Consider the following 170,133-nt stretch of genomic DNA (forward strand, 5'->3'; position numbering starts at 1 on the left):
GATCGAAGGACACACTGTTGACACCGCTGTTGTCGGCCAGCGGCTCTGTTGCCGGAATCGGTGCCGCCGGGTTGGCCACATCCCAGATGCTGATCGTTCCGTCCCAGCTACCCACGGCGAGCTGGGTGCCATCCGGGCCGAACGCCACCGACCAGACCGGGCCCGTCTGGTTGGCCAGAGCCGGACCAACAAGCACGGGCGTCGCGGGAGCTGTTACGTCCCAGAGCTTTACCGTGTGATCATCGCTTCCGGCGGCCAGCAGACGGCTGTCCGGGCTGAACGCCACCGAATGGCTGATGTCGGTGAATCCGGTCAGCGGCGGGCCGAGCGAGGTAGGAGTCAGCGGGTCGGTCACGTCCCAGAGGCTGATCGTGGTGTCATTGCCGCCCGCGGCCAAGAGATGCCCGTCAGGGCTGAACGCGAGAGTGCGCACCGCGTTCTTGGCGCCGCTGATCACCCGGGACAACGTCGGATGCTCGCTGATACTCCACAACCGGATGGTCGCATCCCGACAGGCCAGGGCCAATATCGGTAGGCGCGGGTCGAAGGCAACGGTGAAGATCGAACTGCAGCCCGCATCGATCGGTGCGCCTATCGGCCGCGGCTGCGCCGGGTCGGACACGTTCCACAGATAGATCACGCCACTCTCGGTACCGGCCGCGAGGAATTGACCGTCGTTCGAGAAAGAGACCGAACTGACCCACCCCTGCTGGGTGGGCAACGGCGCACCGAGCGGACGGTAGTTGGCGGGATCAGTGGTGTCCCATAGTCGTACGGTGCTGTCATTACTGGCCGAGGCCAAGACTCGACCATTCGGGCTGTGCGCGACCATGTACACGGCACCGGTATGCCCGGGCAGTGACGCGGCCATCGGGTAGTTCTGCGCGGCCAGCAAGCGCGAATAGATCCGCGGGTCCTCGGGGCGCAATTGGTGGGCGACCAGAATCAGCTTCGCGGCCAGATTGGGATCGTTGGCCCGGACGTCGTCGGCTTGGGCCAATAGCGAGGTGAATATCGCGTTGTCCCGTTGCTCCGCCGAAACCCTGGCCTGCCGAACGGCATACGTCGCCGAGGTGGTCGCGACGATCATCAGGATCGTCAGCGCTGCGATGGCGGCGACTTTGAGTCTGGTAACCCATTGCCGATGACGTTGCGAAGCGGACAGGAACTCGCTCGCCTGTCCCGCCAGCTGCTGCCGCGAGCGTGCCGCTTCGCTCCACTCGACGGCTTGGCCCAGGCGATGACCGGTGTAAAGCAGCTGCTTGTCCCGTCCGGCCGAATCCCATTCCTTCGAGGCCTCTTCCAGACGTTGCCGCACGATGTTGCCGCTGCGGTCGGCATCGATGAGTTTCCGTAGCCGGTCCCATGAGGTGATCACCGCTTCGTGCGTGAACTCGACCAGTTCCGCGTCGATCGTCACCAGCCGGGCATCGGTGAACACCTCCAACGCCGCGCGGGTGGCCCGCGGGTCGTTGGAATGACTGATGAGTTCATCGATGGGAACGCGACGACGGGTATCCGCGGCATCGTCGCCGACATGGACCAGCCGTAACAGCAGATCTTCTGCCACAAGCTTGCTCGCGTCGTCGAGCCGAGCCCACGCCTGCTCGCCGGTGACGGTGACCGCGCCCGAGATGCCGCCTGCGTTCCGATAACCCTTGACTGTCAGCCGCACTCCGTTTTCCCGTTGTCGCCAGGTGGCGGCAAGGACATGTGACAGCAGCGGCATGGAGGCGGGTGTGGCCAGCGATTGTTTGGTTCCGCTGACCGCGCCGAAGTCGTGCAGGATCATGTCGACCAGCGCGGGTTCCACTCGCAATCCGGCGGACCGTGCGGGCGACAAGATCACGTCACGGAGTTCGCCGAGGTTCATCGGCCGCAGGACCATGGCCCGCCGCTGCACCGAATTCGCGAGTTCCGGATATCCGAGGCAGTGCGAGTAGAAGTCGGCGCGCACGCCGACCACGACGGCACAGCGGGCGGTCGAGTCGCCCGGCTTCGGAGTCGATGCCGCCGCCAGTGCCGTGATGAAGGCGGCGCGTTCGTCCTCGTCCGTGCACAGCGTGAAGATTTCCTCGAGCTGGTCGACCACGACCAGTACCCGGTCCGTCGCATCGAGGGCCTGCTGGATCTGGTCGCCGAGGGCCGTGAGCGGATCTCGGCCCGGTACGAGCAGGATGGTCGACCACGTCTCCCCGGGCTCGAGTCGCAGCAGGCCTTGTTGGGTCGCTGGTACCAGACCCGCTCGCAGCAAGGAGGACTTGCCGGCACCGGAGGCCGCGATCAAGCTGACGATCGCACCGTCGGACGACTGCGATAGGGCAGCTCTGGTCACCGCGACCAGCTCGGAAATATGCTTACCCCGACCAAAGAATCGGTCGCTGTCCTCGATCTCGTAGGGGGCGAGGCCCAAATAGGGACACTTCGACGGCGTCGGCACAGTGGTGTCAGCCGGTTTGTCGTTGCCCCCACCGGCGGACGTGGCGGAGCGTGCGTGCTCCCATCGCTGCGACCACCACCGCATTTCGTACATCCCGGGCCGGGGCGCGGGGACGGACCTGCTGCGGGCGTTCTTGACGAGAACCTCGAGCACTAGCTGAAAAGCATCGAACCGAGCCGGAACCCGGCGTCCGTTGCGCCACTCGCTGATCCTCGGACCCGTCACTTTGATCGGGACCGCCCCGTGGTACCTGCGCCGCTGGACCTCCGACACCTCGGCCGCCAGCCGGGCCAGTGGCGGCTCGCCTGCGGCCGTATACAGCTGTGCGAAGGACTCGGCCAGGACCTCACGCGGGTTCATGCCCGCGGTCTCGGTTGCTTCCGTATCCACGGGCGTACCGTACCCGCCCGTTCGTTTCCGAAAGATGAAACATGGGTTGACCAGGGGATTCAAGTTGGTCGACCGACCTGTCCCCGCGCAATGACGCCGCTGGTGCCGGGCTACTCCCGCTTCGCTTTCGAAACATCCGAAACAGGCTTTGACCAGCTGTTATCGCGGGAAAAGTGACCGCAGTGCTTGCCCGGTCGCCGACCGTCGATGACGCTGGTGTTCGGTATGCGCTTACCGGGGGGATACGCACTGCCACGAACGTACGAACCACACAGGTGTGTGTCCAACTCACGTCGCCCGGAGGGGAGCCGACGTGGGTGCGGCCCGCGCCGAGAACAGGTAGGCCGTTCTGTCAACACTGTCGAAGTGCCGATGAGCCCAACGAGGCCCAATTCCGCATACCGGCACTCGGTGCACCGTGATGGGGATACTGTCGAGCAGGTCGCGCCTGGGTCGCTTTGCGCGGGCTGTGGACATATCTACTGTCCGCACACCGAAGAGAGGGTGTCCCTTGCGCCGCAAGCTGTTTGCCGCCGTCATGCTCACCGTCGTCGCTGCTAGCGGGCTAAGTGCCTGCGGCAGTGGCGATCCGAACGTGTTGAAGATCGGCACCGAAGGGGTTTACTCCCCCTTCAGCTACCAGGGTTCGGACGGCAAGCTCACCGGATACGACATCGAGGTAGTCCAGGCGGTCGCCGAAAAGCTCGGCAAGAAAGTCGAATTCGTGCAGATTCCGTGGGACGCGATCTTCGCCGGACTCGAGTCGAAACGGTTCGACCTCATCGCCAACCAGGTGACGGTCAATGACGAGCGCAAGGTCAAATACGCGCTGTCGCAGCCGTACACCTTCTCCGAGGGCGTGATCGTCACCCGAACGGACACCAACGGCATCACCTCGCTCGCCGACCTCAACGGCAAGACCTGCGCAGAGTCCGCCACCACCACCTGGGCCAAGGTCGCCACGAACGCGGGCGCGAAAATCGAAGCGGTAGAAGGCTTTGTGCAGGCCATCCAGCTGCTGAAGATCGGCCGCGTCGACGCCGTCGTCAACGACAACCTAGCCGTCGCCGAATACACCAAGAAGACCGGCGATACCAGCGTGCGGATCGCGGGCAAAACCGGCGCCGCCAGCCTGCAAGCGCTCGCGGCCCGCAAGGGTGACGCGCTGATGACCGACGTCGACAAGGCGTTGAACACCCTGCGCGCAGACGGCACGCTGGCGAAGATTTCCGAGAAGTACTTCGGCACCGACGTCAGCAAATAGGCATGGCAGTAAGGACTTAGGCCCGCTCACGCTGGACTATCGGCGGCAGGGTCGGTGTCGAGGGCATCGAGCACCGCTTCGCCGTTTGCCCTCGCCCACTCGGTCAGCATGTGGATCGGGTCGATCAGCGTCATTCCGAGTGGGGTGAGTTCGTACTCGACGCGGGGCGGCACCTCGGCGTAGGCGTGGCGGCGGACGAGTCCGTGCGCCTCGAGTCGCCGGAGCGTCTGGGTCAGCATTTTGCGGGAGATGCCGCCGATCAGCTCGACCAGCTCGCCGTGCCGCACCGGGCCCTCGCTGAGGCCGTAAAGCTCGGCGGTCCCGAGGTACTCACCGTCGTGGACGCGCCCGAGCCCCAGCCGCTCCCGACCGAGGTGCTCGTCCGCGTCGCGGCGATCGGGCTGAACCCGCTGGAGGCGCGCTTGCGCGCCGGCGAGTTCCCGCTGATCGGCCGGCCGCCGTTCATCCTCGGCTGGGACATCAGTGGCGTGGTCGAGCGGGCGCCGCAGACGTGGCGGTTCAGGCCCGGCGACGAGGTGTTCGGGATGCCGCTGTTCCCGCGGGCGGCGAGCGCGTACGCCGAGTTCGTTTCGGCGCCGGCGTTGCACCTGGCACCCAAGCCTGCGTCGCTCTCGCACGTCGAGGCGTCGGCGTTGCCGGTTGTCGGGTTGACGGCGTGGCAGGGCCTCGTCGACCTCGGCGGCGTGACCGAGGGCGACCGCGTCCTGGTGCACGGCGGTGGCGGCGGGGTCGGCCACGTCGCGATCCAGATCGCGAAAGCGTTTGGCGCGCACGTGATCACGACCGTCAGCGCGAGCAAGCGAAAGTTCGTAGAGGACTTCGGCGCCGACGAGGTGATCGACTACACGGCGGTCGACTTCACCGAGGCGGTCCGCGACATCGACCTCGTGCTCGATACGATCGGCGGCGACACCGTCGAACGGTCCCTCGAAGTACTCCGCCCCGGCGGTCACCTGGTGACCGCGGTCGCCGAGGATGATCCGGAGCTCGCCGCCAGGTACGAGGCGGCAGGCATGCGCTTCAGCGGCGTCGCCGTCGACCCCGATCCGGTCGCCCTGCGAGGTCTCGTCGACCTCGTCGAGCAGGACAAGCTCCGGGTCCACGTGCAGGAGACGTTCCCGTTCGACCGCATCGCCGACGCGCACCGGCTGCTCGACGCCGGTCACCTCCAGGGCAAGCTCGTCCTCACCCTCTGATTGCCACTTGGCGCGCGGTCGGCCGACCCGATCAAGCGGCCGGCCGCGCCGCTACTGATCTCCGCGCAGGTACCGGGTCACCATGTCCACCAACTCGTTCTCCACCGTCTCGATCGCGATGCCGCGTGGATCGGCCATGAGCTTGTGCGTGTTCACCTCCACCGTGAACAGGATCAGCTCCGCCGCGGTGTCGAGATCGCGCACGCGCACATCGGGGTGCCGGGCGAGTAGTTCGCGCAGCTGACCGACGCGGAGCTGCCCGTGCCGGTCGACGGTGTCGAGTAGCTCCTGGGACAGCGGCGCTTCCTCGATCATGATCCGCAGCAGCTTCGGGTCGTCGCGGTGGTTGTCGATGGCATCGCGGACCAGCGCCCGGACCGTCGTCTGCAGGCTGCCGGGGGATAGGTCGAGCTGGTCGGCCTGGGTCCACCGGCCGCGGTCGATGTGCTGGACCAGCAGTTCGGCGAGGATGGCGTCCTTGTTCGGAAAGTATTGGTACAGCGAGCCGATGGAGATGCGGGCGCGTTCGGCGATGCGGTTCGTGGTGCCCGCGGCGTAGCCGTGCTCGGTGAAAATGTGAGCAGCCGCGGTGAGGATGCGTTCGCGGGTGAGCTCGGCGCGCACCTGGCGGGGCTTGCGACGTGGGTCGAGACGGCGGCCGGCCGACGGCATTCGGGACCTCCAGGTGAGCGGTAAAAGCGAGTAGCCAAAAGGTGAGCAATTGTTCACAATAGTGTCATGACCTGGGATAACATGTCCATCACCGACTCGGGAGACGTGACCGGCAATTCGCGGGCCTTGCACCGGCTCACGACCGTGGCGCAGGTCGAGGCAACCGTAGGACGTCCGGCGCCGATAATCATGCTCAAGGAGCTCGGTGCGCTCGACGAGGGCTGCCGGGCGGTGCTCGCGCACTGTCCGATCGCGGCCTTCGGCTATCGGGACGTCGATGGTGTCAGCCGGACGACCTTCATCGGCGGCGCGCCAGGGTTCGTGCGAGTGCAGTCGGAGACGCGAATCTCGTTCTCGCTGAACGGGGCCGGCGATCCACAAGGTCCGGTCTCGTTCTTCTTCCTATTGCCCGGTATCGGGGAGGTGCTGCGCGTCAATGGATCGGTGGCCGCGCGCAAGGGCGTGCAGACGACCGTCGACATCGAGCAGGCGTACGTGCACTGCGCCCAGGCGGTCCTGCGGTCTCGCCTGTGGCAGCCGCCCATCCCAGCGGCGCAGGCTGTCGGTGTCGAGGGTGTCGGCCCGCTGGTGCGGCCCGGCGTCGCGGAATTCCTCGCCGCGGCACCGTTTCTCGCGTTGTCCTCGTGGGATTCGTCCGGTGGGAGTGACACCAGCCCGCGCGGGGATCGGCAGGCGGTGGCGCGGATACTCGACGGCCGGACGCTGCTCATCCCAGATCGTAAGGGCAACAAGCGCGCCGACACGCTGCACAATCTGCTCCAGGACGATCAGCTCTCGTTCGCCGCGCTGGTTCCGGGACGCAGTGGCGTGCTGCACGTCCGCGGCCGGGGTTCGATCACCGACGATCCCGCGCTGCTCGAAACGCTGGCGTTGCGCGGGATGGCCCCGCAGGCAGCGCTTCTCATCGACGTCGAGGATGCCGAGGTGCTCGGCAGCGACGCGGTGGTGCGCTCGCGGCTGTGGACGCCGGGCGCACTCGTCGATCGCGGTGCGGTGCCGGACCTGATGGCGCTGGCGGGCAAACACCTCACCGCCAATTCGACAACCGCGAAGGGGGGTCCGCCCGCGTTCTTGCTGAAGGCCATCGGGGCCATTCCGGGGATGAACCGGTTGGTGCGGCTGATCATGAACCGCGCTTACCGTTCGGGACTGGAGAAGGAGGGCTACGAGGACATCGAGACCGGTCGCCGACGTCCTGCCGACAACAGCGCGACGAACAACCCGTTGCGAGAGGTGCGGATCGCCGAGATTCGCACGGAGACGCCGACCACGGTCACCCTGGTGCTGACGGACGTCGACAGTCCGGGTTCGTTCGATTTCCACCCCGGCCAGTTCTTCACCCTCGTCGCCGACATCGACGGCCGCCAGGAGCGACGGGCCTACTCGGCTTCGTCGGCGCCCGGCCGCGACCGTCTGGAGTTGACGGTCAAACACGTTGCGGGCGGCCGATTCTCGACCCATGTGCACCGCGGTCTCCGGATCGGGGATCGCCTCGCGGTGCGCGGCCCGGCGGGCTCGTTCCACCTCGAGCCGCAGCTCCCGGCGCAGCTCGTGCTGGTCGCGGCGGGCAGCGGCGTGACGCCGATGATGAGCATGATCCGTACCCTGCTCGCCGATCCGACGGCCCGCGCCCGGATCGCGCTGCTCTACAGCAGCCGCTGTGCGGAGGAGGTCATCTTCGCCGACCAGCTGGCGCGGCTGGCGAACGACAATCCCGACCGGCTGGCGGTCACCCACGTCCTGACCCGCCGAGACGGACGGCTCGACCCGGACGGCGTGCGCCGCTGGGTGACCGGCTTGTCCCCGGCCGCGGACACGCACTACTACGTTTGCGGTCCCGAACCGCTGATGGAGGCCGTACGCGGCGCTTTGACCGGTCTGGAGGTTTCGCCCGAGCTGGTGCACCACGAGCGCTACATCAGCGGGACGGATCCCGGCTCCGCGCCGACCGCCCCGCAGGAGATGACGGTCGAGCACGACGGACACCCGGTCGGCACAGTGGTCGTCGAGCCCGGCCAGACGCTGCTCGACGCAGGACTCGCCGCCGGGCTGCCGATGCCCTACTCCTGCACGGTCGGCAACTGCGGCGACTGCATGCTGAAGCTCCGCAGCGGCGAGGTCGCGCAGAACGAGCCGAATTGCCTTACGCCGCAACAGAAAGCCGACGGCTACATCTTGACGTGTGTGGGCCACCCGCTGTCGAAGACCACTCTCGACATCACCGACCTCTGAATTCCGCCTTGTCCGCACCGATAAATTTCGGATGCATCCGCCGACGACTGGCCCGAGACCCGGATCGCCAGCGGTGACACCGCCGAGGAGATCGCCAAGCTCAAGGCCGAGCCCGGCAAAGATCTCGTCGCCGCGGGCGGCACCGAGTTCATGCACTCGCTGATCAAGCTCGGCGTGGTGGACGAGTACCGGCTGTGGGTGCTGCCCGCGGCCACGGGCAAGGGCGCGGCGCTGTTCCCCGAGCTGGATCAGCCGGTGAACCTGCGCTTGGTGAAAAGCGCCGCCTTCGCGTCCGGAGTCCTCGAACTGGTGTACACGACAGGCGACAAGTAAGGCGACTGGAAGGTCAGCTGACACCGGCTTCGGTGTTCAGGTACACCACGAGATCGCGGGGCAGGCCGTGGGTGTCGTGCAGGTAGTGGTAGTCGTTCTCGGTCAATGGCCCGGTGAAGCGGGTGTGGGACAGCACCTTTCGTCCCCGCTGGAGGAGCAGGTCGAATTTGCGTTCCTCGTCGAGCAGGATGGTGCGCACCTTGTGTGGGTGAACGGATTGCCGGAAGTGCCCGAGGGTGTGTTCCAGCAGCTCGATCGGCAGGTCGGACAGAGTGCGGGTCGGATCGTCGCGCCATAGCGTGGTCAGGGTGCGGCGGATCAGGCGGCGGAGTACATGACCGCGACCGGACGGGGATGGTGTGACCCGGTCGCCGAGGATGACGATGCTGGAACGCAAATGATCCGACAGCAGTCGCAGCGACCGGTCGTTCAACGGGCCCCAGATGCTGGGCAGGGTGGTCAGCCAGGGCTGGAAAACGTCGATCTCGAAGACGGACCGCGTGTTTCGCAGAATGCGCACCAGCCGTTCCAAGCCGAGGCCGGTGTCGATGCCGGGCCGGCGCATCGGTTCGAGGCTGCCGTCGGAATGCCGGACGTATCGCATCATGACGTGATTCCACACCTCCACCCATCGATCATCGGATGTCGGTGTGCCCTGCGGCTTTTCGTTTCCCGTCCAGACGAAGATCTCGGAATCGGGTCCGCAGAGCCCGTTCGAGCCGTTCGACCACCAGTTCTCGTCAGTGGTCGGTTCGACCGGTAAGCCGAGCTCTTCCCACGTGCGCCAGGATTCGAAATCAGGTTCGACCTGTTCGTCCCCGCCGAACACCGTGATGTGCATCCGGCCCGTGTCGATGCCGAAGCCGTCGCGCAGCAGTTCGAATCCCCAACGCAGGCTCTGCGGGCCGCCGTAGTCGCCCAGTGACCAGGACCCGAGCATCTCGAACACGGTGAGGTGGGTGTCGTCACCGACCTCGTCGAGATCGGTAGTGCGCAGGCATCGCTGCAAGCTGGTGAGCCGCTGCCCCAACGGGTGCGGCCGACCCAGCAGATAAGGGGTCAACGGGTGCATTCCGGAGGTGGTGAACAGCACCGGATCTCCCGGCGAGGGAATCAGCGATCCCCCCGGCGTGCGTTGATGCCCGCGCTCGCGAAAGAAGTCGAGGAAAGTCTGCACGGTTTGGTCTGTCGTGATCATGGTGGTTGCTCCATCGAGGTGAATTCGACCGGAAGCGACCGCGCATGGCGAGACCGACGCACACCAGCGGACCGTTTCCGGTCGCCGGCGTGGGAAAGAGGTCAGGCGGCAGCGACCGGCGAGCTGAAAGCTCGTGCGGCCGCGGCAGCGATTCGTGAATTGACCTTCATGGCTGCACGGTAGCCCCCGGGCCGCAGGAAGTGCGACCGATTATCTGGAGAGCGGCCGCGGCGGCCCGCAGGTTATCGTCGTCCTCGGTCGGGTCGTCGGCGATGCGACCGATGCGCTCGCGGGTTGCGGGGACCGCGGTGTTCGCGTGCGCGATGCCGATCGCCCGGGTCGCGGGTTCGCAGTCGTCGAGGCATTCCGGGGCCCGCTTGTCGGCGAAGTCTGGTGCTAGACGACTCAACGCTTTCGCGCACTGAATGCGTAGGTACGAGTAGGGCGTGTTGTCGAAGATCGCGTCGATTGTCGTGTGGGCGGCGACATGGTTCAGACGGCCGAGCGCGCGGACAAGGTCGTATTGGTCGTGGAGGTGGGTGTTGCCGTGCGATACGGCTTCGGTCAGGAACTCGAATAGCCTTGCGGCGTCGTATGTTTCGGCGTGATCGGCGAATAGAGACAGGGCGGTACGCCCGCTGGTGTCGTCGAAGGTGGCGTGTGTCCGCGCCCAGGTCAAGACATCCGGTGCGGGGAGATCGCGTAGCGCCCTGCGCACTGCGATCTGAATGAAACGCGGGGTTTCCTTGTCCTGGAGTAGGTTTGGTGCGATACGTAGAAGCGTTGCCGCCCAGCGGTCTTCGGTCAGCTCCGGTGCCGATACCGCGGTGACAAGGTTCGCCTCGACCGCGGCTCGCAGCACCCGCTCGCGGTCTGCCGCTGCCTTGGCGGCGCGATCGAGGGCTGGTCGTTCGTGGGACGCCAGGGTGTGCTCCGCCGCTTCGATGGCGCGCTCGATCCGGGCGCTCGCGCGCCGCCAGTCCGGCCACGGCGGTGCGGACGGATCGAGGAGCCGTCCGCACCGAACGAGGGCGGAGCTCAGCTGTTCGTCGTCGGCCACCTCGAGTATTTCGTTGAGCAATCCGTGGGCCTCGGGGTGGTCGACGAACGGGGTCAGGGTGTCCAGCGCCTGGTCGAAGTCGCGTCCTGAGCGCAGATAGTGCCGCAGTTCGGTGACCGCGCCATCGACACCACGGCGGGCAAGCTGTTCGAGAACGCCGGTGGCGAGCCAGGCGTCGGAGTCTCCGTACGGGTCTGCCGGCCTGCGGTATGCCGCGCGTAACCGGGGAAGTTCGACGCCCAAGTCGGCGACGAGTCTCGCGTACAGTCAACGGCGTTGTTCGACTTGATGGTCCCATCGAGGGTCGTGAACTATGCAGTCGACCACGAGGTCGCCCGCCTTCGCGGGCTCCGCCTGCGCCTCGGGGTAGCAGGCGCCGCGCCCGCGTTGGATCATTCCCCGCAACGTGCCCGGCTCCGCCCACAACGAGCCAGCGGACTCCGGGGCGGTCGTTTCGTTCTCGAGCTCGGGCACGAGGTGACCCTAGAGTTGCGGCGCCCCAACAGCCACCGGATTCTCCTGCCTCATCGGACTGTGCGAGATCGTCGGAAACTGATTGCCACGCAGGAGGGGGATGGGTAATCTCCAACCGATTGCAGAGTGCAACCGGAAAGGGTTTCGATGTCACAGTTGGTTCGGGTTCAGAACTTCAATATCTCCAGCGACGGATACGGCGCCGGCGTCGGGCAGACCTTTGAGCGGCTGTTCGGGGACGCGGATGCGAGTGCGTTGTTCGCTTGGTGTGGCCGCACCGCGCATTGGCCGAATCGGACCGACCCGGGCGGAAGCTATGGACTCGACGACTACTTCACCCGCGACTTTCGGAACAATATCGGCGCTGAAATCATGGGGCGCAACAAGTTCGGTCCACAGCGCGGGCCGTGGGAGAACTGTGACTGGCAGGGGTGGTGGGGCGACGAACCGCCGTTCCGGACACCCGTTTTCGTCCTCACCCACCATCTGCGGCCCTCGATCACCCTGGGTGAAACCACTTTTCATTTCCTCGACGCATCGCCGAAGGAGGCGTTGGCACGGGCATTCGAGGCTGCCGACGGCAAGGATGTCCGTATCGGCGGTGGGGTCGCCACAGTCCGTGAGTTCCTCGCCGCGGACCTGATCGATCAGCTGCACATCGCCGTCGCGCCGGTCGAACTCGGTGCCGGGGAAAGGCTGTGGACCAGCCCGGACGAACTCGCGGACCGCTTTCATCTGGAGCGGGTCCCCAGCCCGAGCGGGGTGACGCACCATCTGTTCTGGCGTCGCTGACCGGCACGAAACCCGTTGTTACCCAACGTGATCGATTCAGCCGGTGCAGTAGACCGGCAGTCGGGAATGCCCGTTGGAGATGAAGCTGCGCACCGGCCGCAACTCGGTCGGATCGGCCGCTAGGCGCAGCTCCGGGAAGCGCGCGAACAGGGCGGGCAGCGCGACCTGCGCTTCGAGCCGGGCCAGCGGCGCGCCGAGGCAGTGGTGGACACCATGCCCGAACGCGAGGTGCTGGTCTTTGGTGCCGCGGTGCACATCGAAATCGTCGGCGGTGGGCCCGTGGACCCGGGGGTCGCGCCCGGCCGCGGCGTAGGAGGCGAGGATCGCGTCGCCCTGCGGAATGCGCACGCCGTCGATGTCGAGATCCTCGACCGCGAACCGTAGCGGCAGGTGCGCGAGCGGCGCCTGATAGCGCAGCGTCTCCTCCACCACGCCGGTCCAATCCAACGTTCCGTCGAGCAGGCCAGCCCGCTGCAACGGATGGGTCAGCAGCGCGAAAATCGCTTGGTCGAGCAGGTTTACGGTGGTCTCGTGCCCGGCGCTGATGATCAGCATGAGGGTGTCGACGAGTTCCTTCTCGGTCATCCGAGTGCCGTCTTCGTCGTAGCTGGCGGTCAGCAGGCTGGTGATGTCGTCGCCCGGTTCGGTTCTGCGGTAGGCGACGAGTTCGCTGACCAGCCCGTGCATTTCGAGGTAGTTGGCCGGCGGATCTTTGCGCGTGTCCGAGGTGTCGAAGAAACGATCCACGCAGGCGTGCAGCGGGGCGGCCAAATGATCTGGGACGCCGATCAATTCGCTGATCACGCGAATCGGCACCGGGTAGGCGAACCGCTGTCGCAGATCGACCACTGTGCCGGGTGGGGTCGCCGACAGCTGGTCGAGCAGGTCGGCGGTGATCGCTTCGATCCGCGGCCGGATCGCCATCGTGCGGCGGTGCGTGAACGCCGGGGCCACCAGCTTTCGCAGTCGCCGGTGCTGGGGTCCGTAGGCGGTGAACATGTTGTTGACGCCGACCCACGAGCGCAACGGCCAATCCGCGGGGATCTTTCCCGTGGTGAATGCCGTCCAGTGCTGCCGCGCGTCCTTGGACACCCGCGAGTCGGTCAGCAGTCGGCGGAGCACGGTGGCGTCGGTGACCGACCAGGCGAGAACGCCGCCGGGCAGTACGGTCCGGGCGATCGGCCCGCGTCGGCGGATCCGGGCCGACTCGCCTTGGATGTCGATACCGGTGGTGTCCAGCACAATTGGGTCATGGTCGATCAGGGAGGCGTCCGAATTCTGTTGGCTCACAAGCGTCCTCGTCCGCGTACAAATGCCGCAATCGGCTGATCGGGCTACCTTCGAAGCCTAGGAAGGTCGGCACCGTGCGCGAGTGCACCGCCGCGCCATCTGGATGGAATCCGCACGCCATGATCTCCACCGCATCGCCAGGAGCCTCGACTTCAGGTGGGCTTGAACTGGGGCGAGTGCCAAAATAGGCTTTGAGCAGCGAACACGGAGTGGATCGGCAGGTGATGGACAGTACTGGAGCAGAGGCCGGCGACTCGCGCGGAGGGTTTTCCCTGGACTCCACCGCCGCGGGCGCTGTTTCGCGCGGTTTCGACAACTTCCGGCACGGGTGGCAGACGCAGGTCGGCGACGCCTTCCCGCTGCCCACTTTCAGTCAGGCCACGACCGGTGATTTCCGGGTCCGGAGCCGGGTGGCGAAGGTGCGCGATGTGGCGATCACCGATCTCGACAGCGCGTCCATGATCCGGACGGCAGGCACCCCGTACGGCTATGCCGATCAGGTACGGATGTACGTGGTGCGGCGCGGCATCTGGTCGTTGGGCGGCGTACCCGGTCGCGCCGAACACACGGTGCCCGCCGGGCAATTCCTGCTGCGGCACGGGCCGCCGTTGCATTTCGGGGCGGCGCCACACACCACGGTGCAGATCCTCACGCTGCCCTCCGCCGCGTTCGATCCACGGCTCCGGAACCGCAGCGTCGCCGAATCGGCGGACTCGGCCGAGATGCGCCTGCTGCTGGCCCATACGAATATGGTCCACGCGACCGTGACCGACCTCGGCCCGGCAGGGGTGTACGCCGCGCGTGGTGCCCTGCTCGAGCTGGCGAGAGCAGTGCTGGTGGGCCGGTTCGACGACGTCGAACCCGAACTGCGGCCCGCGCTCGTCCACGCGGCGAAGGTAGCGGCGGACCGCCTGCTCACCGATCCCGAGCTGTCTCCGGCGCTGTTGGCCCGGGAACTGCACGTCTCCGTGCGCACCCTGCAACGGGCTTTCACCATGGCGGGTGAGTCGGTGACCGGCTACATCCGGCACCGCAGACTGGAAGAGGCCCGGCTCGCCCTCGCCACCCGGCCCCGGCCGCCGAGCGTCGCCGAGCTAGCCGCGCACTGGCAATTCTCCGACAGCAGCCACTTCATCCGCGCCTTCAAAAAACGCTACGGCCAGACGCCCGTCGAATACACCCGCTCAGCGAGGACCACCGGGTCCTAGCGACTTCGGGGAAAGCACGCCTCGTGCGCCGACGGCGTCCGCGATGCCCAAACATGTGCCGCCGCCGAAGATTCCGAGCTCATAGCGCACCGAGTCGACATCGAAAGAGCGGACCCGAACGCCGATCTCGTAGTCGCCGGGATAGGTGACCTCGCCGATGTAGTCGATTCGATACGACGAGGGCGACAGATCGGGCACCAGCCCGTCCTCGTCCATCGCCACGGTCGTGAACGCCGCGACGGCCTCGTCATACCAGGTGGTGAGGGCGAGGTAATTGACGTGCTGATTGGAGTCGACGTCGCCGATCCGCGCGCGCAGCGGAGCGAAGAACGCGTAGTGATCCCGTTGCGCTCGCTCGGCGCCCGGACGGGTCGTCGCCGTCTCGCTCGAGTCCGGGACGGACAAATCGGTGAGATCCGCGATCAACTCCTCCGGAAGAGCGAGCGGCCCCGCAGGACCGAGATTCAACACCGTGGCCCCGCCGCCACCCACCCGCTCGCCGCCGGCGAACACCGCTTGTTCATAAGTGAACGACGAACGCCCGATACGACGAATTCCGGTGTGCACCTGCACCTCAGCGTCGGTGCGATAGACGGTTGCCAATCTTTCCGCACTCTGACTGACAAGAATGATCTGGTGCGGGCCGAACCCGCCGGCACCGACGAGCCGCTCGAATCGAGGCGTCCGCACCCGTATCCGAGCGTCCTCCAACCACCGGGCCACCCCCACCGTGCTCGCCGCCCCGTCCCGACCGAGATCGCCCTGCCGTATCCGAATATCGCACTGGACCGGAAACACCGAGCTACTGATGGGACTCATGAAAACACCTTAGGAAACCCACCCCGGCCCGCACTTGAACAACCGCGCCAACCGAATGGAACGCCGACGTCATACCCGCAGATGGAGCCAGGTCACCGGGCTGCGCCGGCGCCTTGAGGTCATGCGCGCACCTCACTCGCATCGGGCGGGCCCGTGCCGCAGAGTACGGCGCGTGTCGATGCTGGCGTATCAGCGTCTCGGTGACCACACTCGGTTGTTGTGTGGAAGCGCTCGCGTCAGGCAGATGTTCTCGTTACTCGCGGAATCTTGGCGCATCAGCAACGCCGCACGTACACACTGGTGCGTCCGCACACTGTGCGCGATGGCGCGCCGTTGGTGCTCGTACTGCACGGGTTCCGGGATTCGGGGGACGCGGTGCGCCGTCGATACGCTGGCGGATCGTTCGACAGTTTTGCCCACCGAGGCGCGGTCGTCGTTTATCCCGATGGTTTTGCGCGCGAATGGAACTCGGCACGCAAGGCGGTGATGCTGTCGCGCCGCGTCAAGCGTGTCGATGATGTCGGATTCCTTCGCGCGTTGATCGAACACCTCGTCGCGACCTGGTCGCTGAACCCCCGGCGCGTGTTCGTCGTCGGATTCTCACTCGGCGGACAAATGGCGATCCGGTTGCTGTGTGACGCACCCGAACTGCTTGCCGGAGCCGCGCTGATCTCGAGCACGCTGCCCGCGCCGAGCAACCGCGTGTGCGGCGACCGACCGCCGGTGCACGTACCGGTGCTCACCTTCCACGGCACCGCTGATCCGCTCGCCCTGTGGCGCGGCGGAATAGTCGGATTACGCACCTCGCCCGCCAATGACCGCGCATTCTTCGGAAAAGGACCACACCTGTCGGCCCCCGACACGCTGCGGTGGTTCGCCGCCCGCAACGGCATCGAAACACCGCCGACCTTCCACTGGATTCGCACCACCAGCGGATGGGCTGGTCGCACCGACTACCACCAGCCCGGACGCCAACCCGTCACCGGCTACACAGTCGTCGGTGGCCGCCACGAAATCCCCGGCCCCGTCGGGCGTCTATTCCTGCCGAATACCACGGTAGGCAACGGGCTGGTCGCCGCAGACGTGATCGCCCAGTTCTTCGAAATCGGCGAGGCCAACGGTAATAAGTAAATTCAAAATCTATTTGCTTGTTCAGCAAGGGTTTACGTATCTCGATAGGTGAAGTTGGCGGGGCATAGGGATCTCCTATGCCGCCTACTGCAATTTCGTCTTTGCCTCCCGCTCTTTTCCGGACGTACCGTGAAACAGCTCGACGAAGTGCGCACCGCGATTCTCCGAAGATTCGCGCTTCACGCACGTCCATTTTCCGTCGGGCCGACTATCACGCAATCGAAAGGACCGGTGGCATGACCACGATCGGAAACGGCTCGGGAACACGGGAATTCGCGGGGAAGCGGGCCCTGGTCACGGGGGGTTCGCGCGGCATCGGCGCGGCCATCGTGCGCCAACTTCTGGACGCGGGTGCCGAGGTGCTCACGACCGCCAGGTCGGCGACGAGCACGGTGCCGGAGGGCGCCGCTTTTGTGCAGGCCGACGTGCGGACACGGGCCGGCGCGGAGGCGATCGCCGCGACCGCGCGGGAGGTGCTCGGTGGGGTGGATGTCCTGGTGCACAACGCGGGTGGGGCGCAACCGTACAAGGGCGCGTCGGACATCCCGGATGAGGTGTGGCAGGAGGCTTTGGACTTGAATTTCCTGGCATCGGTGCGGCTGGATTCGCTGCTGGTACCGGCGATGCGGGAACGCCGCCAGGGGATGATCGTGCACGTCTCCTCGGCCGCGGTGCCCACCGCGTCGCCGCAGTTCCTGCACTACGTGGCGGCGAAGGCGGCGCTGGAATCCTACAGCCGCGGAATGGCTTTGGAGCTGGCCCCGTTCGGCGTCCGGGTCAACACGGTATCTCCTGGCAAAACCGCCACCCCTGGTGGCGAGGAAACGCGGGAACTGTGGGCGCGCGTGGCGCCGGGCGAGAACGACGCCGCGGCGCCGAGCCCGACCGGCAGCACCACGCCGCTGGGGCGCGACGGTCAGCCCGACGACATCGCCAACGCGGTGCTGTTCCTCGCGTCCGATCGGGCGAGCTGGCTGACCGGAAGCAATCTCTTCGTCGACGGCGGCGAATTCCCCAGGGGCTGAAAGTCATTCCCACACTCAGGCATCACGAAAGGTCACAGGACATGGAATTGCAGGGCAAGACGGCACTGGTCACCGGCGGCACTTCTGGTATCGGTCTGGCGACCGCTCGACTGCTGGCCCGCGCGGGAGCCGACGTTGTCATCACCGGTCGCGACGTCGTCCGCGGCAAGAACGCGGAGCACGCCGCCCAAGAGGACGGCGCGGTCCGATTCATCCCGGCCGACTTGGCCGACTTGGACTCGGTCGCCGAACTGAGCCGCCAGAGCGGCCCGGTCGACATTCTGGTCAACAACGCGGGCGCCTTCCCCACCGCACTCACCGTCGAACAGAGCCTGCGGGACTACGAACGGATCTTCGACACCAATGTGCGCGGCGCCTATTTCCTGGTCGCCACGCTCGTACCGCACATGCTCGAGCAGGGTGCCGGCAGCATCGTGAACGTCACCTCGCTTGCGGCGTTCAAAGGCTTCCCCGGCGCCTCGGCCTACAGCGCGTCCAAAGCCGCGCTGTCCTCGTTGACCCGCACGTGGGCGAAGGAGTTCGCCGAGGGTGGCGTGCGGGTCAACAATGTCGCGCCCGGTCCGACCCGCACCGAAGGCGTGGTTGCGGAGTGGGGCGAGGACGGAAACGAGGGCGTGGCAAAGGATTTGGGGCTGACCCGGACCGCCGCGGCACGCGAGATCGCCGAGGCGATCTACTTCCTCGCCTCGCCGCGGGCCAGCTACATCACCGGCGCCACGATCCACGTCGACGCGGGCGGCGCCGTCTTCTAGGACGCCGGTGCGAAAGACTGGGACCAGCTCTCCTGACGCAGCTGTGCGAGCAGGGCTGCCTCCGCCGCGCCCACCGTGGACCGGACCACGGCGATGACGGGCTGGGTCACGGCCGGGGACACCGGCCGCACGAGGTGCTCGTGACTGGGCGGCACCGCGGAGGACGGGACGAGCGTCACCCCCAACCCCTGCGCGGCCCAGCGCACGGCGGTCGCCGTCTGGGATACGCGCGCAGCCGTGCTCGGGGTCAACTCGTTGTCCCGCAACACCTTCAGCAGCACGCGGTCGAGCGCGCTGTCCCGGTCGAACCGCACCCACGGCTCGCCCGCCAGTTCGCGCAGCTCGACTCGGTCCGCGGCGAGCAGTCGGTGTCCGGCGCCCAGCACCACCACGAACTCCTCGTCGCCGAGGTGGTGGGCGTCGTCGGGGGTCCGCTCGCACTCCGCCATCAGCGCGAGGTCGAGCAGGCCCCGACGACACAGCCGATCCAGCTCGGACGAACTCGGCTCCTCGAAGACGGTGACCTCCAGCCGCGGGAAGCGGCGACGCAGCGCGCTGAGCGCACCGGGCAGCTGCCGGGCGCCGAACCCGAGCTGCGCCGCGACCACCAGTTCGCCGACCAGCTCGTCGGCACCGGCCCGCGCCGTCGCCCGTGCCCGCCGCGACGCGCTCACCGCGATCTCCGCCTCGCGCAGGAACGCGTGGCCGACCGTGGTTGGCACCAGCCCGGTCGGCGTGCGATCGAACAGCTGCACGCCGAGTTCCCGTTCCAGGCCGCGGATCTGCTGGGACATCGACGGTTGCGCGACGTGCAGCAGCTCCGCGGCCGCCGTCACCGAGCCCGCCTCGGCGACGGCCAGGGCGTACTCGTACTGACGAAGGCTCATCGGCTCCCGTTCCCTCCGTGCGGTGGACCGCGGTTAGTGACAAGCGCTACAACACGAGACGCGGCACGTTTACTCCACGCGCGCCCCGTTCTCCGGCACCCCCACTGAACCGAGCAACTGCCGCTGCAAAAAGGACAGCTCGGCGTCGACGGCCTGTTCGTGCGCGTCGAGAAACGGTGCGTAATGGCCGCCCGGCAGGCGAACCACCTCCGCCCGAGCTGCCCGGCGCGCGGCCCGCACCGAGGGTTCCGGCGGCGCGGTCTGATCCTGGTCGCCCACGAGTACGAGCAGCGGGCAGGTGATGCGAGCGGCGTGGCGGCCGGGCCGGTACAGGGAGATCCGGAGTCCGGTGCGTGCGGCGATGACCTGCTGCCACTCCGGATACCTGTTGCCCGGGTTGAGCGCTCGGTCGCCGTCGCGACTGTCCGGCGTGGTGAGCATGGCGACCGTGCCCGGCGCTCCGGCGAGCGGCACCAGCAGTGGTCGTCGTCCGAACAGTCCGCCGAGTGCGTCGACGATGCCGCGGCTCAGGAAACGCAGCATGGCGAGCGGCCGCTGATGACGTCCCGACATAGCGGCCGCGACCAATCCATCGGTGAGTGGTGTCTGCGCGATCGCCGCGCCGAGCCGCGGATTCCGGGCTGCCGCGCGCCAGACGTGACCGCCCGAGAGGGAGAACCCCCAGATCGCGATGCGGTGTGCGGCCACGTCCGGCAGCGTCGCGGCGTAGGCGATCGCGGCCTCCAGGTCGACGAGCTGCTCGTGTATTCGGACGACCTGGCGCGGTGTCCCGCCGCTCTCCCCGAGATGCCGGTAGTCGAACGCGAGCACGGTGAACCCCGCGGCGTGGAACCGGCGGGCGAACCGGTCTGTACCAGGCTCTTTGGTGACCGCACCACCGGCCGACATGACCACGCAGGCGCCGTTGCTGCCGGGATAGTGCCAGCCGACGCACTCGGTGTCGCCGCTGCTGAAGCGAACCTTCGTCCGTTCCGAATCCTCGCTGCTGAAGCGAACCTTCGTCCGTTCCGAATCCTCTTGCATGTCTACCTCCGACCAGAGCAAATATCGTATGAGTTTGATACTATACTGAAACCGTAGTTTACGGATGTGATACTTTCCGAGAAGGGTTCCAGGCCATGAACGCAGACAGCCACCGTCGGATGACCAACACGATCAACAAGGTCATCGTCGGATTGCAGCGCAGGGGAGTGGCTTTCGGGCCGATGCAACTGCTCACGGTCAAGGGACGACGGACCGGACTCCCGCGCACGTTCCCGATCGCGGTGAACAAGCTGGGGGACGGCCGATACATCTTCCAGGCCTTTCCGAAGGCCGCGTGGGTGGCGAACGCGCGGGAGGCGGACACCGTCACGTTGACCCGAGGGCGTAAGTCGTCGACCGCCCGCCTGGTCGAAGTGCCGGTGGAGCAACGTCGTCCATTGCTGCGCGAACTGGTGACGTCCAGCCCGGCGAGCGTCGGCAACCGCTTCGTCACCACCGGCCTGGCCGATACCGCCACGCCGGACGGGATCGCCGCGGCGGCGCATCGGATCGCGGTATTCCGCGTCGAACCGGCCTGATCTGACCGGCCGGGTTCGTCGAATACGCGCCGACCCGGTCTCGGTGGCATCGAACGATCCGGCGCCGCGATACGATACGGAATCCATACAAACTGACGTGAGAGTAGTGCTGTGTGAGTTCAGGAGCGGATCGGACCGTGGCGCGGCAGCGACGGCAACTCACTGTTGCCGTCAAAGAAGCGGTGCGCGACTTGAACATTCAGCTGTCGCTGCTCAACCGCAGGTTCGGCAATCGGGTCGAGCTCAGGGACATCGACTGGACCTGCCTCGACCTCGTCAATCGATATGGGCCGATGACCCCGACCGCGTTGGCGCGCCAGGCCGGGCTACATCCGGCGACCCTCACCGGAATCCTCGACCGGCTGCAGAATAGCGGCTGGATCGAGCGCACGCGCGATACGGAATCGACCGACCGCCGCGCGGTCACCCTGCGCGCGGTGCGCGAACGCAATTCCACGCTTTTCGAGGTGCTCGCCGGAATGAACACCCGAATGGACGACGTCTGCGACCGCTACTCCGAAGCCGAACTCGAGGTGATCGCCGACTTCCTACGCCGCACCAGCACGGCAGGACAGGAGTCGGCCGAGGAGTTGGCCGAGAGCTGACACGATCGGTAGTCGCCTCGAATTCGGTTGGCGCAGCTGAACTTCAAGCGCGATTAGGCGGGTCTTAACTTGCCGACATGGCTGCGGTGTTTCGCTACGCTGGCTCCGAAACAGCTGCCGCTGCGCAATGGTGCGCTATCGCCGGGGGTTATGGGGTTCTTGTGGTCGTGCGAGTGGTGCGGTCATGAATGTCGTTATGTGGGAAGGGTTATCGAGTGATGAGGGCGCGGCGAATGTGGGCGGGGATGGTGTCAGCGGTGAGTGCTGTGGTCTTCATGGGTGTGGCGGCGGCGCCTGCACAGGCGGATCCGCTGCCGCAGGTGACGACGGTCGGCACCACGTTGTTCGCGTTCGGCGACGCGAAGGTGTGTGCGGGTGTGATCGACGTGGCGCTGGAGGCGGCGCCGTGGCGGCCCGGTCACGTGCTGGCGCATGTGACGCCGCGGGGGTATCTGGGTGGTCCGTGCGGCAATCAGGTGAAGCTGGGTTGGGTGGGGTCGGCGGGGCCGCGGACTCAGGATGTCTGGGTTGGCGCCGATGCGACGCCGGGGGAAACCGTGACGGCGGATCTATGGGTCGGGATGGGCCCGGCCAAGGTGATGGCGGCGTCTTGGCCCATCAAGGGCACGTTCGCGGAGTGGTACCTGCTGGTGCCGTAGTTCGGCGCTTCCTTGACATACCTTTGAGTCCAAATTAACTTTGCAATCAAAGGTAATCGACGCACGGGAGTATTCGGTATGGTCCACGAAGAGTCGACGCGACCCGCAACGGGCCGCATCCTGACAATCGGTCTACATCCGAAATCCCTTGACTACAGCCAATTCCCGGACCTGGACGAACCGAAGCTGCTCGCGCGCATCGAAATCGGCCACGCCGCGATCCGCGCGGCCGGCTTCGACGCCGTGTCCTGCTTGGTCGGCACCGACCCCGACGACGCCGAGCGCGACCTCCGCGCACACCTCGCCGAAGGCCCGATCGCCGTCGCGATGATCGGGGGAGCGATTCGGATGATCCCGGAGCACACCCTGCTGTTCGAACGCATCGTCAACGTGCTGAGCGGCACGGTCTTCTGCTTCAACACCTCACCGGAAACGACCGTCGACGCACTGCGCCGCGCGGGCGTGCCGACCTCCTGACGCCGGAACAGCCGCGAATTGAACCCCGCCGGAACCCGTTTGGACAAATCCGACCACCTCACCGACGTACCGCAGGCCCACCGCTGATTCCCAGCTGACGTTCAACTTCGCGTGCGAGGTTTGCGGTTCATGCGGGGACCACCTTTGCCACGGTCCCTGGCGCGACGGCAGGCAGCTTGGAGGCCGTGCACGACAACATCATGGACGATTCGGAAACCTTGTGGGGTCAACCGTTCAGGCTCGGCTAGTGCCCGGCTTCCCAGGCGAAACCGTCCGGGTCGGCGAACGGGCCGATGCCGCTGCCGAGGACGATCCGATGCGACCCGCTGCCCTCCGGGTCGACGCCGGCGTCCTTGGCCGCCGCCTTGCGTCCGTACAGCGCCAGCTTGACCGACCCGGCCGGAGCCTCGAACTCGACGTACTTGCTGCCGAAGCTCTTGCCGACGGTCAGGCCGCGGTCGACGTAGAACTGCTTGGTCGCCTTGACGTTGTCGACGCCGAGGAGCACCACGAAATCGTCGACCTCCCTGGTCGCCGGGCCGGTGTCCTTCTTCGCCGACGTCGCGATCTTCCAGATCGCCCCGTCCGGCGCCTGAACCACGCCGCCGTAACCCCAGAAGCTCTTCTTGGCCGGCTTCACCGTTGTGGCGCCCGCGTCGAGCGCGGTGCCGATGAGGCTGTCGACGGTGCTCGGTTGCGACACCACGAGCGAGAGGATGTAGCCGCGGAATCCGGTGGTCGGTGCCTCGGCCGCGCGGATCCGCAGTTGGTCGCCGAGCCCGAACGCGGCGGCGTAGAAAGCGGTGGCGGCCGCGGTGTCCGGCACCTCGAGGGTGACGACTTCGATAGTGGTCTGATCAGTGCTGATGTTCATGGGGGCAACGCTATGCGCTGGGCGGTAACCGGCGCTTCTCGATTCCTGATCACCTGTTTTTCGCGGCCCGGCGATGCGCGTGCCGGTCGTGTACCCGGGCACGTCTGTGGGTATGCCCAGTTGCGGTCCCGCTGGAAAGAGCGCCCGAGCGCCGCTAGCGTGGGGTGGCGCGAACGAAGTCCGATATCTGGGAGTTAGTTTGTCGAGTTCGACCATCGAGAATATCGAGTCCGCCGCCGCCGCGCCGAATGCTTCGCCGCGCACCATCGCGCCGGTGGTGTGGTGGACGATCGTAGTGGCGGGTGTCGTCGCGGGCGGGTACTACCTGGTGCAGATGCTCGAGCATCGGCAGGTGATGCTGCATCTGATCGACCTGAGCGTCTATCAGATCGCCGGCGACCGAGTGAGCCATCATGTTTCGGTCTACGACAGTCCGCTGCTCGGCAACACCCGAGGTGTCTGGGAGTTCGTCTATACGCCGTTCGCCGCGCTGCTGTTCGTGCCGCTGCGCTGGATACACGGTGATCTGTACACGGTCGTCGGTGGACTCGGCAATGTCGTGCTGCTTGCCGCGTCGTGCTGGGTGGCGCTGTCGATGCTCGGCTATCGACGCGACCGCCGGCTGGCCGTCGCGGCCGTCGCGATCGCCGGACTGCTGATGTGGTGCGAGCCGGTCCGCATGACCATGGCCTTCGGTCAGGTCAATATTCTCCTGCTGCTGATCGTCATCGTGGATATGGCATTGCCCGACACGTCGCGGTGGAAGGGTGTGCTGACCGGCATTGCCGCGGGCATCAAACTGACTCCGGCTTTCTTCGTGTTCTATCTGCTGGTCACCCGGCGTTACCGGGCGGCGGCGACCGCTGTGGGATCGTTCGCCGCGACGATGGTGATCGGTTTCGCTGTGCTGCCGAAGGATTCGCTGACCTACTGGAGCGGTGCCTTCATGGACCCGCAGCGCGTCGGCATACCGGCGAACCTGTCGAACGAATCGTTGCGCGGCATGATCGCGCGCCGGGTGGGCGTCGAGGGCGCGCATCAACTGCTCTGGCTGGTCGGCGCGGCCGCGATGGCGGCAGTCTGCCTGTACCTGGCGCGGCGGCTCTCGCAGAGCGGACGCGAGCTGCCCGCCGTGGTCTGCGTCGGCGTCACCATGACAGCGGTGTCGCCGTTCAGCTGGGTACACCACTGGGTCTGGCTCGCACCACTTCTGATCTACCTAGGCGATCTGGCACTACGCCGCCGCGGCCTTATCGCCCCGCTCGGCTTCCTCGCGACAGCCCTCGTGGTCTCCAGCGGCGTACTGACCTTCTACGACCCGACCATAGTCAGCATCTTCGACTACGCCGACCGAGCCCGCCCAAGCCTGCTCTACCGCAACGCCTACCTCTGGTTGACGGTCGTCCTCCTTGCCGCCACCGCCCTAGCCCTACGCCGATCTCCAACCCCCGTTTCCCCTTCAGTCGGCACGCTCTCCCCACGCGCGGAATCCTCCGCCAGCAGTTGACCGTCCTGACCTGAGGGTCGGGGGTGTCGAGATCAGTTCAGCGAGTGAACTTTTCGATGGCCGCCGGGGTTACCGGGGTGAAAAAGTTGATGAGGTTGCCGTCTGGGTCGCGGAATAGCAGGGCGCGGTTGCCCCAGGGCATGGTGGTGGGCTCGTTGACGAAGTCGGTGACGAAGGCGGTGAGGTTCTTGTACACGGTGTCTACGTCGTCGACCAGGAATTCGAGGATGACGCTGTGGTTGGCGGCGGGATGGGCGGAGCCGGGAGCGAACAGCGGGACGGTGCGGGTGCTGCCGATGGCGAGGGTGGCGGAGGTGGTTTCGAGTTCGGCGAAGTCTGCGGTAGACCAGTTCGCTCGGAGTCCGGTGGCGCGTTCGTAGAAGTCGACGAGGCGGGTGATGTCGCCGGTGATGATACGGATCGAGACGAAGTTCATGGGTTTCTCCTGATCGGTCGGTGCTGTTGACCGAACGTTATGACTGATACTGGACAGAATCCGCCCGGTATTCGAGAGAGACTTTCGACATGTCCCGACCTATCGCTCGCGTGCTCACCCTGCTGGAGCTTTTGCAGGCGGGCGGCACCCGGACCGTGGCCGAACTCGCCGACCGGCTCGACGTCGACGAGCGCACGGTGCGCCGGTACGTCGACCACCTCCTCGACCTCGACGTGCCCGTCGAGTCGGTGCGCGGCCGCTACGGCGGCTACCGGCTCGCCTCCGGCTATCGCATGCCGCCGCTCATGCTGAGCGATGACGAAGCACTGGCCGTGCTGCTCGGCCTGGTCGCGGGCCGACGCGCGGGCTTGCTGACGAGCACCGGCTCGGCCAGCGAGACGGCGGCAGCCAAGATCCGGCGGGTGCTGCCGGAGCGACTCGGGCGCAAGCTCGATGCGGTGCTCGGCTCGCTCGCCTTCACCGCGCCGCCCGGCGAGACGACTGCCCCGGAGACCGCGGTTCTGCTCACGATCGCCGACGCGGTGCGCCAGCACTGGCCGATCTCGATCCGGTACGCCGCCGCCGACGGCCGCCGCAGCGAACGCACGCTGCACCCGTATGGACTCGTCGCGCACTCGGGTAGGTGGTACGTGACGGGTGCGGATCCCGCGATCGGCGAAGACCGGACGTTCCGGCTGGATCGCATCGCTGCCGCCCGGACCCTGCCCGGATCGTTCGAGCCGCCTGCCGAAGTCGACCCGGCGCAGCGCGTGCTGACCGGACTGGCCACCGCGCCGTACCGACACGAGGTGACGCTCCGCATCCAAGGCACCGCAGAGCAGATCCGCACTCGACTTCCCGCCAGCGTCGCGATCGTGACGGAGAGTGGCGCGGATGCGAACTGGTCCCGCGTCGAACTGCGCGCGGAAAGCCTCGACTGGCTGCCTGCCGTGCTCGCATCGCTGGACCTGCCCTTTGTCATCGAACGACCCGATGAGCTCCGCACCCTCGTCACGGCGTTCGCCGGCCGACTTCTGCGTTCGGCCCAACGAAATCCCGGGCAGACTGGAACGCATGGCGATGGTCACCATTCGTAAAGCAACACCCTGGGACGAAGCAGAACTCGCAGATCTCAACTGGCGCAGCTGGTCCCCGCTGGCTGAGATCGCCCCCCCGCCCAGCGCGCAACGGCACCTTCTTCGGCGGCGAGAGCGCGCGCTTCGACGACATCTTCATGGCCCGCGCGATCTGAGGGGGAGCGGCCGATGACCGGTTATCAGAGTTTCGGGCAACAGGAACAAGCAGTAATCGACCGTCTAATGCGGCAGAGCGGCGACGTGGGCGCCGTCACCGCCTATGGCGCGCACCCGGACCAGGTGATCGAAGTATTCGGCGAATCGGGGCCAACCGTGGTGTTCGTCCACGGCGGCTACTTTCGACCCACCATCGATCGCACCCACGCCAGGCCGGTCGCCCGCGCCTTGGCCGGTGCGGGTCTGCGCGTCGTGCTGTTGGAATATCGGCGTGTGCCAGGGGCTCCCAGGGCGGCGATCGAGGATCTGGACCTGTTCGAGGCGCGCTTGGACGCACCGGCGTTGTGGGTCGGCCACTCCGCGGGCGGCATGCTGGCACTGACCCGGGCCTATCAACGACCGGCCGCGGTCCTCGCCCTGGCACCGGTAGCGGATCTAGCCCGCGCATCCCGACTCCACCTGGCCGACGACGCGGTCACCAGATGGATGGGCGGGACCCCCGAACAACAGTCGCGCCGGTACACCGACCTGGACCCCCAGGTACGCCTGTCGCCGCGCCCACCCAACGTGCTGCTGGTACACGGCAGCAACGATCAAACCGTTCCCGTCGCGTTGAGCCGGGACAGTCCCGCCGAATCGATCGTCCTACCGGACACGCACCATTTCGATCTCATCGACCCCGAGTCCGAAAAGTGGCCCCAGATACTGGAATTGGTGCGCTCGGCGGTGCAGGAGCTGGCGCCTAGGCAATGAGCTGTCTCGCCGCCGCGATGAAACTTTGCGCCCGGTACGGCGAACATCTCGCGTGCGAGCCGCAGCAGGGTAGACCCGGTGAAATACGGTGTTCTTGCGACAACCTTCCGAACGCGACGCAGGGAGACCCATGCCGAATCGGCCACCAGCCAGTTCGTTGACCAGCGCCGAGGCACTGGATCAGCTGGAAACGCGCTATCAGCGGTCCGTCGACGCGTTGCGCGAGGCGATCCGGGCCTTCGTCGAGAACGGCACGGTGCCCGACGAGGCCACCCGCGACGCGGGCCTGTTCGTCTATCCCGAACTACGCATCAGTTGGGACGGCGCGGCACCGCCGAAGAACCGCTCCCGCGCGTGGGGGCGGTTCACCAGGCCGGGCAGCTATGCCACCACGATCACCCGCCCGGACCTGCTGCGCCACTACCTGACCGAACAACTGGAGATGATCGAGCGCGACTACGAGGTGCGCATCGAGGTATCGCCGTCCCGGCAGGAGATCCCGTTTCCCTACGTGATCGATCGCGCCGATCTCACGCTGGACAGCTCGATGGCCGCGGTGATGGCCCGGTATTTCCCGACCACCGATCTGGCCAGCATCGGCGACGAGACCGCCGACGGCATCTTCAATGCCATCGACACCTTCCCGCTCAGTCATTTCGACGCGCTGCGCACCGATTTCTCGCTGGCCCGATTGCAGCATTACACCGGAACGCCGGTGGACCATTTCCAGCCGTTCGTGCTGTTCACCAACTACACGCGCTATGTCGACGAATTCGTGCGCTGGGCCGGCGAGCAGATCGCCGACCCCGACAGTCCCTATGATGGCCTCTCGTGTCCGGGCGGCACCGTGATTACCGCCGAAACCCTCGGCGCGGCAACAGCTTCGGATCTCGCCTGGAAGAAACACCAGATGCCGGCCTGGCATCTGAGCTCCGCGGATCGACGCGGCATCACCCTGGTGAACATCGGCGTCGGGCCGTCGAACGCGAAAACCATCTGTGATCACCTCGCGGTGCTGCGCCCGCACGCGTGGCTGATGATCGGCCACTGCGGTGGCCTGCGGGAGAGCCAGGCGATCGGCGACTATGTGCTCGCTCACGCGTACCTGCGCGACGACCACGTGCTGGATTCGGTACTGCCGCCCGACATTCCGATCCCCAGCATCGCCGAGGTGCAGCGGGCGCTGTACGACGCCACCAAGATCGTCAGCGGCATGCCGGGCGAAGCGGTCAAGCAGCGTTTGCGCACCGGCACCGTGGTGACCACCGACGACCGGAACTGGGAACTGCGCTACTCCGCGTCGGCCTTGCGTTTCAACCTGAGTCGCGCGGTCGCCATCGATATGGAAAGTGCCACGATCGCCGCGCAGGGATATCGCTTCCGGGTGCCCTACGGCACTTTGCTGTGCGTCTCGGATAAGCCGCTGCACGGCGAAATCAAACTGCCCGGCCAGGCCAACCGCTTCTACGAAGGGGCCATCTCGGAGCACCTGCAAATCGGCATCCGTGCCGTGGAACTGTTGCGCGCCGAGGGCGATCGGCTGCATTCGCGCAAGCTGCGCACCTTCAACGAGCCGCCCTTCCGGTAATCGTCGCGGCCACCGCAGCCCGGTAGATCAGCGTCCCTGATCGCCGGGCTGCGCTGTGTGATCGTCGTGTCGAAGGACGCGCGGCAGTATGCACACCAGGCCCGAGCGCGGCTTGGTCCGCCGCCCAGACAGGCGGTCGGCACGATGTCATCGAGGTCGTTCGTGATCCGATGTAATCGGGGCGTGATCGGACCGTGATCGCCTGTGTCGCTGTTAATCAGCCCTCAACTCGATTTTAGAATTCGGCCTAGAACTCGTGGGTTGCTGCGCCGAGTTCTAACCTCAAACGCGGGATCAACAATTTGGTGGCACCAGCGAGCAAGGCCACCCGACCAACGGTGATCGGTAGGTCCCGACATGCAGCTCGACTCGGCAGCACCGAGCCTGTGCCTTTGGGGGACAGGCGATCCGACACGCGATCGACCAACTCCGAAAGAAGCGTCTCATGGGTAAGCACAGCGCACCTAGCAAAAACCAGATCCCGGCCCGATTGGCAATTCTGTCGACGGCGACCCTGATCGGCCTCGGCGTCTCGGCGCACGCCGGAGCGGGACAGGCCGTCGCGGAAACGGCGACGACCACCACCGCCAACCCGAGCGACCACGTGGCCGCACCGACACCGGCGAAGGCGAAGCGAGTCCTGGCCGCGAACGGGCAGGGTCAGCACCACAGCCGAAATGCGGTGGCGCCGAAGAAGAAGAAGCCCGGCGCCAAGCCGAAGGGCAAGCCCGCCGCCGACAAGGCCGCCGGCGACCCGCTGGAGCTGCTGAACAGCGGCAGTGCCACGCTCACCGGTTTGGCGAAGAGCCTGAACACCGGCAGTGCCGCCGTCGCACCGCTGGCCAAGGCGCTCGGCACCGGCAGCACGGCGGCCGCGGGCAGCGCAGCGACCGGCAGCAAGGCGGCGGGTGGCCTCGCGCCGCTGCTCGGCCTGCTCTCCGGCAGCGCTCTCTGATTTCGAGCGACGCGCGGCCGCCAACCAGCAACAAGAAGGCATTTCATGGGTAAGCACAGTGCACCGCGGAAACTTTCGCCGGCAACAATGCTGACATTGTCCACCGCTTTCGGAGTATCAGCTTTCGCTGCGACTTTTGCTGGAGCTCCTTCGGCCTCGGCGGGCCCCGATTCGCCCGCCGATGAGGTGATCAGCCTGACCAACGCTGCACGCACCAAAGCCGGCTGCTCTGCTTTGAAATCCGAAGAGCATCTCACCGAAGCCGCGCAGGCCCACACCAAGGACATGGCGGCCAGCGGCAATCTGGACCACAACTCGTCGAAAGGTGATCCGGGCGACCGGATCAGCGCGGCGGGCTACAAGGCGCAGACCTGGGCCGAGAACATCGCCGAGGGGCAGACCAGCGCGTCCGAGGTGGTCGACGCGTGGATGAACAGCGAAGGTCACCGCGCGAACATCCTGAACTGCGGGCTGAAGGACATCGGTGTCGGCTACGCCAAGAGCGGCGACGGCACCGCCTACTGGACACAGGATTTCGGCGCGAGCAACGGCTCCGACAAGGACAAAGACAAAGATAAGGACAAGGACAAGGACAAAGACAAGGACAAGGACAAGAAGAAAGACAAGGACAAGCCGTCCGGGGGAGACAAGGACAAGCCCTCTGGTGGTGACAAGGACAAGCCCGGCGGCGGAGACAAAGACAAGCCCTCCGACGGAGATAAGGACAAGCCCGGCGGCGGAGACAAAGACAAACCCTCCGGCGACGACAAGGACAAGCCCGGCGGCGACGAATCCACCGAGGACCCTTCGGATGACGGCTCGCAGGTCCCCTCGGACGGCGAGAGCGATTCGTCCGAGGATCCTTCCGGCGACGGCTCCGACGAGTCTTCGGACGGTGCAGGTGATTCGTCCGAGGACCCCTCGGGTGACGGTTCGGACGAGTCTTCGGACGGTGCGGGTGATTCGTCCGAAGACCCGTCGGGTGAGGGTTCGGACGAGTCCACAGATGACGGAGGTGATTCAGCCGAGGATGAGGGTTCCGACGATTCCTCGGCGGACGGAGGCGATTGGTCCGAGGACTCGTCGAGTGACGGGTCGGACGAATCTGCCGACGACACAGCCGGTTCGCCCGAGGATTCCTGGAGCGACATCTTCTCCGACGACGCAGGCGATTCCTCCGCTTACGGTGACGCGGGCGATGCGTCCGCCGACGGCTTCGATTGGTTCGGGGACGGCGGCGGCGACTCGGCCGACGGTCTCGGAGCGCTCACCGGCGGCGGTGACGACTTCGGCGACCTCCTCGGCGGACTCGGCGGCGCCGGAGACGCGTTCGGCGGACTCGGCGATGCCGGCGACGGCTTAGGCGGACTCGGCGGTCTCGGCGACGCGTTGGGTGGACTCGGCGGTCTCGGCGACGGCCTCGGCGCACTCACCGGTGGATTCTAGCTAGTCGGCTCTTCCTACCCGATCGCCGAACAAGGTTGACCGCCAACCTTGTTCGGCGATCGCCCGTTATATGCCGATAGCGCCATAATCGACGGTTCGGACCGGCAGGCGGCCATCTGGAAGGACACTGGGGCGGGTGCGCGGAAACCGCACCCGAACGAGAACCTTCCGACGTCGAGGCGGTCGATTCATGCCAACTCCATCAGCCCTGCTCGAGCCGACGACGTGGGCAGGCAAGATTTTCCGCGACGGCTGGCGCGATGCCGCCATTACCGCGCCGGTCATCGAACCGGCCACCGGCGCCGAGATCGGCCGCCTCGGCATTGCCGGCCTGGACGACCTGACCGTGGCGACCCGATCCGCCGTTGCGAGCCAACGGGATTGGGCTACCCGGCCGTTCCATGAACGCGCGGCCGTCTTGCGTCGAGCCGGAGATCTGTTCCAGCAGTATGCATCCGACATACAGCACTGGCTGATCCGCGAAACAGGATCGGTCCACGCCAAGGCGACCGTGGAAACCGATGCGGCGGCACAGGAATGCTTCGAAGCGGCCGCTCTGGCCTCGACGCCGATGGGCGTCCTGTTGCCCACCGAATACGACCGCCTCTCCATGACCCGCCGGGTGCCGGTCGGCGTCGTCGGGGTGATCGCGCCATTCAACTACCCGCTCATCCTGTCCATCCGTTCGGTCGCGCCCGCCCTCGCCCTCGGCAATGCCGTTGTCCTGAAACCCGATTCGCGCACCGCCGTGTCCGGGGGAGTGGCGCTGGCCCGGGTGTTCGAAGCGGCCGGGCTGCCCGAGGGCGTGCTGCAGGTGCTGCCGGGTGGTGCCGATCTCGGCGAGGCGTTGGTCACCGATCCGCTTGTCCCCGTCATCTCGTTCACCGGTTCGACGGCGGTCGGTCGCCGGGTCGGTGAACTGGCCGCGCGCCACCTGAAGCGGGCGCATCTGGAACTCGGCGGCAATTCGGCGTTGATCGTGCTGGACGACGCCGACCTCGCCGCCGCAGCCGGTTTGGGCGCGTTCGGTTCCTTCCTGCACGCCGGCCAGATCTGCATGGCGACCGGCCGCCATCTGGTGCACGAAAGCCTCGTGGACGACTACCTCGCCCTACTCGCCGCCAAGGCCGACGCGCTCCCGGTCGGCGACCCGGCCACCGAACAGGTCGCGCTCGGCCCGGTCATCGACGCGGGCCAGCGCGACAAGATCCACCACCTCGTCACCTCGACGGTCGACGCGGGCGCGCACCTGGTGGCGGGCGGCAGCTACCGCGATCTGTTCTACCGCCCCACCGTGCTCGCCGGGGTCTCGGCGACGATGCCCGCCTACGCGCGGGAGGTGTTCGGCCCGGTCGCACCCGTCCTGTCGTTCCGCACCGCGGACGAGGCGGTGCGCCTCGCGGCCGACGACGAATACGCGCTCAGCCTCGGCATCGTCACCGCCGACGCGGCGCGGGGTCTGGCTCTCGCCGACCGAATTCCCACGGGGATAGTGCATATCAACGACCAGACCGTCGGCGATGAAGCCGTCGCCCCGTTCGGTGGGTTCGGCGCCTCGGGCACCGGCAGCCGTTTCGGCGGTACCGCGGCGAACCTCGAGGCGTTCACCGAAACCCGGTGGATCACCATGCGGCACCACCCCGCGACCTACCCCTTCTGAGCGTCAGCCGAGTTCGGCGAGCTGCGGCACCGCCGGCGCCATGCTGTCGATCCACGCGGCGGGTGATCCGGTGGTCGGGCTGATGATGACGGCGTGCACGCCGAGCTTCGCGTAATCGGCCATCGTCCGGACGAATTCGTCGCGGGTATCCGGGGTCGGCCGCGGATTGTTGGCCATGATGGTGATCCGGAGGTCGTCGTAATTCCGGCCGACGTCGTCGCAGTGCCGACGCAGCACGTCCAGCTTGTGCTCGACATCCGAGGGTGCGCTGCCGAAGAGGTTGCACGCGTCGCCGTACTGCGCGACCAGCCGCAGCGTCTTGCGCTCGCCGCTGCCGCCGATGAGTACCTTGGGCCGGTTGATCGGCTGGGGTGCGCAGAGCGTCTCGGCGAGCTGATAATGCTTGCCCTCGAACGGTCCGTTGTTCGCCGGATCCCACATTTGCAGACAGATCCGCAGTGCCTCTTCCAGCCGCTCGAATCGTTCGGCGATCGGCGGGTACGGCACGCCGAGCCCGAGGTGCTCGCGCTCGAACCACGCCGCACCGATGCCGAGGGTGGCCCGGCCGCCGGAGAGCACATCGAGGGTGGTGACGATCTTGGCGAGCAGGCCGGGGTGCCGATAGGTCACACCCGTGACGAGCAGGCCGAGTTCGATATTCGAGGTATGCGCGGCGAGGAAGCCGAGCGTGGTGTATCCCTCGAGCATGTTCGACTCGGCGGGCAGCCCGGTCGGCTCGATCTGGAAGTAGTGGTCCATGAAGGACAGCCAGGTCGCGCCGGACGCCTCCGCGGCGGCACCCACCCTGGCCAGCTCACCGGCGATCGCCGTCGTGCCTCCGTCGATATCGAATATCGGAATATGAAAACCGAGTTCCATGAAAACGATCCCCTCGTGTGTCGGCAACCCAGAGGCCCTACGCTACGACCTGGAGTGCACTCCAAGTCAAGGGTGGCTTAGGGCATTCGCCTCCTCGCAAGCGCTCCGAGCGGCCGACGCCGCACATGTCCCACGGTTGACCGAGCGACAAATGTACGTTCGTAGCAGTTCCTAAACGCTGGGAGCCGGTCGACGAGGAAGTAGGTGCGATGCACTGGGACCAGATGACCGCCACACCGGACGAACTACGCGAGCACGCGAACCGGGTGCGCCGCGCGGTCGGGCAACTCGGCATCCTCGAGTCGATCATCAACGCGGCGGACGGTCCGTGGCTCGGCGCGATGGATGCCGACGGACGTGGCGCGGCCGAGCTGAAGATGCATCTCGCCGGGCGCTACCGCTTGACCGCGGTCGTGACGACCGCCGGAAAGCTCAGCCACGTGCAGATGAACGCGCCGGCCGACGGGCTCGCCGGTGAGCGGGTGCTCTCCGCGAAGACCGCCGTACGGCGCGGCTGGGACGCCACCGAGGAGATGCCCAAGCAGCCGGACTGGCTCGACTATGTCGTGGCCTGGGTCAGCAAGGCCAGCGAGGACGTCGACCGCCGCGGCGTCATCGAATGGCGCCTGTCCGGCGCCGACCTGAAGCTGGCCGCCATGAACGACACCATCGACAGCATGCGCGCCAGCCTGCTGGAACGCGAACAGCTGCGCGACGAACTCGCCGCCGAGGTCGTCGAACTGCGTACCGAACTCGAATCTCTCGACAAGCAAGCGTGATTCGCCCGCTCGTGGCCGAAAATTGCTGAGACAGGGGCTCGAATATCCTTCCTGCTTGAATTGGGGAACTACTTTCCGCGTGTTTGCTTGACTGTTCGGTGAATTTATCTCACAGTGATCTCGATTCCGCGACCGGCGAGTCGCATTCCCTTGTTTACATTCTTTGGAAACGAGAGGTGAGAGTTGCGTACCGAACGACTCGGTAGGGGTTGGTCGACAAAAACCGGCCGCTCACTAGGTGCTGTTTTTCTCGCGGCAACCGTCCTGGCCGGTCTCGCGATCGGTGCCGCGCCTGCCGCGGTGGCCGAAGACGGATTCGCGCCGGGCGATGTCCCACTCAGCCGGTATGCCGAACCCGGCCCCTACGAGACGGCGCAAACCACCGCGACGCACAACTGCGATTCCTCGCCGTACGGATCGACCATCAACAACACCTGGCGATTCTGGGGTAATCAGTCGGAACTGCAATGCACGAATATATTTCCGTCGGGAACGGATTCACCGGTCGGTGTCACCTTTTACTACCCGAAGGACATCGCGAACATGGACCGGCTGCCGGTGCTCGTCTACTCGCCGGGCACCGGTCAGGAACCCGGGTATTACGACTCGAGCGCGCGCTTCTGGGCCAGCTACGGATACGTGATCGCGATACCGTACGACCTGCTCAATTCGACCCCGGAAATGGGGCTCGGTGGCGTACAGGCACTCTCGAACGCCAACAAGAATCCGGACAGCCCGATGTTCGGCAAGGTCGATCTGAGTCGCGTCATCTTCGCCGGACACTCCGGCGGCGGCGGGGCGACCCAGCTGAACGCGAGCCTGCCGCCCGACACCTGGCATCTGATCGATCCGGACGTGCGGATCATCGGTGCGGTACCCACCGAGCCGAGCGCGGTCGCACTGGGCATCCTGCTCACCGTGCCGACCCTCTATCTCACCGGCTGCAACGACGCACTCGTCTGGCACTGGTACTACCCGATGTGGACCCAATACCACACTGCCATAACGGTTCCGGCCTATCTGGCGTGCATCAGAGGCGGCACGCACATCATGCCCATGGACGACCCGGCGCACAATCCGTTCGCGCCACTCACCCTGGCATGGATGCAGTATCTCGCCAAGGGCGACAAGGACGCGGCCGGGTATTTCGTCGGCCCGCACTGGACGCTGCCCGGTGACCCCGGCGTGGAATACGTGATGCGCAACGCCCTGGCCGACCAGCTCCCCGAATAGCGCCCTACCTACGTCGGGCGGCCCGCAGCCAGCGGGCCGTCGGCGTGGACAGGGTGAGAATCAGCGTCAGCATCAACAACGCCAATCCCACGGCCATCGTCCACCCGGTGGTGCCATTCGGGCTGTCGTATTTGAAACGCACGGGAATCAGGCTGGCCAGATAGCCCAGACTGCCCAGCACCACCAGCACCCGACCGAATCGCCTGCGGGCCAACAGCATTACCGCGCCGCCGAACAGCAGCACCGCCGCGCCCGCGGCCGCGACACCCGCCGCGGCATAGGGCGCGATGTGCGGGTCACGAAACTCGACGAGCGCGCGGATGACATGCACCCGCGGGTTCAGCACGACCAGCGCGGCCACGCAACCGAGCAGAAACGCGAGCACGCAGGCACCCATCGCGCTGCGGCGGCCACTCGCCGGTACCGAACGGGGTGCCGGCTGTGCCGAAGCGGACTGGACAGCAGGTGCCGGAGTGGCCTTGGCGGCCGGTGCCGTAGTGGGCTTGGCGACCGCTGTCGGAGTCGGCGCGCTCTGCCGAGTCTGACCGTTCTGATTCACCGCCGTCGGCGCTATCCGGCCGGGCGGTGGCGTTATTCGCGCCGGAGCCGCTCGGCCGTGCCGCGAATCCCACGCCACCGAGGTGAACTCGCGGCAGCTGCCGAATCGCTCGTCGGGTCGCTTGGCCATCGCCTTGGCGATCACCTCGTCCAGCGCGGGCGGCGCATCGGGCCGAACGGAGCTGAGTCGCGGCACCGGCTTGCTGATATGCCCGGCGACGACCTGCCCCGGATTGGTCGCCGCGAACGGCGCGTGCCCCGCCAGCAGCGTGAACAGGGTGCAGGCGAGCGAGTACTGATCCGAACGGTGATCGACCGCCTCGCCGGAGAGCTGTTCGGGCGAGGCGTAGGCGAGGGTCGCGTTGAACGTCCCGCTCACGGTCAGCTGGGTGTTCGAGTCGAGCAGGCGGGCGATGCCGAAATCGGTCAGCACCGCGCGTTCCGCCCGACCCGTGTCCGGCGACGACAACAGGATGTTGGCCGGTTTGATGTCGCGGTGCAGCACCCCACGGCTGTGCGCGTAATCGAGCGCGGCGCCGGTTTCGGAGACGATGCGCAAGGCGCGGTCGATCGGCACGTCCCTCGGATTCAACCGGGCAGCATCGGACCCGTGGATGTATTGCATGGCGATCCACAGGTGCCCGTCGTGGGTGCCCCGGTCGTGAATCCCGACGATGCCCGGATGATCCAGCCGCGCAACAACATTGGCTTCCTGCTCGAACCGCCGCCGCAATTCCGGATCCGCCGAGACCTCCCGGTTGAGCAGCTTGAGGGCGACCCGGCGCGGTAGCCGCGGATGCCGCGCCAAATACACGGTGCCCATCCCGCCCCGGCCGAGTACACCCTCGATGAGGTAGTCCGCGAACGACTCGTTCACTCCGAGCTGTACCACGCCTACCCCTACTCCCTTCGAGCACGACAGTCCGAGGAGGAGTTAACCACCCTCACTCCCAACCCGCACCCTCCGATAATCAGCGCAGCGTCACCGCCACACTGTTCGCCGCGGCGATCGGATCGGTTTTGACGTGCACGACGCCGCCGCGATCCGTCGGATCGAACCACCAGCCGTTAGGCGCGCGATCGAGGTCGGCCCGGCTGGACCGCTGCGTCAGCCTACCCGCCGCGGTCTGCACGGTCTTCGGGGCCGAAGCGGTGTGCACCGTGAGTTGGTAGCGACGATCGGCGGGCTTGCCAGGATACGAGCCCGTGCCGGCGCCGATGGTCACCTCGACCGAACCGGACTGCGGTGAGCGCACGGCGAAGTTCTGCGAGGCCTGTTCGCCGCGCTGATAGCCGCGGGTCACCCCGTCGTCCTCGACCAGCGTGAAGTTGCCCGCGGCCTGTGGGTAGACGTCCAGATCCAGCACGCTCTTGTCGCGGGTCTGCCACGACTGGGTGCCCTCCGCCCACATCGGCACCACCGCGCCCGCGCGCACGAACAGCGGCAGCGTGTCCAGCGGAGCGCGATAATCGTTCACCGTGGTGGGCCCGGTCCAGGAGCGGCCGCTCCAGTAGTCGATCCAGGTGCCCTCGGGCAGGTAGATGCCGTCGCGCTTTTCCGCGTCGTTGTACACGGGTGCGACGAGAAAGTCCTTGCCGGAAAGGAATTCGTAGCGTGCCTGGTCGCCCCAGGTCGCGGGATCGTTCGGGTACTCCAGCGCGAGCGGGCGAACCTGGCCGACGCCGGTGCGATTCGCCTCGACCGAGTACGAATAGGTGTAGGGCAGCAGTCTTTCCTTGAGCTGCAAGTACTTTCGGTTGATCGAGGTGTAGGGCTCGCCGTAGCGCCATGGCTGCTTGTCGTTGGGAGCCCAGCCGTCCATCGACATGATGGTGGGCAAGAACGCCTTCCACTGCAGGTCACGCGTGTACGTCCGGGGGCTGCCGCCGAAGATTCCGTCCACGTCGCCGCTGTTGTAGGCGATGCCGGACATCGTCGAACCCGCGTAGGTGGGGATCTGCCAGTGGATGTAATCGTAGGAGCCGGACTGGTCGCCACTCCACAGCACCGCACAGCGTTGCGCGCCCGCCCAACTCACCGGGGTCCAGACGAAACCGCGAGCGTCGCTGTTGTCTTCGATGCCGCGGTGCGCGCTGTCGCAGCCGTCCAGCGCGAACTGATAGCCGGGACCGACCCAGGCCACGTCCAGCTTGCGCACTCGCACACCGGCTTTGACCTCCTCGGCCTGATGCGGCAGACCGTTCTCGGTCCACAACCCGAGCTGCATGTTGTCCTTGCGCAGGCCCTCGCCGGCCTGCGGCAGCTTCTCGTACCCGCAGCCGTAGCCGTCGTTGACCAGCATCCAGCCGTTCGGCATCTGATTGCGCACATACCCGTCGGCAATGCCGACCGCGTCGAGGGTGTGCCGCTCACCGCGGTTGGCGTTGTGCAGATAGCAATCGGAGTCGCCCATCTCCAGCCCGTAGATCGGCGGCAGGAACGGCCTGCCGACCAGCCCGGTATAGGCGGAGATCACCGCCTTGGGGCCGTCGCCTACGACGTAGACCGCATCGAAGCGGCGCTCCTCATGGGTGGTGCGGGCCGGATCGGTGAAGGCGTAATTGCCCGGCGCGAAGGTGTTGCGCAGCACGCCATAGCCGTTGCTGGACAGGTAGAACGGTTGCGAGTTCGGTGCGCCACCGTCGTTCCAGTTGTCGTCGGCGAAGATCTTGATGGTCTGGTCGCGGTGGCTGAACCGCCCGTTCTGCTCCCCGCCGCCGAAGAATTGCTCGTTCTTGCCCCGGCCGAGGCTCTGCGTTGTCGCGGTCTTGGTCCAGGACAGCGGGGTGGTCTCGGCCCAGATCTGCCGCGTGTTGGCACTGTCGTAGAGAGCGAAGCGCAGGGGCGATTTGTAGGCGCGCAGGGTGACACCGGAGGTGGCGATCGCCCAGTAGTCGCCCTTGTCGGTCCGTCGCGCGGCGGCGGGTGGGACCTTGGTCGGCGGCATGATCTTGTCGCGGGCCGGGTCGGTGAACTTGCCGTCGGGAGCCAGTTGCACGCGCACCGCGCCGGAGTTGGGGAAGCTCACCCGGACCGCGGCCGCGCCGGAACGCAGGGTGGTCGTCAGGCCGTCGTCGGCGATGCTGTTGAGGTTGCCGAGCCGACCGGCGTCCGCGTCGGCCAAGGCGGTAGGCGTAGCGACCAGGCTGCCTGCCACGATCAGCAAACCCAGCGTGATATGCGTGATCCTGCGCAGGTCGATCACTCCGCCGGACCCGGGCCGGGCGCCGTGACGGTGTCGAGATGGCGGGCTATGGACAGCGATCGCTGCTGCGGCGGCGGCGCGTGCCGCACTGCGATGGGTGCGATTCATGACCAAGTAGAACCACACCCGGCCGCCCATCTCGACTGGGCACACAACTGGGGACCGATCGGCCCGGAGCGTCAGGCGATTCGAAATGCGTTGCGCAAGACTGAGACTGGGCTGGATACCGCGTTACTCGAACAGCACGCAGGTAACCGTGGGTACGTTCAGCGGCGCCGACGGCGCGGCAGGCAGGCCGGTGGTGGGATCGAGGTCGAGCACGGTCACCGCGTTCGACTTCTGATCGGCGGCGTAGAGGCGCCGACCATCCGGACCCAATGTCAGATCACGGGGGAACTTTCCGCCACACGGCGTGCTGCCCACCGGCATCAGCAACCCGCCGACAATCGCGAAGGTCGCGACGTTGTCGTGGCCACGGTTGGCGAGGTACAGGAAACGGCCGTCCTTGGCGACCGCCGGCGCGGACGGATAGTTCCGATTGCCGCCGCCGTTCAGATCCGCGGGCAGCGACTGCCCGGCCCGCAGTTCGCCGCGATCGGCCTGCCAATCCAGCACGGTCACCGTGGAATTCAACTCGTTGGCCAGAAACGCGGTGCGGCCGTCGGGATGGAAGGTCAGGTGTCGTGGCCCGCTGCCCGGCGTCATCGCGACCCGCGCGTGCTGGTTCAGCGTGCCCCCGGCCAGCTGGTAGACGTAGATCGAGTCGACGCCCAAATCCACCACCAGCACCCACTGTCCGGACGGATCGATCGACACCTGATGCGCGTGCGGTGCGGACTGCCGCTCGGGATCCGGTCCGCTGCCGGTGTGCTGGACGACATCGACCACCGCGCCGAGTCGTCCGTCGCCGGCCACGTCGAGCACGCTGACGCTGCCCGACTCGTAGTTCGCGGTCAGTACGTACCGGCCATCCGGGGTGACGCACAGGTGCGTGGGCGCATTGCCCTGCACCGCAACCGTATTCAACACCGTCGGCCGCGGTGCCCGCAGATCGATCGCGGTGGCCGTGCCCGCGCCTGAGCCTTCGTTCACCGCGTACAGGTAGCGCCGGTCCGGGGACAACGCCAAGAAGGACGGATCGGCCACGTCGACAGTGCTTTCCACGATCAGCCGACCGGTGCCGGGATCGACGGTGGCGACGCTGATGCCGGAACCGCCTGCGCCACTGGAGGTATAGGAACCGAGGAAGGCGCGGGTCCCGCTCGCCGCGCCCGCTATCGCGGGCCGCACCGCTCCGGTCGTGACCGCGATACCGGCGCCACCCAGTATTCCGAGGAATCCCCGCCGTCCGAGCTCACCATTGCGCACCGATTTCTCCTTCCGTCGGCAGCGGATCGCTCCGCGTTCGGGTCAGAATGTCGCACGGCATCCGAGTCCGCAACTGGCGCAACAAATATTGCGTAGTTCGCAATCTGGGTTGCCGGGCGTTGCAAGGGATGGGTGGTCTTCGGTCGCCGTCGCGAAAATCCTTGCCGCAGCTCCCCAGTGGAGAGTGGGGAGATCAGAAAACCCGCCGGTCTGCCAGTTGCGTTCGCCTCGAATGGCCTAGTACGGACCAACTTCCCCAGTTGAGTGTCTGGACGCGGCGGGGATCCCAGGGGAATCTTGTGCCTGCCAACATCCCATAGTCACGGCACCTGAGCTCAGGTGCTGCTCGGTGTAATACCGTTACAAGACAGGCGGTTTGAGACATGTCGACTCTCCTCAGCGTTATGGACACCGTTCATTACATTGCCGCGAGCACCGGGTCCAGCGATTCCGGGTCCAGCGACGCCGGCGATTCGCTCAGCGGTGGCGGGTCATCGACCGGATCCCTCAGTACCGGGCTGGACGTGGCCAAATTGGCCCTCAAACTGCTCAGCCTGCTGGTCGGCAATGTGTCCTGACCGGTAATTCGCGTTATTCGGCGCGGCGCCAACGGTCGCCGCGCTGAATAAGCGCGCGCATTGCTCAGGAAACTCCGCGCGATACCGCATCGTCGGCTTTCCTCGTTGTTCTCCGGTCGAATCGGCCGACTCTGCCGTTCGGCGAAGAGCGGCCGACCGAGCTCGGTAGTGAGGTTCAGATGTCAGTCCCGCATTCGTCCAATCGCTACATGGTGGCGACGATCGTGGCCATCGGGGTGGCCGTCGCTTCCGCTACTGTCGCCGCTCCGGCCATCGCGCAGGCGGCACCGGCCGACTGCGCGGAGACCTTCAACCTCTTCATTCCCGGCACCTGGGAAACCAACGAGCACGCCGACCCCGCGCAGCCGATCGGCATGCTCCGCCCGATCGCCGAGGCCATCCAGCGCCAGCAGGGCGCCAAATCCGACATCTACTTCACGCCCTACATGGCCCGCGCCTTCGACAACGGCCACACCTACGCGGACAGCAAGAACACCGCACTGGTGAATGCCCGCAAAGCCTTGCACGACTACGACAACCGTTGCCCCACCGCGAAATTCACCATCACCGGCTACAGCCAGGGCGCGGACGCGGCCGGCGATGTCGCCGCCGAGATCGGCAACGACCGCGGCCCCGTGCCACCGGACCGGGTCCTGGCCGTCGGCCTCATCGCCGACCCGGCGGCAGGCACCAAGGGCGAAACCGCCATCGGCCCGCACACGGCAGGCTCGGGAATCGCCGACCCCCGCCCGCAAGGCATGGGCAAGCTCACCGGTCGAGTCAGCTCGATCTGCGACCCCGGCGACCTGTATTGCTCGATCAAGAAGGGCGACAACCCGTTACTCGGGAAGCTCGGCTCGCTGTTGAGCAAGGTCCTCGGCAATTCCAGCATGGCCAAGACCTTGACCTCGAACGTCAGCAAAGCCGATCTCCCCGGTCTGGCCAACTCCGTCGACGAGCTGTCCACCAGCCTGTCCGCGCCGGGCGGCATCAACGTGACCCGTGTTCGCGATACCGCCGCAAAGCTGGAGGTCACCCTCAAAACGCTGGCGGGTCTGCAAGATTCCAGCGCCGCCGATCGATTGGCCGCCGCCCCGGCCGGATCGGCCGAGCACAACGCGGGCCAGGTGCTGATCAAGGTCGGGGAGTCGGACCTGACCGGCGCCGCGACGGCGGTGAGCACGATTGCCGACACCGCGACCAGCCTGCTGAACAGGGGTATTCGCACGCTCCAAGCGAATTCGCCCGACGCCGCCACCCTGACGATCAAGATCGACGCGCTGGTCGGTCAGGTCGCGCCGCTGGCCGACCTGCCCTCGGCCATGCTCGGATCGGCCGCGAAGATCCTGGCGATGTTGAAACCCACTGTGCTGGTCGACCAGACGCTCGACGTCGTCGGCAACGTGACCGCGCTGGACTTCCGCGCGATCCTCGACAACCTCGCACTGCTGCCGCAGAAGGTCGCGGCAATGGACGCCCAGGGCGCCCATCAGGTCGCCGGTGCGCTGAACAACCAGTTCAAACCGCTGGTCGACCTGGTCGCGAGTGCCGACCTGAAGTCGGTCGCCCAGGTGTTGTCGACGGTGCCGAACTCGCAAGGCTACGTCCAGATCGCGACGTCGATGACCGCGATCCTGTCCAACGTCGACGTCATCCGGATGGCGACCCTCGTCGGCCAGATTCAGGAAATCGCCTGGTCGGTGCTGGAGAAGCTGGCACCGCCGCCCGGGCGGGCCCCCGACCCGGCCGGCGCGGCGGCCGTGCTGTCCGGCTTGCTGCCGGTCGGCTTGGAGTTGGCTACGGTCGCGACCGGCCTGCTCACCAGCAACAACACTCAGCACGTCGACCTCGACGACCTGAGCGGCGCACTCGCCAAGACCGCGCCGTCCAGCAGGGGCGTCAACCTGCTCGGTCTGATCCGCGACGGGCTCAGTGCCGCAAGCTTTTTCGCCTCGAACGCCCATATCAACTACGGCGCCCTGGTGGTCGACGACTCGGGCCGCAACGCCATCCAGTGGCTCGGCGACTGGATGAACGGGCAGATCGGCGAGGGCAATTGACTGAGCGGCCGCCGAAGCGGTTGTGCATCAGGCGCTGTGGTTAGTGTCGGATCATGAGAATTGCTGCGGCGCAGGCGCGTCCTGCTTGGCTCGACCCCACGGCCGGGACGAAGATTGTTGTCGACTACTTGACCCAGGCCGCGGCGGCGGGGGTGGAACTCGTCGCCTTCCCGGAGACATTCCTCTCCGGCTACCCGATCTGGCTGGCCAGGACCGGCGGTGCCCGGTTCGACAATCCGGCCCAAAAGGCCGCTTACGCTTACTATTTGGATGCGGCTGTCACTCTCGACGGCGCACATCTCGCGACGGTGCGCGAGGCGGTCGCCGACCTGGGCGTGTTCTGCTATCTCGGCATCACCGAGCGAGTCCGCGGCACGGTGTACTGCACCCTGGTCGCCATCGACCCGGCCTGCGGCGTGGTCAGCGCGCATCGCAAGCTGATGCCGACGCACGAGGAACGGATGGTCTGGGGGATCGGCGACGGGCATGGGCTGCGCGCGCACGACGTGGGCGAGTTTCGCGTCGGGGGATTGTCCTGCTGGGAGAACTGGATGCCGCAGGCTCGGCACGCGTTGTACGCCGACGGTGCGACCCTGCACGTGTCCACCTGGCCGGGCTCGGTCCGAAACACCAGGGACATCACCCGTTTCGTCGCCATGGAGGGCCGGGTGTACTCGCTGGCCGTCGGTGCCGTCCTCGACTACGCCGACGTGCCTGCCGATTTCCCGTTCCGCGACGAACTTCTCGCCCTCGGCAAGCCCGCGGGCTACGACGGTGGTTCCGCCATCGCGGGCCCGGACGGCAGCTGGCTGGTCGAACCGGTGATCGGCGCCGAGCGCCTTGTCATCGCCGATATCGATGCGGCCGAAGTGGCAAGGGAGCGACAGAATTTCGATCCGACGGGCCACTATTCCCGTCCCGATGTTTTCACGGTGAGCGTGGACCGCCGACGCCGGAATGCCGCGACCTTTATCGAGGATTAACACTGCGCGAACTGTAGCGCGGGCCGCTATCGCGACAAATATATTTCCCTTAGGTTTATTTCCGTGTGGAAATATCTACCCAGTCTGCTCATTCTCCTGACGCTGATCACCGCGCCTGCTCCGGCGTACGCGGCGGACGCTTCGGTCGAAGCGCAGGGCACGGTCTTCATCGACTTGAACGGCAATGGAATTCGCGATAGCGGCGAGAAGGGATTGGCCGACGTTTCCGTCACGGATGGCGCGGTATGGGCGAAGACCGGCACAGACGGCGGCTACCGCTTGCGGATAGATCCCGGTCGCCGGGAAACCGATCTGGTACAGGTCGTTTCACCGGACGGATACACCCCGGTGCTGCGCGAGGACTCGGTCCCACGGTACTTTCGCGCACTCACCGAGGGCGCGACCCGGCAGGACGGCGTCGACTTCGCCCTGGTCCCCGACAAACGCGCGGCCGATCCGCGCGAGCCGTGGCTGATGTTGTCCGACACCGAGACCGACAACCGCAGCGACGCTTCCGCCGTGGCGACCAGGGCCCAATGGACCGGCCAGGTCGAGGCCATGGCACGGAACCGGGAAGCCACCGTCGCCATCGCCACCGGCGACATCACCGTCACCGACTACACCGCGCCTGGACGCCGCCAGGGCAGCTACGACATCCTGCGCACCGGCCTGACCAAGGGGCGCTTCGGCCGCCCGTTCTACCCGGTGATGGGCAACCACGACGCGGGCGGCACCGGAACAGCCACCGGATACTCCGCGAGCATGGAGCTCTACCGGCGCAACATGGGACCGGAGTGGTACAGCTTCGACCGCAACGGCCGCCACCTCGTGGTGCTGGAGAACAACTACGACACCTCCGGTCTCGCTCCGCAGCTGGAATGGCTACGCGAGGACCTGCGCCGCCATGCCGCCGGTAAGCAGGTGTTCGTCTTCGCCCACCGGTCGCTGTTCACCAAATGGGGTCCGGGACAAGCCATTCAACCGATCATCGACGAGCTCGCCCGCTATGACGTGCGGATGTTCGCCGCGGGGCACAACCAGCAGAGTGAGTTCCGCCGCGGCGCGTTCCCGCGCTCGGTGGAGGTGAACAACATGGGCGCCACCTACGGCATCGACGGTGCGCGGCCCGGCTACAAGGTGCTGGACTTCAGCGGCATCACCGACGATCGGGCGACGCCCGCGAACGAGGACGTCGGTTACGTTTCCGGCACGCACCGCCAGTACTTCGTGCGCGACCGGACGGCGTTGGTGAGTCCCGCGCCGGATAGCGCACACCGGGCAGGCGCCTCGATCCCGGTCGACCTGTATGTGGAGGACGCCGGACGGACTCCGGCGAATGCTCAGGTGGTGGTGCGCGACGAGCGCGGCGGCGAGGCGTGGCGTGCGGACCTGCGCTTCGGCAGCACGCAAGCGCCGCCGGGTTGGGTGAACTGCTACACCCCGCCGGGCGGGCAGGCCGAGTCCTGCCCGCCTGTTCGAGCCAATGGGGCTACCGCACACGGCAGCATTCTTTTTCTGCAGCCGGGGACGTACCGCGTCGAGGCGACCGCGACCGACACCGCGGGCGGGCAGTGGCCCGCGCTGCGGGGCACATTCCGGGTGCTGCCCGTCGGCCCGCCACCGGCGGCCGGCGCGGACTGGCCGCGTCAGGGTGGTACCGAATCAGGCGGCTCCACCGCGACCTCCGATCCGGGTGCGGTGCTGGACCAGCGATGGTCGGCCAATACCGGCGAGCAGTTCGGACTGAACGGTGCCGCCGTGGCCGGGGACCTCGTCATCGTGGCCTCCCAGGCCTTCGCCTCGCCCTACAACCAGGTGCTGGCCTATCACCGCGACACCGGCAAGGAACTATGGCGGACCTATCTGGACGGTGACGCCGAGTCCTTCCCGACTGTGCAGGGCGGCCGGGTGTATCTCACCACCGGGGTCGGCCGGGTCTACGCGCTCAACACGCGCACGGGTGCCGTCGACTGGCAGACCATCGATGACGAGCACCGCACCGGAAAGACTGTGCGCCGCTACGGCCGTGCGGGCGGCCCGGTGAACGTCTTCGACCTACCCGAGCAGCATCGCGCGGTCGCGGTCTACCAGGCCTACGACCAGATCGTCTGCCGCGACGCGGGAACCGGGAACCGGCTCGACGGTGGCTTCGCCGCGCCCGCGGGGTGGGGCGAGTTCCACAGCACCGCCGTGCGCGCAGCGGACGCGAAAACGGCTTACCTGCAGTCGGGTTCGAGTCAGTCACTCATCGCGATGGACCTGACCACCTGTGCCCGCCGATACTCCGTCGACACCGCGGGCGGACTGTTCAGCCACTCCTCGCCCGCGCTCACCGAGGGAAATCGCCAGCTGGTCACCATGACCGGCGGTGGTGTCAGCGGCCATGATCCGCGCGACGGCCGGGCGGTGTGGCACGCCGACATCCCGGGCAGCGCTTGCGAACCGGGGCCGCCGCCGGTGACCAGCCCCGCCGTTCGCGGGCAGCTGGTCTACGTCGCGTCCATCGACGGTACCGTCCGCGCGTTCGACACTTCGGCGAATAAACCGGCGGAACCCTTGTGGCAGACCGGAATCGGCTACCTGCCCGGCAACGGCCCGCTCGATGACCCCGCGCGGGTGGCGGCGGGCTGCACGGCCGCGCCGAACGCACCCGCGATGCACGCGCTGACCACCGAGACCGTGGTGTACGTGGGCACCTGGGACGGGCGGCTGGTCGTGCTCGACCGGCGTACCGGGAAGCTGTTGAACCAGTACGACTTCGGTGGGTCGGTCGCCTCGGCGATGTCGGTGACGGGCGACTGGCTGTTCGTGCTGACCACGGACGGCACCGTGCACGCGCTGGCCCGCCGCACGGTCTGAACTCGGGTCAGTGCTGGGTCCAGTCGGGTTGGGTGAAGTGGGCTACTCGGGCGTGCGTGTGCTCGCGCCCGAGTAGTACCACCGCACGGAACTGCCAGAGCATCGCGCCGGTCGGGGCGTGGATGGTCATGCCGTCGCCGAGGCGCATCTGTAGCAGCCCAACGCTTTCCGGCACCGCCGCCGCGGTGTCGCGGATTTCGGGTTGTCGCACCGCCTCGTGCGGTGCGACCCAGTGCGGCACGTCCTCGGCGGCCAGCCGGGCGAGCCGCACCAGGTGTACCGAGTGCACCTCGTCGGGGCTCGGCTTCAGCTCGGTGGCGTCGGACAGCGCGGCGACGAACGGGGTGATCACGAAACCCGAGGCCGCGGGGAAGTCGTCGAGCCTGCCGAGCAGGTCCGAGGGGGTGGCGGTCAAGCCGAGTTCCTCGTGCAGCTCCCGCACTACGGCCTGCGCCGCGGTCTCGCCCGCGTCCAGCCGACCGCCGGGCAAGCCCCACTGCCCGGCGTTGCGTCCGCGGTAGGCCCGCCGGATGACGATCACCGACGGCGCGCCGTCGCTTTCCCCGACGACACACAGCAGCACCGCTGCCCGGCGAATACCCGGGTCGTCCGGAACTTCGGTGTGCGGGAATTCGCGCAACCGGGTGCGGGCGAGGTCGCGGAACGCGTCCACGGTCGCGGGGATCAGCGGTCCGGCGGTGGAGCTCATGCCCTCGATCTTGCCCCACCCGCCCGCCGCTACATCTTGGCCTGGCGTGCCATGACGAAGCTGTAGAGACCGTAGGTGATGATGCCAAGGCCGGCCACGATCAGCAGGATCACGCCATAAGGCTGTGCCCCAAGAGTTTTCAGCGCGCCGTCGAGACCGGCGGCCTTGTCCGGCTGCGCGTGACCAACGGCGAGGATCACCAGCACTCCGATGGCGGCAACGGCAAGTCCCTTGGCGATGTATCCGGCCATACCGAGCCGCCGCACCAGGTCGCCGGTGCTGCCTTCGAGGTCCTTCAGGAACTTGCGGCTTATCCCCTTGTAGACGTGGTACCCGCCGACCCCGATGATGATCAACCCGGCGACGACGAGCGCTACCTTGCCCGCCGTATTCTGCATCAACCGCCCGGTCATTCCCGCGCTCTGCGCGCTGCTCGATTTCCCGCTACCGCGCGCGAATCCGAACGCGGACAAGGCGAACGAGAAATAGATTACGGCCAGCGCCACCGCCTTGACCCGGCGGAATGCCTCCGATTTCTTACTGTCGGCATCGGGTTTCGACGCGCTGCCGAAGACCGCTTCCGCGAGCCGCCACAGTCCCATCAGCAGGAACGCGAAAACGCCGATCCACATGATGACCACGCCGCCCGGCTTGCTGGCCAATTCGGCCATGGCACCGGAGTGATCGGCATTGCCGCCTGGCCCGCCGAGCGCGATCCGAATCGCGATGTACCCGATGATCAGATGCACGATCCCGGTCATGACGAACCCGGCCCGCGCGAACCGCTCGAACACGCTGTTCTGCGCCATCCGCCCCGCCGTGGACGACGGATTACCGCCGCCGGCACGCTGACCGCGCGACCTGTCCGTCCCTGCCGACAACCCACTCATCAGATGCCCTCATCTCCGTCGAACCGAACGTCCGGCAGATACCCGGCGACGAGGGATCGAAACAGCGGACGAGCCGGACTCCGTTAGTCCATGCCTGCTGCGGGTGCTTGCCCGGGCCGAGAAAAATTACGGCTTATTTATGTGGTCGTAATCACCGATGTTCTCGATAAGCAGTTACGGTAGATTAGCTAACGAATACCTGTTTTCGGTGGGAGCGCATGCTTTCCAATCCGACGGAGGGATAACCCGTGTCGGATGCGTGACTATTCGGTGCGATAACCGGAATCCGCTATTCGGGCGTATTGCCCGACCTTCTCGATACCGACAGTCTGGTCGGTCTCGGCCGCGGACGAAAGACGTGATCGATCGCGCGGCCTGATGTACAGGAGCGTTCATGGCAACCATCACTCGCGGCTTCCGTGCCGATCGGGACAACAGCACTCGGCACGGTAGGTCCGCGTCGGCGGCGCCGGTGTATGTCAACCTCACCGACAAAGCGTTCCTGCGGCTGCACCACGGTTACGGCATGCCCGTCGTCACGCAGACGCTGACGGTGCTCGGCCGCCGGCCCAGCGACGAGCAGCTGAATTCGATGTACGCGCAGCTGAGATCCGGGCCGTTGACGCGGCGCGTACACCGCTCCACGGTGCCGTTCGCCCGTGCGCGCTGGGTACACGCCGACACCGCGCTGCCGCTGTCGGTCGGTACCGATCCTATCGACGAGTCCGACGCCTTGACCTGGGCGAACGAGCAGGCGCAGTATCGCCTCGATCCCGACGCGGGGTATGGGTGGCGATTGTCGGCGGTGCCGACGCATTCTGGCGGCATGGTGGTCTGCCTGACCAAGTCGCACGCCGTCGCCGACGGTCACGCGGGATTGATGGCCGAGGCCGGTCTGGTCGACCCGGAGCTCGTGACGAACGGCGGTCTCGATACCGAGGTCGGCGTGTGGAACGAACTCGCCGACGGGGCGCACCGCGGCGTTGCCGTTGTGCGACAGGCGTTTACGGAGATGCGGCGAGCCGCGCGCGACCCTCGCCATCGCGCGGCCGTGCGCGCGGCCCTGTTCTCTCGCGCACCGGAGCCCGAACCCGACCCGCGCGGTTGGCATGAGCAGTCGGTGGTCGTCACCTTCGATGCGGCGCAATGGAAATCGGCGGCCGAACGCGACGGCGGCACGACCAACACGCTGTATCTCGCGCTCACCGCCGATCTGCTGCGCCGCTGCCCCCTGATCGACAACATCCCGCCGGTGCTGACCCCGGCCGTGCGGATCCTGCGGGAACACGATCAGCAGGACGCGAACTCGTTCACCAGGGTGCCGGTCGTGGTGCAGCGAGAATGGCTGGACAACCGCGACCTGATCGCGCTGCGCGCGGTGAGCAAGGCGGCGTTCGAGGCGGTGTCCACGGTCGGTTCCGGCGTGCTCTCGCAGCCACGCCAGATGCCGCCCGATCTGCTCGATGTGCTGCCCGACGGGGTCGTGCATCGCCTGCTGGAGGCGGTGCCGATCACCGTCGGAATGTGTTCCAACATGGGCGTGCTCGACTCCTTCATCGCACCGCAACTCGCCCGCTGCGAGCCCACCCTGCACATGAAGCGCGCCGTGGTGCAAGGCATCGACGTCCCGCGCACCGCACGACAACCGGTCGCGCTGGCGACCTGGCTGTCGGAATCCGGCGGCCAGATCCACTGGGCGCTGGAAAGCCTCAAACCCGAGATGGCGTATACCGCAGCGGAATTGGCCGACCATGCGAAGCGGGTCGCCAGGTCGTGGGGGCTACACCCGGTGCATGTCTACACCGGGGACACCGCTACTGGAACAACTTGAGCAGGTTGACGATCAAGCGGTCCAGCCCGTAGGCGAAGGGCGCGGCGACCCACAGCCAGCTGAAGACCAGCAGCGGAATACGCCGTGGCGCGGCCGTTTCGGTGTTGTCGAGTTCGGTCATGCGGGGGTTCCCTCCGTGCGAACGGCCTCCGTGGGGACCTGCCGATGGTATTTCGCCGCCACCGGGCGAATCAGTTCGTTGGCGAGGAAGCCGACGCAGAGCAGGGTGATCATGATGGCGAACGAGGGCCCGTACAGGTCGGGTCCGCTCTTTCCATGTCGCGCACCGGAATCCGCGATGGCATTGACGATCAGCGGCCCCGCGACACCCGCCGCGGACCACGCCGTGAGCAGCCGGCCGTGGATCGCCCCCACCTGGTAGGTGCCGAACAAATCCTTGAGATATGCCGGAACCGTGGCGAATCCACCGCCGTAGAACGACAGGATCACCATCGCGCCGAGAATGAACAGCGGCTTGCTGGTCTGGCCGACCGACCACACCACCCCGTAGGCGATCGCACCGACGCCGAGGTAGATCCGGTACATGTTCTTGCGGCCGATCACGTCGGACAGCGACGACCAGCCGATCCGCCCCGCCATATTCGCCGCGGACAACACCGCGACGAAACCCGCCGCCGCGGCCGCCGTCACCGGGGTCGAGGTCTGCTTGAAGAAGTCGACCACCATCGGCGCCGCCTTCTCCAGGATGCCAATGCCCGCGGTCACGTTGAAACACAACACAATCCACAGCAGCCAGAACTGCGGCGTCCGGATCGCGTCGTTGGCCGCGACATCGTGTTCGCTGACCAGCTTCGCGGTACTCGCCTTCGGCGCCCAGCCCGCCGGTTGCCAGCCCGGTGGCGGCACCCGCACCAGCATGACGCCGACCGACATGAACACCGCGTAGACCACGCCCATGACCAGGAAGGTCTCGGCGATGCCGACATGGTCCCTACCGAAGGTCGAGAGCAGCTGGGTCGTCCACGGCGACGCGATCAACGCGCCGCCACCGAAGCCCATGATCGCGAAACCCGTTGCCATGCCTGGCCGGTCGGGGAACCAGCGGATCAGGGTGGAGACGGGGGAGATGTAGCCGATGCCGAGCCCGATCCCGCCGACGAACCCGTACCCGAACACGATGAGCCAGTAGGCATTCGCGTAGGCGCCGAGCGCCGAGATCAGCAGGCCGGACGAGAAACACACCAGCGAAACGGTCATCGCCCAGCGCGGCCCACGCCGTTCGACGAGCGTGCCGCCGAAGGCCGCCGACAGCCCGAGCATGACGATGGCGATCTGGAAGGGCAGCGCACTGCCGGTCCCCGAGATGTCCATCGCCTTTTCGAGCGGCGGCTTGAACACGCTCCAGGCGTAGGCCTGCCCGATGGCGAGATGAATGGACAGCGCGGCGGGCGGAACCAGCCAGCGGCTCCACCCCGGCGGCGCGATGACTCGGGAATATCCGGTGGTACCGGCGTTGGCAACTGCGGTCATCGGTTATATGGCGCGGGTACTCCCTTGCTGACGGGGAGGGGAAGCACCATCCTCCTTTTCAGGGTTGGGTCGTGAGTTCTGTCGGTGGTGCCGGTTAGGTTGTCGGTTGTGGAGGAGGTGGTGCGTTACAACTACCGGCTGCGACCTGGTGCGCGGGCAGAGCGGGCGCTAGTCGCGGAGTGGGATCGGTGCCGTTTTCTGTGGAATGAGGCTGTGCATCAACACAAGTCGGGGGCCCGTCCGACCTTCTGCAAGCTGGGGAAGTTGCTGACTGAAGCACGTGGACGGACCGAGTGGCTGCGGGCTGGGTCGCAGGTTGCCCAGCAGCAGACGCTGCGGGCTTACGCGCGTGCTCTCGAGGATTCGTTCAAGGTCAAAGAGCGTGGTCGCCCGACGTTCAAACCACGGAAGAAGGCGCTGCCGTCGCTGGAATACACCGTGCGGGCGTTCAGCATCCGCGACGGCAGGCTGATTCTGTCGAAAGGGGTCAATATCCCGGTCGTGTGGTCGCGGGAGTTGCCGTCGGACCCGACGTCTGTCCGGATCGCGCGGGACAGTTTGGGACATTGGTACGCCTCGTTCGTCGTGCGGCGTGAGGTCGAAACCGCGCCGGTCGCTGAGGGAGGTATCGGTATCGACTGGGGTGTGAGCACGACGGCTACGACCACCGATGCCGAGTTCGATCTGCCGTTTCGGGGTTATCGGAAGCGGTGCGCGGCCGAGCTGGCGAAGATGCAACGCCGGATGGCGCGACGGCACTGCGTCGAACGTGGTCCGCAGTCTCGCGGTTACCAGCGGGCGGTGCGGGAGGCCGCGAAGTTGCATAAGAAGGCCGCCCGTCAAACCCAGCACGATTCGCGGGTGTGGGCGAAACGTGTTGTCGCTGAGCATGAGTTGATTGCGATAGAGGATTTCCGGCCGAAGTTTCTGGCGAAGTCCACGATGGCCCGTAAGGCCGCGGATGCGGCGATCGGTTGTGCGAAGCGGGAGTTGATCGAGTGTGGTGTGCGGGCTGGCCGGAAGGTGGTGTTGGTTCAGCCCGCTTATACGTCGATGACGTGCAGTGATTGTTTTGCGAGAGCCAAGCGACTGGAACTGCGCGAGAGGACTTTCCGATGCTGTGCCTGCGGTTATACAGCGGGTCGGGATCGGAACGCGGCCAGGGTGATTCTGGTTGTGGCAGAGCGCGGCCACAGCAGCGTTGAGGATGTGAGACAAGCGGGTCACCTCCCTCGGGTGGGTGGTTCGGTTGCGGTCTGAGCTGTGGATCCTCTGCCTGCGGGCAGAGGAGGCGTTAAGCGACGATCTCCACTCTCACTGTGTGGCGATCATAGGGCGCGCGACCAGGTTCTGTGGCAACAACTTTCAGGCGCCATCGACGCACCGAAATCGACGCTCGGAATCTTGTTCCCGACCAGCGGAAACCGTGCCCGCCCCTGATGACTACCAGGCGGGCACGGTCCGCTCAGCGGATCAGACGCCCGCGGTCACCGGGTAGTGGTCGGACATGTTGGTGTAGGTGTAATCCTTGCCCTGGCTGGTGACGGTCCAGGCGGGACAGGACTCCTTGATGACGCGGTTCCGCCAGCTCGCGGGCTTGGCGTGGCCCTTGCGGTGCAGGACGTAGTCGAGGTCCTCGCGCGGGTCGCTGGGATAGCGGTAGTTCGCGATCGAGTTCTCCTTGGTGTCGAAGGAGAACGGGTGGCCGGTGCGGGCGGTCGCGGGCTCGAGGCGGGCGTCGGCCAGCATCGAACCGTATTCGGCGCTGTGCGAGTCGACATTCAGATCGCCGGCCAGCAGCACCTGCTCGTTCGCGGGAATATTCTTCGCGGTCAGGAACGCGTCGATCTCCTTGAACTGCAGGGACCTATCGCGCGCCGCCTCGCCGGCGCCGCAGCCGGGATCGGTCGACTGGCTGTGGGTGCCGACCACGTGCACCTTGCTGCCGTTGACCGACAGCACCACGTAGGCGATGCCCTTGTTGGCCCACCAGTCGGCACCGCAGGCATCGGCGAAGATGAACTGCTCCTTGCGCAGGATCGGCCACTTGCTGAGGATGGTGACGCCGCCGTCCTCCGGCGTCGCCGCGCTGTACTTGCCGCCGGTGGCGTCCCAGCCATCCTTCGAACGGCCGACGACCGGCGTCTGATTCAGGTACTCGGCCTTGGCTTTCGCCTTCAGCGCGTCGGAGGCCTCGTTGTCGAACATCTCCTGCAGCACGACGACGTCGTTGCCCTTGAAGAAGTCGGTCTTCGGGATCTCCGCGGCGCGGTGGTCCTGGCCCCAGTTGGGGTACAGGTTCTTGCTCATCAGGAAGGTGTTGTACGTCAGCACCTTGATGTCGGGGGTGGCGGCGGGTGCCGCGTCGGCCTGCGGGGCACCCACCATGAGGGTGGTGGCGAGTGCGGCGATGATGCTGAGCCGGGTCGGCTTCGGTAGCGGCATGGCACTTCCTCGAATCTCGTAGATTCCGGATATGACAGACGTGATAGGACCAGCAGTCGATGACACGCTCATGACATTTTCATGATCATCCGTCCGCCATCGAGCATCCGATCGATGGCAAACTGGGCGAATCATCGTGGGCCGGATAATTTCTCGGGGCTGGTCGGGGTAGCACGCAGTGGCCCAACAAGTTTGACGGCACTTGTTGCGCGGTGAACTGGGGAATATCAGCGTTGACGGACGTGGGTATAAGCGGGCCGTGCCGTGCTGTTCGCGACATCGACGGTGTAGGCGTCGAGGGTGACCGTGCTGCGGCGGATCTTCGCGATCATGAAGCCGAGGCTCGAAAAGTCCTGCCAGAATGACTGATTCGTGATCGCGGACGAGCCGTCGCTGTTCTTGGCCGCAGCGCCGCAGATGATCTGCTGGGTGCCCCGCGCCGTGCCCGCGGTATCCAGGATCTGCAGGGTGTGGTCGTGGCCGGACAGGATGTAATCGGCTCTGCCGCAGACGACTTCTTCGAACAGCTCCTTCAAATGGCGCCCGCTCATGTAGTCGCCGGTACTGATCCCGTCGTAAGCGCCGGCGTTGCCGTGCTTTCCGTTGTTGCGATACGGATGATGGGTCAGCACGATCTTCCACGTCGCGCGGGACGCGGTCAGCGCGCTATCCAGCCGCTGGCGCTGCCTGCGCATGTAGGGTCCGTTCCACTGGTAGTTCGGATCGGTCTGCAGCACCGTCGAGGAGACGGGGACGGTGTCCAGCGCGAAGAACTCGACCAGCGGCTCACCCGAGTTCGGCAGCGCCACCTGGTAATACCGGGACGGCATGTACCAGCGCGCGGAGCGCTGATGGTAGGCGACCTCGTGATCGCCCTTACTCGGATTTCCGCCGCTGCCGGGGAAGGTCCCGCTGCAGTCGTGATTGCCGAGCACCATCAACCACGGCACGTCGATGCCCGCGTTGGGCTGCTCGAACTTGGTGGCGAACTCGTCGTCGTCATCGCTTTCCGCGCCGTCCTCATAGATGTTGTCGCCGAGCCCCACCGCCAGCGACACCCCCTCGGCCTGGCAGATCCGTCTCGCCGCGGTGGCTACCGCGCGCTGTCCCGCCTCGCCGGTGCCCGCGTCGCCGGTGATCAGGAGGTTGATGTCGGCGCCGGTGGGCATCGGAAACTTGTCGTCCGCGTTCGCGATACCGGGCAACGCCAAGCTCCCGGCCAGGACACCCGCGCCGACCAGCAGGCCGCGCCTGGAAAAACACAACTGGGTATAACGATCGTTCACTTACTGGCTCTCCGTCCGGGGATTGGAGTGACAACGTTTAACTGGGCCGAACGAACTGCGCGCGGTAAACGTCGGACGAATCGCCCTCTTTCGGGCAAACAGGAGGTTGCGGACAGCCCGCATGGCGCTGGTCCGGCAATCGAGGCGGGCCAAACGCCTGGCGCAACCGGGCCGCGAGGTGCTTCGATCAGGAGCATGACGGACAACACCGAGCCTTCGCGCACCGTGACCGCCAGCCGTGACATCGCGGCCGCGCCGGACCGGGTCTTCGAGCTGATCGCCGACCCGGCCGCGCAGCCGCTCTGGGACGGCAACGAGAATCTGGCGAAAGCCGCCGCGGAGCAGCGGGTTCGCGCGGTGGGCGACGTGTTCACCATGACGCTCACCACCGGCGCCGACCGGGACAACCGCATTGTCGAGTTCGAGGAGGGCCGGCGCATCGCCTGGCTGCCGTCCGAGCCGGGCAAGCAGCCGCCGGGCCACCTGTGGCGCTGGGAACTCGAGCCCATCGACGAGACGCACACCCGGGTGACCCACACCTACGACTGGTCGCGGTTGACCGACGAGAAGCGCCTCGTCCGCGCCCGCGCGACCACCCCGGCCAAGCTGCGGGCATCGCTCGATCGGCTGGCCGAGATCGCCGAGCGGCAGTGAATTCGCCTGCGGGACAGCTCGGCTCAACCGAACTTGTCGGTGGCCCGGTCTACCGTGGTCGACATCGCCAGCGCCTGTGCGGCCAGTAGAGGAGACCTTTCATGACAGTGCTGTCAGATCGACCCAACACCGCCCTGGTGGTGATCGACGTCCAGAACGGCGTCGTGGCCGAGGCATACCAGCGGGACGCAGTCGTCGCCACCATCGGCCGACTCGTCGACAAGGCGCGCGAACAGGGTGTCCCCGTGGTCTGGGTGCAACACAATTCCGAGGAACTGGTGCGGGGGAGCGACAACTGGGCCTACGTCCCGGAACTGGTCCGCCGTGATTCGGAACCGTTGGTGCACAAGATGTTCGGCGACTCCTTCGAGGACACCGACCTGGAAGCGGTGCTGGCGAAGGTCGGCGTCGGACGCTTGGTCGTCACCGGCGCCGAGACCGATGCCTGCGTCAGGTCCACGATCCACGGCGCGTTCGCCCGCGGCTACGACGTAACCCTCGTCGGTGACGCACACACCACCTTCGACAAGAGCCAATGGGGCGCCCCGCCACCGGAGCAGGTCATCGCGCACACGAACCTCTACTGGCGTTTTCAGGACGCTCCGGGCCGCACCGCGGGAGTAGTGAACGCCGGAGACGTGGAGTTCAGCGGCTGAACGAGCGTGGCCCGCAGGAGATGCGGCCTCATTGCCGAAGGCGGGCGTCCGTTCGGCGGGTGTGCGGTGAGATAGCTGGCGAGCCAACGTAATTCGTCACGGCGGCGAATGCGATAACCGAGCGGGGCGACCTTGTTCCGGATATCCTCAGCCCGCGCGGGCTTGCTGGTAGGTCTCTTCGTCCGTCAGGCCCGAAGAGACGTCAAGTCATCGCCCGATGATCAGCGCATAGTGGCCCGAGGTCAGTACAGCTGAGGAGACGCACGGATGGCACATCCCGAGAGCTCGACCGAGGACCGCGCGGCACTGCCGGATTCGGCAGCCGTACTCGACCCGGGCCCGCACAGCGATCTCCGCCGAGAGCAGTTGCTGATGCGGGCATTTCAGAGCCGGATCGGCGGTCCGCTGCTGCGGCGCTTCGCCGACCCGCAGCAGATCCTGGAGACCGGGATGGGGTTCTGGCCGTCCCGGGTCGTGCTCACCGCGGTGGAGTACGGCGTGTTCACCGAGCTGGCGGTGCGTGCGCTGTCGCAGCGGGAACTGATGGACCGGCTGAACTGGCATCCGCGTGCGGCGGGTCCTTTCCTCAGCGCGCTCGTCGACATCGGTTTGCTGCGGCGCGATCACGAAGGGCGCTACGCGAATTCGCGGCAGGCCGCGCTGTTCCTGGACCGCGCCAAGCCCAGCTACATCGGCGGGCTGATGGAGCTGTCGAGCACTCGGCTCTACGACCTGTGGTCCGGGCTGGGCGAGCTACTCAGGACCGGTCAGCCCGGGGCCGAAGAGGAACAGGGGGAGAGCGAATTCTTTTCCACGCTCTACGGCGATCAGGTAGCGCTGCGGAAGTTCCTGGCGGGCATGACCGGAATCTCGACCGGCGAGGCGATGCTCATCGCCGCGCGTTTTCCCTGGAAGCGGTTCCGGACCTTCTTGGATGTCGGTGCGGCGCAAGGGGCATTGCCCGTGCGGGTCGCACTTACCCACTCACACATCCGCGGGGTCAGCTACGACCTGCCCGCGGTGCAGCCGATCTTCGAGGAATACGTCGCCTCGTTCGGTCTCGGCGAGCGGATCCGGTTCACCTCCGGTGACATGTTCGGCGGTCGGTTGCCCAGTGCGGAGGTGATCAGCTTCGGCCATGTGCTGCACGGCTACAGCGAAAAGGTGCGGCGCGAATTGATCGCCAAGGCCTACGAGGCGGTCCCGCCCGGGGGCGCGCTGCTCGTCTACGACGCCATGACCGAACCCGCCCGCAAGAACAACCTCATCAGTTCGCTGTCCAGCCTGAACATCATGCTGGAGATGCGCGAAGGCTTCGAAGCCACCACCACCCAGTGCGCGGGCTGGCTACAGGACGCGGGCTTCGTGCAGATCAAGAAGCGGCACCTGATCGGGCCGACGTCCATGGTGTTCGGGCGCAAGCCCGGTCGATTGGCGTAGCCCGACCTAGTCCGTCGAACGACGGATACAGGCCGGATGTTTCGACCCCTAACGTAGGCCATATCACATGGCACACCTTAGGAACCGCATGTCAGGACTCATCGCACCCGCGAAGGTCGGCATCGTGCTCACCGCTGCGGCGCCGATTACCACCGTCGCCGCAGCGGTGCACATGGCGGCCACGAAGCATCCATCGTTCACCGAGCGCAGGCTCAAGTACTACAAGACGCCGGGTATCGGCGAGTTCTGGACGGTGCGCGCGCTGAATCCCGGCGAGGCCCGCAGGCTCGTGACCGACCACGAGCCCGCACTGGCGATGTTGATCGACGCGGGCGGCGGCCTGCATATCCAGACAGTGTTCTATCCCGTGGGCAAAGGCACCCTGGTCTCGTTCCTGGCGATCAACTACGACGTGAACGGTTTCCTCCAGATCGCCAGCGCGTTCTGGTGGGCCGACGCGCTGGCGAAGAGAACCGTGGAATTCCTCGCGGAGTCGGATGTGTCCAGCGAGCTGGAGACGAAGCGAATGCGCAGCAGATAGTCCTACGGGACATCCTCGTCGGGTGCGTTCCCGGCAGCCCAGATGCCGCGAACGTGCCCGATGTGCTTGCGCAGGAACTGCTCGAGCTGCTCGTCGTGTCGCTGCTCGATCAGGTCGATGATCGTGTGGTGCTCCAGCGCCGACTTGTCCAGCTCGCCGCGCTCGACGAGCGCGGCGAGGCCGAACAGCCGGGTCTGCGCGCGCAGATCGCCGACGATCTGCGACAGTCGCGGGTTGTGGCAGTAGTCCAGCAGCATCAGGTGGAATTGCCGGTCGGCGTCGACGTATTCGACCAGATCGCCGCGCTTGGCCGCGTCGACGATCTTGTCGGCCTGATTCCGCAGACCCGGAATATCCGACTCGGGGATGTCGCCGACGATCGAGCGGACACTCGGCGGCTCCAGCAGCATCCGGATCTTGGCGATCGAATCGAGGTCGGCATCGGAGATCTCGGTGACCCGGAACCCCTTGTTCGGCACCGAGATCACCAGACCCTGCTTGACCAGGTCCAGCATCGCCTCGCGCACCGGCGTCGGCGACACCCCGAAGCGCTCCGACAGCCACGGCGCCGAGTAGAGCACTCCGGGCTCGAGCTCACCGGAGATGATCGCGGCACGCAGCGCGTCGGACACGTGATCGCGCAGCGTGGGCCGCTTGGGTATCGCCAACCGTTCGATCATCACCGCTCCGGGTTTCTCCTGTGTGCGAGCACGACTGCTCTCAGATTAGTGAGCTCTCATTGTCGTTCAGTTTCGAGTGCCGGTAGCTGAAGGCTACGTATACGCCGAGACCGAGCAGCAGCCAGACGACGAACCGCAGCCAGGTGACCCAGGTGAGGTGGCTGATCAGCCAGATCGAGAAGACGATCCCGATCAGTGGCACCACCGGCACCCACGGCGTGCGGAACGCGCGCTCTACCTCGGGGCGGGTCCGGCGCAGCCGCATGACGCCGAGCGCCACCACGATGAACGCCATCAGGATGCCGACATTGGTGAGCTCGGCGGCCTCCCGGATCGGCAGGAAGCCTGCGATCAACGCCGACACGATGCCGACCGGCCAGATCACCCGCGACGGCACCCTGCGCACCGGGCTCGACTTGGCGAAGTAGGACGGCAGCAGGCCGTCGCGGCTCATCGCGAAGCCGACCCTGGTCACCGCGAGCATGTTGGCGAACGCCGAGGTGGTGACGCCGACGACGGCGCCGACCGCGATGATCAGGCCGAGGACGCCCATGCCGATCGAATCGAACGCGCTGGAGAACGGCGAGGAGACGTTGATGTCGGTGTAATTGACCATCCCGACGATGACGAGACAGACCAGCAGATAGACCACCGACGCGATGCCGAGGCTGATCATGATCGCCTTTGGCATCAGCTTCTTGCCGTCCTTGGACTCCTCGGCGGCGGCGCTCATCGCGTCATAGCCGTAGACCGCGAAGAAGGCCAGCGCCGCACCGGAGACCGCGCCGCCGACGCCGAACGGGAAGAACGGCTGATAGTTGCCCGACTTGATGTGGAATGCGCCCGCCACCACCACGATGGCGACGATCACCATCTTCAGCGCGACGAGTCCCGTTTGCACGCGGGCGGATTCGCGGGTGCCCCGCGACAGCAGGAAGGCCAAGAGCAGGCAGAGCAGGACGGCGAAGAGGTCGACCTTGTGCCCCGACCCGGTACCAGGGGCGCCGAGAGCCCAAGTGGGCAAATCGAATCCGACGTAATGAGTGATGTAGTTCAGGTACCCGGACACCGCGATCGCGACGACGGACACGATGGCGGTGTACTCCAGCAACAGATCCCAGCCGATCATGAAACCGATGATCTCGCCGAGCGCCACATAGGAGTAGGTGTAGGCCGAACCGGCTCGCGGCACCATGCCCGCGAACTCGGCGTAGCAGAGCCCCGCCGCACCGGACGCGATGATCGCGATGGCGAACGAGACCAGCACCGCCGGCCCCGCGACCTCATTGGCCACCACCCCCGCCAGCGAGAACACCCCGGCCCCAACCAGTCCGCCGAGGCTCAGCGCGACCAGCTGCCATAACCCCATGCTCTTCTTGAAATCGCCGGTGTCGGCGACGATTACCGGCATTCGGCGCATCACCCCACTCTTGGTCAACGGCGGGCGTGCGGGTCTGGTGTCGACTGTCTTCATTGACGGGCCTTTCACGGTGGAGCTAGTGGAGCGGGTGGTGATGGTTAGAAGACGAAACCCTCGGGGAAGGGGTCGGTGGGGTCGAGGAGGTAGTTGCCGGTGCCGGTGAGCCAGGCTCGGCCGGTGATGGTCGGCACGATCGCGGGGCGATCGCCGACCGTGGTGGTTTCCACCGCCTGTGCGTAGAAGGTGGTGCCGATGAACGAATCATTCCGCAGCACTTGGTCTTCGGTGAGCAGGCCGCGGGCGTGCTGGCGGGCGAGTAGGGCGGAGGTGCCGGTGCCGCAGGGGGAGCGGTCGAACCAGCCGGGGTGGATGGCCATCGCGTGGCGGGTGTGTGCGGGCTCGGACGCGGGGTCGAGGAACAGGACGTGCTTGCATCCGGCGATCTGCTCGTCCTCGGCGTGCACCGGGCGCCGGAACTCGTTGATGGCGGCCATGATTCGCAGGCCCGCGTCGAGGATCCGGTCCTTGTGCGCGCGGTCGAACGGCAGTCCGAGCTTGCCGAGGTCGACGATGGCGTAGAAGTTGCCGCCGTAGGCCATGTCGTAGCGGACCGTGCCGAGACCGGGGACCTCGACTTCGTTGTCCAGGCTGTCGCAGTAGGCGGGCACATTGCGCAGGGTGACCGAATCCGCGTGGCCGTCACGCACCGCGACCGCCGCGACAACGCGTCCCGCGGGGGTGTCGAGGCGGATCTCGGTGACCGGCTCGGTGACCGGCACCATGCCCGCCTCGACCAAGGCGGTCGCGACGCCGATGGTGCCGTGGCCGCACATCGGCAGCAGGCCGCTGACCTCGATGAACAGCACACCGTAGTGGCCGTCGTCGGTGGTCGCCTGCTGCAGGATCGCGCCGCTCATCGACGCGTGCCCGCGCGGCTCGTTGACCAGCAGCTTGCGTAAGCCGTCGAGGTGTTCGATGAAGTGGATTCGCTTGGCCGCCATGGTGTCGCCGGGGATGGTGCCGACGCCGCCGGTGATCACCCGGGTCGGCATGCCCTCGGTGTGGGTGTCGATCGCGGAAATGATGGTGTTGCTGCGCATCAGGACTGTCCTTCGCTGTCGAGTTCGGCAAGTTCACGCAGGCGCACCGGCGCGGCCAGCGGACGCCATGCGGGGCCGGCCGCCGCGAGACCCGCTGTCGTGGCGGTCTGGTCGGAGTACGGCGTGCCGCGCAACGCCTCGATGTTCGCCGCGCACATGCGGCCTTGGCACGGGCCGAGTCCGGCGCGGGTGGCCAGCTTGGCGGCGCGATAGCCGTCGCCGGTGTCGCTGGACCACGCGGTGGTCAGCTCGCCGCAGGTGGTGCCCTCGCAGCGGCAGAGGACGGTGTCGGGTTGCGACCAGGTCAGTACGCCGGGCCGGATCGGGTGCGCGGCCGCGAGGCGGGCCACGAACTGTTCGGCCGTGCGGTGGTGCGTCCGCAGTGCCCGGTCGGGGAGGGCGCCTGCCGCGGCCAGACCGGCAACCGACCCTTCTAGGGCGGCAACCTGAGATCCGCCGATGCCGGTGATTTCGCCTGCGGCCCAAACGCCTTCGGCGCTGGTCTGCTGGTTGTCGTCCACCTGCACAAACCCGTTCGCGGTCAGCTTCGCCCCGGCGGCTACCGCGAGTTCGTGCTGCGGGGTGAAGCCGTGCGAGACCGCGACCGCGTCCACTGGCACCGTGGTGTGGCTGCCGGGGATCGGCGTCCAGTTCTCGTCGAGCCGGGCAACGGTGGCTTCCTCCACCCGGCCGTCACCCGCGACCGCGACCACCGCATGTGCGGTGCGTAACGGAATCCGGTGCCGCACACCGGATGCCACGTACTCGATCAGTTCTAGAGCTTTCCCCGCGCTGTGCCGGAGCCCCCACGGCCTGGCGGCCCAGTGCCTGGCGATCCTGCGACCAGGGTTGGCTTCGAGCACCGCCCGCACTCGGGCGCCGCCCTCGGCCAGCGACTGCGCGACCGGCAAGAGGAACGGGCCGGTGCCGGAAAGCAACACCGACCGGCCGACCAGCAGGCGCTGCGTCTTCGCGAGAGTCTGTGCGGCACCGGCGGTATAGACGCCGGGCAGATCCCAGCCGGGGAACGGGCACACCCGGTCGTAGGCGCCGGTGGCGAGAACCAGTGCGTCCCCTTGCACTACCCGATGTTCGCGCCGGTCACCCTCGACACCGATCAGCAAACGCACTGCGGGACAACCGCCTTCGAGGTGGCGCTCGATCTGATAGACCGCCGCCCACGCCAGGTACTCGCAGCGTGGGTGCTCGATCAGCAGCCGGGCGCGCCGAGCGGCCGCGGCGTATCCGTGCCCGATGGCGAGCGGCCGACGGACCCCGTACGCGGCTGGGATGCGCCGGTTGTACTGCCCACCGAGTGCCTCGTTCGAATCGATCAGCGTCACCGTCGCGCCATGTCGCAGCGCGGATTCGGCCGCCGCCGTGCCCGCCGGGCCACCACCGATGACCACTACATGCCTGCTCATCGTGTGGCCGACCGGGTTTGCGTGGTGACGCTGTCGCCATCACGGGCCGGGCGACGGCACAGCCGAACATCCGGAACACCGTTGACGGTGGCGACACAGTCGAAACACACACCGATGCCACAGAACACGCCGCGCGGACCACCGGTGGGCGCGGTGCGCCAGTGCGAACGACCATCGGCCATCAGCACCGTCGCGAGGGTCTGACCGTGCACACCAGAAACCGGCGTGCCATCGACCGTGACCGTCAGCGGCCGGTCGCGGCGGCCGACGGGATCGGCCTCCGGTCGAATGATATTGGGGCTCATGACATCACCACCCTTGCTGCGGAAGGCCGCGCCAGGTCGAAATGACAGCCGTCGGCTGACGGTCACCTTCAGCGCGTCTGGTCGACCCCTCGGTCGAACGGGCGCTGGCAAGCTCGCTCATGGGGATACCTTCTCGGTGCTCGGTTCGGTAGGACTGGTGATTACGGCGGGGCGGTCTACGGCGAAGGCCGCGATGTCGATGTCGTCCGGGTGACCGGACAGTGCCGACGAAATGAGTTGGGCGGTACCGACGGACAGGCCGATGCCCGCACCCTCGTGACCGGTTGCGTGCCACAGGCCGGGTACCCGCGGGTCGGGGCCGATCACTGGGAGGTGGTCGTCCACGTAGGGGCGGAAGCCGCCGTATGCCCGCATGATCGCGACGTCGGCAAGGATCGGATACAGCCGCAATGCCTTTCGGGCGATGGCGGCCAGGCTGTCCGGCCGTATCCGATCGTCGAAGCCGCACTGGCGACGTGACGAACCGAGCAGCAGCGGGCCGCCTCTGGTCGATTCGACCACCGCCGAGGACTGCAAGGCGGCATTGGAGCTACCAACGGCGCCAACGTAATCCGCGTCGTAGACCTTGTGGAACACCGTCGGCGGCATCGGTGCGGTGATGAGCACGTCGCCCCGGCGCGGCTTGATCGCGATCGGTGCGCCCAACAGGTCCGACACCGCGCCCGACCACGGGCCCGCCGCATTGATCACGACATCGGCATGCCGTGGCCCGCAGGTGGTTTGCACGCCGATCAGTCGGCCGACGTGCATCAGCGGTGCGGTGACCTCGCAGCCGGTCTCGACTATCGCGCCCGCGGCGATGGCCGCCTCGAGCAGCGCTGTCGCGGCACCGGCCGGTTGGACCTGCGCATCGTCGGAGTAGTACACGGCCGCGCACACGTCGCGGGTGAGTGCGGGCTCGGCCGCCGCCAACTGATCCGCGTCGAGGTGTTCGCACCGAACCCCGGCGCCTCGCTGACCGTCGGCGAACTCGGTCAGCGCGGTGGCACCCGCGTCGGTGGTGGCAACGACTATGCCGCCCTTGGGCTCCCATTCGACGGCTGCCGCGCCGGCCGACAGCCGTTCGAGGGCGGCGGGCCACAGTCGCCGAGACAACTGGGCGAGGGCCAACTCGGGCCCCGGCCCCTTGTCCGAGACGAGCACATTGCCTTCGCCGTGCGCGGTGGTGCCGGAGGCGACCCCGCCCCGCTCGCAGACGCGGACCGAGGCACCGTCCATGGCGAGCCGGTCCGCGAGCGCGCACCCGATCATGCCGCCACCGATGATCAGGACGTCGGTTCCCCGCGGGGAGGTAGCGCGGGGCGGGGTTGCGGTCATTGCGCGCGTGCTCCGTTCACCGAACGCGGCACGGAAAGCGGGTTGTCCGTGCGCAATTCGAGCGGTAGCAGCTCCTCGGGCACCGACTGGTAGGTCACCGGGCGCAGGAAACGTGAAATCGCCGCGGTACCAACGGAGGTCGCCGTCGGGGCCGTCGTTGCCGGGTAGGGACCGCCGTGCTGCTGCGCGAAGGTCACCGAGAGACCGGTGGGCCAGCTGTTCCACAGCACCCGCCCGGCCGTGCCCACCGCGGCGGCGGTCAGCGCGCGGGCGGTGTCGTCGACCTGGTCACCGAAGAGCGAAACCGTCAGTTGACCACCGACCGAGCGGGCCAGCTCGAGCAATTCGCCGGTATCCCGGTAGCTGACCAGAAGTGTTGCCGGACCGAACATCTCGTGCAGGAGCGCGTCGGGATCGGACAACACCGTGTGTGCCGTGGTGGCGAGCAACAGTGCCTCGCCGGGCCCACCGCCTGCGAGCAGTGCCACGTTCGGGTGCGCGCGTACCTGCTCGACAGCACGGGTGAATCCGGCGGCGATCTCCGCGTTGAGCAGGTCGCCGGTCGGCACCGGCCGGTTCCGGATCAGCTCGGAAAGCTCGCCGAAAACCGCTGCCCCCTCGGGTATCGCAACCAAGCCCGGCTTGGTACACAACTGACCCGCGCTCGTGCTGACCGCGGTCAGCAGCCCCGACGCGATCTCCGCCGCCCGGGTCCGCGCGGCCTCGGCGGTGACGAATACCGGGTTGATGGAACCGAGTTCGCCGTAGAACGGGATCGGCACCGGACGGCGCGACGCCAGGTCGTACAGCGCCCGCCCGCCCGCGGTCGAGCCGGTGAACGCCGCGGCGGCGACAGCAGGGTGGGTGAGCGCCCGCACCCCGGCGTCGCGACCGAAGACGAGCCCGAAAGTCGCACTCGGCGCGCCACATTCGGCAAGAGCCGCATGCACGAGTTGTCCGACCGCGCGGGAGAGCTCGGGGTGCCCGGGGCTGGCCTTGACGATCACCGGGCAGCCCGCGGCGAGCGCGGCGGCGGTGTCGCCACCCGCTACCGAGAAGGCGAACGGGAAGTTGCTCGCCGCGAAGTTGAGCACCGGACCGAGCGCGATATTCATCCGCCGCAGGTCCGGGCGCGGCGCACCCATCGGCCAGTCGGCGTCCGCGGTGTCGATGCGCACGTCGAGGAAATCACCGTCGAGCACGACCTGCGCGAACAGGCGCAACTGGAAGCTGGTGCGCCGCAGCTCGCCGGCCAGCCGCGGTTCGGACAGGTGCGTCTCCCGCATCGCCAGCGGGATCAGCTCCGCGGCCTGCGCGTCGAGCCGGTCGGCGAGGCCGCGCAGCACCCGGGCTCGATCGGTCAGATCCACCGCCGCCCAAGGTGCCGCGGCTGCCGCGGCCGCGGTGGCAACGGCATCGACCTGCTCGGCGGTCGTGTCGCGAACGGATTCGACCGTGCTTTCGGTCATCGCCGGCTCCTCGTCTTTCGTCTGTACCGGCTACGAACTGCCTACCGGTAACCCTTGGCGAGCACGTCACGGGTGTCCTCGGTGATCTTCGCGATCAGCTCCGGTGCCAGCGGAACCCGCGGCGGACGGCACTTGCCGCCCGGCCTGCCCGCCAGATCCATGGACAGCTTGATGGCGTGCACGAACTGCGGCTTCGAGTCCCAGCGCAGCAGCTTGTGCAGCTCGCGGTACAGCGGAAGCGCCTTGTCCAGGTCCCGGTTGATCGAGGCGTTGTACAGCTCGACCGTCGCCCGCGGAATCGCGTTCGGGTACCCGGACACCCAGCCGACCGCACCCGCGATGCCGAGTTCCAGGACCACGTCGTCCGAGCCGACCAGGACGTCGAGTTCGGGGGCGAGCTCCTTGATCTCGTAGAAGCGCCGGACGTCGCCGGTGAACTCCTTGACTCCGACGATGAGCCCCTCGCCGTGCAGTTCGGCCAGGATGTCGGGGGTCAGGTCGATGCGGGTGTCGAACGGGTTGTTGTAGGCCACGATCGGCAGGCCCACCTCGGCCACCGTGCGGTAGTGATCGAGGATCGAGTCCCGGCCGCCGCGATAGGTGTTGGGCGGCAGCAGCATCACCGCCTGCGCGCCGGCCTCGGCGGCTTGCGCGGCCCACTTACGCGCCTGCAGCGCACCGTATGCCGCGATGCCCGGCATCACGGTGAACCCGTCCGGTGCGGCCTCGATGGCCGTTGTCACCACCCTGGCCCGCTCCTCGTCGTCGAGGGTCTGGTATTCGCCGAGCGACCCGTTCGGGCTCACCCCGTGGCAGCCGTTCGCGGCCAGCCACTGCACGTGCTGAGCGTAGGCGTCGTAGTCGACCGAGTAGTCCTCAGCGAACGGCAGCGTCGTCGCGACCAGGATCCCGTGCCAGGGCTTGGTCCCGGCTGAGGTGATCGGTTCGGACATGTGAAGCCTCCATCTGCGCGTTTATCTGGATTCAAGAAGCAATCCAGATGTGATGTGACGTGTGACATTGCACAAGATAGCGAAGTGATGGGGGTCACGCAAGCGGGGAGAGTGGCTGGGGACATGGCGGGAGCTGCGGGGGCAGGCGCGTCGACGCGACCAGCCCCGACAGCAGCGCTCGTCGTCCACTGTCGAGTGAACGTCGTTGCGGCTGTTCGGCTTTCGAATCAGCGCGCGCTGTGTCAGGGCTGGCTTTACTGCGATTGGCTGATGCTCAGCGGGGGACCGGAGTCACCGCGATCGGCGGGATGGACTCGACACAGGAGGTCGGCCCGGTGGCACCGGTGCGGACGAATCGGGACACGATGCCGGCGACGCAGCCGCTGGGCTCCAGGTCGGGCACATGACCGGTGTTGGGGACCGACAGGAACGTCGCCTGCGGGAATTCGGCCGCTACCCGCTGCCCGTTCGCGTCGGGAGTGATGGCGTCGAGGTCGCCCGACATGACCAGCACCGGAACGTTGGGCAGCGCCGCACGCGGGTGGCCGGGCTGCGAGCGGGTGAAGGCGGGCCAGCGGATGCAGGCGTCGCCGCCGTCGCGTAGCCCGGCGCTGAATCCCTCGGCGCTGAAGGCGCCGAGGCCGTCCTGCCCGGCCGCCAGTCCGTTGCGGTACTGCTGAATCCGCTCGGGCACCGCCGACTGCCGCGACCAGAGGTTGGGGTAGTCGTTGCAGGCGACCGTGATGAAGAGGTCGATGTTCTCGGCGGTCGGCTCCGCGCCGGCGTGCTCGGCCCATTGCCGCAACGCGGTGTCGTCACCGTTGGCGGCCGCGTGCAGTGCGGCGGGCAGCGTGCCCATCAGCGTCGGCTGCTGTGGATCGGCGCCGACGTTGGTGCTTGCCACCTCGAACGCGAGGGTGGCGAGCTTGCCTTCGTCGAGCTGCAAGGGATGCTGGCCGGTGATGACGAGGGGCTGGGTGGCAAGGCGCTGCGCCACCGTGCGCAGATCGGCGACGGCGGTCGCTCCGTCGCATGCTCGGCTCCGGTCGCAGATCCGTTGCAGTGCAAGCGATACCGCCTCGGCATTAGGTCGGGACAGCAGGTCGAAATCGGCCGAGTACGCACCGGACAAGATGATGGATTGCACGTGATCGGGATGGCGTTCGGCGTAGATCGGCATCAGGTAGGTGCCGTAAGAGATGCCGTAGAGCACCAGTTTGGGGATTCCGAGGCGCTCGCGGATCGCGTCGAAGTCGTCGGCGGTGGCCGCCGAGGTGTATCCGACGGCGCGCTCGCCGAGCTGTTCGGCGCAGCGTGCCACCGTGTTCTGCTGGTATTCGCGGGTGCCGAGCTCGTAGCCTGCCTCGTCCGCGCCGCAATCCAAGGGGCTGGACAGCCCGGTGCCGCGCGGGTCGATGAGGAGCAGGTCGTGATCGTCGAGCAACTGGGCGGACAGCTGGGTGGCCTGTGCGGCGTGTGCGATCAGCGGAACGCCGGGCCCGCCCGGATTCGGTGCGATCGTGCCCGCGGCGGGTGCGTCGAGCTTGCCTCGCCGGATGAGCGCGTAACTCACTGCGACGGTGCCCAATTCGGGTCGGTCGGCCACCAGCGGTCGGGACTGCACGCCGCAATCGACCTGATGTCCCGGCACGGTCGGGCACCAGTCCGGGCCGGGTGGTGCTTGGTCGCCGCACGCCGTGACCAGAGTCGTGGCTGCCAGCGCGGCTAGTAGGCCCGCGACTGCCCGCATTCCTTTGCGCATCCTCGAAATCCCTTTCCTCGGTACAACTCCCGCATTCAGCGGGGCGTTGCGGAAAATCCTGGGCGGTCGAGGTCAATGGACTGAGAGGGCTACGGAAGAATCAGGTAAGAATCCATCTTCCGGGTCCCGGCGAGCCGATCACGGTGACGGCGGTCACGAAGTGGCCAGCCTGATACCCGCAAACTCGCTACTCGCCAGCAACAATGACAGCGTGACCACACCGAGTTCGTCAGCACCCGCCGCGTCGGTGCTCGTCGTCGAGGACGACCCGCACGTGCGCAGCACCCTGGACCAGCTGCTCCGCTTCGAGGGCTACACCGTGCACCTGGCCGAGGACGGGCAGCAGGCCCTCGACATGCTGGCGGAAATAACGCCGGACCTGGCCGTGGTGGACGTGGTGATGCCGCGCATGGACGGACTGTCGCTGTGCCGCCTGCTGCGCAGGCGCGGCGATCGGTTGCCCATCCTGGTGCTCACCGCCCGGCAGCAGATCGGCGACCGGGTCGCGGGGCTGGACGCGGGGGCCGACGACTATCTGCCGAAGCCGTTCGCGACCGATGAGCTGCTCGCTCGGCTGCGGGCACTGCTGCGGCGCAGCACCCTGGACGAGGACGGCGCCGTGCTGTCCGTCGCGGATCTGACATTGAATCCGGCCACCCGTGAGGTGTACCGCGGCGATCGGCCGATCGAGCTCACCAAAACCGAATTCGACGTGCTCGAGCTGCTGCTGCGCAACGCGCGAATCGTGTTGACCCGCAGCCGGATCTACGAGCACATCTGGGGTTTCGACTTCGACACCGATTCCCGTTCGCTCGATGTGTACATCGGCTACCTGCGCCGGAAAACCGAGCAGGAAGGCGAATCCCGGTTGATCCACACCGTCCGCAACGTCGGTTACGCCGTGCGTCCCGCGTGATGCTGCGCGCCAGGATCACCCTCGTCGTCATCGTCGCCGTGGTGGCGGCCATTGTCGTCACGCTCGCGACCTCGTATCGCGGGGTCAGCGAGCTGGTCGGCGATCAGATCGATCGCAGCCTCAACGACCGGGTCGATGCCGTCATCGCGGTGTTGCCCGCGGTGTTGCCCGAGCGATCCGACACCATCGAGCAGCTGCTGTCGGCCGACGGTACGGCCCACCCGGTGGCACCCGGCCGGATGCCGCTCCCGGTGGCCGAATCCGATCGCGCCGTGGCCCGAACCGGTAGTGGCACAGCCGAATACAATCTCGATCTGGACGGTGAGCCCTACGGGATCCTGACCAAGCCACGCCCCGGTGGCGGTGCGGTGATGGTGGCGCAGCGATACCGCGAGTCCGAACGGATCGATAACGAATTCCTGTGGCGCACCGGCGGTATCACCGCGATCGCGGTGGCGCTGTCGGCATTGCTGAGCTGGCTGGCCATCGGCCGCATTCTGCGACCGGTCCGCCGCTTGCTCGCCGCCACCGAGCACATCAGCTCCACCCAGGACCTGTCGGTCCCGCTGCCGCCCACCGGCCGCGACGAAATCGGCAGGCTCACCGGCAGTTTCGATACCATGCTCACCGCCCTGCGCCGCTCCCGCGCGCAGCAACACCGGCTCGTTCAGGACGCCAGCCACGAGCTGCGTACCCCATTGACCTCCATCCGAGGCAGCGCCGAACTCCTGCAACGCGCCAAAGGCCGACTCGGGCCCGAGGACGAGACCCAGGTCCTCAACACCCTTGTGCAGGAGTCCGCCGCGCTCGACGACCTGGTCGCCGAACTCGTCGAACTCGCCACCGACCAGCACACCGCGGAGGAACTCGCCGAGCTCGACCTGCCGACGCTGGCCGAAGACTGCGCGCAACGCTTCCGGCACCGCAGCGGCCGTACCATCACCGTTACCTCGGACCAGCCAGGACCCGTACTGGCCAGGCCGCGGGCACTGGCCAGGTGCGTCGACAATCTGCTCAGCAACGCGATCAAGTTCAGCCCGCCGGACACCCCCGTCGACGTGCACATTCACCACACCGAATTGACGGTGCGCGACCAAGGCCCCGGCATCGCCGCCGACGATACCGCCGCTATCTTCGACCGGTTCTATCGCGCCGCGAACACCCAGGGCACACCGGGATCCGGGCTGGGTCTTGCCATCGTCGGGGACATCATCACCGCACACCATGGCACCGTTTTCGCCGAGCACGGATCCGGCGCACGCGTCGGTTTCCGGCTGCCGCCGCTAGCGCAGTCGCCGGGGCGAGGTCGCCGGAGCTGACGGGTCTAGCCCGCCTTGCGGCCGAGGCCGCCGTAGATCACCAAGCGGGTGGCGGGCAGGTCGTCGTCGAGCCATTCCTGAGCGGGCGCCACGCCGGGTTCGATCAGGTCGAACCCGTCGAAGAACGCCGCCGTCTCCTCCCGCGATCGGTACTTGACCTGGGATGGGCTGTTGTTGGTGTCGTCGTGCGACTGGTTGATGAAGTCGGGATGAGTGTCGTTGGAGCCGTGCGTGATCGCGAGGTAGCTGCCCGGCGCCAGCAAGTCGCGGAACTTGGCGACGATCCCGTACGGGTCTTCGTCGTCCATCACGTAATGGAGCACGCCGATGATCAACAGGGCGACCGGTTCGTTGAAATCTATGAGTGAGCCGGTCTTCAGGCGGTCGATAATATCGTCCGGTTGGCGAATATCGGCCTTCAAGGCGGTCACGCCGGGCGAATGCGCCAGCAGCGCGTCGCAGTGCGCGTGCACGATCGGGTCGTTGTCGATGTAGACGACGCTGGCCGACGGCTCGATCTCACGGGCCGTCTCGTGCACATTCGGCGAGGTGGGGATGCCGGCGCCTAGATCGATGAACTGCCGGACGCCCGCATCGGCGGCCAGCCGGACCGCCTTCACCAGGAACTGGCGGATGAACCACGCCAAGGTCTTGGTGTCCGGGGCGATGGCTAGCATGCGGTGCGCGATTTCGCGGTCGATGTCGTAATTGTCTTTGCCGCCGAGCATGTAGTCGTAGATCCGGGCAGAGCTCGGCACATTCGGATTGAGTCCTGGCGCTCGGTCTACGTCCGACAAGGTGTCCTCCCGATCCTCGACCACAATCGTAGCGATCTTCCCGGCTGGATGTTGTGCTATGCCACAGTGGCGCAGTCGCGCCGAAGTCCACTTACCGAATCACCCTTTCGCGGCAAGTGTATTCGCTCGCGCCATCAGCGCGTCGGCCACCGGCCGTGGGCGGCGGCCGAGACCGCACGCGGTGGCCACGCCGTCGACCGATCGACCGAGCGCCCGCTCGATGACCTGCAACGTCTGCAGCTGCTCCGTCTCGGTCGGAATGTCGTGCACCATGCCCGCGTAGAAGTCGGTGCCCTCGGCCAGCGCCAGATTCTTCAGGGGCACATAGAATTTGGGATTCGCGGACGGCGGTATGTCGCCTGCTGCGAACGGTGCGTGCACGAAGGTCAGCGTGCGATCCGCGGGCCAATGCCGGACTATCGAATTGGCAAGATCCACGAACGGCTGAACGTTGCGCAACGTTGCACGGGCCTTGTTGTTCATGCTGCCGAGGCAGAGGTGCACCCCGAACCGGGTACCCGGCGGGCACGCAGCGGCCAGCTCGGCGATGCCTTTGCCCAAACCCAGCGCCAGGTTTGCCAGTTTGTGCAGCGGCTGCGTGTTCGCCATCAGCACCAGTTCCGCGGTCGCCTCGAACTGTATGACGACGTCGTCTCCGGCCAATTCTCGAATCGCGACGATGTCGCGCACCGTAGCGTCGGTGAAGGCCTTCTTGTTTCGCAGCACACCGGCGGCACCCATCGTAATGAACGCCATGGTGAAATCGGTCGGCATCCCGAGCTGCAGGGTGATACCGGACAAATCCCGCTCCGCACGCAGCGCGTTGAATACGGGCACGGCTTCCTCGGCCTCGCGAAAGTATCCGAGATCCATCATGTCGCCGGTGAGCTTCTTGCCGCCCGCGGCTCGATAAATAGTCCGTTCCCGGCTCGTGCGCCACTGGCCGGCTCGCTTCGATTCCAGCGCGCCCTGCTTCACCAGATCCTCGATGATGGGGCGGATGTAGAACTCGTAGCGGGCCGTCTCGCCCGTGGGCAGTGTCCGTAGTTGCGGACCCGCGCTGTCCAGCATCGCTCTCATCGCGGCGTCCGTGCTCTCGGCTGGAAAACTTCCGACGAAGTGCACCGCTCGCGTACCCATGGGTCGGATACTAGACCGACGGTTTGCTGTGCGCGATCCTGCGGGCTGTGCGGTACGACTCGTTGTCGTACTGTTACCTCCAGTGGCAGGCGGGTTGCGGGCTGGCTCCGCTCTATCAGACTTCCGCTGCGAATCATGTTGACGGGTACCATGATTCGACGATTGATGGTTCGAAGCATGACCAGCCGACGCCGAGGAGGCGGTTCGACCATGAAGAAGCTCTACGCCCGGATGATGAAGGCCGCGTGCCCCATCGATCCCGAGACGATGGCCAGCACAGTTCCGTTCCTGCAACACGACACCATCCCGCACGCCATGGCCGATCACGGTGCGCGGCAGATCTTCTTCTTCGTCGATCACCAGGACAACACGGTCTTCTCGATCACGATCTACGACACGCAGGAAGACCTCGACAACGCGATGCGGGAGTCCGGCAGCGAGTTTCGGTTCGCAAGCCTCGCCAAGCTGGGTTGCACGGCGCTCGACGCGCGCGCGTTCGAGGTGGTCGCCGGCGCCGTGAATCCGGACGCCCCCGAGGTCGACTTCGCGAAAATCATTCCGCCGATCAATAACTGAGCATTTGTCCAACTGGTTGCTGCGGTATACGCAAACATCGCAAAGCATCTCCGTCGGCGGTTCCGACAGTCACGAATAGGTGTAGATACTTGTGATAGTCGTTGCGCATCAACCAGTTTGCGGGCTAGCCTCCGATTTATCACTGAAGTAGGGTGCCAAAATGGTTATCCTCGTGTAACTCCGAGGGGAGCGCGTCTCGTGCGGGCCTTCTTAAATGCATTTGTCGTGTCAACAATTCTCTGTCTGGTGCCTGGGGTTGCCCACGCCGACAATCCCGTCCCACCGAATAGCTGTACGGCGGTTTCCTTTCCGGTGCCGCCCACGGGCACTTTGGCCGCAACTCTGTGCATGCCGGCGACGCCGACGAGCACCATCATGGTGTTGATGCCGGGGTCCAACTACAACCACACCTATTGGGATTTCCCGTACGCGCCGGAGACGTATAACTTTCGGCGCGCGATGAACGCCGCGGGTTATGCGACGCTGGTGGTCGATCGGTTCGGCAACGGTGCCAGCACCAGGCCGCCGAGTGCGGTGCTGACGGCCACCGGCTCGGTCATCGCGCTGCATCAGCTGGTGGGTGCGGTACGGCAGGGACTGCCCGGTGTGCAGCCGTTCAGCAAGATCATTACCGGCGGACATTCGCTCAGCTCCGGGGTCGCGGTCATCGAGGCGAGCACCCACCATGATGTCGATGGTGTTCTGCTCACCGGGTTTTCGCACAGTCTCGATCTGCTGGGGACGACGGGCGTCGTGGCCACCTACTATCCAGCGGCCGACGACCCGCATTTCGCAGGCCAGGGATACGACCCCGGCTATTTGACCACCCGGCCGGGAACACGGGCGGCGGATTTCTACGGCGCCGGTGACTACGATCCCGCTGTGCTCGCGACCGACGAAGACACCAAGGAAGTCTTCTCGCTGACGGAGTATCCCGACGGCCTGACATCCACCCTGCCGCCCGCGACCGACCTCATCAATGTTCCGGTGATGGTGACAAACGGAAGCAAGGACCGATTGTGCCTGAACGCGTGCGCGAGTACTGCGGCGTTGGCGGCCGAGGAGGCACCGTATTTCACTCCCGCCGCGAAGCTGCGCACTTATGTGCTGCCCGGTAGCGGGCATTCGGTGAATCTCGCCCTGAACACCGCCGCTTATCAAGCCGCAGTAAAGGATTGGATGGCATCGATGTTCTGACGGCCACACCGCGCGTCGACGCGGAGGTGGGCCACGCGTAGCCCTGAGGGCGGGAGCAGGCCGAGCTCCCGCCCTCAGGCGGCTGCCGCCCGGCTTGCCCGAAAAGCGAAGTCCGGCCGACGGCTCGACCGGCAGAGCCGGTTATCAAGTGCGGCAACACATCTCCTGCCGCGGTGCCGGGCAGCCGGAGTAGCCACATCTTCGCGATAGGTATTGCGCATCGACCTCGGCGCGAGATAACCTCCCGGTTGATGACTCAACTAGGATGCCAAAGTGGTTATCCTCGTGTACCTCCGAGGGGAGCGCGTCGCGTGCGGGCCTCAATACGGGCTTTTGTCATGTCAACAATGCTCTGTCTGACGCCGGGTATTGCCCAGGCCGATCAAGTTTCGCTGCCGGATCGCTGCCAGGAGATTACTTTCCCGGTGCCGCAGGGAACTTTGGCCGGGACGCTGTGCCAGGCCACGGACAGGCCAACAGATGCCGTCATGGTCTTGATGGCGGGTTCCAATTACAACGGCTCTTATTGGGATTTCCAATATCAGCCGGACACTTACAACTTCCGGCGTGCGATGAATGGCGCGGGCTATGCGACCCTCGTGGTCGACCGGCTCGGCAACGGCGCGAGCACTCGGCCGCCGAGCGCGACGCTCACGGCGACGGCCACCGCGGAAGCGCTGCACCTCATCGTGCAGCAGCTGCGCCAGGGTCTGGCCGGCGCACGGTCATATAGCAAGATCATCACCGGCGGGCATTCGCTGAGCTCGGGCACCTCCGTCATGGAGGCCACCAAGTATCACGACGTCGACGGCGTGCTGCTCACCGGCTACTCGCACACACTGAACATTCCCGGGGTGCTCGGCGTGATCAGCACGTACTACCCGGCCGTTCAGGATCCGGCATTCGCCGGACGCGGCTACGACCCCGGCTATCTCGTGTCCCGGCCGGGTGCGCGCCGGGCCGACTTCTATGGGCCGGATAACTTCGATCCCCAGGTGGTCGCGGCCGACGAGGCGACCAAGGAAACCTTCTCGCTCACCGAATATCCCGATGGGCTGCTGTCTACCCTGCCCGGCATGTCCAGTTTCATCACCGCACCCACCATGGTGGTCAACGGCAGCATGGACATCCTGTCCTGTGGGCCGGGATTCGCGATCTGCGCGGACAGCGCGACGCTGCAGGCCGCGGAGGCACCGTATTTCGGACCCGACGCGAGGTTGCGCACCTTTGTATTGCCCGGCAGCGGGCATGCGGTGAATCTGGCACCCAACACCGCCGAGTATCGGGCCGCCGTCATCGACTGGGCGGATTCGGTAGCCCGATAGCCCGATAGCAGTACCGAATCCCGGCGGCACCGATCGGTGCCGCCGGGATACTGATGTGCCGGAACCGACTGTCAGGCACGGGGTTTCGGGTCGCAGCCCGATCCGTTGCCCGGTTCGATGCGCGGGTCGGCGAAGACCTCGACGCCGGGGCCCGCGGTGGTCATGCGCGCCGCGGCGGCGTCGGTCACCCGCAGCGCGTACAGGCCGTTCGCCGGATCTACGGCGACCAAGCCGTAGGCGGTATCGACGTCGTCAGCGGTGAGCTTCAGCTCCCGCAGGGCGGCCTCCAGGGTCGCCTCCTGCGGGAGCCGAATGGTGAGCAGCGGCATGCCCCTACGTTACGCGCGGGCGGCCGTTCGATTCAGCTCCGCGAGGATCGCGGCGGCGTTGGCGACACCGTATCCGTAGTCGTAGTTGTAGCCGCCGGTTTGCGCGATCGCGGTGCGCTGCACCAACGCTCGCAGCTGCGCGGGGGGCAGCTTCGTCGCCGGCCACATGGTCCTGATTGCCGTCACCAGGCCCGCCGCGACCGGCGTGGCCGCCGAGGTGCCGGTGTCCGGTTCGGTGGCGCCGAAGGCCGTCGACCCGAGGAAATGGGTGTAGGAGCAGATATCCGGCTTGCGGTCGGCCAGTCGGCCGGGGCCTTGCGAGGAGTAGCCGACCCGCTGGCCCTTGGTGTCGACACCGCCGATGGACAAGACGCTCGGATGCGAATTGGCGCCGCCGATCGGCTTATCGGGGTAGGCGCAGCGACCGTCCGGGCAGTCACGCCCGCAATTTCCCGCGGCGAAGAGGATGTCGGCACCCGCGGCCTCGAGCGAGCCGACGATCACGTTGAACGGGTGGGACGGATTGTCGGAGTAGTTTCCGGGCTGCCCGACGGGGAAATCCCAACTCGGCGAGAACGATCCCCAGCTGTTGCTGATCACCAGGGCCCGCGCCGCGGCGGGCTGATCGGTGAGCACGGTCCGCAGGTGGGCGTACCCGGCCAGCGCGTCCGACAGCAGCCCCTCCATGACGGTGCCGCCCTGCCGCTTGCTCTGCAGCACCGGGAGGTCGAGCAGCGAAGCCTTCGGCGCGCCGATGAGCGCGTCGAAGGCGCACATCGAGCCGTGGTCCACCGGAAACTCGCCCGGCGTGCCGGTGACACCGGCCGGATTCCAGCTGCGTGCCTTGTCGATGGTGACCTGCCCGCCGCGCACCTGCTTGACCTTCGCGGCGTTGATACCGGTATCGACGATGGCCAGTGCCACCGACGAACCGTCCAAGCCCGCGGCCGTGAGATCGCCGTGCTGCAACAGGGTTTCGACATCGTGCCAGTTGCCGACCGCAGGGGTGCCGCCGCACGTGAGATTGGTTTGAATCACCGGATCCGCGAATACGCCGGTGACGCCGCGCGCTGCCGACAATTGCGACATGTTGTCGGCGATGCCCTCATCGTCGATCTCGCCACGCACCAACACCGACACGTCCGCCGGGTCTAGTGAATAGCTCGACCGGCCGGTATCCGACACCGGCGGAACGGGTTTCGGCACCGCGACCGGAGCGTACGAGCGATCAAGCACGATCCCGGGCAGATGCCCGGCAACATCGGCGGAAGCGACCGGAACCGCACGATCGGCCACTGCGGTAATCAGATCGACGGACGGACGAAGCTGAATAAGTACGCGCATATCTGCCATGATGCCGCGCCGTTCGGCAAAATTCGCGCCTGACGTGCAAAGTGCCGCCCCGTCGATGCGCAACGGCAACCGGGACAACTGCAAGCTGCCAGCAATTACTCCGCCGATCGTGGTACGGATCACATCCGCTACGCCCGGGCGGGTTTGCCGAATACCGAATCAGGCACACCGGACAACGGCGGTTTGTTCGCGAGCGGCGCGCCGCCGAGCGCGGCCGATCGGGGTCTCTTCGCAGGTCATCCCCAGAAATGGTGTGCCCCAAATATATTGAGGTCTTGCTAGTCGAGATCCCTTTTGCTAGAGCATGTTTCGAATTGTCGAACGTTGCCACGCCTGTGTTGTGCTCGCTAGGGTGGTTTCGGTTGCCGACGCTGTCGACCGTTATTCCATAGCGTGGCAACCATGTTCATCCAGTACATCTCGATGATTGATGGGACGGTCCGATGAAATCAGGAACCCGCTTTGGCCTATTGCGCGTCGCCGCGATCGCCTGCCTCGCCGTAACCGCCGCCGGAGCCCCCGCCGCTTTCGCCGCCCCGAACGATCCCTCGGCGCCGATCTGCACGATGAGTTACCCGGTCCCGGTGGAACCGTTCCAAACCCCCGCCGCCAGCGACGTGTTCGCGATCTCCAGCAACGGCACGATCGATCTGAAAGTCCACACCAATGCGGGCACCGATGTCGCCTACGACCAGAAATTCACCGTCAACTGGGCGAATATCACCACCGGCAAGAGCGGCGTCGCCGACACCTCCGCCCAGGTGAAAGGCCCCGACAACACCCTCACCGTCACCGGCATCCCCACCAAGCCGGGCCGAATCCTATTGAACCTCGGCGTCTTCAACCACGGCGAGGGCCAGAACTACACCAACGGCGAGTGCAGCGTGGAGTACCAAGCCAGCTGACCGCCTCGGCGGCACTTCGTGATCGCGTGAGTTGGTGGTCGCCATCACTACGCGTCATCGATGTTATGGATCCAGAACCTACAAGCAGTGTCACGCAGCTGGAACATTGTGCACTACTAGGCCATTTTTGCCGTAGGCAATGTCACGGATACACAACATGTAAACGGTTTTCGGGCCGTGCACGAAGTCGTTGGCTGGTTCGTGCGCGGCAGGGGATGGCGAAGCACCCGGCCGATCGAGCGGCCGGGTGCTCGGGGTTGGTCAGTCGGCCTGGATTTCGCTACGGTCGCCGCTCCACAGGGTGTGGTACTTGCCCGGCATGTCGATGCGCTCGTAGGTGTGGGCGCCGAAGTAGTCGCGCTGGGCCTGGGTGAGGGCGGCGGGGAGGCGCTTGGCGCGCAGGCCGTCGTAGTAGGCGAGGGAGGACGCGAACGCGGGGACCGGGATGCCGAGTTGGACGGCGGCGGCGACCACGCGGCGCCAGCTGTCGATGGCGTTCTCGATGGCCTGCTGGAAGAAGGGATCCAGGATCAGGCTCGGCAACTGGGCGTTGGTGTCGTAGGCGTCCTTGATGCGGTTGAGGAACTGGGCGCGGATGATGCAGCCGCCGCGCCAGATGGTCGCGAGATCGCCGGGGTGCAGGTTCCAGTCGTATTCGGTGCTCGCGGCGGCGATCTGGTCGAAGCCCTGGGCGTAGGCGACCACCTTGGACGCGTACAGCGCGCGTTCGATGTCCTTGGTGAACTGCTCGGCATCGGTGGGCTTGTCGGCGAGCTGCCCCGAGGCGAGGCCGACCGCGGCGCGGCGCTGGTCGGTGGCGCCGGACAGCGCGCGGGCGAACACGGCCTCGGCGATGCCGGTCACCGGAACACCGAGATCGAGCGCCGCCTTGACGGTCCAGCGGCCGGTGCCCTTCTGCTCGGCGGCGTCGAGGATGACGTCGACCAGCGGCTTGCCGGTCTTGGCGTCGACCTGCTCGAGCACCTCGGCGGTGATCTCGACCAGGTAGCTTTCCAGCTCGCCCTGGTTCCAGCCGGTGAACACGTCGGCGATCTGCTTGGCGTCGAAGCCGAGCGCGTCGCGGAACAGGTGGTACGCCTCGCCGATGAGCTGCATGTCGGCGTACTCGATGCCGTTGTGCACCATCTTCACGAAGTGGCCCGAGCCGTCCGGCCCGATGTGCGTGCAGCACGGGGTGCCGTCGACCTGCGCGGCGACCGACTCCAGCAGCGGGCCGAGCACCTCGTAGGACTCCTTGGGGCCGCCGGGCATGATGGCCGGACCGTTGAGCGCGCCCTCCTCGCCGCCGGAGATGCCCGCGCCGACGAAGAGCAGGCCGCGCTCGCGCAGCGACTTCTCCCGGCGGATGGTGTCGGTGAACAGCGCGTTGCCGCCGTCGATGATGATGTCGCCCTCGTCCATCGCGGCGGCGAGCTCCTCGATCACCGCGTCGGTCGGGTCGCCTGCCTTGACCATGATCAGCACCCGGCGCGGCTTCTGCAGCGCGCCGACGAACTCCTCGATCGTCTCGGTGCGCACGAAATCGCCCTCGTCGCCGTGCGCCGCGAGCAGCGCGTCGGTCTTGGCGATGCTGCGATTGTGCAGCGCGACGGTGTGTCCGTGCCGGGCGAAGTTGCGCGCGATATTGCTGCCCATCACTGCGAGGCCGGTGACCCCGATGTGGGCGCGTGCGTTCGATCCCGCCGATGACGTCATGCTGATGGGCCTTTCACTCGGCGCGGACCTCGCCGCGCTCCACCGACTGTTCGACAAACGAGCGCACAGCTGATCGCCCGAGCAAGCATGCGCACCGAAACCGCAGGTAGTGAGGGTTCGGTGGTTCCGCTTGTGCCGCAAGAAAACCTGTCGTCCAACCTACATGGGTGGCTTTGCGCGATTGTCGGGTCGTCCTCGGTTGGCGCGACCAGCCGTTGGGGTAGGTCGCGGTGCGCAGGGCGGCGACAAGGGGCCTTGTCATAGGATCATCCGATGCTCTTATGTCGCTGGATAGTCGCGTTGACGGTGTTCACGACGGTCGCCATGGCGGCCGGTTGTGGCGGCGGGGAGACGTCGAACGCGGCACCGGTCAAAGTCGGTGTGCTGGTCATCACGATGTTCGATCCGGAGGTCGAGCCGTGGCTGCAGCGCGAGTCGCTGCCGATCACCGTGGACGTGCCGACCTCGTACAAGCCGGTGCACTGCAACGCCGATGGACTGTGCGTCGCCGAGACCGGGCAGGGCAAGACCAACGCCGCGGCCACCATGATGGCCGTGCTGGACAGCCCGAAGCTCGACTTCACCAACGCCCACTTCCTCACCGTCGGCACCGCGGGCGCACCGCCGGACCAGGCCACCCTCGGCTCCGCGACCTGGGCCCGCTGGATCGTCGACTTCGACCTCGGCAACCACCTCGTCCCGGCCGAGGCGCCGGGCCTGCCGCACGGCTACCGCCCCGTCGAGAACTACAACACCGCCGCCTACCACCTGAACGAGCAGTTGGTCGACACCGCCTTCGGCCTGACCGAGCACGCCACCCTGGCCGACAGTCCCGAGGCCGCCGCCGAGCGTGCCCAGTTCGGCCAAGGTGACCGGAAGCCGTCGGTGATCAAGTGCGACACCATGACCGGCGACGACTGGTACTCCGGCAAGGAACTCTCCGACACCGCGCGCTACATCATGGGCGTCCGCACGAACGGCCAGGCCAACTACTGCACCACGCAGATGGAAGACAATGCCACCGCCGCCGTGCTCGACCGCCACGGCTACCTCGACCGATATCTGTCGCTGCGCACCGTGAGCAACTTCGACCAGCCCTACCCGGGCCAAAGCGTGCTCGACCACCTCGAGCAGCGGTCCGCGGGTTTCCGCCTGTCCCTCGACAACGGCTACACCCTCGGCCGCACCGTCGTCGACTACTTCCTGAAGAACCGGTGACACCGAGCACGTCGGGTGACGCGAGCGGGTTGCAGGCGATGGTCTGCGCTCGCGGCGCCACCCACCCGAGCGCCAGCCCCACCAGTACCGCGCGTGGCAGCCGGAGTTTGTGAATAACAAGGCGTTCATGTTGTTTCCGCGACCGAACAGGGTGGCAAGCGCGTCAGGCAGCGAGATCGCGAGATCGCCGGTGCCGAGGCTCACGCAACACAGTGCGAAGGTCGCCAACGGCCACCACGACAGAACGCAAGCGCCAGCGGACCGAGAGCTGGGTACCGGGTACTCGCACCGTGGGTGTCGGCCGTCGAGCCTCGATCTGCGCTGTCATCGCGCCCCCGACTTCCGCCACAGGACGACCGCGAGAAAGAACGGCGCACCGAGCAGCGCGACGACGATATCGGCGGCCAGCAGGATGACCGCACCGAGGAGGGCCGAGCACGGCAGCAGCCACCGATAGTCGGGTCCGGTCAACGCGCGCGCCAACCGGGAACCATGAGACCGAGGAAGGCGATACTCCCGCACGCCGCCGCCGCGACCAGGGTGACGGTCAGGATGCCGACCAGCCGACCCCGGAATACCTGGACGCCGAGTGCCGCCGCGACATCATCCAGGTCCAGTGCAAGGAACGCATCATTCGTCTCGATCGTAATCGGTGACGCCGCGTTTCCAGTACCCGGCGATCAATCGGTCCTTCGGGCCCACCCCGAGTTCGGTACTCACCCAGCGGCGCAGCGGCTTCAGCACACCCGCCTCACCGGCCAGCCAGAGGTAGATCCGTTCTCCGGCAGGCACTTCGATGGCACGCAACGTCTTCTCGAAGGCATCGCCGGTACCGGCCGCGGCGTTGCCGCGATGCACCCAGCGCACCTCGAATCCCGCCGGGGCGTCCAGGGGGATCTCCTCGTCCGGACCGCGCACCTCGATGACGGCCCACCCGGCGGACTCGCGGGGCAGCCATTCCAGCCAGCGCGCGATGGCGGGCAGCGCGGTGATGTCACCGGCGAGCAGATACCTGTCGTAGGTGGTGGGAACAACCACGCCACCGGGCGGACCGGCGATGTGCATCGGGGTGCCCGGGGTGGCGGCCAGCGCCCAATCCGAGGCGAGACCGCCGGGATGCACGGCGAAGTCGATATCCAGTTCCCGGTCCTCGGCGCTGAAGCGTCGCACGGTGTACTCGCGCGACACCGGACGCGGCTTGCCCCACTCCAGGGAGAGCCCGTCTTTGCGCGGCAGCCGCAGCACACCCGCCTCGTCCGGAAAGACCAGTCGCACATGCTCATCCGGCACATAGCTGTGGAATTCGGCGAGGTCCGCGCCGCCGAAGGTGATGCGGATCAACCCCGCGCCCACCTGTGCGGTGCGCACCACCTGCACCGCGCACAGACCGATCGGATATCCGACCTTGGCCCCGTGCTCACCCGCCAGCACCTCGACGATGCGATCGGCATAACCGGAACGATCCATCAGGGCTTCCCCTTTCCCAACAGTGGCGCGGCGGCGACGGCCGTCAACACGCCCAATACCAGTACGGACAGCCCGTAGACCACGAGAGCGGTTCCGGGCGTGCAGAATTGACCGACCAGGCCGGCCGTCATCGAGCCGACCGCGGTCCCGGTCACCGCCTGCACCATGAGCAGGCCGGAGAGCCGGCCGCGCAGCTCCTCGGGGGACTCTTGCTGCAGGATGGTGTAGCGCAGCACGATGTTCAGTGCCCGCGCCAGACCGAAGCCGGCCAGGCCGAGGAAGACCGGCGCGGCATGCGGCCAGAGTCCGGCGACGATCACGCCGATCGGCATCACCGCCATGGAGATCAGCAGTGCCCGCCCGGCCTGCCTGGTGCGACCGATCCAACCGCTGGTCAGCGAACCAAGCACCGCGCCAACACCGGGGGCGGCGTAGAGCAGGCCGAGAGTGGTTGTCCCGGCCCCGAGTTCGTCGTGCGCGAGCGCGGGCAGCAGCACCAGCGGACCACTCACCAACATGGCGATCGTGCCGGTCAACAGCGTGGCGCGGATGACCTTGTGCCTGGCCGCGAAGCTGATGCCGATGGCGAGTTCCCGCAGTGGATGCGCGATCTCCCGCTGTGGTGGTGGCTGCGGTCCGATGGACCGGATCAGCCCCACGGTGGCGACGGTCGCGCCCGCGCACAGGAAAAACGCAAGCCCTACCCCACTTTTCGCGATCAACAGCCCGGCCAGCGCCGGGGTGATCATGGTGCCCAGATCGGTGGTGAGGGAGGTGAGCGCGCCCGCGGCGGCCACCTTCTCGCGGCCGACGAGCATGGGGATCACCGCCATGAGTGCCGATCCGCTGATGCCGCCGGCCAGCCCGTCTACCACACCGGCGGCGTAGATGACGGCCAGGAACGGATTCGGCAGCAGTGCGTTGAGGCCGAGCGCGAGGAAGCCGAAACCGGCCGCGCTACGCGCCCATTGAATGACATCGCGCCGGTCGTACCGGTCCGCGATCACCCCGCCCGCCAGACTTCCGGCGAACAGGGCGACCGCGGTGACCGCGGTGACGCCGGCGACGTGCAGTGACGAGCCGGTGGCTTGATAGACCTGCACAGGCAGCGCCACCATGAGCAGCCCGATGCCGAGGACCGAGATCAGCCGGGCCGCAAAGGCATTGCGGAACTCCCGGCTGGCGCGCAGCGGCGAGGTGTCGATCAGCAGGCCACCGACCGATGTCACTTGAAGCGCTCCGCCAACAGGTCGAGGGTGGCCATGGCGCTGCGGTAATCCGGACGCTGGCTGGTCGCGGGCAGCTCGTAGAGCTGGCCGTTCTGGAAGGCAGGCAGCTTGGCCAGCATCGGGTCTTCCTTCAGCTGGGCAATGGTGCGGCCGCCGTCGAGCGTGATCACGAAGAGCACCGGGGCGTCGACGACCGTGCTCAGCAGTTCGGGGCTGAAGCTCACCCAGTCGCCGGCCGCGGGCCGAGCCGGGTTGCCCGCTTTCGCCTCGACCTTGTCGTCCATGGTGATACCCACCGAGGACAGCAGCGCGGCCAGCGAGGTGTTGGGGGCGATCAGGGTGGGCTTGCCATCCTTGCGGGACTGCATCACCGCGGCCGCGCCTTGTGGCAGCTTGACACCGGCCTTCACCTTCGCGACTTTGTCGTTGTAGGCGGTGACCAGGCTGTCCACCTTCGCGGAGCGGTTCACGATGTCGGCCACCGACTTCAACTGGTCCTGCCAGCTGGTGGCGGCGGACGGCACCAGCGCGGTGGGTGCGATGGCGGTGAGCTTGTCGTAGTTGTCGATCGACTGCTGGCCGGGGTAGCCGGGCCCGCCGCCGATGATGAGGTCCGGCTGCTGCGCGGCGATGAACTCCAGGTTCATGTTGTCACCGGAGGGCACCGCCGCGGTGCCCTGCTGCTTGGCCTCCGCGGCCCAGGCCGCGGGGAACTCACCGGGCTTCAGCGTGACGCCGAGCATGCGCGGATCCGCGGCTTTCACCGTGGTGCCCAGATCGAAGAGGTATCCGGAGAGCACGCCGTTGACAACCACGATGCGCTGCGGATCGGCGGGCACGGTGACGGTGCCCTTTGCGGTCTGTACCGCCCGGGTGCCGGACTTGTTCGAATCGTCGGTGGCGGAGCTGTTGCAGGCCGCCACCATCGCGACCAGCACGACAATGAGCAGAGCGACGGCCACACGGAGGCGTGTCGTCATTCGGTACAGCGACATAGCGGGGTGTTCTTTCTTGTCGGGGGAGCGGGTCATGGGTGGATCACCGGATCCACGTCGAGGAGCGCCGCGACTTCGGTCCAGCCTGCTGGGGACACGATGTCGAAGTGCGAGTAGGGAAGTCGGCGGACGGTGAGCTCGGCATCCAGCGCACGCCAGCCGGCCAGCTGAGCCTCGGTGCGGGCGGGGTTGGTGCCGTCGTCGGCGGCGTACAGCGCGATCGGGCCGCGATAATCCGAGGCGGTCGAGCGGGTGACCATACCGAGCAGCGCGGTAGCCGCGGTACGGATGGCCGCAGCGAGTTCTGGTGCGTCGCCGGGCAGTTCAGGAAGCAGGCGATCGAGTTCGGCGGGATCGGCCAGCGTCCGTTCGGCCTCATCGACGAGATTGGCCAGCGGATGCGAATCCACCATGCCCGCGTAGGCGATGGACTCGCCCTCCGACGCGAGCAGCGTGGCCAGCGCGTGCACGATCACACCGCCCAGCGAATACCCGAGCAGGTGATACGGGCCATGCGGCTGGATGCCGCGAATGGTGGCCAGGTAGTGCCGGGCCAGCTCGTCGAGGGTATCGGCCTGGAAACCGGTGTCGCTCAGCGTCGGCAACTGTAGACCGATGATCGGCCGGTCGGCGCGCAGCAGGCGCGCCAGCGGACCGAACTGCCATGCCGTGCCGCCCACCGGGTGCACACAGAACAGCGGCGCGCCCGCACCATTGGCGCGCAAGGGCAGCACATGGTCGAGGCGGCTGCCGAGCATGGCCAGGCCCGCTCCGGTAGCACCGTCGAAGGGGCTGTCGGCCTGGGCGATACGTGCCGCCAGCGCGCGGGGCGTCGGGGCGGCGAAGACATCGTCGAGAACGACGGCCAGTCCCGCGCGGCGCAGTCGGCCGACCAGCCGCACCGCGGTGAGCGAATGCCCTCCCGTGGCGAAGAAATCGTCATCCAGGTCGACTTCGGTAACGGACAACACCGCGGCCATGGCCGCGCGGACCGCTTCCGACGTGCCGGCGTCCGCGAATTCCGTTGCTGCCCCGGCGATGACAAAACTCGCGGGTTCGAGAGGGACTGCCGACCCGGTGGGCGCCGGCAACGCCTTGCGGTCGATCTTCTCGCTGGTCGTGCGCGGAATCTCGGCGAGCACCACGAACGCGGCGGGAACCATGTACGCGGGCAAGGTCGTTCGCACCGCATCCCGTACGGCCTCGGTGTCGAGATCGACGCCGGAGCGCGCGATGAGGTAGGCGACCAGGCGCTGATCGCCCGGTGTGTCCTCGCGTAGCAACACCACCGCCTGGGCGACGCCCGCACAACCCAGCAGGGCGGCTTCGATATCGCCGAGTTCGATGCGCTGGCCGCGCAGCTTGATCTGGCTGTCGCCCCGGCCGACGTACTGCAGCTCGCCGTCGGGGTTCCATCTCACCAGATCGCCTGTGCGATACATTCTTTCGCCCGCGCCGTGCGGATCGGCGACAAACGACGCGGCGGTCAGATCCGGCCGGGCGAAGTAGCCGCGCGCCAGCTGCACACCGGTCAGATAGAGGTCGCCGATGGCTCCGGCGCCCACCGGGAGCAACCGCTCGTCGAGCACCCGGACGCCGACCTCGCGTGCCGGGCGGCCGATGGGTACCGACACCTGATCCAGGCTGGTGGCCTCGTGGTAGGTGAGACACACCGCGGCCTCGGTCGGACCGTACAGGTTGTGCACCCGGGCGCCGGTCAATGCGGAGATGCGGTGCGCGGTGGCCGGAGGCAGGGCCTCGCCGCCGGTGAAAACGCAACGCAGATCGGAGTATTCGGACAGGTCGGCCTCCTCACCGAGCACGGTGAGCATGGAGGTGGTCATCTGCAGCGCGGTCACCCGCTCGGCGCGCATGAGCTGCGCCTGGTAGTACGGGTCGCGGTGCCCGTCCGGCCTGGTCAGCACGATCCGCGCGCCGACGTGCAGGGGGAGGAACAATTCCAGCAGGGAGGCGTCGAAGGTTGGCGGGGTGCGGTACAGGACCGTATCGCCGCGGCCGAAACCGTGCTGGCGCTGCAACCATTCGAAGGTGTTCACGATCGCCCGGTGCGGCACGGCGACGCCCTTGGGCACACCGGTGGATCCGGAGGTGAACAGTAGGTAGGCGGTGTTCACCGGGCGCAGCGGCGCGATCCGCTCGGCATCGGTGATCGGGGTATCCGGGAAGCCGGAGATGTCCAGGTCGTCGAGGGTGCCGAGAACCAATGCGGGCGCCGCGGTGTCGAGGATCCGCTGAATGCGCTTGGCGGGCTGTCCGGGATCGATCGGCAGGTAGACGCCACCGGCGCGGACGATCGCGTGCGCCGTGATCACCGCGTCGGGCGTGCGGGGCATGCTCACCGCCACCACGGTCTCGGGACCGATGCCCCGCGAAATCAGCCAGCGGGCAAGGCGGTTGGTGTGTGCCTCGAACTCCGCGAAGTTGATGGTCGCGCCGTCGAAGGTGACCGCCGGAGCCTCGGGGTCGACCGCCGTACCCCAGTCGGCGAGGGTGGCGCCGTGGGTTTCGCGCTGCGTGGTCGCCGCCAGCACCGCCGCGACCGCGGCATCGGGCGCGGTGGTCAGGGCGGTGAGCACCGTGCCAAGCCGCGCTGCCAGCCGGGTGGCCGTCGATTCCGGCACGGCCGCCGGATCGTGGTGCAGCAGTAGGTCGAAGCGGTCGCCGGGCCTGGCGGTCACCGTGATCGGGAAGTGCGTGAGACTGTGCACCGCGACATCGGCGACCCGCAACTCGTGTGAATCCGGCTGGCGTAGGCCGGATTTCGGGAAGTTCTCGAAGACGACCAGGGAGTCGAACAGTCGGCCGAGTCCGGCCGCCTGCTCGACGGTCGCCAGGCCGAGGTAGCCGTGCTCCTGCATCTCGAACGCGCCGCGCTGGAACTCTGCCAGCTGATCGAACAGCGATCGGCTCGAATCCAGCCGCAGCCGAAGCGGAATCGTATTGCTGAACAGGCCGACGGTCTGCTCCACACCGGGCAGATCCGCCGGACGCCCGGAGATGACCGTGCCGAACACCACGTCGGGGCGGCCGAGATGATCCGCGAGCACCATGGACCACGCACCCTGCATGAGCGTGCTCATGGTCAGGCCGCGCGCGCGGCCGAGCCGTTCCAGTGCTGCCGCGGTGTTGTCCGGCAAGGGGATGCGCAGCGGTGCCGCCGGGGACCGCTGTCCCGCCACGCCGACCAGCGTCGGCGCGGACACGCCCCGCAGGTACTCGCGCCACCGCGTGGTCGCCGCCTCGGCGTCCTGTGCGATCAGCCAGGCCAGATAGTCCCCGTAATAGCCAGGAGTAGTGAGGGTTTCACTGTCACCGTGATACAGCGCGAGCGTCTCGCGCAGCATGATCGGCACCGACCACCCATCCGCCAGCAGATGGTGCGCGGTGAGTACCAGGTGCTGCACGGTATCGCTCAACCGGATCAGCAGCACGCGCAGCAGCGGCGGCGCCGCGGTATCGAAAGGTTCGCTGCCCGCGCGTTTTTCCAGTTCCAGCGCCGCGAGCTCGGCCTCCTCGGCCGTGCGCGCGCGGAGATCTTCGACGTGCCACCGCATTCGGCGCTCGCCGGGTATCACCTGGACGGGCTGGTCGAACTCCTCATAGCAGAAGGCCGCGCCCAGATTGGGATGCCGGTCCACCATCCGTTCGAAAGCTTGCGCCAGCCGATCCGGATCGAGCGCACCGGTCAGCTCGAAACGCGCCGTCATGGTGTAGACGTCGGCGTTCCCATCCCGCAGCGCATGGAAGAGTAACCCCTCCTGCAGCGGAGACAGCGGCAGCACATCGGCGATCGTTCCGTAGCGTGCCGTCAGTTCGTCAATGCTGCGCTGCGGCAACGCGATAGCGTGCGAGGACGGCCGATCTGGCGAGGCATCGCGCACCGCTGTCTCGGCGCCGAGGACCGTGGCCGTGGCGGCGAGCTCGGCCAGCGGCCGCCGGGTGAGCAGCTGCTGCGGCGACAGCACGAGCCCCCGCTCCCGCAACCGGCTACTGACGCTGATCGCGGTGATGCTGTCTCCGCCGGCCCCGAAGAAGTCATCGTCGACGCGCACCGCGTCATACCCGAGCGCGGCCGCCACCACCTCGCACATCGCCGATTCGGCCGGGGTGGCAGGCGCCCGCCCGCCGACCTCGGCGGGCGGCTCCGGCAACGCCACGCGATCGACCTTTCCGTTCACGGTGTGTGGCAGCACGTCGACTATCACCAACCGCGACGGCACCAGATGGTCGGGTACCAGATCTGCCAACCGTGATCGCAATTCCACCGAATTCGGCACTGCCCCATTGGGTACGACGTATCCGATCAATGTCGGACGCCCCGAGATATCCCGAATATCGGCAGCCGCTGCCCGCACCTCCAGCATGCCACCGAGCGCGGCCTCGACCTCCCCCAACTCCACTCGATGCCCGCGAATCTTGACCTGATTGTCGCTGCGCCCGACGTACTCGTAGCCTCGGCCCGACACCCACCGCGCCCGGTCACCCGTGCGGTACATCCGCGCTCCCGCGGACCCATACGGATCGGCGACGAACCGCTCCGCCGTGGTATCCGGTCGCCCGAGATACCCCCGTGCCACCTGTGGCCCGGCAAGATACAGCTCGCCTACCTGATTGTCGGCGACGGCCTGCAAAGCGTTGTCCAGCAGATAGATCCGCGCCCCAGGCAGCGGCAGCCCGATGCGCGGACGCTCGTCCCGGACCGCGGCGCAGAGCGCGTCGACCGTGGCCTCGGTCGGCCCGTACAGGTTGACCGCCGTGATCCCGGTGTGCTGAAGCGCCTGCCAGAGGTCGGGCGGGCACGCCTCGCCACCCAGCGCCAGCAGTGCGATATCGGTGAGCCCGTGCTCCAGCAGCGCGGCGGCAAAGGTGGGCGTGCCGTCGACGACATCGATCCGGTCCCGCGCGAACGCCTCGACCAGAGCGCCGGGGTCGCGCCGAATATCGCTGTCGTACACATGGAGCCGGTGGCCGTCGAGGAGCCAGAGCAGTGGATCAATGGCAGCGTCGAAGGCGAAGGAGGTGGTGTGCGCTATGCGTAGTGGCCTGCCGACGCGCGCGGCCGTTTCGGCGTACATCCCGGCGCGGTGGACGGCCAACAGGTGCGCTAGCGCGCCGTGCTCCACCAGCACGCCCTTCGGGCGGCCGGTCGAGCCCGAGGTGTAGATCAGATACGCGCCGTTGCCTGGGAGCGGTTGCGGCTCAGCCACATTCGCTGAGAAGGTGCCCTCCGACATTCCGGCGTGCCACAGGCGGGCCGGGATAATGGGAGGCAGGGCGGCTTCCGCGGCGCTGGATCGGCCATCGTGGCCGGTCCGCAGGTCAGCGGCCAGCGTGTCGGAGCTGAGCACCACTGCCGGTGCGGCGTCGGCGATCACGGCGCGTAGCCGCGATACCGGATGTTCCGGGTCCAGCGGTAGACAGATGCCACCGGCACGCCACACGGCGAACAAAGCCACCACCAGATCGGCCGAGCGAGGCAGTGCCACACCGACGATCACCTCCGGGCCGATGCCGCGATCACGGAGGAATTGCGCGAGTGTGTCGACACGATGGCCGAACTCGGTTGCGGTCCACTGTCCTTCGGCCGAGGCGAGGACGACGGCGTCGGGTTGCTCGGCTATCAGCCTCGCCAACGCATCCGGCACCAGTTCCACCGCCGCAGTCGCCGAGGAGCCGAAACGGCTGTCCAGCAGGCGGCTTCGCTCATCGCGGTCGATGAGTTCGAGCGCGCCTACCGCGGGCTTGTCGCTGCCGGTGAAGTCGGCGATCACACGGGCCAGGCCGTTGAGTCGCTGCTGGACTGTATCCCGGTCATTGCCGCGGGCGTCGGGTTCGAAGCCGAGCAGGACGGTGCCGTCGGACAGCGGGGTCACCGTGAGGCCAAGGTCTTCGGGCGGGCCGCCCGCGATATTGCGCAGGACACCGCGGGCGCCGTCGAAGTCCAGGGCGAAGTCGAACAGCTTGAGGTTGATGCCGACGCCGTGCAGGAGTTCACCGGCGTTGTAGCCGTGAAAGTCCCGGGCCAGGTCGTCGCCGCTGTAGCGCTGGTGGGCGCGGACTGCACGCAGGGCTTCGGCTACTCGAGGGCCGAGTTCGCTCAATCGGTCGTCCGAGTGCACGCGCAGGCGCAGGGGGAGGATGTTGACGGCCATGGCGGGGGTGGTCAATGCCGCGCGGCCGACGCGGCCCATGAGCAGCATGGACAGCACCACGTCGGAGGTGCCGAGCTGGCGGTTGAGGAAGGCGGCGTAGGCGGCGACGAGGACGTCGGCCCAGGTGATGCCGTAGTTATCGGCGCATTCCCGCAGGCGGGCCATGGTTTCGGTGGACAGCGCCGCTTCGGCGCGCAGGGTGCGTTCCACCGCTCCGCCGATATGCTGACCGCGGCCGTCCATATCGGGCCATGGGGTCAGCTGCTCGCGCCAGAATTGGCGGTCCTGGTGGAACTGCTCGCTCGCGCGGTACTGCTGCTGCTCCGCGACCAGTGCCGCGATGGTGCCGAAAGTCTGCTTGGGCGTGGGCTTTCCGCGGCGCAGCGCGGTGTAGTGGGCCGCGACTTTCCGGGAGAGCATGGCCGCGCTGTAGCCGTCGACGATCAGGTGGTGGTACAGCTGCACGCACCACACGTCGCAGTCCGTGACCCGAATCAGCGTGTAGTTGTAGAGCTGTCGATCCACCATGCCGCGGCAGTCCTCGGCGGCGCGGTGGCGCTCCAGCGCCACGGCCTCGTTGGCCAGCGCGAACGGGTCGGCGGCCAGGCGCACATCGATGGCGGGCCGCAGGACGGCCGTCGCCTCGGTGACGAATTGCCGTGGACCGTCGACGGTGTCGCGAAACCGCAGCCGCATATTCTCGGCTTCGGCGACGGTGCGGCGGATGGCCTCAGCGAGCAGGTCCACGTCGACGGGTGTCGCGCCGGAGATCTCGAGCACCTCGCCGACCAGGTAGCGGCCGGATTCCGGGTCGAAGTGCTGGGCGTTCCAGATGCCGAGCTGCGGTCCGGTGAGTGGTAGTCCTTGGTGACCGTCGTTCGAGTTGTCCCGTTCCTCCGGTCCCACGAAAGTTCCCTTCGTCATCACTGTTCCCGCACCCCTCCCTCGGCCCGCCCGGGCTCGCGGAGAGTCCGGTAGTGGAGCGGCGAAAGATAAGGTTAGCCTAACTTTAGTTCTAAGCGGAAATCATGACCAGCGTCACCCGACCGGCCGCTTCCTTCTCGCCATGTCAGCCCAGTCCCGCCGCGTTCTCGGCGAGCGGAATGACCAGTGGTGCACCGGTTTCCGGATCGTCGATGATCCGGCAACCGAGGGCGAAGACCTCCCGCACCAGCTCGGCGGTCGCGATCTCGCGCGGCGCACCGGCGGCGACCACCCGGCCGTCCCGCATGGCGATGAGGTGATCGGCGTAGCGGAAGGCATGGTTGAGGTCGTGCAGGACGGCGACCACGGTCCGGCCGGACTTCCGGTTCAGCGTGCGGCACAGATCCAGCAGCTGGATCTGATGCGCGATATCCAGGTAGGTGGTTGGCTCGTCGAGCAGAATGATCGGCGTCTCCTGCGCCAGCACCATCGCGATCCAGACGCGTTGCCGCTGCCCACCGGACAGCTCGTCCACCGAGCGGGCCGACAGGTCGGTGACGCCGGTGGCCGCCATGGCCGCGGTGACCGCGGCCTCGTCCGCCCGCGACCACTGGCGTAGCAGGGTCTGGTGCGGATATCGGCCGCGCGCAACCAGATCCGCGACCCGGATGCCGTCGGGAGCGGTGGAGGACTGGGGGAGCAGGCCGATGCGGCGGGCCACCTCCTTGGCGGGATAGGCGGTGATGGCCTTGCCGTCGAGGAGCACGGCACCGTCTTCCGGGGTGAGCAACCGAGCCAGCGCACGCAGCATGGTGGATTTCCCGCAGGCGTTGGGGCCGATGATCACCGTGAAGGCGCCGTCCGGAATATCCACCGAGAGTTGGTCGCTGATGGTCCGGCCGCGATAGCCGAGGCGCACCCGGTCGGCCCGCAATCGGACCCGGCCCGCCGGTGTGCCGTGCCGATTCGGCTGCTCCCGCATTCGATCCGCGCCGTCGGCGTCCCAGTCGATTTCGGCGCTGTGTTTCTTGTTCATCGTCGCTTCCCCTAATTCCGTCTAGCCTCGGCGACCAGCACATACGCCAGATACAGCCCGCCAACCGAGACGGTGACGACGCCGACCGGAAGTGCGGTGGGCGCGAATATCCGTTGCGAGATCCAGTCGCAGGTCACCAGCAGCAGCGCACCCATGGCAGCCGCCGGAGCTAACGCGGTGGAGGCCGTGCGAGCCAGGCGGCGGCCCAATTGCGGTGCGGCCAAGGCCAGGAAGGCGATGGGTCCGGCGATGGCTGTGGCGACGGAGCAGAACGCGACGCTCAGCACGATCAGTAGCAGGCGGTCACGTCCGACCCGGACGCCGAACGCCTGCGCCAAATCGTCACCCAATTCCAGGACACGCAAGCGGGGCGCGGCGGCGATAGCGACCACGCCGAGCACCGCGAGCAGGATGAGCGCGGGCGCGACCTGTGCCGAGGTGGCCCCGCTGAGCGAGCCAGCGCCCCAAGCGGCCGCCGACATGGCGGCGGTGAGATCGGCGCGCAGAATGAGCCAGGTATTGACCGAGGCCAGCATCGCGCTGACGCCGATGCCCACGATGATGAGCCGGAAGCCGGTGACATTGTGCCGGAAGGCCAGCAGCTGAATGGCAAGGGCCGCGGCCAATCCGCCGAGGAACGCACCCGCCGAGGTCTGGAATCCGCCGCCGCCCAGCACCAGCATGACGACGAGCGCACCGGTGTAAGCGCCGGTGTTGAAGCCGACCAGGTCCGGGCTGCCGAGCGGATTGCGGGTCACCGATTGCAGGATCGCGCCGCTCACACCGAGCGCCGCGCCCAGCGCCAGCGCCAGCACCACGCGCGGAAATCGCCAGTCCCACACCACAAGTCGGTCGAAACGCTGGTCCCCGACGAACAGCGCGCGCAGCACCCGATCCGGTGGAATCGGGTAATCGCCGGTGCCGAGCGACAATACGGCCACAGCCAGCGCCGCGATGACGAGGATCGCGCACACCACCACGGTGCGAACACTCACCCGGGCGGCCAAGCGGCGGGTCCGGACCACCAGCACCGAATGGCCGAAATCGATCGCGGTCATTGCGCACCCACCCGGGTGCGCCGCGCCAACCAGATGAGGATGGGTGCCCCGAGGAAGGCGGTCACCAGCCCCGCCGCCACCTCATCGGGGCGAATGATTATGCGGCCCAGTATATCCGCGCCCAGCACCAGAATCGGCGCGAGCAGCATGGAGTAGGCCACGATCCAGCGCTGGTCGGGTCCGACGATCCAGCGCGCGATATGCGGCACCGCCAAGCCGACGAAGGTGATCGGCCCCACCGCGGCAGTCGCGGTACCGCACAACAGGGTAAGTGCGGTGACGGTGAGCAGCCGGGTCCGGGTGACGTGCACGCCGAGCGCGTGCGCGAGGTCGTCACCGAGGGCGACGGCGTTGAGCGAGCGCGCCGCGATCACCGCCGCCACCAGACCCACGAGAATAAACGGCGCGGCGCCGGCGATGACGTCGTGGCCGCGCCCGGTCAACGATCCGGCGTCCCAGTTCCGCATCTGGTCGAAGGCCTTGGGGTTCAGCAGTATCAACCCTCTGGTGAGTCCGGAGAGCACGGCCGTGATAGCGACCCCGGCCAGCGTCAGCCGGATCGGATCCGTCCCCTGCCTGCCCGCGGTGCCGAGTCGATACACCACCACCGAGGCGACCGCGGCACCGATGAAGCCGAACCACACATACGACGTGATCTCGGTGACCCCCAGGAAAGCGACCGCCATCGCGATGACGAAGGCCGCTCCGGCATTGACGCCGAGCAGCCCCGGATCGGCCAGTGGATTGCGCGTCAGCCCCTGCATGAGGCAGCCTGCTACGCCCAGCGCCAGTCCGGCGAGCAGTCCGAGCAGCGTGCGCGGCACCCGATACTCGGTGATGACCAGCGCGTCCGCCGACCCGTCGGCACCCGACAGCGCATCCCATACCTGCCCGACTGGAATCGCCTTGGTGCCGATCATGAGGCTGGTCAAACAGACCGCCACCAGCACGACAGCCGTCAGCAGCCACCCCGGCCAGCGCCTAGTCCGCGCGCGCGTACCTTCCATCTGGTAATTTCTCCACGACTTCTGAGCGGTAACAGGGCTTCGGCGAAAGTTCCGCCGGGCAGGAACATATTTTCATCGAACGAGCTAGTATTTAGGTTTGCCTACCCTAGCGTGTGAACTCGTTCGGTAGTAACTGCGATGGCCACCGGTCCGATTGTCGGCAGCGTCGCGTGAGGTATGCCGCAACGACGAAGAAGACGCGATGATCTCTCACACTCGGCGCGATAGGGCTTCGAGCGTGGCGAGATAGGTTGTCGCGGCGTCGGTTTCGGCGGCGTCGAGGCTGCGGTAGCTGTCGATGGCGTGCCGCAGGTGGGTGGTGGCGGTGGCGGTGGCGATCAGGAGGAAATGGTGCAACTGGCTACTCGGCCGATACCAGCACCAATCCCCCTGATCATCTGACCAAGGTGGTCGGTGACCGCTCGTTGGTAGTAGCGGGCGTTCGCGAGATCAACTGTGGGCCATGGCTTGTTCGATCGAACGCCTGCACGGCCGGTCAGGCCATGGCTGCTCGTATCGGCGAAGAGTGACGTCACGGTCGCGGCGTGTCCAGGTAGCCGGACGCGTCGGTCGAACAGAATCGCCGAAGGGCGGAGGCAGCGGCTGTCAGGTGGCGGTCGCGAAGGTGTCGGGGGTGAATACGTAGCGTTTGAACCAGCGATGCATCTGGTGTTGCAGTGCGTGGTCGCCGTGTACTCGGACCCCCGGCTGTTGCAGCAATTGCTCCCAGGACAGGTTGCCGATCCACCACTCGGTCGCCGCTCGGGTCGATGTGGTGAGCCAGACGTCGACGGGTGCGCCGGTGTCGTCTCGGCATAGGTCGATGCCGGTGCGGGACAGGTGTAACCAAAATCTGCTGTCGGGGGCGGGGCGATCGGTGAATTCGATCGCGAGCACGACCTTGCGGTCGGGTAGGGCGTCGGCTTCGATTCGCCTGCGCATGTCCCAGGTGAGGGCGGCGGTGTCGAGATGGTCCTCGCGCAGCGCAGCGCTGTCGGTCGCGATAGCCCATCGCGCCAGTTCCCGGACCACCGGGGCAAGCGCGGCACCGGCTTCGGTGAGGTGATAGTCGTCGACGATGCCTGCCGCGCGCAGCGTGCGCAGCCGCGCCGACAGGGTCGCTCGGGGAATCCGCGGCAGCCCTCGGCACAGGTCGCCGAAGCTCGCCGCACCGAGCAGCAGTTCCCGAACGATCAACAGTGTCCAGCGCTCGCCCACTACATCCAGTGCCCGTGCCACGGCACAGAACTGTCCATAACCAGCCATAACGGCAGCGTACGCACCGCAGACCACAGCGTGGTTCAAATATTGAACTTCCGGTGTCGGCGGGATGTGCCGATGATCGGCAAGCATCAACCCACGCGTCGAACAGGTGAAAAGTCATGAATATCGGTGACAACGTATTGACGGCGATCGGTAACACACCGCTGGTGCGGCTGCACAGGGTGGTACCCGCCGACTGCGCGACTATTTTGGTCAAGGTCGAGGGCCACAACCCGACCGGCAGTATGAAAGACCGCATGGCACAGGCCATGCTGGCCGCTGCCGAGGCCGACGGTCGGCTGCGGCCCGGCGACACCGTGGTCGAATACACCGGCGGCAGCACCGGCGCCGCTCTCGCCCTGGTCTGCGCGGCGAAGGGCTACCGCCTGCGGATCGTCAGCTCGCAGGCGTTCAGCGAGGACAAGCTGATCCAGATGGCCGCGCTGGGCGCCGAACTCACCCTCGTTCCGAGCGCGGAAGGGCGGATCACGAAAAAGCTGATCGCCGACATGATCGACACCGCCGCGGAATTCGCCCGCCACCCTGATACGTACTGGACCGACCAGCTCACAAACATCGACAGCGTCGCTGGCTACTACTCGATGGGCGAGGAGATCTGGGCGCAAACCGGTGGCTGCGTCGACGGCTTCGTCCAAGCGGTCGGCACGGCCGCGTCTCTGCGCGGCACGACCACAGCTCTCAAACAGCACAACCCGCGACTTCGAGTGGTCGCGGTCGAACCGGCCGAATCTGCGGTGCTGTCCGGTGGTCGCCCCGGCGCCCATCTCATTGAAGGCATCGGTATCGGCTACCCACCACCGATGTGGGACCCCGGCCTCGCCGACGAGATCGCCCCAGTGTCCACCGCCGACGCCGAGGCCATGGCTCGACGACTGGCCAGAGAAGAAGGACTGTTCACCGGCACCTCCTCCGGCGCCAACGTCATCGCCGCGATCGGACTCGGGCAGCGACTGGGACCGGACGCCACCCTCGTCACGGTTCTGGTCGACTCCGGCCTGAAATACCTCAGCACGAACGTATTCCGATCAGGCCATGCCTGAAGTGGCTCGACGTGAATGCGGTATCGGCGGCAGGCGCCGGCACAGCAACGCCAGGATATCGAGGACCTACGCGGCGACCGTTGTCGTGCTTGCGAATCCGATCGAGTCAGGTCGCCGACGCTTGCGCGGTGAGGGCGGCGCGTAGCGAGCGGCGGCTGATCTTGCCGACGCCGGTCTCCGGGAAGCTCTCGACCACCTGGAGCAGGTCGGGGATCTTCCAGGTGGCGACGCCGCGTTCCCTGACGAACTGGCGGATCTGACCGAGCGCGGGCGGCGTGGTGGGGTCGGCCGCGAGCACGAACACGCAACTGCGTTCGCCGAGCCGATCGTCGGGCACCGACACGACGATCGCGTCCCGGATCAACGGATGGTCCAGCAGATGCTCCTCGATCTCCTCGGCCGAGATCTTCTCGCCACCCCGGTTGACGCGGTCGCCGAGCCTGCCCTTGACCACCAAGTTGCCGTCCGGGCGCAGGTTGACCACATCGCCGGTGCGGTACCAGCCGTCCTCGGTGAACGACGACGCATTGGCCTCGGGATTGCGGTAGTACCCGCGAATTGTGTACGGCCCCTTGGTGATCAGCAAGCCGTCGGTGCCAGGCGGGACGTAGTTGCCCGCCTCGTCGACCACCGCGACCTGATCGTGCGGGGACATCGGGCGACCCTGGGTGGCGAGCACCACCTCTTCCGGATCGTCGAGCCGGGTGTAGCAGACCAGGCCCTCGGCCATGCCGAACACCTGCTGCAGGGTCGCGCCGAGGGCGGGGCGGATGCGGCGGGCCAGCTCGTCCGGGCAGCGGGCGCCGCCGACGAGCAGCACGCGCAGGCTCGAAATGTCGTACTTGGTACTGGCTTCCGCGCGTTCGACCCACAGCCGGGCCAGCGGCGGCACCAGTCCGGTGATGGTGACGCCGAACCGCTCGATCGCGCTGAACGCGGTGGTGGGGGAGGGGTCGATGGCCATGGCCACCGTGCCGCCCGCGACCAGCGCGCCGAGAATGCCCGGCGAGCTCATCGGGAAGTTGTGTGCCACCGGCAACGCCGCGAGGTAGACGCTGGCGCTGTCGAGCTCGCAGAGCTCGGCGCTGCGGCGCACGCTGTAGAGGTAGTCGTCGTGCGTGCGCGGGATGAGTTTCGGGGTGCCGGTGCTGCCGCCGGACAGCTGCAGGAACGCGACGTCGGAGGCGTCGACCTCCGGCAGATCCCCTGGCGCGGCGCGCATCTCGTCGAGGGCGCGGGTGCCGCCGGGGAGCGCGGCGCCCTGCTGGTCCGGGACGATGATCAGGTGCCGCAGCGCGGGCGCGTTGGCGCGCAGGATCGCGGCGAGCGTGGCGTGGTTGAAGCGTTGGTGGTGATGGCAGGTGACCATCGCCACCGCGCCGCTGGCCTGCGCGATCGGCACCAGCTCGGACTGGCGGTGCGCGGGCAGGCAGAAGACCGGCAGCGCGCCCGCGTAGAAGAGGCCGAAGATCACCTCGACGAACTCGGCGATATTGGGCAACTGGACAAGCACTCGATCGCCCGGCCGCACGCCGAGTTCCAGGAACCCGGACGCGAGCGATGTGGCGCGCGTCTCCAGTTGCGCGTAGGTCCAGCGATTTCGATCGTCTACCACGGCAATCGCGTCCGGCGTCGCCGCGGCGCGGGCGCTGAGCATGCTGCCGAAGGTGTCGCCGGTCCAGTACCCCAACTCGCGATATTGCTCGGCTTCCGTTGCGGGCCAAGGGATTAGGTCGGATTGAGACGGCATTGTCGAGCTCCTTCTTGCCGAAACGTTCATGTTTACTTTTATCGAGAATTAAGGTTAGGCTAAGCATATGTCCAGGGAGAGTAAAGCCGACGGCGGTGTGATCGTCACCGGAGCGGCCAGCGGTATCGGCCGGGCCGCGGCCCAGATCTTCGCGGCCAGGTCGGCGGCGCCGGTCGTGCTGTGGGATCAGGATCCTTCCGTGCACGACGCCGCCATCGAGCTCGGCTCGACCCGGGGCGAGAGCATCACCCATGCCCAACAGGTCGACGTGACCGACGCCGATTCCGTGGACAAGGCGTTCGCCGCGGCCGTCGAACGGGTCGGTCCCATCGAGTCCGTCGTGCATGCGGCGGGCATCCTGGAAACCGGATCGGTGGCGGAATTGACTGGCGCGCAATGGGATCGGTGTATGGCGGTGAACGCCACCGGGACGATGCACGTCACCCGGCGGGCGGCCGCCGTGCTCGCCGCGAACGGCGGCGGCTCGATCGTGGTCGTCACCTCGAACGCCGCGGGCACCCCGCGAGTTGGTATGGCCGCCTACGGGGCCTCGAAGGCCGCGGCGCGCGCGTTCGCCATGGCGCTCGGCCTGGAGGTCGCGGCCCTCGGCGTCCGGGTGAACATGGTGTCCCCGGGATCCACCGACACGGCGATGTTGCGCGGCATGTGGACCGAGGACGCGGCCGAATTGTCCGAGTCTGCCCGCGACCACGTGCTGGCGGGTGACCCCGCGAACTTCCGCCTCGGCATCCCGCTGCGCCGGGTGGCTCAGCCCGAGGACGTCGCCGAAAGCATCTACTTCCTGACCTCCCCCCGCGCCCGCCACATCACCATGCACGACCTGCGCGTCGACGGCGGCGCCACCTTCGACGCCTGACACCGTCCGAATCACTGAACAGGAGAAGACTGTTGGCCATCCCTCCGATAGCGCCGTATTCGATACCGGCGCGCGAGGACGTCGAGGCGAATCAGGTGCCGTGGTCGGTCGATCCGTCGCGCGCCGCGCTACTGATCCACGACATGCAGCGGTACTTCATCGACGCGTATCAGCCGGAGTTGGAACCGATCTCGACCGCCATCGCGAACATCCGGCGCCTGCGCGAGCAGTGCAACGCGGCCGGCGTTCCGGTGATCTACACCATGCAGCCCGGCGACCAGCATCCCTCGCGCCGTGGCATTCTCGCGGATTTCTGGGGCAGTGGACTGACCAACGGCCCGTCCACCGAGGTGGTCAGCGACCTGCGGCCGCGACCGACCGACATCCAGGTCACCAAGTGGCGCTACTCGGCGTTTCAGCGGACTGACCTGCGCGAGTTGCTGAACCACTACAACCGCGACCAGCTCATCGTCACCGGCGTGTACGCGCACATGGGCTGCATGCTCAGTGCCGCGGACGCCTTCATGAACGACATCAAGCCGTTCGTCGTGCTGGACGCGACCGCCGACTTCGGCCGCGATGAGCACGTGATGGCCATGAACTACATAGCCCGCCGGTGTGGCGCGGTGACGACGACCGACGCGCTGGAATTCGCGCTGCGGCAATCGAATGCGGCCTGACTCGGGTTTGCTGAGGTACACGGAGGATGAACATGACCGAGCTGGTTACCATCGGCCGTCAGGACGTGATCGCCGATATCGCGGCCGCGTTGGGGGTGGCACCGCACGAGGTGCCTGAAGACGCCGATCTCACGGACGCGGGCCTGGATTCTGTGCGACTGATGTCGCTGGTGGAGAAGTGGCGTTCCGGTGGCGCGGATCAGGCAGACTTCGCGACCTTGGCGTCCGAGCCGGTGCTGAGCGCATGGCTCGACGTCCTCGTGCCTGCGGGACGGGAATGACCGGCCGACGTCGGTTTCGCTAGCCGTCGACGGCGGCGATTCGGGTAACCCGGTGCCTACCTTGGCCTCCGGGGTGCTGAAGCGCGCCCGGCGCTGGCCGCTACCCCGAAAACGTACCTGTTGACAGGATTAGGCGTGCCTATCCTAAGCTCTCCCCATCTCGACCACACCTATGAAGGACTTGAGAATGCTGATGAGGAAATTCGCCGTGACGACCACGCTGCTGATCGCGGCGCTGGGTGTCTCGGCCGGCACCGTCAACGCGGCTCCGGCCGCTGATACGGACGCGCCGATCAATTTCACCGCCGAGTCCACCGACGCACAGTCCATCATTTCCATCGACTCGGGCTCTATCGTCGCCGAGGATGGCGCGCTGAAGATCAAGGCGGCCAACGGCAATGTCGTCGCGGGCACCCCGCTGAAGTTCCGGCTCGACGACTTCGAGTTCCCCATCGCCGCGGACATCGCGGGCCGCACCGCGACCCTCACCCCGCAGCTCGACATGAGCAAGGCCGTCTACACCCCGGTCGCCCTGCCCTTCGAGGACAAGGCGCCGTGGAAGTCCGAGTACGACCGTGAGCAGGCCGCCTGGTCGCGGATGACCGGCACCATCAGCCTCGGCGCCAGCATCGCGACCCTGGTCGGCGGCATCGGCGGCGCGGCCGTCGGTTGTGTCCTCGGCGGCATCGTCGGCGTCGTCGCGGCGTCGGCCACCATCATTGGACTGTTCGGCCCGTTCATCCCCGCCGCCGCCGTCGGCTGCCTCGGCGGCATCATCGCCGTCGGCGCGCTCGGCACCGTCGCGGGCCAGATCCTGATTACCGCCCCCGTCGCGATCGGCGCGGTAATTCAATACTTCACCACGATCAACCAGCCGTTCAACCCGGCACCCGCGCCGGCCAAGTAATCTCGGTCGCCACTGCTCGGGCCCCGCTTCGGCGGGGCCTGACTTGTTCGCGCACAACGATTGTCACGTCGATGCCGGAACCGCGGGTCGCACGTAGGGGAGGTGTCGCAATCGGCCAAGGCGACTGTGTAGCGACCCGGTAAGCCTGACGCTTACCGGGGCCTTCGTGCATTCGCCTGGCACGGCGGGGATCAGTTGGGCAATGGGCCAACTGGCACCGGTGTGCGGTGCGCCACTTCAGGTTCCGGGCGCCGGATCTCCAGTAGTCCGGCGGCGCCGAACTTTCGGACGAGTTCCGAGTCGCTGATGACCTCGAGGAATTTCTCTACGTGTAGCGATTTGTCCCGCGCGTGCACCGTCAATTCCCGGCGAATCGGGCGGGACAGTCGAATGATGGACAGCAGCCTGGCCGATCCGTGCAGTGCCATCTTCGGCACCAGCGCGATGCCGACGCCGTGTTCCACCAGGCTGAGCGCGGTGGTCACGTCGGGGGCGCGGACGGCGAAGCGGACATGCACGCCCGCGCGGCCCGCCTCGCGCGAAACGGTGTCGGTGAGATCGGAATTCGAGCCGCAGCGGATCCACGGCGCCTCGACCAGTTGTTTCCACGAGCCGTCGAAGCTGCTGCGCTGGCTCGGGTGGCAGACGACGACGAGTTCTTCCTCGCCGAAGCAGTGCACGACCCGCGAGCTGGACTGCTCCAGCGGTCCGACGGCGACGTCGAGCGCGCCCTCTTCCAGTGTCGCGTTGAGCTCGCGGATGTCGGTGAACGACCTGACCTCGATGCTGTCGATATTTCGTTCGTGCCGCATCCGGTAGATGAGCGGCGGCAACAGCTTCTGCGCGATGGTCGGCGTGGTGCCGACGGTCATCACCCCGTCGCCGAATGTCTGCCCCATGGCCATCGCCTGCCGAGCGGACTCGACGACATCGGAGGCCTGGGTGAAGAACTCGCGGCCGAACTTGGTCAGCCTCGACCGGCGCGACCGCGGATCGAAGACCTTTCGGCCGAGTGAGGTCTCCAATGCGTCGATCTGTTGTGACATCGCGGACGGCGTTATTCCGAACCGCCTAGCGGCGGCCGAGAGCGAGCCGAGTTGGACCGCGTTCACAAAGTAATCGAACTGTCGCAGCGTGATTGTATTGGAAGTTAGCAGGGGATAATCAGACATCGGCAACCTTTGTATCGAGCCGTCGGGCTCATCTGCAGCACGTTCGGTCCATCACTGAAAATTAAGTGAGCATTCCGTCACCGAGTCCTGGCACCTGCCGGTCGACGTGGACCGGCAAACACATCACATTCTTTCGTTAACTGTGCGTTCATCCGCGAATTGTGGCGAGAGTCTGAAGGACTGCCTTCGAGGTGTTACGCCGACTTGTGTGCAAGCAGTATCTACTGCGTTGATCGTTACGTCAAACGTTACGCCAGGCTAAACCTTCCTGTTGCCCAGATCACCTTGTTGCTTCAACTGCATAACTCACCGAAGCTCCGACCTGGGGATCACCATTGGAGAACGGTCACTCGCCAAGTGAGGGCGCATGACCTTCCTTCGTGGTCGCAGGATGCTTGTCACGTATACATTTTGACCACAAATGGCCTTGCCTAGGTGCTGATTCAAGGGAAATCTGACATGACTTTAGCTCCTCTAACAATCACTGCTCGACGCCTTTCGTGACCCATGATCTCGGCATTCACGCAGATTCGCTACTGCGGTCGAACAGGGACGTTCGTGTCTGTGCTGTGATGCTGTGGTGATCTGCTGGGGGCAGTGCATGTGATCTGGCTGTGATCAGCTGACTACACGACAGTTAATCGCATCTTGATTCGATGTAAGAATGTCCGTTCTGCTTGTTCGTCACACCCCCGAGTTCTACGCTTCCAGATGGAAGCCGACAGCCCGAATTGCCGCGTACTTGACCGCAGAGCGGCGGTCGAACGGCTCCCGGCCGGCAAGTTCGAACCAGGTCGTACCCAGCGGTGGGCTGTCGGCTTCGCCAGCGAACGGTCATTTCGAAGGAAGGCACTCATGGGCAAGCACAGCGCGCCGCGAAATAACGTCGTCCCGGCCCGATTGGCGATGCTCTCGACGGCGACGCTGATCGGCCTGGCGGTCTCGGCCAACGGCGCTGCGGGGCAAGCCATCGCGGACGACACCAACTCCGCCGCGACGTCCGGTGACGGCGGGTGGGTCGCGCCGTCGAAGAAAACGGTGCTCGCGGCTGTGCCCGCCACCTATCAACAGCAGAGTCGTCCGCATCCCGTCGCGGCCAAGCGGCCCGCGCATCGCGCTGATCGTCCGGCCGTCCGGCCCGGCGGAAATGCCAAGCCGGGCATGGGCGCTCAGCCCGGCGGGGCGGCCAAGCCCGGCACCGGGGCACCGCTGGCCGCCATCGTGGACTCGCTCGCCACCGGCAGCGCGGCGTTGCCCGCCCCGCTGCGTACGGTACTGGAGGACCTGGTCAAGCAGGTCGGCCCGGTATTGGCGAAAGGCTTGATCGAGATGATCGCCAATGGCAATCCGCAGAGTCCGAAGGCCCGGCACGCGACACCCGCGCCCGCCGCGCCTGCCGCCAGCGTCGCCGAGGACGACGCCGACCCCGGTGACGCCGTCGACGGTGGTTTCGACGCCGCGGACGACGAGGCCACCGACGATGACAGCAGCGCCGGAGCCGCGGACGACGACGGTGCCAATTTCGGTGCGGTGGGCGATGACAGCGACTTCGATGCCGCTGAGGACGACACCGCCGACTTCGCTGCCGCGGACGACGACGGTGCCAATTTCGGTGCGGTGGGTGAAGACAGCGACTTCGATGCCGCTGAGGACGACGGCGCCAACTTCGGTGCCGCTGCTGACGATGTCACCGCCGACCTCCCCGACGACGACGCCGACTGGGCCCCGCTCGCGCTCGGCCCGAGCACTGCCGGCTGACCTGTTTTTGTTTCTATAAGTTCGACAACTCTCGAAGGAAATAGTGCGTTTCTCTCCCGCTACAATGCTGTCCTTTTCCACCGCAGTCGGCATCTCGGCTTTTGCCCTCTGTACCGTCGCCGGGGCCCCAGCGGCCATCGCGGCGCCACAATCCCAGTCTGCCGCCGACGAGGTGGTCAGCCTTACCAATAATGAACGCGCCAAGGCGGGCTGCGCACCGCTGAAAGCGGAAAGCCACCTTACCCAAGCCGCGCAAGGCCATTCGGCGGATATGGCCGCCGGCGGCTTCATGGATCACAACTCGTCGAAGGGTGATCCCGGCGATCGGATCAGCGCGGCGGGCTATCACGCGCAGACCTGGGCGGAGAACATCGCGGCCGGTCAGCGCAGTGCGTCCGAAGTGGTCAACTCGTGGATGAACAGCTCGGGCCACCGCGCGAACATCCTGAACTGCGGGCTCAAGGACATCGGCGTCGGCTATGCCAAGGCCGGCAACGGTACGGCCTACTGGACGCAGGACTTCGGCACCTCCAATAGGACGGGTGACGAGAAGCCCGCGGAGCCCGGTAAACCGGGTGACGGTAATCCCGGCGACGGCCAGCCCGGTAAGCCCGGCGGCGGTGATCCCGGTAAGCCCGGCGGCAGTGATCCTTCGGATGGCGGCGACGGTAAGCCCGGTGGCGGTGATTCGCCGTGGGATCCATGGAACCCGTGGGATGGTTCCGATGGTAATCCGGACAATGGCGGCGATCCGTGGGGCGACGGCACTCCGGACAATGGCGACAATTCGCCGTGGGATCCGTGGGGCGATGGCTCCGATAATGGCGGCGACTCCGGGGATCCCTGGGGTGGTTGGAATCCGTGGGGCGGCGATGCCAAGCCAGGTGCGGGCGACACCTCATGGGATCCGTGGAGCAATAACTTCGACAAGCCTTCGAGCAACGGCGGCGATTCGCCGTGGGGCGCGTGGGGACAAGAATTCGACAACCTGCTCGGGCAGCTCGCCGGTAAGGGTGGCTGGTAGCACGCCTCATCAGCGGCGCCGCCGGACTCAACGGGGAGTCCGGCGGTGCCTTTCTGTCCGCTGACCGCGGTGCGGTGGTCAGCGGATTCGTCGTGTCCGCAGTCAATCGTGCCGGGCAGGACGTCACGCACGCATCGATCACAAAGCCCGCCGCGCCGGGGGTTCGGCGCGGCGGGCGATGAGTTGTGTTGTCGTGGTGGGTAGTTCGGACGTCAGCTGTTCGGCGGGGTGCTCGTGCAGGTGGGTTGCGCGGTATTGTTCGCATCCAGCGCGTTGAGCACGAGCTGGGCCACCACCTTGTCGTAGGGCAGCAGCAGGTGGTCGGTCAGATCGCCCGGGCAATAGTCCTGGACGATGTGATTGGTGATGCTCGGACTCTGCACGATCCCGCTGGAGTACGGCACCACGAATTCGTCATGGCTGGTGACGATGTTGGTATAGGTGACGCCGGGAACCGTCGGGCCACTGGCGTTCAGCTTGCGCAGGAAGTCCGAGCCGGTCTGAATCTGCAAGCAGGCGGCGCAGACCGGGTCGACCACGGCCCCCAGCGCGGGCGTCAGCTTCAATCTGGCGGCGAGTGCGGCGAAAAGGGCCGCGAACCCGAGCGAGTTGGTGCCGTTCCAGCCGGGCCCGATCGAGATGAAACGGTCGATCTTGTTCGCGCCACCGAGGAACTTGGCGTAGTAGTCGGTGACCAGGCTGCCTTCCGAATGCGCGACGATGTCGACGCTGTGGGCTCCGGTGGCGGCCCGCACCTTGATGATGAAGTCGCGCAGCTGCTGCGCGCTCTGCTCGATCGGCAGCAGCCCGCCGAGTGCGCCGAGCGGCGCGGGCATGCCGGGGAGCGAACCGTAGGTCAGGGCGTAGACGCAGTAGCCGTTGTTGGCCAGCAACGGTGCGAGCGCACCCCAGTCCAGTCGCACGGTCTCCGGACCACCATGCACCAGCACGATCGGATTCGGGTGTGCCTCGGTGGGTGTGCACGTCCAGTCGTTGGCGCCGGCCGGCGCCGCGCCGGGGTTGTCCGCCTCGGCGTCCACCGCATCGCTGAACAGGTAGGAGACCGGGAACTGCGATCGCGCGTCGGCCGGTGTGCCCGACGCGGCGGGCGCGGCCATGGCTCCGGCGAAAATCGCGGCAACGGTCATCCAGACAACGGGCTTAAGGCGCATAAACTGGACCCCTTTCTGCGATGTAGTCCAGACCCACTATCTGTCCGCGAAGTGACCACGACAACACACCACGGTTGACATCCTGTTGTGTTTGTCACCGCCGCGCAACGAAGATCAGCGCAACTTAATGTGCGTAAGTGGCACAACATATTTGAGCGCTCGGGTTGGTGGACAATGCTGTTGACCGGACAGCATTGTCCACGCGGAACCGGCCGCGCGCTCAGGCGCCGAACACGCCCGCTTCGCCGAAGGCCAAGTCGGCGAAGCGTTCTCCGATGCGGCGGTGGGTGGCGGGGTCAGGGTGGAGTTGGTCGGGCAAGGGCAGATCGATGAAATCCTTTTCGCCGTAGAGGGAGCGGCCGTCGAGGTAGTGCAGGTTGGCGTCGTCGGCCGCGCGCTGTTTGATGATGTGGGTGAGCTCGTCGCGGATGACGTTGAGGGTCAGTTTTCCGGCCGCGCGATCGGCTGGGTCGCCGGTGGCGCGGAAACTCACTCTCGTGCCGTCGAATTCGAGGGCGCCGGGGCCGGGGGTGTCCTCGTGGATCGGGCAGAGAATGGGCGAGACGACGAGTAGCGGTGTGCTGGGGTGTCCTTCCCTGATGGTGTCGAGGAAGCCGTGCACCGCCGGCCCGAAGGCCCGCAGCCGCATGATGTCGCCGTTGACGATATTGATGCCGAGCTCGAGGCTGATCAGGTCCGCCGGTGTGTCGCGAATGACGCGTGCGACGAACGGATCGAGCAGCGAATTGCCACGCAGGCTCAGGTTGATCAGCTCGACACCACCGCGCGCGGCGGCCAGCGCGGGCCAGGTCGCCGTCGGGACGTCGGCGTTGGCGCCGTGGCTGATCGAACTGCCATGGTGCAGCCAGGTTTTGCGGCCGCGGTCGGGTGTCACCTCCACCGGCGCGTCGGTGCGCAGGGCAACCAACTCGGTGATTTCGGTGTGCGGCAGCCAGATTTCGACGTCCTTCGGCTCGGCAGGCAGGTCGGTGAATCGGACGGTGCCTGCCGATCCCTGCTCGGTGACCGTGGACTGGGTGGCCATGTCGAAGACGAGCCTGGTGCCGCCGGGCACGCTGGCCCGACCCGCGTGCCGACCGTCGACGAGCAGTTCGTACACGCCCTCCGCAGGCGGCGGTGCGCCCTGGTAGAAGGTCCGCGTAGGCAGCACATCCAGCTCGATGGCGGTCGCGCTGGTCCGGAAGACCACGCGCACGCCGGCGGGCTGGGCCTCGACCATCGCCAGGTAGTCGTCCGGGAACTGCTTGCGCGCCCATGCCGGAAGGCGGTGCGGGAGTATGCCGTTCGCGGTGCGTTCGAGGTCGAGCGCGCCACGCAGGATGGGGGGTCCGATGGGGGTGGTGATCCAGTTGGTCATGAGGTGTTCCTTAGCGTTCACAAAAGTTACAGCCGATATGTTCGGCGGGCAGTCTCCGAAAACATCGAGGCCAGTTCGGTTGCCGAGGCGCCGGTGGCGAGCCGCTTGAAGGTGTTCCACAGCGTCGCGTATCGAGTTCCCATTTTGTCCACCGGGAAGTTGCTCTCGAACATGCACCGCTGCGGCCCGAAGGCGTCGATGCAGGTCTCGAACCATGGAAGCCACAGGGCGGCAAGCTGTTCCGAGGTCGGCGGGGCCGGTGCGGTCCGATAGTCGAAGGCGGCGGCGGTGGCGAGGATGCCACCGAGCTTGCAGACGACGTTCGGCCGCTCCGCCACTTCGCGGATGCCACGCGCCCAGGTCGCGAAGTGCTCGGCACGGTCGGTGGCGTACGGTCCGAAGCCGAGCGGCGCACCGCAGTGGTTGAGCACCAGCCGCAGCTCTGGAAACGCGTCGGCCAGTTCGGCGGCGTCGGCCAGCTGTGGGGACAGGAGCCACAGATCGAGGGTCAGGTCACGGTCGGCGACAACGCGCACGCAGTCCCGAATGGCCGGCTCGGCGAGCATGTGCGGACGACTGTCGGGATGGCTGAGCTCGAGTTCCGAGCTCGCATCCCAGCTCGCCCCGAACCGCAGGCCGCGAAAGCGGCCCTGACCGGCGGCGAGGTGATGCTCGATGACGTTGTCGACGCTCTCGGCGCCGAGGGCGAAGTCGGCCCGTCCGATGATCCCGGCGGCCACCCTGGTCGGGCCACCGGCCGCATCGCTGGCCGCGGCCAGATCGGCGACGAACTCCGTCTCGCCGACCGGCCGCAATTCCGTCGGCCCCTCGGTGCGGTAGGCCGACATCGCCTCGGCGTACACGGTCGCGATCACGTGGTGCCCGCTGCCCGTGTCCGCCGCGAATTCCTCTAGGAGATAACGGAATCCGGGGTGGTACCAGAGGTGATGGTGCGGATCGATGATGGGCAGCTCGGGCAGCAGGATCTGCTCCCGTGGCTGTCCGGCCAGCCAGCTCTCGTCCGGCGGAAAGATTCGGCCGAACTCGGTCGGGCGCGCGGTCTGGGAAACCGATGCGTTCATGGTGGAGGTCTCCCCTCGGTCGTACCTACTAGCTTCTTTGACAAGTAGGTACGCTAAACTACCTAGAGACGTTAGGCAAACGAGTTAGAGATGTAGGCAATGAGGAGGGTGGCATGGCCCGCGCAAGGATGACCGACGAGAGCCTGATCCAGGCGGCGGCGGAACTGGCCGACGAGGTCGGCTTCGACAACGTGACCGTCTCGGCGCTGGCCCGCCGGATCGGCGTCAAGGACGCGAGCCTCTACTCACGGCTGGAAAACGCGCGCGACCTGCGCGTAAAGGTGGCAGTCCTGGCGCTGGCCGAACTCGCCGACAGAGTCGCGGACGCGCTGGCCGGCCGCGCGGGCAAGGACGCGCTGGTCGCCTTCGCCAACGCCTACCGCGACTACGCCAAGGAGCACCCGGGCCGCTACGCCGCCGCCCAACTCGACCTCGACCCGGCGACGCTCGTCGCCAGCGCGGCGCTGCGGCACTCGGAAATGACCCGCGCGATCCTGCGCGGCTACGACCTGTCCGAGCCCGACCAGACCGACGCGATCCGCCTCCTGCACGGCACGTTTTACGGATACGTCACCCTGGAAACCACCGGCCGCTACGACAGCCATCCGCGCAAAGTCGAGGACTCCTGGTCCAGAACCCTCGACGCCCTCGACGCGGTCCTGAAGAACTGGCCACCTGCCTGAGCCGACCGGAGAGGGGATTTACCTGCGGCGCAGCAGGACTCCGCGAATGAATGCGGCCTGGCCGGAGTGCTGGATGTCGTCGTCGACGACGCTGATCAGCCGGACGGCGAGGGTGACGGGGGGATTCCAGCGGGTGTCGACGACGCGGGGGAGGTCGGCGTCGGTGAGGGCGGAGACGTATTCGATCGTCTGGTCGTGCACGGCGTCGTAGTAGCCGAGGAGTAGATCCGCCGAAACTTTGCCGAGTTGGGCGATCTCGTCCGGGTTGTCGCCGTAGCCGGTCGCGGTGTCGTCGAAGGGCAGGGCGAAGCGTTCGGCCCAGCCTGCCGCGGTCCACACCTGTTCGGTGTCGGCGACGTCGGCGATGTGATCGTCCTGCACGCGGGTCAGATGCCAGATCAGCCAGGCGATGGAGTTGGCGCCAGGATCGAGCTGGACCGCCAGTTCGTCGGGGGTCAGGTCGGACACGGCTCCGTGGACGTTCTCCTGAACGCGGCCGAAAGCATCGATCAACAAGTCAGCACTGGTCATGATCGGGTCCAATCGTGGGGTTGGCGTTCATTATTCCCGCGTCCGGTGGTGCGCCGCACCGTGGTGTGGGTCCGGCTATCGAGCAGCGCCACGGTTCGCGTGACCGATGGCCTGGCGCCCGTGACCCACGCGCGGTGAATTCCGCCGGAGCACTGTGTTAGAACAACATGAATTCTTTGCATCGGTACTTACACAGATAGACCGTCGTTGCCCTCGCTATTACGCTGACCGCACGACAGCAACGAGACAGACAACTCGGGAGCACGCCACGATCGGATAATTACCGATAACCATAGGGAATTCTGTTAAGGAAAACTACATACGATTCAAGTGGGCCTACACAGTGCCCGACGGATCTTTTTTGCCAAGGTCATGGGTGTTCGGATCAATGACGAAAACCCCTGGCCAGCAAGCTTGTTGCGCAAAAAGCCGACACCGTGAGCATTGCCGCACAGTGGGCGTAGCGCAACTTTAATTCGTATTAAGACCGGCATGTAATCTGCGACACTTTCGCACCGGCACGCCCACGACAAGTGGTGATTCGATGACTATTGTCGTTTCGCGCCCGTGAAATGCAGTTCACCGGATCACCTGAAATTCTCGCGATGCAGTGGAGGTATAGCCCAGTGGGTAGACGACTTTTTCGGTTGGCAACCGGTGGCACGAAACTCAGACCGATCCTCGCGGCGTTCGGCGCGCTGACGATCAGCGCGGTCATGGCCACCACGGGCGCCGCCACCGCAAACGCCCAGCCGATCTGGCCGAACCCGGACCCGGACCCGTTCTACGCCGCGCCGGCCGACATCGGCAGCAGGGCCAACGGTGACGTGTTGGACAGCCGCCCGATGCCGCCGCTGTTCTTCTTCCCCAACGCCTCGGTCACCCTGATCAAGTTCCGCTCGACCAACTCGCAGGGCAAGCCGATCGCGGCAACCACCACGGTGCTGACCCCGGCCGGCCACCGCGCGGACGCGCCGCTGCTGTCGTTCCAGCACATCATCAACGGGCTCGGCACCCAGTGCGCGATCTCGCACGGGCTCTACGCCAACGATACGAACTTCATCGTCCCGTTCGCGCCGGCGCTGAACATCGCGCTGCTGCGCGGCTGGTCCGTCGCCCTGCCCGATCACCTCGGCCCGAACAGTGCTTACGGCGCGGCGAAATTGGGTGGCCAGATCACCCTCGACGGTGTTCGCGCCGCCCAACGACTGTCGCAGCTCAGCCTCGGGAAGAGCCCGGTGGCGTTGGCCGGTTACTCCGGTGGCGGCATGGCGACCGCTTGGGCCGCCGCGCTCGCGCCGAAGTACGCGCCGGAGTTGAACATCGTCGGCGCCGCCGAGGGTGGTGTGCCGATGAACCTGCAGACGATGGGCTGGGCCATCGGGCACAACCAGCACCCGGCCTTCGGCCTCGGCTTCGCCGCCGTGCTCGGCCTGGAGCGGGAGTACCCGGACCGGCTGCCGATCACCGACGCCCTGAGCGAGCGCGGGCTCGCCGCGGCCAGGGACATCGCCAACAGCTGCACCAATGACCTGATCGCGCGTGGCGCCGGACACACCTTCGACGATTACGCGAAAGATAATGTGATGGCTCATGATCCGAAGGCGTGGGCGGTGGCGGACGAGAACAGCGTCGAGCTTTACGGCGGTGTGCCCGACGCGCCGATCTTCGAATGGCATTCCCCGCAGGACAACCTGATCCCGCTGGACGCGATCGCGAACACGGTCAACCGTTATTGCCGCGCGGGCGTGCGAGTGGAATCCGAGCTCTTCCCCTCGCCGGATCACCTGACCACCGCTGTCGTCGGCTTCCCCTCGATGCTGAACTGGCTCGACGGTCGATACAGCGGCAAGCCTGCCCCCAGCAACTGCGCGTAGTCAGACCGCAATCGCCCCTGATCGGTAGCTATCGATCAGGGGCGATTCGCTTGTCCGGCAAGGTCAGTCGCGGGCAGGCAGCGCGCATCCGTCCGGACCGCACGCGTCCGCGCCGCCGATCGTCTGGATAACCGGTTCGCGCTCGCCCCACGCCTGATCGAGTGCCTGCGCGAACACCGCGACGGGTTGCGCGCCGGAGACGCCGTACTTGCGGTCTATCACGAAGAACGGAACGCCGGTCGCCCCGAGCTGCGCCGCTTCCCGCTCGTCGGCCCGCACCGCGTCGGCGTAGGCCTGCGGATCGGCGAGCACCGCGCGCACGCCCGACTCGTCGAGTCCCGCGTCGACCGCGAGCCGCACCAGGCGCTCATGGTCACCGAACAGCGACTCCTGCTCCGCGAAATTCCCGCGATAGAGCGCGTCGAGCAACTCCTCCTGCTTACCCTGCGCCAACGCGAAGTGCAGCAGCCGATGCATGTCGAAGGAACTGCCGTAGTCGCGCCCCTCGGTCACATACGGCAACCCGAGCTCGGCCGCCTGCGCCCCGATACCGCGCTCGTTGGCCGCGGCCTGCGTCTCGCTGATCCCGTACTTCTGCGCGATCTTCGTGATCACCGGCCCCGACTCGTCGGCGGCCAGGCTCGGATCCAACTCGAACGACCGATGCACCACCTCGACGTCGTCGCCATGCGCGAACTCCGCCAACGCCTGCCCGAACCGCTCCTTACCCAGGTAGCAGAACGGACAGTTGATATCGGTCCAAATCTCGACCCGCACGCTCATCCTCAGTCTCGTCTCGACCCCCACCCAGGCAACACCCGAGCTACCGTATGTCTTCCCCTCGGCCAACCACTCGGTTGTTTTTCGCGCTAGATATGAGTGAGACAGGCTGTTACTGTAAACGTGTGTCACATTAACCTCGACTGGATATGAGGTAGACGTCATGGCTACAAAGTCGGCAACGGCGCCGTCTGGGACCGCGGCGCGTAGCGCGTACGCGGGGATCCTGACGACGCTCTCCGAAGGGTCGGTGAACAAGCACTTCGATCCGTATACCGAGATCGATTGGGATGCGCCGGAGTGGGCGGTGGTGCCGAACGATCCGCGCTGGATTCTGCCTGCGGACAGTGATCCGCTCGGTGCGCATCCCTGGTATCTGGCGCAGTCCGAGGCGCGCAGGATCGAGATCGGGATGTGGCGGCAGGCCAACGTCGCGAAGGTGGGGCTGCAGTTCGAAGAGGTGCTGATCGGCGGCGTGATGAACTATCTGTTCGCCGTGGTGCCCAACGGATCCGGCGAATTCCGTTACCTCAATCACGAGGTCGCCGAGGAGATCAACCACACCCTGATGTTCCAGGAGATGGTCAACCGGATCGGCGCGGACGTGCCGGGGATGAGCCGGTTCATGAAGATGGCAGGCCCGCTGGTGCCGCTGCTCGGCCGGTTCTTCCCGACCACCTTCTTCGTCGCCGTCCTGGCCGGCGAGGAGCCCATCGACCACGTGCAGAAGTCGGTGCTGCGCGCGGGGGAAAACGTGCACCCGATCATGCGCGACGTGATGCGGATCCACATCGCCGAGGAGGCGCGCCACATCGCCTTCGCGCACGAATACCTGCGCCACCGGGTGCCCGAACTGGGCCGCGTGCAACGTGGCACGCTGTCGCTGGCCTACCCCATCATCATGTTCATCGCCTGCGACCTGATCGTGAAGCCGCCGCGTTCCCTGTTCCGCGAGTTCGACATTCCGCTGCGCATTCGCCGAGAGTTGTTCTGGCGCAGCGCAGAAGCGCGCGCTCGCCGCCGTGACTTCTTCGGTGAAGCCCGGATGCTCGCGTCCGATATCGGGTTGATGAACCCGGCCGCCAAGCTGACGTGGCGGTTGCTGCGGATCAATGGCGGTCGGTCCCGGTATCGCGGCGAACCGGTGCGCACCCGCTCCTGAATTCGCCGGGCCCGGCGCTCACATCCAGGAGCGCCGGGTTCCCGGCATTCCGGTGTGCCCCTGCGAATCCGGCACTACGCCGAGCACCTGGTGCAGCCCGAGCCCGCCGTCCTCGAAACCCAGCGCCGAGGCGGCCATGTACAGCCGCCAGATCCGGGCGCGCCCCTCGCTGGCGAGCGAAACCGCTTGATCCCAAGCGCTTTCCAGATTGGCGACCCAGGCACGCAGCGTCAGCGCGTAGTGCTCGCGCAGCGCCTCGACGTCGCGCACCTCGAATCCGGCCCGCTCCATCGCCAACGCGACCTCGCCGACGTCGACCAGCTCACCGTCCGGAAAGACGTAGCGGCCGACGAACGAGCGACCGCCCATCACGGACCCGCCCGCGGAGGAGATCGCGTGGTTGAGTAGTCGTCCCTCGGGCCGGAGCATGGCACGCAAGGTCTCGAAGTACGCCGCGGCCCGCTTGGTGCCGACGTGCTCGAACATGCCGATCGAGGAGATGGCGTCGAACTGCTCACCGCGCAGATCGCGATAGTCGGACAGCCTGATCTCGACGTTCGCGGACAGCCCCGCGTCGGCGACCCGCTTGCGCGCCAGCTCGATCTGGGCACTGCTGATCGTCACACCGACCACCTGCACGCCGTAGGTCGAGGCCGCGTGGATCGCCATCGATCCCCAGCCGCACCCGACGTCGAGCAGCCGCATCCCCGGCTGCAGATCGAGCTTGCGGCAGATCAGATCGTGCTTGGCGCGCTGGGCATCCGCCAAGGACACGGTGCTGTTCGCGCCGACCTGACCGTCGTCGCCGTCCGCGACGAAGCGCGCACACGAGTACGTCATGCTCTCCCCGAGCACCAGCCGATAGAAGTCGTTCCCGACGTCGTAGTGGTGGCTGATCGCCGCGGCGTCCCGCCGTTTGGTGTGCAACGGTCCGCGCTGGGGCCGCGCCTCTTCCGGCGGCAACTCCGGACGCCGCCCGAGCGCGCCGAGCTGCCTGGCCGCGCCGATGGCCTGCCACGCCGCGACGGCGCCGAGCTTGGCATCGCCGGGCGCGGTCGACGCCAGCGATCGAAGGATCGTGAAGATGTCGCCGTCGAGGTCGACCATGCCGGATACGAAGGCCCGGCCGATACCGAGTTCGCCTGGGGCCCACACCATGTGGCTCAGGGCGTCCTTGGAGTTGATGCGGATCGTCCCGGCGCTCGCACCCTCGGGTTCGATCGAGCTGCCGTCCCAGAACTCGAACCGCACCGACGGGTGCGCCCCGAGCGCGGCCCGTGCCAAGGGTTCGAACACCGCCGCGACCGTCGTCTTATTACCCATGCGTCCACTATGGCCCGAGTCGCCCGCCGACCGGGTCAACGACTGGCGGAAAGTCCGAGCCGTCCGATCGGCGGGTGACTGGAGCGGCGGCCCGAACGTCTCTGCCGCAGGTGCTCGGCGCGGGTCTCCCACCGCGTGTTGTTCTTGGTGTACCAGCAGGCGATCACGCCGCCATTCAGCTTCACCGCAACAGCTCCTGCGCATAGAGTGCGTAAACGGCTGCGGCCGAACGCATCTCCTGCTCGTCCACATACTCGTCCGGCCCATGTGAGACATCGAGTCGGCCCGCGCCATAGGCGAAGGCGGGGATGCCGAGCTGGGCGTACCACCGGGTGTCCAGGATGCCGGCGCACATCTCGAACGATGGTTCCGCGCCGGTCACCCGCGAGATGCATTGAGCAAGAGCATGTCCGGCCTGATGGTTTCGATCGGTACTCGCCGAGGGCTGGAACTGAGTCAGTTCCACGCTCACCTCGGCACCGATGCCGTCGGCGGCGGTCTCGATGATCGTCGTCAGGTTCTTCAGTTCGACTTCGAGGTCCTCCTCGGGATTGAACCGGCTGTCGATGGTGAACCAGGTCGTACCGGGAACCACGTTGAAGTTCGACCCGCCGCCGGACAGCCCGCCGCCGACGACCATCGAGCCGAGCGCGTCCTTATCGTCCATCGCGAACGCCGTGTGCTTGTCCCGCATCGTGCGGACGTACTTCTCCAGCGGTACCGCGATCCGCACCATGCGCTGGAACGAGTTGATGCCGAAGGTCGCCTGCCCGACGTGTGCCTCGCGCCCGTGCACGGTGACCCGCAGGCTGACGGCCCCGCGGTTGCTCGGTGTTTCGGCCTGAACCGAATCATGGTGACCGTGCCCCCTGCGCCTTCATAGGCTCTGAGCAGTGACGACGAGGAGTGCGAAGATGATGAAAGACGTAGCGGTGCAGTCCAATGGTGGTGTCGCGCTGGCGCGGATCGCCGACAGCGTGGTGGCGGAATGGAAGCGGGGGCTGCGATGGTTGGAATCGACGCGGGCGCATCCGGACGAGCCGGTAGCGAAGGCAAGGGCGGTGCCGCAGAGTGCCAACGAGCTTTTGCTGCGGGTGGATCCGATGATCGCGGTACGGTGGCGAGGTTCTTTGTGAGGAGGTGCCGCTTGCGGTATCGAAGCGGGGCGGGGATCAGGCGAGGCCGGCCGTCCGAACGAAGGCGAGGTAGCCGCGGATGAAGCGGATCTATTTCACGCCGGACGATTTGATGCGCGTCCGCATCGGGGCTCCCCTCGGCGCGATCGCGGAAACGATGCTGGCCACCCGGGTGGTGCAGCGCTGCAATGTCGCCGGTTTCGCGGGCTGGCGCCGTCAGGTGCGCGGCGCGATCCCGGCCAATTTCGGGGTGCTCGCCGACATCCTGCCCGCCGATGATTCGTTCCTGGACCTGATCACGCCCACCCTCGGCGCACGCTCGATGCCGGCGGGCATCGAAGCGCTGCAGCTGGCGTCCCGCGACGAGCTCCGGCTCGAGGTGGAGGGTGTCATCCGCCGCCGCGCGGAAAAAGGTCAGTCACCCTTGCCCGCATGGACGATGGAGCTGGCAGGCCGGGACGGCACCGCGCGCCGCAGTGTCGCGGATGCCGTGGAGGCCTTCCACTCGGTGGCGTTCGCCGGGCGCTGGGCGCACATCCAGTCCTACCTGGAAATGGCCGCCGAACGGATGGCTCGAACCATCGCCACCGAAGGCGTCGAGCAACTGTTCGCCGGGCTGGCGCCCTACGTGACCTGGCGCGCGCCCGCGCTGCAGGTGCACAGGCAAATCCACTGCCACGACGAGCGGCTCGACGGTCGCGGCTTGGTAATCATCCCGTCCCTGTTCGCCTGGCCCGAACCGCTCACCCTGCACTCCGTCATGGACAAGGACGGACCGTTGATGGTGATCGTTCCGGTGCTGCGCGACATCGGTGATTTCGCGGCGGCGTGGGGCCCGCGCGCGACCAACGAGGCATTGACCGCCCTGCTCGGCCGGACTCGCGCCGCCGCACTGCAGGTGATCGCGGAAGGCTGCAGTACCACCGAACTCGCGCGCCGACTGGGGGTTTCGCCCGCGACCGCGAGCGAGCACGCGTCGATCCTGCGCGAGGCCGGGCTGATCGACAGCTGGCGGCACCGCAATGCCATGCGGCACGAGGTGACGACCCTCGGCACGGCGCTACTCGACGGCGATCTCAGCAGCAGCGCCCGTATCGCGTAATGCCTTGCGCGCCAGGTGGATAGCTCAGAAATCATCCGCACAGCCGCAGGAGCCACGGGTCGTCAATTCCGCGCCGAGGCTGACCACGCCCGGCTCGGCCGATCCGGTGTCGATCTGCTTCAGCAAGAGCTCGACCGCGAGTTCCCCCATCTTCCGGGTCGGCTGGACCATGGTCGTCAGGCCGGGTCTGGTGTAGCGGGCGTATTCGATGCCGTCGAACCCGACAATCGCGAGATCGTCAGGGACGCGCAGGTTCGCGTCGTAGGCCGCCCGCAGCATGCCCATTGCCTGCAGGTCGCTGGTTACGAACACCGCCGTGGGCGTGGTCGCGCCGCGCATCAGCTCGTCGAGCGCGTGATAGCCCGCGGCGCCGCCGAATTCGGCACGCACGACCACGCTTTCGGGCAGCCCCGCGTCGTGTAGCGCCTGCCGATAGCCCGCCACCCGCTCGTCGGCGGTCGACACGTGCGGCCCGCTGAGGCAGGCGATATCGCGATGTCCATGGGAGATCAAGTGCTCCACGGCAATTCGCGCTCCGGCCAGGGAATCGCACATGACGTGCGCGCAGCGCGCCGGATCGATGATCCGGTCCACCGCGACCAACGCCATGTCGGCCGCCGCGCAGGCGTCGGCGATGCCCGACTCCCAGGACGACGAAATCGCAAGCAGCCCTTCGACTCGACGGTCGATGAACGCGCTGACATACGCGCGCTCCCTGGCCTCGTCGCCGGCGGCATTCCCGACGATCAGCGGGAAGCCGCGCGCGAACGCGGCCGCCTCGACGACCGCGGACAGCTCGGCGAAAAACGGGTTCGCCCCATCGGGAATGACCATCCCGAGCGCATGGCCGCGGTTCATCCGCAGGCTGCGCGCGGACATGTTGGGCCGGTAGCCGAGCTGCTCGATGGCGGCTTCGATGCGGGCCCTGGTCGCGGGCGCGACGCTGCGCGGGCCGTCGTTGAGGACGTAGCTCACCAGCGCCGGTGAGGTGCCTGCGAGCCGGGCCACGTCGGCTCGGGTGACTGCCATCGGGTCACTCCTGTCGTGCTGGCAATTCGTGCGAGCTGCCGAAGAACCCCTTGACAGTCTCGTGATGCGGGTCACACACTACACATCAACTCGTGTTGTCAACACGAGTTGAACTCGTACAGGATAGGTCGAATACCAGATGAGCACTCGATACCGGATCGGGCTTGTGGCCCTGGCCCTCGTCAGCGCGGCGGCCCTCACCGCCGGATGTGGCCGCGGCGGCGACGCCTCGTCCGACTTCAAGATCGCCGTAGTCACCCGCAACTTCACCAACCCCTACTGGGCGGCGCTGCGCGACGGCGCGATGGCGGAGGGTAAGCGGCTCGGGGTCGACGTCGCGGTGCAGGCGGGGCAGTCCGAGACCGACGCGGACGGCGAGAACGCCCAGATCTCCACGCTGGCGGCGCAGGGCTACGACTGCTTCGCCGTGGTGCCGGTGAACGCGACCAACGTGATCACCCCGCTGGTTCCGGTGGCCCGCAAGAACATTCCCATCCTGAACCTGGACACCCAGATCGACGCGAACGCCTCGAAGCAGGCCGGCGTCGACTACGCGAGCTTCATCGGCTCCGACAACCTCGCGGCCGGCAAGATCGCGGGCGAGAAGATGCTCGACGCGCTCGGCGGCAGCGGCAAAGTGATTGTGCTGCAAGGCATTGCCGGTGAGCAGAACGGCATCAACCGGGACAAGGGCTTCACCGACGCCGTCGCGGGCAAGCTGGAGATCGTGCAGCGCGCACCCGCCGACTACGAGCAGGACAAGGGCCTCACGGTCACCGAGGCGATCCTGAAGGCGCATCCGGACATCACCGGCATCTTCGCGGCCAACGACACCATGGGACTCGGTGCCGCGCAGGCGATCAAGAACGCCGGCCGAACCGGGCAGGTCAAGGTGATCTCGGTGGACGGCATCCAGGCCGCGCTTGCCGCGGTCAAGGCGGGCACCCTGCACGGCACCGTGACCCAATACCCGTACGCCGAAGGCGAACTCGCGATCCAGGCCTGCCTGGCGAAGCATCAGGGCAAGGCCATCCCGGACCGGGTGGTCGCGCCGATCGCGTTCATCGGCTCGGACAATGTCGATCAGCAGATCGCCGCATTCCCCCGGCCCATCACCACATTCGACAATCCGCTGGCCGGGCTGGTGACCAAGTGAATGTCATGACCGACGTCGCCCGCGCCGCGCCCGGCCGGCTCGGTGCGCGGCGCATCCCGACCAAGCTCGCCGACTACGCGGCGCCGATCGCCCTGGTGATCGTGTGGCTCGGATTCTTCATCGCCACGCCGAACTTCTTGACCGCCAGTAACATCGACGATCTGCTCGTCGCGTCGACGATCCTGACCGTGCTCGCGCTCGGGCAGCAGTTCGCGGTGGTGGTCGGCGGCATCGACCTGTCGGTCGGCGCCACGCTGCCATGGTCGGCGGCGCTGCTCGGCTACTTCACCAGCCACGGGTATCCGGTGACGACCGGCATCGTGGTGGCGATTCTGGGCGGCCTGTTGGTCGGGGTGATCAACGGGGTGCTGATCGGGCACTTCCAGATGACCGACTTCGTCGTGACGCTCGGCTCGTTGAGCGTGCTCAGCGGCTGCACCTTGCTGCTCACCAGCGGCAACAGCGTGGCGGTGAATTCGCCGTTCCTGCAGAGCCTCGCGCTGGACGGCGCCGGACCGTTGCGCTGGTTCTGGCTGCTCGCGCTGGTCGCGGCGCTCGGAGTGGCGGGCATCCTGTTCCGGGCCAGGGTCGGCACGCACCTGCTTGCCACCGGCGGCAATATCGACTCGGCCAGGGAGACCGGCATTCCGGTGCGCCGGATCCGGCTGCTCGCCTACAGCGCCTGCGGGCTGCTGTGCGGCGTCGCCGGGGTGATGCTGGTCGCCCGCAACGGCGGCGCCGACCCGTCCCTGCAGACCACCTACCTGTTGAGTTCGATCGCCGCGGTGGTGCTCGGTGGTTCGTCGTTGAGCGGCGGCAAGGCGTCGGTGCTCGGCACCGTATGCGGCGCGATCCTGTTCACCTCGCTGATCAACGGGTTCACCATCCTGGGCATCTCGCAGTACTACCAACCGATCGCGGTGGGTGCGGTATTGCTTCTCGCAGCGGCTATTTCGCGATTCCGGAAGTAGGCATGTCATGACCGAACCAATGCTGGAGGCGCGCGGCCTGACGAAGTCGTTCGACTCCGTCCGCGCGCTCGACGATGTCAGCCTGACCATTCCGGAAGGGGAGGTCACCGCGCTCGTCGGTGACAACGGGGCGGGTAAATCCACTCTGGTGCGCTGTCTTACCGGCGTGCAGCCACCGGATTCGGGGGAAATCCTGTTCCGTGGCGCGCCGGTGCGGCTCGGCTCGCCGGAGGGCGCCCGCAAGATGGGCATCGAGACCGTGTACCAGGATCTCGCCCTCATCGACGATCTGACCGTGTGGCAGAACCTCTTTCTGAACCGGGAGCTCGTCTACCCGTCCTGGCCGATCAAGATCGTCAATCGGAAGGCGATGATCAGCAAGAGCGGGGAGATCCTGCGCGATCTCGATGTGGATGTGCCCTCGGTCCGCACCACCGTGCGCCGGATGAGCGGTGGCCAGCGGCAGAGTATCGCCATCGCCCGTGCGGTCGCCTGGGGCAAGTCGATGGTGATCATGGACGAGCCGACCGCCGCGCTGGGCGTGCGGGAGACCGCCGCCGTCGAGAAGCTGGTGCGCGGGCTGCGCGATCGCGGGGTGACCGTGCTGATCATCAGTCATGATCTGGCGCAGGTGATGCGCGTCTGCGACAACGTGGTGGTGCTGCGGCGCGGTCGCTCGGTGGCCGCGCATCGGGTGGGCGAGATCGATGGTGATCGGCTCGTCGCGTTGATCACCGGGGCCGCGCCGGGCAATCTGGAGGCGAAGCCCGCTGTGGAACAACAGGTCTCGTGACCGGGTGGATCACGGTCATCGGATCGGTGAACCAAGATGTGGTCTGCGAGGTGGCGAGACTGCCCGGCCCGGGGGAGACCGTGCTGGCGATCGGGGCGCGGACGAATCCGGGCGGTAAAGGAGCCAACCAGGCGGTCGCCGCGGCGAAGGCGGGCGGGAGTGTGCAGTTCGTCGGGCGGATCGGCGGTGATTCGGCCGCGGCGCCTCTCCTCAGCTCGATGGCCGAGGCCGGGGTGAAAACGGTTGGGCTGCGGGAGGTTCCGGGTGAGCGAACCGGCCGGGCCTATGTCACGGTCGCCGCGGGGGAGAACCAGATCGTGGTCGACCCCGGTGCCAACTTCGCCTGGGAATCCGACGCCGAACTGGCGGTGCTGGCCGAGGCCGAACTGCTCGGATCGGCGGATGTGGTTGTCGCACAGCTCGAGATACCGCTGACGGTGGTTACCTGGGCCGCGGGACTGGCCCGCCGATTCGTTCTCAATGCGGCTCCGGCGGCAGCGCTCGGCGATGCACTGCTGCGCCGGTGCGATCCGCTCGTGGTGAACGAGTACGAGTTGGCCACGGTCAGCGGCGCACCGACCGAGACCAGGGAACAAGCGGGTCGAGCGGCGCGGTCGCTGTGCTTGCGCGGAGCGGTGTCGGTCGTCGTCACGTTGGGCGCGGCCGGTTCGATCCTGGCCCGGCGAACGGCGGAGTCCATCGAAGTCACGTATCAGCCCGCGCCGCAGGTCAACTCGGTGGATTCGACCGGAGCGGGTGACGCGTACGTCGGCGCGTTGTCGACCGCCCTGGCCGATGGTGCCGAGTTGGGTGCGGCGGTGGCCTACGCCACGGCAGCCGCCTCGCTGTCCGTCCAGTCGCCCGGCACCCACACGTCCTATCCCACTCGCGAGCAGGTCGTCGCGGCGCTCGCCGCGCTGCCGCCCGCCGACTCGAGTCTCGCCACAACCAGAGGGGAAGCACCTTGCGTACCGGTGGATTGATTCACGCCGAACTGATGTCGGCACTCGTCGCCCTCCGCCACACCGACACCTTCGCCGTCAGCGACTCGGGCCTGCCCGTGCCGCCCGGCGTGCCGGTGATCGACCTCGGAATCAGCTACGGCATGCCGCGATTCGCGCCGATGGTCGAGCTGATCCTCGATGAGGTCGCCGTCGAGGCCGCCTGGGGCAGCGCCGACGTGGTCGCCGCGAACCCGGAGGCGGCCGACCTGCTGACGACTCGGTGGCATGCCGAGTTGCTCGAGCACGAGGAGTTCAAGCGGCGGATCGGCCAGTGCCGCTTCGTCGTTCGCACCGGTGAGGCGCGGCCCTACGCCAACGTGCTGTTTCGGGCGGGCGTGCCTTGGTTGTAAGTCGACAAGCACGACAGCCGCGGTGTCCGAAAACCGCGTGAGTTACCGGCGTCGGTGATCTAGCGTTCGGTAAATGGAGCAAGTCGTTCGCTCGGGCGATCGCAAGGCCGTAGTCGCGGCCGCGGTCACCGTGGTGCTGTGGGCTTCGGCCTTTGTGTTCATTCGTGCTGCGGGGGAAGACTTTTCGCCGGGTGCGCTGGCGTTGGGGCGGTTGCTGACCGGTGCCATCGCGCTGGTGGTGATCCTGCTCGTCCGGGGTGAGGGCATGCCTGCCCGTGCTGCCTGGCCCGGGATTCTCGTGTCCGGGGTGCTGTGGTTCGGCGTCTACATGGTGGCGTTGAACTGGGGTGAGCAGCATGTCGACGCGGGTACGGCGGCGATGGTGATCAATATCGGTCCCATCTTGATCGCGGTGTTGAGCGGACTGGTGCTGCGGGAAGGCTTTCCGGCGCGGTTGATGGCGGGGATCGCGGTGGCGTTCGCCGGAGCGGTCGTGGTCGGGCTGTCGAATTCGAATGGCGGCAGTGCCGCGGTGCTCGGTGTGATCCTGTGCCTGACCGCCGCACTGGCCTGGGCGGTCGCGGTCGTCGCGCAGAAGCCCGCGCTGGCGCACGCGTCCGCGTTGCAGGTGACCACCGGCGGGTGCGTCATCGGCACCATCGCCTGCTTGCCGTTCGCGGGCCAGCTGTTCACCGAGGCCGCCGAAGCCCCGCTGTCCTCGATATCGAGCCTGGTGTACCTGGGCGTGTTTCCGACCGCTTTGGCGTTCACCACCTGGGCATACGCGCTGTCTCGCAGCACAGCGGGGAAGATGGGCGTGACCACCTACGCCGTCCCCGCCCTGGTGATATTGATGGCCTGGATCGCGCTCGACGAGGTCCCGGGGCCACTGGCCGTGGTCGGTGGGCTGCTGTGCCTGTCCGGTGTGGCGATCACCAGGTCACGGTCGGACAAGCCGGTTGAGCCCGAAGATACTGCGGCACAAGAGGTATCGAGCCAGACCTGAGAGCCACACCGGCCAGGTATCAGCCGCGGGTCAGTGGTGGCCGAGCACGGCGTGCGGACGATACGGTGCCTGCAGCGTGGCCACCTCGTCCTCGCTCAGCCGTATCCGCGTTGCGGCGATCGCGTCCGCCAGGTGCTTCATCTTGGTCGCTCCGATGATCGGCGCGGTGACCCCGGGCCGACCGAGTAGCCAGGCCAGGGCGATCTGCGCTGGCGGCAGGGCGCGGGCGGCGGCGACTATGCGCACCGCGTCGACCACCTCGAAGTCGTCGTCGGTATACATGGCGTCGGCGATGGGGTCGGCGCCGGATCGCGCGGTGGTCGGTCCGCCGCCGCGCTCGCGGGTGCCTGCCAGCAGTCCCCGCGCCAGCGGGCTCCACGGGATGATGCCGACGCCCTGGTCCAGGCAGAGCGGGATCATCTCCCGTTCCTCCTCGCGGTAGACGAGGTTGTAATGGTTCTGCATCGAGACGAATTTCGTCCAGCCGTGTGCCTCGGCGACCTGCTGTGCCTTGGCGAACTGCCAGGCGAACATGCTCGACGCGCCGAGGTATCTGGCCTTGCCGGCCGCGACCACGTCGTTGAGCGCGTGCATGGTCTCTTCGATCGGCGTCTCGTTGTCCCAGCGGTGAATCTGGTACAGGTCGACGTGATCGACGCCGAGCCGGTCGAGTGAGGCGTCGATGGCGGCCAGGATGTGCTTGCGCGACAAGCCCTTGTCGTTCGGACCCGCGCCCATCGGGTAGTAGACCTTGGTGGTCAGCACGTAGTCGTCGCGGCGGGGGAAAAGCTTGGCGAGCAACCGCCCGGTGACCAATTCGCTGACGCCGCCCGAGTACATGTCCGCGGTGTCGAAGAACGTCACTCCCGATTCGATGGCCTGCCGGACGATCGGTGCCGCGGCATCCTCGTCGAGTATCCAATCCCGGGCGACGGGAGTGCCGTAGCTCATCATGCCGAGACAGAGCCGGGACACGACCAGGCCGGATGTGCCCAACCGAAGGTATTCCATCAGTTCTCCTTGTTTTCCTGTGCTTGCTGGTGGATCGAGACGCCCCCGGCGATCAGCGCGATGCCGATCAGCTCTTGGACGGTGGGGACCTGGTCGAGCACCACGATCCCGATCACTGTCGCGACCGCGGGCAGCAGGCTCAGCATCAGCGCGAAGGTGTGCCTGCGTAATCGGGCCATGGCGAGCTGGTCGGTCACGTAGGGGATGACCGACGAGCAGATGCCAACGCCAATTCCGGCCAGCAGCGCCGCCGGACTGGTGAAGGCCGGGACCGCGGCGCCGAGGCAGTACGGCGTCGCGACCAGCGCGCCGATCAGCATCGCGGCGCCGATCTGGTCGATCCCGGAGATCCCGGCGCCGGTGTTGGCGATGCGGTGGCCGAGAACCACATAGAGCATGAAGAGTGCGCAGTTGACCACCGCGAAAACGAACCCGAGCGGCGCACCGGCGAACTGGATGTCGGTCAACGCGAGCACCCCACCCACGGCGAGCACGAGGGCGATCACGTTGCGGCCGTTGCGCATTCCGATGGCGGCGAGCACGATTACGCCGAAGAACTCGATCGCGCCGACGGTGGCCAGTGGCAGCCGCGCGATGGCCAGGTAGAACGCCGTGTTCATGGCCGCGAGCAGCACCCCGAGCCCGAGCAGCAGCCGCCGCTGCGCCGGGGTGCGGCGCGCGAGCAGCCGCCACGGCCGCCGCCACAGCGCGAACACCACTGCGGCGCTTGCGATCCGGAGCCAGACCACGCCGAGCACGTCCACCCGGGCAAACAGCACCACGGCGAGGGCGGGGCCGAGATAGTGGAAGATCGCGCTGACGCCGAAGTAGGCCGAGGCAGGCACCCGCGAAGCCGTAATCTCGGACGGTGTGATCATGCGGAGTATCTTCCAAAGAAATACCCGCGACCGGAATGGCACTATTCAGGAAGTTGGCGTGAGTTGTCTGGAAAATTAAGGCCAAATGGCCAAGATTCCTTCACCGAGCGATCACGCCTGCTAGATGAGGTGAACGTCCGGCTGCTCAACGAACTGCACGCCGATCCGCGACTGTCCATGTCCGAACTCGCCCGCCGCGTCGGCATGTCGGCGCCCGCGGTCACCGAGCGGGTGCAGCGCTTGACACGGCTCGGCGTGATCACCGGCTTCCGGATGGAGGTCGACCCGGCCGCCCTCGGCATGCCGGTGACCGCGCTGGTGCGCATCCGGCCCGGACCCGGCCAGCTCCCCAAAATCGTTGCGGCGGCCCGGGATACACCGCAGGTGGTCGAGTGCTTCCGGATCACCGGCGAGGACTGCTTCCTGCTCAAGGTGCACGGGCCGTCGATCGGTGAGCTCGAGGAATTGCTCGACGGGTTCCTCATGTTCGGCCAGACGACCACCTCGATCGTCGTGTCCGAGCCGGTGCCGCGGCGACCACTGCCCGTTCCTGTCCTCGACCAGCGATAGCGAGCAGGCACGTGCATTGTGGACCGACTGGAAAGAGGTTGCTGTGGTAGAGGATCGGAAGCTACCGAACGGTGCGAGGAAGCGCAGGCTGCTCGGCGTGATCGTGGTCGCGGCGACGGGACTGGTGCTGGTCGTGGTCGGCGCGAATGTCCGGCTGTGGACGGTGTCGTCGGGCCATCGGTTCGGCCCCGGCGCCGCGCCGACGGTGCCGGTCGTGATCGTGCCCGGGGCAAAGGTCGGCCCCGACGGTGCGCCGATGGCGTATCTGCGTGGACGGCTCGATGTCGCGATCGAGCTCCTGCACGCTGGAAAGGCTCGCGAGATCCTGGTGTCCGGTGATGCGGCCGGTACCTCAGGCGACGAGATCGCCTCGATGACAAAATATCTCGCCGACCACGGAGTAGATCCCGCGCTCGTGCGATCCGACGGCGAAGGCTTGTCTACCCGCGCCACGTGCGAACGCGCGAAGCGGCTTTTCGGGATCGATCGAGCGATCATCGTCACTCAGTACCGCCACGTGCCACGAGCGGTCGCGCTGTGCCGCGCCGAAGGCATCGACGCCGACGGCGTCACCGCCTATTGCGACTGCCGTCGAATGACGCTGATACGCAACAACCTCCGCGAATGGCTCGCCGCACCCAAGGCCGTCGCGGCATTGATCGGGCGGTGACTTAACTGATGCGTCCCGTGGTGGTGACCGTCGGCGCCGACATTTCGGCTGCGCCGCAACGACTCTGGGAATTGCTCACCGATTGGGAGAACCAGGGCGAGTGGATGCGCGAAGCCTCCGATTTCGAGGTGACATCGCCGCTGCGCGCCGGCGTCGGCGTGACGGTAGCGACCACCGTGCGCATCGCCGGAATCGCCACCCGCGACCGAATCCGCGTCGACATCTGGCAGCCACCGGACGAATCGAATCCCGGCCATCTCGGAATCGAGCACCTGGGCTGGGTAAAGGGCCGCGGCGACATTCGGCTGACGGCGCAGTCCCATGGACATACCCGGCTCGACTGGACTGAGCGCCTACAACCTCCGCTCGGCCTGGCGGGTGCGACCGGAATGCGCCTGTTCGCACCGCTGTTCGCCCATACCTTCCGCCGAGACCTCACACTGCTAAGCGCGTTGGCGGAGCGAACACCGCCCTCCCGGTGAAACCTGGATAACAGGACCGCCGGGCCCAGGCGAGGCTTACGCTCTCGGAGAACAGCCAGGTAAAAGCCTTGTCGCGCATTGTATTGCAATGTAATCATGTAACGTCGCCGGAACGCCGTCGACGATTTTCGAGCATTGTGAGTTCGGTGGCAGGTCAGTTGGAGCCCGTCAGTACCCAGGTCAGCCGAAAGGTGCCTGCGGACAAGGTGGCTCGGTTCGAGGGAATTCTGCACGAGATAATCACCGCTGCGCGAGGGTATGCGGGGCATCTGGGCTGCGATGTGTTGCGGCCCGATTCGGGCGGCGTCTATCAGATGATTTTCCGATATCGGAGCCACGAAGAACATCAGGCCTGGATGGAGTCCGCGGAGCGGCATCGGCTTGTCGCGCGGCTCGATGAGTTGCTCGACGACGGTGGCACCGAATCGGTGCGGGCGGTCGACGGATGGGAGGGCTGGTTCGTCAATTCCGGTTACGCACCGCCGATTCCACCCAAGCGCTGGAAGATGGCCGTGATCACGCTGGTCGCGCTGTACCCGACGGTGCTGATCCTCGGCATCGTCTTGCGGCCGCTGACCGGCGGTTGGCCGGTGCCGCTCGGCATGCTGCTGACCATGGGACTGACGATCCCGGCGATGACGTGGGCGATCATGCCCGCGCTCACGAACAGGCTCGGACCCTGGCTTCGCCGCTGAAATCAATGATCTACCTGGAGGTTTGGCATGCTGAGTACACAACCGGTCGACGCGCTGCTGCTGGTCACCGATCTCGAGGTCGCCAGGGAGTTCTACGGGCGGACCCTCGGCCTGGAAGTGCTCTTCGAAGACGGCGAACAATTCATCACCTTCGGATGCGGCGGCGACAGCAGGCTCGTGGTCACCAAGAGCAGCGTCGGCACCAAAGACGAAGCGACCAAGGTGAGTTGGCGCGTCGATGACATCGCCGCCGAGGTCGCCGGGCTGCGTACCCGCGGCGTCGAGATCCTCGAATTCGCCGACCTGAACACGGTCGACGGCATCGCCGACGTCGGCTTCGCCCTCGCCGCCTGGTTCGAGGACCCGAGCAAGAACTCCCTCGGCCTGCTCCAGCTCAAAGGCGACGCCGCACACTGATTGGGACACAGGGAAAGACCCCGCGCTCCGATCATGCAGGGGCGGGGGCCTTTTCGTGTACTGAGGTCCGCTGGCCTCACAGGTACGCGGTCCTCGGTCCGCGTACCTGCGAGGACCAGCTGGTTACTTGTCCGGATTCGGCGGGAACTGGCCCTGTGCCGTGACGGAGGAGCCGTTCAAGGTGAACGTCACGTTGCTCGGTCCGCCGGACGGGCAGCACAGCGCGTCTTCGGGCTTGGCCCAACGGTATTGGACCGAAACGGTGTTCCTGGTCTTACCGAGCATCGTGGTGTAGCCGTAGTACTTCGACGTCGCCGTCCCCAGGTACTTGCCGTCGGTGAAGAACAAGACGTGGTAGCCGGGGTGACTGCCGTTCCAATCGACCAACAGGTAGGACAGGACGCCGGAGCAGCCCGCCGAGATCGGGTCGGTGCTGCCCTCCACGATGGTCCACGGGTAGCCGCCGGCGTTCGGCGCCAATCGGCCTACCGAGGTGTGCGCGAGTTCGGAGTTCAGGTCGAAGCACAGTCCGTGCCCGCTGCCGTAGGGGCTTGGGTTCGCGGGCGGCGGTGGCGGGGCGGGTGCGGGTTCCCGCTGATCGACCGGCACGCTCGCGGGCGGCGCGGTGTCGACCTCGGGTGCGTTCGGTCGCGTCTGCGGTGAGTTGGTTGGCTGGTCGGCCTCGCCCGGCTGCGCCGGGCCAGGTGCGTTACCCGGTGTGCCGGGCGTCGCGGGAGCGGCCGACGGGATCGGCGTCCTGGTCGCCGCCTGCGGTGTGGAGCTGGAACCGCAGCCGGTCGCGCCGAGGACGACGCTGGCGGCTAGTGCGGCAAAAGCCCATGACTTGACGTTCAAGTGAACCCCCGGAATCGGTGTGGTCGGTATGTAGTTAGCCCGTACTGCGGTGTCTTCGCAACTGCGCCGGTCGCCCGGAGCACGCGCGCGGTCCTCCATCCGCGAACCTGCGATGACTAACTGGAAATCGGGCCGATGTCGGTGCGTGTTACTAAGTTTCACGTGATTCGGGGAGAGTAAAAATAGTGCCCCTACTGTCGGGGGCACCGACATGCCGACGCGAATTGCCGCCGCTGCCGAGTGTCGGGTTGCTCCGGCGCGGTCCGCTGGGAAAGATGCTGGACATCGAGCACTGCCGGTGACCTGCATTTTTGTCCAATGACACAGCCCGTCTAGCGACCAAGCGAGGGATGGACGTTCATGCGGAAGTCGAGGGTTCCCCTGGTGCTGTCCGGCCTACTGGTCGCCGGTTCGCTCGTCGCGGCCGCGCTGATGTACGAGCCGCGCGGGGCGGCGCACGAGACGCCGGTCCGCGCGGGCCCCGCCCGCGAGGCGATCGGCGCTCCGCGCGGTTTCGATCCCGCGTTCAAATCCCGCATCGCGCAAGCCGAGGCTTACGCGAAGAGCCGTCCCGGGTTCACCGGGATCGTGGTGCGCGACCGCCGCACGGGCGCGGTATGGCGCAATGCGGATGCGGCGACCCCGATCTGGGCCTGTTCCACGCCGAAGTTGGCGATGGCGGTGGACCTGCTGCTGCGCGACGACCTCGGCTCGATCACGCTCGGCGACGAGGACCGCGAGCTGATGCACCGGATGCTGCATGCCAGCGACAACGACGCGGCGACGACCCTGTGGGAGCGCTACGGCGGCGAGAAGTCGTTCGCGCCGCGGTTCCGGTCGTTCGGCATGGCGGGCATCAAATTCGCGGGCGGGCACCCGGACTCCTGGGGGTGGATCCAGGCCACCGCCAACGATCTCGAGCAGCTCATCGACTTCGTGCTGGAGAAGCTGCCCGCCCGGCACCGCGACTACCTCGTCGGCGAGATGCGCTCGGTCGACGGCGGCGACTCGCTCGACACCAACCAGCGGTGGGGTGTGTGGGGCGCGGGCGACAAGGCGGCACCGGGGAACAAGAACGGCTGGTCCGACGACAACGACGACGGCTCCTGGCTGATGAACTCCGTCGGGTTCGTCGGGCCGCGTGAGCAATTCACCGTTGCCATCATGAACAACACCCAGGTGGTCGACGACGGCTACCAGGTCGGCAAGGAGACCGTCACCAAGGTCAGCGAGATCCTGTTCCGGGACTACTTCAGCTAGCTCAGGGCTGATAGGGCGGCGCTTCGCCCCAACCCCAGTGTGGCATCGGCGCTTTCAGCGGCGGCGTGGCATCGGGCTGGGAGTTCGAGTGGGCGAGGCGGGTGCCCCATTCGATGTAGGCGAAGAAGGCGGAGCGGAACTCGGGGTCGTTGGGCATGCCCACCTCGTCGGCGGCATCCATCAGCAGGTTCACCCACCGGCGGCGTTGTGCTTCGGTGATCGCCTTGCCGAGGTGCTGGCGGACCATATGCGCGTAGCCGCCGCGCTCGGTGCTGTAGGTCTGGGGGCCGCGGAAGACTTCGGCCAGCCACATCGCGACGTATTTCGGATGTCCCGGATCCATGCCGGCGAACAGCGGTCCGACCAGCTCGTCCTTCAGCACCTCGCGGTAGAAAACCTCGGTAAGCGCCTCGAAAGCCGCTGTGCCACCGGCCCACTCATACAGCGTGGGTGTTGCCTCCGTCATTATTGAGCTCCGATCCATAACGGCATGGCAGTATTCGAACAAGCGCCAGCATAATGACCGCAGCCGCAGCAGGCCGAGCGATTTTCATTGCCGGAGGGCCCCGCTCGAGTCTTGCGAGTGGGGCTCAGATCCGTCGAGGGTGGGTTGTCAGTTCCACTGGGACTGAGTGCGGGTCCGGCCGGACGATCCGGTGTTCGCCATCGCCTGGAGGTCGTCCAGGAACTTTTCGACGGCATCGGATTTGATCTGTGGCGATTGGACCTGCTCGCGCACGCTCTCGGTGGTGTGCGCCATCACCTGCTTGGAGAAGTCGGCCTTGAGGTCGCGGATCAGCTGCCTGCGCATCAGCTCGATCTGGTCGCGGCCTTGCTTGCCGACCCGTTCGACCTCGGCGGCAGCGGTCTCCCGCATCTTCACCACGATGTTCTCGGCGTCGGCATGCGCGTCCTCGAGCAGCTGGGCGAGTTCGGCTTTCGCCTCGGCCATGCCCTCGTCGTATACCTTCTTGGCCTTGCTGAGCCGAGCCGAGGCCTGCTCGTTCTCTTCGATCTGTTTCCGAATATCGCCCTGCGCCTTGGCCATAATCTTTTTGACCCACGGCACAATGTATTTGACCATGAACCAGACGATGACCGCGAAGCCGAGCAGCTGGCTGAAGAACACCTGCCACTCGAAATGGATCTGGTAGATGCCTTCGGCAAGGATGTCGCTGCTAGGAGTCATGACGACGCCCGTCCTGTCTGCTGGCCTCGACTCGTCTCGGCCCGCCGCTCTTCATCGACACCGACCACGCGGTTGGCCAGCGATCGAGCGAGTGGCTCGACGGTCTCGCGCAACTCCGCGGCGATCTGATCCGCCTGCGCCCGCAATTGCGCTTCAGCCTCCGCGACGATGCCGTTGGCCTCTTGCTGCGCCTGCCCGCGCATTTCCTCGAGAATGTCCCGGCCCTCGGCGCGCGCCTTGCTCCGGATCGCGGCCGCCTCCGACCGCGTCTTCTCCAGTGCCGCTTGATGCTTGGCTTCGGCCTCGGCGAACAACTGCCTCGCCTCTTTGGTCGTCGCCAGGGTTTCTGCGGCCCGCTCTTCGCGTTCCTCCAGCACCTTGCGGATCGGTGGAACAACGAAGAACCAGATGACGCCGAGCACGATCAGGAAGATCAGCAACTCGACGAAGAAGGTGCCGTTGGGGATAAGGAAGTTCTCCGCGGCAACTACATCGGTTCTCGGAGACATACCCGGTTACTTGCCGGGAGTCGCGAATACGAAGAGTGCCATGAAGGCTAGATTGATGAAGTACGCCGCCTCGACCAGACCGACGGTCAGGAAGAAGATGCCGCGCAACCGACCCTCGGCCTCCGGCTGACGGGTCACACCATTGATCAGCGCCGCGCCTGCCAGGCCGTCACCGATGCCTGCGCCGATGGCGCCGCCGGCCATGATGATGCCGCCGCCGATGAGGGCGCCCTGGATGATGGACGCGGTGGTTGGGTCTGCCATTTTCTACTTCCTATTCTCGGATGTGGACTGAATCGGCAACTCACCGATCAGTGTTCGTCTTCCAACGACATCGACTGGCTGAAGTACAGGACTGTCAGCAGCGAGAAGATGAAAGCCTGAATTGCGCCGACGAACAAGTCGAACAGTTTCCAGACGGCATTGGGGCCCCAGCTGATCCAGAAGGGGAACAACGTGATCACGGAAAGCATGACGCCGCCCGCGAACATGTTTCCGAACAATCGCAGTGACAGCGAAAGCGGCTTGGCGATTTCCTCGATGACGTTGATGAACACCATCGGGCCCCAGCCGGTGTGTCCCTTCAGCAGCTGCTTCACGTGTCCGAACGGACCGCGCCGCGCGATGCCGGCGGACTGGTAGGCGAGGAACACGAACAACGCGAGCGCGTAGACGAAGTTGACGTCGGAGGCGGGCGGCGCGAGCAACTCGCCGTCGCCGATCTGCACCGGCAGCACGGACAGCCAGTTCGACAGCAAGATGTAGACGAACAGGGTGACCGCGAGCGGCAGCGCGAACGGCGCGACCTTCATGCCGATGGCGCTTTCCACCTGGGTGCGCATCTGGACCGTCACGGCTTCGAAGAACAGCTGGACGCCGTTGGGCACCCCGGAGGTGATCTTCAGGCGCAGGAAAAAGGCCAGCCCGAGCACGATGAGCGCGGCGACCGTCGTCGACACGATGGTGTCGACATTGAAGGCCATACCGAAGGCATGCGCGACCGCGTGGTGGCCGACCTTGATCTTCGGTTCCTCGGCGGGAGCCTCTTGCGCGAGGAGCGTGACGTTCGAGGTGAGCTGGGCAAGTGAAATGGCTGGGATCGTCATGGTGTCTGGCGAAGCCCTTTCAATTCAGGCAGGACAGTGTTGAGGACCAGGGCGACTTGAAAGAGCGCCAAGCCGAAGAAGATACCGACGCCGTTGGGGCGCGCGAGGAAAGCCACCAGGAGGGCGACGGCGGTAATGCCGAGCAGTCGTAGCGCGGAGGAACCTACCAAACGCTGCTTGCTCGGGGCTTCGGAACTGGCAATTCGGGTGATGGCCCACAAGGTGAGTTGGGCATTCAACCAACCGACCGCGAGTCCCGCGCACATGAAGGTACCGAGCAACAGTCGGTCGATCAGCCCGGTTATCCCCAGCGCCAGCACACCCAGAGCGATCGCGGCAATGGCCGCGCGCCGTATCTGGATCTTATTTACGTCCACACCGACACCGCCTTCGCCCATACCCCCACCGCATAGTGGGGGACGTGATGAATCCAAAGCATACACATGCCAACCACCCTGCGTGGCAAGGTTTTTGATCTTTCTTGACTCGATCTTGATATTGGCTGCAGGCATCATCTGGTTACTGTCGCGAACCGTTCATTGTTCACATCTTGTACCGGTGCAGCGCCATTCCTGAAGTCCCGCAGAACCTTTTAAGAACCATCTGACGTGGGAAAAGTCTGTCGTGCGTGGAATCGGTGTCGATACGAACGATGGGGCCGGGTGCCGCGTGCGAGGAGTATAGCCACTAGGCTGGTAAATCAGCGGCAACTCGGCGACATCCGTCAGGGGCCTTGTCGATGACGCGTCAGCGCCGATTTCAGTTTGCCCCGACTTACGTATTTTGTCTGTTTTGTCCGTGTCTTGGATGCTGATTACTTGCTGCCGGTGACCGTTTGTTCTTCCGCCGCGGTACGTCCCGCTCGGGCAAGTGCACAAGAATCGGCCCGACCCCGGCGATCAGAAAGTTCTGCGACGTCGCCGGTTGCCGAGCGCGGCGTCAAGATCGACAAACTGGGATCCGACCCCAATTTAGATGCGGCCGCGCTGTGAGTGGTCCCAGAGATGGCGGCGACGCGTGATCTGTTGCATACCTCTGTCTTCGGTGGGCATTCGAGGTTGAAGAGACTTCGAGTTACAGAGAGATGTTCGCGATGAGGCCTGAGTTCGCGGTGGTAGCAAAGGGTTCGCAGGGCGGCGGCGCCGCGTTGGATCAGGTCATCGGGCTGACCGTCGCCGCGCTGGTGATCGCCGCGGGCTTGTTCTGGCTGGCCTATCTGCATCGCACCCGCCGGATCAGCTGGCTGAAGAACGCGGCCGATCGGCTCGGGCAGTGGGGAAACCGGCCCGGCTGGGTGGCGTTGCCGGTCGCGCTGTTCATCACGACCATCATCACGGCGCTGTTCGGCTTCATCTGGGACGTGAGCCTGCACATCGGCAAGGGGCGTGACCCTGGGCCACTGGCCAATCCGGCGCACTACTTCATCCTGGTCGGCCTGTTCTTCCTCTTCATCGCGGGGATGCTGGCCGTCATCCTGCCGCTGGACGAGAAGCCCGGTCCGGCGGCCATCCGGATCACCCGCACCTGGCATGCACCGGTCGGCGGGGTGCTGATGGCGGCGGTCGGGTTGTACGCGCTGATCGGCTTTCCGCTCGACGACATCTGGCACCGGTTGTTCGGCCAAGACGTCACCCTGTGGGGGCCGACGCATCTCATGCTGATCGGCGGCGCCGGGCTCTCGCTGGTCGCGGTGCTGCTGCTGGAGTTCGAAGGCAGGCTCGACCGGCCAGATCCGGAGCGTGTCGACGGCCCGTTCCTGTGGGTTTTCCGGTCGCTGGCCTTCGGTGGCTTGTTGATCGGATTGTCGGTCTTCCAGGTCGAATTCGATTTCGGGGTGCAGCAATTCCGGCTGGTCTTCCAGCCGATGCTGATCGTGGCCGCGAGCACGGTCGCCCTGATCTCGGCGCGATACACCCTCGGGCGGGGGAGTGCGCTGGTGGCGGTGGCGTTCGCGTTCCTCGTGCGCGGTGTGGTCGCGGTGCTGGTAGGCCCGATTCTCGGCGAGCCGCACAACGTATTTCCGCTGTATCTCGGCGTCGCGGTGGTGGTGGAACTGATGGCGCTGCTGCCGCTCATCGACAAGCCGGTGTGGTGGGGCGCGCTCACCGGTCTGGCCGCCGCCACCGTCGGGATCTGGCTCGAATCGCGCTGGGTCGAGGGCATGTTCGTCGATCGGTGGCCGACGAGCATGTGGCCGGAACTGCTGGCGATGGCGGTGCCGGTCGGTGTCGCGGGCGGCGCGCTCGGTGCGCTGCTCGGCATGGTGCTGCGGGGTGAGCCGTTGCCGCGGCCGCCGCTGCGGCGTGGTCTCGTGGTCGCGGCGGTGCTGATCGCCGCGGCGGCGACCGCGAACGGTTTGCGCATCGACGTCCCCGAGAATGCCGGCGCGGCAGTCCGATTGCAGGACGCCGAACCCGTGCACGGCGGGCGGATGGTGACCGCCGACATCACGCTGACCCCGACGGGCCTGGTGAGTGACGACCCAGAGTGGATGCAACTGCTCGCCTGGCAGGGCGGTGTCGGCTCGGCGCGGCCCGGTCGCGGCCTGGTGATCGATCAGCTGCAGCGGGTCGGACCAGGTCACTACGTCAGCACGAAACCTGTGCCGGCCGATGGCAACTGGAAAACGGTGCTGCGGGTGCAGGACGGCCGCACGCAGACCGCATTGCCGGTCTATCTGCCCGACGACCCTGGTATCGACGCCAAAGAGGTGCCCGCGCTCAACGAGTTCACCCGTCCGTTCGTCCGGGAAATCACCGTGCTGCAACGGGAACGCTCGTCGGACTATCCGTCGTGGTTGTTCACGCTGGCATCGTTGATCGTGCTCGTCTGCTCGTTGGTGATCATCTGGGCGCTGGCGTGGGGCGCGGCCCGGATCGTGCTGGCCTACCGCGCCGACGTGCGCGCGGAGCGGATGGCGCAGGCGGTCCGCCGATGAGGTACGCACAGGACGTCGACGTGCTCGCCAGCCATTCCACGCTGCTGGCGATCCCGGCGTTCGTGCCCGCGTTGGCGGTGGTCGGCGTCATTCTCGGCATAGCCATGCGGGATCGGCGGGCCGAACGTCGCGAGGCCGAGCAGTCGGCGCGCGATGCCGTGGGCACCGACGCGCGTGATCGGGAGGAGAATTGATGATTCGCACAGCCGGTGCCCTTGCCGTGTGCATTGTCGCGGCGGTGACGGTGACCGCGTGTGGCGCATCGGTCGACGCACCGGCCGCCCGCACGTCGGCGAGTGTGTCGACCGACGTGCCCGCCGAGGTCACCATTTCGGTCCGCATCGCCGGCGGGTCCGTCACGCCGACGAACACCAGGACCGAGGCCAGGCAGTATCAGCCGATCGTCATCAAGGTGGACAGCGACGCCGCCGACGAGCTGCACGTGCACTCGGAACCGAGCCAGACGTTCGCGGTGGAACCCAAGGCAGGCCAGGAGTTCCGGTTCGTCGTCACCGTGCCCGGGCGGGTCGACGTCGAACTCCATCACGCCGGTAAGACGGTGACCACGCTGCTGATCCGGCAGTGACCCGGTCGCTGGCGCACGGGCTCAACGGCTCGGCCGATCTGCCGATTCCGTTGACCTACGCGCTGATCGGCGCGGCGTGGGCGTTGACGTTCTCGTTCGCGATCCTGCTGGTCGCGTGGCGGCGGCCGCGGCTGGATCCGGACGCGCCCGGTCGGCTGCTGCCGTCGTTCGTGCGGGCGGTAATCGATTCGCGGGTGTGCCGGATCGTGCTGGCGGCGATCGGCGTCGTCGGCGCGGTAGTGGTCGGGCTGGTCGCGGTGTTCGGGTCCGCTTCGCCGCAACACAATCCGGTGCCCGGGGTGTTCTATATATATGTCTGGGTCGGCGTGATGCTGGCGTCGCTCGTGGCCGGCCCGGTCTGGAAGGTCGTCTCGCCGATGCGGGCGCTGCACCGGTTCGGCTGTTTCGTGCTGCGGCGCAGTCCCGACGACGGCATCCGCGGGTATCCATCATCCTGGGGATGCCGACCCGCGGTGCTGGGGTTGTTCGCCTTCGTGTGGCTCGAGCTCGCCGCCCCCGATCCGGGTTCGGTTGCGGCGGTGAGCTGGTGGCTGCTCGGGTATGTGGTGCTGATGCTCGCCGGCCTGGTGCTGTTCGGGACAGCCTGGGCCGAGCATGCCGATCCCTTCGAGGTGTACAGCAGTCTGCTTGCCCGGCTCAGTTCGGTCGGCCGCCGCGCTTCGGGCGAGCTGGTGCTGCGTGCTCCGCTGCGCAATCTGGCCGGCACCCCGGTGCTGCCCGGATCGGTGGCGCTCGCGGCGACCCTGCTCGGCTCCACCGCCTTCGACAGTCTCTCCGCGGTGCCCGGCTGGCGCGACCTCGTCGATTCGCTGGGCGGCGGTTCGGTTTTCGGTGCGACTGTGGTCCGCAGCGGTGGTCTGCTCACCGTCATCCTGATCGTCGGCACCGTCTTCACCCTCGCCGCGCGCGCGACCGGTGGTCTGACCCGTGCCGAACGCGCGGAGCTACCCGGCCTGCTGGCACACAGCATCACGCCGATCATCGCCGGTTATATCGTCGCGCACTACCTGACCTTCCTGGTGGAGAAGGGGCAGGCGACGTTGTTGCTGTTCGCGGACCCGTTCCAGCGCGGTGCGGACCTCGGCGGGCTGGCGCACTATCAGGTGCACTACGTACTGTCCGACCATCCGACGGTGCTCGCCAGCACGAAGGTGCTCGCCGTGCTCGCCGGCCATGTCCTCGGCGTGACGGCCGCGCACGACAAGTGCCTGCGGCTGCTGCCGTCCGAGCATCGGGCCACCGGTCAGCTCGCGCTCATGCTGACGATGGTCGGCTACACCTTCACCGGTTTGTACCTGCTGTTCGGCGGGTGATCAGCCGGGGACGTACGGTTCGCCGTCGGCCTTCGGCGGGCGCACCTGACCGACCGCGCCCGCGACGGCGATCACCGTCAGCAGGTACGGCGTCATCTGCAGCACCTCGGTCGGAATGGGCGTCGCCAGCACCTGTAGCTGGCCCTGCAGCGCCTTGGTGAAGCCGAAAAACAGTGCAGCACAGGTCGCGCCGAGTGGATGCCAGCGGCCCATGATCACCGCGGCGAGCGCGATGAACCCGTTGCCCGCCGTCATCTCCTTGGTGAAACCGCCGGTCGACCCGATGGTGAAGTAGGCGCCGCCGAGCCCGGCTATCGCACCCGCGAGCAGCACGGCCTGATACCGGACCCGCAGCACCTTGATCCCGACGGTGGCCGCGGCGCGCGGATGCTCGCCGACCGCCCGCACCCGCAGCCCCCACCGCGTCCGATACAACACGAACCCGAGCACGGCGACCGCGACGACCATCGCGTACACCAGCGCGGTCTGATCGAACACCGTCGGCCCGATGATCGGGATGGACGACAACACCGGAATGGCCAGCGGCTGCATGGTTCCCGGATTGTTGAACCGGGACGCACCGTCGGTCAGGTTGACGAGCTGATCGAAAAGGAAGCCGGTGATACCGGTCGCGAACACCACGAGCACCACGCCGAGCACGATCTGATTCACCAGGTAGCGGATCGAGAACACCGCGAGCAGCCAGGCGATGAACACCCCAGCGACCACCGCGGCCAGCGCCCCGACGACGAAGCTGCCGCTGACCGTCGCGAGGATCGCGGCCGCGAACGCACCGGCCAGCAGCTGACCTTCGATGGCGATATTGATGACACCGGCCCGTTCACACAGCACGCCCGCCAGCGCACCGAGAATCAGTGGCGTCGACAGGGCGAGGGTGCCCTGAATCTGGTTGGTGAGCGGGAAGATCTTGCCCGACGCCGCCCAGCACACGAACGTCACCACGAACGCGACACCGAACACGGCGAACAGCACGGCCGCCCACCGCCCAGTCAGGCCACGCCACAGGTGCGCGATCGCGATCGCGAGGGCGACCACCGACAGCAGCAGCGCCGCCGGTTTGGCGGGTACGTCGAGATCGGACGGACCCGCCGCATCCGGTGCCGCCAAACGGAAGTCGACGGTGCCCGACTTGGTGAACACCGCGAGCGCGACCGCGGTGACCGCGAGGACCAGCAGCAGGATGCCGAGGCGGAGCCGCTGCTGATGCTTCTCCGGTGACTCGAGCCCGCGGGCGGCGGCGCCGGTTGTGGTCGTCGCCATCAGTTCCACCCTTTCGCGAGTACCGCGTCCGCGCGCTCGGCCCGGATCCGGAAGACGGTGCGCACCAAGGCCGGTGCCGCGACCAGCACGACAATCACCGCCTGCAACACGGTCACCAGGGTGAGCGGTGTGCCGGTCGCCGCCTGCATCTCGTTGCCGCCCGCGTTCAGCGCGCCGAAGAGCAGCGCCGCGTACACCGTGCCGATCGGGCTGCCGCGCCCGAGCAACGCCACGGTGATGCCGTCGAAGCCGAACGACCCGGCGATTCCGTTGGTCAGCGGCAGGTCGGTGCCGAGCACCTGCTGGGCACCGGCGAGTCCGGCGAGGCCACCCGCGATGAGCATCGCCAGCACATACGCGCGGCCGACATTCATTCCGGCCGTGCGCGCCGCGTCCGGGTTGGCGCCGAGCGCCCGCAGCTGGAAACCCAGCGTCGATCGGGACAGCAGCCACCACACGAACACCGCCGCGCCGACGGCGACCAGCAGCCCGAGATGCAGTCGGGTATCCCCGAATCGGGGCAGTTGCGCGGTGTCGTCGACCACCGGGCTGATCGGCTCGTTGCGGCCGGGCCGCTGCAACCACGAGGTGGTGAGCAGCCAGGTGAGCGCGTACAGCGCGACATAGTTGCCCATGATCGTGGAGATCACTTCGTGCGCACCGGTGCGCGCCTTCAGCAACCCGACGATCCCGCCCCACAGCGCGCCACCGGCGATACCCGCCAGCAGGGCCACCACCACGTGCAGCACCGGCGGCAGATGTATCGCGAAACCGACCCAGCCCGCGAACAGCGCGCCTGCGATGAGCTGCCCCTGCGCGCCGATATTGAACAGGCCGGTGCGGAACGCGAGCGTCACCGCGAGGCCCGTGCAGATCAAGGGCGTTGCCGCCACCAAGGTTTCGGCGATCTGATGCTTGCCGCCGAACGCGCCGAGGAACAGTGCCTGGTACGTGTCGCCGACCGCGGTGGCCGCCGCCGACACCGTATCCAACGGCCGCGCGAAGAAATAGCCGAACGCGCCGGTCACCTTCGGGTCGCTGACGATGATGAGCAGCGCGCCGACGATCAGCGCGAGCAATACCGCCAGCGCGCTGACGATCAGTTCGCGCACCCAGGGCCGGTCGGATACACCCCGCTTCGAATCGCTACGCGGTGCGTCAGTCAACGTCCCTCCCCGGTTGCGCGCCCGCCATCATCAGGCCGAGCTGATCGCGCGGGGTGTCCGGGCCGACGATGCCGACGATCTGCCCGCGATACATGACGATGATCCGGTCGGACAGCGCGTAGATCTCGTCGAGTTCGGTCGAGACGATCAGCACGGCGGTGCCCTGATCACGTTCGCGGACAATGCGTTTGTGCACGAACTCGATCGATCCGACGTCGAGGCCGCGGGTGGGCTGGCCGGCGACCAGCACCTCCAGCGGCCGGGACAGCTCCCGTGCGAGGACGACCTTCTGTTGATTACCGCCCGACAGGGTGCTCACCGGATCGGCGGTGGAGCGGACCCGGATGTCGAACTCCTCGACCCGTTGCGCGGCATTGCGTTTCACCGCGGCCGGGGACAGCACGCCGTGCCGGGAGAACTCCGGGCGATCGATCAGATCCAATACGAGGTTCTCGGCGACACTGAAGGTGCCGATGCAGCCGTCGTGCGAACGATCCTCGGGCACATAGCCGATGCCCGCGTCCAGGTGCTGCCGCGGCGACCGGCCGACCACCTCCCAGCCGCCCACCGTAATGGTGCCCGACACCGGGGTCCGCAGTCCGAGCAGCGCGCTCACCAGTTCCGACTGCCCGTTGCCGACAACGCCTGCGATGCCGACGATTTCGCCGCCGTCGACGCGGAAGGACACCTCGTCGACCACCACCGTTCCGGCCGCGTCGACCACGGTCAGGTCGGTGACGACCAGGGTGGGGCCGGTCGGCGCGGCGGGCGTCTTGGCGACCACCAGTTCGACCGAACGGCCGACCATCAGCTCCGCGAGTTCGGCTTCGGGCGTGGCCGGTTCGACGGTGCCGACCACCGTGCCGCGGCGGATGACGGTGATCCGATCGGCGATCCGGGTGACTTCCTTCAGCTTGTGCGTGATGAAGATGATCGAGGTGCCGTTCGCGGCGATGGAGCGAAGCACGCCGATCAGCTCGTCGATCTCCTGCGGGGTGAGCACGGCGGTCGGCTCGTCCAGGATCAGCACTTCGACGTTGTTGGCCAACGCCTTCAGGATCTCCACCCGCTGTTGTTCGCCCACCGAGAGGTCGGCCACCAGCGCGTCCGGGTCCACCGGAAACCCGTAGCGCTGCGACAATTCCCGCACCTGTTTACGCGCCGCCGCGCGATCGAGCACGGCGAAACCCTTGGTCGGTTCCCGGCCGAGGATGATGTTCTCCGCGACGGTGAACACCGGGACCAGCATGAAGTGCTGATGCACCATGCCGATGCCCGCGGCGATCGCGTCGCTGGGCGACAGGCAGGTCACCGCTTTGCCGTCCAGGAGGATCTCGCCGTCGTCGGGCTGCAGCAGCCCGTAGAGCATGTTCATCAGCGTGCTCTTGCCCGCGCCGTTTTCACCGAGCAGGCAATGGATTTCGCCCGGTTCGACCACCAGGTCGATGTGGTCGTTGGCCAGCAAAGTGCCGAATCTTTTGGTGAGACCGCGTAGTTCGAGCCGCATATCGCTCCCGGTGACGGCCGCGGCTCACTTGGCTGCGGGCTGGGCCTTCGACGTGAGGGTGATCTTTCCGTTCGCGAGATCGGTGGTGAGCGCGGTGATTTCGGCCTTCAGCTCGGCGGGGATGGTGGCGTCGAACTCGTGGTACGGGGCCAGGCTGACACCCTTGTTCGCGATGGTGCCGACATAGGCTTGGTTGCTGAACTGCTTGTTGTAGGCGTCGGTGATCGTCTTCGTCACGGCGACGTCCATCGCCTTCTCGACGCTGGACAGCAGCGACGAACAGTATTCCGCGGCGCTCACGCAGCCATCGGTGTCGACCCAGATCGCGGTGACCTTGCCGCCCGAGGAGTGCGCGGCCTCCAGCGCGCCGAGGCCCGCCGGACCCGCCACCGGCAGAATGACATCGGCGCCCTGGCTGATCAGATCGTTGGCCTTGGTCTTGCCGATGTTCTTGTCCTGGAAGTCATTGGTGATCACACCCTGCTGGGTGGCCTCGTCCCAGCCGAGCAGCTGAACCTGCTTGCCCTTCGCCTTGTTGTAGTAGGCGACGCCCTCGGCGAAGCCGTCCATGAAGATGGCGACGGTGGGAATGTTGATCCCGCCGAAGGTGCCGACCTTGCCGGTCTTGGTCTGGGCCGCGGCAAGATAACCGGCCAGGAAAGACGGCTGAGCGGAATTGAAGGTCAGCCCCTGCAGGTTCGGCAGCGGCGGGTTCTTCGAGGTATCGGTGTAGGCGTAGTCGACGATCGCGAAGTCGACATCCGGATTGGCCTTGGCCGCGGCGTAGGTGGCGTCGCCCTGCTTGAAGCCGATCGTCACGATGATGTTGCACTTCTGCCGGACCATCGTGTTGATGTTCGTCGGATAGTCGTTGTCCGACTTCGACTCCAGCTGCGCCTTCGAGATGCCGAGGGCGGCGACCGCGTCGGTGACCCCCTTGAGGGAGGTCTGGTTGAACGACTTGTCGTCGAACTTGCCGGAGTCCGACACCATGCAGGCCTTGAAGTCCTTGGTGCCCGCCGCGCCGCTCTTGCCCTGGTCGGACGGCGGACTACCGCACGCCGCGACGGTCAGCACGAGAACACCGGCAGCGGTGAGGGTGTGCAGCCACCTACCCATATTTGCCTCCTGAAACGCGATACCCCGCAACCCAACTCACCGAACCTGTTGGAGAGTGCAGTGGTGGTGGGAGTTTAAGACGCGGAACCGATCTTGGCTCGGTTTCCGCGCCATCTCCGGCATCCGGTTTGCCCGGTTAGTTGTTCGCGGGGGCCGAGCGCAGGATCAGCACGGTGACTTCGCTGGGGGCGAAAACGCGCAGTTGCGGGCCCCAGAAGCCGGTGCCGCGGCTGGTGTAGAGCTGGGTGTGGGCGCCGTGGCGGCTCAGGCCCGCGACGACCGGTTGGTCGAGGCGGACCAGGTAGTGGAACGGCCAGATCTGGCCGCCGTGGGTGTGGCCGGAGATCTGCAGCGCGACGCCTGCCTCGGCGGCGGCGGTGATCTGCTTGGGCTGGTGGGCCAGCAGCACCACCGGCAGTCGCGGGTCGGCACCGGCCAGCGCGGTGGGCAGGTCGGGACCGTGGCCGGGGAGGCCGACGCCGGTGGGGTCGTCGATGCCCGCGATCACCAGGCGGTCGCCGCCGCGGGTCACCGTCTGGTGCTGGTTGCGCAGCGGCTGCCAGCCGATCGAGGCCATGTGGTCGATCCAGCCCTGCGCGTCACCGAAGTATTCGTGGTTGCCGGTGATGTAGAAGCGCCCGAGTGCGGCATCGACCTTGCCGAGCGGGTCGACCTGCGGGTGCCGCTTCGCGACCGAGCCGTCCGCGAGATCGCCTGCGTGACAGGCGATATCGGGTCGTTGCTCGTTGACCACCGCGACCACCCGCTCCGACCAGCGCAGGCGATCGAGCGCCGCGAAGTGGGTGTCGGTAACGACCACCACGCGCAGTCCGTCGAGGCCTTGCCCGAGGCCGGGAATGGACACCTCCACCGTGCGCACCCGAGGCACCCGCCGCGCCTCGATGATCCCCCACACCACCAGGGCGATCGACACTGCGAGCACGCCAACGGCGACGATGCGGGAGCGGTCCGGATCGTGCACGCCGACGATGGCCATGGCCAATCCGGCGATGTTGCCGATTACTGACCAGCTGAACACCACCCACGCGATGCCGAGCAGCGTGTCGCCCACGACGGACGCGGCATCCGACTGCGCGGGTCCGTGACCGAGGAACATCGACGCGGGCAGGCCGACAAAGGCAAGCGCGAACGCCGCGGTACCGAGCCAGAACAGTGGGCCGGTGCCATCGGTGGGCGCGCCGACCAAGGTCCACCAGGGAACCAGAAACAGGACGGCGAGGATCGCCAAGACCAGGGCAACGCGGGGCACGTATTTCAAGAGACCATCCTCGTCGGCGGGGGGTGTGCTTCGCGCGGTCCCTCCGCCCGGCGCGGGCGTTGTCGACGATAACAGCGCGCAGCCGCGGGCCTACCGGTAGCGGATCGGGTTCAGTGCGACTCTCGGTTACAGTTAATTGTCAGCTATGTGCGCAAGCTATGCGGGCAACGGGCTCAACCGGCCGACGGCACGACGCCGACGCCGGGCCGACACAAGGCGGTGACTCGATGGGTGACGTTCGGTCGATCTTTCAAGCATGGTGGCGAGATCGGGTCGACTATCGCTGGCTGGTCGCCACGTTCCGCGCGCGGTCCGCGCTCGTGCCGATGAAGATCATGGTCGGCTCCGGCGGCCTGGTGATGGTGGTGATCACGATGCTGGCCCTGGTATCGGGCGCGGGCCAGTCCGGGACAGTCGGGGTGACGCAAGCGATCATCGCGGCCACGCTGGCGGGACTCTGGACACTGCGCTGGTGGTTGCTGCCGTGGCCGAGTGCGGGGGAATCGCTGATTTGGGTCGCGGTGGTGGATCTCTCGGTCACCGCCAACAACGTGATGGTGCAGGATCGGCTGCTCGGGGCACTCGGGATCGTCCTGCTGGTCACCACCGGCGGTTACGTGACGATCTTCCACGGACCACGAATACTTGCCATCCACATCGGCTGGTCCGTGCTGTCGATCGTGCTGGTCGCGACCCTGCTGGTGATCGGCTGGCCCGGGAACGATCCGCACGCCACCGGCGACATCGCGCTCGGTGTCGGCGTCGCGTTCGCCAACATCGCGGTGGCCTGCGTCGTACTCCCCATCGTGCAGTTCTCGCACTGGCTGCTGCGGCTGGACGCGCTGTCGGATCCGCTGACCATGCTGCTGAATCGGCGCGGCCTGGACTTCCACCTGGCGAACCTGTCGAGTTCGACCGCCGAGGGCGCGGTGTATGTGGTGCTGGTCGACCTGGATCGATTCAAGTCCGTCAACGACAGCATCGGGCACGCGCTGGGGGACGAGGTGCTGGTGCGGACCGCCCGCTGCCTGCGCGCCGCCGGGCCGCCCGGCGCCGTCGCGGCGCGCACCGGCGGTGACGAGTTCGTCGTCGTCGGTTGCCCAGGGGGCGGGGGCGCCGTCGTCGCCGAGCGACTGCGCGGCGCCATCGAGGCGATGGCCGGTCTGCCGATCACGATCACCGCCAGCGTCGGGGTCGCGGTCGCCGATCCGGTGCTGGACGCCGATCCACGCACCGGTTCGATCTATCGGAGCCTGTTCCGGCGGGCGGACTCGGCGATGTATCGGGCAAAGCAACTCGGCGGCAACGCGGTCGTCGTCGCGGAGGCCGCGCTCATCCCGGACGGCCGGTTGGCGTAGCCGCTTCAGCGCGAAATCATCACGGCCACACCATGTTCGGTTGCATCCGGGTGGTCCGGGGTGGGGTGGACGGGCGGTGTGGGATTCGGGCTTGACTCGGTTGCGGAGGCAACCTAGCCTCGAACGGCCACGCGGCAACCATCGTAGATAGCGTACGTCGATAGCTTTCATTCAGTGGCGTCGCGGACGAGTGGGGGATCGATTGATGGAGTTGAAGGCAGCGTGAAGGGCGAGCGGGAGTTACGTCGCCGCCTGCGTCGTCTGCTCGTCGAGTTGGATATTCAGCCGCCGTTGGACGTGGCCATGCTGTGCCGGCGAGTTGGCGAGCAGCGGGGAAAACCGATCCAGCTGGTGGCGCACCCGATCCCGATCCCTGGCCCATTCGGGGCGTGGATCGCCACCGCCACCGTCGACTACATCCTGTATCAGCAGGAGACCACCAAAGCCCACCAGGATCACATCGTGCTGCACGAACTCGGGCACCTGCTGGCCGGTCACCACAGCGATGAGCAGGATGATTCGCTGATGACCGAGTTGTTCCCCTTCAGCGGCCTGAGCCCCGACGACGTGCGAACCGTGCTGCGCCGCACCTGTTACGACACCGTCGAGGAACGCGAAGCCGAAACGGTGGCCACCATCATCCTGGAATGGGCCTCGGTGCTCGACCACATCAGCACGGGGCCGACATCGGACGCGGCCGCACAACGCCTCGGCTCCGCGCTGAACGACCGCCGGGGCTGGCTGTGATCGGCATCCAGATCGTGGTGGGGCTCGGGATTCTCACGCTGGCGTGGATGCTGTCCCTGGTGGCGCTCAAACCGCGCGATGTGCGGTTGCGCTCGATCACCGCGGTAGTCGTGTGCTGGACCCTGGGTTTGCCCTTTGTGGTCTACGCCTCCAGAGGCGTGGATTTCCTTGGTCTCCAGCCGATGTGGTCCCAGGTGACCAACCATGTGCTGATCATGACCGGCGCGTACTGCCTCGTCTGTTTCTTCTCCTACAGCGCGTTCGATCGTCGGCAGGCCGGGGTCCGAGCCAAATGGCACGCGCTCGTGCTGGTCGTCGTGGTGAGCACGCTGCTCGTGACGGCCGCGTTCATTCCCGCGGCACTGCGAACCATCGCCGCACAGGTGACGACAGGTAAGGGGCAGGAAGCTCGCGGTGTATTCAGCATCAGCCTGTTCTACACAGTCGCGAATTGCTATCTGCTGTCCGCGTTCCTGAGCTCGGCGCTGGCGACTCGGCGCATCGTGCGGCACGCCGAGGGCGGGCTGCGGTTCGCTCTGCGGATCACCATGGCCGGGCTGGCCGCACTGATCCTGGCGTTCACGATCTTCGCGGTCAGTAGCAGTCTGCACTTCGCGGACACCGACCTGCCCGACCCGGTCCGGGTGGCCGGAGTGATGTTGCTGCTACCCGGCTTCGGGCTGTTCCTGTTCGGCATCACCGTGCCCGCCGCCGTCACCAGGGTGGCCGCCGGGCGCATCTGGTGGCGCCATCTGCGGGCGTATCGCACGCTCACGCCGTTGTGGACGCTGCTGCATGCCGAATTCCCCGAGGACGCGCTGACCCGCGTGCCGACCAGCCCGCGACTCGACCGGCTTCGCTTCACCGGTGTGCACCGTCGTTTCTACCGCCGGGTCATCGAATGCCGGGACGGGCTGGTCCGGATCAGTCCCTACATGGCCCATGTTCAGGCCGCCGAGCCCCAAACCGATTCCGCGCCAACGCAACTAGCGCAGCAGCTGCGGCAAGCCCTGCAGGCCCGCGCGTCCGGCGTCGAGGTGCGCGGCCGGCCGATGTCGATCGCCAGTCCGGCGACCGATGGACTCGACGCCGACGTCGACGAACTCCTCGCGCTGGCCAGTGCGCTGCAGCCGGTCGGCGCGTCCGCACGCTGAGGCGATCGTCACGCCGAGGTCAGTCGTGCACCCCAGCTGGTCTGCACCGTGGCGCCGGGCGTCAGCCGGATCAGCCCGTCGCCGCTCTGAAAAGCGTTGGGCGGACAGGTCATCGGCTCGGCGGCCAGGCCGGTTCGCCGATGTGCGGGGGCGAGGGTGTCGGCGGTGAACAGCTGGATCACCGAATAGGAGTCGTCCACCCAGAGCTCGGCGACGGCGCCGTCGTTGCCCCGCAACCGAACCCAGGCGCGGCCGTCGTCGTCGCGGGCAAGGTCGGTGAACGGATGATCTATCGTCAACGCGCCCAGCGGCTTCGGCGTGGTGAAGTCGAACGGGGTACCGGCGACGGATTCGGTGCCGATCGGAAGCTGACGGTCGTCGTCGGTGACGATCCGGGTCGCGGCGTCGAAATGCAGGACCGCGCCGTCGATCAGGCCGTTCCCCGGCGAGAGATACGGGTGCTGGCCACAACCGTAGGGTGCCGCGGTCTCGCCGAGATTGGTTGCGGTGGTGGTGACGGTGAGGCCGTCGTCAGCGAGTGCGTAGCAGATGGCGAGGTCGAGATAGAACGGGTAACCCTTGCGCGGGTGCAGCGTGGTCCGCATGGTGACCTCGTTCTGCTGCGCGTCGGTCGCCCGCCACGGCCGCCAGCGCAGCAGCCCATGGATCGCGTTGTGCTTCGCCGGTTCGGTCAGCGGCAGCTGCTGGTCGACACCGTCGAAGCGATACTTGCCGTCCGCCAACCGATTCGGCCATGGAATCAGCGCGCCGCCGCGACCGCCATCGGCCATCGCCAGCACGTCGTAGGGCTCCAGCACGTCCCGTCCGGCCATCCGGTACTCCCGGATGCCGCCGCCGACCTCGACGATCACGGCCCGCTGGTCGCCATGGCTGATCGAGAACTGCTGTCCGGACGGTGGCGGAGTCATGACCTAGGACGCTACCGTGGCCCGAGTCCTGAACTTGCCCACCGGTCGGTCGCAATGGATCTACCGTGGTGTTAAGGGGGTCTGCGGGTCAGGAGCACCGATGATCGACATCTTCACATTTCGAGGAACCAACGAGCGGCGTAACCCCGACGGCGCACCGACGGGCATGACGGCGGCCGTCACGGGCCTGCTCGATCCGACATATTTCCGCAGTTACGAACCGGATTGGACGGCGGCGATCGGGCCCGACCCGGATCTGTGGGGTCCGTCGCTGGACACCTCGGTGCAGGAGGGCATCGCCGCCGGGGTGCAGGCGATCCAGGATTCACCGAATATCTGCGGGGTGGTGTCTTATTCGCTGGGCGGCATCTGCGCCAGCCGAATCCTCGAGGGGGTTCATTGCGGGCAGTACACCAACACCGACGGCAGCCCGCTGGAGATCGCGTTCGCGGTCAATATCGCCAATCCGCTTCGGAGTGAAGGAGATTCGGTCGACAATCTGTGCCCGCCGTCGACCTTTGGACTGCACGGGCAGCACGGGCCGTGGCCGGAGCAGGTCCAGACGCGCGAATACGCCAATCCGGCCGACATCATCACAGCGTCCCCGGCGGACTCGCCGCTGCGGATCATCGATGTGGGAATCTCGCCGTTCTCGTTCGTGGAGGGTGCGCGCTTCGGCGATGTGGGCTATCTGATCTTCGACGAGCTGCTGCAGTGGCTGCTGCACGACCCGGTGGGCAACCTCGACCGCTACGCCGAGGCGGTGCGCGGCGTTATCGGCCTGCTCACGCCCTGGCCGAACGGCCCGCACGTCGCCTATTCGGCGCAGAACCTGCCCGGCACGAACGTGGTGTGGACGACGCACGCGGCGAACTACATCAATGACACGTTCGCCCAATGATTCCGGCCGATAGCGCGATGACGCCGCCTGCATCGGCTCGGGCCGGTGCCACTTGGGCGCGCTGCCCACAGCTCTGGTGGCCTGAACTCTAACGTCCTGTGGCGCAACCGGGTACGAAGCTACTGTCGCGCCCATGACCCGCTTTTGATGGCATGTCCGTGGGATAAGCGCGGTGGCGGCATTGGCCTCGACTTGCGCGATGCTGACCGCCTGTGGCACCGACGAGCACAAGACAGCCGATCCGCAGCGGCGCGACTCGGCGACATCGACTCCGGCACAGTCGAGTTCGACCGCGTCGGTGACGCAGGCCGCCCCGCAGACGACCGTGCCGATCGGCGATGTCCCCGGAAATTCGGACGCCGTCAGGGCGATTCAGCCGTGGGCGCGCGACCTGGTCGGCGGCGACCTCGACCGGCTGATCCGCAACTGCTGGACCATCGACCCGGCGCGGGCTCGCGAGATGATCTCACAGAGCATGCCGTGTCGAGCACGCTCACTGGAGCTATGGGAGTTAAGCCGTGGACACTCGTCTGTTCGGGATCGCCGAGTGGCGCACGTTCCTGCGCGACTACAGTTCGAAATTCTTGGACAACTCGCGATTGCTGCGTGTGCTCAGGAGAACGGGGCCGGCGAGTTCGTCAGCAGTCATGTCCAACGTGAGGGTTGGATCGGTTACGAGCCGGCCGGTGCGGATGCGGTCGTGGCCGCCGAAGAGCGGCTGGGCATTCGATTGCCGCCGACGTACCGGAACTTCCTGATGGCCAGCAACGGCTCCGGCTATATGGGCCATGTCGATCTGCTCAACTTCGGTGCGCTGCTGTTGCATGCGGCTGGGCGATTGGATATCGATTGACGTCAGGTCAGCGCGCCGAGCCCCCGAGCGATGTGAACAGGCTCAGGCGTACCACCTGGTATGGCTCGCCGACATCCTGCGCGCGTTCGATCGAGACAAGCTGTGGCCCGCGGTTGATTTCGCGAACGTCCGCTACTGCGAATACCGAGCGTCGGCGCGCGCCCCCAAGGCGCAGGGACCGCCTATTACTCTCGGCGGAAATGGTTGCGGCCGTTCCGAATCCAGGTTTCGGAACGGTCGCATAGTCTCTGAGCGTGTCGGCAAGTAGGCGATGCCGATGTAAGCATGGTGCGCACAGACTTTTGACGATGCCTCGATTTATGAACTCGCGCGCCGCATGTTCGTGAAATACACCGCCGGTTCCCGCGTGATCAGCCCGTACCCGCCGTCCGGAATCGCCGCGAACGGAGCGGGCAGGTACAGCACCGGCAGCACCTCACCGATCAACGGCCGCTGCTCCCGCGTGATCCGATAACCGATCTCGACCACCTCGGGCACATCATCATCATCATCCACCACCGCACCGCCGTCGCGCCGGACGCACCGATGCGGTTCGAGCCGCACCGTCCGAATCGCCGTCCGCGCCCATCGGAACAGCACGCACTCGCTCGCCCCCGGCCGCGCGTACTCCACCAACCCCACACCATCACCCCAGAAGACGAACTGCTCATCCTCCATCGAGCTGTGATACCCAGCCTCCACACTCCACTGACCGATGATCTCGTCACCACGCATCGAGCGATTGAACCACCGCGCCCGGCGAGCACGTCCACAAATGCCGCGACCCGCGGGTTCGACAGAGCCACCTGACGCTCCGGAAAATCAACTGGCCGAGACCATCTCGGCCAGTCGAACGTCCGCGACTGCCGAATACCGTGCTTTCGCCTGGTTGATATGCAAGGTTCGACCAGCAGCGCCATGCCACGCCGGCCGATGAATTTGTGGCTCCCGGTCGGTCAAAGCTCATGACACTTAGGAAAGGACACCTCCATGTCGGAGCTTCTCGTCGACTTCATCACCTCCCTCGACGGCTACGCATCGGGAGAGGGATGGCCGGGGTTCTGGGGTCTCGAGGGCCCGGAGTACCTCGCATGGCTGGGCGAGCAGCCCGCGGCCACTCACCTGATGGGTGCGAACACCTACCGCCTGATGTCGGGCTTCGCCGCCGGCGAGGTCCCGACTGGCCAAGACGAGTTCAGGCCCGAAGAAGAGGCGTCTGTCGACGAGCTCACGCAAGCGTCCAAGGTGGTGTTCTCCTCCTCGCTCGAGGAGTCACTGACGTGGGCGAACTCCACGCTGGTCCGCGGCGACGCCGTCGAGGCGGTCCGCGCCATGAAGTCGAGTGGCTCGGGGCTCCTCAGCACGATCGGCAGTCTGAGCCTGTGCCGGTCCTTGCTACGAGCCGGACTCGTGGACCGATTCCGGGTCGTGATGTTCCCGGTGATCACCGGTGCCACGGGCGCGGAACGCATCTACGACGGCTATCCGGACGTTGCCCTCGAGATGATCGAGCACCGCACCTTCGACGGCCGCATCCAGCTGGTCGAGTACAAGCCCCGCGTGCTCGAGCACCCGCCGCTCGGCGCGCCTGCGTGACGCCGGGCGTGGCTTCGATCGGGGGCTGCGCCGGGGTTGGGTCGTCTGGTCCCGGGGTGGCTCCTTGGGGCTGTTTTTGCGAGTTAGGTATCGACCGTGCGTGCCTGGTGTGTGGTGGCGTGGAGGCTGCTCAGTAGGGCGAGGGTGTGGGCGCTGGGTGTAGCGGGTTCGGCGTGGTAGATGATCAGTTGCTGGCCGGGAGTGCTGCGCACGTCGAAGGCCTGGTAGGTGAGGGTGAGCGGGCCGACGTCGGGGTGTATGAGGTGTTTGGGTTCGCGGGTCTTGCCGCGCACCTGGTGGGTATCCCACAAGGCGCGGAAGTGCGCGTTGCCCTCGCTGAGTTCGGCCACCAGGCGCCGCAGAGCGGGGTCGTGTGGGTTGAGGCCCGCGGCTACCCGCAGGTTCGCCACGGTGGCTTGTGCGGTCCAGTCCCAGCGTGCGTAGAACTGTTGTCCTGCGGGGTCGAGGAAGGTCATGCGGGCGAGATTGTCCACCGCGCGGAATGGTGAGAACAGCGCGTCGGCGAGGGTGTTGGTGGCCAGTACGTCCAGGATGTGGTTGAGCACGAAGGCGGGGGTGTGCGGGTAGCCGTCCATGAGTTGCCGCAGTTCGGGGCTCACGGTCTGGGGTACCGGTGTGGGTGTGTTGTCTGGTGTGGTGCCGGCCAGCCGGTACAGGTGCTCGCGGGCGTCGGGGTCGAGATCCAGTGCGCGGCACAGGGCGTCGAGCACCTGCGGTGACGGGTGGGTCTCGCGGCCTTGTTCCAGGCGGGTGTAGTAGTCGGCGTTCACCCCGGCGAGGACGGCGACTTCTTCGCGGCGTAGTCCGGTTACCTTGCGCCGGCCGGAGTAGAGCACGCCCGCGTCTTGGGGCGTCCGTTGTGCGCGGCGCGCTCGTAGGAACGTACCCAACTCACCACTGCCCATGACATCAGGGTAGGTCGCGGTCGGCCCGGCTGGGTGGGTGCGGTACACCCAGCCAACGCACGTCCTGCCATCGCGTTTCGTCGTTGCCGACGCTGGTCGGTATGACAAGCGATATCGACGTGGTCGGCATGTGGGTCACCGCGGACGGGCATATCCGGCAGGAACTGCGCGCCGACGGGCGCTACGACGAAGCGCGCGGCGAACGGCGCAGCCTCTACACCGGTCGCTACACGGTGACCGGAAACCACCTCGACTACGTGGACGACACCGGCTTCACGGCGACGGGCGACCTCCGCGACGGCGTGCTCTACCACGAGCATCTCGTCCTCTATCGCGAGTCCGCCGACGATCACCACCGGCAGGCACAGAGATGAGCGTGCCACCCACCAGCCGTGCACTGGAGGGCAAGGTGGCGCTGGTCACCGGCGCCGCCCGCGGGGTCGGCGCGGCCACGGTCGCCTGGCTGCACGCCCACGGCGCGCGAGTGCTGGCCACTGACCTGCGCCCCGAGGTGCACGACCTCACCGCCCGGTTCGACCGGGTGTCCACTGTGGTCGGCGACGTGTCCCGGGAGGACACCGCGGTGCGGTCGGTGGCCGCGGCGATCGATCGGTTCGGCAGCTTGGACATCCTGGTCAGCAACGCCGGTCGATCGGTGAACAAACCGGTCATCGAGACCACCGCGGCCGACTGGGACGAGCTGATGTCGATCAACGCCCGCGGGGCGTTTCTGCACGCCCGGGAGGCATTCCGGGTGATGCGCGAACACGGCGGGGGTGCGATCGTCACCGTCGGGTCGTTCGCCTGCACCGTCGGGCTGGTCGAGGCCGCCGCCTACAGCGCGTCCAAGGGAGCGCTGGCGCAGTTGACCAAGGTGCTCGCGCTGGAGGGCGGTCCGCACGGCATCCGTGCCAACGTCGTCGCCCCCGGTGTGATCGAGACCGACATGCTCGACAACTTCCGGGCCGACAGCCGGGAGTATCTGCGCTCCTTCGGCGCCGCCCACCCCTTGGGCCGTGTCGCGCAGCCCGAGGAGATCGCCGAGGTGATCGGTTTCCTGGCCTCGCCCCGGGCCGGCTTCATCACCGGCGCGGTCATCGCCGCCGATGGCGGCTACACCACAGCCTGAGTCCTCAGTAAACACAACGAGAGAGAGCAAATCATGCCCGGACGGCTCGCCAACAAGGTCGCGTTGATCACCGGCGCGACCGGCGGCATCGGACAAGCCACTGCGGAACTGTTCGCCCACGAAGACGCCCGCCTGGTCGTCACCGACATCGCCCAGGACGCCACGGAGGAGCTCGCCGCGCGCCTGAAAGCCACCGGCGCCGAGGTCCTGGCCGCCCGTTTGGACGTCTCCTCAGCCGAGAACTGGAGCGAGGTCATCGAGCTGACCCGGCAGCGCTTCGGCCGGCTCGACATCCTGGTCAACATCGCAGGCATCGTGGACTGGCCCGGCATCGAGGACACCACGCGGGACTCCTGGGAACGAGTGATCGCGGTCAACCAGACCGGCACCTGGCTCGGAATGAAGACCGCCATGCCCCTGCTGCGCGCCTCCGGTAACGCCTCGATCATCAATACCTCCTCGGTGCTCGGCCTGGTCGGCAGCGGAGCCGCCGCCGCGTACCAGGCGTCCAAGGGAGCGGTGCGGCTGCTGACCAAGACCGCCGCCGTCGAGTACGCGACCCGTGGCGTCCGGGTCAACTCGGTGCACCCCGGAGTCATCGCCACCCCGATGATCCAAGATCTCCTCGACGAGCACGGCGACCAACAACCCGACATCCTGCGCACCCCCATGCGCCGCGCGGGCAACCCCGCCGAGATCGCTCCCACAATGCTCTTCCTAGCCAGCGACGAATCCTCGTTCATCACCGGAACCGAACTCGTCGTCGACGGCGGACTCACCGCACACTGATGACCAACCCTGGATCCACATCGATCGCCGGATGTCCGCACATGCCGCTGGAGATCGGTTGTGGCTCAGGACATTTCATAATGCCGACTATCGGATATCCAGCGAAGTGGCTTTGACTCGGTGAGCTGAGGCGAGATGATGGAGCCTTGGGAGGGGAGCGCGCGTGGCTGGTGAGCACGACTGGGATGAAGGCGAAGGTCAAACTTCTGGCAAGCGAGCGCCGACGCTATGCGTGGGTGTTGGAACGATATGGGGTGCTGACGTCAGCAGAGGCCGAGACCGAAGCTGCCGACTTCTACTACTACGAGGCACCTGACGAGTCGTGTCGTGGACTGGTCTTCATTGGGCGCGGCGGCACTTGTACGGCCTCTACTGGCTAACCCATCCGGAGTGGTTGAAGCCATCAGCTGAGTATCGACCTATTGATTGACCCATACACGGAATCACAGCCTGTCCCTGCCGGATTGCGCGCCGCTGAATAGCATTGCCGCGTGCGACCGCAGTGGCTCATCGATCTCCACGAGGACTTTCCCGGCTCCGCGAGCGTCGCGGCCGCGCTCGACGACGCCGTGATCGTCGAAGAGCGTGACGCGATGGTGGGGCGCTGGCCTGTCGTTCAACCGGGCCGCACGCTCATCGGGTACGGAACGATGCCGACGATGACGCGGTTGCGTCGCGTACCGCAGCTCGGGGAAGCGGTGTTCGACGACTACACAATGCTGCGCTGCTCGTTTTACTACCGAGACGTCTACGACCTCCTAGGACGCACGGCCGTCCTTGTGCCGTTCTCGGCGGTTTCCGCTCTTCCACTGCGACGCATGTTCGACAGCGACCAAGTATTCATCCGCAGCGATACCAACTACAAACTGTTTCCCGCCGGCGTTCACGCGATCGCGGAGCTGGGCCGCTGGCTCGAGATCTACGACCAGTACCGCGACCAACTCGTCGTCGTGTCCGAGGTCGTCACCTTCGAGCGCGAGTACCGTTGTTTCTGCCGAAACGGCCGATTCGTCTGCGGCAGCTCCTACCCGATCAAGCCGTATCTCCCCGTCCCCGAACACGTCCGTGGTTTCGCGGAAACCGCGGCGGCGCGACTGCTGACTCACGGTTCCACCACGGTCACTGTCGATGTCGGTGTCGCCCCCGACGGCGAGCTGCGCCTCGTCGAGCTCGGCGGCGTGAACAGCTGGGGCATCTACGGCTCGAACGTCGCCGACTTCATCACCGCGATGGAAGCCGAGGCGCTCGCTCGCGCGGGCGTATGACGAAGACACTGCCGCGCAAACGCAACGCGCCAGCACATCACTACCCGTCAAGCGTTGCAGCAGGCGTGGAACGTACTATTCTGCCGCGACCCGCGCGTTCTCGCGACGACAGCAAGTGATTGGTCGAAGATCAACTGGCGGAGAACATTTCAGCTGATCGATGTACTGAACTAGCCGATTCCAGTGCGTCGACCCGCACGCGTCGGCCTACAGGCACCCCGACGCCGAGCGACACGGGCCTACCCCCCGCCAGGCGACACCGCGGCGCTCCTGCTCGAGGTACTGCACCACCGCCAGCGCGGCGGCTGGCCCGAATCGGTCATCCACTGACGCGAGCGGTTCGGCGAACAATCCGGCCGCTAGGCGGCCGGAGGTAGCGCGGGATGTGGATCACGTTCGCGTGCAAAGGTTTTTTTTCGCCGGGTCACGAGGCCGGTGTGATGCGCGTGGCGGCGGCCGCCAGGAAATCGATGAGCCATTCGATCGGGCCGCGTCCGGCCATGCGCAGCCATAGGTACGCCCCCACCACGACCACGGCCAATTCGGTGATCAGCACGGTGGAACGGTCCAGTGTGTCGAGTTGCAGGCCAGCCGTTCCCAGAACGGCTGCGGTGTAGGCGGTGAGGGGCAGCGAGCCGACGGCCGCCACGGGGGCCAGCCAGCGCCGCAACGCTTGCGGAACCGCCAAGACCAGACCCAGGATCAGCGCGGCCACTCCCGCCGACCCGATGATCGCCAATATCGTAGCCGGAGACGGCGGTCCGGCCGCGAGCATCGAATCCAGCGCCGGGTCTGGGGCGTCGGGGACGTACATCCCGATCACGATAGTGGTGGCGCTGTCCAGGTCGGGAACGCGCTCGGACACGATCCTGGCCCAGTCCGAATCCACCCGGGATGCTTCGGGATCGTTCCAGGCGAGCCCGAGCAGCTGGATGGCACCGTAACCCAGCACGGCCGCGCCGAGTCCGAAGCCCAGCAGGCGGTTTCGGACTCGGACGGCCGTCAGATCGGTGCGGCCGATCGCGAGACCGACGAGGAGGAAGGGGGCCCAGATCAGGACGGGGTAGGTGTGGGTGAGGGCCAGCGTGGGGATCGCGCCGATGTTTTCCGACCGGTCCGCCAGTGTCGGGTGAAACAGCTCCACGACCAGCGGTCCGACCAGCCCGAGGACCGCGGCGGCGATGAGCAACCGTCGTGGCCGCCACCCCAGGACTCCGATCGCCAGAGCGACGAGCACCGCGAAACTCTCCAATATCACGGTCTGCGATTCGGTGACCGCGACGAGAACGTCGCCCAGGACGAACAGCAGCCCGGCACGCACCAGCACCGCCAGGCGCGCAGAAACCAGCGACTGCCCCTGCTCAGGCGCGGCCCCACCGGTCGACAGCCCGAGCACGACCCCACCGAAGACCACGAAACACACAGCCGCACGCCCGACCGCGACCGAATGCCAATGCTCGGGCTGCGACCACGACAACGGAAAATTTCCCAGCACATCGGCGACGATCATCCCGATCACCGCTATCCCCAACGCCAGTGCCCCCGCCGCCGCGCTGCGCTGCCCTGCTACCTCCACCGGAGAAGTCTCTCGATTCCGCGACGGCGGTTCAAGATCGAAAGACTACCGGCTTGACAAAACTTCAGAACTGAACCTGCCTCACTCATCCATGGAAACAGCCCCCGGCACTGACACACACCAGCGGTACCGTCACGACATCCATAATCCAAACGTCCGAAAATGCTGCGCCCGGGGCGTTCTCGCGTCGGCAGCGCGATTGGCTGAAGTTAAACTGGCAGAGATCATCTCGGCCGTCGGACGCACGGAAATGCCGAATATCGCGCGTTATACCGGTTCAGCCTGAGGCAATTCTGCGGTCAGTTCACAACGACCCTGACTTGCCACTTCATCCCCGTCCGGGCACTTCTGCTCCGGGGCGGGCACGCATTCGGTGTCGGCACCCCTCGGGGCAAGCTTTCGGGTGTCGGCGATCGATGAAAGTATTCGTTGCTATTTGATAGGAAGGATTGGACCGACGTTCGGACATGCCGATGAGCAAGCGTCTGCTCTACTGGCTTCGGAGTGTCGAGCCGCTGCTCTCAACGCCATCGTTATCACCCGCTGTCAATCGTTCGTTGGTAAGCCGGCCCGGCGTCAACTCCATGCCGTCTGTGCGAAACTGGTGAACGTGAACCAAGATTGGGAAGATCGGATGGCGGCGGCCTGGGCCACGTTCGATGACTACGACGAAGACCACGCGGGCGAGTTCCGTGCGGTGATCGACGCACTGGTCGCCGAATTGCCGAATGACAGCGCAGTTGGCCCATTCCAGCAGGCTGGCGCGTGGGATTCGACGGGCCACTCCGACAAGGCCATTGCGCTGTACCGAGAGGCATTGGCGCGCGGGCTCGACGGTAGCCAGCGGCGGCAGGCCACGATCCAGCTGTCGAGTTCGCTGCGAAACATCGGTCAAGCCGAAGAGGGCGTCAAGCTCTTGACCCAGGAACTTACCGCCCAGTCCGACGAATGGGACGACGCCGTACGCGCATGCCTGGCGTTGTGCCTGTCCAGCCTCGGGCGCGACCGGGAGGGCCTTTCCTTGGTACTCGGAGCGCTTGCGCCCCATCTGCCCCGATATCAGCGTTCCATGGCGAACTATGCCCGTCTGCTTGTGGAGCCCGAGCTATAAGGCCCGTATGACGGTCAGGCCACACATCCGATACGCCGCTTACAAGGCCGTTCGGACCGGTCTGGCCGCAGCCTCCCGAACGCGCCATCATGAACTCATTCCGCCAGTCTGATACCCCGACCCGCACCGGTTGCTGGTGGTCTCATCGCCTGAAGCACCGTGGCCTGGTTGCCGGGTGTAGGACTGGTTGCGGTCGTAGCGGCTGGTGATCATGACACCGGCGACGACGCCGAGCAGCCCACCCGCGAGGACGTTGATCCATGCCGCGTGCAGCCCTGACAGTGGTGTCGAGTGCAGATAGAGAATCGAGCGCAGGCCGGCCACGACCGGCCGCATCGGTTCGAACTTCGCGATCAGGTGGAAGAACCCGGGTGTGGCTTCGGTGGGAATCGTGCCCGCTGAGGATGTCATGGCCAGAGCGACGAAGAAGAACATGTTGACCAGCGGAGCGAGCGACCCGAAGATCGCGAAAACCGTCAGGACGCCGAGCGCGATGGCGCCGATCGTGGTGGCGGAGAACAGATACAGCTGCCATGGCGACGCGACCGGCATGTGGAGGGCTTTGGTCGCGACCAGTTGGATCAATCCAGCGCTCAGCGGGGCCGCGATCAGGGCTATGCACCATTTGACGACTAGCATGTGCAGCCGGGACAGATGGGTGTAGTCACGACGACGTACTGTCGGACCGAGCTCACTGGGCTGAAACCCGCTGGCGGCGTCCACCACCGGATGGATCACCGAGGCACCGACGAAGCCCAGCAGAACCAAGACCACCGCGTAGTAGAAGACACTGGTCCCGAACCCATTGCGTGCCGGCAAGGCTGTCAGCGGTGCGGTCGCGACCGAGAACGGGTTGGCCAACGCGGTAGCCGCCGCAGCGGTCGGCGCGTTCTGCGCCATCTTGGCCCCCAGATTCGCGCTCACCGCGGCGGCTACCGGCGTGAGGTTCCCGGTGAACAAGCCGGTGCTCATGGTTGCGGCAGCCGGATTGGTGTCGAGGTGGATCACCGCGTGGGTGGCAGGACCGGGCGCGCCGCTCATGAGCCGGGCGATCTCGGTATTGAAATCGGCCGGTATGCGGACTGCGCCGAAGATCTTGCCGCCGTTCATCTGCTCGCGTTCCTGTTCGGCGGTCATCGGAATGAGTTGGATTGCCGCCTGGTCGATGCCCTGCGTGATGGCCGCACCGACCCGTTCGGCGGCGTCGATACTGCTGGTTGTCTGAGACTCGACGACCATGGCGACCGCGAGCCCGCGCAAGTTCCCACTCGGATCGAGGGTGCCGCCGAGATAGACCGCGGGCAGGGCCAGTGCCAGGGTCAACATGACGAGCAACGGGGGGAACCAGGTGCCCGGGTGGAGGGCGAATTCACGGGTGATCTTCATGATGGCCGACGCCGCGTCGAGTCGTTCGGCGAGGACTTCTCCAGTGCGGCTGTGGTCGGTCCGGCACGGTGGTCGGCTGAGGACGCATCGCGTTGCTCGGCGATTCGGCGGCTGATCTCGGCCCATGACAGGGGTGTCTCGTTCGCAGGCGTGGTGAAGAACACGAACGTGGCCTCCCGCATAACTTTTCGTTTGCGCGCGACGGTCGACTTGTGCGGCTCGGCACCCGCGTAGGCGTAGATGGCCGCCCTGTCCTCCCACGCGGAGTAGGTCCAGAAAATGCCCTTCGACATCTCGGCCTTCAAGCCTATGCCCAGTGCGCCGGGGGAGCGGCGGGCCTGCCGCCACAGCGCCAGTGAGGCGATCAGGAAGCCGGGTGCATCGAGCCAGGAGTTGACCTCGAGCCGGGAGGCCATGCATTGGACCTCAGGGGTGGTGGGGGTGGCGACTGTCGTCCACGGAATCGTCGGCATTGGTTGCACTTTCGGTGAGGAGGGCGGTGAACTGCGCGTCTGTTCGGGTTGTCGACGGATTCAGCCTCGATCCACCGCGGGAATTGATCAACGGCGAACTGCGTATGATGCGATAAGCCGCCGTGATTGATGGGAAAACCGCATGGACCTGCGTGATCTGGATCTGCGCGACATCGAGATCTTTCTGATGTTGTCCGCGGAGTTGCATTTCGGGCGGACCGCTGAGCGGTTGCACCTGTCGCAAGCCCGAATCAGTCAGGTGATCGGGAAACTGGAACGCCGCATCGGCGCCAAACTCTTCGAACGATCCAGTCGCACAGTGACATTGACACCGATCGGTCGACGGCTGCGCGACGACCTGCAAACCAACTATCGTGACCTGCGGGCCAGTCTGGGCCGGGCGAGCCGCGCCGCCCGCTACGGCGACGTCGGCGTATTGCGGCTGGGAATCACCAGCAGCAACCTCGATGACGTACGTCCGCTGCTCGATGCCTTCCAAGCCAGGCATCCTGACTGCACCGTGCAAATCGAACACGTCCACTTCGGCAACCCCTTCGGGGCTTTACGTGACGACGAACTCGACGCATTGGTGAGCTGGCTTCCCATCGAGGAACCCGATCTGGTGGTAGGCCCCACCCTCTACACCGAACCGTTCATGCTGCTCGTCGGCACGGACCACCCGCTCGCACAGCGTGAGTCGGCCTCGTACGAGGATCTGGCAGACTACGGCGTCTTCGGCGTGCCCCCCTCCGCCCCGGCCAACGTTCCCCCCGACTACTGGACGGCCGCCGCCGTCCCCTTCTTCACCCCCAGCGGCCGCCCGATCGCCCGCACCGCCCACGCCACCAACTTCCAAGACCTGATCCTGCTCGTGGCGGCGGGCAAGGCCATAACCCCGGTGCACGCTCACGCAGCCCGCTACTACTCCCGGCCCGACGTCACCTACATCCCCATGCCCGATGTCCCCCTGGCCCGGTGGGCTCTGATCTGGAGCCGATCCGCCGAAACCGACCTCATCGAAGATCTGGCCGCCGCAGCGTCTGCCGTCTCCCGAGGGGTCGAGATCGTGCAGTGACCGGGTGGCGTGCAGACCTTCGACGCGGGTTGCGGGCGCGGCGATCTAGCGATACCCGCGACTTTCCGGCACGCTCACGAACAAGCTACGAGCGACATCGCGGAGTCCGATACTCTGGCCTCGCGCCGACGACGGTAGGCCGAAACCCGTTGCGCTCTGGCTTTTTCCGGACCCTCCGAACCGTCGAACACATCGTTGCCGTCAGCGGCCCGTTGTCCACCCATCCCGACGGCGAGCGCGACTCGCCACCTGCTGCTGCGCTGCCGACCGCGATCGTCGCCGGCCAGCGTTGAACATTCCCTTCGGGCGCACGCACCGCCACCATCTCACAGTGCTCGTCGTTCGACTAGCCGCTTATCGCGCGGTCGTGAATGCGAGATCTGCTGTGGCTCAGGACATCCTGTGGTGCCGATTTGCGCGCGTTGCTCACGCCGCGCGGAATCAGTGAACTGCGGGTAGAACTGGTTCCGGTATCGTTCCCGCCCGCCAGGGCGGCCCGACATACCCGACCGAAAGACGCGCCGTGACTCAGCAGCAACGCAAGGCCCTCGACGAACTCGTGCGCCAAGGTCCGCTCGACGTCGGGGGCGACATCGCCGAGCAGCGCGTGATCTTCCACGAGATGCTCTCCGCGACTCCCGTACCCGACGATGTCTCGGCCAAGCGGGGCGAACTCGGCGGTGTGCCCGTCGTGACCGTGGAGACTCCGGGGACCGATCCGTCGGTTGCCGTGCTCTACTTCCACAGCGGCGCATACGTCCTCGGCTCTGCGGCCGACTGCGTGGGTCTGGCCGCCGAGGTCTCCCGGCGCGTCGGGGCCAGGGCCGTGTCAGTCGACTACCGCCTCGCACCCGAGCACCCGTTCCCCGCCGCCCTGGACGACGCCGTTGCCGCTTACCGTGCACTGCTCGACGAGGGCGTACCCAGCACGAAGATCGCGCTGGTGGGCGAGTCCGCCGGCGGCGGACTGGTCGCCGCGACGCTCGTCGCTTTGAAGGATGCCGACCTGCCGCAGCCCTCCTCGGCGGTGGTTTTCTCGCCGTGGGCCGACCTGACCGTGTCGGGGGCCAGCATGACTGGAAAGGCCGATCTCGATCCCCTGCTCACCCCCGAGGGCTTGCGCATACGAGCCCGCGACTACATCGGCGAGCACGACCCCGCTACACCGCTGGCCAGCCCCATCTTCGCCGACCTCACGGGCCTGCCACCACTGCTCATCCAGGTCGGCTCGCACGAGATCCTGCTCGATGATGCTGTCCGCCTCGCTTCCCGCGCCGCCGACCACAATGTGGCGGTGGAACTTCAGGTTTGGCCCGAGGTGCCGCACATCTTCCAGGGCTGCGGCGCCCTGCTCGACGACGCCGACCGCGCCCTGCTCGCCGTCTCTGCGTTCATCAAACGCAACTGGCTCACCTGATACCGAGCTGCGGCACAGAACCATCCGGTAGCCGAGTTGCGGACGATCGGAAGCACGGCGTACGGAGGGCGCGACTGCTCGGATGGCGACCGCGATCTCTCGCTGAATCGCCTGTGCGCCTAGGGGGATGGGCCTGCCTTCTTGACTCCTCGGGGTAAGCCGATGGCCAGCGGTCTACTCGCCGCTCCGGTGCCGTTCGGCGGATTCGATGAGGTCTTGGCCGACATCGCCGAGGAATTGGGCCATTGCGCGCAGCCGTATGCCGGCGGGTGTGCCCGGGCCGAGAGTGTCCGCGCCGTCACGGGCCGCGTCGGCGACGAGGTTGTTCAGTTGTGCGCTGGCCAGCATTGCCCGGTACCAGACGTTTTCGTCGATCACGTAGCGGTCGCGGCGGCCGACGGGGTCGCGTTCACGACGGATCAGTTCTTGTGCCTCGAGGTAGCCGACGGCCTTGGAGATCGACGCCGGGCTGACCTGGAGCCGACGGACCAGGTCGGCGGAGGTGAGGCTGCCGCTGTCGGTGGCGTAGAGGCAGGCGAGCACACCGGCCATCATGCGGGGGATGCCTGTGTTGTCCAGCAGGGTGCCGAAGTGCGCGGTGAAGTCGCGCACCACGTCGGGATCGCGTCCGTCCGCGGCGTGGTGTGAAAACGGAATCGGCTGGTGTGGACGACGATTCCGGCGTGCGCGGAGTCCGGCCGCGTGATGAGCGCGATCGGCTCGATAGTCGTTCGGCCCGCTGTTGCGCATCACTTCGCGGGTGATGGTCGACGTGGGGCGTTGCAGGCGCTTGGCGATCGCGCCGTAGGACAGGTTCTCGGCCAGCCCGGCGGCGATCTGCCGACGTTCCTGCTGGGTCAGTCTGCCTCCGGGCATGGGCTCCTCCTCCGGACCGTGCGATCAGACTGCCGCCCGCACCAGTTCATTGCAACATGCTGGCGGCATCGAGGCGCGTTCATCGGCAATATCATTGCAATGATTTCATCCAAATAAGCTGCAAGAACACATCTTTCCTCCTCGCATCCGATTGCCGATATCACGAACGCAACATAGCTTTTCCCTCAGCGCGAAGACGAAATCCAACTCGGAGGAGACCACGATGACCACCAGCACGATCACCGGAACCACCACAGTTCAGAATGTCCTGAACCGGGCGGTGGCCGAGAACGGCTATCCCGCCATGTTCGCCGAGATCCGCGATGGTAAGCAGACCTGGTTCGGTTCGGCCGGTACCGCCGATCTGAGTTCCGGTCGCGCACCGCGGCAGGGAGACCAGTTCCGAATCGGCAGTGTCACCAAGACTTTCACAGCCACGATCGTGTTGCAGCTGGCGGCGGAATACCGGCTGAGCCTCGACGACACCGTGGACAAATGGCTGCCGGGTCTGGTCCGCGGCAACGGGCATGACGGTACCCGGATCGCCATCCGCCACTTGCTCGGCCACACCAGCGGAATCTTCGGCTACACCCTGGACAAGACCATGATCGAACGGTTCTACAGCCCGGCCATGCTGGAGCACCGATTCGACGTCTATCGGCCCGACCAGCTGATCGACCTCGCCACCTCGAACCCGGCCGACTTCGAGCCGGGCACCGAATGGGGGTACTCGAACACCAACTTCGTGCTCGCCGCGATGATCATCGAGCGGGTGACCGGCCAGACCTACGCCGACGTGCTGGATCAGCGGATCGCCCGTCCGCTGGGGCTGACCGATACCTACGCGCCGAGCGGCGAAACCCAGATTCGCGGACCACACGGCCGCGCCTACTCGAAACTGATGTTGCCAGACACCGACGCACCCGTACACGACGTCACCGACCTGAGCGCCACCTATGGCTTCGGAGTCGGCGAGTTGATTTCCACTGCAACCGATCTCAATACCTTCCTCGGCGCACTGCTGTCCGGCCGCCTGTTGCCGCCGACGCAGCTGGACGAGATGCTCACCATGACCCCTGTGCCCGACGGTAAATGGCTCGACGGATACAGCTACGGCCTCGGCATCTCCTCGGTGAAGCTACCCGACGGGACCACCGTTTACGGTCACGGCGGCATGATCACGGGCACCTGGTCCTACCTGTTCGGCACCCGCGACGGACAGCGACTCGTAACCCAGAACGTCAACGGAGACTGGGGAATGCCACCACTGGACATCTTCCCCGAGCTGCTCGCCGCAGCCTTCCCCGCCCAGGCCTGAGGTTCGAAGCCCCCGAGACGATCTCCGTTGCGGTGGGTAACTGAACTAGCCGATGGGCGGGCATTCAATGGTCGGGGCTGGTGTCACAACTGGGTGCCGCCGCCGTCCACGGCGAGCTCGGCGCCGGTGGTGTAGGTCGCCTCGAAGGCGAGGAAGGCGGCGGCGTGCGCGACCTCCTGCGGATTGCCTACGCGCAGCATCGGAATCCGGGCAGCGAGCTGCGCTGATATTTCATCGGCTACTTCGGCGGGCAGGCTCTTGCGTAGAATGCCAGTGTCGATCGGCCCCGGGCTCACCGCATTGACACGCACGCCACGCGGCAGCAGTTCCCGAGCCCAGGTGCGCGCCATCGACCGCAGGGCCGCCTTGCTCGCCGAGTAGACGCTGCTGTCCGGCTCCCCGAGCTCGTCCAAGACCGAGGTGGTCAGCACCACACCACTGCCCTCGGCGAGCAGCGGCAGCAGCCGCTGCAGGGTGAAGTAGGGCCCCTTGGTGTTGGTCGCGAAGATGGCGTCGTATTTCTGCTCGGTCGTCGCCTCGAACGGCACCAAGTCGGTGATGCCGGCATTGAGGAACACCGCGTCCAGTTGACCGAACGTCTCCTCGACCTGCCTTGCCAGCGCGTCGATATCGGCTTTCGAGGTGGTATCGCTGCGAACCGCGATCAGCCCCTCGGTGCGCGCCGTTTCCAGTGCGGCTTCCTGGCGTCCCGTGACCATTACCTGTGCGCCCTCCGCGGACAGCAGACGTGCGATCGACAGACCGATTCCGGTACTGCCGCCGGTGACAAGTGCACGCTTTCCTTCGTGTTTTCCCATGTCTCCATTGAAATCCGGGACCGATGGTGGGGTCCAAGACCTGATCTGCAACCCGTCATACGCCGCCCGCATGCCGGTACGCTCGAAGTGTGCGAATCCCCGGCTCAGACCTCGATCTGCGGCTTGTCGGCTACTTCACCGTCGTTGCCGAGCACGCCAACTTCGGCCGCGCCGCCGCGGAACTGCACGTCGCGCAGCCGTCCCTGAGCCGCCAAATCCAGCGCCTCGAAGCACATCTGGGCGTGCGACTGTTCGACCGCACCCCGCACGGCAGCCAGCTCACCGAAGCCGGTCACGCCTTTCTGCCGCAGGCTCGGGCGCTGCTGAAAGCCGCTCATCACAGCGAGCTCACTGCCCGCGACGCCGCCGCCCCGCGCGAACTCACCATCGGGTACGTCGAGGACCTGGTAGTCACGCACGCCGTACGCCAGCTGCGTCACCGGCACCCCACGGCCCGCATCCGCACCCGGCACCTGGAGTGGAACGACGCCCACGCCCTCACCGACCGTCGGGTGGACACCCTGGTCGCGCGCGCGCCGCTGCCCTTCCCCACCGACCGCCTGCGCCTCGACGAGCTGTGGGCCGAGCCACGGGTCCTGGTCGTCTCGACGAACCATCGCCTGGCCGGAAAGGAATCGGTGATCGTCGACGACCTAGGCGACGAAGTACTTCCGCAATGCCCGAGCGCGGTCCCGCAATGGAGCGACTTCGCCCACCCGGAGGGCGTTCCGGCTCGCAGCGCGCCGATCGACTACGAATCGTTCGAAGACAAGCTCGACCTCGTCGCCGAGGATCGGATGGTATTGATCCTGGCTGCCGGCGACCGACGGCCGCAACTGCGCCCCGACCTGACCACCGTGCCCATCGAGGGCATCGACCCGGTCCGCGTCGTCCTGGCCAGCCGCGCAGGCGATACCAACCCTCTGATCACCGATTTCCTGAGCGCGTGGCCATCCGATGCACTCGCTCCCCGAAGGTATTGAGCAGAGCACTCCGGCAGGCGATCCCAGCACGCTGACTAAAGCTGAGTCAAGTGCACGCACATGGCTCCCCTCTCGTGTCAAGGCGCGGTTTGCAGGTCGGCGTTATTCTGGTTGGTGGTAAGTCCGGGTTGTGGCTTGTCCGAAGTGCCGGTGTGCGGGGTTGAGCCGGTCGCGCTGGAGTCAAGAGTCGTCCCCGATTGCCCTCCCGGGCTTGCCTTTTCCCGTTGTTGCTGGTCGGCGAGCATGCGCGCGTAAATCACGTTCGACAGGCGACGTTTGAGCGCCCGCATCGCTTCCATCGAGGTTTTGCCCTCAGCTTTGCGGCGGTCGTAGTAGGTGCGTCCCGCGCTGGGATTGCGTAGTTGAATGATGGCCATGATGTGCAAGACCCGGTTGATTTTCCGGTTTCCGGCGCGGGAGAGCCGATGTCGTTGCTGCTGGCCAGAAGAAGCATCTAATGGTGCTGTGCCGTTCCAGGAAGCGAACCGGTTGCGGTCTCGGAATCGGTGGAGGTCACCGACATCGGCAAGCAGCCGTGCTGCCCCGGCTGGTCCGATGCCGTTGAGGTCGGCGAGGGTGGAACCACGCTCGGTGATGAGTTGGCGGAGTTCTTTGTCGGAGGCCTTGATCTTTCGGTCGATCGTTTCCAGTTCGCCGATCAACTCGACGGTCAAGCGGCGCCGGACCTTGCCTG

General features: G+C 66.7%; 163 protein-coding genes and 1 pseudogene (1 of these 164 cut by a window edge). 83 read left to right on the forward strand and 81 right to left on the reverse strand.

Annotated features, from left to right (window positions below):
* Window positions 1–2,830: the 5' portion of a hypothetical protein gene (locus ACIBCN_RS20350; protein ID WP_396993135.1), read on the reverse strand. It extends 1,118 nt beyond the left edge of the window; only the first 2,830 of its 3,948 coding nucleotides appear in the window; it begins with the start codon at window positions 2,828–2,830; its stop codon lies off the left edge, out of view.
* Between the two features lie 511 nt (window positions 2,831–3,341).
* On the opposite strand from ACIBCN_RS20350, the gene ACIBCN_RS20355 reads away from it, so the two are divergent.
* Window positions 3,342–4,094, forward strand: a complete 753-nt coding sequence (locus ACIBCN_RS20355) for a transporter substrate-binding domain-containing protein (protein WP_396993136.1) — start codon at window positions 3,342–3,344, stop codon at window positions 4,092–4,094.
* Between the two features lie 26 nt (window positions 4,095–4,120).
* Here the strand turns inward: ACIBCN_RS20355 and ACIBCN_RS20360 are convergent, their stop codons facing one another.
* Window positions 4,121–4,381, reverse strand: coding sequence for a winged helix-turn-helix transcriptional regulator (locus ACIBCN_RS20360; protein WP_396993137.1), 261 nt, complete (start codon window positions 4,379–4,381; stop codon window positions 4,121–4,123).
* Between ACIBCN_RS20360 and ACIBCN_RS20365 the strand changes: the two genes are divergently transcribed.
* Entirely contained in the window at window positions 4,373–5,311 is a 939-nt protein-coding gene (locus ACIBCN_RS20365; protein ID WP_396993138.1) for an NADP-dependent oxidoreductase, read from the forward strand. The genes ACIBCN_RS20360 and ACIBCN_RS20365 overlap by 9 nt on opposite strands.
* Before the next feature lie 51 nt (window positions 5,312–5,362).
* Here ACIBCN_RS20365 and ACIBCN_RS20370 read toward each other — a convergent pair whose 3' ends face one another.
* The gene (locus ACIBCN_RS20370; RefSeq protein ID WP_396993139.1) at window positions 5,363–5,983 is read right to left on the reverse strand and encodes a TetR/AcrR family transcriptional regulator; all 621 of its coding nucleotides are present in this window, start codon (window positions 5,981–5,983) and stop codon (window positions 5,363–5,365) included.
* Between the two features lie 66 nt (window positions 5,984–6,049).
* Here ACIBCN_RS20370 and ACIBCN_RS20375 point away from each other — a divergent pair, with 66 nt between their 5' ends.
* Entirely contained in the window at window positions 6,050–8,236 is a 2,187-nt protein-coding gene (locus tag ACIBCN_RS20375; protein ID WP_396993140.1) for a 2Fe-2S iron-sulfur cluster-binding protein, read from the forward strand.
* 63 nt (window positions 8,237–8,299) lie between these two features.
* Window positions 8,300–8,569, forward strand: coding sequence for a dihydrofolate reductase family protein (locus ACIBCN_RS20380; protein ID WP_396993317.1), 270 nt, complete (start codon window positions 8,300–8,302; stop codon window positions 8,567–8,569).
* Window positions 8,570–8,582: 13 nt separating this feature from the next.
* Here the strand turns inward: ACIBCN_RS20380 and ACIBCN_RS20385 are convergent, their stop codons facing one another.
* From ACIBCN_RS20385 to ACIBCN_RS20395, 3 genes are all read right to left on the reverse strand, one after another.
* Window positions 8,583–9,767 carry an alanine--tRNA ligase-related protein gene (locus tag ACIBCN_RS20385; protein WP_396993141.1) on the reverse strand — a complete coding sequence of 395 codons (1,185 nt, stop codon included), beginning with the start codon at window positions 9,765–9,767 and terminating at the stop codon, window positions 8,583–8,585.
* A 166-nt stretch (window positions 9,768–9,933) separates the two neighbouring features.
* Window positions 9,934–11,070 (reverse strand): hypothetical protein, encoded by a 1,137-nt coding sequence (locus ACIBCN_RS20390; RefSeq protein ID WP_396993142.1) that lies wholly within the window; start codon window positions 11,068–11,070, stop codon window positions 9,934–9,936.
* 24 nt (window positions 11,071–11,094) lie between these two features.
* Window positions 11,095–11,301, reverse strand: coding sequence for a hypothetical protein (locus ACIBCN_RS20395; protein WP_396993143.1), 207 nt, complete (start codon window positions 11,299–11,301; stop codon window positions 11,095–11,097).
* A 147-nt stretch (window positions 11,302–11,448) separates the two neighbouring features.
* Between ACIBCN_RS20395 and ACIBCN_RS20400 the strand changes: the two genes are divergently transcribed.
* Complete coding sequence (locus tag ACIBCN_RS20400; protein ID WP_396993144.1) at window positions 11,449–12,093, forward strand: dihydrofolate reductase family protein; 645 nt, start codon at window positions 11,449–11,451, stop codon at window positions 12,091–12,093.
* 36 nt (window positions 12,094–12,129) lie between these two features.
* Here the strand turns inward: ACIBCN_RS20400 and ACIBCN_RS20405 are convergent, their stop codons facing one another.
* On the reverse strand, window positions 12,130–13,383 hold the full coding sequence (locus tag ACIBCN_RS20405; protein ID WP_396993145.1) for a cytochrome P450: 1,254 nt from the start codon (window positions 13,381–13,383) through the stop codon (window positions 12,130–12,132).
* A 224-nt stretch (window positions 13,384–13,607) separates the two neighbouring features.
* Between ACIBCN_RS20405 and ACIBCN_RS20410 the strand changes: the two genes are divergently transcribed.
* Complete coding sequence (locus ACIBCN_RS20410) at window positions 13,608–14,591, forward strand: helix-turn-helix domain-containing protein (RefSeq protein ID WP_396993318.1); 984 nt, start codon at window positions 13,608–13,610, stop codon at window positions 14,589–14,591.
* On the opposite strand, the gene ACIBCN_RS20415 is transcribed toward ACIBCN_RS20410, so the two are convergent.
* Window positions 14,568–15,410: a hypothetical protein gene (locus ACIBCN_RS20415; protein WP_396993146.1), complete on the reverse strand. Its 843-nt coding sequence runs from the start codon at window positions 15,408–15,410 to the stop codon at window positions 14,568–14,570. The two genes, ACIBCN_RS20410 and ACIBCN_RS20415, sit on opposite strands and share 24 nt — an antisense overlap.
* 300 nt (window positions 15,411–15,710) lie before the next feature.
* Here ACIBCN_RS20415 and ACIBCN_RS20420 point away from each other — a divergent pair, with 300 nt between their 5' ends.
* The 3 genes from ACIBCN_RS20420 (at window position 15,711) to ACIBCN_RS20430 (ending at window position 18,339) form a co-directional block, all read left to right on the forward strand.
* On the forward strand, window positions 15,711–16,541 hold the full coding sequence (locus ACIBCN_RS20420; protein ID WP_396993147.1) for an alpha/beta hydrolase family esterase: 831 nt from the start codon (window positions 15,711–15,713) through the stop codon (window positions 16,539–16,541).
* 236 nt (window positions 16,542–16,777) lie between these two features.
* A complete protein-coding gene (locus ACIBCN_RS20425; RefSeq protein WP_396993148.1) occupies window positions 16,778–17,566 on the forward strand; it encodes an oxidoreductase in 789 nt (262 codons plus the stop codon).
* Window positions 17,567–17,607: 41 nt separating this feature from the next.
* Window positions 17,608–18,339 (forward strand): SDR family NAD(P)-dependent oxidoreductase, encoded by a 732-nt coding sequence (locus ACIBCN_RS20430; protein WP_396993149.1) that lies wholly within the window; start codon window positions 17,608–17,610, stop codon window positions 18,337–18,339.
* On the opposite strand, the gene ACIBCN_RS20435 is transcribed toward ACIBCN_RS20430, so the two are convergent.
* Both ACIBCN_RS20435 and ACIBCN_RS20440 read right to left on the reverse strand, forming a co-directional pair.
* Complete coding sequence (locus tag ACIBCN_RS20435; protein WP_396993150.1) at window positions 18,336–19,226, reverse strand: LysR family transcriptional regulator; 891 nt, start codon at window positions 19,224–19,226, stop codon at window positions 18,336–18,338. The two genes, ACIBCN_RS20430 and ACIBCN_RS20435, sit on opposite strands and share 4 nt — an antisense overlap.
* 69 nt (window positions 19,227–19,295) lie before the next feature.
* Window positions 19,296–20,270 (reverse strand): alpha/beta hydrolase, encoded by a 975-nt coding sequence (locus ACIBCN_RS20440; protein WP_396993151.1) that lies wholly within the window; start codon window positions 20,268–20,270, stop codon window positions 19,296–19,298.
* A 95-nt stretch (window positions 20,271–20,365) separates the two neighbouring features.
* Between ACIBCN_RS20440 and ACIBCN_RS20445 the strand changes: the two genes are divergently transcribed.
* From ACIBCN_RS20445 to ACIBCN_RS20460, 4 genes are all read left to right on the forward strand, one after another.
* A complete protein-coding gene (locus tag ACIBCN_RS20445) occupies window positions 20,366–20,809 on the forward strand; it encodes a nitroreductase/quinone reductase family protein (RefSeq protein ID WP_396993153.1) in 444 nt (147 codons plus the stop codon).
* Window positions 20,810–20,922: 113 nt separating this feature from the next.
* Window positions 20,923–21,414, forward strand: coding sequence for a MarR family transcriptional regulator (locus tag ACIBCN_RS20450; protein WP_396993154.1), 492 nt, complete (start codon window positions 20,923–20,925; stop codon window positions 21,412–21,414).
* A gap of 257 nt (window positions 21,415–21,671) precedes the next feature.
* Window positions 21,672–22,073 carry a hypothetical protein gene (locus ACIBCN_RS20455; protein ID WP_396993155.1) on the forward strand — a complete coding sequence of 134 codons (402 nt, stop codon included), beginning with the start codon at window positions 21,672–21,674 and terminating at the stop codon, window positions 22,071–22,073.
* Between the two features lie 78 nt (window positions 22,074–22,151).
* Window positions 22,152–22,550 carry a hypothetical protein gene (locus tag ACIBCN_RS20460; protein ID WP_396993156.1) on the forward strand — a complete coding sequence of 133 codons (399 nt, stop codon included), beginning with the start codon at window positions 22,152–22,154 and terminating at the stop codon, window positions 22,548–22,550.
* A gap of 244 nt (window positions 22,551–22,794) precedes the next feature.
* Here the strand turns inward: ACIBCN_RS20460 and ACIBCN_RS20465 are convergent, their stop codons facing one another.
* The gene (locus ACIBCN_RS20465; protein WP_396993157.1) at window positions 22,795–23,424 is read right to left on the reverse strand and encodes a glyoxalase; all 630 of its coding nucleotides are present in this window, start codon (window positions 23,422–23,424) and stop codon (window positions 22,795–22,797) included.
* 199 nt (window positions 23,425–23,623) lie between these two features.
* On the opposite strand from ACIBCN_RS20465, the gene ACIBCN_RS20470 reads away from it, so the two are divergent.
* Window positions 23,624–24,931, forward strand: coding sequence for a glycosyltransferase 87 family protein (locus tag ACIBCN_RS20470; protein WP_396993158.1), 1,308 nt, complete (start codon window positions 23,624–23,626; stop codon window positions 24,929–24,931).
* A gap of 37 nt (window positions 24,932–24,968) precedes the next feature.
* Here ACIBCN_RS20470 and ACIBCN_RS20475 read toward each other — a convergent pair whose 3' ends face one another.
* The gene (locus ACIBCN_RS20475) at window positions 24,969–25,367 is read right to left on the reverse strand and encodes a VOC family protein (protein WP_396993159.1); all 399 of its coding nucleotides are present in this window, start codon (window positions 25,365–25,367) and stop codon (window positions 24,969–24,971) included.
* An 89-nt stretch (window positions 25,368–25,456) separates the two neighbouring features.
* Here ACIBCN_RS20475 and ACIBCN_RS20480 point away from each other — a divergent pair, with 89 nt between their 5' ends.
* From ACIBCN_RS20480 to ACIBCN_RS20505, 6 genes are all read left to right on the forward strand, one after another.
* Window positions 25,457–26,464 (forward strand): helix-turn-helix transcriptional regulator, encoded by a 1,008-nt coding sequence (locus tag ACIBCN_RS20480; protein WP_396993160.1) that lies wholly within the window; start codon window positions 25,457–25,459, stop codon window positions 26,462–26,464.
* Between the two features lie 168 nt (window positions 26,465–26,632).
* The gene (locus ACIBCN_RS20485) at window positions 26,633–27,373 is read left to right on the forward strand and encodes an alpha/beta fold hydrolase (protein WP_396993161.1); all 741 of its coding nucleotides are present in this window, start codon (window positions 26,633–26,635) and stop codon (window positions 27,371–27,373) included.
* Window positions 27,374–27,503: 130 nt separating this feature from the next.
* Window positions 27,504–28,961 carry an AMP nucleosidase gene (locus ACIBCN_RS20490; protein WP_396993162.1) on the forward strand — a complete coding sequence of 486 codons (1,458 nt, stop codon included), beginning with the start codon at window positions 27,504–27,506 and terminating at the stop codon, window positions 28,959–28,961.
* A 445-nt stretch (window positions 28,962–29,406) separates the two neighbouring features.
* Window positions 29,407–29,916: a hypothetical protein gene (locus tag ACIBCN_RS20495; RefSeq protein ID WP_396993163.1), complete on the forward strand. Its 510-nt coding sequence runs from the start codon at window positions 29,407–29,409 to the stop codon at window positions 29,914–29,916.
* Window positions 29,917–30,003: 87 nt separating this feature from the next.
* Complete coding sequence (locus ACIBCN_RS20500) at window positions 30,004–31,362, forward strand: CAP domain-containing protein (RefSeq protein WP_396993319.1); 1,359 nt, start codon at window positions 30,004–30,006, stop codon at window positions 31,360–31,362.
* A 190-nt stretch (window positions 31,363–31,552) separates the two neighbouring features.
* Window positions 31,553–33,022 carry an aldehyde dehydrogenase family protein gene (locus ACIBCN_RS20505; RefSeq protein ID WP_396993164.1) on the forward strand — a complete coding sequence of 490 codons (1,470 nt, stop codon included), beginning with the start codon at window positions 31,553–31,555 and terminating at the stop codon, window positions 33,020–33,022.
* Window positions 33,023–33,025: 3 nt separating this feature from the next.
* Here ACIBCN_RS20505 and ACIBCN_RS20510 read toward each other — a convergent pair whose 3' ends face one another.
* A complete protein-coding gene (locus ACIBCN_RS20510; protein WP_396993165.1) occupies window positions 33,026–33,901 on the reverse strand; it encodes an LLM class F420-dependent oxidoreductase in 876 nt (291 codons plus the stop codon).
* Between the two features lie 224 nt (window positions 33,902–34,125).
* Between ACIBCN_RS20510 and ACIBCN_RS20515 the strand changes: the two genes are divergently transcribed.
* Together ACIBCN_RS20515 and ACIBCN_RS20520 are read left to right on the forward strand one after the other, a co-directional pair.
* Window positions 34,126–34,680, forward strand: a complete 555-nt coding sequence (locus tag ACIBCN_RS20515; RefSeq protein WP_396993166.1) for a hypothetical protein — start codon at window positions 34,126–34,128, stop codon at window positions 34,678–34,680.
* Between the two features lie 183 nt (window positions 34,681–34,863).
* A complete protein-coding gene (locus ACIBCN_RS20520; protein WP_396993167.1) occupies window positions 34,864–35,913 on the forward strand; it encodes an alpha/beta hydrolase in 1,050 nt (349 codons plus the stop codon).
* Between the two features lie 4 nt (window positions 35,914–35,917).
* Here the strand turns inward: ACIBCN_RS20520 and ACIBCN_RS20525 are convergent, their stop codons facing one another.
* The 3 genes from ACIBCN_RS20525 to ACIBCN_RS20535 form a co-directional block, all read right to left on the reverse strand.
* Window positions 35,918–37,363, reverse strand: coding sequence for a protein kinase (locus tag ACIBCN_RS20525; RefSeq protein WP_396993168.1), 1,446 nt, complete (start codon window positions 37,361–37,363; stop codon window positions 35,918–35,920).
* 79 nt (window positions 37,364–37,442) lie between these two features.
* A complete protein-coding gene (locus ACIBCN_RS20530; RefSeq protein ID WP_396993169.1) occupies window positions 37,443–39,677 on the reverse strand; it encodes a TIM-barrel domain-containing protein in 2,235 nt (744 codons plus the stop codon).
* 231 nt (window positions 39,678–39,908) lie between these two features.
* Window positions 39,909–41,045, reverse strand: coding sequence for a lactonase family protein (locus tag ACIBCN_RS20535; protein ID WP_396993170.1), 1,137 nt, complete (start codon window positions 41,043–41,045; stop codon window positions 39,909–39,911).
* 404 nt (window positions 41,046–41,449) lie between these two features.
* On the opposite strand from ACIBCN_RS20535, the gene ACIBCN_RS20540 reads away from it, so the two are divergent.
* The 4 genes from ACIBCN_RS20540 (at window position 41,450) to ACIBCN_RS20555 (ending at window position 47,525) form a co-directional block, all read left to right on the forward strand.
* A complete protein-coding gene (locus ACIBCN_RS20540; protein WP_396993171.1) occupies window positions 41,450–41,623 on the forward strand; it encodes a hypothetical protein in 174 nt (57 codons plus the stop codon).
* A 179-nt stretch (window positions 41,624–41,802) separates the two neighbouring features.
* Window positions 41,803–43,683: a cutinase family protein gene (locus ACIBCN_RS20545; protein WP_396993172.1), complete on the forward strand. Its 1,881-nt coding sequence runs from the start codon at window positions 41,803–41,805 to the stop codon at window positions 43,681–43,683.
* Window positions 43,684–43,736: 53 nt separating this feature from the next.
* A complete protein-coding gene (locus ACIBCN_RS20550; protein WP_396993173.1) occupies window positions 43,737–44,666 on the forward strand; it encodes a carbon-nitrogen hydrolase family protein in 930 nt (309 codons plus the stop codon).
* Window positions 44,667–44,729: 63 nt separating this feature from the next.
* Window positions 44,730–47,525 (forward strand): PQQ-binding-like beta-propeller repeat protein, encoded by a 2,796-nt coding sequence (locus ACIBCN_RS20555; protein ID WP_396993174.1) that lies wholly within the window; start codon window positions 44,730–44,732, stop codon window positions 47,523–47,525.
* A gap of 7 nt (window positions 47,526–47,532) precedes the next feature.
* On the opposite strand, the gene ACIBCN_RS20560 is transcribed toward ACIBCN_RS20555, so the two are convergent.
* Both ACIBCN_RS20560 and ACIBCN_RS20565 read right to left on the reverse strand, forming a co-directional pair.
* On the reverse strand, window positions 47,533–48,234 hold the full coding sequence (locus tag ACIBCN_RS20560; protein ID WP_396993175.1) for an NUDIX hydrolase: 702 nt from the start codon (window positions 48,232–48,234) through the stop codon (window positions 47,533–47,535).
* A gap of 29 nt (window positions 48,235–48,263) precedes the next feature.
* The gene (locus ACIBCN_RS20565; protein WP_396993176.1) at window positions 48,264–49,043 is read right to left on the reverse strand and encodes a DUF1206 domain-containing protein; all 780 of its coding nucleotides are present in this window, start codon (window positions 49,041–49,043) and stop codon (window positions 48,264–48,266) included.
* Window positions 49,044–49,518: 475 nt separating this feature from the next.
* On the opposite strand from ACIBCN_RS20565, the gene ACIBCN_RS20570 reads away from it, so the two are divergent.
* On the forward strand, window positions 49,519–50,955 hold the full coding sequence (locus ACIBCN_RS20570; RefSeq protein ID WP_396993177.1) for a hypothetical protein: 1,437 nt from the start codon (window positions 49,519–49,521) through the stop codon (window positions 50,953–50,955).
* Here the strand turns inward: ACIBCN_RS20570 and ACIBCN_RS20575 are convergent.
* Both ACIBCN_RS20575 and ACIBCN_RS20580 read right to left on the reverse strand, forming a co-directional pair.
* A complete protein-coding gene (locus ACIBCN_RS20575) occupies window positions 50,939–51,076 on the reverse strand; it encodes a hypothetical protein (protein WP_396993178.1) in 138 nt (45 codons plus the stop codon). The two genes, ACIBCN_RS20570 and ACIBCN_RS20575, sit on opposite strands and share 17 nt — an antisense overlap.
* The gene (locus ACIBCN_RS20580; RefSeq protein ID WP_396993179.1) at window positions 51,073–52,446 is read right to left on the reverse strand and encodes an OFA family MFS transporter; all 1,374 of its coding nucleotides are present in this window, start codon (window positions 52,444–52,446) and stop codon (window positions 51,073–51,075) included. The genes ACIBCN_RS20575 and ACIBCN_RS20580 overlap by 4 nt, the downstream gene beginning before the upstream one ends.
* A 108-nt stretch (window positions 52,447–52,554) precedes the next feature.
* Here ACIBCN_RS20580 and ACIBCN_RS20585 point away from each other — a divergent pair, with 108 nt between their 5' ends.
* Window positions 52,555–53,706 carry an RNA-guided endonuclease InsQ/TnpB family protein gene (locus ACIBCN_RS20585; protein ID WP_396993180.1) on the forward strand — a complete coding sequence of 384 codons (1,152 nt, stop codon included), beginning with the start codon at window positions 52,555–52,557 and terminating at the stop codon, window positions 53,704–53,706.
* A 213-nt stretch (window positions 53,707–53,919) separates the two neighbouring features.
* Here the strand turns inward: ACIBCN_RS20585 and sph are convergent, their stop codons facing one another.
* On the reverse strand, window positions 53,920–54,891 hold the full coding sequence (sph, locus tag ACIBCN_RS20590) for a sphingomyelin phosphodiesterase (protein WP_396993181.1): 972 nt from the start codon (window positions 54,889–54,891) through the stop codon (window positions 53,920–53,922).
* Between the two features lie 227 nt (window positions 54,892–55,118).
* Window positions 55,119–56,177: a metallophosphoesterase gene (locus ACIBCN_RS20595; protein WP_396993182.1), complete on the reverse strand. Its 1,059-nt coding sequence runs from the start codon at window positions 56,175–56,177 to the stop codon at window positions 55,119–55,121.
* A gap of 195 nt (window positions 56,178–56,372) precedes the next feature.
* Here ACIBCN_RS20595 and ACIBCN_RS20600 point away from each other — a divergent pair, with 195 nt between their 5' ends.
* The 4 genes from ACIBCN_RS20600 (at window position 56,373) to ACIBCN_RS20615 (ending at window position 59,468) form a co-directional block, all read left to right on the forward strand.
* On the forward strand, window positions 56,373–56,831 hold the full coding sequence (locus ACIBCN_RS20600) for an SRPBCC family protein (protein WP_396993183.1): 459 nt from the start codon (window positions 56,373–56,375) through the stop codon (window positions 56,829–56,831).
* A gap of 101 nt (window positions 56,832–56,932) precedes the next feature.
* Complete coding sequence (locus tag ACIBCN_RS20605; protein ID WP_396993184.1) at window positions 56,933–57,487, forward strand: cysteine hydrolase family protein; 555 nt, start codon at window positions 56,933–56,935, stop codon at window positions 57,485–57,487.
* Window positions 57,488–57,754: 267 nt separating this feature from the next.
* Entirely contained in the window at window positions 57,755–58,927 is a 1,173-nt protein-coding gene (locus tag ACIBCN_RS20610) for a methyltransferase (protein ID WP_396993185.1), read from the forward strand.
* A gap of 88 nt (window positions 58,928–59,015) precedes the next feature.
* Window positions 59,016–59,468, forward strand: coding sequence for a hypothetical protein (locus tag ACIBCN_RS20615; protein WP_396993186.1), 453 nt, complete (start codon window positions 59,016–59,018; stop codon window positions 59,466–59,468).
* A 2-nt stretch (window positions 59,469–59,470) separates the two neighbouring features.
* On the opposite strand, the gene ACIBCN_RS20620 is transcribed toward ACIBCN_RS20615, so the two are convergent.
* The 9 genes from ACIBCN_RS20620 to ACIBCN_RS20660 all read right to left on the reverse strand — a co-directional run bounded on the left by ACIBCN_RS20620 (window position 59,471) and on the right by ACIBCN_RS20660 (window position 69,919).
* On the reverse strand, window positions 59,471–60,148 hold the full coding sequence (locus ACIBCN_RS20620) for a GntR family transcriptional regulator (RefSeq protein WP_396993187.1): 678 nt from the start codon (window positions 60,146–60,148) through the stop codon (window positions 59,471–59,473).
* Between the two features lie 40 nt (window positions 60,149–60,188).
* On the reverse strand, window positions 60,189–61,622 hold the full coding sequence (locus tag ACIBCN_RS20625) for an amino acid permease (protein WP_396993188.1): 1,434 nt from the start codon (window positions 61,620–61,622) through the stop codon (window positions 60,189–60,191).
* A 44-nt stretch (window positions 61,623–61,666) separates the two neighbouring features.
* Window positions 61,667–62,668, reverse strand: a complete 1,002-nt coding sequence (locus ACIBCN_RS20630; protein WP_396993189.1) for a proline racemase family protein — start codon at window positions 62,666–62,668, stop codon at window positions 61,667–61,669.
* Window positions 62,668–64,092, reverse strand: coding sequence for an FAD-dependent oxidoreductase (locus tag ACIBCN_RS20635; RefSeq protein ID WP_396993190.1), 1,425 nt, complete (start codon window positions 64,090–64,092; stop codon window positions 62,668–62,670). The genes ACIBCN_RS20630 and ACIBCN_RS20635 overlap by 1 nt, the downstream gene beginning before the upstream one ends.
* Window positions 64,089–64,397 carry a (2Fe-2S)-binding protein gene (locus ACIBCN_RS20640; protein WP_396993191.1) on the reverse strand — a complete coding sequence of 103 codons (309 nt, stop codon included), beginning with the start codon at window positions 64,395–64,397 and terminating at the stop codon, window positions 64,089–64,091. Before ACIBCN_RS20640 ends, ACIBCN_RS20635 begins: the two co-directional genes overlap by 4 nt.
* Before the next feature lie 117 nt (window positions 64,398–64,514).
* On the reverse strand, window positions 64,515–65,735 hold the full coding sequence (locus ACIBCN_RS20645) for an NAD(P)/FAD-dependent oxidoreductase (protein WP_396993192.1): 1,221 nt from the start codon (window positions 65,733–65,735) through the stop codon (window positions 64,515–64,517).
* Entirely contained in the window at window positions 65,732–67,204 is a 1,473-nt protein-coding gene (locus ACIBCN_RS20650) for an aldehyde dehydrogenase (NADP(+)) (RefSeq protein ID WP_396993193.1), read from the reverse strand. Before ACIBCN_RS20650 ends, ACIBCN_RS20645 begins: the two co-directional genes overlap by 4 nt.
* Before the next feature lie 41 nt (window positions 67,205–67,245).
* Window positions 67,246–68,157, reverse strand: coding sequence for a dihydrodipicolinate synthase family protein (locus tag ACIBCN_RS20655; protein WP_396993194.1), 912 nt, complete (start codon window positions 68,155–68,157; stop codon window positions 67,246–67,248).
* A 274-nt stretch (window positions 68,158–68,431) separates the two neighbouring features.
* The gene (locus ACIBCN_RS20660; protein ID WP_396993195.1) at window positions 68,432–69,919 is read right to left on the reverse strand and encodes an alpha/beta hydrolase; all 1,488 of its coding nucleotides are present in this window, start codon (window positions 69,917–69,919) and stop codon (window positions 68,432–68,434) included.
* Between the two features lie 211 nt (window positions 69,920–70,130).
* Between ACIBCN_RS20660 and ACIBCN_RS20665 the strand changes: the two genes are divergently transcribed.
* Both ACIBCN_RS20665 and ACIBCN_RS20670 read left to right on the forward strand, forming a co-directional pair.
* The gene (locus tag ACIBCN_RS20665; protein WP_396993196.1) at window positions 70,131–70,835 is read left to right on the forward strand and encodes a response regulator transcription factor; all 705 of its coding nucleotides are present in this window, start codon (window positions 70,131–70,133) and stop codon (window positions 70,833–70,835) included.
* A complete protein-coding gene (locus tag ACIBCN_RS20670; RefSeq protein WP_396993197.1) occupies window positions 70,835–72,154 on the forward strand; it encodes an ATP-binding protein in 1,320 nt (439 codons plus the stop codon). Before ACIBCN_RS20665 ends, ACIBCN_RS20670 begins: the two co-directional genes overlap by 1 nt.
* 5 nt (window positions 72,155–72,159) lie before the next feature.
* Here ACIBCN_RS20670 and ACIBCN_RS20675 read toward each other — a convergent pair whose 3' ends face one another.
* Together ACIBCN_RS20675 and ACIBCN_RS20680 are read right to left on the reverse strand one after the other, a co-directional pair.
* Window positions 72,160–72,951 (reverse strand): SAM-dependent methyltransferase, encoded by a 792-nt coding sequence (locus ACIBCN_RS20675; RefSeq protein ID WP_396993198.1) that lies wholly within the window; start codon window positions 72,949–72,951, stop codon window positions 72,160–72,162.
* 99 nt (window positions 72,952–73,050) lie between these two features.
* Window positions 73,051–74,091, reverse strand: a complete 1,041-nt coding sequence (locus tag ACIBCN_RS20680) for a hypothetical protein (RefSeq protein WP_396993199.1) — start codon at window positions 74,089–74,091, stop codon at window positions 73,051–73,053.
* A gap of 210 nt (window positions 74,092–74,301) precedes the next feature.
* Here ACIBCN_RS20680 and ACIBCN_RS20685 point away from each other — a divergent pair, with 210 nt between their 5' ends.
* The 3 genes from ACIBCN_RS20685 to ACIBCN_RS20695 all read left to right on the forward strand — a co-directional run bounded on the left by ACIBCN_RS20685 (window position 74,302) and on the right by ACIBCN_RS20695 (window position 77,189).
* Window positions 74,302–74,667 (forward strand): hypothetical protein, encoded by a 366-nt coding sequence (locus ACIBCN_RS20685; RefSeq protein ID WP_396993200.1) that lies wholly within the window; start codon window positions 74,302–74,304, stop codon window positions 74,665–74,667.
* 384 nt (window positions 74,668–75,051) lie between these two features.
* Window positions 75,052–75,864 carry an alpha/beta fold hydrolase gene (locus ACIBCN_RS20690; protein WP_396993201.1) on the forward strand — a complete coding sequence of 271 codons (813 nt, stop codon included), beginning with the start codon at window positions 75,052–75,054 and terminating at the stop codon, window positions 75,862–75,864.
* A gap of 497 nt (window positions 75,865–76,361) precedes the next feature.
* Entirely contained in the window at window positions 76,362–77,189 is an 828-nt protein-coding gene (locus tag ACIBCN_RS20695; RefSeq protein WP_396993202.1) for an alpha/beta fold hydrolase, read from the forward strand.
* A gap of 71 nt (window positions 77,190–77,260) precedes the next feature.
* Here the strand turns inward: ACIBCN_RS20695 and ACIBCN_RS20700 are convergent, their stop codons facing one another.
* Both ACIBCN_RS20700 and ACIBCN_RS20705 read right to left on the reverse strand, forming a co-directional pair.
* Window positions 77,261–77,518, reverse strand: a complete 258-nt coding sequence (locus ACIBCN_RS20700; RefSeq protein ID WP_396993203.1) for a hypothetical protein — start codon at window positions 77,516–77,518, stop codon at window positions 77,261–77,263.
* A 9-nt stretch (window positions 77,519–77,527) separates the two neighbouring features.
* Entirely contained in the window at window positions 77,528–78,724 is a 1,197-nt protein-coding gene (locus ACIBCN_RS20705; protein WP_396993204.1) for a S8 family serine peptidase, read from the reverse strand.
* Window positions 78,725–78,766: 42 nt separating this feature from the next.
* On the opposite strand from ACIBCN_RS20705, the gene ACIBCN_RS20710 reads away from it, so the two are divergent.
* A complete protein-coding gene (locus tag ACIBCN_RS20710; RefSeq protein ID WP_396993205.1) occupies window positions 78,767–78,904 on the forward strand; it encodes a hypothetical protein in 138 nt (45 codons plus the stop codon).
* 410 nt (window positions 78,905–79,314) lie between these two features.
* Window positions 79,315–79,776 carry a hypothetical protein gene (locus ACIBCN_RS20715; RefSeq protein ID WP_396993206.1) on the forward strand — a complete coding sequence of 154 codons (462 nt, stop codon included), beginning with the start codon at window positions 79,315–79,317 and terminating at the stop codon, window positions 79,774–79,776.
* A 261-nt stretch (window positions 79,777–80,037) separates the two neighbouring features.
* On the opposite strand, the gene gndA is transcribed toward ACIBCN_RS20715, so the two are convergent.
* Window positions 80,038–81,492: an NADP-dependent phosphogluconate dehydrogenase gene (gndA, locus tag ACIBCN_RS20720; protein ID WP_396993207.1), complete on the reverse strand. Its 1,455-nt coding sequence runs from the start codon at window positions 81,490–81,492 to the stop codon at window positions 80,038–80,040.
* 273 nt (window positions 81,493–81,765) lie between these two features.
* Between gndA and ACIBCN_RS20725 the strand changes: the two genes are divergently transcribed.
* Window positions 81,766–82,710: a purine-nucleoside phosphorylase gene (locus ACIBCN_RS20725; protein WP_396993208.1), complete on the forward strand. Its 945-nt coding sequence runs from the start codon at window positions 81,766–81,768 to the stop codon at window positions 82,708–82,710.
* A gap of 324 nt (window positions 82,711–83,034) precedes the next feature.
* Here ACIBCN_RS20725 and ACIBCN_RS20730 read toward each other — a convergent pair whose 3' ends face one another.
* The 11 genes from ACIBCN_RS20730 to ACIBCN_RS20780 all read right to left on the reverse strand — a co-directional run bounded on the left by ACIBCN_RS20730 (window position 83,035) and on the right by ACIBCN_RS20780 (window position 97,865).
* A complete protein-coding gene (locus ACIBCN_RS20730; RefSeq protein ID WP_396993209.1) occupies window positions 83,035–83,193 on the reverse strand; it encodes an iron chelate uptake ABC transporter family permease subunit in 159 nt (52 codons plus the stop codon).
* A complete protein-coding gene (locus ACIBCN_RS20735) occupies window positions 83,178–83,360 on the reverse strand; it encodes an iron chelate uptake ABC transporter family permease subunit (RefSeq protein ID WP_396993320.1) in 183 nt (60 codons plus the stop codon). Before ACIBCN_RS20735 ends, ACIBCN_RS20730 begins: the two co-directional genes overlap by 16 nt.
* Window positions 83,341–84,177, reverse strand: coding sequence for a siderophore-interacting protein (locus tag ACIBCN_RS20740; protein WP_396993210.1), 837 nt, complete (start codon window positions 84,175–84,177; stop codon window positions 83,341–83,343). Before ACIBCN_RS20740 ends, ACIBCN_RS20735 begins: the two co-directional genes overlap by 20 nt.
* Window positions 84,177–85,406: an enterobactin transporter EntS gene (entS, locus tag ACIBCN_RS20745; RefSeq protein ID WP_396993211.1), complete on the reverse strand. Its 1,230-nt coding sequence runs from the start codon at window positions 85,404–85,406 to the stop codon at window positions 84,177–84,179. Before entS ends, ACIBCN_RS20740 begins: the two co-directional genes overlap by 1 nt.
* Window positions 85,403–86,386, reverse strand: a complete 984-nt coding sequence (locus ACIBCN_RS20750) for an ABC transporter substrate-binding protein (protein WP_396993212.1) — start codon at window positions 86,384–86,386, stop codon at window positions 85,403–85,405. The genes entS and ACIBCN_RS20750 overlap by 4 nt, the downstream gene beginning before the upstream one ends.
* A 47-nt stretch (window positions 86,387–86,433) precedes the next feature.
* The gene (locus ACIBCN_RS20755) at window positions 86,434–93,498 is read right to left on the reverse strand and encodes an amino acid adenylation domain-containing protein (protein ID WP_396993213.1); all 7,065 of its coding nucleotides are present in this window, start codon (window positions 93,496–93,498) and stop codon (window positions 86,434–86,436) included.
* A 145-nt stretch (window positions 93,499–93,643) separates the two neighbouring features.
* Entirely contained in the window at window positions 93,644–94,480 is an 837-nt protein-coding gene (locus tag ACIBCN_RS20760) for an ABC transporter ATP-binding protein (protein ID WP_396993321.1), read from the reverse strand.
* Between the two features lie 65 nt (window positions 94,481–94,545).
* Window positions 94,546–95,592, reverse strand: a complete 1,047-nt coding sequence (locus ACIBCN_RS20765) for a FecCD family ABC transporter permease (protein WP_396993214.1) — start codon at window positions 95,590–95,592, stop codon at window positions 94,546–94,548.
* On the reverse strand, window positions 95,589–96,599 hold the full coding sequence (locus tag ACIBCN_RS20770; RefSeq protein ID WP_396993215.1) for an iron chelate uptake ABC transporter family permease subunit: 1,011 nt from the start codon (window positions 96,597–96,599) through the stop codon (window positions 95,589–95,591). The genes ACIBCN_RS20765 and ACIBCN_RS20770 overlap by 4 nt, the downstream gene beginning before the upstream one ends.
* A gap of 210 nt (window positions 96,600–96,809) precedes the next feature.
* A complete protein-coding gene (locus tag ACIBCN_RS20775; RefSeq protein ID WP_396993216.1) occupies window positions 96,810–96,956 on the reverse strand; it encodes a hypothetical protein in 147 nt (48 codons plus the stop codon).
* Between the two features lie 249 nt (window positions 96,957–97,205).
* Window positions 97,206–97,865 carry a winged helix-turn-helix transcriptional regulator gene (locus ACIBCN_RS20780; protein ID WP_396993217.1) on the reverse strand — a complete coding sequence of 220 codons (660 nt, stop codon included), beginning with the start codon at window positions 97,863–97,865 and terminating at the stop codon, window positions 97,206–97,208.
* A gap of 116 nt (window positions 97,866–97,981) precedes the next feature.
* Between ACIBCN_RS20780 and ACIBCN_RS20785 the strand changes: the two genes are divergently transcribed.
* Window positions 97,982–98,923, forward strand: a complete 942-nt coding sequence (locus tag ACIBCN_RS20785) for a PLP-dependent cysteine synthase family protein (protein ID WP_396993219.1) — start codon at window positions 97,982–97,984, stop codon at window positions 98,921–98,923.
* Between the two features lie 106 nt (window positions 98,924–99,029).
* Here ACIBCN_RS20785 and ACIBCN_RS20790 read toward each other — a convergent pair whose 3' ends face one another.
* Entirely contained in the window at window positions 99,030–100,673 is a 1,644-nt protein-coding gene (locus ACIBCN_RS20790; RefSeq protein ID WP_396993220.1) for a (2,3-dihydroxybenzoyl)adenylate synthase, read from the reverse strand.
* Window positions 100,674–100,740: 67 nt separating this feature from the next.
* Here ACIBCN_RS20790 and ACIBCN_RS20795 point away from each other — a divergent pair, with 67 nt between their 5' ends.
* The 4 genes from ACIBCN_RS20795 to ACIBCN_RS20810 all read left to right on the forward strand — a co-directional run bounded on the left by ACIBCN_RS20795 (window position 100,741) and on the right by ACIBCN_RS20810 (window position 103,418).
* Window positions 100,741–101,550 carry an SDR family oxidoreductase gene (locus ACIBCN_RS20795; protein ID WP_396993221.1) on the forward strand — a complete coding sequence of 270 codons (810 nt, stop codon included), beginning with the start codon at window positions 100,741–100,743 and terminating at the stop codon, window positions 101,548–101,550.
* A gap of 32 nt (window positions 101,551–101,582) precedes the next feature.
* Window positions 101,583–102,230 (forward strand): isochorismatase family protein, encoded by a 648-nt coding sequence (locus ACIBCN_RS20800; protein ID WP_396993222.1) that lies wholly within the window; start codon window positions 101,583–101,585, stop codon window positions 102,228–102,230.
* 32 nt (window positions 102,231–102,262) lie between these two features.
* On the forward strand, window positions 102,263–102,511 hold the full coding sequence (locus ACIBCN_RS20805) for a phosphopantetheine-binding protein (RefSeq protein ID WP_396993223.1): 249 nt from the start codon (window positions 102,263–102,265) through the stop codon (window positions 102,509–102,511).
* 187 nt (window positions 102,512–102,698) lie between these two features.
* The gene (locus ACIBCN_RS20810; RefSeq protein WP_396993224.1) at window positions 102,699–103,418 is read left to right on the forward strand and encodes a hypothetical protein; all 720 of its coding nucleotides are present in this window, start codon (window positions 102,699–102,701) and stop codon (window positions 103,416–103,418) included.
* Between the two features lie 191 nt (window positions 103,419–103,609).
* Here the strand turns inward: ACIBCN_RS20810 and ACIBCN_RS20815 are convergent, their stop codons facing one another.
* Complete coding sequence (locus tag ACIBCN_RS20815; protein WP_396993225.1) at window positions 103,610–104,590, reverse strand: LysR family transcriptional regulator; 981 nt, start codon at window positions 104,588–104,590, stop codon at window positions 103,610–103,612.
* An 855-nt stretch (window positions 104,591–105,445) separates the two neighbouring features.
* On the opposite strand from ACIBCN_RS20815, the gene ACIBCN_RS20820 reads away from it, so the two are divergent.
* Both ACIBCN_RS20820 and ACIBCN_RS20825 read left to right on the forward strand, forming a co-directional pair.
* Window positions 105,446–106,348, forward strand: coding sequence for a hypothetical protein (locus ACIBCN_RS20820; RefSeq protein ID WP_396993226.1), 903 nt, complete (start codon window positions 105,446–105,448; stop codon window positions 106,346–106,348).
* A 64-nt stretch (window positions 106,349–106,412) separates the two neighbouring features.
* On the forward strand, window positions 106,413–107,372 hold the full coding sequence (locus tag ACIBCN_RS20825; protein ID WP_396993227.1) for a CAP domain-containing protein: 960 nt from the start codon (window positions 106,413–106,415) through the stop codon (window positions 107,370–107,372).
* A 212-nt stretch (window positions 107,373–107,584) separates the two neighbouring features.
* On the opposite strand, the gene ACIBCN_RS20830 is transcribed toward ACIBCN_RS20825, so the two are convergent.
* The 3 genes from ACIBCN_RS20830 to ACIBCN_RS20840 all read right to left on the reverse strand — a co-directional run bounded on the left by ACIBCN_RS20830 (window position 107,585) and on the right by ACIBCN_RS20840 (window position 111,004).
* Entirely contained in the window at window positions 107,585–108,544 is a 960-nt protein-coding gene (locus ACIBCN_RS20830; protein WP_396993228.1) for a lipase family alpha/beta hydrolase, read from the reverse strand.
* 220 nt (window positions 108,545–108,764) lie between these two features.
* On the reverse strand, window positions 108,765–109,922 hold the full coding sequence (locus tag ACIBCN_RS20835; protein WP_396993229.1) for a GDSL-type esterase/lipase family protein: 1,158 nt from the start codon (window positions 109,920–109,922) through the stop codon (window positions 108,765–108,767).
* Window positions 109,923–109,948: 26 nt separating this feature from the next.
* Window positions 109,949–111,004 carry an amidohydrolase family protein gene (locus tag ACIBCN_RS20840; protein WP_396993230.1) on the reverse strand — a complete coding sequence of 352 codons (1,056 nt, stop codon included), beginning with the start codon at window positions 111,002–111,004 and terminating at the stop codon, window positions 109,949–109,951.
* A gap of 113 nt (window positions 111,005–111,117) precedes the next feature.
* Here ACIBCN_RS20840 and ACIBCN_RS20845 point away from each other — a divergent pair, with 113 nt between their 5' ends.
* On the forward strand, window positions 111,118–111,687 hold the full coding sequence (locus tag ACIBCN_RS20845) for a TetR/AcrR family transcriptional regulator (protein WP_396993231.1): 570 nt from the start codon (window positions 111,118–111,120) through the stop codon (window positions 111,685–111,687).
* A gap of 18 nt (window positions 111,688–111,705) precedes the next feature.
* On the opposite strand, the gene ACIBCN_RS20850 is transcribed toward ACIBCN_RS20845, so the two are convergent.
* Window positions 111,706–112,218 (reverse strand): DUF664 domain-containing protein, encoded by a 513-nt coding sequence (locus ACIBCN_RS20850; RefSeq protein ID WP_396993232.1) that lies wholly within the window; start codon window positions 112,216–112,218, stop codon window positions 111,706–111,708.
* A 716-nt stretch (window positions 112,219–112,934) separates the two neighbouring features.
* Here ACIBCN_RS20850 and ACIBCN_RS20855 point away from each other — a divergent pair.
* A complete protein-coding gene (locus ACIBCN_RS20855) occupies window positions 112,935–114,095 on the forward strand; it encodes a lipase family protein (RefSeq protein WP_396993322.1) in 1,161 nt (386 codons plus the stop codon).
* 63 nt (window positions 114,096–114,158) lie between these two features.
* On the opposite strand, the gene ACIBCN_RS20860 is transcribed toward ACIBCN_RS20855, so the two are convergent.
* Window positions 114,159–114,878, reverse strand: a complete 720-nt coding sequence (locus ACIBCN_RS20860) for a DsbA family oxidoreductase (protein WP_396993233.1) — start codon at window positions 114,876–114,878, stop codon at window positions 114,159–114,161.
* 160 nt (window positions 114,879–115,038) lie between these two features.
* Here ACIBCN_RS20860 and ACIBCN_RS20865 point away from each other — a divergent pair, with 160 nt between their 5' ends.
* The gene (locus ACIBCN_RS20865) at window positions 115,039–116,037 is read left to right on the forward strand and encodes a diiron oxygenase (protein ID WP_396993234.1); all 999 of its coding nucleotides are present in this window, start codon (window positions 115,039–115,041) and stop codon (window positions 116,035–116,037) included.
* Window positions 116,038–116,055: 18 nt separating this feature from the next.
* On the opposite strand, the gene ACIBCN_RS20870 is transcribed toward ACIBCN_RS20865, so the two are convergent.
* The 3 genes and pseudogenes from ACIBCN_RS20870 to ACIBCN_RS20880 all read right to left on the reverse strand — a co-directional run.
* Window positions 116,056–117,360, reverse strand: coding sequence for a class I SAM-dependent methyltransferase (locus ACIBCN_RS20870; RefSeq protein ID WP_396993235.1), 1,305 nt, complete (start codon window positions 117,358–117,360; stop codon window positions 116,056–116,058).
* A 35-nt stretch (window positions 117,361–117,395) separates the two neighbouring features.
* A complete protein-coding gene (locus ACIBCN_RS20875) occupies window positions 117,396–117,545 on the reverse strand; it encodes a hypothetical protein (RefSeq protein WP_396993236.1) in 150 nt (49 codons plus the stop codon).
* Window positions 117,542–118,174 (reverse strand): annotated as a pseudogene (locus ACIBCN_RS20880) (M20/M25/M40 family metallo-hydrolase); the annotation flags it as partial. The pseudogene ACIBCN_RS20880 and the gene ACIBCN_RS20875, both read right to left, overlap by 4 nt.
* Window positions 118,175–118,274: 100 nt before the next feature.
* On the opposite strand from ACIBCN_RS20880, the gene ACIBCN_RS20885 reads away from it, so the two are divergent.
* Together ACIBCN_RS20885 and ACIBCN_RS20890 are read left to right on the forward strand one after the other, a co-directional pair.
* Window positions 118,275–118,496: a hypothetical protein gene (locus tag ACIBCN_RS20885; protein WP_396993237.1), complete on the forward strand. Its 222-nt coding sequence runs from the start codon at window positions 118,275–118,277 to the stop codon at window positions 118,494–118,496.
* A gap of 79 nt (window positions 118,497–118,575) precedes the next feature.
* The gene (locus tag ACIBCN_RS20890) at window positions 118,576–119,598 is read left to right on the forward strand and encodes an ArsR/SmtB family transcription factor (RefSeq protein ID WP_396993238.1); all 1,023 of its coding nucleotides are present in this window, start codon (window positions 118,576–118,578) and stop codon (window positions 119,596–119,598) included.
* Between the two features lie 24 nt (window positions 119,599–119,622).
* Here the strand turns inward: ACIBCN_RS20890 and ACIBCN_RS20895 are convergent, their stop codons facing one another.
* A complete protein-coding gene (locus ACIBCN_RS20895; RefSeq protein ID WP_396993239.1) occupies window positions 119,623–120,627 on the reverse strand; it encodes a LacI family DNA-binding transcriptional regulator in 1,005 nt (334 codons plus the stop codon).
* A gap of 139 nt (window positions 120,628–120,766) precedes the next feature.
* Between ACIBCN_RS20895 and ACIBCN_RS20900 the strand changes: the two genes are divergently transcribed.
* The 6 genes from ACIBCN_RS20900 (at window position 120,767) to ACIBCN_RS20925 (ending at window position 125,907) form a co-directional block, all read left to right on the forward strand.
* Window positions 120,767–121,783 carry a substrate-binding domain-containing protein gene (locus tag ACIBCN_RS20900; protein ID WP_396993240.1) on the forward strand — a complete coding sequence of 339 codons (1,017 nt, stop codon included), beginning with the start codon at window positions 120,767–120,769 and terminating at the stop codon, window positions 121,781–121,783.
* Between the two features lie 5 nt (window positions 121,784–121,788).
* The gene (locus ACIBCN_RS20905) at window positions 121,789–122,754 is read left to right on the forward strand and encodes an ABC transporter permease (protein WP_396993241.1); all 966 of its coding nucleotides are present in this window, start codon (window positions 121,789–121,791) and stop codon (window positions 122,752–122,754) included.
* 7 nt (window positions 122,755–122,761) lie between these two features.
* Complete coding sequence (locus ACIBCN_RS20910; protein WP_396993242.1) at window positions 122,762–123,547, forward strand: ATP-binding cassette domain-containing protein; 786 nt, start codon at window positions 122,762–122,764, stop codon at window positions 123,545–123,547.
* Entirely contained in the window at window positions 123,544–124,530 is a 987-nt protein-coding gene (locus ACIBCN_RS20915) for a ribokinase (protein WP_396993243.1), read from the forward strand. The genes ACIBCN_RS20910 and ACIBCN_RS20915 overlap by 4 nt, the downstream gene beginning before the upstream one ends.
* Window positions 124,512–124,901, forward strand: a complete 390-nt coding sequence (gene rbsD, locus ACIBCN_RS20920; protein ID WP_396993244.1) for a D-ribose pyranase — start codon at window positions 124,512–124,514, stop codon at window positions 124,899–124,901. Before ACIBCN_RS20915 ends, rbsD begins: the two co-directional genes overlap by 19 nt.
* Window positions 124,902–124,974: 73 nt before the next feature.
* Window positions 124,975–125,907 (forward strand): DMT family transporter, encoded by a 933-nt coding sequence (locus ACIBCN_RS20925; RefSeq protein ID WP_396993245.1) that lies wholly within the window; start codon window positions 124,975–124,977, stop codon window positions 125,905–125,907.
* A 30-nt stretch (window positions 125,908–125,937) separates the two neighbouring features.
* On the opposite strand, the gene ACIBCN_RS20930 is transcribed toward ACIBCN_RS20925, so the two are convergent.
* Entirely contained in the window at window positions 125,938–126,918 is a 981-nt protein-coding gene (locus ACIBCN_RS20930; RefSeq protein ID WP_396993246.1) for an aldo/keto reductase, read from the reverse strand.
* Window positions 126,918–127,796, reverse strand: coding sequence for an EamA family transporter (locus ACIBCN_RS20935; protein WP_396993247.1), 879 nt, complete (start codon window positions 127,794–127,796; stop codon window positions 126,918–126,920). The genes ACIBCN_RS20930 and ACIBCN_RS20935 overlap by 1 nt, the downstream gene beginning before the upstream one ends.
* 129 nt (window positions 127,797–127,925) lie before the next feature.
* Between ACIBCN_RS20935 and ACIBCN_RS20940 the strand changes: the two genes are divergently transcribed.
* From ACIBCN_RS20940 to ACIBCN_RS20960, 5 genes are all read left to right on the forward strand, one after another.
* Window positions 127,926–128,366 (forward strand): Lrp/AsnC family transcriptional regulator, encoded by a 441-nt coding sequence (locus tag ACIBCN_RS20940; RefSeq protein WP_396993248.1) that lies wholly within the window; start codon window positions 127,926–127,928, stop codon window positions 128,364–128,366.
* Window positions 128,367–128,409: 43 nt separating this feature from the next.
* Window positions 128,410–129,036: a vancomycin high temperature exclusion protein gene (locus ACIBCN_RS20945; RefSeq protein WP_396993249.1), complete on the forward strand. Its 627-nt coding sequence runs from the start codon at window positions 128,410–128,412 to the stop codon at window positions 129,034–129,036.
* A gap of 8 nt (window positions 129,037–129,044) precedes the next feature.
* Complete coding sequence (locus ACIBCN_RS20950) at window positions 129,045–129,518, forward strand: SRPBCC family protein (RefSeq protein ID WP_396993250.1); 474 nt, start codon at window positions 129,045–129,047, stop codon at window positions 129,516–129,518.
* Window positions 129,519–129,664: 146 nt separating this feature from the next.
* The gene (locus tag ACIBCN_RS20955) at window positions 129,665–130,213 is read left to right on the forward strand and encodes an antibiotic biosynthesis monooxygenase (protein WP_396993251.1); all 549 of its coding nucleotides are present in this window, start codon (window positions 129,665–129,667) and stop codon (window positions 130,211–130,213) included.
* 27 nt (window positions 130,214–130,240) lie between these two features.
* Complete coding sequence (locus ACIBCN_RS20960) at window positions 130,241–130,630, forward strand: VOC family protein (RefSeq protein WP_396993252.1); 390 nt, start codon at window positions 130,241–130,243, stop codon at window positions 130,628–130,630.
* Between the two features lie 123 nt (window positions 130,631–130,753).
* Here ACIBCN_RS20960 and ACIBCN_RS20965 read toward each other — a convergent pair whose 3' ends face one another.
* Entirely contained in the window at window positions 130,754–131,485 is a 732-nt protein-coding gene (locus ACIBCN_RS20965; RefSeq protein ID WP_396993253.1) for an LppP/LprE family lipoprotein, read from the reverse strand.
* Between the two features lie 360 nt (window positions 131,486–131,845).
* Between ACIBCN_RS20965 and ACIBCN_RS20970 the strand changes: the two genes are divergently transcribed.
* Window positions 131,846–132,745, forward strand: coding sequence for a serine hydrolase (locus ACIBCN_RS20970; protein WP_396993254.1), 900 nt, complete (start codon window positions 131,846–131,848; stop codon window positions 132,743–132,745).
* Window position 132,746: 1 nt separating this feature from the next.
* On the opposite strand, the gene ACIBCN_RS20975 is transcribed toward ACIBCN_RS20970, so the two are convergent.
* The 6 genes from ACIBCN_RS20975 to ACIBCN_RS21000 all read right to left on the reverse strand — a co-directional run bounded on the left by ACIBCN_RS20975 (window position 132,747) and on the right by ACIBCN_RS21000 (window position 136,064).
* Window positions 132,747–133,211, reverse strand: a complete 465-nt coding sequence (locus tag ACIBCN_RS20975) for a group II truncated hemoglobin (RefSeq protein ID WP_396993255.1) — start codon at window positions 133,209–133,211, stop codon at window positions 132,747–132,749.
* Window positions 133,212–133,358: 147 nt separating this feature from the next.
* Window positions 133,359–133,934 carry a hypothetical protein gene (locus tag ACIBCN_RS20980; protein WP_396993256.1) on the reverse strand — a complete coding sequence of 192 codons (576 nt, stop codon included), beginning with the start codon at window positions 133,932–133,934 and terminating at the stop codon, window positions 133,359–133,361.
* Entirely contained in the window at window positions 133,931–134,443 is a 513-nt protein-coding gene (locus ACIBCN_RS20985; RefSeq protein WP_396993257.1) for a F0F1 ATP synthase subunit B, read from the reverse strand. Before ACIBCN_RS20985 ends, ACIBCN_RS20980 begins: the two co-directional genes overlap by 4 nt.
* A 6-nt stretch (window positions 134,444–134,449) precedes the next feature.
* Window positions 134,450–134,707, reverse strand: coding sequence for a F0F1 ATP synthase subunit C (locus ACIBCN_RS20990; RefSeq protein ID WP_040742384.1), 258 nt, complete (start codon window positions 134,705–134,707; stop codon window positions 134,450–134,452).
* A gap of 47 nt (window positions 134,708–134,754) precedes the next feature.
* A complete protein-coding gene (gene atpB / locus ACIBCN_RS20995) occupies window positions 134,755–135,549 on the reverse strand; it encodes a F0F1 ATP synthase subunit A (protein ID WP_396993258.1) in 795 nt (264 codons plus the stop codon).
* On the reverse strand, window positions 135,546–136,064 hold the full coding sequence (locus ACIBCN_RS21000; RefSeq protein WP_396993259.1) for a hypothetical protein: 519 nt from the start codon (window positions 136,062–136,064) through the stop codon (window positions 135,546–135,548). Before ACIBCN_RS21000 ends, atpB begins: the two co-directional genes overlap by 4 nt.
* Window positions 136,065–136,642: 578 nt before the next feature.
* Between ACIBCN_RS21000 and ACIBCN_RS21005 the strand changes: the two genes are divergently transcribed.
* From ACIBCN_RS21005 to ACIBCN_RS21020, 4 genes are read left to right on the forward strand one after another with little or no spacing between them, the layout of a single operon-like run.
* Window positions 136,643–138,487: a hypothetical protein gene (locus tag ACIBCN_RS21005; protein ID WP_396993260.1), complete on the forward strand. Its 1,845-nt coding sequence runs from the start codon at window positions 136,643–136,645 to the stop codon at window positions 138,485–138,487.
* A complete protein-coding gene (locus ACIBCN_RS21010; protein ID WP_396993261.1) occupies window positions 138,484–138,681 on the forward strand; it encodes a hypothetical protein in 198 nt (65 codons plus the stop codon). Before ACIBCN_RS21005 ends, ACIBCN_RS21010 begins: the two co-directional genes overlap by 4 nt.
* Window positions 138,681–139,073 carry a hypothetical protein gene (locus ACIBCN_RS21015; RefSeq protein ID WP_396993262.1) on the forward strand — a complete coding sequence of 131 codons (393 nt, stop codon included), beginning with the start codon at window positions 138,681–138,683 and terminating at the stop codon, window positions 139,071–139,073. The genes ACIBCN_RS21010 and ACIBCN_RS21015 overlap by 1 nt, the downstream gene beginning before the upstream one ends.
* Window positions 139,070–140,407, forward strand: coding sequence for a hypothetical protein (locus ACIBCN_RS21020; RefSeq protein WP_396993263.1), 1,338 nt, complete (start codon window positions 139,070–139,072; stop codon window positions 140,405–140,407). The genes ACIBCN_RS21015 and ACIBCN_RS21020 overlap by 4 nt, the downstream gene beginning before the upstream one ends.
* Here ACIBCN_RS21020 and ACIBCN_RS21025 read toward each other — a convergent pair whose 3' ends face one another.
* The 5 genes from ACIBCN_RS21025 to ACIBCN_RS21045 all read right to left on the reverse strand — a co-directional run bounded on the left by ACIBCN_RS21025 (window position 140,408) and on the right by ACIBCN_RS21045 (window position 146,759).
* Window positions 140,408–141,688: an ABC transporter permease gene (locus ACIBCN_RS21025; RefSeq protein WP_396993264.1), complete on the reverse strand. Its 1,281-nt coding sequence runs from the start codon at window positions 141,686–141,688 to the stop codon at window positions 140,408–140,410.
* The gene (locus ACIBCN_RS21030; protein ID WP_396993265.1) at window positions 141,688–142,854 is read right to left on the reverse strand and encodes an ABC transporter permease; all 1,167 of its coding nucleotides are present in this window, start codon (window positions 142,852–142,854) and stop codon (window positions 141,688–141,690) included. Before ACIBCN_RS21030 ends, ACIBCN_RS21025 begins: the two co-directional genes overlap by 1 nt.
* On the reverse strand, window positions 142,847–144,361 hold the full coding sequence (locus ACIBCN_RS21035) for an ABC transporter ATP-binding protein (protein WP_396993266.1): 1,515 nt from the start codon (window positions 144,359–144,361) through the stop codon (window positions 142,847–142,849). The genes ACIBCN_RS21030 and ACIBCN_RS21035 overlap by 8 nt, the downstream gene beginning before the upstream one ends.
* A gap of 24 nt (window positions 144,362–144,385) precedes the next feature.
* Window positions 144,386–145,480 (reverse strand): BMP family protein, encoded by a 1,095-nt coding sequence (locus ACIBCN_RS21040; protein ID WP_396993267.1) that lies wholly within the window; start codon window positions 145,478–145,480, stop codon window positions 144,386–144,388.
* A 136-nt stretch (window positions 145,481–145,616) separates the two neighbouring features.
* Window positions 145,617–146,759: a metallophosphoesterase gene (locus ACIBCN_RS21045; protein WP_396993268.1), complete on the reverse strand. Its 1,143-nt coding sequence runs from the start codon at window positions 146,757–146,759 to the stop codon at window positions 145,617–145,619.
* Window positions 146,760–146,986: 227 nt separating this feature from the next.
* Between ACIBCN_RS21045 and ACIBCN_RS21050 the strand changes: the two genes are divergently transcribed.
* From ACIBCN_RS21050 to ACIBCN_RS21060, 3 genes are all read left to right on the forward strand, one after another.
* Window positions 146,987–148,117 carry a diguanylate cyclase gene (locus ACIBCN_RS21050; RefSeq protein ID WP_396993269.1) on the forward strand — a complete coding sequence of 377 codons (1,131 nt, stop codon included), beginning with the start codon at window positions 146,987–146,989 and terminating at the stop codon, window positions 148,115–148,117.
* 222 nt (window positions 148,118–148,339) lie between these two features.
* Window positions 148,340–148,864 carry a hypothetical protein gene (locus ACIBCN_RS21055; protein WP_396993270.1) on the forward strand — a complete coding sequence of 175 codons (525 nt, stop codon included), beginning with the start codon at window positions 148,340–148,342 and terminating at the stop codon, window positions 148,862–148,864.
* Complete coding sequence (locus ACIBCN_RS21060; RefSeq protein ID WP_396993271.1) at window positions 148,861–150,018, forward strand: MAB_1171c family putative transporter; 1,158 nt, start codon at window positions 148,861–148,863, stop codon at window positions 150,016–150,018. The genes ACIBCN_RS21055 and ACIBCN_RS21060 overlap by 4 nt, the downstream gene beginning before the upstream one ends.
* A gap of 8 nt (window positions 150,019–150,026) precedes the next feature.
* Here ACIBCN_RS21060 and ACIBCN_RS21065 read toward each other — a convergent pair whose 3' ends face one another.
* Complete coding sequence (locus tag ACIBCN_RS21065) at window positions 150,027–150,947, reverse strand: aldose 1-epimerase family protein (protein ID WP_396993272.1); 921 nt, start codon at window positions 150,945–150,947, stop codon at window positions 150,027–150,029.
* Window positions 150,948–151,047: 100 nt separating this feature from the next.
* Between ACIBCN_RS21065 and ACIBCN_RS21070 the strand changes: the two genes are divergently transcribed.
* Both ACIBCN_RS21070 and ACIBCN_RS21075 read left to right on the forward strand, forming a co-directional pair.
* Complete coding sequence (locus ACIBCN_RS21070; RefSeq protein ID WP_396993273.1) at window positions 151,048–151,848, forward strand: hypothetical protein; 801 nt, start codon at window positions 151,048–151,050, stop codon at window positions 151,846–151,848.
* Between the two features lie 298 nt (window positions 151,849–152,146).
* A complete protein-coding gene (locus tag ACIBCN_RS21075) occupies window positions 152,147–152,701 on the forward strand; it encodes an SMI1/KNR4 family protein (RefSeq protein WP_396993274.1) in 555 nt (184 codons plus the stop codon).
* A 318-nt stretch (window positions 152,702–153,019) separates the two neighbouring features.
* Here ACIBCN_RS21075 and ACIBCN_RS21080 read toward each other — a convergent pair whose 3' ends face one another.
* A complete protein-coding gene (locus ACIBCN_RS21080; protein ID WP_396993275.1) occupies window positions 153,020–153,436 on the reverse strand; it encodes a hypothetical protein in 417 nt (138 codons plus the stop codon).
* Between the two features lie 255 nt (window positions 153,437–153,691).
* Between ACIBCN_RS21080 and ACIBCN_RS21085 the strand changes: the two genes are divergently transcribed.
* Entirely contained in the window at window positions 153,692–154,297 is a 606-nt protein-coding gene (locus ACIBCN_RS21085) for a dihydrofolate reductase family protein (RefSeq protein ID WP_396993276.1), read from the forward strand.
* Window positions 154,298–154,380: 83 nt separating this feature from the next.
* On the opposite strand, the gene ACIBCN_RS21090 is transcribed toward ACIBCN_RS21085, so the two are convergent.
* Window positions 154,381–155,223 carry a helix-turn-helix transcriptional regulator gene (locus tag ACIBCN_RS21090; protein WP_396993277.1) on the reverse strand — a complete coding sequence of 281 codons (843 nt, stop codon included), beginning with the start codon at window positions 155,221–155,223 and terminating at the stop codon, window positions 154,381–154,383.
* Between the two features lie 101 nt (window positions 155,224–155,324).
* Here ACIBCN_RS21090 and ACIBCN_RS21095 point away from each other — a divergent pair, with 101 nt between their 5' ends.
* From ACIBCN_RS21095 to ACIBCN_RS21110, 4 genes are all read left to right on the forward strand, one after another.
* Window positions 155,325–155,597 carry an Atu4866 domain-containing protein gene (locus tag ACIBCN_RS21095; protein ID WP_396993278.1) on the forward strand — a complete coding sequence of 91 codons (273 nt, stop codon included), beginning with the start codon at window positions 155,325–155,327 and terminating at the stop codon, window positions 155,595–155,597.
* Complete coding sequence (locus tag ACIBCN_RS21100; RefSeq protein WP_396993279.1) at window positions 155,594–156,352, forward strand: SDR family NAD(P)-dependent oxidoreductase; 759 nt, start codon at window positions 155,594–155,596, stop codon at window positions 156,350–156,352. Before ACIBCN_RS21095 ends, ACIBCN_RS21100 begins: the two co-directional genes overlap by 4 nt.
* 33 nt (window positions 156,353–156,385) lie before the next feature.
* Window positions 156,386–157,141: an SDR family NAD(P)-dependent oxidoreductase gene (locus tag ACIBCN_RS21105; RefSeq protein WP_396993280.1), complete on the forward strand. Its 756-nt coding sequence runs from the start codon at window positions 156,386–156,388 to the stop codon at window positions 157,139–157,141.
* 491 nt (window positions 157,142–157,632) lie between these two features.
* Window positions 157,633–158,406, forward strand: coding sequence for an ATP-grasp domain-containing protein (locus ACIBCN_RS21110; protein ID WP_396993281.1), 774 nt, complete (start codon window positions 157,633–157,635; stop codon window positions 158,404–158,406).
* Between the two features lie 424 nt (window positions 158,407–158,830).
* Here the strand turns inward: ACIBCN_RS21110 and ACIBCN_RS21115 are convergent, their stop codons facing one another.
* Window positions 158,831–159,982, reverse strand: coding sequence for a hypothetical protein (locus tag ACIBCN_RS21115; protein WP_396993282.1), 1,152 nt, complete (start codon window positions 159,980–159,982; stop codon window positions 158,831–158,833).
* A gap of 610 nt (window positions 159,983–160,592) precedes the next feature.
* Between ACIBCN_RS21115 and ACIBCN_RS21120 the strand changes: the two genes are divergently transcribed.
* Window positions 160,593–161,093 carry a tetratricopeptide repeat protein gene (locus tag ACIBCN_RS21120; protein ID WP_396993283.1) on the forward strand — a complete coding sequence of 167 codons (501 nt, stop codon included), beginning with the start codon at window positions 160,593–160,595 and terminating at the stop codon, window positions 161,091–161,093.
* Between the two features lie 87 nt (window positions 161,094–161,180).
* On the opposite strand, the gene ACIBCN_RS21125 is transcribed toward ACIBCN_RS21120, so the two are convergent.
* Window positions 161,181–162,479, reverse strand: coding sequence for a YhgE/Pip domain-containing protein (locus ACIBCN_RS21125; RefSeq protein WP_396993284.1), 1,299 nt, complete (start codon window positions 162,477–162,479; stop codon window positions 161,181–161,183).
* The gene (locus tag ACIBCN_RS21130; protein WP_396993285.1) at window positions 162,476–162,952 is read right to left on the reverse strand and encodes a hypothetical protein; all 477 of its coding nucleotides are present in this window, start codon (window positions 162,950–162,952) and stop codon (window positions 162,476–162,478) included. The genes ACIBCN_RS21125 and ACIBCN_RS21130 overlap by 4 nt, the downstream gene beginning before the upstream one ends.
* A 142-nt stretch (window positions 162,953–163,094) precedes the next feature.
* On the opposite strand from ACIBCN_RS21130, the gene ACIBCN_RS21135 reads away from it, so the two are divergent.
* The gene (locus ACIBCN_RS21135) at window positions 163,095–164,027 is read left to right on the forward strand and encodes a LysR family transcriptional regulator (RefSeq protein ID WP_396993286.1); all 933 of its coding nucleotides are present in this window, start codon (window positions 163,095–163,097) and stop codon (window positions 164,025–164,027) included.
* A gap of 523 nt (window positions 164,028–164,550) precedes the next feature.
* Window positions 164,551–165,444 (forward strand): alpha/beta hydrolase, encoded by an 894-nt coding sequence (locus ACIBCN_RS21140; RefSeq protein WP_396993287.1) that lies wholly within the window; start codon window positions 164,551–164,553, stop codon window positions 165,442–165,444.
* Window positions 165,445–165,618: 174 nt separating this feature from the next.
* On the opposite strand, the gene ACIBCN_RS21145 is transcribed toward ACIBCN_RS21140, so the two are convergent.
* Complete coding sequence (locus ACIBCN_RS21145) at window positions 165,619–166,320, reverse strand: helix-turn-helix domain-containing protein (RefSeq protein ID WP_396993288.1); 702 nt, start codon at window positions 166,318–166,320, stop codon at window positions 165,619–165,621.
* Window positions 166,321–166,543: 223 nt separating this feature from the next.
* Here ACIBCN_RS21145 and ACIBCN_RS21150 point away from each other — a divergent pair, with 223 nt between their 5' ends.
* Complete coding sequence (locus ACIBCN_RS21150) at window positions 166,544–167,638, forward strand: serine hydrolase domain-containing protein (RefSeq protein WP_396993289.1); 1,095 nt, start codon at window positions 166,544–166,546, stop codon at window positions 167,636–167,638.
* Window positions 167,639–167,721: 83 nt separating this feature from the next.
* Here the strand turns inward: ACIBCN_RS21150 and ACIBCN_RS21155 are convergent, their stop codons facing one another.
* Window positions 167,722–168,456 (reverse strand): SDR family oxidoreductase, encoded by a 735-nt coding sequence (locus ACIBCN_RS21155; RefSeq protein WP_396993290.1) that lies wholly within the window; start codon window positions 168,454–168,456, stop codon window positions 167,722–167,724.
* Between the two features lie 89 nt (window positions 168,457–168,545).
* Between ACIBCN_RS21155 and ACIBCN_RS21160 the strand changes: the two genes are divergently transcribed.
* Window positions 168,546–169,439, forward strand: coding sequence for a LysR family transcriptional regulator (locus tag ACIBCN_RS21160; protein ID WP_396993291.1), 894 nt, complete (start codon window positions 168,546–168,548; stop codon window positions 169,437–169,439).
* Window positions 169,440–169,516: 77 nt separating this feature from the next.
* Here the strand turns inward: ACIBCN_RS21160 and ACIBCN_RS21165 are convergent.
* A partial coding sequence (locus ACIBCN_RS21165; protein ID WP_396993292.1) for a transposase occupies window positions 169,517–170,133 on the reverse strand: 617 nt, incomplete at its 5' end.

Origin of the sequence: Nocardia sp. NPDC051052 (assembly GCF_044456045.1) — a bacterium.
Taxonomy (GTDB): Bacteria; Actinomycetota; Actinomycetes; order Mycobacteriales; family Mycobacteriaceae; genus Nocardia.

Bases quoted from the DNA above. Each gene is read 5' to 3' on its own strand.
- ACIBCN_RS20370 (WP_396993139.1), bottom strand. From the start codon at position 5,983: ATGCCGTCGGCCGGCCGCCGTCTCGACCCACGTCGCAAGCCCCGCCAG.
- ACIBCN_RS20375 (WP_396993140.1), top strand. From the start codon at position 6,050: ATGACCTGGGATAACATGTCCATCACCGACTCGGGAGACGTGACCGGC.
- ACIBCN_RS20385 (WP_396993141.1), bottom strand. From the start codon at position 9,767: ATGATCACGACAGACCAAACCGTGCAGACTTTCCTCGACTTCTTTCGC.
- ACIBCN_RS20400 (WP_396993144.1), top strand. From the start codon at position 11,449: ATGTCACAGTTGGTTCGGGTTCAGAACTTCAATATCTCCAGCGACGGA.
- ACIBCN_RS20410 (WP_396993318.1), top strand. From the start codon at position 13,608: ATGGACAGTACTGGAGCAGAGGCCGGCGACTCGCGCGGAGGGTTTTCC.
- ACIBCN_RS20415 (WP_396993146.1), bottom strand. From the start codon at position 15,410: ATGAGTCCCATCAGTAGCTCGGTGTTTCCGGTCCAGTGCGATATTCGG.
- ACIBCN_RS20425 (WP_396993148.1), top strand. From the start codon at position 16,778: ATGACCACGATCGGAAACGGCTCGGGAACACGGGAATTCGCGGGGAAG.
- ACIBCN_RS20430 (WP_396993149.1), top strand. From the start codon at position 17,608: ATGGAATTGCAGGGCAAGACGGCACTGGTCACCGGCGGCACTTCTGGT.
- ACIBCN_RS20435 (WP_396993150.1), bottom strand. From the start codon at position 19,226: ATGAGCCTTCGTCAGTACGAGTACGCCCTGGCCGTCGCCGAGGCGGGC.
- ACIBCN_RS20440 (WP_396993151.1), bottom strand. From the start codon at position 20,270: ATGCAAGAGGATTCGGAACGGACGAAGGTTCGCTTCAGCAGCGAGGAT.
- ACIBCN_RS20445 (WP_396993153.1), top strand. From the start codon at position 20,366: ATGAACGCAGACAGCCACCGTCGGATGACCAACACGATCAACAAGGTC.
- ACIBCN_RS20460 (WP_396993156.1), top strand. From the start codon at position 22,152: ATGGTCCACGAAGAGTCGACGCGACCCGCAACGGGCCGCATCCTGACA.
- ACIBCN_RS20465 (WP_396993157.1), bottom strand. From the start codon at position 23,424: ATGAACATCAGCACTGATCAGACCACTATCGAAGTCGTCACCCTCGAG.
- ACIBCN_RS20475 (WP_396993159.1), bottom strand. From the start codon at position 25,367: ATGAACTTCGTCTCGATCCGTATCATCACCGGCGACATCACCCGCCTC.
- ACIBCN_RS20480 (WP_396993160.1), top strand. From the start codon at position 25,457: ATGTCCCGACCTATCGCTCGCGTGCTCACCCTGCTGGAGCTTTTGCAG.
- ACIBCN_RS20485 (WP_396993161.1), top strand. From the start codon at position 26,633: ATGACCGGTTATCAGAGTTTCGGGCAACAGGAACAAGCAGTAATCGAC.
- ACIBCN_RS20490 (WP_396993162.1), top strand. From the start codon at position 27,504: ATGCCGAATCGGCCACCAGCCAGTTCGTTGACCAGCGCCGAGGCACTG.
- ACIBCN_RS20495 (WP_396993163.1), top strand. From the start codon at position 29,407: ATGGGTAAGCACAGCGCACCTAGCAAAAACCAGATCCCGGCCCGATTG.
- ACIBCN_RS20500 (WP_396993319.1), top strand. From the start codon at position 30,004: ATGCTGACATTGTCCACCGCTTTCGGAGTATCAGCTTTCGCTGCGACT.
- ACIBCN_RS20505 (WP_396993164.1), top strand. From the start codon at position 31,553: ATGCCAACTCCATCAGCCCTGCTCGAGCCGACGACGTGGGCAGGCAAG.
- ACIBCN_RS20510 (WP_396993165.1), bottom strand. From the start codon at position 33,901: ATGGAACTCGGTTTTCATATTCCGATATTCGATATCGACGGAGGCACG.
- ACIBCN_RS20515 (WP_396993166.1), top strand. From the start codon at position 34,126: ATGACCGCCACACCGGACGAACTACGCGAGCACGCGAACCGGGTGCGC.
- ACIBCN_RS20540 (WP_396993171.1), top strand. From the start codon at position 41,450: ATGGACACCGTTCATTACATTGCCGCGAGCACCGGGTCCAGCGATTCC.
- ACIBCN_RS20545 (WP_396993172.1), top strand. From the start codon at position 41,803: ATGTCAGTCCCGCATTCGTCCAATCGCTACATGGTGGCGACGATCGTG.
- ACIBCN_RS20550 (WP_396993173.1), top strand. From the start codon at position 43,737: ATGAGAATTGCTGCGGCGCAGGCGCGTCCTGCTTGGCTCGACCCCACG.
- ACIBCN_RS20560 (WP_396993175.1), bottom strand. From the start codon at position 48,234: ATGAGCTCCACCGCCGGACCGCTGATCCCCGCGACCGTGGACGCGTTC.
- ACIBCN_RS20565 (WP_396993176.1), bottom strand. From the start codon at position 49,043: ATGGCGCAGAACAGCGTGTTCGAGCGGTTCGCGCGGGCCGGGTTCGTC.
- ACIBCN_RS20570 (WP_396993177.1), top strand. From the start codon at position 49,519: ATGGCAACCATCACTCGCGGCTTCCGTGCCGATCGGGACAACAGCACT.
- ACIBCN_RS20575 (WP_396993178.1), bottom strand. From the start codon at position 51,076: ATGACCGAACTCGACAACACCGAAACGGCCGCGCCACGGCGTATTCCG.
- ACIBCN_RS20580 (WP_396993179.1), bottom strand. From the start codon at position 52,446: ATGACCGCAGTTGCCAACGCCGGTACCACCGGATATTCCCGAGTCATC.
- sph (WP_396993181.1), bottom strand. From the start codon at position 54,891: ATGCCGCTACCGAAGCCGACCCGGCTCAGCATCATCGCCGCACTCGCC.
- ACIBCN_RS20600 (WP_396993183.1), top strand. From the start codon at position 56,373: ATGACGGACAACACCGAGCCTTCGCGCACCGTGACCGCCAGCCGTGAC.
- ACIBCN_RS20605 (WP_396993184.1), top strand. From the start codon at position 56,933: ATGACAGTGCTGTCAGATCGACCCAACACCGCCCTGGTGGTGATCGAC.
- ACIBCN_RS20610 (WP_396993185.1), top strand. From the start codon at position 57,755: ATGGCACATCCCGAGAGCTCGACCGAGGACCGCGCGGCACTGCCGGAT.
- ACIBCN_RS20615 (WP_396993186.1), top strand. From the start codon at position 59,016: ATGTCAGGACTCATCGCACCCGCGAAGGTCGGCATCGTGCTCACCGCT.
- ACIBCN_RS20620 (WP_396993187.1), bottom strand. From the start codon at position 60,148: ATGATCGAACGGTTGGCGATACCCAAGCGGCCCACGCTGCGCGATCAC.
- ACIBCN_RS20625 (WP_396993188.1), bottom strand. From the start codon at position 61,622: ATGAAGACAGTCGACACCAGACCCGCACGCCCGCCGTTGACCAAGAGT.
- ACIBCN_RS20630 (WP_396993189.1), bottom strand. From the start codon at position 62,668: ATGCGCAGCAACACCATCATTTCCGCGATCGACACCCACACCGAGGGC.
- ACIBCN_RS20635 (WP_396993190.1), bottom strand. From the start codon at position 64,092: ATGAGCAGGCATGTAGTGGTCATCGGTGGTGGCCCGGCGGGCACGGCG.
- ACIBCN_RS20640 (WP_396993191.1), bottom strand. From the start codon at position 64,397: ATGAGCCCCAATATCATTCGACCGGAGGCCGATCCCGTCGGCCGCCGC.
- ACIBCN_RS20645 (WP_396993192.1), bottom strand. From the start codon at position 65,735: ATGACCGCAACCCCGCCCCGCGCTACCTCCCCGCGGGGAACCGACGTC.
- ACIBCN_RS20650 (WP_396993193.1), bottom strand. From the start codon at position 67,204: ATGACCGAAAGCACGGTCGAATCCGTTCGCGACACGACCGCCGAGCAG.
- ACIBCN_RS20655 (WP_396993194.1), bottom strand. From the start codon at position 68,157: ATGTCCGAACCGATCACCTCAGCCGGGACCAAGCCCTGGCACGGGATC.
- ACIBCN_RS20660 (WP_396993195.1), bottom strand. From the start codon at position 69,919: ATGCGCAAAGGAATGCGGGCAGTCGCGGGCCTACTAGCCGCGCTGGCA.
- ACIBCN_RS20670 (WP_396993197.1), top strand. From the start codon at position 70,835: ATGCTGCGCGCCAGGATCACCCTCGTCGTCATCGTCGCCGTGGTGGCG.
- ACIBCN_RS20680 (WP_396993199.1), bottom strand. From the start codon at position 74,091: ATGGGTACGCGAGCGGTGCACTTCGTCGGAAGTTTTCCAGCCGAGAGC.
- ACIBCN_RS20685 (WP_396993200.1), top strand. From the start codon at position 74,302: ATGAAGAAGCTCTACGCCCGGATGATGAAGGCCGCGTGCCCCATCGAT.
- ACIBCN_RS20690 (WP_396993201.1), top strand. From the start codon at position 75,052: ATGCCGGGGTCCAACTACAACCACACCTATTGGGATTTCCCGTACGCG.
- ACIBCN_RS20695 (WP_396993202.1), top strand. From the start codon at position 76,362: ATGGCGGGTTCCAATTACAACGGCTCTTATTGGGATTTCCAATATCAG.
- ACIBCN_RS20700 (WP_396993203.1), bottom strand. From the start codon at position 77,518: ATGCCGCTGCTCACCATTCGGCTCCCGCAGGAGGCGACCCTGGAGGCC.
- ACIBCN_RS20710 (WP_396993205.1), top strand. From the start codon at position 78,767: ATGCCCGGCAACATCGGCGGAAGCGACCGGAACCGCACGATCGGCCAC.
- ACIBCN_RS20715 (WP_396993206.1), top strand. From the start codon at position 79,315: ATGAAATCAGGAACCCGCTTTGGCCTATTGCGCGTCGCCGCGATCGCC.
- gndA (WP_396993207.1), bottom strand. From the start codon at position 81,492: ATGACGTCATCGGCGGGATCGAACGCACGCGCCCACATCGGGGTCACC.
- ACIBCN_RS20725 (WP_396993208.1), top strand. From the start codon at position 81,766: ATGCTCTTATGTCGCTGGATAGTCGCGTTGACGGTGTTCACGACGGTC.
- ACIBCN_RS20740 (WP_396993210.1), bottom strand. From the start codon at position 84,177: ATGGATCGTTCCGGTTATGCCGATCGCATCGTCGAGGTGCTGGCGGGT.
- ACIBCN_RS20750 (WP_396993212.1), bottom strand. From the start codon at position 86,386: ATGACGACACGCCTCCGTGTGGCCGTCGCTCTGCTCATTGTCGTGCTG.
- ACIBCN_RS20755 (WP_396993213.1), bottom strand. From the start codon at position 93,498: ATGACGAAGGGAACTTTCGTGGGACCGGAGGAACGGGACAACTCGAAC.
- ACIBCN_RS20760 (WP_396993321.1), bottom strand. From the start codon at position 94,480: ATGCGGGAGCAGCCGAATCGGCACGGCACACCGGCGGGCCGGGTCCGA.
- ACIBCN_RS20765 (WP_396993214.1), bottom strand. From the start codon at position 95,592: ATGACCGCGATCGATTTCGGCCATTCGGTGCTGGTGGTCCGGACCCGC.
- ACIBCN_RS20770 (WP_396993215.1), bottom strand. From the start codon at position 96,599: ATGGAAGGTACGCGCGCGCGGACTAGGCGCTGGCCGGGGTGGCTGCTG.
- ACIBCN_RS20780 (WP_396993217.1), bottom strand. From the start codon at position 97,865: ATGGCTGGTTATGGACAGTTCTGTGCCGTGGCACGGGCACTGGATGTA.
- ACIBCN_RS20785 (WP_396993219.1), top strand. From the start codon at position 97,982: ATGAATATCGGTGACAACGTATTGACGGCGATCGGTAACACACCGCTG.
- ACIBCN_RS20790 (WP_396993220.1), bottom strand. From the start codon at position 100,673: ATGCCGTCTCAATCCGACCTAATCCCTTGGCCCGCAACGGAAGCCGAG.
- ACIBCN_RS20795 (WP_396993221.1), top strand. From the start codon at position 100,741: ATGTCCAGGGAGAGTAAAGCCGACGGCGGTGTGATCGTCACCGGAGCG.
- ACIBCN_RS20805 (WP_396993223.1), top strand. From the start codon at position 102,263: ATGACCGAGCTGGTTACCATCGGCCGTCAGGACGTGATCGCCGATATC.
- ACIBCN_RS20810 (WP_396993224.1), top strand. From the start codon at position 102,699: ATGCTGATGAGGAAATTCGCCGTGACGACCACGCTGCTGATCGCGGCG.
- ACIBCN_RS20815 (WP_396993225.1), bottom strand. From the start codon at position 104,590: ATGTCTGATTATCCCCTGCTAACTTCCAATACAATCACGCTGCGACAG.
- ACIBCN_RS20820 (WP_396993226.1), top strand. From the start codon at position 105,446: ATGGGCAAGCACAGCGCGCCGCGAAATAACGTCGTCCCGGCCCGATTG.
- ACIBCN_RS20825 (WP_396993227.1), top strand. From the start codon at position 106,413: ATGCTGTCCTTTTCCACCGCAGTCGGCATCTCGGCTTTTGCCCTCTGT.
- ACIBCN_RS20830 (WP_396993228.1), bottom strand. From the start codon at position 108,544: ATGCGCCTTAAGCCCGTTGTCTGGATGACCGTTGCCGCGATTTTCGCC.
- ACIBCN_RS20835 (WP_396993229.1), bottom strand. From the start codon at position 109,922: ATGACCAACTGGATCACCACCCCCATCGGACCCCCCATCCTGCGTGGC.
- ACIBCN_RS20840 (WP_396993230.1), bottom strand. From the start codon at position 111,004: ATGAACGCATCGGTTTCCCAGACCGCGCGCCCGACCGAGTTCGGCCGA.
- ACIBCN_RS20845 (WP_396993231.1), top strand. From the start codon at position 111,118: ATGGCCCGCGCAAGGATGACCGACGAGAGCCTGATCCAGGCGGCGGCG.
- ACIBCN_RS20850 (WP_396993232.1), bottom strand. From the start codon at position 112,218: ATGACCAGTGCTGACTTGTTGATCGATGCTTTCGGCCGCGTTCAGGAG.
- ACIBCN_RS20855 (WP_396993322.1), top strand. From the start codon at position 112,935: ATGGCCACCACGGGCGCCGCCACCGCAAACGCCCAGCCGATCTGGCCG.
- ACIBCN_RS20860 (WP_396993233.1), bottom strand. From the start codon at position 114,878: ATGAGCGTGCGGGTCGAGATTTGGACCGATATCAACTGTCCGTTCTGC.
- ACIBCN_RS20865 (WP_396993234.1), top strand. From the start codon at position 115,039: ATGGCTACAAAGTCGGCAACGGCGCCGTCTGGGACCGCGGCGCGTAGC.
- ACIBCN_RS20870 (WP_396993235.1), bottom strand. From the start codon at position 117,360: ATGGGTAATAAGACGACGGTCGCGGCGGTGTTCGAACCCTTGGCACGG.
- ACIBCN_RS20885 (WP_396993237.1), top strand. From the start codon at position 118,275: ATGATGAAAGACGTAGCGGTGCAGTCCAATGGTGGTGTCGCGCTGGCG.
- ACIBCN_RS20890 (WP_396993238.1), top strand. From the start codon at position 118,576: ATGAAGCGGATCTATTTCACGCCGGACGATTTGATGCGCGTCCGCATC.
- ACIBCN_RS20895 (WP_396993239.1), bottom strand. From the start codon at position 120,627: ATGGCAGTCACCCGAGCCGACGTGGCCCGGCTCGCAGGCACCTCACCG.
- ACIBCN_RS20900 (WP_396993240.1), top strand. From the start codon at position 120,767: ATGAGCACTCGATACCGGATCGGGCTTGTGGCCCTGGCCCTCGTCAGC.
- ACIBCN_RS20905 (WP_396993241.1), top strand. From the start codon at position 121,789: ATGACCGACGTCGCCCGCGCCGCGCCCGGCCGGCTCGGTGCGCGGCGC.
- ACIBCN_RS20910 (WP_396993242.1), top strand. From the start codon at position 122,762: ATGACCGAACCAATGCTGGAGGCGCGCGGCCTGACGAAGTCGTTCGAC.
- ACIBCN_RS20925 (WP_396993245.1), top strand. From the start codon at position 124,975: ATGGAGCAAGTCGTTCGCTCGGGCGATCGCAAGGCCGTAGTCGCGGCC.
- ACIBCN_RS20930 (WP_396993246.1), bottom strand. From the start codon at position 126,918: ATGGAATACCTTCGGTTGGGCACATCCGGCCTGGTCGTGTCCCGGCTC.
- ACIBCN_RS20935 (WP_396993247.1), bottom strand. From the start codon at position 127,796: ATGATCACACCGTCCGAGATTACGGCTTCGCGGGTGCCTGCCTCGGCC.
- ACIBCN_RS20950 (WP_396993250.1), top strand. From the start codon at position 129,045: ATGCGTCCCGTGGTGGTGACCGTCGGCGCCGACATTTCGGCTGCGCCG.
- ACIBCN_RS20960 (WP_396993252.1), top strand. From the start codon at position 130,241: ATGCTGAGTACACAACCGGTCGACGCGCTGCTGCTGGTCACCGATCTC.
- ACIBCN_RS20970 (WP_396993254.1), top strand. From the start codon at position 131,846: ATGCGGAAGTCGAGGGTTCCCCTGGTGCTGTCCGGCCTACTGGTCGCC.
- ACIBCN_RS20975 (WP_396993255.1), bottom strand. From the start codon at position 133,211: ATGACGGAGGCAACACCCACGCTGTATGAGTGGGCCGGTGGCACAGCG.
- ACIBCN_RS20980 (WP_396993256.1), bottom strand. From the start codon at position 133,934: ATGACTCCTAGCAGCGACATCCTTGCCGAAGGCATCTACCAGATCCAT.
- ACIBCN_RS20985 (WP_396993257.1), bottom strand. From the start codon at position 134,443: ATGTCTCCGAGAACCGATGTAGTTGCCGCGGAGAACTTCCTTATCCCC.
- ACIBCN_RS20990 (WP_040742384.1), bottom strand. From the start codon at position 134,707: ATGGCAGACCCAACCACCGCGTCCATCATCCAGGGCGCCCTCATCGGC.
- atpB (WP_396993258.1), bottom strand. From the start codon at position 135,549: ATGACGATCCCAGCCATTTCACTTGCCCAGCTCACCTCGAACGTCACG.
- ACIBCN_RS21000 (WP_396993259.1), bottom strand. From the start codon at position 136,064: ATGATGCCTGCAGCCAATATCAAGATCGAGTCAAGAAAGATCAAAAAC.
- ACIBCN_RS21005 (WP_396993260.1), top strand. From the start codon at position 136,643: ATGAGGCCTGAGTTCGCGGTGGTAGCAAAGGGTTCGCAGGGCGGCGGC.
- ACIBCN_RS21010 (WP_396993261.1), top strand. From the start codon at position 138,484: ATGAGGTACGCACAGGACGTCGACGTGCTCGCCAGCCATTCCACGCTG.
- ACIBCN_RS21015 (WP_396993262.1), top strand. From the start codon at position 138,681: ATGATTCGCACAGCCGGTGCCCTTGCCGTGTGCATTGTCGCGGCGGTG.
- ACIBCN_RS21025 (WP_396993264.1), bottom strand. From the start codon at position 141,688: ATGGCGACGACCACAACCGGCGCCGCCGCCCGCGGGCTCGAGTCACCG.
- ACIBCN_RS21035 (WP_396993266.1), bottom strand. From the start codon at position 144,361: ATGCGGCTCGAACTACGCGGTCTCACCAAAAGATTCGGCACTTTGCTG.
- ACIBCN_RS21040 (WP_396993267.1), bottom strand. From the start codon at position 145,480: ATGGGTAGGTGGCTGCACACCCTCACCGCTGCCGGTGTTCTCGTGCTG.
- ACIBCN_RS21050 (WP_396993269.1), top strand. From the start codon at position 146,987: ATGGGTGACGTTCGGTCGATCTTTCAAGCATGGTGGCGAGATCGGGTC.
- ACIBCN_RS21065 (WP_396993272.1), bottom strand. From the start codon at position 150,947: ATGACTCCGCCACCGTCCGGACAGCAGTTCTCGATCAGCCATGGCGAC.
- ACIBCN_RS21070 (WP_396993273.1), top strand. From the start codon at position 151,048: ATGATCGACATCTTCACATTTCGAGGAACCAACGAGCGGCGTAACCCC.
- ACIBCN_RS21080 (WP_396993275.1), bottom strand. From the start codon at position 153,436: ATGCGTGGTGACGAGATCATCGGTCAGTGGAGTGTGGAGGCTGGGTAT.
- ACIBCN_RS21085 (WP_396993276.1), top strand. From the start codon at position 153,692: ATGTCGGAGCTTCTCGTCGACTTCATCACCTCCCTCGACGGCTACGCA.
- ACIBCN_RS21090 (WP_396993277.1), bottom strand. From the start codon at position 155,223: ATGGGCAGTGGTGAGTTGGGTACGTTCCTACGAGCGCGCCGCGCACAA.
- ACIBCN_RS21095 (WP_396993278.1), top strand. From the start codon at position 155,325: ATGACAAGCGATATCGACGTGGTCGGCATGTGGGTCACCGCGGACGGG.
- ACIBCN_RS21100 (WP_396993279.1), top strand. From the start codon at position 155,594: ATGAGCGTGCCACCCACCAGCCGTGCACTGGAGGGCAAGGTGGCGCTG.
- ACIBCN_RS21105 (WP_396993280.1), top strand. From the start codon at position 156,386: ATGCCCGGACGGCTCGCCAACAAGGTCGCGTTGATCACCGGCGCGACC.
- ACIBCN_RS21125 (WP_396993284.1), bottom strand. From the start codon at position 162,479: ATGAAGATCACCCGTGAATTCGCCCTCCACCCGGGCACCTGGTTCCCC.
- ACIBCN_RS21130 (WP_396993285.1), bottom strand. From the start codon at position 162,952: ATGCCGACGATTCCGTGGACGACAGTCGCCACCCCCACCACCCCTGAG.
- ACIBCN_RS21135 (WP_396993286.1), top strand. From the start codon at position 163,095: ATGGACCTGCGTGATCTGGATCTGCGCGACATCGAGATCTTTCTGATG.
- ACIBCN_RS21145 (WP_396993288.1), bottom strand. From the start codon at position 166,320: ATGCCCGGAGGCAGACTGACCCAGCAGGAACGTCGGCAGATCGCCGCC.
- ACIBCN_RS21150 (WP_396993289.1), top strand. From the start codon at position 166,544: ATGACCACCAGCACGATCACCGGAACCACCACAGTTCAGAATGTCCTG.
- ACIBCN_RS21155 (WP_396993290.1), bottom strand. From the start codon at position 168,456: ATGGGAAAACACGAAGGAAAGCGTGCACTTGTCACCGGCGGCAGTACC.